Raw genomic sequence first — 167,587 nt, 5'->3', positions numbered from 1 at the left:
ATGATCAAACTCTTCAATTAAATATATCGAAATATGAATCGTCGTTGTGACACTCTTAACGAGTGCCCACACAGATTGTCTTGTCTAAATTTTTAAAGAACATTGCGACTTCGTCGCAATTCACCAGAAGCCGTTGCTTCTTAGTGACTCACCCTGTTCGAGTGAGGTGCGCATTATACGCTGGAAGTTTTCGCTGTCAACACTTTTTGAAAATTTATTTTCTGAAGCATTTCTTCTAAACTCCCGTCTTTACTGGCCTATGTAGGTAGTAGAGACTTACTTCAGGAGGCTTGCTGTTTTGCTTTTCCCCCGAAGCGGATGCGCATTTTAGGGAAATGAGCGCTCACGTCAACACTTATTTTAAAAAAGATGAAAAAACTGAACTAACCGTCTATTTTTCATTCAAATGTGATAATTAGTAGACAATATGGACTAATTACTAATAGGATGGGGATTCAGATCCTATAAAGTAGTATTTGATCCTGCCGTTATTATATAACTGCTTAATATTAGCGATAGATATTAAGGCTTGCGTAAAGGAATACGTATAAGAACGTATATAAGCGTAAATGACCTATGCTTTGCGTTCTTTATAAATGTATTAATACTGGTAGTGTCAGAAATTGACTACGCAATAATTATAAAGGTGGGTTTATGTTACGAACTCTTACATTGCTATCAGCAGTACTACTAGCTTCTCAAGTTAGTCACGTGGCAATGGCGCAAGACATTTCTTCTGATGAAGTTATCCAGTCATCCACTTCAGCGAGCGTAGAAAAATCCGTTGAAGAGTCGAATCGCTTTCAAACAGCCTTTCTAAAACGTCAAGTTGATCAAACCATGTCTGTAGGACGTGCTATTAGGTCTATTGCGGGTCACTACCCGCAGGAAATAGTATCTATCGTAGATATTGCACTAGATACTTATCCTGACAAATACCGAGAAATAATCTTTGCAGCCATTTCGGCGCAGCCCTCATCAACTGAAGAAATTGTTCAGCTGGCTATAGAGAAGGAAGTAAGTAGCTGCCCTAACATCGTACAGTTAGCTATTAAAGCAGAACCTACCTATGTAGATTTTGTTGTTCACGCTGCGGCGGTATCAACGCCTGAAGAATTAGATGAGATTGTACGCGTTGCTGTATTAACTCAGCCTGATGCGGCTGATAGTATTGTTCAGACATTATCGCAAGAACATCCAAACAAAATTGTTGATATTATGACTAGTGCGCTAAATGCAGTACCTTTTGTTGGCGAATATGTAGTAGATGCACTTTTAGCCGTATTTCCTAATGAAGCGGAAACGGTAGTTGAAACAGCTGTAAGAGAGTCGGCCCAACAGCGTGAACAAGTATTGCGTATATTAAATACTGCACAACATGCAGGGGTCTCTCAAGATAAGTTAAAAGAGTACGCTATGTCTGCCGGACTAAGCGAGGAAGACGTTAATAGTGCATTGAGCAATTAGGCACTAAAGATTTATAAGCCCTAAAGATTTAGTTTATGAGAAACGGCGTATTGAGCAGCTCAGTACGCCGTTTTTTTATATCACTCTATTAGTCACTTTTTTACTGGTAACTATCGTGGCAATGATCTTTGCAGCGGCCACTATCTATGAAGCGACTGCCACCTCTTTTGTGACTGTTAGCTTTGTAGCCGCTGACGGTAAGCGGAGTTCCTCCCTCCACTTCTCATTAGAAATCTATGTTTGTAACAACAACCGTTAACTGTCGAATGAATACAGCATAGCGGCTTCTCTATAAAGCATAAGCTCTGCTTTTAACAAGTCGACCTTAGCTTTAATCTCTTTGATCTTCGCTTTAATTTCATTCTGAGCTCGCGCATTCAATACAAACATATCGCTATCACCTGCATCAAAGCGTGTTCTTTCTACTTTAGACAACGTTTTTGCTAATGCCGCATTGTCGCTTTGCAATGCAACAATATCTTTTGCTTGCGACCAATAAATCAAAGCTTGCTCGAATCGTTGCACAATAGCTTGCTGTGTAGATGTTAGCTTATGTGCAAGCTCTCTTTGCTTTGACTGAAGTTGAGCGCGCTCTGCTTTTGCCTTTCTGTTGCCTAGCGGATAAGAGAACGACAAACCTACTTTCGTTTCTGTGCCCTCTAGTGTTTCCGACCCTGCTCCCACATCTCTGGCAATAGATGCGGTAAGATCAAGCTTTGGAAGTAGCGCGTTGTCAGCAAGCGCGACCTTATTTTGCACCACCTGCTGCTCTAATTTCATTACATCTAATTCGGGGTGGTTACGCAGTGCATTGCGAAGCGTAACCAGCTGACCGTTGCCAACCCAGTAAGGCCAGCTTATTTCACTAGGCGGCTGCTCACTATTAATTTCTAACATATCGCCACTGGGTGAACGCCAGTAAAAAGATAGCATTTGCGCGTGCATATCTCGTTTTTGTTTAAGTTCCGCCAACGTTAAACGCTGCTGGAGTAAATTGGCTTTAAACTCGGTAAGCACAATGCTGGCTAAGTCGCCCTTCTCCACCCGAGTAACCAACGCTTTTTCACGTTCAGACGCGGTAGCTAATAGCTCAGAAACCGCCTGTATCTGTAATGCGCTCTCATACCATGCTATGTACTCACTTACGCCTTTATATACAAAGTCATTGATAAGGCTAGTGGCCAGTGCTTGCCATTGTGATGAAGCTAAACCAGCATTTCTAAGCTCAGTTCTGCGCTTATCTATCTCACGGTTTTGTAACAAAGACATTGCAATACCTACACTCGCCTCGCCAGCAGACAGCGTATCGTAATACCCTTCATAGCTGGGAAAATCACCTGCTGCAATTCGATACTCACCAAATACAGATGCGTTAAAATCTTCAATTGGGTTGGTGAAACGCTGAGTGAGGTTGGTTCCATCGTAATAACCTGACACTCGGCTTTTGGTTTTCTGTTCAATAAAGGGGTCGAAACTGCTTCTTGCTATTTCAAGTTCTGCGGCGGCTTGATAATTACCTTCATTAATCGCTAACACATAAGGATGGTAATTCACCATGCTATCGATAAACACTTCAATGGATGGCGCTTGCTTTCCTTCCACCGACTGCGCATTTGCAGTAAAGCAAAATAATGAAGACAGCAACGCAAAAGCCGCAGCGATAACTGAAGTCCTTCGCACTACCATATAGACGCTCCTGCGTTTTTCGAACCGCCTGATGCAGAATCTTGCGTAGGCAACGGAGGGAAATTATTGAGTTGACGCCACATCTCATAGCCCAAGCGCACTTCTTCTAACAGTACCCATGCCTTAACCCGACTACCCAAACGGGCCGAGCTTTCCGTTGGCCATGGAATATCTGATTCGTCTGGCTTTATCCACACATTAAAATCTCCGGTAGGGTTCGCGACTGGCTCTACATACACCACTTCGCCACCGAAAGTACCAATTGCACTGCCCGGCCACCCGCTAAATTGAAAAACGGGCCAGCCTTCAAATTGCAAGCGCGCCTTCGCACCAGGTTTAACGAGTGGTGCGTCTAACCCTCTTACCGTTACTCGAACACTACGCTTTGCATCTTCTGGTATAAATTGCCCAAGAATATCGCCAGACTTAACAAAAGTAGAAACGCCACCCGACAATAAACGCACCACAGTACCGTCCACCGGCGCAAACTTAGTTTGCGTAGATTGACGTGACAAGGTCATACTCACTTCATTGATTTCAGAAACAGACGCTGCCACCTTAGCCCGCAGTTCTTGTACTTTTATCTCAGCTTTCTCTACTTCTTTTCGCGATACCAGCCCCTGCTCTTCCAAAGACTTCTGACGCGCCAAGTTATTCTCAGCGTTTCTAACTGCGGTTTCGTTAGCTACATTCTTCGAGTTAGCAGCGGCAAGCTGTGATTGCAGTTTTTCAAGACGCTGCGCATCAATATCAATAAGCGTGACGATAGGCTCGCCGGCTTTGACTTGCTGGCCTTCCCTAACATGCCATTGCTTTACCTGCCCATCCACAAGCGCGTTAATTGGCTGGGTTCTGTCTTTCGGATCAAGAGAGTCCACCATCCCTGTACCATAGGCAGTCTGGATCCAAGGCGTAAAGTACAAAATCATTCCAGCAGCAATAACTAAGAAGATAATAATGCCGGTTATTATTCTGTGTAGCTTTGGCACTTTCAAAGAAGGCAATGAGGTTATGTTGTCTAAAAAGCGACGTTCTGCGTTATTCACTTACTCACCCTCCTTATCGTTATTCGAGTTATTGCTCGTGTCGCTTTGTACATTTGCGCGCGTTGGTGCTGTCTCTTCAATATACTCGTTAAGCATTTCGGTCGCATTGTCGTGTAAATGAAGCACACCATCTAAACAATCAGGTATCGGTATGTTAGTAAAATACATCACGGTAAAGTCGTATTTATCTAAGCGTCTTAGTAGTCGTTCTCGCATCTCGATGGGAATAGCATCAAAATGCTGATTGAGTATAAGCAGTTTTGGTTTAGCAATAATAGCCGCTGCAAGTTTAAGTAGTAAAAACTCTAGAGGCTGCAACGGAGCACCCAATACAGACACTTTGGTTTTAAGCCCGTCTGGCAGACTATCGATAACCTTCGTCATCTCTACTTCTGTAAGCGCGGCTCGAATATCAGCAATACTTGCTTGCGGGTTAGCGAGTTTCAGATAACGCTCTATAGAAACCTCAATAATTAACGAACGGTCTAATATCGTCACCGCTTGTCTAAGCTCATGGGTGTCGTAGTCGTTTAGGCTTAATTCACCGAGTAATATATCGCCAGTCTTAACGCGGTCGTACTGTTTGAGTAGCCCAAGAAGCTGTTTTTGCACCCAGCTCTTATCGGTTGTGACGAAATATTTTGTGCTTGGCTCAAAAACAACGTTAATAAGACAATGATCGTTGCCGTGTTTTAAATCAACATCGTTAAACACAAGCCTTGAAGAGGCAGGGATATGCTCTGAAGTATTCAGCTCTTCTTGTGGCATAGCCAAAGCCCCGCCTAACTTTTCAGCAGCGCCGTATAGCTCGTAATAAAGCTTCAAGTATTGAGTGAAGCGAGATAGCCCAAAAAATACAGCAGACATTACCAGCTCTGCAGCAACAAGCTGACCGATTGAAAGCTCTCCTTGCACAACGAGGACACCACCTATACCCAACAAAGCGGCGCTCGCTACGGCGTACATTAGCAAGAACATCACTACCTGAGAGAAGGTATAGTGGAAATGATTTTTATGCTTTTGCACATAGTTACTGATATAGCTTTCTGTGCTTCGGCCTGCATATTCAACGTGATCGGCCGATTTGAAAAACTCGTGGGCAATGGCAATATCGTGTAGCCATTTTGCAGAGTCATATTTAGCGTGAGAAAGTTCGATGGCAGTGCGTTTAGCGCCGCGGCCCCACAGTTTCCATACGGCATACATGGTAAGTAACAGCACCACGTTAAATGCAAACAATGCGGGATGATAAAACGACACCAGAGTAAAACCCACCAGCATCTGAAGCACCAGCGCAAAACCATCTATCATCAAAGACGGCATGTTCTTTTGAAACGTCATAATATCAAAGTAACGCTGTGTGATACTCACGTTTTGACGCCCTTCAAAAAAGCTGTGCGGTGCTAGTATGGTTTTAAGGCCGAGGTCGGCCGTTAGCCGTGCGTAAACCTTTCGCTCGTAAAACTCCATAACCCGCATGCGAAGCGCACTAAACACACCGGATATAAATAAAGTAAGGAATAGTACAACGGCTAAAATAATCACCGCGCGGGTAGAGCCTATATTCGCGATACTGTTAATTAAGGTTTGAACCGCGATGGGCACCGCGAGTGTCATTAAACTGATTGCAACGCCATAGGCAATAGCAACCCAAAAAAAGCCAGCCTCGGGCCTGAGTAGAGAAAATAGAGTCTTTCGCGTTTTACGTAAATCTATTGGTTTAGCCATAGTTATGTCTTCAAAATACCGCTAGCTTAAAAACTTGAGAAACGCGCTGCTTGTACAAATCAAAAGCAACGATATGTAGTGTATTGTATTAGTAACTTAGAATAAATCTGTTATATTCTTCATACTTCATCGAAAATAGTTGCGTTTGAACATAATGGGGTCAGAGTACATTTCTGCTGTCTAATACTTCTAAAATCGAGTGCCTGATAAAAGTATGCATCATCTAAACTATCATCATCTATATTATTTTTATCTTGTCGCCCGCGAAGGCAGTATCGCAAAAGCAGCAAAATTACTTCACGTTACTCCTCAGACAGTGAGTGGGCAACTGAGTACTTTTGAAAGTCAGCTTGGTTACTCCTTATTCGATAGAATAAACAAACGACTATACCTAAACGCGAAAGGCAAAGTGACATACCAGTATGCCAGTGAAATATTTCACAAGGGTAATCAACTGGCTGAAATACTTAACAATAGCGATGAAGTGAATACGAAAGAATTTGTAATAGGTATTACAAATGGTATTCCAAAAGTGCTTTTTTACGATTTTGTTCACGGCACCATGCGTAAATTTGCCAATGTGAGGTTTGTGATAAGAGAAGATAGCTTTGATGGACTGCTAAAAGAACTGGCCATTAACGCTGTCGATTTCATTGTGGCTGACAGAGGAATTGCTCCGGGCACGCAAGTAAACGCAAACAGCTACTTCCTAGGTGAAAGTTCGCTAAGTTTTTTTGCCAAGCAACCACTTTCTGCCAACCAACGCTTTCCTGACTGCCTAAACCACATGCCACTTTTAATGCAGGGTAACACCTCGGGTATTAGGCACGCCCTATCCAGCTGGCTAGCAACAGAGCAACTGTACCCCAAAATTGTGGCAGAGTTCGACGATAGTGCCCTTTTAAAACTATTTGGTAGCGAGAACTTTGGTGTATTTTGCGCCCCTTCGGCGATAGCCGAACATGTAGAAAAACAATACGATGTGCATTGTATTGGCAAATCAGAGGCTTTGAGTGAACGATATTACGCAATTACAGGTAAAAGCCGCGCAGAGTACACGCTGAGTGAGCACATCATTGGCTCAGCAAAAGAGATTTTCAGTAACTAATTCAGCCTTTACATTTTTCCACGCAAAGCTCTACTTGTGATTCACCGAAGCGCTCGTCAAGCAAGCGATGCGCTTCCTGCTGAACTTTTGACCAGTCGAAACGTCCGCGTCCAATGTATGCATTTTCAGCGAGCGTCTCGACCACCTCGAAACACTCACGATCAACGACTTTTTTATCCATTTCGAAGACATCCTTCTCCTCAACATTTTATGGATAATATGACATTCGCTGTTTATCTACCTTTAAACATGAGTATCTCTCTATCGCATTTTGTATCGTAGGGGATAACATTGGGGTATACGAAACACGCTTTAACAACAAAAGCGGAATAATCACTCTTCCCTGCGTTTATTAAGCCGCAACGCCATCATCTATATCTTGTGAATAGAAGCTAAGCGTCAGAATCTTTTCTAACATGAAGCGTAGCGCATCGTTTATCGGCATAAGCTTATCGCCTAGCTCGTAGTCAAGTTGTGCGAGCTTCTGTCTACCTTCTGCGATCATAGGCGGCTTAATGGCTGTAGATTGACCTGCATTATTTGCAGCGATATCGCCTATTAACGGTTGTTCGATTACGTCTGAATGCTGTGGTTGTATAGCTATTAGGGCAGCCGCGTACTTTTCAGGTACAGCCTGCTTAATAGTTTTACATACCGAAAGCGTGGCCTCGCCGGACTTTGTTTTATAGCCAGCCGCGCCGAACATACGACAAATACCGGGGCGATACTCGTAAATACCGCAATAACCTTCTGAACCATCTAAACTTAAGCGCTGATATTGCTTACAAGCAAAGCCGCTGTAGCTTTCAAGTTCATCGAATACTTGCTCTGCCTGCCCCGTATCAAACAGGTGCAACGCAAAAGGCAACATTTCTAGTGGCGACACTTCAATGTCGGGCTTATTACAACACGCACCACATTTTACTACACAGTTGAGAGACTGATTAGATTGAAACGCACTAAATTCTTGAGAAAGAGATTGGTAAACATCCATCACTTGGCTGGACAGCTCACGCAGCCTATTCATAATGACTCCGCTAAAAAGCAAACTAAAACAAAAACATGTTCATGCAGATTTATATGGTAGGTAGCATGAACGCATTACTCTGTTACTGGTTTTGGCAACCAATTACACAGATTGCATTGGAGAGAGAAATGTACTCTGACCCCAATATTTTAAAGCATGCTTCTTCCCCGCCTGATATGAGTAAGCGTGAGGCTTAATGGCAGGGGTTGAATTGACGCGGATTTTATTTTTATTTTTAGGTTTTGGGAAGTTTTTTGTGAGTGATGCTTGTGTGGGTGTTTTGGTAATCGAACTATGTTAGCGCTAGCTCTGGTGAGCTAGCGCCATTAATTTACTGAACTATCGCGTTATCACTTCTGAAGAAAACGATAGCGAGATCTCAGGCGTACTTAAGCTACCTACGTCTGTATTTTCCCAAAATTCAGGGTATTGCTCTTCTAGATTTAATTTAAAGGTAAAACTTAAACGAGGAAGAATGTTAAACACGAGATCTTCGTTAAAATCATCTGTGTAATCAACTTTGTTAGATTGCATTTCGAGTGTTACAACAACACCTTCTTGCTTTGAGCCCAATAATTTCCAGGTATATTCTCTGTTGAAAACAAACGCGTCATTCTCGCGTAACCCGACGATGTTGACCTCGTTATTATCCTCAGTCCACTGGAAGTTATAAAGCTCACTATCTCCTACAAAGTATGACTCTTCAAAAGCAGAATATACTCTGCCTGCGGTGCCGTCAGGTTCAAAGTAATAGCCAAATACGTCGTCGAACAGTGGAGTTCCGTCTACGAAAAGCGCTTCATTATAAGAAAACATCCAGATGTTGGGCAATGAACTCTCTATGCTGAAGTCTTCGGTCAATTCATAATTTATGGCGTGCATATCACCAGTATACTTAATAGTTACACCATCGTTATCAAACTCATAAAGCGCCAGCACAAAATCATTCTGCGCTTTAAACGGTGTAACTGAAAATGACATTCCTTCCAATTCAATTTCGATAACACCATCATTTAGCTGCCATGTTCCCTGTGCATCATAAACAAGAGACGTAAAGGTATTATCATCTTTGAATGTAAACTGGTCGTTTAAAATACCAACTTCAGTACGCTCATCGTCATTTAAGTACTCTTTATCAAATGTATAACTTCCCTGAAAAGCAAACACCCAAGGGGAGGCTAGCAAATCCTCTTCGGTTACGGTAAACGTTGATGCAGTAGTGTTGGTGTACTTAACATTACTGATAGTTTCGTACGTGGTAGTAAACGTGGGTTTATCTTGAATGTCATCCATCGGTGTGAGGGAAAGCTGAGTAGTAGTTGTTAACACTGCAAGCGCGTGGCCGCCAGACTGTGTTAGCAAGTCCATACGCTCGTTTGTTACGGTTCGCTCCGTTTCCCAATATCGAATGTCATAATCATTGGCATAGCTATATATCTCAAAGACTGTATCTTCATCAAATCGGCTGAGGATTTCTTCATCGAGAAACACAAAGTTTGCATTGGAAGATTCATCCAGCTCTTCTATAAGCAAGTTTCCGTCTACACTACTCCACTTAAATGCATCTGAATAAATATTGAATGCATTTTCCGCAGATGTTTTTGCGCCGCTACCGTCTGCATTGAACGTATACGCTGTCATGCCCTTGCCAGCTTGCTGTTCTGAGTGGTAGTAAGTCGCAAAAACTGCTCCCGCAATGTCGGCATCTACGTAATCTTGCTGCAACGTTTCATCTTCAAGCGTTTCTGCTCGAGCAGCATTAATTGCTTCTATATAAGCCTCGTCATATGTACCGTCTTCATTTAACAGACCTAAGCTATTAACATACTCTCGAATGGTACTTAGTACATCGACAAGGCTTCCAGTAAAGAAAGTTAATGTGCTCATACCTTCAGGAACAGGGAACTCGCTATTATCAGCTAGCACTTTAATAAAGCTGGCCAAGCCTAAGACCTTTTCGAAGTCTACTTCGTTTGCGAAGGTATCAAAGCTTCCCTCTCCGCCGTTCTCTTTATACTCTGAATAAAGTATATCCATTGCCGTGCTTACATGAGTTATCTTGCTTGCAGGAAATAGGTCGCTGGTAAGTTCATCAGTGTTATTTTCGATGCTAAGGTTACGCATTGTAGTGAAGTCACCTACTCGCGATGACAGCGTTACTTGGGCTTGTTCTTCTGTACCCACAGCACTGAGCGTTAAGTCACCGGGTGCAGCGCTTACCGTAATAGGAAGCGTGAAACGACCATCCGCCGCCGCTTGCGTAGTAGCAATAACATTTCCGCCCATATCAAGCGCAGTTACTTCTGCGTTGGCTAAAGGCGCATCGGTTGCAATACTTGAAATAGAAACAGATTGTTGATTAGTGATAGTAACCGTTGAACTTACTGTGTTTTCACCATCAGTTACGTCATAAGAAAAACTGACTTCGCCCATCGCTAGTGCTGTAGGCGTATAAACAATTTCATTATTGATAATAGCGACTTCACCCACATCTGGCATGCCAACCGCAGACACAGTCAGTGCATCACCTTCTGGGTCGGTATCATTAGCAAGTACATCAATGGAAACAGCGTCACCATTAAGTGTTACCGCGGAATCGGCGGTAAGTACTGGCGCTTCATTGGTGTCGTCGGAACCGCCACAGGCGGCAAGAAGAGTTGCACTAACGGCAATAGCAATTATGCTTTTGTTCATTTCGAACGTCCCTATTCTGGTTTTTTATTGGAGTTTTAAGTTCGCTTTGGCGCGAGAATAAATTGTTATATTAACGTAAAAACGTGCAAATATGGAAGATAGAGTGAGAGAAAGTAGCAAACAAGAGTACAGTGATTTCGTTTGTTGTATGATGAATGGTGGGGTCAGAGTAATGACTCTGACCCCGCACAATTCGTAACTAGTCAGCGTTGAACAGGTCGCGGCTGTATACTTTATCTAGTACGTCTTCGATGTCACCCGTTACACGGTTGGCGACGATAACGTCAGAGATTTTCTTAAACTCTTCTAGATCGTTTACAACACGTGAACGGAAAAACTCTTCTTCTTTGAGTACTGGCTCGTAAACTACAACCTCAATACCTTTAGCCTTAATACGCTTCATGATGCCTTGAATCGCACTTGCACGGAAGTTGTCTGAACCGGACTTCATGATAAGCCGATAAATGCCTACAATCTTTGGACCACGGCTTACGATGGAATCGGCGATAAAATCTTTCCGCGTACGGTTAGCATCTACAATAGCCTGAATCATATTGTTAGGCACTTCACTGTAGTTTGCTAAAAGCTGCTTGGTATCTTTAGGTAAGCAGTAACCGCCGTAGCCAAAGCTTGGGTTGTTATAGTGATTGCCGATACGCGGGTCCAAACCAACACCTTCAATGATTTGCTTAGTGTCTAGGCCATTACGTTCTGCGTAGCTGTCTAGTTCGTTAAAGTAAGCAACGCGCATTGCCAAGTAAGTGTTCGCGAAGAGCTTGATAGCTTCTGCTTCGGTGCTGTCGGTGAATAACACATCAATTTCTTCTTTAATTGCACCTTGCTGAAGTAATTTTGCGAAAATTTCAGCGCGTTCACTTTGCTCACCCACAATGATACGGCTTGGGTAAAGGTTATCGTAAAGCGCTTTGCCTTCACGCAAGAACTCTGGAGAGAAAATAATATTTTCAGAACCAAAACGTGCTTTTGCGTCTTTAGTAAACCCTACTGGTACGGTCGATTTTACAATCATTACAGCATTAGGGTTAATTTCCATCACTGTTTTGATAACTGCCTCTACACTACCTGTATTAAAGTAGTTTGTTTGTGGGTCGTAATCTGTTGGTGTTGCAATGACAACGTAGTCGGCATCTTTATACGCAACTTGTGCATCTAACGTAGCTTCAAGGTTAAGCTCTTTAGTTGTTAGATATTCTGAAATTTCTTTGTCTTCAATTGGAGACGTTTTGTTGTTAAGCATCTCAACTTTTTCCGGAACTAAGTCGACCGCTTTCACTTCATTGTGTTGTGCAAGTAGTACTGCATTTGAAAGCCCTACGTAGCCTGTGCCTGCTACTGCTATTTTGTACTTAGCTAACGTACTTTCCATTTACTGTTTCTCCAATCCTATTAACTATCAGCGATAGAAATAATTACTAAAATATTCTCGTTATATATTGCCAGAGTTTTTTGAAAATCTCATGAACAATGCATCATAAAGGTGCTTAATTTATAGAAACCATGGTGAGCCAGTGCGTTTTAGTCTAAAACCATCATTTCAATACAAAGCCTAAGTGCAATATTGCTAACAAAGCAACAATCACACCACTACGAGAATATTGCATCCGAAAACAAAAAAGCCCCAGCTTACATAAAAGACTGAGGCTTAAAAATTATTGTTATCTAACTAGCTTCCTGTACCTAAACGCTCGCCTTGGTAACTGCCGTCAAGAACCGCTTTCCACCAGCCTTCATTCGCTAAATACCACTCTACGGTTTTACGAATACCGCTTTCAAACGTTTCTTGCGGCTTCCATCCTAGCTCAAGCTCAATTTTGCTAGCATCAATGGCATAGCGCATGTCGTGGCCTGGACGGTCTTGAACGTAGGTAATTTGCTCAGCGTATTTGCTATCTTTTGGCTTAACTTCATCCAGAATTGAACAGATAGTTTGCACTACTTCAATGTTCTGCTTTTCGTTATGACCACCAACGTTATAGGTTTCACCGATTTCGCCGTTAAGCGCAACTACTACCAATGCCCGTGCATGGTCTTCAACATACAACCAATCACGAATTTGGTTACCTTTACCATATACAGGTAGCGGCTTTCCAGCTAGTGCATTTAGAATAACCAACGGAATAAGCTTTTCCGGGAAGTGATACGGCCCGTAGTTGTTTGAGCAGTTAGTTACAAGGGTTGGCAACTTATAGGTGCGAAGCCACGAACGCACTAGCTGATCTGAGCTTGCTTTACTTGCTGAGTATGGCGAGCTTGGCGCATACGGTGTAGTTTCTGTAAAGAGTGGAAGCTCTGTTCCTGGTTCAACTTCATCCGGGTGAGGAAGGTCACCATATACTTCATCGGTAGAAATATGATGGAACTTGAACCCAGCTTTTTTATCGCCCTCAAGTTCAGACCAATATGCTCTTGCTTGCTCAAGCAAAGTGTACGTACCTACAACATTGGTTTGTATAAACTCACCTGGGCCATCGATTGAACGGTCTACGTGTGACTCTGCAGCCAAGTGCATGATGATATCTGGCTGGTGCGTGTTGAAAACACGCTTTACTTCTTCAGCATCACAAATATCTACTTGTTCAAAGCTGTAGCGATCGCTGTCAGAAACAGGGGTTAATGACTCTAAATTACCCGCGTAAGTTAGCTTATCTAAGTTAACCACAGTGTGGTCAGTGTCGTTTATAAGATGGCGAACTACTGCTGAGCCAATAAAGCCCGCGCCACCTGTTACTAAAATCGTTTTACTCATGTTTTATTTACCAAACTTGAATTGTGTTGCGGTTTATTGTGCCGCTTTAAGCTCGTCCATCATGGACGACAACTGCTTACGCCAGTGGGTAGGCTTACACGACGCAAACGCTTCTCGAGCAGATTGTTTATCTAGCACACTGTAATGTGGGCGTTTTGCAGGTGTTGGATATTGACTTGAAGGAATAGGCAATACAGGAATTGCACTTTCTAAAAACCCTTTTTCAAGCCCTAACTCTTGAATAGCTAGTGCAAAGTCGTACCAACTGGCCACGCCTTCGTCAGTCCAGTGATACACACCTACTGTTTTGTTTTTAGCTGCACTAACACAAGCATCTGCCAACCCTTTCGCCCAGGTAGGCGTACCTATTTGGTCGTCTATCACCGTAAGCTGAGGCTTATCTGCCATTAACTTAAGCATGGTTTTTACAAAATTATTGCCATGGGCAGAATACACCCATGCAGTGCGGATCAAGCAACTTGCTTCAGGTAATATATCGAGTAACGCCTTTTCCCCATCTGCTTTTGTTTTGCCATAAGCACCCTGCGGTTCTATAGGATCGTTAGGCAGGTATGGCGAGCCCTTGTGCCCATTAAATACGTAGTCGGTAGACACATGCACAAAAAATGCACCAGCTTGTTTGCAGTACTTAGCTAAGTTTTCTACTGCTGTAGCATTAATTGTATGGCACAACTCTTGTTCTTCTTCTGCTTTATCTACGGCAGTGTAGGCGGCTGCATTGATAACGACGTCAGGCGCTAATTTAGACAGCGTTTCTGATAACACATCAAATTTAGTGATGTCTGTATCTTCCGGCCCAAGACAAATAGTATCTTCACCCAATATACGCACCAACTCGTAAGACAACTGCCCAGCATTTCCAATTACTATAATTTTCACTGTTTTCCCTCTAAGCCTCAGTAGTTAAAACGTAGGTGCGTCTTCAAATGCCAAACCCGCCTCGTCTTTACCTGATAAAGAAGGCTTCTCACCATTTACTAATGGCCAGTCGATATTTAAGGTTGGGTCGTCGTACTTAACTGATATTTCTGATTCTGGGTGATAGTAGTCTGTGCACTTATACACAAACTCAGCAGAATCACTGGTTACATAAAAGCCGTGAGCAAAGCCCGCAGGTACCCATAATTGGCGCTTGTTCTCAGCTGATAAAATCACCCCAACCCACTTACCGTAAGTAGGTGAGTCTTTACGCATGTCTACGGCTACATCGTATACTTCACCGCTAACTACACGTACTAATTTGCCTTGGGTTTGCTCCATTTGATAATGAAGGCCGCGAAGAATACCTTGGCTAGATTTAGAATGGTTATCCTGAACAAAATCTACATCTGCACATTCTTTCTTAAACCAGTCGGTGCGAAAGGTTTCTAAGAAGAAGCCGCGCTCATCGCCAAATACTTTAGGCTCGATGATTTTTACATCAGGGATATCTGTTTTAATTACTTGCATTTACTTTCCGTACAAACTGGCAATTTAAAATAAGAGGAAAGGTGGCAATGCCACCTTTTAGAATTTGATATGAAGCTAGATCTTAACTCTATCGTTAATCACTTTAAGCAGGTAATCGCCATAACCACTCTTTTTTAGTGGAGCTGCTAGCTTTTCAAGTTGTTCAGCGTTGATATACCCCATTCTGTAAGCCACCTCTTCAGGACAGCAAACTTTCAACCCTTGACGTTTTTCAATAGCCGCCACAAAGTTCGCAGCATCGAGCAAAGAATCAAGCGTACCCGTGTCCAGCCAAGCAGAACCTCGGCCCATTAGCTCTACTTTAAGCGAGCCATCTTTTAGATACAGGTTGTTAAGGTCGGTAATCTCCAGTTCACCACGGGGTGACGGCTTCACTTCTTTAGCGAAATCCACTACGCGGTTGTCGTAGTAGTAAAGACCTGTAACAGCATAGTTTGATTTAGGAACAGCCGGCTTTTCTTCAATAGAAAGTGCGTTCCAGTCGTCGTCAAACTCTACCACGCCATAGCGTTCAGGGTCGTTAACGTGGTAGCCAAACACCGTTGCACCGTGCTCTTGTTTAAACGCATTCTGCAAAGACAGCTTTAAATCGTGACCGTAATAAATATTATCGCCAAGAACCAGTGAACAGCTATCATTTCCAATGAACTCTTCACCTATAAGGAATGCCTGTGCCAAACCATCTGGCGAAGGCTGCACCGCGTATTGAATATTCATTCCTAACGCTGAACCATCTCCAATAAGGTCGATAAATCGCTGCTGCTCTTCAGGCGTGGTGATAATGAGTACATCACGGATGCCCGACATCATTAACGTTGTTAACGGATAAAAAATCATCGGCTTGTCGTAAACAGGCATAAGCTGCTTACTTACCACCTTAGTTAACGGGTGCAAACGTGTGCCAGATCCGCCAGCTAATATTATTCCTTTTCTTGTACTCATGTTTTACACCTATTCGCTAAATTTTTGCTTTGCCAACTCATAAAGCTCAAAATCATCTTGGTTATTTTGAACTAAAAACTCAAAAGCTTCCTCGCCAATTTCATCACGTATTTCCGCCACTTTGTCATCGATTGACTTGGAAGTATCACGCGATACGTTTTGCACCTTGGGCGCAATGTTTATACCCTCAAATCCTTCGTCAATCAGCCATGACTCAAGCTTTTGAAGTGACTCATTAAAATTCTCGACTAAGCCGACAAATGGAAGTTTTTCAACCGCCATTTTGGCTCTATCTAGCTCTGAGCCATATTGGGCGCCAAACATGTAAGCGAATCGGTCTGTATGAAAGTTCTTGCACTGCCTGTCGTAGCCAAGAGATATTCTAGTTTCAATATAACCTTTAAGCGTTGTATTTCTCGCTAAAACAGAACCAAACCCCTGTCCACCTTGCTTCTTTTCAAACGCATAGGCAGATGCGATTCTATCAATGGGGTGGCGAATAAAAATAACAGGAAGTAACTCTACACCTTGTACTTTTGGCACGGGCAAAAGTGCTGTATGCGAAGAAAAGCACTTTGCTTCTTTATTATTTTCTACCCACTGCTTTACAAGTTCTCTATTTTTAGCTGGATTAGCTGGGAACTCTTCTGTTAGCCACTCGGCTCCCGCTTCAAAGTTTTCTTTGAGCGATGCATCAAGTGAAGTGCCTGCGTTTTTAAACAGATGGTAGTGAAAAATAGCTTTTGTCATAAATTTAAATTTTACCAAATTTTCTGTAACGAATTACTTCGTACTGAAGATATTAATACTAGCGAAAATATCTCTGAATACTTTCTTGCCGTGCTCAAATGAATATCGCTCTTTAACCAATGCCATTGCGTTCGTAGAATAAGTAACCCACTTATCTTCGTCATCATAAAGAGACTGAATCGCCTCGCACCATTCATCTGGTTTCTCGGCGATTTGAGTGCTTATACCACTCGCCAGCCCAGTGCCTTCTGCTGCTACTTCCGTTAAAACCGAAGGAAGCCCATATGCCATTGACTCCAGAACTTTACCTTTAATACCAGCACCAGAAAGTAAAGGCGCGACAAAAACGCGGTGGTTATGAAATACATCATCTAAAGATTCAGCAAAACCCACCATTTTTACGTTTTCGCACTCCATCTCTTTGAACGATTCTGGCATTCTGCTTCCATATACATAGAGGATAATATCTGGGCGTTTTACTAATAGTTGAGGCATTATCTCGTGAACTAAGTATTCGACCGACTCAACGTTAGGAACGTGGTTGAACCCACCTAGAAACGCGATACCGGTGCGCGTGGAGAAGTCAGGCCCAGGCTCTTTGCTTTCTAGCACCCATGGAGTGATATGCATATTATGCTGCTGTAATGTGTGAGACTGAATTACAGCATGTTCTGTAGCGTTGTAGGTAAGGATAGCATCTGCTTTTTTGCAAACATCTAATTCCCTTTCTTGCGTAACCAAAGCGGCTTCGGTCGCGTCAGCATCATTCGTTCGAAGCGCAGCTCTCAATTCTCTTAAAAAGTGTAAATCAGCATTATTAAATACAACCGGCTTACCGTAGTCTTTAATTCTATCAATATATTTCTCAGCCACCGTGTAGCGAGTGATGTAAACGGCGTCCATTTCTTCAATGCGTCTTTCTATCACGTCGAACAATGACGTATAGAACGGCGCTGCTAGAACCTCTACGCCCATTCTCTGTAGATTCTTTGTAAACTTGCCCATGTATGCCAAATTGTCGGGCACAAATGTTACCTTGAAGCCAAGAGATTGCATTAATTCAATCTCTTTTACAGCAGCATAACTCCCAGCATCGTTATTCGGCATAGGAACGGTATAATCGATAACGAGAATACGCTGATCGATGCCATTGTCTTTTTCTAATGGAAGGCTTTCTAGGCTGGGCTTACGTTTGTGCTTAAAGGCACTAAACCATTTCTGTCTGAAAGTAGATTCGTTAACTTTTTGATATTTCTTCAACCCTGTTGAAACATCTGTGCCATGACTTTTTCCTTCAAAATGAATAACGACCGAATGGGGAACATACACGGTTCTAAAGCCTTCTTTTCGCACTTTAAAAGCTAGGTCTGCATCTTCATAATAGCAAGGGGCAAATTCTTCACTAAAACCTTCGACCTGCTCCCATACACTGCGCACGACACACATGGCTGCGCCTGTTAGATAGTCCACATCCCTTACATAATTCCACTCTGGTGCATCAGGGTTATCATTGCGACCGGCGTTCCAAGGCTCGCCATTCCCCCAAACAATACCACCAGCTTCTTGTAGGGTACCGTCTTCATTAACAAGCTTAGATCCCGTCAGCGCTATTGAATTATCTTTTTCATGTTGATAAATCAATTCATCTAACCAGCCTGACGTTACTTCGGTATCATTGTTTAAGAATACAATGTACTGACCCCTAGCAAGCTTAGACGCCTTATTACAGCTTTTTAAGAACCTAAGGTTCTCCTCATTTCTAGAAATGACTAGGTTTTCTATAATGTTTTCGGCATTTGCAGTATCGTCTGTCGAGCAGTCATCTGCCAAAATTACTTCGAAGCTTGTTTTGTTGTAGGCCAACGCAATAGAGGCTATACAACGATATGTCAGCGCAAATTTGTTGTAAGCAGGAACAATGATACTCACTTTTGGTTCACTGACCTCTGGTAAAGCAAAAGGCGTAAACTTCTTCATTTCCTCATGCGCTTTGACTACAGCGTCGTGAGCAATTTTGATATTCGCCAAACGCTCAAAATCACTCTCATGCGAACAAGCGTCTATCTGGAGTTTTAGCGAATGATAGCGATGCCCCGCATGTGCTGGCTTACCAAGCAATTCAGACTCTGATGCACTGTGGCTAAGGAACTCTATAGGCGTTAATACAGACGATGAGATAATGTAATCGGTTGCGGCAGCCGTAGAGGCGCCAATAACAGTTATAGTGATCTTCTGCTTGGAATTATTCAATAGTTCTGCAGGCAACCATATATGGTCATATAATTCCCTACTGTCTGAATGAACGGGCTTTTCAGAGAATACGCCTTTATCCGATGCAAACCTAACTACCTGACTACCTATTGTTTCAGACGAAGATAAGCGAAAGCTAAGTTTATTGCCTTCTACATTCAATATGTCTGCATGAAAATGTTGATTTAGTTTCGGAACTTCAAAGCGATTGGTGGGGATCTTTTCATTGCTTTCAGCTACCCTCAACTGAACTACTGAGCCCGGAATAAGTTTATCTTCGTTTATATTGATAGCAAAAGCGTGAACGCCATCGTTGATACCGTGTTCAGCTAAATCGGCACGTTGAATATCTGCTTTACCCGAACCAAGCAATTCACCTTCTTCTGTATAAACGTTTACACTCAAAGGTGATTTATCACCTAACAGTGCAGCCCACCCCATAAGGCAACCACCCTCGACACTATCAATAGAGCCAGCTAACTTGGCTCCTTTGTTGGTGATTCGATTCATTCCAGCTTTAAACATTTATTATTCCACTTTTTAAAATTGCGAGAAAACCCATTCAGAGAACGGTTTGCATATCATCTTCTTGTATGAACTATCGTTATTTACACCAGACTGAGCATGACTTTCCCATTCCTTAATAGCACGTATCATACTGGCTATATCTTCGTAGTCAAAAAAGTATGCCGATTTCCCTAACGCGAGCGACTCTCGGGCTAGCCATGTACCATTCGAGCACAAAAGAGAGCAACTATCTCGGCGCAAAACATCCCAAAAAACACCTGAAGTTTTATGTTTGTAACTGGAAGGGGCATAGGACGCTACCACTCCTTGAACAGAATTAAATAACCGCTCGTATTCTTCTTTATCTAATGTTCCAGAAACCAAGTCTAAATTGTTAAACCTGTTACTTAATTCCGTTAGTTCTGCTTCAACATCAGTAAAGTCTCTGATACCGGGAGAATTTGTATTCCAATGAAAAACAAAATCGATGCCATTAAACTCTGATAATAGGAAAGCGATATTCTGTAAAATAAAATCTAAACCTTTATCTTTTTTTACGCTCCCAACGAATAGTAGAAGACGTTTTCTTTCGTTTTTAGAAACGTCTTGGTCGGTTGAAGGCTGATAGTTTATCGCTGGGTGTACATCAACCGGACTATCGATTAACGCCTGATAACCCACTTTGTATTCATTGCAGCTTGTAGCAAAAACTATCTTTTCTGGATAGGCTGACTGCTTTAGGTACGACAGGGATAACTTATTTTTCACAAACCACGAGAAGCGCGGAATATCTTCGTTAAATTCTATCTTTCGACTTCCGGGGTCAAACATTCCACAAACAATGAGTTTTGGTGATACCTGTTTTCCTATACTCGCGATAAACCGCGCCAACCCTAAATATAAATGGCTAAACCCTGTATGTATAAGCAATATATCTTGATTATTAATATCATAGGTCTGAAAGAGCTTTTTTAACTCTTCCATGAAGTTTTTCGCGAGAGCGTTCTCTCTATCTGCAGACAGAGGCTTTAAGTTATTGGTATAACAAGGCGTTGAAAAGAAAGGAACGATCTTATCTTCATAACGTTTTAAGCTCAGTTCTAATTTATTTGATGCTAAAACTAATATTTCTTTTTTTAACCGTTCAGCGTCCTTTATAAGAGCGTCGCCTACTACACTGTGGTGAGAATCAAAATCCTCAAACCCAGGATCTATGACGAAATAGCGGCGACTTCTCATAAGCTCATCAACTGCGGATAGATTCAATAATTTCTGTTTTGGCCAGTTCAATTTGCCTGTGAATCTGACTTGTCATGGCAACCATCAATTGTTTATTAGTCACGGTCAAATTAAATGCATGAACTGGCATATCGTTAACGTACATAACGACTACGTTTTCACCTTCTTCGAAGACTTGCCAATTGGGCTCTACGTTGAAGCCACATGCACCGTCACCAATGCCTGAGTTTTTGAGATCTTCTCTGAATACGGAAGCTTGCGTTTCACAAATTACCGCATTGTTGAGTTTAAATGAGACAAGACAGCTTTCTGTGCTTTTTTTTGAGTTTTCAAATACCCATCCAGAAAACTTGAAAATTGATAGCTCATCAATATGAAATGTCGCATAACCTTTTTCACATTTAACTTTGCGCTGTCTGTTTTTATATTTTTTATATAATTTTGAAAGCAACTACAATTCCTCGCATACTTAAATATTTAGCACTGCATCCATATAATCTGATGAATGCTTATGAATACTGGCATCACTCTTAACTATTGCTTTTGCGCACCATTTATATTCATTGTGCTGATCGCCTATAGGCAATGCTAAGCTATTTTGCTGAACTTTTAAGTGGTAGCCTGCAACGACATAATGTGTCGAAGGCTTCTCGCCCATCACACTATCATCATAAAAATGCTCGTAGATATCCAGAAGTCGAGCGTCGCTTCGGTTAATCTCAACACCTAACTCATTCTGTGTTAGCCGTAAAAATGCATCGTCGAGTGATTCATCTTTCAAGATTCGACCACCAGGCACAAACCAGTAGCCTTTCGCTGGACGGTTTGTTCTAAGGCCAAAGAGTATTTCACCCTTTTCATTTTCGACTACTAAATCGATGGACACCAAAGGTGTCCTATCAATAACCTCAGAAAACTCTTGTTTGTTCAAAAAGGCCAAAATTTACCCTCTAAAGTTATCCTGATTCGCCAAGAACCAATCGAAGGCGTGCTTCAAGCCACTCTCTAAATCATAAGTGTGCTTCCATCCTAAATCATGGAGTCTAGAAACATTCATTAGCTTTCTAGGGGCACCGTCTGGCTTGGTTGTATCCCATACGATCTCACCTTTAAAACCCGTAACTTTAGCAACGGTTTCAACAAGCTCACGGATTGTGCAATCCTCTCCGGTACCAACATTAATGTGGCTCAACATAGGTTGCGTATTGGCCTGATAGGTTTCGTTGTCGAGCTCCATAACATGAATACTCGCTGCGGCCATATCATCAACATGCAAAAATTCGCGCATTGGTTTACCGCTACCCCATGCCACTACTTCACTATCGCCGCGTTGTGCTGCCTCGTGAAAACGACGAAGTAGAGCCGGTATTACGTGAGAGTTTTCAGGGTGGAAGTTATCGTGAGGCCCGTATAAATTTGTAGGCATGACAGAACGATAATCTCTGCCGTATTGACGGTTATAGCTTTCACAAAGTTTTATACCTGCGATTTTAGCTACCGCATAAGGTTCATTCGTTTCTTCTAGTGTTCCAGTTAACAGCGCACTTTCGGTCATTGGCTGCTCGGCCAATTTAGGATAAATACAACTAGAGCCTAAGAATAAAAGCTTCTGAACATCATTTTTATGTGCGGCATGGATGATATTCGCTTCTATCATCAAGTTTTCATAAATGAACTCTGCTGGGTAGGTATTGTTCGCGTGGATACCTCCGACTTTTGCAGCCGCTAGATATACTTCATCAATATTATTTTCGTCAAAGAAGCTACTCACTTCTTTTTGATCAGTAAGGTTCAACTCAGAACGCGTTCTGGTAATAATCTCGACATCATCTCGTTGCTCTAAATTTCGAACAATAGCAGCACCGACCATTCCCCTATGACCGGCAACAAATACTTTTTTCATGGTTTTCTCTCAGATAAATTTAAAACTTTATTATGTAAGCTCAATTCTGGTCCATTGTTGAAGACGAAGGTAGCTCCTCTTCCAACATTACACCGTCTAATTCTGGATAGTTCGAAGGGACTGGCTCCCTTTTTGACAATGCAATCGAACGCACTGTTTCAGTGTTCTGTGCATTGCGCTTTGCTGTATTCAATTCACTTTCTAATAGCATTTGATCATATTCTGTGGGCTCAACTAGCCCCATTTCTTCATCAAGTTCTGTCAAAGCTTCTTCATCATTAACCCAAGTGATGAGCTTTTCTTCTGATAATGAATCCATCCCCTCTTCTTCAGCCTCACTCTTTGCTTTGTTGACCGAAGGTTTTGTCCTGTCCGATTCTAATTCGCTAGATTGGGTAGGAATACCCTCAGCATATGTTTGATTAGAGAAGCCAGCTTCGTCTCGTTGTATCAATGATGCTTCAGCCTTATCTACAGCTGTATTGTCGTTAACTGATTTTACAGAAAAGTCTTTGTTCAATATAAAAACGGAGAAGGCAATTGAGATAAAGAGTATTGCTGTCAAAAACGTTTTCATAAATTTTTCCTAATCTTGGATTGGATGCTTAACAAAAAAACGGCTGTCAATAGACAGCCGTTCTACTATATCAAAAGAATCGTGGTTAGTCGGCCATAAACCATGTACCACCGACAGTTTTTACAACGCCAGCAGCAATTCGGTTAGTACCATCCATAAGATGGACAATATTGCGACCGCCAAGCGTTTCATTGCGCCATAGGAAGTCAACTTTTCCATCACCATTGAAGTCTTCTACCTTAGCCAGTGACCATGCGGTTCCAACTTGAGGTAACAACTTCTGCTCCCTTACCACACCATCTTCCATGTAATAAACACTGTTGCGGCCATCTTGAATGTTGCGCCAAATCAGATCTTCAGTCCCGTCACCGTCTAAGTCGCCAGTTCCAGCAAGTATCCAATCACTAGGGGCAACTGCAGATAGCGAAGTTTCTTCAAAGTTGCTTCCGCCCTCTTCAAGGCTCCACACTTTAAGGCTCTGGCCATTGCGAAGAATTAGCTCTTTCACTCTATCACCATTGAAATCGCCAATACCTTCAATTACCAAGTTACCTAAAGCATTCGACCAACGGCTAACTTTACCCGCTCCATCCATAAACCAAACTGCTAACTGGTTAGTGTCTGTTTTACGCCAGACTATATCGTCTTTTTCGTCACCATTTAAATCGCCAATGACTTGTAATTCGAACTCGTTATTGAGTCTTGCATGTACTGGACGACTAGTGATGTTAAACCCATCCATCAGGAACACACGGTTGTAGCCACCTAAAAGATCTGGATTTCTCCAGAACAAGTCTGTTTTACCATCGCCGTCGAAGTCACCAAGGTTTAGCTGCCAGTCTTCGCCTTGCACCACATTGATTGGGCGAGACAGAAGCACTTCTTCACCATTCATTGTCCATAGGAAATTCCAACCACGAACGTTACTTGCATTTCGCCATACAATATCTGCACGTCCATCGCCATTCACGTCGGCTCTTACAGGCAACTCAGAATTATCACCAATACCATCGCCATCTGTATCTGCCCATTCAGAGCTATCAGTTGGGAATGCATCGTTGAAGTCATCAACACCATCGCCATCTGTATCTTGTGAAATAGGCGAAGTACCTAGGTAGTATTCCTCTATATCAGTCAAGCCATCGCCGTCAGTATCTGTAGAAGGATCTTGCGCATAATAGGGGTTTAAGCCATAAGCAAGTTCCCACTCGTTAGGCAGACCATCGCCGTCAGCGTCAGTTGTTGCAACGTACGGCTGTGTAAAGTCACCCGCAGTATCGCCCAAATCTCGTGTTTTTGAGCTATATACAATGATACTTCCATCGTTATTTATAGCAGGGTTGAATAAAGAGGTACGTTGATAATATGTAGATACATTATCATTGATGATACTCGAAGACATTGAATCCGTTTCAATTACGACCACTCCCATTGAGTCGCCATTCACGTAGTTGAACGCTACAATTTCGCCATTACCAGAAATAGACGCTCCACCAAAAGCGCTAAATAAAGTACCATCTTTGTCTGAAGATACAGCTGAAACTTCACCTTCATTTACATTGTACATAGCTATAAATGGTGAGCTGTAACCTCCAAATCCAGCAACTAAATTGTCTGCTTGGGTCTCGAAAATAATGGTCATTCCATCTGCAGAAATATTAGGGTTATAGGAATCTCTGTTCCCTAGCGCATTATCTAAGTTTTGCGAAACCACTCTATTTGTTTTGGTAGCAACATCGTAGACAACTATTTGCTCATAATAGCTTGAAAAGCCCCATACTGCGTCGTTTTCCGATTCGTATACAACGTATTTCCCGTTACCAGAAATAGTTGGATTCAAAGAGCTACCCGCATCAGAGCCATCCCAAGAGGCATCAGTTTTACTAACCAACTCAATAGTCTCTTCCGTGTTGTCGTAAAGAAAAACGTGATAGTAATACGAGTTGATTTCATCTGTGGTCAAATTCGTCGCTTCAGAAACGAACGCAATATAACGTCCGTCGTCTGAGATACTTGGGTTATACGAATCATCGTTAGCAGCAACACCTGTACTCCCAACACTAACTAAAACCAGCTCTTCTGTGTCGCGTTGATACCTAAAAACGTCCCACTGCGAATTGACATCATCGGTGTGAATATTCGACGCGCGCGATGCAAAAGTGATTACATTACCATCTGCACTTATATCAAATATCTCACCAAAGGCACCGTTTGCATCTGCGCCACGGCTGCCTAAGCGAATTTGTTCAGTAGTGCCTTCCTGCCTGTCGTATAAAAACAGCTCGTCATAGGCGGAATTACCTGTATCTGACAGCAGCCTATCATCAGTTTTATATAAGATGAAACGGCCAGATTTAGAAACTGCCACGCTGTCTACATCATCGAATGAGCCTAAAGATTTGGGTTTGCTTAATGTCGTTAGACTATCATCTTCCATTGAGTAGAAATAAACATCGTCAGCATTATCTCTATCTAGCAAATCAAATGTTTGACTTTGCGAATGGAATGCTACGAACTTTCCGTCGCCACTTAAGTCAACGGCTTGGCTAACATAATATCTCTCAGCATCTTCATCTTTATGTTTAGAAGCTAAAGTCGTTATACCCGTTGTAAGATCGTGAGTGTAAGCGTTGTCGTCGTTATAAACGTTGTACGAATCAAACGTTCCGTAATCATCGTCATAGATGAAGCTAGCGATTGTGCCGTCAGAAGAAAGTCCAATTCTGTAAGTGTACTCAACCCTTCCATTATCGTTTAAACCGGTGCTCGTGACACTCGCCATCTCAGTTAAACCCTCGTTCATGTTACGAACATAAACATCGGCGCGACTGTCTTGGTCTCTGCCATCTAATTCTGCATCAGAAATGAACGCAACAATGTTACCTTCGTCACTGATATTTGGCGAATAACTTGCATCATTGCTATCTTGGAAACCCATTGAGCTGACACTTGCCAATTCTAATGTTTCATTTTCTACGGAGTATCTATAAACATCAGCATATGTCCCGTTGACATCTGTGGAACTTAACAAATTCGTTGCTCTTGATGTAAACGCAACATACTTACCATTGCCACTAATTACGGGGTTATTAGAGTCGTGATTAGATTCACCGTTTTCTGTATAAGTGATTCGCCTCGTTTCACTTTTAATTCTGTCGCGAACGAAAATGTCTATCCTACCGTTGGCGTCGATGTTATCAACATCGAGCGTGGTGCCTCTCGATTCGAAAGCGATGTAATTACCATCATTAGACACAGTGGGTGCATACGAATGCCCATCACTTTTTAAGCCGTCAGACGCTATTGAAATTAATTCAATTGAGTCTGATGCTGCGTCCCAAAGATAAATATCGTTAGTTACTGTTCCGCCTATTGGTATAAGGTCCGCGGCGTACGATTCAAAAACGATAAACCGACCATTTGCTGAAATATGGGGCTTATCACTCGTTCTATTTGAAAATGCTTCTACATCTGGGTGATGTTTAGAAACAAGGTCGATTTCCCCCGTTTCTGTATTTTTTCTATAAATATCACAGCGCCCTTGGCTTTCAGCGCTCATATTAGATGCACAACTTACAAATGCAGCGTATTTTCCGTCTTCAGAAAGAGAGACATTGTAACTATCTCCAAGGCTAAAGTGTGTGTCTGACTTAACGACACTTTCTGTAGGAAGCCAAGATTCTGAGAAGGAACTACTAGAAAATGCTGCCGCTGCTAACGCAATGGCTACTTTCGAGAATTGTTTTTTGCTCATAGTTCTAACTCGTGAGTGGTTTGTTTTAGTTAGCTATGAAATGGAAGAGGCAGCAAAGATAAGAGCGAGAGTAATACTCATCGCCAATAGCAATCACGTCCATGTCAAAGCGGCTGTTCGAAAGTTTAATGCTTACTGAAGTAATGTCAAAAAAAACGGAGTACTATTAAGAAAAACTTCAAAAAACTCGTCATGAATAGCGCCAGAGCCAAATTGACGACTCTGGCCTAAACGCTTAGGTTCTTAGTCAGCCATAAACCACTCTCCACCAACGGTTTTCACTACCGCTGCCGATTTGCGTGATATGTCATCCATTAGATGAATTATGTTACGGCCGCCTTGGCTGGTATTGCGCCATAGGAAGTCAACTTTGCCATCCCCATCAAAGTCTTCCACTTTGGCTAGTTCCCAAGAGACATCTACCGTGGTAATGAGCGCACTGTCACGTAGCCTCCCTTCTTCGATGTAATAGACCGATGTACGTCCATCACGTGTGTTGCGCCAAATTAAGTCGTCGGTGCCGTCTCCGTCCAAATCACCAGTACCCGCTAGTTTCCAATTATCTGATGCCACAGCATCCATACTTTGCTCATCAAACTGCGTACTGTCATCATTCAATGTCATTAGACTTAGCTTCCATCCTGTGCGAGTCACTACTGATGTTTTATTGTTTGAGTGGAACTGACCTGAGCCCTCAATAACTGACGCACCAAGCGATTCGCCTTTCTGGGCCTCAACTTGAACTCCATCCATATACCAAATCATTAAACTATCATCAGTCTCAACGTGCCATAGCACATCGTCTTTGCCATCGCCGTCTAAATCATCAGCGAGTAATAACTTTGTATCACTGCTCACATTTTGGATGCGCGTTTTCTGTTTTATCGATGTCCCATCCATTAAGTATACAAAGTTCATACCTAATGAGTTAACTTCGTCGCGCCAGAATAGGTCTGATTTACCATCACCATCAAAATCGCCCAAACGAAGCCCCCACTGTTCGCCTTGAACTACGTTGATTGGCTTACTTTGTTTGATATCGCTGCCCGACATACTCCACAGGAAGTTCCAACCTACCACGTTGCTACGTCTTCTCCAGACTAGGTCGGCTCTGAAATCACCGTCTACATCTGCTCTCTGTGGTAACTCACTATTGTCACCTATTCCATCGCCGTCTGAATCTCGCCATTCAGTGCTGTCTAGTGGGAAGTCGTCTTCAGAGTCAGAATAACCATCGTTATCGCTATCTGCATTAAATGGCTCTGTACCTAACTCATACTCTTCAAAGTTTGTTAGTCCATCGTTGTCTGCATCATCTTCTGCGTCAAAGCTCAACGGATCGAGGCCTACCTCTTGCTCATACGTATCAGGCATTCCATCATTGTCGTCGTCTAGGTCACAGGAATTACCCTGTCCATCTCCATCAGTGTCGACTTGTGACGCATTTGGTATGCTTGGGCAATTATCATTACCGTTGATAATTCCATCATCATCTGCATCGTTTATCCCTAAGCCGTCCACAAACTCCGAAGTAATTCGGACGAAATTGTCTTTCATTGTTGTTTCAATGCCCTGTGACCCACTTTTTAGTTCTGCGAGCACAAAGAAGTCATCCTTAATAGGAAGCTCCGTTGAGAAAGAAAGTTCTAGCGAGCCATCTCGGTCAGCATAACTAAACTCGCAGTTAGAGATATAGAACCTATTACTGTTTGTATAGGAGTAGCAACTCGATGCCACAGAGTTAGCATTAAGAGCCACGTTGTTTATTGTCGTCCCCGCCTCTATTGACAAATCATGAGACACGGACTGCTCAGCATCTATATGCAATCTAAACTGTGCTCGTTCAGTGGAAACGGCGACACTTTCTAACAAGATACTGCTGTTACTATGTAAGCTATCATCTTCAGGAAGCACTGACAGGTATGTATAAAACCCATTCCGAAACATCGACTGCCCCGAGTCATATTTGTCAGTATAGTTTCCTATTTTATCGGAAAGATATAACTGGCTAGTAAATGCATAAACACCACTTGGGGTTTCGTCGTTAAACTCAAACTGTAAGTTCTGCTCAAACGTGTTTTCTTCTAACGAGAGCAGCCACTCTGGGTCGTTGGATGCGCTAACGTACTCTCCGTATTTCCTAATCCAAAAGTCTGCACCATATGAATTGAAGCCAGATTCGTCGAAGGCAATAACTTTGGCAGATATTATTTGAGGGTTCCTCCCTTCAAGAATCTGGTCGGTCTCAATCTCAATATTAAGTACCTCTGGCGGTGTAGTATCTACTTCGTTTGCATTGATTATTTGTAGATAAGGGTTGAACCCCATTGCTTCTATTTTTTCTTCATGATCAAAATCAGATGTACGATTTCCTAGAGTATCACCTAAACTTAGAGCGTTAGAAATACCATACCTTCCAGGAGCATTTTGAGGAGTGAACGTGTAGGAAAAAGTAGTTTTTAGAAGACCGTCGGATGGGTCTCTCGTTATGTCTCGCTCATAAGCTCTATCGGATTTTCCGTATTGCTGTAACTCACGATTTCTAAACCAAAAGTGTGCATAATCGATACCGGTTTCTTCCTCGAAGTGAACGGTAACCTCAACTGTTTGCGCCTGTTCAGTAACATCTATCACTTTGGGGTTAATATCTAGATGCTTAAGAATTGGGGCGTTAGTGTCCGAATCTGAATTGATAACAAAAGTCTTTATCTGCTGACCAACCTGGGGATAAGACAACATCGGGCAAATGTTTCTAAAGTACTCAACAATCTCCTTCTGCTGACTACTTGCTGACGTGTTCCATGCGCGTTCAAACTGTGTCGCACATGCCGATACCCGCATATTTGCGTCTATCTCACTTTGGTTTTCTGGAACAGAGGCTTTACTCACATGACTGCCAAATGATAGCGCGCTGAAAAGTGCTAAGAAATAGATTTTCCGCTTCAAGATGAGCTCCTTTCTATAAAACGTAAAAACATCAAATCCCTAAGAAAAGGGCATTAATTTTGTAAACATTGTTTTGAGAAACGGCGCCGCGAATGCAGCGCCCAAGAAATATTAGTCAGCCATAAACCATGTGCCGCCGACTGTTTTTACAACACCTGCAGCAATGCGATTATTACCATCCATGAGGTGTACGATATTTCGGCCTCCTAGCGTTTCATTGCGCCATAAGAAGTCTACTTTGCCGTCTCCGTTAAAGTCTTCTACTTTCGCCAATGACCATGCTGTACCGACTTGTGGCAACAGCTTTTGCTCTCTCACAATGCCGTTTTCCATGTAGTAAACACTGTTTCGACCATCACGAACGTTGCGCCATATCAGGTCTTCTGTTCCATCTCCGTCTAAGTCGCCGGTGCCAGCTAGCTTCCAGTCAGCAGGGGCTACTGAAGATAACGCTGACTCTTCAAAGTTACTGCCACCCTCAATAAGGCTCCACACTTTTAATTGATTACCTTCTCGAAGTATAAGCTCTTTTGTTCTGTCTCCATTGAAGTCGCCAGTGCCTTCTAATGTCAAATTACCCAAAGCATCGGACCAGCGGCTAACTTTCCCTGCGCCATCCATAAACCAAATTGCGAGTTGATTTGTGGTGTTATTACGCCAAACAATGTCATCTTTCCCGTCACCGTTTAGGTCACCAATAACCTTAATCTCGAATTCATTATCAAGACGTGCATGCACAGGGCGACTAACGATGTCGAACCCGTCCATAAGGAATACCCGGTTATAACCACCTAATAGGTCAGGGTTTCTCCAAAACAAATCTGACTTACCATCACCATCGAAGTCGCCAAGGTTTAGCTGCCAATCTTCACCTTGAACAACGTTTATGGGACGTGATTGCAGAACTTCTTCACCATTCATTGTCCATAAGAAGTTCCAACCTCGAATATTGCTCGCGTTACGCCATACAATATCTGCTCGCCCGTCACCATCAACGTCTGCCCTAACTGGAAGCTCAGAGTTGTCACCTATACCATCACCGTCTGTATCTGCCCATTCAGTGCTATCAGTTGGAAATACATCCTCTCCATCAGTGAAACCATCGCCATCTGTGTCGGCATTTACAGGAGATGAGCCGATTCGACGCTCTTCCTCATCTGATAAACCATCATTATCGTTATCTAAATCAAACGCGTTAACGATACCATCACCATCGAAATCTTCGGTATTAGAAGACAAATCCACGCCAACATTGAACATATTAAACAGGGTTTGATCGACAGTAGAACTGTAAGTGGAGTATTCAATTTTCACATCTATTGAAGTAAGTGGTACCAAAAATTCAGGGAATGTAACTTTAGAAGAAAAGTTACTATCGTTTTCATCTTCAAGAGCGAGGCTTTGCCATGTGCTTTCGCCGGCAAACTTCCATTGGATTGATGCGATATCCGTAACACTTTTTAGCACAGACCCGCCTGCCTTAAGTATAAACGATTGGAAGCCGACACTGTTTGTAGGAAAAATATCGTCCTTTTCATCTACGGCGCTTACTACTAGGCCTGCAACTTCAGCCAGCATACCTGAAGGGTAATAGTTAATCTCTCCACTAGGTAAATCATCATTACCAGATGCATAAGTAATATTAAGTCTTGCATTGTCACACATACTTACATCACCTAACGCATCGTGGTCGAATACACCACTGTGCGTTTCTGTTCCATCGCAATAGAAAGCAAAGTTTTGCTCTTTAAATACAATCTCTGCGCCTGAAGGACTCGTAAAATGACTACCAAATATTGTAATTATACCGTTAGGTTCAAAAGAGTATGGTTGCGAAAATACCGCCGATGTAGGTCCAAACGAATATTCACCAGTTTCTAAAACATCAATTCCGCTTGCAGAACCAAAATTTAGAGGCGGAGATTCCTGAAATAAATTACCCGTATTCTTATCATCATCACCTTCAACTAAAGCGACATAAAACGACTGACTTAAGTCACTGCCATTGATAATAGATAATTCAAAGTTTTGATCGCGTACACCGGTAAGATCACGCTCTACCCCAAACAGCTTTTCACCACTATAAACGGCAATATCTGATACAGGTGGGGAAACATCATTGGATATATTAATGTCTATGCTTGTAGCTACGTCGTCCAAGGAATATAAAACGTTTTGCGAAATACCACTTGCCTCAGGGTGGCTGAAATAAAATAGCGTATCAGGCCCTGCTGTGTTGTTTAGTCGTTCAAGCAGTTCAAGTTGCACAGGTATATCCGGTGATAAATTACCCAATGCAAACCAACTGTTTGAACGTAGTGATTCATAGCGGCTATTCGAAACAACTGCTGAACCGTAGGTAATTCCCGTATCAGCAATTGTTATATGTGTTTTGGTTTTAACACTATAGAGCTGGTCTAATGAAACGGCGTTATTAGAAGGTACACCATCGTTACCTATAATATGTTGTAAGTTCGTAGGTTTTAGTCGTAACGTTTGGTCGCCATTTAAATTAAGCGTGAATGTCTCTAGCCCTTCAATACGCTGAGAAGCACTTGTACTAGGTAACGCTGGAAGGTGCGCGAGGTCACTTTTCGACAACCCCCAATAAGAAGCCTTTGAATAATATTTTCCTGTTGGGAGAAAAAGAGTTTTGGAATCACCTGGCTCCATTTCTTTCCAAAAATAGGTTTCACCAAATTCACCATCTAACGTTGCAGTAACTCTACTAGCGCTTTCATTTACAAACTTAAACTCGTTAGCATTGACAAAAGATAGAGGTAATGCAACTTGCTCACCTGTATTTGACGTTAACATCACGTCACCAAAATAGCCCCCAATCGCGTGTGCTGAATTGCCCAGTGCCGAGGCATCGTTAACGCTTAGGGTTACATTTATGGAAGCCCCTTGGTTAGCCGGTAACGTTACTTCACTTTTATCTAACGACAACGCTATACCCGTTGGGAATGTACTCGGTAAATCGATACGTACCGTTTGTTGAGTATTTGACGTGTTTATTAACGTAAATGCTACCGTTTCCGATTGGTAGTCACTTGCATTCACACGACCAAAATAGAGCGGACCTTGCTCTACAGCGATGCTTTTAGAAAGTGCAGACGCAACATCTAATAATCCGAATCCGCGCTGAAAACTATCATTTGCATCTGACTGCGCTGAAGACATCAATACAGATTTTATTTGCTGAGGATTAAGTGTAGGCCTTGCTTGTTTTAATAGTGCCGCTGCACCTGCTACGTGAGGTGCCGCCATACTCGTCCCCGACTCGGTAGTGTAGCCTTCGCCAATAGCGAGCGAGTATATATTGCCTCCTGGCGCGGCAATTTCGGGTTTTCCATAATTACTGTTTAACAATGGGCCTTTAGAGCTGAAGTCAGAAAGCGTACCATCAGGCTCCACTGAGCCAACTGTTATTGCACTTTTTGCTGACGATGGAGATAACCCTCCAATTTCAAGATACTCCCCCCCATTGCCTGCTGCAGCAACTACAACTACACCCGCAGCGGTAGCAGCATCAACTGCTGACGAAACGATATCATCGGCGTCACCTGGCCCGCCTAAGCTTAAATTAATAATATCAGCACCATCATCTGTGCTTGGGTCGCCATCAGGGTCAACGGCATACTCGATACCTTCTACAGTTTGAGTATTAAAACCATTTCCTTCGTTATCTAGTACCCTAACCGCAAGAATTGATGCATCTGGTGCAACACCAACAACCCCACCATTAGCAGCAACAATACCCGCTACATGGGTACCGTGGCCATCAACATCCATAGGATCATCGTCATTATCAACGAAGTCGTAACCACCTACTACCTTACAACCATCGCCTATACAACCGCCTAAATCGGGATGGGTGTAGTCTACGCCGCTATCAATAACTGCAACAACTACCCCCTTTCCCGTTATGTTATTTCCCGAGTAGTCAAGTTTCTGCCAAACCTTATCAGCTTTGATCATCGGTACACTTTCAGATAAAAACTTTTTTACTGGCTTAACTTTTACTACACGTTTAACTGATGGCAACTTTGACAAAGTTATTATTTTAGATTCATCACCTTCAACAACTATTGCATTCGCTACACGCGTTAACTTGCTAGCAACGGAAACACCTGTGGGTAGGTTATTTTGAATAAACACCTGCTGGAATGTGTTTAACGCAGTTATTTCTTTGCTAACTAGTTTATAGGCGCTTTGAGTCAAGTTTTCAGAGCTAACATTAGTTTCTTGGTTAACTAGATTCCGGGTAGCTTGGAGCTTTTGGTAGGCCTGAAACTCGCTAGTTTTTAAAAGTGGCGCTCTATAAAACTCAACAATATATTGTGGTTCGCCACTAGGCCGAGAAACGCCTTTTTGGATGCGCATAGCGTTGCTACCATCGCTGTTGGACTGACTTGAAATTCTCAACTCCGTTTGAGATTGGGCATTTAGATTAGCTGACGGAAGGATAAGTAATATTGCAAGGCAAATATAATTTTTCAACGTTGACACTCTGCAGTCCTTTATTGAGTACTTTTTAGAAAAAATTAGCTAATTTAAAACAATAAACCATTACTAAAAACTTCAAAAGCCCGCATAGGTATGGAAAACAATACCTATGTATCAATCAATGAGAGCACCAATTTTGCTAAAAAAGAAAAAATGGCATTAAGTCTAATTTTTGTTCAAATTAAATAAGTTGCTTGTCTAGTAAAATGAAGATTGATTTGTCAGCTTTTGATATCTTACAACTGAATAACAAAAAGATTTTTAATAAAGGGATTTATACAAATGAAGCTTTTAACGCTTGGAAAAACTTTTTTCTTATTCTGCGCCGTGGGTTTGATTTCTAATGTCTATGCGATAGAGGCTGGCACACGTAAGTGGACTGTAGACTTAGATGAATACCTCGAACCATCTATCACCATTTCCAAAGACGACATTATATTCACAACGTCCTTCTCGAAGGCTTTCGCCCTTAATAACGAGGGGGCAGTATTGTGGACTATCGAGTTACCATTTAAACGAGAATCCCAAATCGCTCTTGGTAACGACGGCAGTCTCTTCTACACGGGTGAAGGACGCTTAATCTCTCTTACTTCTGATGGTTCAATAAATTGGTCTTTTGATATTGCCGTAAATAAAGAATACGGAAAGTTGAGTGGACCAGCTGTAGGTCCTGACAATACTTTATACGTTCTGGATAATACTGGAACTATGTATGCCATTTCTAATAGGGGGGCACTTAAATGGTCCAAGATACTCTATCAGGGAGAAAAGCATTTAGATCATGGTATTAAAAATACGCCAACAGTGACCAATAAAGGCACCATTTATGTTACAGGAGCCGACAATCGCTTATATGCTCTAACTACAGAAGGGAAATTAAAATGGGTTTATTACGATGAAAACTTCCCTTTTGCAGAAATGTCTTCGAAGCCAAGTGTCGGTCGGGACGGAACTATATTCTTAGGCTTCTATGGGGGCTCGTTACATGCCATAGATCCAAGTGGGAAAAACAGGTGGACTTATTTATCGTCGCAACCTCATATTTGGGACTCAACAGAGCACTCAATAGTTGTTAGCAAAGACAACACTGCTTTTTATTGTACCCGAGAAGGTGCGATATTCGCGATTGGCTTTGACGGAAAACCAAAATGGACAAGAAATGGCAACTGTACCAGCTATTTGTTAGGAGATGACGGAACTCTATATATTAACAACTCACACATCACAGCAGCTCTAAATTCTGAGGGAGAAACCGAATGGCTTGAGGACACCTCCACATTTCATGCCTCGTACGGGGCTTTAAATATGGGGAAAGACGGCACTATTTACGTACTCAGCTATAGTAGCATTATTGCTATTCACACAGATAGTAAACGCCCAATGTCTGAAGCCTGGACTAGCACATTTGGAAGCCCACAAAACAATAATGCAAACGTTCAAGTAACCTACCCAATAGACTCAGATGGGGACGGTTTGACCGATGAAAACGAGGTATCTCATTATAAAACCGACCCGCAAAACCCTGATTCAGACTTCGACGGCATAGACGATGGCCAAGAAATCAAGCTAGCATCTGACCCCATAAATGCCCAACATTATCCTGGAATTGAAGGCACACTTGAGTGGTCATACTTTACCGGTAACCATATTTTTAAAGAGTCGCCAGTTATATCTGATAACGGCTTAGTTTTTCTATCCGCAGACAATTTTCATTTCAATAGTGGGAAAAACGTGTTTGCTTTTAAAGATACACACCCTCTTTGGTGGAGTTATCTTACTCGGCCGTATGATAAAAATACTTCAGTCGCACTATCTGATAAAGATGACGTAGTCGTTTTTGATGGGAAAAATATAAGCATTTTAAATATCTTCGGTGAAAAACTCTGGTCAGCCACTGTATCTCCATATAGCAGAAGAAGCTCTGTTAGCTACGATGGTTACGGTAACCTTTACCTACCAACCAGCAAAGGTTTTAGCGCATTTGATTCAAACGTAAATGAACTTTGGCGTGTAGATTGTCAACCAGTTTCTGACAATATTGCCATTCACGCGAATGGGTCAATTTATATTGGTTGCACCAATGGGAACTTTTACTCACTTACGAGTAATGGCGCTATTAATTGGTCTTTACCTATTGAAGGCGGTCATTCAGCTATAGGTGGCGAAGAAATAGTTTACGTTAGTTCCAAAGACGGTTACCTATATGCTGTAAACACTCACGGCAATGTTCTTTGGAAATTCGAAACTGGCAACGCTATATACTCATCACCTATCATTGGGCTCGATGAAGTTATCTATGTTGGTTCAACTGACAACAAAATGTACGCTTTGAATCCCGACGGCACCTTAAAATGGTCGTTTAGCACAGATGGACCGATAATGGGTTCTCCGGCGCTAGGCGATGATAACGTTTTATACTTTGGCTCAAAAGATCACTACGTTTATTCAATAAATGCCGATGGCAGTTTGCGATGGCGCTTACTAACTGGAAATCCTGTCGAATCCTCTCCAGCAATAGATAACGGAAAAATTTATATCGGTTCTAACGATGGTAAACTTTACGCAATAAACAGTAGTAGCAAAAGTTTATCAAGAAGCATTTGGCCCAAAGTTGGGCATGATAATAAAAAAAGCAATTATCTATCGTGGAACGACTTGCCAGAAGGGGACGAAGACAACGATGGCATTGTTAACAGTTTAGACAACTGCGTATTTGTTTCTAACTCCCTTCAAAAAAATAATGATAATGACAAATACGGCGATGCTTGTGACAATGATGATGATAATGACGGCATTGACGATACCATTGATACCTATCCATTTACCCCTATAAGAAATCACCTCGACTCGGATGGTGACGGTGCCCCAGATGAGTGCGATGAAGCCTGTATTGCTGCGGGTATGATGGCCGATATAGATGATGATAATGATGGCATTCTGGATGCCGAGGATTTTTACCCTCTTGATGCCAAGCGATTTAGAGCTTACAGAGCAAAAACTGATTTTAACGGAGATGGTCGCTCCGACATCTTATGGCGTAATTATTCAGTAGGTTGGAATTTCTTGTGGACTATGGATAGCATGACGGCACAAGCAATTCCAATTGACGTTGTTCCGGAACCTAGCTGGAAAATAAGGACAATTGGAGACTTTGACGGCGACGGCAAATCAGACGTTTTCTGGAGAAACAATGTATCAGGTAAAAATATTATTTACCTGATGAATGAGTCGGCTATTAAATCGAAAAAAGTCTTAAACTATGCTCCTGTTTCAAGCTGGAAGTTGGTGTCGAGTGGCGACTTTAACGGAGACGGTAAAGATGATGTTTTATGGCGCGATATTGAAAGAAAAAACACATGGGTGTTTAGCATGGACGGCGATCGTATTGCAGGCTATACGCCGTTGCTGAGAGTCACTGACCCAAATTACCAAATCGTTGCTACTGGAAACATTGATGGCGATGAAGATGACGACATTTTATGGATGAGCACAAACGGGTCAGTATTTATCTGGCAAATGGAAGAAAACGAATTAGTACATAAAGAGCGTTTAACGGTACTTCAAGAAAACTGGAAAATTTCTGGCTTGGGAGATCTCGATGGCGATGGCACGGAAGACTTGATTGTTCGAAACGAAGAAAGTGGGTTAGTGTGGGTCTATTTTTTGGAAGACGGGCAAATACGTGAATCTCACCAACTCTATCAAGTAGAAAACATTAACTGGAGGCTAGCGCACATTGGAGATTACAATGGCGACGGAAAAGATGACCTCTTCTGGAGAAATTTGGTTACCGGTGCAAACATCGTACACATGATGAATGGTATCACTATCACTTCGAAAGGTACGTTTAGAACAATTGATGAAGATTGGTTCATCGCCAAGTAAAAAAGCTTTCTATAGTGAGGCGAACAAGCAAATCATTAACAACATTTGATCACAAGTAAACGTCGAAAAATCCCATGGCAAGGCGTTGCACAACGCCTTGCCTTCATAAAAGTAGTAATTTTTGCTTTTGTCCTAGCCCCATCGCTAAGTTAATTAATCTATTTTTTCGCAAATCCTCAGCCCTAAAAAACTGTTTGATTTTTGATCAATTTGCTTTTATCTTTTCAATTAGGTGATACATAACTCTTCTAAAAAAGGGTCTGTAGTCTAGCTTGCTAAGTGATTCAAAGGGATTCGAATTCGGAGCTAAACCATGACTTACCGCGTAGCATTTGCTATTTCAGGTGCCGTCAGCTTAGGTTCTTATGAAGCAGGCACAATCTATGAAATCATAAGTGCGCTTTCAGAGCACAATAAAAACCTTCCAGAAAATTCAGACAAACGCATTGAGATAGACGTACTTAGCGGCGCTTCGGCTGGCGGAATGACCGCTGCGCTCATTGCTCACAAGTTGCTGCACGACCCTGCAATGTTAAACGGCGAAACCGACAATGCAGCATACAAGGCATGGGTCGAGAAAGTAGATATCCAGGGCTTACTAACCCATCACGACGGTGACTTCACTAAAACCTCACTTCTTTCCTCTAACTTTGTAGGCAAAATAGCGGAAGACTTGATCACAAACAGACACAAGAACAACCAAATACCAGAACCTGGCCCACATAATACGGCAGCAAAGAAAATCCATCTTGGTTTAGCCATGTCGAATTTAAATGGCGTTGATTACAAGCTTGACGTATTTTCCACATCTGAAGAGGGGTTGGACCAAGGTGAGTTTATACAAACACGCTTTCAAGACCGAGTAACCGAAGAGCTAACCAACGAGTACAAAGCAAAACAATGGGAAGATATCATTACAGCATGCAGAGGCTGCGGCGCGTTTCCCTTTGCTTTTTCACCTATGAAGTTAGCAAGAAACTGGATTCGCCATCAGCATGATTACGCAAGCAGAGGCGCCTCTCCTTTCAATGACGGCAGTAAAGATGAAAACTTTTACTACATGGACGGAGGCGCTTTCAACAACTACCCCTTAGGGCTGGCTAGAACACTGACTAGGAGAATTGATAGCACTCCAGAAGACTTTGAAAATAGATACTACTTTTACATTTCACCAAACCCGAAAAACTCTGTGCGCGACGCAAATTTTAAAGTGGATGCCACCTCTGGTATGAAAGATACCGCTTTGCAAATGGCAAAAAGCATTTTTTGGCAGGGGCGCTTTCAAGAATGGATGCAAGTTGAAACGGTAAATGAAAAAATAAAAGAGCTGGATAAGTGGGCTGAAGAATTACTACAAGTATTAAGCAATAACATCAATCAGCTACAAATACGCAACGCGGCTTATGACTCGCTTTTAGATGCACTGTACGGTAATTCATCGTCGTATAACGACGATTATCAGCGTTTAGAAAAAGCATACTGCACAACACAACAACATCAACAGCTGTCACCCTTACTAAAAGAAACTTGGATTAAAGGTATTGTGATAATGGAAAAATCTGGCGGGCTGGAAAACCGCGAGAGCATGAAGGTTTATACCATTACAACAACCGACGATGATTTAGCAAGTGAACCCCTAGCCGGCTTTTTGGGCTTTTTAGACAAGCGTCTGCGCGAACACGACTACTTGTTAGGCCGAATAAGAGGCATGCAGGTTGTAGAGCACATATTAAATCATAAAGATAATGTCAGTGCTTTGGGAAACCACTTACCGCTTAATGTAACTAGCCGCGCTGACCGTATAAATGAAGCTAAAACACAGTTCGATGCAATGAAACTTTCCAAAATCACAATGAAAAACGTAAATTATGAAAACCGACTAGCGCTTTACAAAAGAGTTAGAGAACGCATGAAGCAATGGCTTAAAGATGAAAAGGTGAGTTGGATTAAAACGCAAGCATTAATGCTTGCGAGTAAATCATATTTAAAAAACACATTCGAAATAGAAAACAGAAAGCTGTTAGGCATAACAATGCCTGCTTGGTACCGCTAAAAAGTAAATTTAATACAAGAAGCAATAGAGAAGTAGAAGTAGAAGTAGATGATGAAAACATAACTTACCAATTGCCACTGGCTTAAAGGGAATTAACCATGAAACTACTACCTTCATTAGAACGCGCTGTACCCAAAGAGTATCTTGCCCCAGCTGTTTTGCACGAACTATTTACTAGTTTGCAAAACATAAAAAATGAAATCGAAAGCAGTATTTCAAATGAGCAGAAAGCTAAATTAGAAAACCTTGATAATATTATCCACGAGCTAAAACAGCTAGATAATGCCCCCAATATTGACGATATACCCACTGCCGCTAAAACAATTATTGAAAATGCCGTGGCACTATTCCCCGACGAAAAACAACAAGAAATATCAGAATCACAAATCTACAAAAAGACGCTTAAGCTATTTGAACAGTGGGAGCAAATTAGCGCGCCTATAAGCTCACAAACCGACGGTTTTAATAGAAACATAGAGTTTGATAAAGACTACGACACAGAACTTAAAGACTTTCAGATAGGCGTTCGGGTTGGCGCTACTGGCATCTATAACATTAACGTACTTACCAAAAAACAAGCGAAAACACTTCTTAAACTTGAGATAGCTGACAATGAATGCCTTGTAAACCAAACACTTTCCGCGGCCTATGAAGTGAATGCTTCGGCAGCTGGCGCGGTAAACTTCATCAATATCAGTGCAAGCTTAGCGAAAGCTGGCGAGCTAAAGCTAGACACTTATTTCAAAGCAGAAAACAACACGCCCACATATCGCGCACTATGGGCAATGTTTAAAGCCCCTGTCGTGCCATGGAGCCTAAAATCTGTAAACGCACTTCTTACAGTGCCAAATGACGGTACTGGCCTTGGTTATCGAGCATGTGCATTAAAAACCGGCTCGTCTTTTACCATTCAAGGTGAAATGGGTGTCGGTAAGTCATTGGTTACTCAAACCGATTTAAAAGGCAATGTAATAAACATCGACTTTTCTGCCGAAATAGGTGCGTCTCGCCAACACACTATAACAGGTGATGTAAGCGTGTTTGTTACCAAACACGCTAGCAGCGGCAAGCCATTGCTAAAGATAATGATTAAAGAAGCAGACGAGCGAACTAACGCATTCAACCTGGCCTTGCAGGCACAAATTAAAGGGCTGGATAAACTGGCTGGGCAATACGTTGAAATGCTGCTTTCAAAAGGTAACAAAATAGTACAGTGGTTAGAAGAAAACAGCTCTCCCGGCGCTACGTTACTAGAAAGTTTAGATAACAATGCAGATAAGGATAAGTGGTACAAGCCTATCGCCAGCTTAGCTCTTGGCCAAGAAAGTGTTGATGACGCGGTAGAAAGCCTTATCGGCAACGAACTTCAGAATATTATTGACCGCATACCACTTTCAAGTGAAGACGATGCAGAACAACTGGCCGACAAAGTAGTAACAAAATTATTAGATATATTTGGTGCCAGTGACAGCACTGCTATAGAAAGTTATAAAGAGGCGGCTGAGCAGGCACTCCAAGCTGAGCTGAAAAAGCTTCAACAACACATACTTCAACAAGCCGATAAATTTAAGGAGTTGATAGAAGGCGAAGCTAAAGAGGTGCTTAAGCCAGTAGAGGCATTAGGCAAAGAAGTAAAACAAGCTGTTACGCAATTCGATGACGATATTGAGAAAAACTTTAATAAGATCATTTCTAAATATCGTGAATTCAAAGAAAAAATCACTTCTGCACTAGAAAAATCAGCCAACATTAAGCTGGGGCTTGCCTATGACGATTTAAGAAAACGTTCTACGTCGCTATCTCATAGCATGGAGTTACTGCTTGAGACGCCAGAGTCTCCTGATGTTCTAACCTTTTATAGAAGCTTAGCAATTGGCGATGACAAAAAAGTGGCTAGCATGCTGCCCTCGCTAGTAGACAAAGGCAAAGTTAAAATTTTAGCCGAGTCTACCGCTATCGAAACAATGCGAAACAATACAACAACTTTAGGTTTGAGTATTATTGGTAAGAGTATCACCTCTGTGAAAGATGTGATATCACAACTAAACGTTAAAGTTGATACTAGCGGTAATTTATACGTTAGACAAGAATACAAAGTTACCGCAACCGCCAGTGGACTTGGCGAAACGCGAGAAGCCGTACTTAATCTTACCTATGGTATTGCGGAGGCATCGCAAAACCCCGACTTTGTAGGCAGTTTAGGTTTTAATTATACAAACAGAGATTCTAAGCTTCACTCTGTAAACGAAATATCTGAATTTTTACATTCTTTAGATTTTAACGACAACCCACACTTTAACAACCTGCCACATGATGTGTCAGTACCCACTTTAATACCTGAATACCGAAAAAACATAGCAATTGCACAATACAACAAGATAGTTACGCAAGCCCCTACCCAATTCACCACTAGCGAAATATGTATTAGCTTGCGAGCTAGCAAACAAACCTATCGAAAGCTGCTGGGCTTGAATGGTCACAACCTATTTAACAATGCCATGACCTACTTAATTTACTTAACAAAAAGAGACGATTTCTACCAAGAAGCCATGGAAGACATTGTGGAAATTTATGAAGAGCTTGACCCCAAATATGCCGACTACAACGAACTATTTTCGCTTCTACTTGGTTCACCAAACAGTACCAATATAAGTTTGTACACAATAAAGAATGATTTAAGAGATTTAGACAGCTTCAAAAAGCTTATGAAGCGGAAATCGAAGCTAATGTATAGAAAAGAAAAAATGTTCTGGCTTAGAGTTAATTCAAAACTTGAAAAATACGCAGAAATGGCGGGCGCGCTTAGAAACTTACCAACCACTTTAAATGCAATAGAAGCTGCCGTAGATAGCTTCATCATGACGACACAGCAGAAAGCTGATTTAGAAAAGCTCAACGCTACATTGAAGGGGTTGAACAAGAAATTTCAACGCGAGCTAGATGACTGGGTAGAAGTAGATGGCATAGTGAAAAATGCTATTGATGACCTGTACTCAAAATTCGGCTGGGCAAAGTCGAGCGTGAACTTACGACTATTGAGCTTCCTTTTATTGCTTCAGGAAAGCGTGGGAGAAGACGAAGAGCTGTTTCTAACTACGATTACACTCAGTAATGCCAGTGATGAGCGAAGGGTTATTGTGGTTTAGGTATGTAAAAAAGAAATGGGCACAATATGAACAAATATATTCAATACTTTGCTGTAGCTATATTCGGTATTGCAATACCGGTGTATTTAATGGGTTCAGTTATTACTAACGTATCAGCAGTTAACCAGGAAATAAGCTACGCGGGCAGCCTAGATTCAACTATAAAGAGCTTTTCGGAAGCGAAAGACCACCTAAAAACTCCAAATGATTATGCGCTTTTGGCAATGTTAAGTGCAGAAAGCGCTAATCAAAAGACCATGATAAACAAACAAGTTATGAAAGTAATCGTTATCCAAATAGGCTTTGCTGTAATTTCCATTGGAATGCTATTTGTTGTTCTAGGCTTTAATGAAGGTGGTGCAGAGGGGAGTGCGAGCAATGGTGTCCTTTCTTTCAATTTTAAAACGGGATCGTCGGGCCTCGCAGCAATAATAGTGGGCGCGGCGATGGCAACGTTGGGTGGAGTTTTAAACAACGCTTTTAGTACCGTGCAAGTGCCGACGTTTTCCGGCCGAGCTAGCGCACCAAAGGTATTGGAAACAAATGGAAGTGTATCTGTTGTTGTCGAGGCCTTTAAAGCTTGTGATTCAGCATTTAAAGACTACCAGGGTGAAAATAAAGTAGAGCAAATCAAACGATGTATGACCCCAAAATTGGAAGAGGTCTATGCAAATGAAAATTAATTATTTTTCGCTTTTTTTCATTACTGCATTTATCGGCATACCCAACACAGTGCTAGCCGAAGTTGATTGCTGGCGGGTATATCTAATCGAACCTGAAAATTCCCAGAAAGGTTTTCGAACTAATAATGTGTATAGAGATACTGAAGGTGAATTTATCATTGTATGTGCTAAAACATCATCGTTCGACAAGCCTGTAGTAATTTTCGCTGGAGGCGGTGCATCAGGAACGCACAAACGAAAGGGCCATAGCTTTATTGTTGTTGACCAACTCATGCTTCAAGTTGAAAGCGTGCTAAAAACAAGACTAGAAGATGAGGAAAATAGAGAACCTTGGCTAACACTATCAGGCGAATCTAAACAGAGCAGTTATTATATAGCTAAAACTAAAGAGTCTGCTAAACAACACATTAAGAGTAAAGAGCTTAGCGTAATAACGCTTCTGAGTTCCAAACCACTAGAAATTTCTAAATACCTTCTTGAGAAAAAAATGACTGAGAAGAGAACTCTGCCACGTACAACTTTGTTTCAAAAGCTTAGCATGCCACAAGGTAACAAAGACATAAGCGTTAGTATCGAGCAATTTGAAGATATTAATACCACAATTGTAAATATTGACTCGATAGAATGACGGAAATATTGCAAATGACCAAGACTGAAAAAATAAGTGTTTCTATATCTTTCGTAGCCATTGTTCTAACTCAGTTTAAGCCTCTTCACGAATACCTCAGCTCCTCAAACCTTCAATACGATTTAGGCAGTTATATTAGCTTTAATGAGCAACTGGGTTACCAAAGCCTTATAGCCAAGTTGAATATAAGTAACTCAGGCGACCAGCATGGAAAATTAAACGACATAATTGTTTTTATCACACACAGTCAAAACAAGTTTCAATATCTAGCCAATGTAATTGGTACATATGAACAACAAAACTGGCAACTAACACCCTTCAATGGCGTATTTTTACCAGCACAAGAGTATTGGAATAATACGGTTTTAATTAATGACTCTAGAAATTCTGCACATGAAAATTTTGTGGAAGAAACCATGTATTGGCAAGAACGGTATTACGCAGAGTTAGGCCGATTTGATGAATACGAACAAGAGAGCTCTATAAGCGACGAGCTCTTTGAAGAATTTCGAATTTGGTACAAAGACAAAATGAGAGCCTTTCCCGTTGGTCATTATTATATGTTATTAATTTTTAAGGAAGATTCCAAAACACAAACTCTCTTATATGAATTTTATATAAGTGCCCAAAAGAAAAGGATGTTTCTTAAAAATATTGAGCGTTATAGATATGGGGAGGGTATTGTAGCCCCCTTAAAAACAGGTGCCAATCTTGCCACTACCCTCGCGCTTGTAAGTGACGAAGATACCACAGAACGTATCAAAATTGAGTATAAAAAATACCGTAAGAAAAAAGGAAGTTAGATTTGCACTGCGTGATTTAAGTCATTAACCTGAGATAAATAATAATCTCAACACGCACTTAAATGTCTAATTCACCAATACTCATTCTTACGGGCTTCCACCGAAGTGGTACCTCAGCCTGCGGTAACTTGCTATCTAACGCAGGCCTCAATTTAGGTAATGACCTTATTCAGCCTCATATCGCGAATCGTAAAGGTTACTTTGAGGACATGCCTGCTGTACAAATGCATGAAAGTTGGCTTAATGAACACGATACAACCTGGCAATATTGCGGTGATACCAATCTTAAATTAAATGAAGAACATACTGCCTCGCTCAAAAGTTATATTGCTAAGAGAGACGTTATTGGCACTGCTTGGGGAATTAAAGATCCACGTTTGAGTTTGTTTCTGCCAGCTTACCAAGAGCATCTGGGTGAGCGGGCTCGTTTTCTTTTAATTGTCCGCCCGTGGCAGAGTTGTATAGAGTCTCTGCATCACCGACATAGCAGAGAAATTGCTCTATTAACTAACCGCTCTAAGGGGGCGCTGAATGATAGGTTTTGGCACGAGCCCGACTTAGCAGCAAAGATGTGGTTAGCTTATAACTATCGCCTATTATCTTTTATAAAGAGTAACCGAGAGCAGTGTCTACTGGTAACCCAAAAGGCGCTTTTCAACGGTGCGCCCATTCTTAGTAGCTTAAATAAACTTGGTAACTTCGACTTAGATGAAAACGCACCATTACCCTTTGCGCGCTCGCTAATCAGCGACAAAGCTAACCTAAACGTGAGTTTTGTCAATGAATCTAATCTAAGAAAAGAATTAGATGATATATGGAAAGCGCTACTCAATTTTGCAGATTATAAAGCAGATGATGAAAGCGTATCTTGGAAAAAATCAACTAATCCTTCGGTGTCTTTAAACCTTTTAATAGGTAGAAAAGAGTTAACGAACGTAACTCATAAAGGTGAGAACGAAAAAATAAATAATCTCACTAATTTGTATAAAGATAACGCGGGAGAAGATCTTTATTACAGTACATATGGAAAATTACTGAATGAACAGAATTTAGATAAGCTTCTTTGTCATTACCGAGCCCTTTTAAGCAAATGCGCAAACACGCGTCTAAAATTAGATTTAGCATCTCGGATAGTAAAACACCTCGAAAGATCGAACATCTTATTAATAGGTAGTGAAAGTAAAACTAAACTTTTGCATGTACCCCCGATTGAGAGCCAACAGACAAGGCTGTTTCCCAAAAATTTAGGGGCAGATCAATATATTATTTCTGGTATTGCAAAAAAGTGCGATTGGGTTGTATTGTCAGATGTTCAAGCACCTAAAGCTAGTTTAGTGAAAAACTTTCTTGGTAATTATCCAAAAACGATCTTCCTAAGCTTGCGTGCGCCATTTGATGCAATAAAGTTTTTTCACGATACCGTTCTACCTCAGCTAAACACGCCTTTCGTTTTAATATCAGGCTCGGAAGATGTAACAATACCGGAGCAGCGGGACAAACGTTGGCGAGAATATAACGAAGATGAAGCGCGTTGCATTCAAAATATAATCGAACACCCTCAATTACTTCATTGGTACGCAGAGAACTTAAGTTCTAGTGAATACCCAAACTTATCGCCCATACCTTTAGGCTTGGTTTATCCTAATTCTGAAGCCTTACCTTCTTTACCTCTACATTCCGTACCTACGCTTTCGCAGCGTTTTAAATCAGTATTATGTGCTCATAGAATTCGAGAAGGGCAGCAGTGGGAAACCAGAAAAAAGGTCAGTGCCTTAGCCAATGGACCATGGAAAAATCACTGCACGCTATTAGCCGACGAAGTTTCCGAATCTCATTTTTTCGAACTGTGCCACACGCATAAGTTCGTAATTTGTGTGGAAGGAGGTGGTTTCGACCCTTCCCCTAAAGCTTGGCATGCCTTACTAAATGGCGCAATTCCTATCGTAAAAAGTTCTGCATTAAATGCTTGTTACGCTCAGTTTCCTGTTGTCTTCGTAAATGATTGGACGGAAAAAGTAATAAACGAAGAAAATTTAGCAAAATGGGAGTCTAAATTCGCTCCTTTCTTTAATGAGCCAGACAAGCGGTATGAGGTTCTACAAAAGCTAGGGCTGCCGTTTTGGTGGAATCAAATTTTAGGTAAGTTAACTAAATTAGCCTCAAATAAGTAGTTGGAGACACCCAGGTCATTAGGTTGAAGCAACTTTACTTAAAGCGAACAATGAAAAGAGCACGCTAACAATTCTAGCGTGCTCTTTTAGAATACGTCACATAATAGTGTCTTATTCTTTAGCTACAGCAACTGAATAACCATGCTGCTTCAATAGTGCATGTTGCTTAGCCTTACCTAGGTCATGTGCAACCATTTCTGCGCACATTTCCTCGACGGTAATCTCTGGTACCCAACCTAGCTTTTCTTTCGCTTTTGTTGGGTCGCCTAGTAGTGTTTCTACTTCTGCTGGGCGGAAATAACGCGGGTCAACTTCTACAATAACGTCACCCACTTTCACACCTGGCGCAGTTTCGTTATCTACTGCTGTCACTGTTGCCACTTCTTTCACGCCTTCGCCGCTAAATTCAACGGTAATACCCGCTTCTTTTGCTGACATGCGCACGAATTCACGAACTGAAATTTGCTTGCCTGTAGCAATAACAAAATCTTCAGGTTTGTCTTGTTGCAACATCATCCACTGCATACGTACATAGTCTTTTGCGTGGCCCCAGTCACGAAGTGCATCCATGTTGCCTAGGTAAAGCTTAGACTCTAAACCTTGTGCAATATTAGCGATACCACGAGTAATTTTGCGGGTAACAAACGTTTCACCACGGCGTGGAGATTCATGGTTAAACAGAATACCGTTACATGCATAAATACCATAAGACTCGCGGTAGTTAACCGCAATCCAGTACGCATACATTTTTGCTACTGCATAAGGAGAGCGCGGGTGAAACGGCGTAGTCTCTTTTTGTGGAATTTCTTGCACTTCACCGTAAAGCTCAGACGTTGATGCTTGGTAGAACTTAGTTTTCTTTTCAAGCCCTAAGAAGCGAATAGCTTCTAACAAACGAAGCGTACCCATAGCATCTACATCTGCCGTATATTCAGGGGCTTCAAAAGAAACCGCAACGTGTGACTGAGCGCCTAGGTTATAGACCTCGTCTGGCTGCACTTCTTGCATAATACGGATAAGATTTGAAGAATCCGTCAAATCACCATAATGCAAAATGAAGTTAGCGTTTTCTACGTGAGGATCTTCGTAAATATGATCCACACGTTCAGTATTAAACAGCGAAGCACGACGCTTAATACCATGAACCTCATATCCCTTTTCTAATAAAAACTCGGCTAAATAAGAGCCGTCCTGGCCGGTTACACCGGTAATAAGTGCTTTTTTCACAGCAAATTCCCATTAATATATCAATTAGTATATTGTTCTTTATATATAAGTAGATTATTCAACTTCTACTTTTTCGAAGCTTTTCACAAGGTCGTCAACAGCTTTCACTTGAGCCAGAAATTGTTCTAGTTTTGCTAATGGAAATGCTGACGGTCCGTCACAGCGAGCTTTATCAGGATCTGGGTGGGCTTCCATAAACAACCCGGCAAGCCTAACTCCCATGCTAGCCAATGCAAGCTCGACAGTTTGAGCTCTTCTGCCACCTGAAGCCGAGCCATTTGGATCTCTGCATTGTAATGAATGGGTAACATCAAAAATAACAGGCGCCCCTTTAGATGCCTTTTTCATTACACTGAAGCCCAGCATGTCCACAACTAAATTATCGTAACCGTGCGTTACCCCTCTTTCACATAGTATAATCTTTTCGTTTCCACACTCGGCAAATTTTTCTACTATATTCCCGACTTGCCCGGGGCTCAAAAATTGAGGCTTTTTAACGTTGATAACGGCTTGAGTCTTCGCCATTGCTTCGACTAAATCCGTTTGTCTCGCCAAAAATGCAGGTAACTGAATAACATCTACCACTTCAGCTACAGGCTGGGCCTGATAGATTTCGTGCACGTCAGTAATTATTTTAACGCCAAAAGTACTTTTTATTTCCTCGAAAATCTTTAATCCAGCGTCCATACCTGGCCCTCTATAGGAATGAACAGACGAGCGATTGGCTTTATCAAAAGATGCTTTAAAAACAAAAGGTATATTTAGCTTTTGCGTAACTTCCACGTACTTTTCGCATATCGAAAGAGCCAAATCCCTAGACTCAAGAACATTCATCCCCCCGAATAAAACAAAAGGGAGGTCATTTGAAATTTCGATGTTGTCTAAATTAATTGTTTTTTGTTGGTTCATTTTATTCGCTTTCAACTTTTAGTTTATTTCTTAAACGGAAGAGATCTTCCTCAGTATCGATACCATGATGAGGTACTTCCAGTGCATTTTCGGCTACAATCCTAACACCATTAGCTATCGGTCTAAGTTGCTCCAACTTCTCAGTAGCTTCTAGATGATGCTCTTTCATTTCGCTAATATTAAGTAGAGTCCCTACCCTGTATACATACAGTCCTATGTGTCGATAATATTCGCCACTTGGCATATCAGTCAGTGAGCCTCTCATTTCATCACGATTAAATGGGATAGGTGCTCTACTAAAATAAACTACCGAAGAATCTTCACCCATTGCTATTTTAACAATATTAGGGTTCATGAGTTCATCAACACTCAGAATCGGCTGTTTCAGCGTTGCAATTCCTGCGTTGGGATATCTTTCTAATAAATCTGCCGCTTGTGTAAGCAACTTTGGCGAAATTAATGGCTCATCACCCTGCAAATTAATGACTATATCTTGCTCAGGAAGCGCCAGTTTACCAACCGCTTCAGCCAATCTATCGGTGCCAGACTGGTGTTTATCTGAGGTCATGATTGCATTAGCACCGTGCTCTACCGCGCAATTAAATATTTCTTCGTTATCAGTCGCTACATGTACCGAACTAGCTAGTTTTTTCGCAACTTCTATAGTGTGCGCTATGACCGGCTTTCCACCTAAGTCAAGCATCAACTTTCCAGGAAGACGACTAGAATTATACCTAGCCGGAATAACGATATGCCTAATTGTCATTATATTCCTTATCAATCTTTGCAATGATCGCGGGCAATTCTAGTACACTTTTTATAACAAAATCGGCACTGCCTTTTGCGAGATGTTCTTTGGAACACTCGTTATTTACCCAAACGTTTTTTATCCCAACACTGCTCGCACCTTCAATATCTGCTTCATATGAATCGCCGACATGAATTACTTCTTTACTATTCAAACCAGCCAAACATAATGCCTTTTGAAAGATGCTAGGGTGAGGTTTTTCGTGAGGCTCTTCTCCTCCGATAATTATGTGGTCAACAAAATTTCCCATTTTCACTGCAGATAACTTTGGCGCTTGAGACAATACTGGGCCATTAGTAATTACTATTAGTGAATAGTTTTTTCTCAACTTAATCAATAATTCACCGACACCGGTAAAAAATTTGAAAAACTCCATTCGTTTTTCACTTATTATGTTCAGAAGTTCTGCGCCCTTTTCATATGAACAGCTCATATCAAATCTATCGAATAAATACACAATCAATGAGATGCGAAAATCTCTCTCGTCACTACTTTTTGCGTGTGCTAGGATTGTTTGGTATTCATACTTTTTATAGATGCCGAGAATAAAGCTCTTCGCCCATTCTGTTCTTTTGTTTATACAGCCAAAGTAATCAACTAGTAGCGTTTTTTCTATCCAAATCTGTAACTTTCGATCTGCGCCTTTTGTGTCGCACAAAGTTTCGTCCATATCAAGGAAAATAGCTTTAATTGGATGTGTTTTTAGAAAACTACTTTTTGAGGACACCAACTAGTTCCTTACCTTCCAAAGCTAACAAAAAATTTACCCTGCTCGCTTCCATTAGATCATATGCATATTTCGTGCTAGCTTGAGTCGTAATCGTTAGCGGCACTTGCGAGGCAATATCTTGAGCTTTTAAATTAAACACATCCTGCTTAAACTCTTCCATAGCGCGTCGGATATCACCATCTGTTATTACGGAAAAGTCGTAGCACTCAGAACCTTGCACGATTACAAATCCCAGCTCACCAGAAGAGATGGCAGACACAACCTCTATAAACGGTGACTCTAATTCTAAAGCTGTGGGTGGGAGTGCCACCATCTCGTCCGCTACTTTCGATAATAGCTTTCTACCTAATGCGCCACCAGGGTGGAACCTAGCAAAATTTTCAGGTGAAAAGCTCCTCTCTTCCATCAGAACAACAGTGAGGATGTCACCCATAACAAGTGTTGCTGTAGTAGATGCCGTTGGAGCAAGTTGATGAGGGCACGCCTCACGGTCAACTGATATATTTAGAACACTGCTGGCAGCCTTAGCCAAGGTAGAAGAACTATTTCCCGTCATTGCAACAAGGAAATTTCCATTATCATTCAGAAAAGGAAGTATTTTTAAAATTTCGTCTGTTTCGCCTGAATTTGAAATTGCTATGAATACATCATCCGGTGTGACCATACCAAGATCACCATGAAAAGCTTCTCCTGGGTGCATAAAAAAACTTGGAGTTCCAGTACTAGCGAGCGAAGCTGAAATCTTTTTTCCAATAAGCCCAGATTTGCCCATACCACAAATAATAACTCGTCCTTTAGATTGCAGTATCGTATTCACAGTGAGCTCAAAGGACTGGTCGAGATTAGAAAGAAGACCTCTAATCCCTTCAAGTTCGATGTCCACTACTCTTTTAGCGGTATTTATGAAGTTCGAAAACATACTAATTCCATTTTGTAATTATTGAAGTGTTATAAATTTAGATAACTGTTCGTAATTTTTAGTTAGGTTAAAAAGGTACTCTGAAAAATATTTATACAAAAATTGTTTGTGCAAATCTGGCTCTTGAGTTTTTAAAGCTGCCGGCAAACCCGCAAAAGCATCCTCAGTAAATAGTTGAGTTGCCACACTGTTATACTCAGCCGTACCTGTCACAAACACTTTTTTTCCGTAAAGAAATGCTTCTAGACCTACTCCTGAGTTAACTGTGATTACTCCGCTAGCATTAGGAAAGATTTTGTGAATAGAGGCATCAGTAACAATTACATGTTTTTCATTCTCTAGCCTTTTTAGCACCTTTCCAACCTCCTCATTTTTGCAGAAAGGATGGCGCTTTATAACAACGTTGTAATCGCTGTCTTTCAAAGCATCGACTGTCAACTTAACCATGTCTAGTGAATTGAACTTCGCCAGTTTTGCAACAGAATCATCGAGAAGTTGCATCGCACAGAATACAAAGGGTTTTGAAACGTTGAAAGCTGAATCTTTCTGAGTATATTTCGATTGTCTGAAGTTAACAAATTGGTTAACCAATTGCTCAAAGAAAGTTTCTGCACTATGGGTGTCAACATTTTGTAACTCAGCACGTGAAATTTCGGAAGCTTTCGACCAACCAGAGTAACCTTGTTTGTCTAACATCATATAACCAGGAAAAGGTGACTGTTTATAGTGATAATGAGAAGCATTGCTAACCTGACCGATTGATTTTGTGTGATGGCTAAATACTCTTCTAAACCTACTTGTATGGTTTCTCGCATCTATTTTTGAGTTATGGAACTGATGCTTAAATATTATCGCAGAATCTGTTGATCTGACTAAGTATTCAATCAACATGAGAACACCGCGCTTTGTATCATTTGAAAAGCGCTCTTGTCCACTTGCTTTCTGTGCAGTAGACACTAGGCTATAGAAAACGTGGGGTAAATAGACCACACAAATATCGCCTTTATATTCTTCCATTGGAATTAATTTATCATCTTTGAACACAACAAGGTTTTTAGTATCAAGCTCGTTCAAAGTAGCGCTCTCATGAGCTACAAAAAAGTCACCGAAGCCCTTTTTTATAGCGCTGTAAGTAGACTGGTCATTTTGTTTCACCCACTCTAGGTTGCGAAACTCGAGGGCTTCTTTGGTACTACTGCAACTACTATATGCATTGTTATGATAATTGCTGATTAGTGATTGCTCTATTCCAATTGATTCTGCCAGGGCACGGACAAACTTGTTGTAGTGGTGTGTGTTATTTGCATTTAAAATTTGAGTTTCAACAAACTTTTGCCTATCTATTCCAAAGCTTTCTAAATCAATTCTAATGCTCTTTTCATCTATGTGATACAAAAGGGAGATCATATTATCGATGTCAGCTTTTTTATTCGATGCTAGAGCTTTTGCCCCAAACTCAATGGCGCTTTTTAAATCACCCAGATGTCGACTACATATACTTAGCCTTCTAAGCAAAGCACAATCATTACTGCTATCCGTGAAACTAGCAAAAATTGACTCGATCAATTCAGAGCACAATGCCCATAACTTCAACTTAAAGATCAAATCAATCAGCTTAACTCTTAATTTTCTATCATCTCGATAAACAAATTCAAAAACCTTTATTACCACCTCTAGCTGTCTTAAGTTGTCAGTCTGAGCTAGACTTTCAAAAAGTGAGAAGAACTCGTCCGCGGAAACGTTAAATAAACCATGGCTAATTACTTTTTTATATGTTGGGTGTGACGTCAGTGAAGAATCATCACTGTGAGACATAGCTTTAGTATAAGTAGAAAATTTTTCTGCGTACCTTTCATTCAGTAGAGCCGAAGAATTTTTTCCAGTATTACTACTCATTGATTTTAGAAGATTAGCAAGTCTAGATGCTATATTTTTAGAACAGAACTTATCTATGAGTAACTTACGTGCATTGTAGGTTATTTCGTCGCTTTCCTTGTTAAGGAAAGCACACATTAGCAAGAATACCCATTCATTCTTCGAATTAGAAGAAGTAAAATAACCATGCTCTAATGACTTCAATTTACTCGCGAACCCGGTCTTATAAGTAAATATCGGCTTGTTAAGGGCTATAGCTTTAACTAAGCGAGAGGACATTCTGTACTTATTAAAATCGTCATTATAGCCAGGGGCGCATATTATGTCTGATGCTTTAATCAAGTTGTTGTAATCTTCGTCACTAGGAGATTTTAGATTACGGAAGTAAACGCTACCTTTTAAATTTGCTTGAGCATAGGCTTTTAGGTTCGCAGGAGCCCTTCCTGAAATCATTAAAGTTACGCCTACTCCAGCACCAATTTTAAATTCTTTTACGGCTTGAACGAAAACTTCAAACTCGTCTGAATATGGATAAATACTTCCGTTGATAAAAATTAAAAAGGTATCCGCCCTTACATTATATTTTTCTAATAACTTTTGCTTGTCAAAATTATTTCTGTTGATAGTCTCATACTCATCAACTGAAATTACGGGGGGGATAATGAACGAAGGTTTTCGATATCTATCGTACAATCTATCAGCCATGTCGTCCCATATAGAACAGTGCAATGAAGATAACTTGTAGCATAGTATACGAAGAGTGGGTTCTACCCAGCGGTCAAACTCTGGGTCGCTAAACACTTTAAGTGAGTGCTCCATATCAACTAAAGATAGGAAACTACGGAAATCATTTTTGTTCAGTTCTGGCTTATCTAATACACGTAAAATCTCTAAGTTCGCTTTGGGGTAGTATTTTTCAAATACAGCGTCTTCATCATCTTCCGCTTGGACAATCAACTCTGCATTAGTCAAAACTTTTAGCTCTAGAGCTGCTCTCATTGTCCTTGTCCGCACACCTACTTGCATTATATATGAAGGTGAAAATTCCGTTACAACTCGTTTAATTTCACGCGATAACAACTTACCTCTAAACTTGAGCCTTAGCCATTGAACACCATTCCAATTTAGAGGGCATGCGCCTTCAGATATAATTAAAACTTCTATACCTTGCTGTTTAAGCTTCTCTGAGAGTTCCTGCAAATAAAAAGCTGAGCCATGGTCGCACGCTGATGGATGAACTATAACGAGGGATTCAGCTCTACGCCTTTGGCCGTAATAGCCTATTTTCTTCGCAATCCCTGAAGCAACATTCACATCTCTGTCAATAAGATAATTATAAAGATAATTGTGTGTATAAGATAATATTTCACTGTAGTCCGCATCACTTATGTCGGAAGAGACCAGTGCCGCTATAGCGCACTCTAAATTGTTAAAGCTTGCTAAATTAAGCCCTAAGTTGTTATTGGAATAAAAGCTATCTCCCAGTGTGAGAACGTTTTTTTTATGCATTAACATTTCTAGGCCAGCTTGTGAGTTAATGGTAATTGCTTTATCGAAAACGCTCATTAAAGAATATGTATTAGTATCGTCATCAATCACTTCATAACCGTAACCTTCAGATAGTAAAGATTTTATCCGCTCTTTATACTCTACTTTATCCCCTGGATGTAGCTTTGCCACCAAATTTACGTTTGGTAACTTTTTAACTTCTTTTGCCACGGCTTCATATGCTGAAAAAGTATCTTCGAAATCAGGCAAATCATACGTAATAACTGTATCTATATTACATTGACCTATTAGTAGAACGTTTACCTTACTATCAGAACAAAACTTTTGAGCACGAATCAGATCTTCTACTTTTGACCTTGGAAAACTAGCTTTGGTATGCTCACAAACCTTTACCCACTCCAACATTCGTCCTTTATCTTTTTCCGAAAAAGGAAGCGAAACTTGCTTTTTCGAAAACTCGTGTTGGTTACCGATAATTCCGCATTTATCGAAATAAATCCTTCCTTTATCAAAAGAATACTCAGTTGCATAGCATTCTATTTTCAATACATCACACACTCGCTTAATAGCGCGTGATGATTGAAGTAGTCCACCCCAAATAACTACGAATTTAAATTCTTGAGAAGTTAAAAGTTCAAAAACCGAATCCAAAACTTTTCTGTAGCTCTCTATTAATTCTTCTTGGCTTTTTTCGGGATAACGCCTTTGAGAACCTCTAATGTCATATAGGATTTGCTCATGCGTCACTTTAACGTTATTTTGTTCAACGCTTTTAACCTTTTCCCAGTAGTCACAGTAATCAACTTTACGACCAAAAGAAACTGTCTGAAAATTTAGAGCTTCTAGCCCCCGACAGACATCTCTTTTAACTGGATCACCATATTTTTCAACATTTTCAACTAAAACACGATTCATTTTTTAAACCACTTAGAAATTTAAAAATAATGTTAATACACTACATTTTGTAGCTTAATTTTATTCAAGTAAGATTTGATCATTAATGTAATAAATTTTTGATAAATTATATTTAATTACAAGTATAGAAAGTTTGTTCAATTTGAGTTTTTACCTAAAGAGTTAGCTAATAACCAAACTTGTCCTTTAAAATTTTGAAACTATCTTCATCTTGCATTTTTCTCAAAAGATCCTCTGAGATTGCTCTCCTTGAGCGAGGGGAGATGTTGTTACTTGACCGGCCGCTATCTCCAGTTACTTTGAAAATATCGAAGGTATCTAGGAAGCTATCAGAAAATGGAAGGTCTAGCACTTTTGCCATGTTCTGAACGCTTTCTTTGGGGCTTTCTACAAAGTCTTCGTACTTAAATATCTGTTCTGGAGTATATTCGCTAATAAACGTGTCTACTCTTTTACAGTATTCCCCAAACCCTTTGGGTTCAAAGTGTTCCCATTTATTATTTAGAAGAGACAAGTACGAATCGATAGGATTTCTTAATGTTGCAACTCGTAGCACATTGAACTCTTCTGATAAATGCTCCACAACAGAAGAATACCTTGTGAAATTTTCTCCTACACAGAAGTCTGAGTGTGTATGTTCACGAATGACGAGATGCCCCCCAAAGCTGGATACATGCTGCTCTGTAGTTTTTATACTATCAGTAAAGATTTTCCATGCTAACGAATCGACATCTGGAACGCTGGCATACCTTGACTGTGTTATAACATCTGCTGGTAAAAACTTCGGCTTGCCCCCTCCCATATGCAACTTGGATGTAGGATGTAACTCGCTTAAGAGAAATACATTTGGTAATGCAGCTATACATTTGGAGACCAAAGTACCACCGCTACACGCTAAATGGTGGATTACCTTTATAGTCGGCTTAGTATTAAGCGTACTTTCTTCAAGGGCTTTTTCACAGCGCTCGATTAAGCTTTTTGCTTCATTCAACGGAAGATGATTTACAAAATTAGTACTTTCGTTATCAGGTCTGGCCGAGACATCGTGTTTATCTAACAAATTCAATGCATCATCTAATTGACGCTGCATGTTTTTTAAATCATCCATAGCCCTAACCAAGATCCTTGGTCGCACTCGCAATTTCAGGAAACCGCGACTCTAGGTTATGGTAAAAAACTGACGCCTGTTTTAATTTTATGTGCAGCTCTGCTATCAACTCTTGTAACGCTTTTTCCGTTTCAACTTTTTCTTTATATTGAAAGCGTAATTCGTCCAAGTCGCTTTGTAGCTTGCTCATCAATTTAGTATTTAGCGCTAGTGTTTTTAAAGCGTCTTTCTCTTTTATCGAGCTCGCGTTACAGCTTTCTTTTAAAACAGCCATGTTGCTTTCTAAAGCTGACAACTGATTTTCACAATCACTTAGTTTTGTTTCTAATAAACTGTTTTTTTCTACTAGGCCTTCAGCCAATTTCTTATTTTCGAGGTGCCAATGTTTATGCTGATCTCGTGACTCGCCAAGCTCTCGACTCCGTTCTTTTAAGTCTTCTAGTTCCGAATGCAGTTGTGATTTTTCCTCAGCCAATTCCTTTTGCTTTTCTTCAGCTTCTTGCTTGGCGGTCTGCAGTTGTTGCTTAGCCTGCTGTAGCTCTTCGGCAACTTTGTTGGCATTGCTTTGAGAAGCACTCAACTGCTTTTCTAGCTCTAACTTGATTTCTCGATGCTGTTGCCTTTGACTGAAGTAGTTCAATGCCTGCTCAGCATTTACTTTTTTGGTTGCCACAAAGTTAGAATATGGCGGCATAGACTCAGCTAACTCAAGATAATCTCGCCCACATTCTGTAAGCTTTTTTTTAAGCTTTTCTGCGGGTTTACTTTCACCAAAAATTGGCCTTAGTGAGCTTTGAATTATCACATGGGTGAATGGATTTAATATTTGGTTATTCAAGCATTGCTGCTCGCCACCATTAAGCTGCGAAATAAGTAAGCCAGAACGGCTCTCTGAAATATCAAATTGCTGAAGTAAATGCTTTAGCTTAATTACCGGAACTTCCTGTTCAGTGAATTCCAGTGCAGGTCGTATACTTTTAATAACATTTGGAGGAAGTGTTGACGAAAACCCTGGTACATTTGATACGAAATAAGAAACTGTTTTCTGCTCGGACTCAAATACCGGCACACCATGCGCTATGGTTACATTGTTAGGCTTGCCTTTAGCGCTATACAGTGCATTGGCTTTTTCAAACATTGCCGGCTCTGGCTCTACTAAAACAACTTTTGATGCTGTTAAAGAAAACAGCCAATTAAGCGTGGCATCAGTACGCGCTCCAAGCACTAAAACGCACTTTGGTTGCACCGACAGCCCATTTACAATGTGTAATAAATCGCTCATAGCCCCTCCTAATGTTCTTTTAGAACTTTTCAGCCATCACTGCTATTAGCTTCTGCCAGTTTTCAAGCGGCTGGTTCACTTTAAGCTTTTTACGGTCTAGTGTATGAAGCCTATCTGCTAGCTTTGTAAGCAGCTCTTTAACAAACTTTTGATCTTCTTCTTTTAAACTATTTATCGCGTTTTGCTGCTCTTCATTTAGCTGTGCTGGCAAATCGAGTACTAGTTTTAGCCCCCACTTGTCTTTAGTTTCTGGCGGCCAGGTAGCAAGCGGCGCTTGGTTATTGGCTAGCTCTCTAAACTCAAGGCTTCCATATTCGGTAAATGCTTTATCTTTTATTTGTTTAGCGCCAACTTTAATGTCGAACGCAGGGAAGCTAATGCCGTTTGCCTGTAAGTTTTCAACACAAATAAGTAGGTGTTCGTTTGTAGTTCCTACCATATTCTGTTTAAGGCTAAGCTTTTTGAAATTAAACGGTTTAGATGTTTGTTTTGGCGCTAGTTGTTTTAATGCCGTTGCTAGTTTTTGTAACTTTTCTGGCCATGATGCAACGTCTAAATTTGCTGTTGCATCGGTGCGCTGAACGTTGCCTTGCTGAAGTTTGGTTTGCAGCTCTTCAATAATGCCTATTAGCAATAAATGATCTACTGTAGGCAATTCTGCCAATGCTTTTTTACCTGCATCGGTAAAAGGGCTAAGTAGCGAAAAGTCACATACTTTGTTGCTACCTGTTTTCACGAATTTTGATAAAGGATAAACGCGCTTTTTATCTGGTGCATGTAATTCTATATCTAGCACACCTTTTCTATCGTTCACGATGATAGAAAACGCATTCCAGTGCTTATCACCATGTTCAACTTGCGTAAAGCGGGCGGTTATGCGCTGCAGGTCTTTTTGGTTTGCGCCACCGGTTAAGGTTACACCTTCGCTTAGCACCAAGTGTGGGAATCGCTCTTCTACTTTGCTCTTGAATTCAGCCAGTGCTTTGTTATCAGGCGACTCACCTTTTAATTTTTGATATTCAGTAAAATAAAACTCTAGTTCTTCTTGAAGTTGTTTTATTTGTAGCTGTAATAATTCTTGTTCATTCATCGCGTTTTCTAACTCTCGTTGTAGTTTAGGCGAGTGTTTCTCTGCCTGCGCTAGCTTTGTCTCTAAATTCTGAATTACGCTGTCTTTTGCCTTTTTAGCATCTTTAGATTGTGCAAACGTACTTTCTAGCTCTTCTTGTAGTTGATTTATTTGAAGCAGTAATAGCGCTTTCTCTTCTTCAAGGCCAGTGACTTTCTCAGCCACAACCTTATCGTGCGTTGATGCAATCTCTTCTGCTTTGGCATTTTCTTGTAATTGCTTATAGTTTTGCTCTACGCGTTCAAAATCCGCTTCAACGTTAGATAGCTTCGAGAAGGCTGCTTCTAACTCTTCTTGCAGCTGTTGAATTTGGAGCATCAGTAATTCATTTTCCTTAGCTTGCTCTGTATTTTGTTTTGCTATGCGCTCTTTTTCTGCATTTACTTCAGCTAGTTGGCTGTTTGCTTTTTCGTATTTAGTGTTTGAGTCTGCCACAGCAGCTTTGGCGTTATTAACTTCAGCAAAAACGCTTTCTAACTCTTCTTGTAGCTGCTGAGTTTGCAGTAGTAATAGCTCGCTCTCGCTTTTAAGCTCGCTCTCGCTTTTAAGCTCGCTATTTTCTTTTGATATGCGTTGCTTTTCAACGTCCGCTTCAGTTAGCTTGTTCGCTGTTTCTTTATACTTATTTTCTAAATCTGCAACCGCAGCTTTGGTTTTACTAGCTTCAACAAAAGCGCTTTCTAACTCTTCTTGTAGCTGCTGAGTTTGCAGTAGCAATAGCTCGTTCTCGCTTTTAAGCTCGCTATTTTCTGCGGCTAACGTTGAAGCTTGCTCTTGTGCACTGGCAAGCTCGCTTAATGCGCTTTTATTTTTCGCGTCTAATTCTGCGGCAGTGCTTTTGGTGTTTGTAACCTCTTTTACTGCTGCCTCTTTTTCTTTTTGCTCTTTTTCGAGCTGCTGAGTTAGCTGGGCGAGGCTTTCTGATTTTTGAGCCAATTCTTTTTTAACGGCTTCTTGTTCGCTTTTAGCTGTGTTTAAAGCTTCATTGGCTTTAGCACACTCATTTTTTGTGCTTTCAATGTTGTTGTACTGCATTAAACCGAAGCACACAACGTCAACCCAGCTTTGGGTTTTGTCGGGAGCGCTAAAAGCTTCAAACTGTTGTAACAACTCGTTGGTTTCAGTCTCACTTTGAAGGGCGCAGCGAACAGTGTTGCTTAATGTTTGTAACTCTTTCGGCAAACTTGAGGTGGGTAGCAGTTCAATCGCGAAGTGCTCATCCAATAGATACTGATGCTGTTGCAAAGCTTTAAAATAGTTGTCCCAGTTTTTTATCGCTTCTGTCACTTCTGCCTGTTTAGGTAACGCGTTTGCAAATGAAGCCACTATGTAATCTTGCGGCGACATAAGAAGCGCTTTTATTCCGTGGGCAGCTTCATCACTTTGCTGGCTTACTGCAATGCTAATATGGGGTGCCTCAGCCTGTACAACACTGTTAATTAAAGTGTCGTTTATTTCAGAATCACCTAGTTCTTCAGACCAATCTACATTTAAAGCTAGCGCGCCTTTTTCCACTTTTTCAGTTGCTAAACCCATGTACGAAAATAAAAATTCGTTAGGCGCAATAATTAGTTTTTGACCCACTTAACATTCCCCACTGAATTTTTGTAACGCGTAATACCAACGTTCAAGTGAATATGACAATACTTTACCATTGAGGTTTGTTTTGTGAAGTGAACTGCCCACAGCGTGCAAAAGCTGTGTTTTATTAGGTAGTAGCGCTGCATTATCAAGCTCTGCTGATGTAACTGCATTTACATTGCTATCGGCACGTAGCGAGAGGGTAAAACGCTGAGGTTCTGATTTTTCATCGACCAAAGCGTTACCACGCAATACAAGTACATTGTCTTCTTGCTTCGTATCACTCAACAATGCCAGATTTTTAACAACTACACTGGCTTCGTTTTGTGAAAAACGACTAACAGACTCTTCTGTCTTTGCCTCTGTAAAGCCAGAAATCAGTTGCTCAACTGCTTTACACCAATTGCTCGTTTTCCCTACATTTACGTTATCTTTTAAGGCAAACTGCTCTTTCAAAAGCGCTATGTTTAACTGCGTTAGTATAGTTATTAAGTCTGCTTGGTCGTTAGAGGAAAGCTTGTAGAAAGCGTTGCTTGCCATTTGCTCTGGCATAACAAGCATATAATCGGTAACGCCGTTATTGCCACTGGCAATAAACTGAGATAGCGGGAAACGGCGGTTTGGCTTAGGCTCATAAAACTCAACTTCGGCCCTGTTCCCTCGCCTGTTAATGATAAGCGGGAAACTCGCCACGACTCCAGTTGAAAGAACAACGTTATTGATATTAACAATTAAACGGCTTACGTCTTCTCGCTCGAAGCCACCCGCAATTTCTACCTTGCACTCTACCTTGCCTTCTACTACGCCTTCTATCCCGCCCTTTTCCGAGTTTAAGCCAGTATCTATCTGAGCTGAAGGCGCGTTATGCTCGATGGCCAATTCAGGGCTATCTGTATTAGCTGTAGTCGTTTGCTCGTGCCCATTAAAATCGTTACTCGCTGCAACGCTGTCTTTAAACACGCTTTGCTTTTCTTGTACTTTCGACCAGTGCTTTTTTTTGTGCTCAAGCTCATTAACAATGTCAAAGTACGGCTTAGTTGCTGGCTGCTCTACAACGTTTACGGTGTTTTCGAACGCTTTGCTTTCTACCATTTGATTAAATGATAGTGGCCCTGTTAACTTCCATACATCGTTACTGTTTCGCGCTTTCAAATTTTGAATAATGCGATTCCATATCCATTCCAGAGCAGGGTGCCCTGCACGGCAGCCTATTGCTCCATTCCAAATTCCGCCGTGCCACTTTCTTACTAAAAACAGAGCATCATCTGAAAGCAACGGCGTTATAGACGCATTGCACTTTGTACCGCAATCTATATAAAAACCGCCCATTTTTAAGCAGTAAGCTACGCGGAAAATATCTGATTGCATTGCTGGTAGTGCAGCACTTTCAAACAGGTTTTGAATTTCAGCACCGTAGTGCTCTGCTATAAATTGACGTGCAGTTTCGTAACTAAAGAGCTTGTGCTCCATGGAAGGGTTTTGCGCTTTCCATGTGGCAACTAACTTTGAGATATCTTCTGGTAAATCTGATGTATTCCAGAACTGAACAACTGTATTAGGCTTCATACTTCGCTCTTAAAAACTCGGCATTTTTTTCATAAATGTCGTAGAACTGAGATACCAATTCTTCATTAGTAAAAGTGGCTGATTCGCCTAACTCAATATCTGCCCCATTGATACTAAGTACACGTGTACCTTTCGACTCAACCCTACCCGTCTCAACACATTTTATACCTGGTGGTACTAGTGGTATTAGCTGATTAAGCGGCTCGATGCTGGCATCAATACAATCTTCTTTCCCGGTTGTACCCGCAATATGCAGGCAAATTCGCTTAGCATATTCAATTAGTAACACTGATGAGGGGTGGTTGAACGTGAAGAACGTTCTTGATTTACCGCGGGTAGCTTCAATGAAGTCTGCAATTTTTATATCAACCGATGCTTCTCGCGTCTTTAACTCACTAAGCGACTTTGCATCTTCTTTACCGTACTCTTGCTTGTTGTAGAATGGATCTGATAACCACCCCACTACTTGCTGTTTACTTATACCAAGTAGCCACCCGTCAAGAATGGTTTTATTGTGATATTCGCCTAAAGGGCCACGTAAAGTCGTAACTTCAGGATGTCTTATATATATCAAATCTGGCGTAAACCCGCTGAAATAAAGGTTAACTATTGTATGGGTTTTATCACCGTACAAACGCTTTATTTCACTGGTTCGAATAAACTTGCAAGGGTAGTTGTCTGAAATAGACTGCGTAACAATAACGTCAGCTTCATTTAATGCGTCGCGATAGTCAGCTTCATCGCTATCTTTTAATAAGTGTACTATTGGGGTAGCAGTTACCTGTATCGTAGGAACTAGCTTTTCAATGTAATCAGCAAGAGGCCTAGCTTGGCAATTACCAATAACTACTAACTTCATACTGCCTTCACCTTACCGAACACTTGCTGCTTAACACGTTTAGAATATCTGTTTACTAACACTGTACAAACCGTCTTTACTTCGTAACCCTGTACCATATCAATTAGTGACGTGGTAAATCATCCATTTTCGTATTTTTTTCTAACGGTTCGCCAATATCACTCTGCGTATCCATGTCTTCAGAGGGAATATTACCAGGCATTGTCAAGTGAGGGTCAGGCGCAACACCTGGAAAAGCTTCATCTAAAAGTTGCGGTGTTTCAGCTTCAGGCGACATGTAAGAAACATCACCCTCTGGCGCTTCAGAAAACTGCATATCTTTTTCTATTTCGGCTAAAAGTTCTGGATCGGTCTCTAGGCCTAGTTCGGCCGCTGCTAGGTTGTCATCTTTTATTTGCTGCTTGATAATATTTGATTGATTTGGTTGGGCTGAATCTATTGGCTTATCAACACTTGTTATCGCAGCATTAGGCTCAATAGTTGTGCTTGGCGAGGATACATTGGTATCGTTACTAGTGAAGGGATAAAAGAACAAGACTAAAAAAGCGACAATTACAACGAAGCTTGATATAACACCTATTGTTTTCATTGCTAATTCCTTTTGCCAAGCACTAATCATTCATTTGATACTTGTTATATTACCATTAAACCAATAGCAAGGCACCCCATCTACATCCAAATCGAGGCAATATGAAAAAAAATTTCAGTGTTTTATATAAAATTTCCGGTATTCGTTTTTTTATTGCGCTAATTGTGTGCTTTTCTTATTCAAATGGCGTTCAATCACAACATATTGATAATCAACCTTCTTCTTCTCGGCCCGCAAAAGGCATAAATTTCTTCTATCTTAATGGCAGAGATCAGGAGGACTTAGTCCAAATTGCCGAAAAGCTCTATTTTGGTGATGAGGCCTGCAAAGGAACTCGAGATAACATTGAAAAGCGCTTCGATACCACTATTCGTGAGATCAAAACTGCCGGCTTTGAGTGGGTCAGACTGCTTGTTAGCAAAGACTTTTATCAAATTTATGCGCCGCGCTGCGGTTTCAATATGGATGAGGTGTATCCGGTTTTAGCTAAAAAGCATTTGTCAGTGCTCTCTCACCTTATCGACAAAATTGCCGATAACGGCCTGAAAATAGAGATCGTGCTTTCTGGAGTAAAATGGTTTGCCGAACCAGAAAGCGACATTATCTTTTTCGAATCTGTGCTATCGGGGCTTCCTCTAGAGCACATTCACATGGTAATGCTTGGCGGTGACGTTCAACCTGCTAATGCTAAATACCAAGCTGACTGGTTAAAGAAAGTGCTTCCTCACTTTCTAAATCATAAAAACCCAGAACTAGCTGCTCAGGATTATCTTTTTGATACGGTTACTTATCGCAGTAAAAAGCAAGCGTTAAGCTACATCAAATGGGTGAAAGAGCACTTCCTGAACCTTAAATATCTTCCTGTTAACCTGTATAACCGTTCTTTGCCAGTGGGAAGCAGTTGGCAAGAGTATTCAAAAGCGATCAGTGTATACGTTGATGTATACCAAAGTGCTGGCCTTCCATTGTGGATAGATGAATATGGATTTAGGTTGAGCAATAGCACTGAAGAAGAAAATTACACTGAAAGCGACAGGGTTGAGTACTTAAAGGGGTTTTACCACGCATTGTCGTGCTCGGATAAAGCACCCGCAGCTTATTTTATATGGACCGCGGGAAATGACAGATACCATGCAAATCCAGAAAAAGACCACGATCGTACACCTTTCGGGTTATTCGCTGGTTACAATGAAAATAAGCCAGTCACAACACCAGCTTGGAATGAGGTAGCATTATTTAACACTACCTCATCGTATTGTAAGCAATTCGTTGAAAAGAACTAGCACGAATACAATTAAAAATAAGGCTTTAATACCGACTCATCGACCACTTGCGGCTGATAAGGTTGCGCTTCGCCGCTTTTTATCGCGCTACGAGCCATTTCTACAAATGCCTCTATTGGAATGTCAGCAGAAGCAGAAAGCAAACTTTGGACTTGGTAGTCCCACCAATTCATTTCCATTAACTGGTCGATGATATTTTGGGGGAAGCGATATCGGATAACTTTTGCTGGAAGCCCTCCTACTATAGCATAAGGCGGCACATCTTTAGTGATAAGCGCTTTTGCGGCAAGTATTGCACCATCGCCTATAGTAACTCCACGTGCAATAGTAACATCTTCACCAATCCACACGTCGTTTCCTATTGTTATACCCAGTCCATTTTTCGGTTCTGTATTATTTACTTGAAAGTTTTCGACCTCAGGGTGGTCGGCAAAAAACTGCGCGTTCGTAATATTTTGGCGGTCATAAGTTATGTTCGCCGTGGTAAAACGGCTAATTGGATGGTCAATGCCCATGACTGTCGTTCTAGCACCTATTGAACAATATCGGCCTACTTTCGTGTTGATGGGAAATACGCTGCGTGTAAACGAAAAAGACCCCATAGAGAATAAGAAGCTGCCATTTAAAAAATTACAGTAAGGTTCAATACGCCCATTAGAAGGAAACACTAACTGTTCATTTGGTCTAAACCTTCCTTGCACTTTACAATTTCCAAATGGCGTAAAATAAACACGGTGTTCGTTAAAGTGAGCTAATAACTCGTCACTTACTGTTATTCTGTGGATCACTCGTTCGTCCCTTTCTTATAATTTAATATCGGCTGGTTTTGCATGAAAGCAATGGGTGAATAGTAAATAATAACGAATCACTTATACAGCGCTAAAACATATGAGGTTAAAAGAAAAGCCATTCCTTAAACAAGGAATGGCTTTGTTCTACTTGCAAAACTGCCTGGGAAAATCAAGTACAGCTACTTAGTGGTATTTTATATTGAACTAGGGCTGCAGGTAGTATCCTAACCATTCTCGTTCCGAGGAGTTAAGGTTATTTTGCTCTGGCTGCCTTAACATTTTTTTGTTCCATTGCTCGTAAAGTTTTTTCAGCTCTTCTGCTTTCTCTGGCATTTTTGATATCAAGTTGTTTTCGTCAGATTCTTCATTCGTCAGATCGAACAGAAACTCGTGTTCAGAGCCCATTTTTAGATATTTATAATTACCGAGGCGGACTGCTGACTGATTCCAAAATCGCCAAAAAAGTGGGCGGTTCGCAAGCCCGCTGATATCAGAATCTTGAGTAGGAAAAATATCAACTCCGTCTAGTTCCGACAACATGCTTTCGTCTGCTCCTGCTGCTTTTATCGCTGAATAAAGAACGTCTAGACTTATTACAGGTTGTTCTATGACCGTGTTTCTTTGAATTTCATTTGGCCACTGGACAATAAACGGCACTTTGATACCACCGTCTGTAAGCATCCCCTTTTCACCGAGTAAGGGCGTATTGAGTGACCCATTCCACGCCTCCTTTTCAGAAATCGGAGCATCGGTAAAGTCAAGGCCAACAGGTGCGCCGTTATCGCTGATAAAGGCGATAATGGTATTTTCTAATATACCGTGCTTTTCAAGCTGCGAAACTATTTGACCTACACCTGAATCCACAGCATACATCATCGCCAGCGCGTACCTACGACGATTAGAATCATATTCTGGGAACAATGATAAATAGTCATCTGTAGCCGCTAAAGGAACGTGAGGTGCGTAATGAGCAACGTGAAGGTAAAACGGCTCGTTGTAGTTCATCTCGATGAACTGTGTGGCTGCATCTGATACCACATCAAGTCTGTAGTCAGAGTTATTTACCCACCCTAACGCTGTTTCACTACCTTTTAGATCAAAGTTAGCCCAATATCGGTTTGCATAACCGAAATAGTTGTATTTATAGCCCATGGAAGACGGATAAAACTGCTCTTTAATTGACGAGGGTAATTTTCCTGGGTCGAACTGTTCAATGGGTGTATTTGGGTAATTTTCTCTGAACCATGGCTTTGAATTTTGATCGATTTCTAAATGCCACTTTCCTACCAACCCCGTCGTATATCCCAGTTCCGAAAATCGCTGCCCCATAGTAACCACGTTGGTAGGGATAGGAGTATAGCGATTGTCGTCAACCCCAAAGCGCTGTTGGTATATACCAGAAATCATTGCCGCTCGCGATGGCGTACATTGAGGAGCTGTGATGTACCCGTTCGTAAACAACGCACCTCGAGCAGCTAGTTTATCTATATTTGGAGTTTCAATATCATTAACAATATTGTGAGCACCTACATCGGCGTACCCCTGGTCATCGGTAAAAACAACGACTAAGTTAGGTTTGGAAGGAACTATAAGAGTTTTAGCATCTATACTAAATTCAATGCCAGACTCTGTTAGTAATTTAGCTGTAATGGTAAGAGGTGTGCGCTTTCTTACTTGGGGAGCGACAAAACTAAAAGCACCTTCACCCGCTGCTTGTATATTGGGAGTACTACTTAAGGAAGAGCTCCACGACTGCACTGTAATATTTGATGCGCCATTACTCTTCGTTGAAGCCAAAGTCAGATTGACGCTCTGGTCAGATTTAATTTCTACAGGTAAGGTAAAAGAATACGAGTCCTTTAAGTCTTGTTGACTAGACGAATCATTAGAGAGATTACTTTCTGAATCACCGCCCCCACATGAAATAACTGCTACCAAAGCAACGACTAATATCCCACAACTTTTGATGACTGCCATAAATATCCCTAATGACTACTACTTTGCTACTTGCCAATTATTATCTGTTGGCCTCAACACACCGCGACTTTTAACTGCTGTGCCATCCATCAAATGAACGAGGTTTCTACCAGCAGTTTTGTTTCTCCAAAGAAAATCTACCTTCCCATCTCCGTCATAATCACCCATATTACTGATTTGCCAACTAAGGTCTGAAACTTGATTTATGAGTGAGCTCGTTAACACTTGCCCGCTGTTCATAATATATACCCAGTTTCTTCCATCGACTTGGTTTCTCATTATGATGTCGTCTGTTTCATCGCCATTTAAATCCCCCGCGCCGACAATCTCCCAATTTGGGCTCACTGCTCTTAAACTATATTTTGAAGCAATACTTCCATTTTCCATTATCCAGATATAAATAAGACCCGTATCAAGCTTACGCCAAATGATGTCATCGTCTCCGTCACCATCTATGTCCCCGGTCGCAACTACCTTGAAATTTAAGTCTGTAACCCAGAGTGAAGGCTTACTTATTTCAATTCTACCATTATGCATCAAGTAAAACCATGTATCTCCCCGTTCAACGTTTCGCCACATGACGTCCCCTACGCCATCTCCATTGAAATCGCCGTTGCCTACTATTTGCCATGTTTCCGCTGTAACGAAATTGAGAACATAGCGATTCTTAATGCTCGCGCCATTCATCAGATAAACGAAATTCATTCCAGTTTCGCTGTCTCGCCAAAAAATATCTGACTTTCCATCACCGTCGTAATCACCTAATCCATCCATTGCCCACGTGTATTCTTGTACTACGTTAATCGGAGAAGCTTTAGCAACTGAAGTGCCATCCATTGTCCATAAGAAGTTCCAACCTTTAGCGAAGCTGCGCCAAAGAAGATCTGACTTGCCATCAGCGTTTACATCTTGATTAGATGCACTCCTAATAACGGTAAAGCGGTCATCGTAACCTTCACCAGGACCGAATGTATCCCAGCTATTTTGGGAAAGGTCTGATAAAGGGAATAGGTTTATTCTCCACGGGCCGCCAGTAATCTTTTTAGGGAGGGTTATAATGGCTTGCCAGGTTCCGTCATAAATATCACCATCAATCAGAGAAACACTGGCAAAACCAGAAGTTGCATCATTAATCAAACTAGAAGCACTCAGTAATGGCGTCTCCAAGCCCGAATCGACGTCTCTTAAGTGCATAGTAACTGAGATTGTATCGGCTCCCTGTGTAACGTTTGCTACGCGTTTATCAACCGAAAAACTTAGAAGTTCTGGCGGAGTTTTATCATCATTTTGAGAAATGACCTCAAAGGTAGAGCTAAATTCCTCACCAGGGCCAAAACCAGTAGAATTTCCTGCTTCGTCACTTAGAGGAAATAATACTACTTCCCACAAACCCTCTTGCGAATTTTTAGGGATTGTTAGTGCAGCTTGCCAAATACCGTCATTTTTGTTTCCCGACAAAAGTGAAACATTCGCAAACCCTGCTGAAGCGTCGCCATCGATACTTCTAGCGGTAACTTTCGGTGTTTCAACCCCAGTTCCAGTATCAGTAACTCTCATTCTTACCGTTAGATTAGCCGCACTATCAAATACATTTACAGAACTACTTGATAATGAAAACTCCTGTAGCTTTGGTGGCGTATCGTCTGTAGTGTTAGATATTACGGTAAATGATGCGTCATACTCATCACCCGGCCCGAATCGTCCCCATGAATTAAATGCTAAGTCAGATACCGGAAAAATAGTTACTTTCCACTGGCCTGAAGGAGAGCCAGCACTTACACTGATAACTGCTCTCCAAACTCCATCTTCAATACTCCCAGAATGAAGTGACACTGCCGCAAAGCCTGTAGAGCCTTCATTATCAACGCCACTTGCTGATACAAGAGGTGTTTCAACTCCACTTGGATCTTTTAAGCCAATAAACACTTCCACTGTTTGAGAAGTATCAGTGACATCAACTATTCGAGAAGTTAATGAAAAAGACGTAAGCTCTGGAGGTTCTAAATCTTCAGCCCACGAGTAAGTTGCGAAAAAAACGAAAAATAAACATACAGACAGAACTTTAGATATATCCTTTACTCTAGCGTGTTCCACTACTATCACTTCCTTGTACACTGAAATTTAAGAGATTAAAAAAGAGAGCATATGCTCTCTCTTTTACCGTTTATTTAGCGACTTGCCAAGAATTATCGGTAGGCCTCAATACTCCGCGACTTTTCACCGCAGTACCATCCATTAAATGGATTATATTCCTGCTTGCAGCTTTATTTCTCCATAGAAAGTCTGCCTTACCATCACCGTCATAATCGCCGATATTTCCGATTTGCCAATTTAGGTCAGCAACCTCATTGATTAAGGTACTTGTTGATATTTGACCTTCTTTCATGATGTAAGCCCAGTTTCGTCCATCAACTTGGTTTCTCAGTATAATATCGTCAATGCCATCGCCGTCTAAGTCACCAGCCCCAGCAATTTCCCAATCTGTATTAACAATGATTAGGCTGTATTGAGAACTTATTTCTCCATTCTCCATTAACCAGACGTAAATGCGGCCTGTATTCGCTCTACGCCATATGACATCGTCGTCGCCATCACCATCGATATCACCGGTTGCAGCTACCTTGTAATTAAGATCGGTAACCCATTGTGAAGGCTCACTAGAACCTATACGCCCTTCGTCCATTAAATAGAACCAAGTGTCACCGCGCTCTACGTTACGCCACATTACGTCACCAATACCATCACCATTAAAGTCGCCATTCCCCGTAACTTGCCAAGTGCCGGCGGTTACGAAGTTTAGTACATAACGGCTTTTGATATTCGCTCCATCCATCAAATAGACGAAGTTCATGCCTGTTTCGCTGTTTCTCCAAAAAATGTCAGATTTACCGTCACCGTCGTAATCACCAAGACCATCCATTGTCCAAGTATATTCTTGAACGACATTAATCGGAGTCGCGGCAGCAGTTTGTACTCCATTCATTGTCCACAAGAAGTTCCAGCCTTTATCAAAGCTACGCCATAATAAATCTGATTTACCATCTGCGTTCAGATCATTTACAGGAGCGTAGGTATTTAACTGCTGTGCAGACCAATTCGCCGAATTAAATGGAATATCGCCGTCTCGATAATCATCTCCCAATTCGGGAATTCCAGCCCAAGCCCATACGATACAATCACCGTTTTCATCGGGTTCGATGCAAGCCAAAGTTTCGAAATCTAGTTGGGGAGAAATTAAGAAACCACCGTCTACCCCGAATGAGCAGTCACCACCGTTTTCACTAAATGTGAACCCTTGTACACACACCCAGAAGTCTAATACGTCACCAGATAAGCTCATTCTTGCAGCATAAGCTGGATTAGCAGCTCGTATAGCTAAGTCGCTTGTTATTGCATAGTCAACGCCGGCTAAAGAGGCACTCACAACATTTGCGATAACCACCGTATCGTTATCGTCTAGCAGTGTGCCTTCTACAACAGCAGTTAGTTCATGCCCAGCAGTTCCTCTAGTATTCCCGTCAAACGTATAGGTAAACGTGAATAGTTGAGTTGTAGAGTCTGTTCTTAAAGCATCCTGAGGGAAGTCGTCAGAAACGTCTGGAACACCATCTCCATCTGTATCTGATTTTGTAGGATCTGTTCCTAATGTGAACTCTTCAAAGTTAGTTAATCCATCATTGTCGGCATCTTGATTGGCGTCATTGCTATCTAGGTGATTTAGGCCATAACTTTCTTCGAAAAAGTCCCCCATACCGTCGTTATCATCGTCATCGTCATCAGAGTCTGAGATTCCGTCACCGTCGTTATCACCGTTAAAACCGCCGGCAGTGTACTCTTCTTTGTATTGACTAAGGTCGATTAACTCCAGATAGTTGATACGTGGAGCAATAAACACACCGCTGGTTCCATTGAACACGTCTTCATAGGTACTATATTCTAAGACGAAAGTGAGCCCATTTTCATTAGTAGTTAGTGGAATCCAATTTCTTTCCCTTATTGCATAACTTGCTTCAAAATTTAATGAAATTTTTCCTTCGTGGTTGGTCCACGTCCAACCTGGACTCCCCATTTGGATCACACCATTATTACAGGAAATACCTCTATTAAATGAGCCATCATCGCTGAAGGAATATGCAAATAACATGTCGCAAATGGCCCATCCCTTTTCATTTACTTGGGCTTCTACACGACCGTTGATATTCGCGTTGTAAACAAAGGGAAAGTTTGAGACCAAATTTTGACCAAAGTCTTCCGCTGAGCCATCCATAGCTACTAATTCGCGAGCAAAGCGATACGTTTCTCCATCTGCGCTGACCTCAACAAGAACAGTCCATACCGATTCATTCACTTGTTGGATAGGCGTAATGATAAACAAAACATCGTTCATATTTATCAGAATCTCTTCACTTTTCAGTTCGGCGGTATATGAGTCCTCTAAAACTTGACTTAATAACGTTGTAGGTACACTTGATAACATGAAGATATCGTGAACAATAGAATTTTTTTCATCGTCGAAATGGAAGTCGATTTCATCGACCACGGGAACGCCTGCATATTTGCCCTCTAAGGTGTCGAACGTAATCCCTCGCTCTTCTATGCCAAACTCAAAACGAACATCATCAAATGTATTAGTTGAAAACGCGGAAATTTCCGATTCACCTTGCCAACCACCTTCTATTCCGTTGACAACATGTTCCGGTATGTAGAGTACTTCCTCTACCGTAACGCTAGCGGTAACATCGAAATAACCTTCTGCAGAGTTAGAAAGAGTGTACACGACATTGTCAGTTACGATTGTCCACTGTAAAGATGGCGTTTGCGCTATCAAGCCCTGTTCAAAAGCTGCAACAAGCTGGTCGGCAACTAGATCGCCCCACCGGTCACGATATGTATCGCTGTAAACGTCGTACATTTGGAAAGAAGTACTTCCATGGGACTTATCTGGATAAGTCTGGGTAAGCTGATTTCCGCCAGCTGAAAACACTACATTGTAAGAGGGAACAATTTGCGTTTGTGTGTAATCTGAAAAACTCCATGTACCAGAATCTGATTTAACTAGTATTCCTTCTATTAGAATACCATATTCATCAAGAGTGGTTTTATCAACCGATAAAATCAACGATTCGTTATTTAGTAACTCTTCAAACGTCTGGTAATTTGCGCTATTTACATAAGTGGAAGTTAAAATTAGCGAGAATAGGCAACACTGGGCAAGCAACATGCGTATGCAATTCATAAGGCGTCCTTGTCATTTAATGAATACTAATAGCTATCTTGGAATTATATTAATAATTACCCTAGTATGAGCTGTTTAAATTTTCAACATTATTTTAGACATAATCGCTTCAACTGCCCGACAGTTTTTGCGTCGCTGCCGCTTAATGACTAATGGAATTTATTTCTTCTAAAAATTCTAGCCTCTCTTGTTTACCAAGCCAAGCTTCACGCTTGTGAGACTCTTTACTTATTTTCTTTTTAAGCGCTCTGTTTTTTTCAAGCTGATCAGGGTTTTTGAAAGTAGGCGCATCATCAGAATTTAACCCAGTATTAATTGCTGGATAAACCCACTGCTTTTCTATAGTGCCGTTATATCCCTGACGAATAAATCTTTCTGTCCATTCCACATGCCCGGCACCATAGCCACTAAACCTTGGGTCTAGGTATCCTATATTATCCATCGCATCCTTGCTGCAAGCTGTACATTGCCCTGTAACTAATTTGCACAAGTACGGTGAAGTACTTGAGCCTGTACCTGAAACCACGGCCTCGCCTTTATTTATAATTCGCTTATGCGCATAATTAATGTGACCCCATAAAAGCGCTGCAATCACCCACTCTTTTTGCCAGTCTTCTTTATTTGGTCTACAGTCGTCCTCTAGCAGAATTAACACATCAACTTTTTTGACTTCATTAAGGTAATACAGGGCTCTGTTTTTATTTCGAACAACACCTTTATTCGCGCAATTCGTATGAGGCACGTTATTTTGTTCACACCACTTTACCGTATCGTCTTTACTACCGTCGTCGGCGACAACAAGTTGATAATTACCCGTTGTGAACGCTTTAACGGCTTCAACCGTTTTTGCTAAATGATCTTTCCTGTTAAAGGTAATAACTCCGATCCCCACATTGATCGTTGCTATATATTCGTCTGTAATTGATTCAAACAATTCGGATATAACAGGCCCTTCTGGACGGAGCATTTTGGCTCTTGCTATTAACCAAAAGCTTGTATAGGTGTTAACCTTTCTAAATAGTATTGCTAAATCTCTGAAGACCTCGGGGGCTAGATTTACACTCATTATGAAATGATTAACTGGAAACTCTGCATGATTCAATATTAGGGTAACTAGTGTAGTAATGTCCGTTGACGCTGAGTAGTGAGTAACCAGTTCTTTTGCATTGTCCAGCGAAACTGTGATCTCCGCTTGAGACACACCGTCTAATGTACCACTTTTAAAACCAAGGCGTTTCACGAGGGATTTGTCACTTTTTTCCAGCAGGTTCCGAATAAAAGTCATCTCACTGTCTGATAAACTAGAATTATGGCTTTGAAGGTGCAATTCACTTTTAATAACACCCGAGCGCTCAATCCTATGTTTTTTTGGCATTACGGCATTTAAAAAGAGTCTCGCCTTTTGTTTCGCAGCACCTGTTGCCCTACGGATAGCTGTTTTCTGTGAACGTTTTTTCATTATAAGACTGCTTATTTAATTCGGACGATAGCAAAGTCACATGTATTTTTAGTTGCTGTTGTTCAGCTAACTGTATCTTCAAAAATAATGGTATTTGTCTGCTTTTCTCTGACTTTTACCGTTTGGCCTTTTTTGAAAGAAGTTGGATATCTATAGGCTTTTCCGACGAAGCCGTCGCGGTGAATGTGCCTTTCAGCCGCTAGCGGTCTGTAGTCAGCCAACTTCACTTCATCAACTACAATATCATCTAACAAAATATCAGCAGCAAGTGCACCTTCTTGCTCATAACAACAGCCCCAAATATTAAACTGCATTCCTTTGTCCTTTGGCGCAACGTGTAATTGACCAAATCTGATTAAAGGAAGTTCTTGCTCTACAAAGGACTGATGCAGTTCAAAGCGCTTCAACGCATATTCGTACAAAGCAAAGTCTTGATGATTCATTTTGCGGATAAGAGACAGCTCATCTTCGCTTAGTACATAAGCGCCTGAAGACTTTGCTGAGTTTTTGTTTATATCTAATACTTTGATGTCGGTCTCATAATACTTATTAAACAGCGCAATTGATTCGTCATAACGCTCAGTGATACCAATAAAACCTATTGCGTCTGGCCACACTCCATTTAAAGCTTTCGACTGCATATTGGCAAAGCGATTTTCCTTGATAAAGTCGGCAAAGGTTCCTTCATAACCATGAAGCCTAGAAAAATGCTCGTAATGAGAGCGCACTTGCTGTGCAGGGTTTCGAACAAAAGTCACAACACTTTTTGGCTGAAAAAACGGGGCATATTTGGGATATATCACATGCCCAGACAAAAACTTAGCGTTCTGTTTTATAGTCTTGGCCGCTAAATATCTATCCTTTAGTTCATATTCATATTTTATTATATCGGGATGGGTTTCTTGATTACCCTGGCCATAATCATAGTAGGTAGCATCAGAACCAAAGTACCTTTCTGCAGCAACGCGGAAACTAGAACCAGCGGTTTTGGGAATATGGATAAAAAATAATGGAAAATTGTTATTCATAATACTTCTAAAATTCAGTTACTATTTAAGCGAAAAGTTTTCATGGGTATTGGACAAATTAGGGTTATAAGCTGTGTCATTGCACAATAGCTTGTTCCATTTATCCTTCATATACTCACTTTCTTTATTAAATCGCGCCACTTTCTCTGGCGTATCTTCTTCACCGCGGCTTATCGACTCGTGATGGTAAAGTTCAGCCCACGGGGTAAATAGGTTTCGGTAGCCTGCGGTGTGAACTTTTAAGCAAAAATCTACGTCATTAAAGGCAACTGTTAAGTCTTGTTCGTTTAACCCACCAACCTCTTCAAACACATTTTTGCGGACTAGTAAGCATGCTGCTGTAACTGCTGACATATTCTGTACAAGATGCAAACGGGTAAAATACCCGGGTTCGCTCTTGTGGAAATATTTGTGAGAGTGACCGGCAACGCCGCCTATTCCGAGTACTACTCCCGCATGCTGGATAGTATCGTTAGGGTAATAAAGCTTCGCACCTACACAGCCAATTTCAGGCCTAAGGGCATGCGACACCATTTCTGATAACCAGTCTTCGTTTATAACTTCGATATCGTTGTTAACTAGCCCAACTACTTCACCTTCGGCCTGGGAGACTGCAAAGTTGTTAATAGCAGAATAGTTGAAAGGCTTATCCCATTTTAAAACTCTGAAATTAGCTTTGGTATTAGTGTACTCACTGAAGAGGCCCAGTGTTTTATCACAGGTCGTTTGGTTATCTACAACAATAATTTCGAAGTTCTTGTATGACGTTTTGTCGTAAATAGACTCTAAACACTGTTTTAGAATGTCATACCCATCTCTTGTCGGAATGACCAAGCTAACCAGCGGTTGCTCATTTGGCAACGCCCAATTAACTTTGTATGTATTTGGGTACTTACCTTTAACAACAGAGGCATTTTGACCTAAATGTTCTAGGAAATTCCTTATGGCTTCAATGCCAGCATCTGTCGTGTACGACTTAGCAGAAGCATTAGAGGCTGTCGAGTTCTCAATAACACGCCAGTGGTAAAGAATGAAAGGTAAATGCACAACTTCATCACGCTTAAGGCCGGCCGTCGCCCGCAAAAGTAAATCGTGATCTTGCGAACCTTCTACACCTACTCTAAATCCACCTATCTTTTTAAGCACGCTTGTTTTGTACACTACGGGGTGACATATGTAGTTTTGGCTTAGAAGTAAATCTGGGTTCCAATCAGGTTTGAAGTGCGGCTGATGTCGATTACCTTGCTCGTCTATTTTATCTTCGTCGCCATAAAGCACTTTCGCGTTTGCGTTATCTGTTATAGCTTTCGCAAAGAAGGATAACGTGTGAGCAGGTAACGTATCGTCATGGTCAAGCAGTAGAACGTAGTCGCTAGTTACCATACTTAAAGCGGCGTTACTTGATTTGGAAATATGCCCGTTTTCGCTCAGCAGGTTCAATTTAATATTGGCGTGCTTTAGTGCGTATGACTCTAATGTGCTAATAGTCTCTGCGTTGGTCGACGCATCATCGGCAATACATAATTCCCAATTTTTGTGAGCTTGCCGAAGAACAGAATCGATACACTCTCTCAAATAAATAGGGTCAGTGTTGTAGGTAGGAAGAATAATAGAAAACTTCACTTCTGACTGTTCTGGGGTGAAGGTTTGCTGCATTTTCTGTAACGTGCGCGGCTCGTCGAACTCTACCCAGAACGGATAGCTTTTTTCCATGACGCCTGTGGTAAAAGTCTTATTATATTCTTCGTAAACTGTCTCTATTAGCTTTCCGCCATTTAGCTTACGGTTTGTATCAAGGTATTCTTCTACGTCATCGACATGGCTGAGCAGCCTATATAGTCGCTGTTTCATGTGTCGCATCGCAATGAAAGACGGCACTTTCGATATCATGAACGTGTTCAGAGTAAACTCAGTTTCTGCTTCACAAGGGTCGAAACGAAGCATGGTATTGTTATTTTCAAGATAGAAAAGACGGTTTACAAATTTGGTGCTGTGCCATGGTACGTCAACAGTGGTTAGTTCGCCTTTCTGTAAATTGGAATACAACTTTCCCACGTGCGACTGATGTTTTGCTTCCGTTATTTTGACACGAAGAAGATACCACCCTTTTTTAAAGCTGCGAGTAGGAAGGCGGCGAGCAGGATGAATAATAAACTGCGGATCATCGCCGTTTGATACCCAACTTGAGCCATTACTTTCCGACGTGGTTTCAGTCAACTGGTGGTGAGGGACAATGATTAACTTTTTGGCTAGCCGATACGCTAATCGTTTTAGATTAGATGGCTTTAATACTTTTGATAACAAAATGCGTGAACACCCTATTCCTATGCAATGCTAAACTGCTTTCCTTAATATCGCATGGTTCAGCTACTGAGCATGCAAACCAGCTATTGTCGCTAATAATAACCTATTTCAAATAGTGGCAACACAGGATATTCAGCATTTTAACTTTAAGAGAGCGCCCCTTAAACGAAAAAAGCACCTTACGGTGCTTTTTCAAAATGTCACTCTTAACTATTTAGCAACGCGCCCATATCTATCAGAGAAGCGAACAATATCATCTTCACCAAGATATGCACCTGACTGCACTTCGATAAGCTCTAGCGGAATCTTACCTGGGTTTTCTAGTGCATGAACTGCGCCGATTGGAATGTAAACCGACTCGTTTTCTGTAACTAGCTGTGTTTCTTCATCAATAGTTACGTTTGCACTGCCCGATACTACAATCCAATGCTCGGCACGATGGTGGTGCATTTGAACCGATAGTTTTTCACCTGGCTTAACCGTAATGCGTTTTACTTGGAAACGGGCGCCGCTGTCGATAGAATCGTAGCTTCCCCATGGACGGAATACTTCACGGTGGAATTCAAACTCTGGGCGATGTTCAGCTTTAAGTTTGTTCACAACCGTTTTAATGCTTTGTGCATCATCTTTGTGGGCAACCATTACGGCATCTTTAGTTTCTACTACGATAACGTCTTCTAAACCAATTACAGAAACCAAACGCTGCTCAGCATTTACGTAACTGTTTTTGGTGTTTTCGAGGATTGTATCGCCTACAGTAGCGTTACCGTTTTCGTCTTTCTCAGCAGTTTCCCACAGTGAAGACCAGCTGCCTACATCGCTCCAGCCTGCATCTAGTGGGACCATAGCAGCGCTATCTGTTTTTTCCATCACTGCATAGTCGATTGAATCATCTGGGCAGGTTGCAAAAATATCGTGGTCTACACGGATGAAATCTAGATCTGGTGTTTCAGTGTCGATAGCACGTTTACACACGTCTAGCATTTCAGGGTTATATTTTTCTAGCTCTTCCAAATAACGGCTTGCTTTAAACATGAACATGCCGCTATTCCAGTAGTAACTGCCAGAATCTACATACTCTTTTGCAGTTTCTAGTGCAGGCTTTTCTACAAATTGTGCTACTTCAAAACCTTCGCCCGCTTGCTCGCCCGCTTTAATATAACCATACCCTGTATGTGGCTGGTCTGGAACAATACCGAAAGTAACAAGTTTACCCTGCTCTGCCAGCTTTTCGGCCTTAGCAATAGCAGTGTGAAATGCTTGGTTGTCTTTAATAAGGTGATCTGCAGCTAGGACAAGAAGAACAGGGTCTTCGCCATTAATTGTGGCGTGTAGTGCAGCTAATGCAATTGCCGGTGCCGTATTACGACCAACAGGCTCTAGAAGAATCCCCCCGTGTTGGATATCTTTTTGACGAAGTTGCTCAGCTACTAGGAAGCGGTGTGCATCATTACAAATAAAGATTGGATTTTGAGCTGGCGTGCCTTTTAAGCGAGTAATTGTGTCTTGTAGCATAGTGCTGTCTGATGTGAGAGACAGAAACTGCTTTGGAAGTGCTGCACGAGACTTTGGCCATAAGCGACTACCTGAGCCGCCAGCTAATACTACTGGTTTCATTTGTAATATCCTTGATGTGTGGGTTCTGTGCCCACGTCCTGTTATTTATATATTCTCTGTTTAGTATACAAAGATTTGTATTACGATTAAATGGCAAAGTTGTATTGAGCTACAGTTGAAACAATAGTGTCTTAAAATATGATGATTTAGGTTTAAGGCACATAGATTATGATAGTCTCATTTAAAGTGTTGGAATCAGAGTCGAGACACAGAACTCATTATTCATGCACTTTGACTAACTGTGTCATTCAACAACCCCAATATCTGCTCATCGCTAGACTTAGCTTGGGCCCGAACAGATATACTCGCTTGTTCGACTATTTGCGCTTGAGTAAGCAGTGCGGTTTCTGACGCAAAGTCTGCGTCCGTTATTTGTGAATGGGCGCGGCTTATATTTTCGAAGCCTATCGCATTGTTTCTAATGGCTGATGCCATTTGATTAATTTTCGCGCCGTAAAATGCTCGGCTTTCGCTTACGGACTGCAAAGCGCTATCTATTCGCTCGAGTGCGCTTTCTGCATCGCTTTCGTTCTGTAGTGATGTGCCATCTAACCCAAGGTCAGCTAACGTAGCGGGTGTTTTACTTAGTTCAATGAAGTCAGTGCCAACACCGAGTTGGTTTGTAGCGGTTATGTCTACCGGGCCTAATGTGAAGGTTGGTCCGCCTTCGTTTCCAAGCGACGTCCACGAAGCAGTTACATTGAAAGCACCAGAACCAATTACAGAGATTATTAACGGCTGAGCATTACTTGCGATTGTAAGGGTTTCATTAAGGTTACCACTTGCGTTTTGATCTCCGGTAAATGAAATACTGTTTCCATCTATAGTTGCTGTACCTATAGTTAGCAAATTGCTGTCATCATAGCTCGCTGTTGGTTCATACCCATTAGTTGGTAAGAAGAACGTACTTTCTATGGATGCACTATTTGAAATGCCGTTACTATTCCATGTTCCCGCAGACAAAGGGGTGCCCGCTAAGTGTTTACCATCTACATTAAACAGTTGGATATCGTCATTAGCACCATTATCGTTTAAGTTAATCTGTATGTTGGTAGAGCCTGCGGGAATATAAGCGATAGAGCGCAACCCGCTTGTCATACTTTGAGTGACACCGTTAGTAAATGTGCTACTAAGAGAGGGAACGTTAGCAGAAAGCAAATCGCTGTCATCCACTAGCGGTAAACGATTAAACGCTTCGGTATTGTACGCAATGCCATTCAGTGCATTTTTTAGCTGCTGAAATTCTTTATCCAACGCTGCACGGTCGTTGACATTATTGACTCCGTTCTGCGACTGTATTGCCAGCTGCCGCATTCGTTGCAGTATAGCGGCAGATTCTTGCAGTCCACCCTCTGCAATTTGTGCATAGCTTATACCGTCATTTAAGTTGCGGTTCAGTTGCGTATAGGCTCTTTTCTCTGAAGCAAGTCTATTAGATATTTGAAGTCCGGCACTGTCGTCAGCAGCGCTGTTTATTCTTAACCCAGAACTTAAGCGCTCTAGGCGTGTTGATAAAGCTGTGTTTTGTAAAGTTGAAAGACCTAAAGACTGGTAATTTCCTGTAACCGATAGCACGTTTTTTCCTTAACGCCTTCGCCTTGTTTAATACAGATGTAAACTTAGCTTTGAATAAGTTCTTGCCCTAAATAAATGTTAACAATAAGCATGCCAAATAAATGATGTTTACGGTACGAATAGATAATATTGAGAACAAAACAACAAATACAAAAAAAGGGGCCTGAGTTTTCACTCAGGCCCCTTTTTCTAATCGAGTATTAATTACTCTTCAGTTGCTTCTACTGCTTCTTCTTCAGCTTCTACAACTGGACGGTCAACTAGCTCAACATATGCCATTGGGGCATTGTCGCCAGCACGGAAACCGCATTTAAGAATGCGAGTGTAACCGCCTGGGCGAGCTTCGTAACGAGGACCAAGCTCGTTGAATAGTTTACCTACAACCTCTTTGTCACCAGTGCGAGCAAAAGCTAGACGGCGGTTTGCAACGCTGTCTTCTTTAGCCATAGTGATTAGAGGCTCGATTACGCGACGTAATTCTTTCGCTTTTGGTAACGTAGTTTTGATCACTTCGTGCTTGACCAAAGAACCGGCCATGTTTTTGAACATAGCTTGACGATGGCTGCTGTTGCGATTCAACTGACGACCACTCTTACGATGGCGCATAGTTTTATCCTTCTCTACAAATCAGTTTGATAAAAACCTGATTAATCTTTTTCAGCGATGCTCTCTGGCGGCCAGTTTTCTAGGCGCATACCTAGAGAAAGACCACGAGATGCTAGAACATCTTTGATTTCAGTTAGCGATTTCTTACCAAGGTTTGGCGTTTTAAGTAGCTCAACCTCAGTGCGCTGTACCAGGTCACCAATGTACTGGATAGCTTCTGCTTTCAAACAGTTTGCAGAACGTACTGTTAACTCTAGGTCATCTACTGGGCGAAGCAGAATCGGATCGAATTCTGGCTTCTCTTCTTTCGCTTCTGGCTCAGATACATCACGTAGGTCTACGAATGCATCTAGCTGTTCAGCTAGGATAGTAGCAGAACGGCGGATCGCTTCTTCAGGATCCAAAGTACCGTTCGTCTCCATGTCGATGATTAGTTTGTCAAGGTCTGTGCGCTGTTCAACACGTGCAGACTCAACAGTGTAAGCAATACGTTCAACTGGGCTGTATGAAGCGTCTACTAACAAACGACCAATTGGACGATCATCTTCTTCAGAGGAGCGACGGGTAGAAGCAGGTACATAACCACGGCCCATTTCTACTTTAATGCGCATGCTGATTTCAGCTTCGCCAGTTAAAGTACAAATTACATGCTCAGGGTTTGCAATTTCTACGTCGCCATCATGCTGAATATCACCAGCAACAACAGGGCCAGCGCCAGATTTCACTAGAGTTAGGGTTGCCTCAGTTTTACCTTCAAGGCGAACCGCTAAACCTTTAAGGTTTAGCAAAATCTCAATTACGTCTTCCTGAACACCTTCTTTGGTGCTGTACTCGTGAAGAACGCCGTCAATTTCTACCTCGGTAACTGCACATCCTGGCATAGATGACAGTAAAATACGACGTAGGGCGTTACCTAGAGTGTGGCCAAAGCCGCGCTCTAGTGGTTCCAAAGTTACTTTGGCACGAGTAGGAGAAACGTTTTCGATCTCAACTAATCTCGGTTTTAGGAATTCAGTCACAGAACCCACAATGCTTCCTCTTTAGTTAGCTTTACTTAGAGTAAAGTTCGACGATCAACTGTTCGTTAATTTCCGCAGACAGGTCAGTTCTTTCAGGAACGCGCTTGAAAGTGCCTTCCATTTTGCTGCTGTCTACTTCAATCCAGGTTGGCTTCTCACGTTGGTCAGCCAGTTCCAAAGCAGCAACGATACGCGCTTGCTTTTTAGCCTTTTCACGAACAGAAACCACGTCTTCGGCAGAAACGTTAAACGATGGGATGTTCACAACTTGACCATTTACCATGATCGCCTTGTGGCTAACTAGCTGACGTGCTTCAGCACGAGTGCTAGCGAAACCCATACGGTAAACTACGTTATCAAGACGCTGTTCTAAAAGCTGTAGCAAGTTTTCACCTGTGTTGCCTTTTAGACGTGCAGCTTCTTTATAGTAGTTGCGGAATTGTTTTTCCAGAACGCCGTACATACGACGAACTTTTTGCTTTTCACGCAGCTGAACACCGTAGTCAGACAGACGGCCACGACGGGCACCGTGCTGACCAGGCGCTGTATCGATTTTACATTTAGAATCGATTGCGCGAACGCCGCTTTTTAGGAACAGGTCAGTTCCTTCGCGACGGCTAAGTTTGAGTTTAGGACCCAAATATCTTGCCATGATCTTTCTCCAACTGTCCGTCGATTAAACGCGACGTTTTTTCGGTGGACGACAACCGTTGTGAGGAATAGGGGTCACATCGGTAATGTTTGTGATCTTATAACCTGTAGCGTTAAGAGCACGGATCGCAGACTCACGGCCTGGACCTGGACCTTTAACGAATACTTCAAGGTTCTTAAGACCGTATTCTTGTGCAGCAACACCTGCACGCTCAGCAGCTACCTGTGCAGCAAATGGGGTAGATTTACGTGAACCACGGAAACCAGAACCACCAGATGTCGCCCATGCTAGTGCATTGCCTGAACGGTCTGTAATAGTCACAATTGTGTTGTTGAAAGACGCATGGATATGAGCCATTCCGTCTGCAACCTGACGTTTAGCGCGCTTACGCGTGCTACGAGCTGGTGCTTTAGCCATAACTTACTCCCCGTTTACTTCTTAATTGGCTTACGAGGACCTTTACGGGTACGCGCATTAGTTTTAGTGCGCTGACCACGTAGAGGCAAGCTACGACGGTGGCGAATACCACGGAAGCAACCCAGGTCCATCAAACGTTTGATGCTCATAGAGACTTCACGGCGTAGATCACCTTCAACGGTGAATTTAGCCACTTCGTCACGAAGCTTATCAATAGTAGCTTCGTCTAGCTCTTTGATTTTTGTATTTTCTGCAACACCAGCACCCGCACAAATGCTTTTCGCACGTGTGGGACCAACGCCATAGATCGCTTGGATAGCGATTACAGCATGCTTGTGCTCAGGAATGTTAATGCCAGCGATACGGGCCATTAACAGCACTCCTCTTGTTTATTTGTCGACGACCTAAAAAGCCCGATAGGATACTTACCCGTCGACTAAATTGCAAATTAAGGTTCAAAATACTTTAAAACAAAACTAGCAGAACCAGACAAGTACTATCTAGGTTCTGCTTACTTAGCTTTGCGAATATCTTGTTCCGCTTAGATTAGCCCTGACGCTGCTTATGCTTTGGGTCAGAACTGCAAATTACACGCACAACACCGTTGCGCTTGATAACTTTACAGTTACGGCAAATCTTTTTTACTGATGCACGAACTTTCATTACATCTTTCCCCTTTCTATCAATATTAAGGGGCTAACTTATCGGCCGTAGCCTTTAAGGTTAGCTTTCTTCAGCACAGACTCATATTGACTAGACATCAAATGTGTCTGTACTTGTGCCATAAAGTCCATGATAACCACTACAATAATTAGAAGCGACGTACCACCGAAGTAGAACGGAACATTCCAAGCGATCAGCATGAATTCAGGCACTAAACAAATAAAGGTTATGTACAGTGCGCCAGCCAGTGTAAGGCGAGTCATTACCTTGTCAATGTATCGTGACGTTTGCTCACCCGGGCGGATGCCTGGGATGAACGCGCCAGACTTCTTCAAGTTATCTGCTGTATCACGCGGGTTGAATACCAACGCCGTGTAGAAGAAGCAGAAGAAGATAATCGCAGCTGCGTATAACATCACGTACAGCGGTTGACCAGGAGATAGCATAAGCGCTACATCTTGCAACCACGCTGTTGATTCATTCTGTCCGAACCATCCTGCGATAGTACCCGGGAACAGAATAATGCTAGAAGCAAAGATTGGTGGAATTACACCAGCAATGTTGACTTTTAGCGGTAAATGGGTGCTTTGCGCAGCAAAAACCTGACGGCCTTGCTGACGTTTTGCATAGTTTACCACAATTCTGCGCTGTCCGCGCTCTACAAATACAACTAGGTATGTAAGAGCAATAACAATCACGCCAATCAACAGTAGGAACAACAAGTTAATGTCGCCCTGCCTTGCTTGTTCCGCAGTCTGACCTATCGCTGTTGGCAGACCGGCAACAATACCAGCAAAAATCAATATAGAGATACCGTTACCAATACCTCGTTCGGTAATTTGCTCACCCAACCACATAAGGAACATAGTTCCTGTGACTAGGCTCACTACTGCCGTAAAGTAGAATCCGAAGCCAGGGTTTATCACCAATCCATTAATCAGGTTAGGCAAACCAGTCGAAATACCAATTGATTGGAAGATAGCCAGTACAAGCGTTAGATAACGCGTGTACTGACTAATTTTACGACGGCCTGCTTCGCCTTCTTTTTTAAGCTCCACCATCGGTGGGTGAACCACCGAGAGCAACTGCATAATAATGGATGCAGTAATGTATGGCATAATGCCCAAAGCCAGAACGGATGCACGCTCAAGCGCACCACCAGAGAACATGTTAAACATTTCTACAATGGTGCCTTTTTGTTGCTCGAACAAGTCAGCAAGTACCGCTGGATCGATGCCAGGGATAGGAACATAAGAACCTAGTCTGAATACAACAATCGCACCAAGTACGAACAACAATCTTGCCTTAAGCTCACTCAAGCCGCTTTTAGCGCCTGAATCCAATCCTGGTTTAGCCATCTAGCTTATTCCTCTACTTTACCGCCAGCAGCTTCAATCGCTTCTTTAGCGCCTTTAGTAACCTTTAACCCGCTTACTGTAACAGCGCGTGAAACTTCACCGCTCTTTACAACTTTAACGAACTGGATTTCTTTCTTAACAAGTCCAGCTGCTTTTAAAGTCTCAAGAGACGCAGTATCACCATCAACCTTCGCGATTTCTGCAAGAGTTACTTGATCAGTAACAAAGCTCTTGCGTGAAGTGAAACCGAACTTAGGAAGACGACGCTGGATAGGCATCTGACCACCTTCGAATCCTGGCTTAACACGGCCACCTGAACGGCTTTTTTGACCTTTGTGACCTACGCCACCTGTTTTACCAAGACCTGAGCCGATACCACGACCAGAACGCTTACCAGTAGGCTTTGAACCTTCGGCTGGAGAAATTGTATTTAAACGCATGTCTTACTCCTCCACTATCTCAACCATGTAATGTACACGGTTGATCATGCCACGAACGGCTGGGGTATCTTCCAGTTCACGAACATGGTTGATTTTACGAAGGCCTAAACCTTTAAGCGTAGCTTTGTGCTTTGGCAGACGGCCAATTGCACTTTTAGTTTGCTTTACTTTAATCGTTGCCATGTCTGATTACCCCAAAATTTCTTCTACAGACAATCCACGCTTCGCAGCAACTTTCGCCGGGCTGTTCATTTCTGTCAGCGCGTTGATTGTTGCACGTACAACGTTGATTGGGTTTGTAGAGCCGTAACATTTTGAAAGTACGTTTTGTACACCAGCTACTTCAAGTACTGCACGCATCGCACCACCGGCAATAATACCGGTACCTTCAGATGCTGGCTGCATGTAAACTTTAGAGCCAGAGTGACGACCTTTAATCGGGTGCTGTAACGTGTGACCGTTAAGGTCTACGTCAACCATGTTGCGACGTGCCTTTTCCATTGCTTTTTGGATTGCAGCAGGTACTTCACGTGCCTTACCGTAACCAAAACCAACGCGACCGTTACCGTCACCCACTACTGTCAATGCAGTGAAACTAAAGATACGACCACCTTTAACCACTTTAGAAACGCGGTTTACAGCGATCAATTTCTCTAGAAATTCACCATTTTGAACGTCTTGTTTAGCCATTATAAACTCCTAGAACTGAAGACCAGCTTCGCGAGCTGCATCAGCTAATGCTTTAACGCGACCGTGGTATTGGAAACCACTACGATCGAAAGCCACTGTTTTAATGCCTTTCTCAAGCGCGCGCTCTGCGATTGCTTTACCGACTACCGTCGCTGCTTCAGCGTTACCTGTAGACTTAAGATCTTTTGCAAGATCTTTCTCAACAGTTGAAGCCGCTGCCAACACTTCAGAACCGCAAGGAGCGATTAACTGAGCGTAGATGTGGCGAGGTGTACGGTTAACTACCAAGCGATGCGCGGCCAGTTCACGAATTTTTGCTCGTGCGCGAGTAGCGCGACGAATGCGAGCTGTTTTCTTATCCATCGTATCACCCACCTACTTTTTCTTAGCTTCTTTACGACGTACGTGTTCGTCAGCGTAACGTACACCTTTACCTTTGTAAGGCTCTGGTGGACGGTAACCGCGAATGTTCGCCGCAACCTGACCAACCACCTGCTTATCGGCGCCTTTAACGACGATTTCAGTTTGGCTAGGAGTTTCAACCGTAATGCCTTCAGGCATTTCGTATACTACAGGGTGAGAGAAACCTAGTGTAAGGTTTAGCTTGGCACCTTGTGCTTGTGCACGGTAACCAACACCTAACAATGTAAGTTTTTTCTCGAAACCTTGTGAAACACCTTGAACCATTGCGTTCAGGATAGAGCGAGCAGTACCTGCTTGTGCCCAGCTGTCAGCGAAACCTTCACGTGGAAGTGCTTTAAGTTGGTTCTCTTCCTGTGCAACTTCTACAGCGTCGTTGAAAACGCGGGTCAAAGTGCCTTTACTACCTTTAACAGTAACTTCTTGACCAGAGATAGAAACTTCTACACCTGATACAACGTCTACTGGGGCTTTTGCTATACGTGACATTTCAACTCCTCCGTTATGCTACATAACCGATGATCTCACCGCCCATGCCAGCGTTACGCGCTGCACGGTCAGTCATCACACCTTTAGAAGTCGACACGATAGCTACGCCTAAACCACCCATAACCTTTGGAAGCTCATCTTTTTTCTTATAGATGCGCAGACCAGGACGGCTTACACGTTCGATAGTGTCAATTACTTGCTTGCCTTCGAAGTACTTAAGCGTAACTTCTAAAACAGGCTTAACGTCACCAGAAGCAGCGAAGTCAGTGATATAACCTTCTGCTTTCAATACTTCACAGATTGCAACGCGAAGTTTTGAAGAAGGCATAGTCACAGAAACTTTCTGTGCCATCTGGCCGTTACGGATGCGGGTAAACATATCCGCGATAGGATCTTGCATGCTCATTATCAGCTACTCCTTACCAGCTGGCTTTCTTAAGGCCAGGGACTTCACCGCGCATCGCTGCTTCGCGAAGCTTAATACGGCTAAGACCGAATTTGCGTAGGTAACCATGTGGACGACCAGTTACACGGCAACGGTTACGTTGACGTGAAGAACTAGAGTCACGTGGCAGTTGTTGTAGCTTCAGAACAGCGTCCCAACGCTCTTCTTCAGAAACGTTAACATCGCTGATAATCGCTTTAAGTGCGGCGCGCTTCTCAGCATACTTAGCTACTAGCTTAGTACGCTTAGCTTCGCGTGCCTTCATTGATTCTTTTGCCATAACCCTACACCCCTACTTTTTGAATGGGAAGTTAAACGCGTCCAGCAGAGCACGTGCTTCGTCATTAGTATTCGCACTGGTAGTGATAGTAATATCCATACCGCGAACCTTATCCACTTTATCGAAATCGATTTCAGGGAAAATGATTTGCTCACGCACGCCCATGCTGTAGTTACCACGTCCGTCGAATGATTTAGGATTCAAACCACGGAAATCGCGAACACGTGGAATAGCGATTGAAATCAAACGCTCTAGGAATTCCCACATACGCTCGCCGCGTAGGGTTACTTTACAGCCAATCGGATAACCTTCACGGATTTTAAAACCCGCTACTGATTTTCTAGCAACTGTAACAACAGGCTTCTGACCGGCGATAGCCGTCATGTCAGCTTGAGCATTCTCAAGCACCTTTTTGTCAGCAACTGCTTCACCTAAACCCATGTTTAGAGTGATTTTTTCAATCCGAGGGACTTGCATGACGCTTTTGTATCCGAACTGCTTAGCAAGTTCAGCTACTACTGTTTCTTTATAGAAATCATGCAGTTTCGCCATCGTACTCTCCAATATAATTAAACAAGTTCGCCGTTAGACTTGAAGAAACGTACTTTCTTCTCATCTTCGAAACGGAAACCAACGCGATCTGCTTTGCCCGTTGCCGGGTTAACAATCGCAACATTAGAAACGTGAATAGAAGCTTCTTTCTCAACGATGCCACCAGCTACGCCCAGTTGTGGGTTTGGCTTAGTGTGCTTCTTGACAAGATTAACGCCTTCTACAATTACACGGTTATCAGCAATAAGCACTTTAAGGACTTTGCCTTGTTTGCCTTTGTCTTTACCCGCTAATACGACTACTTCATCATCACGACGAATTTTATTAGCCATTATCGTGACTCCTTATAGTACCTCTGGGGCCAATGAGATGATTTTCATGAAGTTTTCACTTCTCAACTCACGGGTAACCGGGCCAAAGATACGCGTACCAATTGGTTGCTTGTTAGCATTAAGCATAACAGCCGCGTTACCGTCAAAACGAATGGTAGAACCATCTGCACGACGAACGCCTTTTCTAGTACGCACCACCACTGCATTCAGTACGTCACCTTTTTTAACTTTACCGCGAGGAATTGCTTCCTTAACAGTAACTTTGATGATGTCACCGATACCTGCATAACGGCGATGCGAGCCACCAAGAACCTTAATACACTGAACCCTGCGAGCGCCGCTGTTGTCTGCAACGTCCAGGTTAGTTTGCATTTGGATCATGTTAGTGCTCCGCTCTTAAATTAAGACTCTCCCGAGTCGTTAGTGCTGCTAAAAACAACTGGATATCGTTGCTTTTATGTACATACCCCCATAAAAAGGGCGCGAAATAATAACAGAAAAGAAAAGGAAGTGATAGCGGTAAATTGAATTATTTTTAAACTATGTGTGCAATAAAAAAGCCCCGACTAAAAGCCGGGGCTGATAACCACGTCATAGGTTATCAAGCAGGATCTTTTAGCGCTGAGACGTTGTTTACGAACTGCTTACTCAAATGTCTAAAAACACATTCTTTTAAACGACTTACACCAACAGGCTTAGATATGAAGTCGCTCATACCAGATTTCAAGCATTTTTCTTTATCTCCCGTTAATGCGTTAGCGGTTAACGCGATAATTGGAAGCGTTGAACTTTGATGGTCTAGTTTTCGGATCTGTTTCGTCGCCTCTAAACCATCCATAATTGGCATATGACAGTCCATAAGGATAATAGAGTAATGTGACTGTTCTGCAATTGAGCGCTTCACTTTCTCTAACGCGTCTTCTCCATTAACTGCTAAATCACTTGCCAATCCTATTTCTCTTAACTGCTCTTTGATGACCAGTTGGTTAATCTCATTATCTTCAACGACAAGCGCTTTTAGCGTGCTTAATTCCTCTTCACTTGGGGTATAAACTGCATTTAGCGCAGACCTTTTCTCTGCTATCGCTCCCGCATTAGCGTCGTCAAGTGTTAGTGTTGCAGTGAAGCGCGCACCTATACCTAGTTCGCTGCTTACTTCAATTTTACCGTTGTAGTGTTCAACGATTTGTTTAACAATGGATAGTCCTAAACCTGTACCGCCAAAACGACGCTCCGATGAACTCTCTGCTTGCATGAAAGGAGTGAAAATAATTTTTTGCTGCTGCGCGCTAATACCGATGCCAGTATCAGTCACTATAAGCTTCACACGATATCGGCCTCGCCCATATCGCGTATATTTTGCTTCAAGCGTGACTTCCCCCTTTTTTGTAAACTTGAATGCGTTATTGAGAAGATTAATCAGAACTTGCCCCACTCTCAGCTTGTCTGCAAGAAAGGTAATGCCCTTAACAGAAGCTATATTTGCGCTAAATTCCAACCCTTTTTCTTCAGCAAGCCTTAAAAACATGGGGATTTGCTCTTCGATGGTTTCGAAAAGGCTAGTAGGGTCTTCTTCGAAGGATATATCACCTGAACCAAACTTAGAAAAGTCTAAAATCCCGTTCACAATATTGAGCAAAGACTCTGCGCTTTGCGATGCAATTGAAGCCAACTCCATCTGTTTTGTATTAAGTGGCGTTGCCAACAATGCTTCTAACATTCCTTGAACTCCGTGAATAGGCGTTCGAATTTCATGACTCATATTGGCCAAAAAATCGCTTCGGGCTTTTAACGCACTTTCTGCTAGTTCACTTTTATGGCGGAGTACTGCTTTGTCTATTTGCATTTGCGTGATATCAACAGTAGCGCCGATCACTTTTACACAACGTCCATTTTCCATTATTGGATGGGCTCTACTTTCGAGCCATCTCGGCTCTCCGGCGTCGGTTTTCACTTCAACCTCGTAAGCAAAGTCTTGACCTGTTTTTATCATTTTCTGAAACTGATTAACGTAATTTTTTCTCTGTTCTTCACTAACAATAAAATTTACGATTTCCTCTGGCTTCAATACGCGTTCGCTGTGTACATGCAGCATTCGTTTTAACGCACCTGACCACACTACCGAGCCGCTATCTACATTCAGTTCCCAAGTACCCACACCAGCTAAATTTGTAATTTGATTAAGTAAAGAGTTTCGCTCTTCTAGAACAACTTTTTGCGCATTCAAATTATTGAGTGCTTGCTGACGCTCCAGTTCGTTACCAATCCATGAGGCTAGAAGTAGGAGGTAATCGGTTTCTAGTGAGCTAAATACCTCTTCTCTTGGAGAGAGCGAAGAAAAGTTAACCGTGCCATAAAACTCGCCAAACACATATATAGGAGCAGCGAGATAGCTTTTAAGCGTATATTTTTCAAAACACGGGTGGGAAGCGCCAGGTTGGATATCGATGTTATGGTACGAAACCACTGAGCCAGCACTTACCACATCGGCACAATAGGTATCACAGAGGGAAAACTTAGCGTCTTCAGATATGTTATTGCCCGGCGTAACCACACTTTGAACGCTGTACTGGTCACCTCGAATATTACTCACAATCCCTGTTTCTAAGCGAAGAATCTCTGTGCCGATACACAGTAAGTTCTCTAATTTTTCATCTAACAACATAGCCCTGTCGTTAGATATTGTTTGTAGGTCTTGAATAATACTCATGAGGATTGTCGCCCTCCCAGACTGCAAATTAAAAAGGCCAATATTGCTAACATTGACCTTTTTAATCTATGAGATATTTCAAGAGATGAAAGCTTTACCTCTCATCAATTAGTATAATAAAAAGACTAACCCGTTAATAAAGCACATTAATTTTATAACCAGTTGGCGTCTCTGCTGGCTCTACAGTCACGATGTAGTTTTCTTCTTCGGTAAAACCAAATAAAGCCGTTCTATCTAAAAGCACTTGTTCCTCGTTACTATCTTCGTAAACCGCAATCACCTCATAGTAATCTGAAGGCAATACTTCGCTAGTGCTTTCAGCAAACTCTAAATTTTGAACATCATACTCGGCAGTATCTATGGTTTCATCGTTTCTCACTAAGTAGAAATCTACGTCATCAAAATCGCTAACTAGGTTTATAAAATTAATGGTTTTATCGTAAGCCTGAGGCAAGCCACTTTCTACAAAGGTTGCTGCACCTAATTTGTTGTCAGTGTTGTAGATAAGGATAGCCTTACTTTCACCTTGGTTAAGGGTAATCAGCTTATTGCTAAGTGATGTTACTGTACCTGAAGGGTCAGTAACCGTAACGCGATAGTCACCATAGCGAATGGTACTAAACTCAGATAATTCACCTGCCGCAAGCGTGAAGCTCACGTCTTCTTCGTCAGTGTTGCCACCAAATGTTACCTGCAACTCTGCATCTAGGTTAGTCGAATTATAAATACGATATTGTGAGTCGGCTTCTACGTCGGTAAGCGCGGTCACTGTCGAAGAGTTCAGCACCGTATCGACCACAAGCCCTTCTTGAATAGCACCACTTACATCACGTAGGGTCATTAAATACTCAGTTTCGTACACAAAATCAAGGGTTTGTGACTCAAACACAACGTTATTACCACCTGGTTCAGTAAGGTAAATAGTGTATTCTCCTTCATCGAAGTACTCACTGTCATCGTCAGCATCCCAGTAGTCTAGCTCTACCATGTCACCCGTCGTAACAGTACCCAAGAAGTTAGCGGCTTCGAACGGGTCGCCTGATTCACTCATATAAAAATCATACGACGAATCGTCTGCTGCCACAGAAAGCGCAAACAAGCGAAAATGGTCTTCAAGGGTTTCCCGTTCATACGAGTATGTTGTAAACGTTGGGTTGCTGAAGTCGCCACTCATCACAACAATAGTTTTATAACCGTTTTTTAAATTTACTGTGATTTCGTCAATGTAAACCTCTTGGTCATCAGAGTCAGTACGGATGAATTCAAGTTCGTATTCGTCTTCATCCATAGAATACATGGACGTAGCATCACCAAATTGAGCTGAACCAAAACTGTCTCCATCCACCTCTCGCATTTCAACATTCGCGCCATTCGGTGAAGCGTTATAAAACTGTATGTAAGCATAAGAGTAATCTGAGCTACTGCTGTCTGAGCCACCACATGCGGTAAGCCCTAGCAGCGCCACAAGACCTATTGCCGCTGCACGGAACCATGTTCCACTGCGCAAAGAGTGAGAGGTCAATTGCATAAATTGGATGTCCTTTGAAGTTATTCTTTGTTGGTTTAAAACTGCGTGAACGCAAAGTGGCACATGTAACAAGTGCTTATATTTGCACGCACAATACAGCGATATGGCTGTCTTAAAAGAGCTTGGTTCAGGGCTTTACACTATCTTTGCAAACCTGACCTTTCTTTATGAAAATTGACGGTTTGTTGTAGTACCTTCTTTATTCAAAAGGGCTATTCGAGGTGTGTAATGGACATAAAAAAAGCCTGCTGAGCAGCAGGCTTGAATGTGTCTTGGGAGACGGGGTTATCTACTCATACGAGTAAGATAGCGTTACGCCGCTATATGACGAATACGCGCGAATACCGATGTGCCAAGTACCTGATGCTGGCGCATCAAATGTACATACTTCGCTGTTGCCATTTTGGTATGGACGGCAATCATAGTTGTTGGTTTCTGGCTGTGAGCCGAACTTCACATAAAGATCAGCGTCGCCTGAGCCACCAGAGGTGCGAATGGTCATTTGCGATACACCTTCTGGAATAGTCCATGTGTAACGATCCCAGTTTCTACGCGTGCCTGAAAGGCCTGTTAGTTGACCTGATACTGGCTCTACACCGGGCTCAGAACCACCACCGCCACCTGTGCCGCTTCCGTCACAGCCATTAGTGTTAAGGTAGTTATATGCATCAGCCAGCTGCATTAATCCATAACCATAGAAGTTATCGCGCCCCGCACTGCCTTTATCTTCAGCTGTTGCATTAAGTGCGCTACGAATTTGATTGTTTGAACACTGCGGGAAGTAGCTCCATACCAACGCTGCACCACCTGCCACGTGTGGCGTTGCCATAGACGTACCACTTAAAGATGCATAAGTATTGGTTGGATAGGTAGACTGCACAGCACTGCCTGGCGCAGCGATTTCAACCTGATCGTTATATTGGCTGTAGCTTGCACGGTTCTCATTTGAGTCTACCGCCGCAACCGACATTACAGCATCATATGAAGCTGGGTAAGACTTTGCGCTGTTACCATCGTTACCTGCCGCCGCTACTAGCAACATGCCTGCATCAGTAAAGCTTTGCATAGCATTACGCTCAGTAGTAGAAGAACTACCGCCACCTAAGCTCATGTTAACCACATTTGAACCTGCATCCTGACATTGAGTGATTGCACCGATTAAGTCAGACGCATACGTCCATTGGCCATTATCATTAAAGATTTTAACGATATGCATATCTACACCTGGATATACACCTACCACACCTTCATTGTTATCATACGCGGCAATTGTACCCGCTACGTGTGTGCCGTGACCGTTGCCGTCGTTATACCAGTTACCAACTGCACCATTATTTGCTTGTCCCGTAACACCATCGTTTGTTCCAGGAAGGTCTGGGTGACCTAGGTTATAACCCGTATCAATAATACATACTTTTCGAGCTGTAGTATCTGACTGACCAAACTGATTCGCTTGGACCATGGTGTAGCCGTATGGCGTAGTTTGCGCCATAGGTTTACGACGCACGTCCACTTCAATACTTTCTACATTAGGGTTTTTGCGAAGCTTATTTAGTGCAGACTTGCTCATGGTAGCCGCCACCATTTTATGCTTCTTAAGCTCTTTCTTGATAGAGCCACCCGCTTTTCTTACTTCAGACTTAGCAGATGCAATGTTGAAAGGCTTTTTGGTTTTCAGTTTAGTCTTTGACTTAGCTTTACTACTAAACTTACCGCTTGAGTTGGCTACCTCTAGGGTTTCACTTACCATCTCATCTTTGAACTTAATGATGTAACGCTCTTGATCCACCGTTACAAGGCGGTCAATAGTGAGTTTTTTGCCTAGTGCTTGTTTTAGCGTTTGCGGTTTTTCTTTAACTTTGATTAGACCTTCACCTGCTGCCACTGCAGAGTTAGTCATTAAACCAAAGGACACAGCTAGTGCAGCTGCTGTTAGACATGTGTGTTTCTTATTTAATTTTGAGTTCAAAATTTATTTCCTGTTTTATCTGTCTTATAAACTTCAGCACTGTTTTTATCCGTGCTTTTGAAGCTATTTGTTATTAAATGACATACAGGTATAACCATTACCTCATACGAAAAGCTCATCCATGACAACCGACGCAACTGCGTTGCAACGACCAACCCGTTTGTCAGGTTTGTAGGTAACCACCGATAAGCAGGTTAGCTACAGAGCTCATATTAGGCGGCAAATCAAACGGTTGAGTATGTTGCCTTAACCCTGGTAAGTATTTTTTATACCTTTTAAAATACTTAAAAAAACACCACACTTAATGAAATGCACGCCCAATGTGTTCTACGAGCAAATTCATGTTAGGAATAAAACTCCATAATTAACATTTATTTCACAAACTCAAATGTAACAAAATATTAAACACTTATAATTTTTACTTAAAAGCAAAAAGCGCGTGCTCCTTTTCGGCTCACGCGCTTTTTTCAATGATATTATTACAGTAGTTGCAGGAAGCCTGCTTATACAATCTGCCGGTGTTTACAAACTACGCTGTCTTACGATTTCGTATAAACAAACGCCAGTTGCTACCGATACGTTCAAACTTGTTACGCTACCAGCCATGGGTAACTTAACCAATTCGTCACAGGTTTCTTTTGTAAGTCGACGCATACCTTTGCCTTCTGCCCCCATTACCAGCGCAGTAGGACCTTTTAGATCAACATCATAAAGGGTTTTGTCAGTTTCACCGGCGGTACCCACAATCCAAAGCCCTTTGTCTTGAAGGTGCTTCAAGGTTCTAGCAAGATTCGTAATTTGAATTAACGGCATAACTTCAGCTGCGCCACAGGCCACTTTTCGTACCGTACCGTTTAAGCTTGCTGACTTATCTTTGGGCACAACTACTGCGTGTACACCCGCACCATCAGCCGTGCGTAAGCATGCACCTAAATTATGAGGGTCGGTGATACCGTCTAATACCAAAATTAGCGGCTGCGACTCTCGTTCAAGTATTTTATCAAGGTCAGCTTCATCCATTACGCGGGCAGGTTTCGCTTTAGCAACAACGCCTTGGTGTTGTTCGCCGTTCACTTTATCATCTAACGCCTTACGCTGACTGAACTGAACTGAAATGCCGAAACGGCGCGCCTGGTTAACAATGTTGGTCAAGCGTTCATCGTTACGCCCTTTTAGAACCCACACTTCCATTACACGCTCCGGCTCTTTCTCAAGTACCGACTGCATGGCATGTAAACCGTATAACCATTCTTGCTGCGCCATTTAACGCTTACCTCTTTTATTCAATGACAATGTTTTGCCGCTGCTACCGCCTTTTGCGCTGCCGCGACTTGGCGATTTTCCACCGCTTCGACTAGACGAGCTTGAGCCGCCTTTACCTTTGCTCCCTTTCTTATCAGAACGAGAGTCTTTACCAGAGCGGGGCTTGTTATCAAAGCGAGTAGGTTTGTCTGAAGACTTTTTAGCTGTCTTCACTTTTACCTTCTTGCCTTTAGTGCTGCGCAGCATAGACTTATCGAGTAATAAATCAATCTTTCTTTCGTCAAGATTTACGGCCGCCACGGTAACCTCTACTGTGTCGCCAAGCCTGAACTGACGATGACCCGATTCTCCAACCAATGCCTGTTTTACATCGTCGTAATGGTAATAGTCGTCATCTAACGATGTAATATGCACTAAGCCGTCAATATGGTATTCAGTAAGACGTACGAATAAGCCAAAGTTTGTGACTGAGCTTACTACCCCTTCGAAGGTGTCGCCTACGTGGTCAAGCATGAACTCGCATTTAAGCCAGTCGGCCACATCCCGGGTGGCATCGTCGGCGCGGCGCTCTGTCATTGAACACTGTTCACCTAACTGTTCAATTTCTTCAACGGTGTAGTTTTTAGCGCCGCTTACCGCTTTTTTACCTTGCTGTTTAGCAATAATGCCTTTCAGCGCGCGGTGTACCACCAAATCAGGGTAGCGACGGATAGGTGATGTGAAATGTGCGTAAGCTTCTAGCGCCAAACCAAAGTGCCCTACGTTTTCGCCATCGTAAACCGCTTGCTTCATCGAGCGTAGCAACATAGTTTGAATAAGCTCTTCGTCTACTCGACCGCGGGTTTTAAGCACCACGTCGGTAAATGCGGCTGGCTCGGCATCTTCCACAATGGCATGAGGAATACCGATTTCACTTAAGTAGCTGGTAAATGCGGTAAGCCTATCGGCATCTGGCTTATCGTGTACACGATATAGCGCTGGCGCCTCATGCTTTTCAAGCATAAGAGCCGCACTTACGTTCGCCATGATCATGCACTCTTCAATAAGCTTATGCGCATCGTTACGCACTAGCGGCACAATATTTTCAATTTTGCGCTGGGCGTTGAATACAAACTTCACTTCTTGGGTTTCAAACTCAATGGCCCCGCGTTTGGCTCGAGCTTTTTTGAGCGCACGGTACAAATCGTGAAGATTGCGTAAATGAGGTACATGAGGCTCGTAACGCTGATGTAGCTCTTTGTCACCCTGCAGAATATTCCACACTTTTGTGTAGGTTAACCGGGCATGTGAATTCATTACCGCTTCGTAAAACTGGAATTCTTCCAGTTTACCATTCGCGCTAATGGTCATTTCACACACCATACAAAGGCGGTCTACTTCAGGGTTTAGTGAACACAAACCGTTAGACAGTACCTCGGGTAGCATTGGAATAACTTGGTCAGGGAAATACACCGAGTTACCGCGCTGCTGGGCTTCATCGTCTAGCGCTGAGCCTGTTCTTACATAGTGACTTACGTCTGCTATGGCTACCCATAATTGCCATCCGCCATCATCTAATGGTTCACAATAGACCGCGTCATCAAAGTCGCGAGCGTCTTCACCGTCTATAGTAACAAGGGGAAGCTGGCGTAAATCAATACGACCCTCTTTGGCTTCATCGGGCACTTGATCGGTAAGCTTTTCGACCTGTTTAGTCACGCCTTTCGGCCACTGGTGTGGAATATCGAAAGTGCGAAGCGCCATTTCTATTTCCATACCTGGCGCCATATGCTCGCCAAGTACTTCAACAATTTTACCCACCGGGCTCATTTTACGGCGTGGACGCTGGGTAAGTTCCACCACTACTACCTGCCCCATGCGGGCGCCGTTGGTGCTTTCTGGAGGAATTACAATTTCATGCTGCAACCGACTGTCATCTGGCACTACCATGCCAAAGCCCTGCTCAACAAAGTAACGACCAACAATAGGCTCGCTGCGCGGCTCAATAACTTGCGTCACAAAGGCTTCTTTTCTGCCGCGACGGTCGGTACCACTTATACGCGCTTCTACCACGTCATCGTGAAGGAACAAGTTCATTTGCCCTGCACTGATAAATAAGTCACCGCTTTTGTCTTCAGGACGCAAGAAGCCGTAACCATCTCGGTGACCAATAATTCGGCCTTTTATGAGCTCATCACGGTTTTGAAGTATGTACTTTTTCTGCTTAGTGAATTGCACCTGCCCTTCGCGCTCCATGGCACGAAGTCGGCGCTGAATTCCAATTCGCGCTTCTTCGTCTAAAGCGTTCACCAAGTTACAGATATCAAGAAACGACAACGGCTTGTCGTGTTCTTTTAATAAACTCATTAAATATTCGCGGCTGGCTACCGGATTTTCGTACTTCTCTTTCTCGCGCTGATAATGCGGATCGTCACTCATGTATTTTTAAATTACCTTTAATTGCTTTGTTCAAAACGTCTTCGTTGGTGGCTTTTCTCTTAAAAGCGCTATGGAAAACATTGAATATGATTTTTTAGACACACAAACCAGTTTTGGTTCATGTGGTTATTTGCTGCACAGTATAACAGTATTTACGGCAAAAGATTGTGCCTTATTATGGATTCTCAGCCTGACATCTGTATGTCACAAACACTCAGTATAAAAATGAGTTTTCGTTTTTGTTGCATGAGCGTTCAACAAAACAATGGCATCACCAGTTACCTTACAAACCTATAAAGAGCAGGCATATGGATAGAAGAACGTTTATAAAGCTGTCGTCATTCGCAGGTGCGAGCGTGGCGGTGTCTACAGGGCTAGCAGGCTGCACAGTGAGCAATTCAGCAAATAGCCAACCGCAAACTAACGCAACCTTTACTCATGGTGTGGCTAGTGGCGACCCGTTAAAAGACGCCGTTATTATTTGGACGCGCGCCGTGCCAACAACAGATTCAGGCTCAGGTTTAGCCAAAGCCGATATTTTATGGGAAATGGCAAGCGATGCTGATTTTGCCAACGTGGTAAGTAGCGGCATTGTTGAAGCTAAAGCAACGCATGACTTTACCGTAAAGGTTGACGTGGCAGGTCTTAGTCCTGCTAACCGTTATTTTTACCGTTTTAAAAGCGCTAATGAGACCAGCCCTGTGGGTGAAACCCAAACGCTTCCTGAAACCGATGTATCAAAGGTCACGTTCGGCATATTTTCTTGTTCTAACTACCCCGCTGGCTTTTTCACGCCTTATATGGAAGCAGCGAAGGACGACAACATCGATTATGTCTTGCACTTGGGTGACTACATTTATGAGTACGATGGCAAAGGTTATGCAACAGAACATGCAAAAGAGATAGGCAGAACCTATGCGCCTGATAACGATACCGAGCTTTATACGCTAACCGACTATCGCAATCGCTATGCGCTATATCGTACGGATGAAGGTTTATTGACGCTACACCAAAACAAGCCGTTTATTGTGGTGTGGGATGACCATGAAATTACTAACGACACTTATAAAGAAGGCGCTGAAAATCATCAAGAAGATGAAGGCGATTTTTATGAGCGCCGTGCTGCGGCCGTTCAAGCTTATTACGAATGGCTACCCATCCGCCCACCGTTTGGCACTGAGCGTTTAGAAATTTATCGCCAGTTCACCTTTGGTAAGCTTCTTGACTTATACATGCTAGATACCCGCGTTCTAGCCCGCGACAAACAGCTTGAGTACGGCGACTATCGCGATGCTGAAACAAAAGTGTTCGACCAAGCCCGTTTTATGAAAGATATCGGTAACCCTAAGCGCGGACTGCTTGGTGAAACCCAGCGCAACTGGCTACATTCTTCAATGCAGCAAAGCCAGGCTAAATGGCAGGTGTTAGGGCAGCAGCTATTAATAGGCCGCATGCTTTTCCCTGTATCGATATTTAACGGTGTTGAGCGTAAAGCAATACCTGCTCATGTACATAGGCTCGCGAATATCAAACGCAAACAAAAGCAAGGTGGCGCACTTAGTGAGCAAGAGCTTGCGCTTATCAATACCGTAATGCCATATAACCTAGACGCATGGGATGGCTATCCTGTAGAACGGGAACAGGTGTTAATGCAGCTTAAGTCCATCGGCAAACCCGTTATTGCTCTAGCAGGCGATACTCATAATGCTTGGCACAACAAACTAACCCTTAAAGACGGAACGGAAGTGGGTGTTGAACTTGCCACCCCAGGCGTAACATCACCCGGTATGGAACATTATTTAAGTATGGACGGTGAAATGGCAGAAACCCTTGCTGATGATCTTCCCCTTCTTATTGAAGACTTACAGTACTGTAATCTTCACCAGCGCGGTTTTATGACACTGACCGTTAGCGAGGAAAATGCTAAAGCGACGTGGCACTATGTGGATGCGATTTTGACCAAAGCTGGAAAAGTGGTTAACACGCATAGCTATGAAATAAACGCATAGTAAATAGAATTTGTTTAGATTAAGGCGCTTAACCCAGTTAAGCGCCTTAATTTTTAGGTATTTCTAAAACTCGTAATAAACACGCACACCGGCAATACGAGGCATACCGCGAACGAAGGTAGGAATGCCCAAGCCGCCACCCGTGTTACCTGCATCAATTAAGAACTCTTTATCAAACAGGTTGTTTACGTAAAATTCGTAGGCAAACTTGCTGTTGTCTTGAAGCAGTTTCACCGAAACATCGGTAAGTGAGTAAGTGTCTTGAGAAAGACCAGGGTAATTACTGCTTTCAAAGAACACTTCAGATTGGAAGCTGGTAAGCCAGTTAACATCAATGTCAAAACTATTCATATTGAATACTTTATTGATGTTTATCGCGCCGCTAACCTCTGGCGCTAAGCGGAACTTATTACCGCCATACTGGAATTCAGAACCATCAGCAGTATTGTCAGCAAATTCAGCGTCTAAAAAACCAAGGCTTGCTGTTAGCGTCAGCGTTTCGCTGTAGTTATAGGTCGCCATACCCTCAATGCCCGACATGGTCGAGTCGCCTACCGTTACAGTAATAGACTGCAAGGTTTCTGCGTCGGTAAAGCTTTGCTGATAGTCGCTGTATTCATAGGTAAAAATAGCGCCTGAGAACAGGAAGTTGGCGCTTTGATATTTAACACCCAAATCGTAGCTATCCACAATTTCAGCTTTTGTGACGTTAACGCCACCCGCGTTAGCATCAACAACCGGTGAACGTCGGCCCTTGGCGTAGTTCGCGTATAAATTCCAGTTGTTGTCCACGTCATAGCTTACCGCAAAGCGTGGCAGAGTATCGTCAAAGTCGCGCTCTGCATCAAAAGTAAATGCACCGTCTGCAGTAGTAAAGGTATTTCGCGTATAACGGGTTTCATCAATGTAGCGTACACCAGCCGTTACGTTAATATTGTCGGTAACAAAATACGACACTTCAGCAACATAAGACGCTATGTCTAGCTCAGCTTCAAAAGTAAACGGCCCTTGTATAAAAATAGGCGGTAGCGCTGGATTAGAAATAGGTGAGCCATCGGCATTAAATAGCTGCGACACCAACATGGCACGTAGCGCTTCTATTTCCTCTAGCGATGCGTTGGTCGCTATATTCTGATTAAGCGGAATATTAGAACTAGCCTCAAGCTGTGCTTTTACTGCATCGAAAGTACCGCGTATAAATGGGTCTACCATCACATAGTAAGGCAAAATCGATTCATCTTGAGTAATAGATGCGCCAACAAACGCCGCCAGTTTATCCCCAGAATCATATACTAAGCGCATTGATGCGCCTTGAAGCGTAGCGTCGTTATCAAAATAAGCGTCTTGAATACGCAACGCTGAACCGTCAGCATCAAAACCTTCGCTCACCTCTACATCTTTATAGTAGGCGTCGGCGTGTAGGCTAAGCATTTGGTTGAAATCGTAGTTTACGGTTAAATCATAAGCTTGAAGCGTACGCTCGATACCTAGCTCACCACCCAAACTAAATTCAGCATCAGTAAAAGGGCTGGTATCTCCACCATTTGGTGCGATAGAGCCAGATTTAAAAGCGATACCCGGCTGGTCATTATATTCCATGGCCGCACGAGCAATAATTTCTAGCTTCTCATAGCTTGCAAGCCAAGTTGCGCGAAGTGCTTGCACCGACACACCCTGAAGGTCTTCGCTATTGCACGGTACTTCTTCGCCTAAATGGTTATACATGTTGGCATTACCGTAATAAGAGTCAGCGCTGCACGCATTGTTTTCTACAATGCCGTCCATTTCTCGGTAAAGTCCGGCAATACGGAAACTGTGGTTGTCGTTAACAGGCTGGTTATACATAAACTCAACTTCTTGGCCTTGCTCTGAGTTATAGCCAACCTGCACTTCGCCCTCTTGTTCGAAGGTGGGAAGATTAGAGTGAATGCTTACCGCGCCATTGGCTGCCGCCACACCAAATAAAGTTGGCTGCGGGCCTTTTAGCACTTCAACGCGAGCAATATCGTAAAGCGCAACGCTGGCTACGGTTTTCTTACTGATGTCAAAGCCATCTTGATATACAGATATACGAGGCGTTGCCGACACTGATGACACATCATCGGTGACACCGCGAATGTTAAAAGACGGTAAGCTTACGGCTTGTTCCTGAATTTGAACGTTCGGCAATATGCGAGAAAGCTCGTCAAGTTCCATGATATTGGTACGCTCTAGAAACTCGCTGCCTATGACATCCATGGTAACAGGCACATCCATTACGGACTGCTCTCGCATTTGGGCGGTTACCGTAATCTCTTCTATATAGTCAGTTTCTGAGTCGGGCGTTACTTCTTGCGCAAATGCTGCGCTTGATAAAGCGAACGCAATCGTTGTAGCCAGCATAGATCGTGGAAAAACGCTTCGAGGGTAGAGAGGGCGCATCAAATCATTCCTTTCGTGTGCTTATAGGGTGTTTATGTATTTTTATAAGCAGTTCACCGATAGATTGGCGACATTGCCTACTTTTTAGAATTATCGAAGCACAAGAATGTAGAACGCTTTTGCGAAGGTTCGATGAAGCATAGGTGACAAGTCAAAGGCACTTTTGTGACAGACGACTTTCCCTTTCTTTTTCCCTAATCAGCTCTGTACCAGAGCTCAGTTGTTATTAAGTAAAGCTCTATGTAACTTTTGTTGAATAAATACACAACAAAAGTTATCATTAATGATAACCCAATAGGAATAATGATGAATTGGGAGATCAAGTTTCACAGAGGCGTTAAAGAGCAAATATTGGCTATGCCACCTAAAGTGCAGGCACGTTTTATACGGTTATTAGAACTTATGGAAAAGCATGGCCCGAACTTAGGGGCTCCTCATACTAAACCCATGAGTACAGGTTTGTTCGAGGTCAGAGCTAAAGCAAAAGAAGGAATCGGTAGGGGGCTATTCTGCTACACAAAAGGAAGACAGATACATATTTTATATGCGTTCATAAAAAAGTCTCAGAAGACGCCGAAGGAAGTAATACAGATCGCCAGATTGAGAATGAAAGAGGTTAACTAGCTATGACTTTGCAAAACCTTAAGCGTGAAGCATTGAAGAACAAAGATGTAAAAAAAGAATATGATCGCCTCGAAAGCGAGTTCACACTTATCGAGCAGCTAATATCTATGAGGAAAGAGGCAGGGCTAACTCAAGAGCAGCTTGCGCAAAAAATGCAAACACACAAGAGTAATATTAGCCGATTGGAAAAAGAGAATAGCAACCCTAATTGGAAGACTTTAGTCAGATATGCAAGTGTCTGTGGGTTCGAACTTTCGCTTACCCTTCATAAAAAGAAAGCCACGTCTCGCGCTAACGATAGTTCTTTACCGCGCTAATTTTTAAAACTATATCGTGAATATCGACAATAACAAAAATGTACGCCGCGATATATGTCTATTGCAAAAACTCCCCTTTGCATCAAAGAGCAAACTAAGTACACTCATTTCACGTAGGACAGAAACAACATTTAACTAATAAGCGAAATGGAGACTGCAATGAAAAAATTAATGATGGCTACGGCTATTGGCGCTGCGACCCTATTAAGTGCTTGTAGTGCGGAGCACGGTACTACGCAGTGTACTACTGCACCTGAAGCTGAATGGCAAAACCAAGATGCGTTCCAGGCTCAACTGTTAGCGCAAGGTTACAAAATTAACGAGTTTAAAGTAACAGGCGGCAACTGCTACGAAATCTACGGCTTCGACAAAGAAGAAAACAAAGTAGAAATTTACTTTAACCCAGTTGATGGCAGCATTGTTAAGAAAGAAATGCACTAAGTGTGTTTTAGCAAACGGCTGATAGCTCGCTTGCTTTAATACTTGATGAAAACGCTGCAAACTATTGCAGCGTTTTTATTTTACCTTAAGAAAGTTATGTAATGTACAGACCTAAAGATACGCCTTCGGACATTTATATTTGGGATTGGGTGGTGCGCCTATGCCACTGGGGCCTTGTCGCTACCTTTGTGACCAACTATTTTATTGTAGAGCCAGGTCGCCTTTATCACGAAATAACTGGTTACATTGCGGTAGCACTTATATCCATACGAGTTAGCTGGGGCTTTTTATCAACCAAATTCGAAGCTAGTAAAAAGGTAGCCACTGAATACGCAAGCTTTTCTAACGTAGCATTACATCAACAGGCCTTCACTGAACATATTCAATACGTAAAACAAAAGAAAATTCCCACTCACCATGGCCACAACCCTTTCGGCTGGCTGATGATAATGGCCGTTATCATGCTACTGCTGGGTTTAGGTATTACCGGTTTTATGATGGAAGAAATAGATGCCATGTTTGGTAATAGTACGCTGGAATGGATACACAGCATTATGGCCGACATTCTCTACGCATGCGTGCTAGTACATGTAGCTGCCGTATTTGCTGTGCAACATAGGGGAAATATTCAATTAGTTCGTCCAATGCTCACAGGCTGGCGAAAGCGCTAAGCCCCTTCAGAGCGACAATACTCTAAGGCCATCAATGCGAAAAGGTTATCGCTTTTGCAGAAGGGCGCTTTGGGTATTTACTAGCCTTTCTTTCCTGTAGGTTTGTTTCCCTACCCCCTCTATTAATCATTTAGTCGTTTGCAATCTATTAAGTACTAGCAATATCTAACTATCTAAAGGCCGCTTTGCTTCACGTACAGCTCTCGGGTGCATTAATTTTTCTAAGCGAGCGAGGTATGAAGCTATTTGCTGGTGCTGTTTTTTATCATTGGTCACAGAGTTATAAAGCCAGTGGTAGGCATCTTCATAGTCGTAAGGGCTACCATGACCTTCTAAAAACAACTCGACCAAGCGAATCTGCGCTTTCAGGTTTTTAAGTGCGGCTGCTTCTCGCAAATACACCACTGCGCGTGCTTTATCCTGCTGCACAAGCGTACCCTTTGCATAGTAACGCCCAAGCTGCTCAAGTGCTGCTGGCAAACCTTGATTTGCGGCATCTTCCATGTAGCCAATACCGCGGGAAGGTTCAGCATCAACGCACACGCCCCACGCCAGCATGTCCCCCCATAAAAACTGGTAGGCCGGCACTTTTAATACATCCGCACGGGCCTCAATGTCTTGAACAAGCTGACATCTGTCTTCTACCACTTTATCTAAGTGAGTATTAGCGTTGATCATGTCGATTAACGCGTCTTGGCTGTAAAGCTGAACTGCGCGAAGCTCTTCAATGGTTTCGCCTTCTAAGGCATAAGCAGAAAAGCCCATCGCAGAGGCACAAATAAATAAGGCTGTGTGTAGAATACGTTTCATAGCAAAAGAGTATGTGTTGATTACCATGTCTTGGTTAAGGTATCGGCTAATTATAGATTATCTTAACCAAGGCATACTTATCTTTACACATGGACACTATAAGCGGAGGCTAGCGGCGAATTGTTTTCAGCTTTTACGCTGTCTTTTTGCATTCACTCTATCGCCAGCCTCTTAAGATCAGTGGCTACTTTTTCGAGGGCACATGGCCGATTGGATATGGCGGGCGTGATCGGCTAGGTCAATGCCTAAATCTGTTAGATAACCGCCGTCAGGCTGGGTGATTAGGCCTTTCGAGTAAAGCCTGGACGCTGCATTCACCATGCTTTGGCTTGCATCGTGATGAATTTTCAAACCTTGAAGCAGGCTGTCTGTGGGAAACTTCAATAACAAATTTAATTCGTCTAGCATGTCCTGATCGAATGAACTCATGTAACCACCTTAGGCAAAAGGGTTATAAGGAGTTTAGCACTGTGCCAGCTGAAACTTCTCAGCATAAAACTTTGGTCCAGAACCTTTTTTCAAGCACCTCTATAAAAGCACTAGAAGCCAAAGCCTAAACTAAAGCGCGTACACCAAAGCGCTATCCACCTTAGATTTGTTAATATTTTTAACGCTTTCTTATATCACACCCAAATGGCACCTCTGTAAAGCGTAATTTAACTAATATTGCCAAGAAAAACCTACGAGCAGGGCGAGGCAATGTTGCAGGCCAGTTCACCTGTAAAACGTTTAATCGTATAAACACCTCGCTTACTGATCGGACTTTGGCGCTAAATAGTATATTCTTGCCATAAATTGAGTTTGTGGATGCACCTGCACTGATGAAGTACAAAGATTTACGCGACTTTATTCGCCAGCTAGAAGCTAAAGGTGAATTGGTACGCATTAGCCAGCCGATTGATACCGACCTTGAGATGACAGAGATTGCCGACAGGACTTTGCGTGCCGGCGGCCCTGCACTTTTATTTGAAAACCCCAAGAACCACAACATGCCCGTATTGGCCAATTTATTTGGTACGCCAGAGCGCGTCGCTATGGGCATGGGTCAAGAGTCTGTCGAAGCACTTCGTGAAGTAGGCAAATTACTGGCTTATTTGAAAGAGCCAGAGCCACCTAAAGGACTAAAAGATCTTTGGGAGAAGCTGCCAGTATTTAAGCAGGTGCTTAACATGCCTGCCAAAGTACTCAAGAAAGCCCCTTGTCAGGAAGTGGTGCTTACCGGTGACGATGTAGACTTGTCAAAAATTCCGGTTCAGCGCTGTTGGCCAGGTGACGCTGCACCTTTGGTAACCTGGGGTTTGAGTGTTACTAAAGGACCACACAAAAAGCGCCAGAACTTGGGGATTTACCGTCAGCAGGTAATCGGCAAAAACAAACTTATTATGCGCTGGTTGTCACACCGTGGCGGTGCGCTAGATTTTCGTGAATGGTGTCAAACACACCCTGGCGAACCCTATCCTGTATCAGTGGCGCTGGGTGCAGATCCAGCTACCATTTTAGGTGCAGTTACCCCTGTTCCAGATACCCTTTCAGAATATGCCTTTGCTGGCTTACTGCGTGGAGATAAAACCGAAGTAGTTAAGTCTATTAGTAACGACTTACAAGTACCTGCCAGCGCGGAGATTGTGCTTGAAGGCTATATTGCACAAGATGAAACTGCACCTGAAGGCCCTTATGGCGATCACACCGGTTATTATAATGAAGTCGACGACTTCCCTGTGTTTACCGTTACCCATATTACGCACCGTAAAGATCCTATTTATCATTCAACCTATACCGGCCGTCCGCCAGATGAGCCTGCTATATTAGGTGTGGCGCTAAACGAAGTGTTTGTGCCTATTTTGCAAAAGCAGTTCCCTGAAATTGTCGATTTCTATTTGCCGCCAGAAGGCTGTTCTTACCGCATGGCGGTGGTTACCATGAAGAAACAATACCCAGGTCACGCTAAACGAGTGATGATGGGCGTGTGGTCTTTCTTACGACAGTTCATGTACACAAAATTTGTGATAGTGTGCGATGACGACGTTAATGCCCGCGACTGGAACGATGTTATATGGGCTATTACTACCCGTATGGACCCAGCCCGCGACACGGTGATGATAGAAAATACGCCTATCGATTACTTGGACTTTGCGTCCCCCGTTTCAGGGCTTGGCTCTAAGATGGGCATGGACGCGACAAACAAGATGCCGGGCGAGACCGACCGTGAATGGGGCGTGCCCATTGTGATGGACGAAGACGTTAAAAAACGCGTTGATGATATTTGGGACAGTCTTGGTATTATGTAGCGACTCGATGTAGCGCTATTAACGATTATTAAAGCATGCGCTTGTCTTAAAGCGCATGAAAAGGCGACACGCTAAGCAAGAAGGTTAGAAGAGAATACATGTCAGAAATTAAGTGTAAGGTTGCAAGCATCACGCCTTTGACCGAAGTGGTTCAAAAAGTTGAATTAACACCAGAAAGCCCTGTTGAGTTTAAAGCGGGTCAGTACGCTATGGTGGTAATGGGCGAAAAAGATATGCGTCCATTTTCTATTGCTAATGCCGCCTTTGATAATAACCGCATTGAATTACACATTGGCGCAGAGCCTGGCAACAGTTACGCCGGTGAAGTGCTAGAGCGCATGCGTGCAGATGGCGAAATTACCGTAAATATAGGTAATGGCAATGCATTTTTGCAAAGTAACGGTCTGCCTATGGTGCTTATTGCTGGTGGTACGGGTTTCTCGTATACCTACTCTATTCTGCAAGAGCACCTTAACAGCGGAGACAAAACACCACTTACCCTTTATTGGGGTGGAAAACACGCGGCAGATTTGTATTTAGCTGACAAACTAACTGAACTCGCTGAAGCGAATGAGCACTTCACTTTTGTGCCGGTTGTCGAGTTTGCATGCGACGAGTGGAAAGGCAGAACAGGCTGGGTACATCATGCGGTAATGGCAGACCATGCTGACTTTGCGAACGTTCAAGTATATGTTGCCGGTCGCTTCGAAATGGCAAAAGTAGTACGCGATGACTTTACACAACGCGGCTTAAAAGTTGAGAACCTATTCGGCGACGCATTTGCGTTTATATAAGCCAAGTTTAAGCGAGGCGTATTAATACCCATCGCTTTTTATATATCATATCCTCCTATCGCCATCGAACCGTCGTTGGCGTTTTATACATACTCTAGCCGTCACTATTCAATCTCTTCGCTCATTTACTGTTCACTAAACATACTCTCACCTCTACTTTTTATCAAAAAGTAAAGAATAGATCGTTTTCGAACTTGCGATAGTTGGCTAGTTTAAATCGTTTACTCCAATTGTAGCCAAGCCACGTATTGGTTATGGTGAAAAGATAAACACTGGAGAGAACAATGATAAAAAACCTATCCGCACTCGCTAACTTAAGCGCAAAAATAAGTAAAAACACCCTGCTGACATCTGCTGTATTATTGAGCGGCACCGTTTCTTTCGCTACTCACGCACAAAGTGAACAGCACCAAGCACTTTACGATATTGCCAAAAATGTTTCCGCCGAAAACATCGAAAAAGACATTACCAAGTTGGTGAATTTTGGTACTCGCCATACTCTTTCTGAAACCGAGTCTGATACTCGCGGTATAGGCGCGGCGCGCCGATGGATTAAATCTGAATTTGATAAAATTTCAGCTGAGTGTGGTGGCTGCTTAGAAGTGTACTACCAGGCGGAAGTTATCAGCGGAGAAAAGCGTATTCCCGAGCCGGTAGAAGTGGTTAGTGTTATTGCTATTCAACGCGGTATTACTGATCCAGGCCGTTACGTGATCATGTCTGGCGACATTGATTCACGGGTGTCTGATGTGATGGATTTCACCTCTGATTCACCAGGTGCAAACGACAACGCCTCTGGTGTTGCCGGTACCCTTGAAGCGGCGCGAGTATTATCCAAGTACAAGTTTAACGGTAGCATCGTCTACGCTGCACTATCTGGCGAAGAGCAAGGGCTTTTCGGCGGACGTATTATGGCAAACCAAGCTAAGAAAGACGGCTGGCGAATTAAAGCCGTGCTCAACAATGACATGATAGGCAATATCGAAGGGGTTAACGGTGTGATTAACAACACAACCGCTCGCTTGTTTGCTGAAGGTACACGCGTAACCGAAACGGATAAAGAAGCGCGCATGCGACGTTTCACCGGGGGTGAAGTTGACTCACCAAGCCGTAACCTTGCCCGCTATATCGATAAAATCGCTGATAAGTACATTGAAAATTTAGACACTATGGTGATTTATCGTTTAGATCGCTTTGGTCGTGGCGGCCACCACCGCCCGTTTAACGACTTGGGCTATCCGGGTATTCGTATTATGGAAACTAACGAAAACTACACCCGCCAGCATCAAGACCTTCGCGTAGAAGACGGTATTGCCTATGGTGACACCTTGGATGGCGTCGACTTTGATTACGCTGCCAAACTTACTGGCCTTAATGCTGTTTCACTTGCTGCAATGGCGTGGGCACCGAATCCACCTGCAAATGTAGAAATTGCCGGTGCAGTTCAACCTTCAACATTTTTAAAGTGGGATGCCCTAGACGCTGAAGAGAACCCGCAGCTTAAAGGGTACAAAGTATACTGGCGTCATACTGATGCTCCGCAATGGGAATACAGTAAATATGTGGGTAACGTCACCGAGGCTATGCTTGAGAACGTCGTTATCGACAACTACTTCTTTGGCGTAGCCAGCGTTAACAAGGACGGTGTTGAAAGCGTTGTCGTTTACCCAGGCCCTGCGGGTAGCTTCGGCGAATAAACGCTTATATTAGGCGTTTATATTAAGCGTACTTATACGCACCCGATTACGCATCCAATCAAGTTCGTGACGTTAAGCTGGTAATGAAACCGGCTTATCGTCACGAATGACTTTACTCAACAAAAGCTAGTCTGAACGTGGACACTACACTCAATATATTGATGTCGCTTACATTTTGTTAATTTAAGCCAGTACGTGTTTATTGGAATTAAGTGACTAACTGCATTACAGTGTAGGAAATGCATAACGGCAGTTCGGAGTTCACCTTTGGTAAGATTCAGCGCGTTCTCGCTCTCTATTTTCACTCAACGCCTTTCTTTATTGGCTATTAGCCTAACCCTTTGTTGCTTTAACGTTTCGCAAGTAAATGCCGCCACGACCAAACTGGGTGCAGCTTCATTCGAAACCTATATCAGCGACGATGGCGAGCCTGCTCGGATTAACGTGTTACTTGAAAAGGTGTTTAAAAAAGCGGAGTTGGATATTCAACTTCAGGTCATGCGACAAGCTTTTCTGGGAAGTTCTATCTTAACGGGTAAATTAGATGGTGAGTTTGCCCATATCAACTTAGGTGAGGACACTAGCGGCTTTGTACTTTCCGATATTTATCTACCCATTTATCTTTACGCGGTAAGTAAAGAGGCAGATGTTGAGGCCGTGAAGCTGTATCCTCATTTAAAAGACAACCGTGTCGCTATTGAAAATCGCTTTGCAAATACGCCTTCATTCAGATTACTTAAAAATATAAAATGGTCGCGCAACCCAACCACTTTTGATGCATTTCGCCAACTTGCCGATGATAGAGCACCTTACTTAATTACCTCCCAACTTCTTGCACGAGAGCTCAACAAACTGCTAGCTAACGATAATGAAGAAACCCTTCACTTTTCCGCAAAACCCTTAACAAAAACAGGGTTTCAAATCGCTATCAGCAAAAAGGTTGCTAACGCTGAAAACATTGTTGCACAGTTCAATAAAGCTGTGTCATCGATGCAGAATGCAGGCGAATTGAATAAGCCCCTTGAACTGGCTTGGCTTACCAAAGATGTGAATGGCGATGGCGTTGCCGACTTTATCGGGCACAGCAACATAACTACCACATCAGACTTGTTAAACACCGCCTATTCCCTTGACGGTAAACCTACATCTGAAGCCAGCGCGTTTTATATTGACGGGGATAGATATACATCGCTTGAGAAAGCGCGTGCTGCGCTTCCCACTATAGAAAATTCGTCGCCTCGCGAGTCACTGCTAGATAAAACCACCTACCAGCAATTGCTTCGCCGCTGGTAGGTACCTTGCAGTGCGAAGAGTACGTGTGAAGGCAAGCGTATTAGTGTGACGTCTCCGGCAAATACATTTCCAGAATTGTCAGCAATTCTTCACCATCTACTGGTTTTGACACATAGTTATTAAAGCCTGCTTTAAGTGCTTTAACGCGATCAGAGGTATAGGCGTAAGCAGTAAGCGCCACAGCGTTGAGTTTTGCAATCTCAGGTATTTCGCTTGCCCTCATTTTCAATACTAGCCCTAACCCGTCCATTTCCGGCATACCAATATCCGATAGCAGAAGATCGAAGGCTTCTGGCATATCGTTAATTTCTTTCCATGCTAACAGGCCGTTCTTCACAACATTCACTCGCGCGCCGTTAGATTCTAAAAACAGCTTGATGAAATCACGGGCATCTTGCTCGTCCTCTGCGACTAAAATCCGTAAGCCTTTCAAACGCAAAGACTCGGTCAGGTCGCTAATTTCAGAGTTCTTGGTTTCAATAATGTCGTCGTGCAAATTAAGCGGCGCTATCGGCAGCGTTACGTAAAACGTTGTTCCCGTATTAAGTCCGTCGCTTTCAGCATAAATTTCACCACCGTGCATCTCTACTAAACTTTTCACAATAGACAGGCCTAAGCCCAATCCATGTTTGTTGTGCTCGTTTTTGCCTTGATAAAAACGTTCGAAAACATGAGATAGCTGCTCGCGCGTCATACCTTTGCCATTGTCTTTAACGCGGAAAAGGTAGTTCGAATGCTCTCTTCGACCTCTTACATGCACAGTACCGCCTTTCGACGTGAACTTAAGCGCATTGCTCAACAGGTTATTGATGACCTGTTTTATACGGAGATTGTCACCCAGAATTTGCGTGTGATCGTCTTCGCAATTTATCGATAGCTGAATATTTTTGCTCGCAAATCCAGCCTCGAAAGATTTGGCAACTTCAGATATGGAACCTGCGATATTAAGCGAATGGGTACTGAGCTTCATCGTACCTGAAATAATACGGGATAAATCGAGAATATCGTTGATCAGTGCTGCCTGAGTTGATGCCGCGCGCTTTATCACGCCAAGGGCATCAGTCATTCTGTCCACATTACCGACATCCATAAGCGCTAAATCGGTCCACCCCACAATGGAGTTAAGTGGTGAACGTAGCTCGTGAGAAATGCTGGCAAGAAACTGATCTTTCGCTTTATCCAGCTCTTCTAATTTACTAATTTGCTTATCGAGCGACGCTTTTAAGCTTAGCGCGTAAGGTATAAACAGATGATCAAAACCTTCAATTATTAGTTGATCATCTTCGGTCCACTCTACCGATTCATCAGCGACACTTTGCAAATACATATCAAACGAATTACGAGGAGTAAGAGACTTTCCAACGTCTTTTCTGGCTGCATCGCGACCCGCCCAGCGAATGGTCTTGTCTTTCTGCTCTCTGAACCAAACCGTGTAGTAGCCCAGTTTTGAAGACACGCAGGAAATATACATGCCTCGAATGCCGTTTAGGTCGCCACTATCTAAAATTTCGTTTGTTAATCGGTTTATGGCAATGGACTGCTCAGAGCCGCTAATGGCAAATTTTTCGAGTAATTTTGCCAAGGTTTTCTCTGTGGGAGTCTTACCAACCAGATAGTTGCCCGTAGGGGTAACCACCGCCAAACCGCACGAATCAGCAACATCCAGTAACTCTCCTTCTTTCTGCGTGATGGCCTCAAGCGGGTTCGTGAATGAAGTAAGCTGGTGAACAATATAGTTCAGCTTGCGTTGGCGAATTTGAAATTGCTCTTTCTTTTTATGCAGTGCTTTCGTGTGAAGCTGCCAGGCATAAAGATGACCTAACGATTCGCAAACTAAACGTTTCTTTTGGTCGATGTAAGCAGGTTCACTGTTGTGGCATGCTAACAATCCCCACAGCTTACCCTCAAAAACAAGCGAAACTGAAAATGAAGAGCGGATCCCCATGTTCTTAAGGTAGGCAATGTGCATAGGCGAAACAGAGCGAACCATCGACATTGATAAGTCCAATGGCGGACGTTCGGCCTCTTTAACCGAAGGTTTAAGGCCTATAACTTGCTCTTCTACATCGTAGACACAGCGTACTCGATTTTTTAGATACAGTTCACGGGCCTGACTAGGGATATCCGAAGCGGGAAACTTCAGCCCTTTAAATGAGCGAGAATCTGCACTTGCGGCTTCACCAATCACTTCACCACAGTAGGTTTTGTCAAACTGATAAACCATGACCGAGTCGAAACCTATGTATTGCTTAAATACTTGAGCGATAGCATCGGCAACATCGCCTATGGAGTCGCGGTCATCGACATTGGGTAACAATGCGCGAATATCTACATCCATTGGCACCCATTGCTGCGCCGCCTCAAAGCTTAGTTGAGGGGTTGGCTCAAGTTCAATAACTAACAGGCCATTAGAATCGAAGGCAACGCCACTACCCTCTTTCTCCCAATCTTTGAGATGGAGCGCGTTTTCAGCAAACTTCCACTGGTAGGCATGGCGTACATTTCCACCTTTTACAGCATCGTGAATAGTCTGGAATGTGCACGCTTCAGGAGAGGGAATTTCAATCAGTTCAGTGATAAGTGTTTCACCGGGAACGACGTCTACGTTGAACATGTCATTAATGTTCTCGCTCACTACCTGAACTTTTTTAGTACTAGGATTGATGGCAATGACATACCCAAAACTCTGCACGCTTTCAATAAAGTGGATAGCTTCATCTTCACAGTTTTGAAGCGTTGTTGGGGTATTGTCAATTGTTTGCATTACTTCGAGCCAAATATAATAAAGCGAATTTTCGCAATGTGTTCCTAGACTTATCTTACAAGATACCGACTTTCTATTAAAGAAGCATGTCAAATCGCGGCAAGGCTTAATATGAAGAACATTAAATTTTCAAAAATTCGTACGTGATATCACGAATAAAACTTGTGTTTCTTGATCCTACGCAATAAACTTTCAGTAATTTCTGAAACTTCTGGAAGGTAAAAATGAAAATGACGCCTTTAATTACATCTGCGGTTATGCACTTTGGCGAAATGGGAAGTCGTTGGGGTTTCAACAGAACAGTTGGGCAAATTCTTGCGCTTATTGTTTTAAACGAAGAGCCCATTTCGGCGCAGGAAATTGCGGATGCGCTCAACATCTCCAGAGGCAATACCAGCATGGGTTTAAAAGAGCTTCAGTCGTGGCGCTTAGTTAAACAACATCTTGTTCCTGGTGAGAGAAAAGAGTTCTTTATTCCGGCTGGTGATATTTGGACACTGGCCAATAGAGTATTTGAAGAACGAAGAAAGCGCGAGATAGACCCAACCATGAGTCTACTGCGTGATTTGTTGCTTGACGCACCTGCCAATGAAAAAGAGGCCAATGCACAACATAAACTGAACGAAATTCACGATTTACTCGAATCAATTACGGCATGGTCTGAAGAGCTTCAAAATCTTGGGCCTGAAAAGTTAAACACGTTGATGAAGTTGGGTTCTGGCGTCGGCCGTATGCTTGAGCTTAAGGACAAGCTACTTCCGGGGAAAAACAGCGTTAACTAAGGGGGCCTTCTGTGGATGCATTCTTGCTGTCTCGTTTACAATTTGCGTTAAATATTAGTTTTCATATTTTGTTTCCAACCATCACCATGGCGATGGGCTGGTTTCTATTTTACTTTAAGCTGCGCTCTAATATTTCAGGTCACCCTGTGTGGATGCGTATGTATCGTTTTTGGGTACGTGTATTTGCTCTGAGTTTTGCCTTAGGTGTGGTCAGCGGTGTCACCATGTCATTTCAGTTTGGCACTAATTGGCCTGGATTCATGGAGAAAGTGGGCAATGTAGCTGGGCCACTACTAGGCTACGAGGTACTGACCGCCTTCTTCCTAGAGGCCACGTTTTTAGGCATCATGCTGTTTGGCATACGCCGTGTTCCGAACTGGTTGCATACGGCTTCTACCCTTATTGTTGCGCTTGGCACCACAACATCTGCGTTCTGGATACTGGCGCTTAATAGCTGGATGCAAACCCCACAAGGCTTTGAAGTGGTCGATGGTGTGGTGTATGCCACAAACTGGAAAGAAATTATCTTTAACCCTTCTTTCCCTTACCGCTTTGTACATATGATGTTAGCGTCTGGACTGACGGCCAGCTTCCTAATAGCTGGGCTTTCGGCCTATCGCATGCTGAAAGGCGACGACAAGCTTGCGCCTAAGCTCGCGCTTAAAACCGCCACCTATACGGCGGCAGTGTTAATCCCGCTGCAAATTTTTGCTGGCGACATGCATGGTTTAAATACCCTTGAACATCAGCCGCAGAAAGTAGCGGCGATGGAAGGGCTTTGGGAAACCACTGAAGGCGCACCTTTGTTGCTTTTTGCAATTCCTGACGAAGAAAGCAAAGAGAATCATTTTGAAATTCCTATTCCTTATGGTGCAAGCTTAATCCTTACCCATGAACTTAAAGGCGAGATAAAAGGGCTCAATGAGTTTGAAGGAGAGCACCCGCCCGTAGCCCCTGTGTTCTTCGGCTTCAGAGTTATGGTGGGTATGGGCATGTTGATGCTCGCTGTGTCATGGTTTGGCAGTCTTTACCTTATGCGTAACAAAGACTTCCCAATTTGGCTTAAACGCACGTTTGCAGGCATGGCGTTTAGCGGCTGGATTGCTACCTTAGCAGGCTGGTACGTAACGGAAATAGGCCGTCAGCCCTATTTGGTAAGTGGTGTATTAAGAACCGCTGATGCCGTTACCCAATTGCCACCGGCGAATATTGCTCTGTCGTTCACGCTCTACCTTGTTATTTATACGGTACTTCTAATCGCATACATGGGAACACTTATGTTGATGTGCAGAAGAGCCGTTGAAATTGAAGAGATAACGACGGAAGAGCGCGAAGTTGCCAAGGCAAAAATGCAACCTACTGACCCAGACCCAAGCACGGTTTAAGGAGAGCAAACATGTTTGAAAATGTATCAGCAGAAATGCTCGGAAATATTTATGTGGGTTTACTTGGTCTATCTGTATTGCTGTACGCCATTTTAGATGGCTACGACTTGGGTGTGGGTGTACTTATTCCGCCAAGAACAGAAGCGTTTCGCGATGACATGATAGCCTCCATAGGCCCTTACTGGGATGCTAATGAGACGTGGCTTGTGCTCGCCATAGGTCTACTGCTTATTGCTTTCCCTGAAGCCCATAGTGAGTTTTTACAAACCTTGTACTTGCCTGCCACCTTCATGTTGTTGGGGCTTATTTTGCGCGGTGTCGCATTTGATTTTCGCGCCAAAGTTGTTCAAGTGAAAAAGCGTAAGTGGGATTTAGTCTTCAAATACGGTTCGCTTTTAACTGCGCTCGCGCAAGGTTACATGTTGGGTATTTACGTGACAGGGCTTCGCACAGATATTTGGGCTCAAGGCTTTGCTCTACTCGCTGCGTTTGGTGTTACGGCAGCCTACGCATTCATTGGCTCGTGCTGGTTAATACTTAAAACCGAAGGTGAGCTTCAAGAAAAAGCATATTATTGGGCACGCCGAGGTTTAATTGTACTGGCTGTGGGAATTACTGCGGTAAGTATCGCTAACTTAACTTTACATGATGACGTGCGAGACTTATGGCTATCAGCGCCTTGGGGCTATGTGCTTTTCGCTATTCCGGTAGCGTGTTTTGCGCTTTTAGCATTGTGTGGGGTATTGCTTAAGAAACTGCCCGACGCTCAAGGTAAAGGCGAATGGCTTCCGTTCTTTATAGCCTTGCTTGTATTTTTGCTTTGCTTTACCGCTTTTGGCATTAGCTACTACCCGTTTATTATACCTGGTCAAATGACAGTGATGGATACGCTCAGTGACGCTAGCTCCCTACGCTTCTTGCTTGTAGGTGTAGTCATTGTTGTGCCCATTATTTTAGCCTATACGGCCATGGTGTATAAAATATTCTCCGGTAAATCAGAGAAGCTTTCTTACTACTAGCATTTATTAATGGGATCTCTGCAGATCCTGATTACTTTAAACAATAGTGAACATCATTGAAATTCAATGGTGTTCACTTTCTATTCAGCGCTATACTAAACGCAATACATTGCGAGTTTCTTGCGGGTCCGAAGCCTTTCCTGTGCTTGGGGCATTTGCGGCGACCAGTATCCCCAATCTACGAACTCGATCTGAAAACCTGCGATCAAAATATGATCCTTTCCCTCGAACAATGTATACCAATGACTAGAGGATGTTTAGCGTTAGCTAGTCTCCCCTTAAGGTGTGATCAAAAAATTAAACGTTACTTACCGTTAAATATTTTATTGACATCAAACTGCAATATTACTATATTTTATTTGGGGCAATTTTTACTAGAAGGAGCCAAAACTATGGAAAATGTATTCCATTCGTTCTCACGGTTCTTCAAACGCGCGCACCCCTACACAGTCGCTCACTATATCGGCCGTAAAAATGCGCAGCGTATCTTAGGATGTAAAATCAAAAAGAAATCCAAGATATTCGCCGACCAGCACGTTGAAGAACAAAATCATTAATTTATATGGGGCCCGTCAAACCGGCCCCATTTTTTTGGATTTTAAATGTGGTTTAACGGTACCGAGGTTGTGTACTTAATCTGCTCCATTGCAAAGCTTGAAGTGACGTCGGAAAATTCTATACCGTTAACCAAGCGCTTATAAAAATGATCAAAGCAATCCATATCGGTAACGAGAACTTTGAGCAGGTAATCGTATTCGCCAGACATACGATAACATTCAACAACTTCATCAAATGACGCGGCGTGTTTAGCGAAACTTGCCAGCCACTTTCCATCATGTCTGCCCGCTTTTACTTGCACGAAAACGGTCATAGCCAGCCCCAAGTGTTTTGCTTGCAACAGCGCTACTCGCCTAGAGATTATGCCCTTCTCTTCTAGCTTTTGAATACGCCGCCAGCAGGGCGTTACCGTAAGCCCAACTTGCTCAGCGATTTCTGCGACAGGCGTGTCAGCGTTATTCTGTAGCATGGCCAAAATGGCTTTATCTATTGTGTCTATACCGCTTATTTTTTCACTACGCATAGTGAGATGTTGCCCTTTATTTCCATGTTCTCAGTTGTTCAGCGAATTACGTCAGGCGCTTTACTTTTATGGAGGCTATTTAAAGCCACCAAGGCTGATTAAAGTCGACATTTTCTGGTGCAATTTCGTATTGAAAGGGAGGCGTGAATACATCCCAAAATGCATCCCGCAAGTCCTCGTCTATTATGCTAAGTTTACCTGCATCGCGATAGCGAGATAGCAGTGTATTGTAAGCGTCAATCGGCATTTGCGGGTTAGACTGGCGAAAGATAACACGCCCTCCAAACTCTTCATACATCGCTTTTTCTGTTTGAAACTGTATAACCTGCTTGGCCGCTATCTCTTTAATGGGTTTCGTGGCCGTTTCACTTGAAACCTGACCTTCAAACTTCTTGATAAACTTGCTTACCAGTGTTTGATTAACAGTTATGCCTTTTTGTTTTGCATAGTCCTCTAAAACAAGCTCATAAATTCTGTTAGACGCATTTACACGGACCACATAATCAAGCATACCTGCGTAATTGTCTTTCGCTTGCTGCTTCAAGTTTTTACGTTCTTCTTCACTAGGCACGACGTCTGCCATACGGATTTCAGTATTAAGCACCATTGCTAAAACACCCTGCTCATCGACTTGTCCATTTGCCTGAGCAGCATAAGCAAGGTTTGAACTTAGAATAACTAGCGCGGTGGCCAATGAAGATCGAATAGTTGATTTCATGCGCATTTAGCACTCCCTGTAGACGTATTTATCGCCGCGATTACGAACACTTTAAGTCTCGCTGAGTGGGTAATTAACTGTGCGGACTGGTATTACCCAAATGGGCGTTGCAATGAGTAAAGCATTAAACGCTATGACTACGCAATACCGTGGCGTACTGATATTAGGAATATGCTGCGAGCTTCAAATTTATTGGGGTGAACGATTGCTTATGTGGTGCAGCCGAGAGAGGATGGCGATAGCGACGCAGTAGACTAGCTATTGATGAAAGCGTTATTCGTTAAAAATGATATAGACCAAAAGCGGTACGGACTAAAAGCTTTGTCGCGCGTTTAGCGTGGGTGTGGAAATGCAGACAATAGAAAGAAAAACGGCGGTCAAATGACCGCCGTTTTTGAATTCTTAGATAGCTTGCACGTTAGCAGCTTGAAGACCTTTTTGACCTTCTTCAACTTCAAATTCTACTCGCTGACCTTCTGGAAGCGTTTTGTAACCGTCAGAGATGATCGCACGGAAATGAACGAATACGTCCTTACCGCCGTTATCTTGAGTTAGAAAACCGTAACCTTTATCAGCGTTGAACCACTTAACTGTGCCTGTAACTTTAGACATGTCGTATAGACCTCAAATATCGTATTAAATTGCGCATAAGCGCGTGTAACTAAGTTCTTTAGAGTCTTTAAATTGGCGGAGTATTGGGTCTTACTTACGAATGGACAAACAACTTACAACAAATTACCGGGTAACTCGAGTGGTTTTACATATAGCAAATAATACAAAATCGCGTCTATTTAAAGACTTTGGCTTAGAGCCGTATCCACTATAACACTCTTCGGGACGATTACTATACAAATTAATTAATTAACTACGGAATTCATAAATATTTCACCGCAGCGTAACAAAAATCACAGCCCTTTTCGCCACGCTAAATACCAGCAAATTGCGCCGATTACGCCTGTACTTGCAGGAAAATACCAAGATAAATCGTACATTGGCAGTATTGCTGTCATTAGCACAAAGGTGGCGCCCACTACGCTCAAATGAGTGGTCTGAGTTGTTTTCTTTTGCTCTTGAAGCAGAGCCAAATGGGCCCTTTGTTGTTGTAAAGGCAAGCGCTTCATTTGCTGTAAACTGTCGTACAGCAGGTCTGGCATTTCAGGTAGTTTTTCAGACCAGAAAGGTAAGTTGTCTTTCACCTTCCCCATCATGGCGGTAAAGCCAACCTGCTCTTTCATCCAGTTTTCAAGAAACGGCTTAGCGGTTTTCCAAAGGTCGAGCTGAGGATACAACTGACGGCCTAAGCCTTCGATATACAGCAATGTTTTTTGCAATAGCACAAGCTGTGGCTGCACAACCATATTGAAACGTCGTGCCGTATTAAATAGCTGCAGCAGCACGTTACCAAAGGATATTTCAGCTAGTGGCTTTTGGAATATAGGTTCACAAACCGTGCGAATGGCCATCTCGAATTCATCGATATTTGTGTCTTGCGGTACCCAACCTGAGTCGGCGTGAAGCTGCGCGACTTTGCGATAGTCGCGGTTGAAGAAGGCAATAAAGTTCTCAGCCAGATAGCGCTTATCTTCACGATTGAGCGTACCCACAATGCCAAAATCGATGGCGATATATTTGGGGTTTTCAGGGTGTTCGGTAGATACAAATATATTGCCCGGGTGCATGTCTGCATGGAAAAAACTGTCGCGAAATACCTGAGTGAAGAATACTTCCACACCGCGCTCGGCCAACTTTTTCATGTTGGTATTCTGGGTCAACAAAGCATCAACATTAGAAATAGGTAAGCCGTAAATGCGCTCCATAACCAGTACATTGCTGCGACAGTAGTCACTGTAAATTTTAGGTACATACAGCGCGTCAGAACCATCAAAGTTGCGACCAAGCTGGATGCCATTCGCAGACTCACGCAGTAAATCCAGCTCATCAACAATGGTCTTGCGGTATTCCACAACCACTTCGACAGGACGCAGCCGTTTGCCATCAGGAAGCCAGCGTTGAAGCACGTTAGCCAAGCTAAACAATAGCTCCATGTCTGCCACGATGGTATCGCGAATATCTGGGCGCAACACCTTTACCACAACGTCTTCATTGTTATGCTTTAGCTTTGCCGCGTGAACTTGGGCGATAGAGGCAGACGCCAGCGGCGCCTTTTCAAATTCACTAAATAATTCGCTTAAATCAGAAAGGCCCAACGCTTGCTTGATAATGTCTTGTGCAGCGTCAGATGAAAACGGCGGAACTTTGTCTTGTAAACGAGCAAGTTCGTTAGCGATGGCAGGGGGAAGCAAGTCTCGGCGGGTAGAGAGCATCTGGCCGAATTTAATAAAAACAGGCCCAAGGTTTTGTAGTGCAAGGGTAATACGCTCGCCGGCTGACTTGCCCTTGTGCTTGTTTCGCACCCAAAAAATGGTATGACGCATAGCCCGCGCGTACCAGGGTAACCACTTTGCTGGAATAAGTTCGTCTAAGCCGTGTTCCAACAATACCTTGTTAATTCGGTATAACCTAACAATACGCATTTATGAGCCTGTTTCTCTCAATCTTACTTAAATTTTTCTTCTAGGCGGCGCAGTCTCGCATCGGCATTTTCTGCTCGATCGCGAAGCGCATTTACTTCGTCACTAAAGTGCATAACCGCCAGCTTGTGTGCAGCAAGCTGCTTTTCTTCTACTACGGCGTTGCCGAATACCTTTGCCATGGACGCTAGCGCTGACATCGACTTCTCGTGCACGGTTTTCACCGTTTTCACGGTTTGATGGGCAATAACATCGTTAGTCTTTTGTGCCAGCAGTTCTTCAATGTCGATGTCGAGCTGCTGAAACAAAGCACTGACTTGCTGAGCAACATTTAGCTCTCCTTCCAAAAAGAGGGCTTTTTGCTGGATAAGACGCGTCAATTGGCTGGTTTCTTTTAACTCTGGCAAGGTTTGTAGCGACGTTTTAATACAACAGTCTTTCGGCCCCAGGGACGCGACGGCGTCTTCAAACGAGCCTAGTTCGCTGAGTACGTCAATACGGTCAGAAAACGACAGCGTAATACCATAAGGAAGCGGCGAAATGAACGCGGTAAGCCTGGCGCCAGCAAGCGCTTTTAGCCTTGCTTCGCTGTCTTGGTCTAAAGACAACAACTTGTTCAAAACCGATTCAGCCGTAGCGGTAACCAGCGCAGAAGTAGGCATTAAAACTTATAACCTCTATGTAGCGCTACAATACCGCCAGTCAGGTTTTGGTAATCACATTGCTCAAAGCCAGCCTGCTCGAACATCCCCTTCAAGGTTTCTTGATCTGGGTGCATACGTATGCTTTCCGCAAGGTATTGGTAGCTTTCTGCATCGTTCGCCACTAGCTGACCCATTTTTGGCAAAATGTGAAACGAGTACATATCGTAAAGTTTGCTGAGCTGCTCTGACGTAGGCTTAGAAAATTCTAATACCAGTAAACGGCCGCCTGGCTTTAACACGCGAAAAATAGAATTTAGCGCGTTTTGCTTTTCCGTTACGTTTCTAAGGCCGAATGCCATGGTCACCACATCAAAGTGGTTATCGGGGAAAGGCAGTGCTTCCGCGTCAGCTTGCACATAATCGATGTTGCTTACCAAGCCGCGATCGCGAAGCTTATCACGGCCTACTTTCAGCATAGACAAGTTGATATCGGCAAGGGTTACGCGCCCTGTCGGGCCTACTAAGCGAGAGAACTTAGCGGTTAAATCGCCAGTACCACCGGCAATATCCAATACTTTATTGCCAGCGCGAACACCGCTGCAGTCTATTGTGAAACGCTTCCATAAACGATGCACTCCCATCGACATAAAATCGTTCATTACGTCGTACTTTGCTGCAACAGAGTCAAAAACATTAGCAACTAAAGAGGCTTTTTGCCCTTTATCCACCTGTTTGAAACCAAAGTGCGTTGTATGCTCATTAGCATTGTCGATTGCAGAGTCTGCTTGCGTAGCGGGAGTTTGATTGTCGCTCATGACAGTCCTGTAATTTGAATATTTTTATTAATGCCGAAGTGTATAGGATTGTGTGCTCAAGCAAAAGCTTTATGCCTGACTGTCTCCTGATGTAAATCAAGCCTTTGACCTTTACAAAAGCGGAGCCTGCAAGGCACAAGCTCGCTTGTTTAGAAGACTAGAGCAGCTTGCTCTACGCTACCTGATTGTTTGTGCCCCAACTATAGGCAACAATGGCACTGATCTCTTGCAAAGAACGGCCGCTTTCCTCATGCCATTGCGCAAATGCCGCATTGGCCGCCGACAGCGACTTTTTCGAGGTTAATCCACCGTCGATAATGTCATTCTTTCGCAAATAATCTTCCACGTCACGAGAGAATAAAAACGTGTCTATACCTAGTGCACGAAGCATGTAGGGGCCGGTGTTGCCACCTAATCGTGCACCGCGTTTTTTCAAAAACGCCCAAAGCTCAGTGATATTGTCTTTTTCAAAGCCTGCTACGAACTTACCAAAGCTACCGTGCTCCAGGGCTACGTCTTTGATCATCATGGCATTGTCACGCACTGTCATCACTTTTTTATAGTTGCGAACAATGCGCTTATCTGACGCTTTTTGCTCTAGCATTTCATCGGGCATCAACAACACTTTATCAATGTCGAACCCGAAAAATACGGTTTCAAAGTCAGGCCACTTTTGCTCAATAACTCGCCACACGAAGCCCGACTGGAACACTTTTTTGGTCATCGCCGCTAAAAAGCGGTCGTCAGGAATTGCTTCAATTTGTGCTTTAGAAAGTGGTGCTTGGAGCATGGCTTCAAGCACTCTTTCACCGCCTTTGCGCTCGCACGCTCTCCGGTAAATAGATTGAAAAGACTCTAACTTCGACTCTTCCATGTGTGCCTAGCCTTTAATACCGCTGTGACGAAGCAAAGCGTCAACTTGCGGCTCGCGCCCTCTAAAAGCAACAAACAAGTCCATAGGAGGCTTACTGCCGCCCATTTCTAAAATGTTTTCTAAGAACGCTTTGCCCGTGTCGCGGTTAAAGATACCATCCTCTTCAAACTTGCTGTACGCGTCGGCAGAAAGTACCTCAGCCCACTTATAGCTGTAGTAGCCCGCTGCGTAGCCACCAGCAAATATGTGACCAAAGCCGTTTTGGAAACGGTTAAACGATGGAGGAATAACTACCGCCACTTCTTCACGCACTTTATCCAATGTGCCCTGTACGTCTACCTCACTACCCTTTTCGCTATGCAGCAAGAAGTCAAAAAGACTGAATTCTAGCTGGCGTATCATCTGCATCGCAGATTGGTAGTCCCGTGCTGCGAGCATGCGGTCAAGTAAGTCAGCAGGAAGCGGTTCGCCAGTTTCATAGTGACCAGAGATAAAGTTAAGCGCGTCTTCTTCCCAGCACCAGTTCTCTAAAAACTGACTTGGCAGTTCAACAGCATCCCATGGCACACCATTAATACCCGACACACCAGCTACGCGCATTTTAGTAAGCATGTGATGAATCCCATGACCAAACTCATGGAACATGGTCACTACTTCATCGTGGGTAAATAGCGCTGGTTTATCCCCTACAGGTGCGTTGAAATTACAGGTAAGGTACGCAACGGGTAGCTGCAATTCGCCATTCATTTTTTCGCGACGTACGCGACATTCATCCATCCACGCGCCGCCACGCTTTTTAGCTCGTGCGTACAAGTCTAGGTAAAAGCTGCCGCGCATCACATCGGCATCGTCAGTAATGGTGAAGTAACGTACATCCTTATGCCATGTATCAATGCCAGGCTGCTCAATGATTTTTAAGCCGTACAGGCGATGTACTACTTCGAATAAACCAGACAGCACTTTATCTTCAGGGAAATAAGGGCGCAGCATTTCATCAGAAATCGTGTACTTTTCCTGTTTCAGTTTCTCGCTGTAATACGGTAAATCCCATGCCGCTAGCTCAGTAACACCATGCTTTTCTTTCGCATAAGCTCGTACTTCTTCAAGCTCTTTCTCTGCCTGAGGCTTAGACTTAGCTGCCAAATCACGTAAGAAACCGATGACCTGATCGGTTGAGTCTGCCATTTTGGTTGCAAGTGAACGCTCTGCATAACTTGAAAAGCCAAGCAATTCAGCCAGTTCAGTACGCAGCGTTAAAGTCTCTTTAATAATGTCGGTGTTGTCCCACTTACCCGCATTCGGACCTTGATCAGACGCTTTTGTGGCATAGGCACGATACATTTCTTCGCGAAGTTCGCGATTATCGGCGTAAAGCATTACTGGCAGATAAGACGGTATGTCTAGTGTAAACAACCAGCCCTGTAAGTCTTTTTGGTGCGCAGCTTGCGCCGCTGCTTCAAGGGCTGACTCTGGCATACCGACAAGCTCGGCTTTATCGGTAATGTGTTTAGTCCAGCCCATAGTGGCGTCCATCACATTATTGGAAAAGGTTGATGATAGATCGCTAAGCTTTGCCTGAATCTCTGCAAAACGCTTCTTTTGCTGCGCTGGCAGTGCGACACCTGACAATGTGAAATCGCGAACGGCGTTTTCAATTACTTTTTGTTGCTCTTCACTTAAAGCCGCAAATTCGTCAGACGCTTTGAGGGAAGCGTAAGCATTGTAAAGGCCTTCGTGCTGGCCTACCCAAGTTCCATATTCAGACAGTAATGGCAAACACGCATCGTGAGCTTCACGTAATTCATCGCTGCTCACCACGCTGTTCATATGAGAGACGGGCGAGAACATTTTGCTTAAACGGTCGTCCACCTCTTCAAGGCGCAGCACTAAATTTTTGTAAGAGTAATCTTTCGACGCCACGACCTCATCTATTTCGCTTTTACACGCCGCAATGGCTTTTTCAATTGCAGGCTTGATAGAGGCAGGTTCAATAGCAGAAAAAATTGGTAGACCATCTACCATTTCAATTGCAGGGGTTGTCATAATCTTTTTCACTCTTAACACTTTGATAGAATAATGATGGGGCTTCGCTGACTAAAAGCAAGTTATTGTTTACGCATCTGTTGACCCATCTTGAAGTTACTTCTAGTTTAAGGCTATGGATCACGAAACTGCGCCATAGCTCACTAAGCTAAGCGCACTTTCCCATGCAAGGGTAGTCGTCAGATTCGCCTGGTCTCACACCACAACCGTCCCAAGCGTGTCGCAAATGTCACATTTCATCCTTTTGTCTACTTTGTCTCCTAGTCATATAACAGCTATAATTCTGGTTAATAAATCTACAGGGCATTGATATGAAAACCTTAACCTCAGGCGAAATAGCCTCGTACTGCGACGTAAACCTTCGCACTGTAATTCGATGGATTGAAAGCGGAAAGCTTAAGGGCTTCAAGCTTCCGGGACGTGGTAACAATCGTATTCTTGTGGAGGACTTTATTGAGTTCCTTGAACGCCATGATATGCCTATTCCTGATGCGCTCATAGGAATTGCCTCACCATCCATCCTGATCGTAGACGACGAAATGCCGGTGGCCAAGTCGATACAGCGTGTGGCAAGACGCGCAGGCTTCGATTCGTACATCGCGACTGGGGGGTTCCAAGCAGGGATCATGTTAAGCCAGTACGAGCCTAAAGTTATGACGCTGGACCTAAGTATGCCGGGCATGGATGGCTATAGTGTTATCGAATTCACTCGAGAACAAAGCAAATACAAAGATTTGAAAATTATCGTCATATCAGCCTTAGACGACAGAAGTCTTGAGCGTGCGCTGGAAATCGGTGCTGATGCGACACTTCAAAAGCCTTTTTCAAATCATGACCTTACCAATGTGCTAGAGCAATTCATGTCAATGTAATTTGAATGGGAAGGAAATGACTATGTCTTGGCCAGCAACGTGCATTTTAATCGCTCTATGGTTTACTTTGGTTCCGCTTTCAGCTGTGGGGAAAGTGCTGACGTTTGCCGTTGTTCCTCAGCAATCTGCCAAGAAAATGACCGAGAACTGGCAACCATTTATTGATTACGTAAGTAATTACACTGGTCTTAACATTGAATTTAGAACGGCCAAAGACATTCCAAGCTTTGAGGATAACCTGACTGCTGGGATGTATGATATAGCGTACATGAACCCTTATCATTTCGTGGTTTTTAACGAATCAGTGGGTTATCGCGCACTTGCTCATCAGGCAGACAAGAAAATACGTGGGCTTATTGTTGTCCACCAGGACAGTCCAATTCAAACGCTTTCAGATTTAAACGGGGCTGAAATTGCCTTTCCTGCGCCCGCTGCGTTTGCAGCGACTATTATTACCAGCGCTCACTTACGCAAAAATAATGTCGCATTCATTCCGCGTTATGTGAAATCTCACGACTCAGTGTACTTATCAGTGCAGCGTAACTTTTTTAAAGCAGGTGGCGGAATTTTTCGCACGTTTAACATTTCTCCAGAGGCAATAAAAAATGACCTTCGTGTGCTGTGGCAAAGCGAGGGCTATACGCCCCACCCCATCGCGACACACCCAAAAATGGCAGAAGACGATAGACAAGCTATTCTTAATGCATTGATTGCATTATCTAATGACAGCAGTAAGTCCTCAATATTAAGCGACATTGGGTTGGGCGGATTTATTGCCTCTAGAGACAGCGATTGGAACGACGTGAGAGACCTAGGGATTGCGTCACTTTCAAGACCGCACCTATGAGAAATGAACATATGAAGCTGTCGTTACGATTTAAAACGATTACCGGAATTGCAAGTATCGCTGCACTTTTGCTGCTGGTGCTCATTGTGACCGTGTTTCAATTGTTAAACGATCTTGTTGACAGCAACATCAAAAAGTCAGCAGACACCACGGTTGCACTTTTTGTATCTACAACAAAGAATGCTTTTTTAAGCTATGACTTAGCTTCACTTGATGCAGATGTATCCGAGATATTAACCAACCCTAATATTTCTTACGTGAGAGTAAAAGACAAAACCAACAATATATTTGTAGAGAAAGGAAGTGAAGCCGCGCTTAGCCGTCCCTTTGAAGCAGACTTGTCGGTGTCAGAAGCAGACGATGGTGTATATGACACCCGCGCTCCAATCATGGTAAACAATACTTTATACGGCTATGTGGAAATTGGCCTAAACATAGCCTCAGTTACTGAATCGGTCTCTAGGGTTAGAAACTGGACGGTAACCCTTGCTCTGATGGAGTTCGTTTTAGTTGGTTTGTGTTCGTATTTACTCGGCTCGTTTTTAATGTCTCAGCTTCAGCAGCTTTTGCAGGGTGCTAAACACTTAGGTGAGGCGGTAAGAAACAATGACTATAAAGAAGTTTTTGTTCCTGTTAGGGGTAAAGATGAATTAAGCGAGGTCGCTGAGGCATTCAATCAACTCGTTGAGCGGCTAAAGGAAGAGTACGAACAGCGCCAGCGTGCACAAGATGAGCTTAAAGAACTAAACACACTTCTTGAAGAAAAAGTGCAAGACAGGACAGCCTTACTCAACCAGAAAAACTATCAGCTAGAAGAAACGAACAAAGATTTAAAAGAGGCCCAAGTACAACTTCTTCAGGCTGAAAAAATGGCATCAGTAGGGCAACTCGCCGCTGGTGTTGCCCACGAAATCAATAACCCTGTAGGTTTTGTTAGCAGCAACATTTCAACACTCAGTGAATACGTTGCGACTTATCAAATGATTTTTTCACAGATTCAGGTTGTTTTAGACGAGAAGGATGAGCAAAAGCGCGCGCTGGCCCTTAATAAACTAGAAAAAATGCTGGGCAATCAGGATATGGCTTTCATCAACGAAGATATTTCCGACTTGCTCGGTGACTCTCGCGAGGGCTTGCAGCGCGTCGCTGAGATAGTGAAAGGGCTTAAATTGTTTTCACGCGTTGATAGCGATCAAATGCAAAAACACAACATTAATGATTGTGTGCGAACCACATTGGCCATGGTCAATAACCAACTGAAATACATATGTACAGTTGAAACGCATTTGGGAAGGATCCCTGATGTAGATATGAATGTTGGTAAAATATCTCAAGTGATAACTAACCTTCTCATTAATGCTGGTCAAGCTATTGAAGCTACTGGCAAAAACGGCAAAATCATTATTACAACGTGCACTGTTGGCGAGTTTGTTGAGTTACGAGTAGAAGATTCCGGCTGCGGAATACCGCCAAGCCATCTTGATAAACTGTTTAACCCTTTTTTCACTACGAAACCGGAAGGGCAAGGAACGGGTTTAGGACTTTCAATCTCATTTGGTATTGCGCAAGAACACGGTGGGACGCTATCTGCCACTAGCACCGAGGGAGATGGCAGTACATTTACGCTAGCGCTTCCAGTTAACCCAGTTTCCAAAGACTCACAAAATAACGGTGAGACTAATAATGCATGAAGTTACAGTGTCAAATAATGCAATAGCATGTGATATTAGTTACGTCGCGTATAAGGATTATTTTTTATGACAGAGCCTACTGAACAAGCTTCAACCTATACCGTGTTATTTGTCGACGACGAACCTAATATTCTTCGTGCAATTAAACGCGCGCTCTTCACTATGGATATTACGCTCCTCCTTGCTGACAGCGGTGCTAAAGCACTGGAACTGATGAGTAATCACGAGGTCCACGTTGTAATCTCAGACATGAAAATGCCTCAAATGTCGGGCGCCGAGCTTCTTGAACAAGTTGCTATTAATTATCCCGACACATTTAGAGTTGTCCTTACTGGATATGCAGATATCGAATCAACCATTAAAGCCGTTAACCAAGGTAAAATTCATCGATATCTTCAAAAGCCGTGGGATAACCAAGAATTAATATCTGTGGTTGAGGAAGGGTTAGAGCGGGTGAAATTGAAGGCCGAAAATACGCGACTTCAAAAACTTACTCGCCTTCAAAACAGAAAGCTTAGAGACGTAAACGCTTCGCTGGAACAAGTGGTACAAAAGCGTACTCGCCAAATAAAGGCCGCGCTAAATAAAATAGAAAAGCACAATATTGCCATGGAGCAAGTGCTGTTCAACGTTATAAGCATTAATCCAAACATCAACGGTAAGTTTGCTATTGAGGTGAGTGAGTTAGCGTCGAAACTTGCGCGTATTGCTCGTTTGGAGAAAGACGAAATAAAACAAGTGCGCTATGCCGGCCTTATTTGTGAGCTTGGCCTGCTAGGGCTTGAAACCGAAGATTTCAAAGCGCCATTTTCAAAGCTTAAATATCAACAGCAGCAAAATTACTTGTCGCAAACCAAACAGGCGGCACTGATCCTTGCACCGGCACACGAGCTGCATCAAGTTTCAGACATCATCGAGTTTCAATTCGAGCACTACAATGGCTCTGGTTTGTATAACAAAGTTGCCAAAGAAATTCCCGCAGGCGCACGTATTTTAGCGATTGCCCGAGATTATTGGCGCTTAGTAACCGGCAGAATGAGTGGTGTGGAAATGAGCCCTCGCGATGCCAAATTAGAAATGAAAAAGCACCGAAATACCCGCTATGACGGCGAGTTTTTGGACCTTCTACTTGAAGCAGAAGATGTGACAACGTCTAAACTGCTCTCTACATCACTGAAAGCCACGCAGCTTAAGGCAGGCATGGTCCTTGCCCAAAATTTATATAACGATAGTCATATTCTAATTCTTCCTGAAGGTCACGTGTTTAGTGACGCTACCATTCAAAAACTCGTACACTTTGAAGAAGAACGTGGAAAAGCGTTTAGTATTCAAATAGAACCAGAAGAGCTTTCTGCTACTATAAGTGAATAAGCTTTAAAGGTTACGTGCTGAAAATAGGAAGCGCGATGCATGAATATGCCTCGCTTTATCTTAGCCTTTTAATTAGGCTGCACTGTCCCCATTGTTAAACTAAATGAAATTCCCTAAAGCAAATCTCGGTCTTTTGATTGGTCTTTATGACAAGACCAATAGAGAATGATTTGCTGTGCGAACCTGCCGAAGGCAGTTATGCTTATCGCTTACGTTCGCCTAACCGACAAAGAAGGCTTTTTGAATGACACATTTTGATTATATTTGTATTGGCGGTGGCAGCGGTGGTATCGCATCTGCAAACCGTGCAGCTAAACACGGAAAGAAGGCCGCCATCATTGAAGCAAAAGATATTGGCGGTACTTGCGTGAACGTTGGCTGCGTGCCTAAAAAAGCCATGTGGTACGGTGCACAAATTGCTGAAGCCGTGCACCGTTACGCACCTGAATACGGGTTCGATTTGTCGGTAAATCACTTTAGCTGGGACAGCCTGATTGCCAGCCGCCAAGCTTATATTGAGCGTATTCATGCCTCTTACGACCGCGCTCTTACTGCAAACGATGTAACGCTTATCCGTGGTTTCGCAAAGTTCATTGATAACAACACGGTAGAAGTTAATGGCGAAAAGTACACGGCTGATCATATTACGATTGCTGTAGGCGGCCGCCCAATCATCCCAGATATAGAAGGTGCCGAATACGGCATTGATTCTGATGGTTTCTTTGCGCTTAAAGAGCAACCTAAGCGTGCTGTTGTGGTAGGTGCCGGATACATTGGTGTTGAGCTAGCTGGTGTACTTCATGCCCTTGGCACAGAATCGCACCTAGTGGTTCGCAAACACGCGCCGCTTAGAAATTTCGACCCGCTTATTCACGAGACCTTGGTGGATATGATCCACGCTGAAGGCTGTAAACTGCACGACCATGCCAGCGTTGAGAAAGTGGAAAAGGCTGACGATGGCGAGCTATCTGTACACTTAACCAATGGCGAAGTGTTAAAAGCTGACTGCTTAATTTGGGCTATTGGCCGTAAACCCTCTACCGACAAAATCGATATTGAAAACACTGACGTTGAGCTTAGTGATGACGGCACAGTAAAAGTGGATAAATATCAAAATACCACAGTGAAAAACGTGTACGCAGTAGGTGATATTACCGGTAAAGCCGAGCTTACTCCAGTAGCAGTGAAAGCGGGCCGCTTGCTAAGCGAACGTCTGTTTAACGGCCAAAAAGACGCACACATGGATTACTCGCTTATTCCTACGGTTGTCTTTAGCCACCCGCCTATCGGTACAATAGGTTTAACAGAACCTGAAGCCATTGAGCAGTATGGCGAGGACGATATAAAAGTATATACCTCGAGCTTTGCGTCTATGTACACAGCAGTGACCCGACACCGTCAAATGACAAAGATGAAGCTTGTATGCGCGGGTAAAGATGAAAAAGTAGTTGGCCTACACGGTATTGGTCATGGCATGGACGAAATTCTGCAAGGTTTTGCTGTTGCAATTAAGATGGGCGCAACTAAAGCTGACTTTGATGCATGCGTGGCTATTCACCCAACTAGTGGCGAAGAGTTTGTTACTATGTAGATCGCGTTCTGGAACGTTAGACTGTAGCTGAGCACTTTCTGGAAAATGTACTACCCTTTAGAAATTCTTAGATTCATTCGGGGTAGTACATGACTTACGTGATTCAATCCAAGCCTTTCTCTGTGCTTCCCCTTTCGGTACCCAATAGTGGGCATATTAAGCTCGAAGGTATCCCAACTTTTTATTATTCAAACCACGAATATATTACACCTGTAAACCTTTGGATTAATCATCTAGTCAACTACAGGAAGGCAAAAGATTTAAATTCCACTGCTCGTGCTTTAAAACGCTACTTTAATTTTATTGAAAACAACTCATTACCTTGGGATAAATTTCCGTCTGCTTGGTTATACTTTTGCCTAATAGTTATAAATTTCAAAATACTGCTAGTTTTATTTAAGGGTGCATTCGAAGCGTTAAGTTGCATTTGCAACTAGTAGAGCCACGATTAATAGTGAAAATGGAAAGTTTGTAGGGATTTAGCGCATGTCGTCAACGTGTAATAATAAGGGAGTAATTCTTGCTGTCGATGACGAAGTCATTCAGCTTGAGGTTATTGCAAGCGCGCTAAATGCTCATTATCAAGTCATAAAGACCACTTCACCTCAACATGCATTGTCACTGGCAGAGCAATATACGCCCGATATTGTTTTGCTCGATATCGAAATGCCCGAAATCAATGGATTTAATTTATGTAAGTTACTTCAAAAAATACCAACATTACTTTCAACAAGTTTCGTTTTTATAACCTCCCACCATGATGCTGAAATAGAAGTACAAGCACTCGAACTCGGTGCAGTAGATTTTATTACCAAACCTATCCACACCAACGTATGCTTGATGCGCATTAAGAACCAAATGGTCATAAGACAACAAGCTGAGTCGGTCAAAAAAGCACTAAATCAAACCCATGCCGAGAAAACACACTTAAAAACAATATTGCGCTCAATTGGTGATGGCGTCGTTGCCACTGATATTAATAAAAAAGTAACGTTCATTAACCCAGTTGCCCAACGACTTACTGGCTTTCTAGCCTCTGAGGCAACAGGTAATGCAATCACAGATATTATTAAATTAAACTACTCGAGTAACACGTCTGCGACGCTCGACCCACTTGATATCGCTATGTCTCAAAAGCGCGAGATTACGATGTCACTTGATGTCGAGCTTTGCAGTCGCTCGGGTGAACGATATCAAATAGAGCTGACTGCGAGTCCGTTATTTGATATCGATAATATTGACCTCATTGGTGGAGTACTAGCGTTTCAAAATATTAGCGATGTCGTTGCCCTGGCAAATCAGATGACTCACCTTGCAAACCACGACTACCTGACAGGACTTCCAAACCGAGTTTCCCTAAACAATCAATTGAAGCAAGAAATTGCGCGCGCAAGGCATACAAACTATCTTGTCGCTGTGCTTATGTTCGACATTGACAACTTCAAATACCTCAACGACACAATTGGACACGACAGAGGTGATGAAGTTATAAAGACGGTCGCCAACCGTTTACAAATGGTATGTGATGACACCGCGATAATCTCGCGTGTGGGAGGAGATGAATTTGTAGTGCTCCTAGTTGACTGTGCAAGTCACGAACACATCAACAAAATTGCCTTTCAATTATTTGAAGAGATAAGTAAACCGTTCAACATATTAGATGAGCGCTATCGCTTAACATTGAGTATGGGAATTAGCATTTATCCAAACGATGCTAATACCGCTGACGACCTAATACGACATGCCGATACCGCAATGTTTAAGGTCAAAAGTAAGGGGCGTAATGCGCATGCCTTTTATAACGAAACCCTCACTGATGAGCTTAAAGAGCGCGTCAATATTGAGAAACTGCTTCACCAGCGCTTGGATGAAAACGCATTAATCATTCACTTTCAGCCTAAGTACTCATTAACAACCGGCATTATAACCAGTGTTGAGGCACTCGTGCGTTTGGTTGGGCATGAAGGACTGCTGATACCGCCAGATAAATTTATTTCAGTTGCTGAACAATCTAACTTGATACAATTATTAGGAGAGCAAGTGCTTGCGAAGAGTTGTTTGCAAGTGAAAAAGTGGCTGGATAGAGGCGTGAGGATAGGCGTCGCCGTTAATATCGGCGCTTCTCAATTCAATGCGCCAGGCTTCGTAGAGCTCATCGCGAGCACCCTTCAAGAATATGACGTGCCACCACCTTTGCTCGAACTTGAGATTACAGAGTCTGCGCTTTTACAAAACGTAGTCAATGCTAACAAAACGATTTCTGCGCTTCAGTCTCTGGGCGTCACCGTGGCATTAGATGACTTTGGCACGGGTTACTCAAGCTTGTCTTACTTGAAAAGTTTCAATTTTGATTTATTGAAAATCGACAAAGCGTTTATAAGAGATATTTGCGAAAACAAGCAAGCATTTAGTATTTTGACTGCAATTAAAACTTTGGCCAAGTCACTCAATTTGAGATTAGTGTGCGAAGGGATTGAAACAATGCAACAACAGGAAATGCTTGAATCGTTGGACTGTGAACAGGGACAAGGTTACTTGTTTAGTAGGCCGCTGCCGTCAGACAAGCTCGAAGCTAAATTTCCTGAAGTGTTTGACGCATAGTTTGTTAAACGCCAATTGCTATTTCAATCACTCCCACCGGTAGACATATGATAAAAAACACTGGTTTCGCAACAAGCTGGTAGAAGTACGTTAAGAGGCTTTGGTGACTATAGTTTGCATTTAGATGAATAAATCCAACATGTATCCAAACCCGCTTGGCCATGGTTTGCTACATACGTTTAATGTACGCATTGGATGCACTCTATTATTTATATAGGGTCTAAAACTAAATAAACGCAGACAATGTTAACCTGCTGCTTTATTGGCTGCTGTTTCAACCCATGATGTTATCTTTTCGTTGAGTTGTTCAAAATCTACGGGTTTGAGGTAATAGTCAGAAAAACCTTTTGATAAAAACGCTTGCGCCTCAAATTCTGTAGCGGCTGTAACAGCAATGATGGGCGTTAGCACTCCTTCTTGTCGTATGTGTTGCGTGGCCTCGACACCATCACAAATTGGCATTTGAATATCCATCAGAATAACGTCGTAAGCGCCCTCATGAGTTCGTTGAATTGCCTCATGACCATTAGTCGCGGTGCGCACATGGGCACCTTCGCTCTCGATGATAAAAGACAACATCTCCAGTGTTTGTGCAGAATCATCTGCAATCAATATATTAAGCCCAGTAAGCATACGACAATTCCATTCTTCGTGACTTATTAAAAGATAGTTTTTGATTAATCAACGTTCAATCCCATCCATTATTTTTATACTAAAGTATAAGACTCTTCGGTTTCTAAAAAGGCAGGATTGTTCTATTTTTGAACAGTGAAAATCAAAAGGAAAAGGCAATGGCAACACATACTAATGGAATCTTAGAAAACACAGAAATACAGCATCAAAATGCAACAATTGCCAGTCAAAACAGCAAAATAGATGAACAGAAAACTGAAATTGAAGACTTAAATGAGCAAATTCTTGCTAGCCGATTCGACCTACCACTTTTAAAAATTGCAGAAAATGTTCTGATGGTGCCCCTTGTTGGGTCCATGGATTCAGTGAAGTCACAAAAAGTGATGGAAGATATATTGGTTAACATTAAAGAGCAATCAACTCGCGTTGCACTTATCGATATTGCTGGTATCAATATTGTGGACAGCTCAGTTGCTGCACACCTTGTCAAAATTGCGAAAGCAACGCGACTAATGGGTTGTCGTGCGATTGTTTCCGGCATTTCACCATTAATAGCACAAAATATCGTTAATCTTGGTATGGATGTGTCTGATCTCATCACCACCACGACGCTTCAAGATGCAATGAAAGAAGCGTACAGATTGATTGGTTATGAGCTGGTGAAATTATAATGTCAGCGCTTCACAGTAAGGTTTCTCAAATGCAGGGAGTGTCGGTAGTAGATCTTTGTATAGAGGATTTAAATAAGGATAAGCTTTGTTATGCATTTTGTAAGGAAGTTGATGTATTGGGAAGCCAGCAAGTGGTTATTGACTTAACTTTATTAGACGTGATTGTAAGAGCCGACATAGAAAAGCTCACTGCACTGCATACAGGTCTAAAAATGATGGGAAGAAGGGTTATTTTTTGTGGTTTAAATCCTTATACAGCGGCTGTCTTACTTACCTTTGACGCAGATATTTCCTTCGACACTGAATTGGATGTTAGCCATGCAATCAAAGCGTTATCGAATTCAAGCAAACACTGACGTACATGTATTGCTTAATAACGTGTCGTTCTTAACTAGGCAACATGTCGCAGACGAAGTAGCTGTAACTGAGATTGCTACAGTCACTTCTGAGCTGGCCTACAATATTATTAAGTATGGCTGTAGTGGAAATATTACGCTCTCTTACTCTGGCTCGCAGTGCATTATTGAAGCAGTGGATAACGGCAAAGGAATGCAAATGAATATCGAACAAGCATTTATTGAGGGAAACAGCTCATCGGGAAGCCTTGGATTAGGCATGTCATCAATTGTAAGGATGTCAGACGAATTTAGTTTAGAAACGTCTGACAGAGGTACCTGCATTACCTGTATAAAAGACTATTAGCATGGTGTCCTACAGCTTTAAGCTAAAACCGTTTACCTCAAAGAAAGGGTGCGGCGACTTCGTCAGCGTTTGTGAGCGTGAAAATGACATCCTGGTTGTTATTGGCGATGTCGGCGGACACGGTAATGTTGAAGTGGGAGCATTGGCAGAGGACTTGCGCTGTTATGTAGATGCCAACCAAAACCTATCTATAAAAGCGCTGTTTCAAGGCCTGTGCAAAGTAAAGGGCATTGAAAAGTTTGGTGCAACAGTTTTCGTGGGTCGAATAGACACAGCTCAGTCGCTGTTACATTATATTTGCGTTGGTGACATTAAGGCACTGCAGTTTAACTCATCTTCAGTCAAACAACTCAAAACGCAAAAAGGCGTACTTGGGTTTACCTCCCCTGAATCGATTAAAGAATACGTTATTAGCCTTCATCAAGGCGATGGTGTTGCAGTTTCATCTGACGGTGTCACTTCATTTGAAAAGGCATTATCTGACTGCAGTAAATCGTCAGCAGAGCAGGTGTGCGAAGAAATCATGTCACAGCATGCTAGAAAAGACGACGATGCAAGTTGTCTTGTGCTTAAGGTGGAAGGTGTAAAGCAAAGTCATGCGATAATTGAAAACTCTTTATTGGCAACAGAGCAACTGGCAGCGCAGCCAATATCCTCAAAGAACAAACAGGTTCATAGCATTTCAACTGCCTCTGAAAAACAAAACATTCAAACACATTCGGATCTAATGGCGCACAACCACGGACCGGTTCCTGATGTGGTTGCTTTACCAGACAAAGAAACTTTCTTTTGTGTCCTCGAGTCCCTGTTAGTCGCGCGTGAGAAAATAAGGGAATTGAAAAACTATTTACACCTAAGTGACAAACAGTTTATCGCGATGAAAGGCATTGCGCTCGAGGCCATATCTGAGCTAGGGGTAGAGGTAACGGCCAGTGTTAGCAGCAACAAAATGTATATCGCGTTTCCGTTTAACAATGCCTTTTATCAGCGTGTAAACCTTGTAGTTGGAAGAGAACAAGTGGGTATTTCCCCCTGTGGTACAACAATCATTGTTTGGGTTTTTCTAGCTCAAAGTGTTGATATTTCATCAATGGTATTTCTTGAGTTTAAAGAACGAGTACAACTTGGCATAAGTGAAGAAAACTATGCGCAATATCAGCAAGACCAAAAAAGAGATGCGGTGCTAACACAGCAGGCCAAATTGGCATCAATGGGTGAAATGATAGGTGCTATAGCGCATCAATGGCGCCAGCCATTAAACGAGCTTGCTCTGCGCATTCAAACACTGAAATACAAAATGAAAAAAGGTATTACCGATGACGATATTAATCGCTTCATAAAAGAAAATTTAGTCACTATCGACTTTATGAGCCAAACGGTCGACGACTTTAGAAATTTCTTTCGTGTAGAAAAAAATACAGAAGTTTTCGATACGGCAAAAACAGTAGAGTCGGTAGTTGCACTGCAGCAAGCACAATTGCAAAGTAATGGTATTGAGATAAGTATGTCTGGAGCAACAGGCGATGTAGAAGGATTCAGGTCTGAGTTTCAGCAGGTTATTTTGAATTTAGTAAGCAACGCTAGAGATGCGCTTAACGGGAAAACGAATAAGAAAAAATCAATAGACATTGTTTTTGATATTAACAAAATAACCATTACCGACAACGCCGGCGGTATTGCACCGGAAGTGATTCAGCGAATATTTGAGCCGTACTTCACAACAAAGGCACATGGAGAGGGTACAGGAATGGGCTTGTATATGTCGAAGATGATTATTCAGGACCACATGAAAGGTGAGATTACTGTGAAAAATGTAACTACACCAAAAGGTAAGGGTGCAGAGTTTACTGTTGTGCTTCCGTTTTATGATTCACCCCGAAACAAGCAGCCCAATATGAGAGATAAGCGCATAGGTTAAATCTAAAAGCCACATGCTCACAAGCGACTACCGCCTCATCACGGCTGTGGTCGTGGTCGTATTGAGGCTGTGAGAACATAGTGAATTTGGGTATTTTTAATTAGTACAGCAATACCAGTCCTCCTACTTCCTCAATATCTCCGACATGAAACTCTACTAGCGACTGACTGGTTTAATGGCGTTTGGCTTTTCATGCAAGTCAGCCACAAGCAAATACGTGTAGGGGTAAAGAGCTTCGAATACATATTCAGGCCCTTCACTTGCGTCAAGGAGGTCATTGACTCAATGATCAGAATATATTGCTTTACAGTAGATATGTCATTGCATATGGCGAAAAATCTCGATTTGCTTGCTCTTAGGCATGTAATCCGAATTGCACGAAAACTATTCAGCAACTCGCTCCCCTGTCGAACAACCCAAGGTTCAATAAAAACAGCATAAATATCAAATCACACGAAACTTCCCTCATCTTAATTTTTCAAGTTCCACCGGTACGCCATTTAATACCGCATTTCCGGAAAGCTCATCTACCAGCAGATCATCGGTAAGAATATTCGTATTAACGCCGGGGTGCTGGCTTGCGACCGATAGTTTAATACCTTTCTTATCATGCCCCCACCCATGCGGAATAGAAATTACGCCCGGCATAATCGCATCTGTGATTTCAGTCTTTATTTTTAGCTGCCCCACACGAGACCGTACGTTCACTTCATCTCCATCTTTAACATCGTGTTTATCCGCGTCCGCTGGATTTATCTGCAAAGTGCAGCGATTGTTACCTTTGACCATTCTAGGACTATTGTGAAGCCATGAGTTATTGGTTTTTATATGGCGGCGACCAATGAGTACAAGCGAGTTAGGCTGGCTCTGCTCGTTAAAAAAGTGAGCATCAACCCTTTTCAAATCCGCCATAAAATATTCAAAGTCTAAATGTATTTTTTGGTTTTCGTGAAAAATTGCGTGCGGTAACGCGCTTTGCAGCGGCCCTAAATCGATACCGTGAGGATGCGCTTTTAACGTCTCTAAAGAAAGCTTATACCCAGCATTTTCACCCTGTCCATTTTTACCGTACATCCCTCTTTGCAAAAGGTCGTCAACCACGCCTTTAGGCTGCTTTTGCCAAAGCGATCGATAGTGGGCCGTGCTTTTTCCGTTAAGTGCATCTAGCCTCTTAGCCAGCGACAGATAAATTTGCCAGTCGGTTAACTGATCTTCATCAATGTCCACCACAGCTTCGGAATATTTAGCGAAATTACGCACTGCAAAGTTGTGAAAAACAATGTCGTAATGATCGCGTTCTAGCGCGGTTACCGGAGGAAGAATTACATCAGCATGGCGAGAGGTTTCGGTAACGAAGAAATCTACCGCAACCATAAAGTCGAGTTGAGAAAACGCCTTATCAAGCTGCTCTGCATTTGGCGTAGTGACTACGGGATTACCTGCCCCAATTACCATGGCCTTAATTTGCCCGTCTCCTGGGGTAAGGATTTCCTCAGCCAAACAGGCTACAGGATACTCTCCAGCAAAGGCAGGAAGCCCGCGCACCCGTGATGTAAAATCCCCCATACTCCCTTTGCCTGACACCGGCAAGGTATCAGCGGCTGGCTGAGTAAACATCATGCCACCTCGCCTATCCAAGTTTCCGGTTAGCATGTTAAACAGCATAATCAGATACTGAGTTAGCGTGCCAAACGCTTGCACGCTAGCCCCCATCCTGCCATAGCAAACTGCAGAATCGGCATTGCAGAAATCCACAACAAGCTGAGTTATTTGTGAAGCCGAAATACCGGTAAGCTCGCTCACCTTTTGTGGTGAATAATCGCGAACGTATTTTTCAACCGCTTTTATATCTTCAGCATAAGGTAAAACTTCATCCATTTTGTGCAGTTGCTTTTCAAACAATACATGCAGCATAGCCAGTAGTAACAGCGCATCACTGCCAGGACGTATAAAGTAATGTTCACAGCTTATATCAGCGGTTTCACTGCGTTTAGGGTCGATAACAACCACTTTCCCTCCGCGTTTTTGAATACCCTTCAAACGTTTTTTCACGTTTGGCACTGTCATAATGCTGCCATTGGATGCCAGCGGGTTCCCGCCAATGATCATAAAGTGCTGCGTGTGGTCGATGTCAGGAATGGGAATCTGCGACATATGGCCAAAAAGTCTGCGGCTGATAATATGATGCGGCAGTTGATCAACTGATGTGGCAGAGTAACGATTATGGGTCTTCAGCGCGCGATAAAAATAGGGGCCAAAAAGAATAGAACCCATGTTGTGCGCATTGGGATTTCCTAGATATACACCTACCGCATTGTTACCGTGGGTCTGTTGAATGCGGTGCAAGTTATTAGCAACTAGGTCGAAGGCTTCATCCCACGAAATCTCTTCCCAGGTGCAGTCTTCCCAGGCGCTGTCTCCTCCTTCAAGTCTTACCCTTTTTACGGGGCGCTTTAAACGGTCAGGGTCGTCGTACAAGTCTTTGAGCGCACTGGCTTTCGGGCAAATATGACCTTGGCTAAAGGGGTTATTTTTATCCCCTTTTATTGACAATATTTGACGGCCTTTCGTCGCTACTTCAATGCCACACATTGCTTCACAAAGCGTACAAGTAGAATAATGCAATTGTTGTTCAGCGTCGCTCACGATTATATCCACACATTTTGTTGTTAATAGCTTGTTACGAAATTAGCGGCTATTGCTGTAATAGACAAGCATCATTGACAGTGATGAAAGAATAGATGAAAAGATGACTGAACGTTAAAATCATACTTACAATCGCATCAACTAAATGAATCTCGCCTACTTTGCAGTAAGCTTAACCTTAAATTTACAAATGAAGGGTACAAAACAGTAAGTGAGTTCATGTACTCTGATGGCGACAGAAATAAAAAATAAGCACTTGGAAACATTATTATGATAACAACAAAGAAAAACTTGCTAGCCATAGCGCTGGTAAGCGCGTTGGGCTTAAGTGCAGCACCTATTGCATATGCCCAAAACGACGGTGAAGAAAAAACAGAAAATGAATCTGAAAAGTGGGACGTTAACAACCCGCCTTATGCATTAAACGAAGTTACCATCAAAACCAATGAAACCACGTGGTCTAGCTTAGACGTGGCGCCAAATGGCGAGTTTATGGTTTTCGACATGCTGGGTGACTTGTACAAAGTTAGTATAAGTGGCGGTGATGCAACGCCGCTTACGCAAGACTTCGCCTGGAATATTCACCCTTCCATTTCTCCTGACGGCAAGCAAATCGCATTTATCTCGGATAAAGATGGGTTAAGTAACGTATGGGTTATGGACATTGACGGCAGTAACCTTCGTCAGGTAACCAAAGAGAAAAGTAACCTTATCCACTCCCCTAAATGGAGCCCCGACGGCGAATACCTTGTGGTTACCAAAGGCATTATGTCTAGCCGTAGTATTCCGGCGGGCGAGATTTGGATGTACCACAAATCAGGTGGCGACGGCCTACAAATTAAAGCCCGTAACAGCGGAAAGCGCGACCAACAAAACATTGCCGACCCTGTATTCTCTCACGACGGCAAATACATATATTTCACTGAAAACACCGTTCCGGGCGCCCGCTTTGAATATAACCGTGACCCGCTAGAAGGCATTTTTGCAATCACCCGCTACGATCGCGAAACTGGCGAAGAGAGCCGCTATATTAGCGGCACGGGCGGCGCTGTAGTCCCTACGCCTTCACCCGACGGTAAATACATTGCTTTTGTTCGTCGTGTTAAAGACAGAACGGCGCTTTTTATTAAAGACATTAAGACGGGTGTAGAAACACCGCTGACGTTGGAACTAGAGCGAGATATGCAAGAAGGCTTTGGCTCGGAAGGTTACTTCGCCTACTTCGACTGGATGCCGGACAGCAGCAAAATCGTATATTGGACAGGCGGTAAGTTCCACACCATCGACGTAAAAGGTAAAACCACCAGCACCATGGACGTAACCGTTGAAGGCACGGTGAAATTCGCGGATGCGTTACGTTTTGACGTTGATGTAGCACCAGATGAATTTGACGTTCGCATGATCCGCTGGTCTCAAATGTCGCCTAATGGTAAGACCGTACTCTTCCAAGCATTAGGTAAACTTTATGTGCGCGACGTTAAATCTGGCAAAATTAAGCGTTTAACAAAACAAAATGATCACGACGAGTACTACCCGCGCTTTTCAAACGACGGAAAGTCGATTGTTTATACGACTTGGAATGACCAAGACCTAGGCACCGTTCGCGTAGTTTCTGCCCGAGGCGGTAAAGGAAAGGTGATTACTCAGCAGCCAGGTCACTACATTGAGCCTTCGTTCTCGGCCGATGGCGAAAAAGTGGTTTTCCGCAAGTTTACGGGCGGCTATTTACTCGACCCTAAATACTCGGTTGAGCCAGGAATTTATGTAGCGGACCTTGAAGAAGACACAGTAGAAAAAGTCTCTGAAGGCGGTTACAACGCGCATTTCGCAGGTAACAACGACCGAGTGTATTTCACCGAATCAGCAGGTGGCGAAGCTTACTACGAAACCCAACTTTCAAGCGTTAACCTTAAAGGCAACGACAAACGAACTCACCTTTACGGTGCAGATAAGGTAAGTGAGTACAAACTTTCACACGATAAGAAATGGGTTGCGTTTGTTTACCAATTTAAAACTTATGTGGCGCCGTTTGTCGAAAATGGCAAGCGCATTACCATAGGCCCGAACATGACCTCGCTGCCGGTAACGCAGCTTTCAAGCCGTGCAGGTGAATACCTGACGTGGTCGCCTGACAACAAAACCCTTAGCTGGTTTAACGGCCCTACCCTATTTAGCCGTTCACTTGATGAAGCTTTTGCCTTTGTTGATGGCGCAGCAGAAACGTTGCCTGAGCCTGTAGCTGAAGGTATGGATTTGTCGTTCACCACTAAAGCTGACAAGCCTTCTGGCTACAAAGCCTTGGTTGGCGGTAAAGTGGTCACCATGCGCGACGCCGACAATACCCAAGAGGTCATTGAAGATGGCGTTGTGTTAATTAAAGACAATCGCATTGAAGCAGTAGGTAAACGTGGCGACATCGCTATTCCTGAAGATGCTATGCAAATAGACACCTCAGGTAAAACCATCATTCCTGGACTGGTTGATGCACATGCCCACGGATCACAGGGCCGTAATGAGATTATTCCTCAGCAAAACTGGAGCCAGTACTCGAATGTGTCATTCGGTGTAACTACTATTCACGACCCATCAAACGACACGACAGAAATCTTCGCTGCGGCAGAACTTCAGCGTAAAGGTGATATCGTTGCGCCGCGTATCTACTCTACCGGCACGATTTTATACGGTGCAGAGGGATTAGGTTACAAAGCGATTATCAATAACTATGAAGATGCCTATTTCCACGTAGAGCGCTTGAAAGAAGCCGGTGCAATTTCAGTGAAAAGCTACAACCAGCCGCGTCGTGACCAGCGTCAGCAAGTGCTGTGGGCGGCAAAAAATCAAGAGATGATGGTGGTGCCAGAGGGTGGCGGTAAGTTACAACAAAACCTGACTATGCTGGTAGACGGTCACACGGGCTTAGAGCACAGCATTCCTGTGGAAAAAGGCTACAGCGACGTCACTCAGCTATGGAAAGCCACAGAGTTTGGCTATACGCCGACCTTTGTTGTGTCGTACGGCGGCATGATGGGTGAAGAGTACTGGTACGACAAAACCGAAGTGTGGAAGAACCCGCGTCTTCTTCGTTATACGCCATCGACTATTCTGGATAGCCGCGCAATTCGTAGACCTACTGCGCCAGAAAACCAGTACAACCACCAAAACGTAGCAAGCTACGCCAAAGAGCTTCGAGATAATGGGGTCAGTGTACATATTGGTGCTCATGGGCAACGCGAAGGCTTAGCTGCGCACTGGGAACTGTGGATTATGGAACAAGGTGGCTTCACGCCTTGGGAAGCACTACGCGGCGGTACAATTGATGGCGCGAAACACCTAGGAATGGGCAAAGACCTTGGCAGCATCGAAAAAGGTAAACTTGCTGACCTAGTCGTGATTGATGGTGATGTACTAAGCGACATTAAAAAGAGTGAATTCGTAGAATACACCGTACTCAATGGCCGCGTTTATGAGTCAGCGACGATGAACGAAGTGGGGAGTAAAGAAAAACGCAAGCCGTTCTTCTTCGAACAAGACAATGCCACCTTTATGCCGCAACAAACGGCAGATGAAGTGGAAGCAAAAGCACACCACTATCATTGGGAACATTAGTAAATGAACCGCTAGACAAAAGGGCTTCACATTATGTGAAGCCCTTTTTACTTTCCACCAATAATTCTAGTCGTTCTAACGGTTTCGCCCGTACTGTTCGTGCGACGAAACCCAGTCTGACGAACTGATCGCTGAGGCTAGCGATATCTCACCAGCCAGCACTACTGACGCCACGATTTCTGCAAATTTATACACGCGATCTCGACCATAACAGTCTAATAACTCTAGGCACTCTCGCTGTGTACCAATACCGGTACCGCCGCCATAAGTAGCAACAATAAGCGATGGTATGGTGATAGACACATACAGGTCGCCATCATCAGTAAGTTCTGAGTACATCATGGCCGCCGATGATTCAGATACGTTTGCAACATCCTGCCCTGTGGCGATAAACATAGCGGTAATGCCGTTTGGCGAATGCAGGCCCGTGTTATTTACACCAGATAAGAATGACCCTACGCCAGCTACACGGCCGTGGTAATCAATTTGCTTCGGGTCAACACGCATTACTTCTAACAAATGCTCTCGCTTAATGGTGGCTTCAGCTGTCACCCGTTTACCACGGGTACGCATAATGTTGATTTGAGAAGCTTTTTTGTCGGTAGCGAAGTTAGATTCAAGATAGAAGTTCTCTATCCCCTCATAATGGTCGAGTATCCACCCGCATGCCGCGAAAGTTGCGCGGCCCACCATGTTCTGACCTGCAGCATCACCGGTCCTAAAGTTAAACCGTAAGAACGCAAATTTATTCGATAGAAAGTGGTCGATATAAGTCAACTTGGCAACGCTTGAGGTCGCTTCTGCTTCTTCCTTAATCTTTTCAAAATTCTCTTTTATCCACTTAACGAAGTCTCTGGCACCTCGTGCATTTTCAAAAATAAATACCGGCGCGCGCTGCATGGCGTCATCAACTACTGTTGCCGTTACGCCACCACTCATGTTAAGTAACTTCATACCGCGATTGTATGATGCTACCAATGTCCCTTCTGTGGTCGCTAGCGGTACTACGAAATCTCCTTGTGCATGTTCTCCATTTATCTTCAGAGGCCCAGCAATACCGATAGGAACCTGTGCCACGCCAATAAAATGCTCGATATTTCCTTTAAGGGCTTGCGGGTCGATAGAGTATTTACCTACATGATCAATTTTCTTACCCGTAGCGCTTTCAAAATATTCTTGGCGTGTTTTTATAATGCTTTCGCCATAATCATCCATATCGTCACGAGGAATAAACGCACTGCGTTGGCCAGGCGCCGTTATATTATCTTCTACTTCAAATTTGAGTTTTCCAAAGGGAGAAGCAGAAAAGCAGATACCCAACTTTCGTTTTTCAGGACAAGGGGCTTCATCGATATCCAAGTGTACGGTTATAGTTTGACGCAGTGCAAACGGCTCGCCGTCCGACTTATTTAATGCATTTACAGCAATGCAGGAATCAGGCGTGAGTTGAAGTGAAATTTTGTCTTCGGAAATCTTTTCTCCATCAAGTGATATCCATTTCACTTCTTTGATGGTTGCATCTTTCAATCTATTTTTCAGAGAAAAGGATAAGCCTTTATCTGTCTTGGTTAGACTTGCGCGTGTGTAAAGTTGTTTTAAAAGTATACTGGGTACAAACATGAGGCTTCCTTCTGTGTGCTCTTACCGTTTTATTTTCATATTCCTTTGTTTTTTATAGCACATTCTTTATACAGGTCTATGACTTCTTTTTATTTTTTAGCTAATTTTTGAGCAAAATCAATTTTCAATTTTAGGCCAAGCACTTTCAAAAATGCGCCAAACCCAATCAGAGTAGTTGCAGCTTAAACATAGACCCTAGGCATAATTCTCAAAAATTTTACCTCACCTAAAGTTATCACCGTCATCGCAGTTATGTTGACCACAAGGTATCTGGCAGTAACAAAACGGAGGCATCAAGGATTGCGACGCCAAGGATTAATAGCCAACAAGGAAGCGGCAGCCAGATACTTTTTATGTGATGTAGCGCATCGAGAACTAAAGTGGTTTTAACCCCATGTTCTGAGTGCTGAGAGCAAGATAGAAAGGAATACTGATGAGAACAGGGCTGTTTAGAAAAGAAGTCATTAATGAACAATTAAATACTACGGAAGGAAGCTTTTTAATGACACCTAAACCGGTCTACTCGGTGATTTCAGGCCTGCTTATTGTTTGGGTTGTGGCCGTTGCAGTGTATTTGAACACAGAAAGTTATGCGCGCAAGGCATCAGTCAGTGGATGGTTAGAGCCTAACCACGGTGTATTTAAACTATACGCCGACGCAAGACGTGGAAAAGTACTTAATGTTTTAGTAAGCGAGGGGCAGTTAGTAAAACAAGGAGCCCCCCTTATAACGATAAGTTACAGCAATAGGGACGCTCTAGGGAATGAGGTTAGCACGCAGTTACTTGCAGAGCTTGAGGCGAAGCAGCATCGGACATTACAAAGTATTCAGCGGCTTCGAATATTGCATGTAGCTCAGCAACATGGTTTAGAGGAGCAACACCTTCAAGCCCAGCAAGCCCTAGCGGCGCAAGATGCCATTGTTGAAATATCACAATCCCAATGGCTTTTAGCTACCAAGCAATGGGAGAAAGCTCAAACCTTGCTTGAACAAGGTCATATAAGCCAAGCCGATTTTGAAAACCATACGCTGCAACGTTTAACAACAGAGCAACAGCTCACATTAGCCAAAAAGGATCTGAGAATCGAACAAGCTAATATTGCAGCAATTAATCACGAAATTTCTACTTTGCCGCAACAGCAAGCCAATGAACTGGCGAATATAGAGAACGCATACAGTGACCTTAATCACCAAATTGTGAGTTACAAAAGCGACGCTGAAGAGACCGTGTATGCACCTCACACCGGTGTAGTGTCCGGCCTTCAGGTTAAAACAGGATATACCGTTGATAGTTCTCGCCCGCTTCTAACACTGCTTCCCGAGAATGGCGACATACAAGCGCGTATCGCAGTTCCCGTTAGCTCGGCAGGGTTTATTCGGGAAGGACAGGCTTTGCATATTCGATACGACGCATTTCCCTATCAAAAATTTGGTGTCCAGTCTGGCGAAATAGTAAATATTTCTCCGTCGCTCATTTTGCCCGGCGAGCTTAAAGATGTACCTATTTCAATTAGCGAGCCAACCTACCTTGTTACTGCAAGCCTCAGCGCAAACGAAATATTGGCTTACGGAAATCGTATTTCGTTAAAGGCTGGAATGACATTTTCTGCAGATGTGGATTTAAGTCAACGTAGTCTTTTGGAGTGGCTAATGGAACCGCTATACAGCATTACAGGGAAGCTTTGAACATGTTGAGCATAACACACCCTCTTTCTACCCATATTTTCCATACAACAAAGCGCGCCCCCGTTATCTTGCAAAGTGAAGCGGCTGAATGTGGACTGGCATGTGTAGCTATGATTACACAGTATTATGGTGACAAGCGCGACCTCAACACCTTACGCCAAACCATGTCCGTTTCGCTGCGCGGCACAACGTTGAAAGATGTAATGGGAATTGCCAGCGACTTGGGGTTTCAAACCCGCGCAATAAAAATAGAAATGGAACACCTTAAACAGCTCTCCTGCCCTGCCATATTACACTGGAATATGAATCACTTTGTGGTGCTGACCAAAGTAAAAGGGAAAACCCTTACCATTCATGATCCCGCTCTTGGGCGGCGAGAGCTTCAGTTTGAAGAAGCATCAAAATACATAACCGGTATTGCACTAGAAGTTTCACCAAGCGACACCTTCAGTCCTAAGAGGTCAGCACCGCGCCTTGGTCTTGCTCAATTTTTCTCTCGTACGGTTGGGTTTAAACGAAATTTACTTACGCTTTTCGCACTGTCGATTGTGTTGCAGCTTTTCGCACTTGCAACGCCTTTTTATATGCAAACAGTGGTAGACGACGTACTAATTTACAACAACGATGCCTTGCTAAAAGCGCTTGCTATTGGTTTTGCCTTACTACTTGTTATAGAAACTTTTACTAGCGGAGTAAGAAAGTTAGTTATTTTATCGGTGTCCTCTCGTCTTCAGCTTCAGATGTCAGCGTCAGTATTTAAGCACCTTCTTTCTCTTTCCTTGGATTACTTCGATAAGCGTCATATTGGTGATGTGGTATCCCGTTTCGGGTCGTTGGCAAGTATTCGCGAGTTTTTAACCACGGGCGTAGTGTCTGCAGTACTGGACGGAATTATGGCCGTGATCACCTTGGCGGTAATGATTTTGTATTCCTTCAAACTTACCCTTATTGTGGTTGTGATTATGCTTGTCTACCTTGCCTTTCGACTTGGGCTTTTACCGTTTATCAAAAGGCTAACTACTGAACGCATTGCCCTTGCCGCGTCTGAGCAAAGCCACTTTATGGAAAGCGTGCGTGCCATTTTGCCTATTCGCGTATACGGACAAGAAGTACAGCGTCACGGTCAATGGCAAAACAAGCTTGTCGCCACTCTGAATAAAGACATCACACTGGGCAAAATTAATATAGGTAGTACGCTGACTAACCAATTCTTATTTGGCGCAGAAAACCTAGTGGTAGTCTACGTTGGTGCAAACTTAGTGATGGAAGGCGCACTCTCCATAGGTATGTTGCTCGCATTTATGGCATACAAGACACGCTTTGTAAGTGCACTAGATGGGGTAATTAACAGGCTGATTGAGCTGAATATGCTAGGTGTCCACTTCAATCGTTTAAGCGATATTTTGCTTACGCCTGCACAGCAAAAGCCACGCTTGCAAAATAACAATGATAGCACATTCAACGGGCAAGGTGCTCTCTGCGCTAATGCAGACCTGCCTACCGCTTTTACGTCCAATCCGCTTTCGCCTGACTTTTTAGCGCCTAATGATAAAAGCACGGCGTCGTGCCAGCCTTCTGAACCACGCTTAATAGCACTAAAAGCTACCGCGCTCAGCTATCGCTATAGTGAAACCAATGCTTGGGTGTTTAAAAACCTAACGCTGTGTGTAAATGCTGGCGAGATAGTAGCAATCATAGGTGGCAGTGGTTGTGGGAAAAGCACACTAATTAAATGCCTGATGGGACTTTATCCAATCTCAGAGGGCCTCATTGAGCACACAAGTGGTGTTAAACCCGTCATCGCATCAGTGCTTCAGGAAGACGCCTGTTTAAGCGGCACCATCGCCCAAAATATCTGTTGTTTTGAAGAAGTACCTGACCTTAAGAAAATGGTTTACGTCGCACAGCTTGCCTGTATTCATCAAGACATCATGCACATGCCTATGCAATATCACTCTCTTGTAGGTGATATGGGCAGCAGCTTAAGCGGCGGTCAAAAACAACGTGTACTTCTGGCAAGAGCCCTCTACCAAGAGCCAGATATTTTATTTTTAGACGAGGCAAGCAGCCACCTTGATATGGAGAACGAGGCCAAAATTAATCATCACCTCAAAGCGTTGAACATGACACGAATTATTGTGGCGCATCGCCCCCAATCTATTGCTATGGCAGACAAAATTTATCGTTTGGAAGACGGCATACTACAACCAAGCTCTCCCACTGAAGTAACAGGAAGCGCAACATCAGGTAAACACGGAGAAACACAATGAAAAACCATGAAGTAAGAGAACCCGCAGTATTAATAACAGCAACCGAACGCATGAAAATAGATGCGAGTGGCCTTACCGCTAACAACAGTATTATTCCCATGGACTGTTTGTCAAAACGTGAACTGCAGGTCGTCCACAAAATAATGGAAGGCTGCTCTAACAAGGTCATCGCCTCTGAGTTATTTATCAGCGAGCGGACCGTTAAGTTCCATTGCGCCAACATTTATAAAAAACTCAATATCAGTAGTCGTTCCGCACTTATTGCCTGCTGCTTTCGAACTCTTTACCAAGAAGTAGTTTCGCTTTAAGCGCATCTACTTCATTACTCAACACGCCATTACAAGGAGCGTACTTTATGAAACACCTTCAACCAAGTCACAACCAACCAACAACCAACCAACAACCAATGAACCCGTTGCTTTAGCCGAAGCCCATCTTTTTGAGGTATCCGGCGGCCTTCGCGCTCGCTTAAGCGATACCGTGCCGGTTGTCGGCCCAACACCGAAAGAGCCGGTTTATATAACCATGGCCATTGGTGAAGGCGGCGGCAAGCTACCGGATATTTTGTCTTAGCGTTTTAACTACTTAGTGCCAACATATGGATAGCCAGTGTTTATGACCTTTCCATATGTTGCGCTTTCTACAAACAGATACTCATATACCAGTCCGCTAGCAAGGAGCGCGAATGCACGTTGCACTTTTAGGAAGTGAGCAAGACCCACAAATTCAACACGTAGCGAAGGCACTCAGTCAAGCAGCTACCCCTTTTTATATCGCCAATACACAACAGTTCGGTTCAGCATGGAGTATTAGCTATGACCCTGACTTTGATGACGGGTTGGTTCATTTCAATTCGCCGACACTCTGCGACCAACCCAGAGTGACTTTTTCGAACACCCTAGCGGCTTACTGGCATGAATATTTGCCGGGAACTTCGTTGACAGCATCAGATGAGAATAGTCGTCCCGAGCACACGGTGAATAACAAAATTAAGGCCGAAAAGCCTAACGATAAGCCACCTAACCTGCTAGCTGATGCTACTTGGGTCGAGCAAGAACGGGCGAGCACCTTACTGTGTTGGTTTAGCTATAGCGACATCAAATGGGTGAATTCTATTGACGCCGTGAGAAGCCACCAATGTAAGCCTTATCAATCACGAGTTGCAGGGAAGTTAGGTGCGAATATACCCTACACCTTCGTAGGCAATGCCCCCGAAGTCGCCTCTCAGTTTTGCAGCAACATGCGAGAAGTTGTTTATAAGCCAGTACGCGGCGGTCGCACGGCGCAGTTTGTAAATAAACAGCCTAATATGCGGCCTTTACTTAATACTTTGCTTAGTGAACGTCCGGTGACCTTTCAGAAATATATTGAAGGCACAAACGTCAGAAGTTACGTGTTAGGCAATGATGTGCTCAGCGTTCAGATTGATTCAGAAGAATTGGACTACCGGAACGACGATAGGGCGAGCATATCAGTGGCAATAGTGCCAAAAGAGGTAAAGCGTCTGGCTATTAAAATTTGCCAAGCGTTAGGCATGCATTGGTGCGCAATCGACTGGCGAAGAAGTGCCAAGGAAAAGTACTTTTTTCTCGAAGCTAACCCAAGTCCCTGCTTTTTGAAAGTAGAAAACGATACCGGTCTAGATATTACAGACAAATTGGTGGCACTGCTTGTGGAGGTTTAGTTTTTATAACATTTTAACAAAGCCCATTTGCCTCTAAGCGTTTTTGTAAATTCTCTCAGCTGTTATTTACATAACTGTTAACAATGCTTATTGACAACACACCCCAAACCTATCAATATGATAGGTAACGAACAAGTAATTATGGCCCCAAAGTCCCCCAAAGGCGTTAAGGAATTCCCTCTTACAGCGGAAACTGCAAGGAAGATAATGAGCGACCTTGCAGAAAACCATACTCATAGAATTCGGTGGAGTAAGCATGTAAAGCAGCGTATGCATGAGCGAGGGGTAACTACAGGTCAGGTGATGACTTTACTCAAGAGTAAATACTCGGTTTTTAGGGAAGGGCCATATCTTGATATAACCGGTGACTGGAAATTTAATCTAAAAGGTTTAGCAGCGGGGAAAGTCATTGAACTAACCGTAGCACTAAAGAATCATCATGATAATCCAACTTCAGTTCTAGTTACTGTTTGGATAGTTTGAGAGGTTTATATGTACCATTACACTGAAAGTGGGTTATCAAATGTGTTTTTGAAAAATGGTGTTACTGTTGAGACTGTCGACGGCGAAGAATACACAAGTATTGACGACATGAACGGCCTCCATAGCGCGATCGCTCAAGCGATTGTAGACACCAGCAGACCCCTTGCGCACGATGAATTTAAATTCTTACGTATTGAATTGAATCTTTCTCAAAAAATACTCGCGACTCGTTTTGGTGTAGATGAACAGACCATTGCACGTTACGAGAAAGGTCAAACGAAAATTCCAAGGACAACAGATGCTGCTTTAAGGGCGCTGTACATGGAAAGCCAAGAAAAGAATAACCCTGTGAGTTACTTTCTTGATCTTCTTGCCGATACTCAGGCTCAAGAAGCTGCAAGTATAATTCGTCTTGAAGAAATTGAGGATCACTGGGAAAAAGTGGCAGACTAACCCTTACTTTTTTCCAATAAAAAAGCCGACGTCATTTATAAAGTCGGCTTTTTACTAACTGTTTGTGTAGAAGCAAATGCTCATGACCCAATTACATGAAGAGACCTCTACTTACCAGTTATTTAAAGGATAAAACGCGAAAGATCTTCGTTATCCACCAAGGTTTCTAAGTGGCTGTTAACGTAGTCTGCATCAATCACGAATGACTCACCGCTCTTTTCAGAGGCGTCAAACGAGATGTCTTCCATCAAGCGTTCAAGCACGGTATGCAAACGGCGAGCGCCAATGTTTTCAGTACGCTCATTTACCTGCCATGCCGCTTCGGCAATACGCTGAATACCAGAGTCATCGAAACTGATATCAACACCTTCCGTTTTCATTAACGCAACATACTGCTGAGTTAATGATGCATTTGGCTCGGTAAGAATACGTTTAAAGTCGCCCACTTTCAGCGCAGCAAGCTCAACGCGAATTGGGAGTCGACCCTGAAGCTCTGGGATAAGATCCGACGGCTTGCTCATTTGGAATGCACCTGAAGCAATAAACAAGATATGGTCGGTTTTAACCATGCCGTGTTTTGTCGACACCGTTGAACCTTCTACAAGTGGAAGCAAGTCACGCTGGACTCCTTCACGAGAGACATCGCCTGATGTATTGCCTTCACGCTTACAGATTTTGTCAATTTCGTCGACAAACACAATACCGTGCTGCTCTACTGACTCTATAGCTTTTTCTTTCAAATCTTCTTGATTTACAAGACGTGCTGCTTCTTCTTCAATAAGCAGTTTGAACGCTTCTTTAATTTTCAGCTTCTTCTTTTTCTTTTGCGAACCCGACAAATTCTGAAACATGCCTTGAAGCTGATTAGTCATTTCTTCCATACCAGGAGGCGCCATAATTTCTACGCCCATCTGTGGAAGTGCCACATCAATTTCAATTTCTTTGTCGTCTAAGTCGCCTTGACGAAGCTTTTTGCGAAATGCTTGGCGGGTGCCGCGATCTTCAACGTCTTCTTTGTTGCCCCACGCGTCTTCTGGAGGAGGAAGCAAAACATCTAGAATTCGCTCTTCCGCTGCTTCTTCTGCGCGGAATTTCACTTTCTTCATTTCGTTTTCTTTCGTCATCTTTACCGCGATGTCGGCAAGATCACGAATGATGGTTTCAACTTCTTTACCCACATAGCCCACTTCGGTGAACTTAGTCGCTTCAACTTTAATGAAGGGCGCGTTAGCAAGTTTAGCTAAACGGCGAGCGATTTCGGTTTTACCCACACCCGTTGGACCAATCATCAAAATATTTTTTGGTGTAACTTCTTGGCGCAGCTCAGGCTCAAGCTGCATACGACGCCAGCGGTTTCTAAGTGCAATAGATACAGCGCGCTTGGCATCTTGTTGACCGATAATGTGTCGGTCTAACTCGTGAACAATTTCTCTTGGTGTCATCTCAGACATGAATAAACCCTTTTCTAACAATACTTGTTGTACTTGCTACGCAAACGAACGACAACAAGCCAATAACAGCTTTCGCTATTACTTAGTAATCTAGTACATCAACCGTTTGGCTATGGTTAGTGAATACGCAAATATCTCCGGCTATGGTCAGCGATTTTTCAGCAATTTCCTTAGCGCTTAACTCGGTATTATCTAAAAGTGCGGTAGCTGCCGCTTGCGCATAGTTACCGCCAGAACCAATAGCGATAAGATCTTGCTCTGGCTGCACTACGTCCCCGTTACCTGTAATGATAAATGACGCGGTTTCGTCGGCTACGGCAAGTAGGGCTTCGAGTTTGCGTAGCGCTCTGTCAGTTCGCCAGTCTTTGGCAAGTTCAACCGCCGCCTTGGTTAAATGGCCTTGGTGCGCTTCAAGCTTTGCTTCAAAGCGCTCAAATAGCGTAAAAGCGTCGGCCGTGCCACCAGCAAAGCCCGCTAGAATCTTGTCGTGGTACAAACGGCGCACTTTGCGCGCATTACCTTTCATTACGGTATTGCCTAGTGATACCTGTCCGTCACCGGCCATTACCACTTGATTCCCACGTCGTACAGATACAATCGTTGTCACGTTAATTCCCCGTTTAGCTGGGCGCAGCTGCGTTTTTTCATGTTACAAAGGCAGCAGCGTTTAAATTCAATAACAAATAAGTGGGGGAAGGCTTTTTAATTTCAAGGGTAAGACAAAAGAATGTGCACTCAGAACTGCCTACTAGATGGGCTTAGCGTATACGGACCTTATTAAAAACGCCATTTTTTTGTAGCCATATTCTCGCCGATTCAGAATTAGGGTGATGCTAAGTTTTTTTGCTTTGTAGAACCTACTGGCGGAGGAAGCCGCGCGTCTTGATTCCCCGCGCGCGAGTGACAACTGTTGTTACAAATCAAATTTGCTGCCAGCTGAAATTTGTCGCGTAATAATTTCAGTTTAAACTTATTTTAAGGCTTTCATATGCATCTTCAGCGTGCTGGAGGCATCGCAGCCATTGCTTGTGCCCTTACCTACCTGTTTGGTTTTGTGCTTTTTTTCGGCCTTATTGAACCACCCTTCGACACCTCTGACATTGGTCATTTACAGTTTATTGTGTCTCAGCGCGATACCTTTTTTATGGGGTACATGGTAATTGGTATTGTGTTTAGTTTCAGTCTGCTTCTATTGAATCAATCGCTTCAGGCTGTATTTAAAAACCATTCTCCCATTATGGCTCGCTATAACAGCGCCATTGGGAACATGTGGGCAACGTTCGTACTCGCCAGCACGTTTATTTTTTTAGTAAGTCTTCCGTTTTTGGCCAATTACTCTAATACCAATGAAGACAACGCAATTGTTGTATTAAAGAGTGTGGATATAGTGGTTGATGCACTTGGTGGAGGTATAGAGCTCATCGGCGCAATATGGGTGTTGTTAATTAGCTACATGGGTATTAAACATGGGGTTTACGACAAGGCAACTCATGTACTTGGTGTTGCCATAGGAACGGCGGGTATTCTCACCTTATTTTCAGGGCTTTCCGTCTTTTCGGATAATGTACTGTTGGAAGCATCGACCGCTATATTCGGTTTAGGCCAAATAGTGTGGTTTATACTTAATGGCGTGCACATGACTAGGGCATCTCGCTAGGAAACACCATATAGCAAGTGGAACGCACTCCTCGTTCCACTCCGCGCTTCTTCAAAATAAGTTGTACCAACAAAAGTTACAAATTCCAGTACCAAATTTGGCATGTGGCAATGTTAACTTTACGCAGGCTGTGCTTGGCTTTTTCCGCATCTCTTTTCGACTCGTAAGGGCCTAGAATAACGCGGAACCAATCGCCGTTGCTGCCAGTGCTGTGCCTGATAAGAGCCTCTAAACCCTGGAACGCAATTTTGGCTTTCATCTCTTCAGCCTGCGCGCGGGTTCTAAACGAGGCGCACTGCATTAGATAACGTTTATCCGACTTTTCCTGCTCTTTGACTTCAACTTCTACTTCATATCCAGGCAGGGTCTTAATATACTCCCATTCTTCTTCTGGTAGTTCAGGTAAAGACTCTTCTGTGGGAGCCACAGGCCTTGAAGCTTGTGTATCTACATCATCTTCTACGTTGTCTTTTATCGACCACAAAAATACACCAAACCCAATAACCAGTGCGAAAATACCAATAAGGCGTACGATAGGAAGCTTACCTGAAACTGGGGCGTTAGATTTCGCGTTTGCTGTTGGCTTTTTACCTTTACCAGCAGGCTTCTTTTTTTGAGGAGAGCGTCCACGAGAGACATAATCGCGTTGAGCCATAGTCGGCAATATTCCTACTTGTTATCGTTGTTTGTATGCGTAAGAAAACGTCATATACCAAATCTTTATGAAGCAGCAGCTTTTCTGCACTTCAATCCTGCGGAAATTTTAACGTATTGCTACCCAACAAGCTAACTGAAATCGGTAGGATCAATATCTATCGACCACCTTACCTTCATTGCCTGTGGCAACGCCTGTAAAAATGGCAGCGCCAAACGCAGCGCATTGTGAAGCGGCGCACGCTTTTCATGACTGCATACCAGCATAAAGCGGAACCTGCCTTGCCGCTTTTCGACCAGACAAGGAAACGGGCCATTTAACTCAATGGCATGCTGCTGGAGAAATACTTGCTTACTGTCTTGTAAAAAGCGATAGGCCAAACTGCTGTCGGTCGCTTCTGCGCGAATGACAAACTGGCTAATAAATGGGGGAAGCCCTGCCGCTTTTCGCTCCATTAAAGCGTGTCTGGCGAAATGCCCATAGCCATTGTGCACTAAATCTTGTTGCAAAGGGTGATGGGGGTTGTGAGTTTGAAGCCACATCTCACCAGGTTTACTGGCGCGCCCTGCTCTTCCAGCAAGCTGAGTTACAAGCTGAGCGAGCTTTTCTGGTGCTCTAAAATCGGCACTAAAAAGTGCGCCATCACAATCTAGCACTGCCACTAAGGTGACATGCGGGAAATGATGACCTTTTGATAGTATTTGGGTACCTACCAGCAGCTGGTACTCTTGGCGGTTTATTGCATCTAGCGTTTGGTGCAGTTTATCTTTGCCCCGCACGGTATCGCTGTCTATTCGTACCTGTTTAACACCGGGAAATAAACTTGCAAGCCCTTGCTCGACTTGCTCGGTGCCCGTACCCGCCGTAACTAATTCATTGTGATGGCACGCTTCGCAGTTTGATGGCATTGAACGCATACCGCCGCAGTGATGACACTGAAGTCGGTTCTGCGCTTTATGCACAGTATAAGGCCGGTCACAACGCTTACACATGACGGTTTCGCCGCAGTGATGGCAAAGCAGCGCTGGCGCATAGCCTCTGCGATTCACAAACACCAATACCTGATTTCCCGCGTTGATATGCTGGCGCATTATCGTTAGCAAGCCTTGCGAAATACCGTAGTGAATGGGTTGGTCACGCGCGTCCAACACATGCTGATGCGTGCTTTTCGCACCTCCCGCTCGCTTAGTTAGCTGCAAATGGGCATAGCGACCGCTTAGCGCATTATTAAGTGTTTCGAGTGCGGGCGTGGCGCTACCTAATAAAAGAGGTATATTGTGCTGCTTAGCCCGCATGGCTGCTAGGTCACGGGCATGATAGCGAAGTCCATCTTGTTGTTTAAATGACTCGTCGTGCTCTTCATCCACAATCAGCATACCGGGGTTGTAAAGAGGAGTGAAAATAGCCGAACGAGTACCAATGATAATACCGAGTTCACCGGCTTTTGCTCGCTGCCACACCTGTAGCCGTTCTTTATCAGAAAGCTGAGAGTGTAAAACGCCCACTGCAATACCAAAGCGCTTTTCAAAGCGTGACACGGTTTGCGGCGTAAGCCCAATTTCTGGCACAAGGATAAGCACTTGCTTCCCTTCGCGCAGTAAAGGTTCAATAGCTTGAAGATACACTTCCGTTTTACCGCTACCGGTAACCCCTTCAAGCAAGCTTACCGCGAAGTTGCTCTGCTGACGGTTTAGCGCGGCAATGGCAACTGACTGCTCTGTGTCTGGAATTGGCTTTTCAGACACCGATAACGAGGCAAGCCAACTGCCTGACTTAAACTCAGGCGCGACTTCCTCAATGCTTGCCAATGACTTTTCGACAAGCGCTTTTACCGCAGGTGCGCCATACTGCTTGCGCGCTTGGGACGCTAATAAGACACCACCGGCCAAAGCAGAAAAACAGGCTTGTTGTTTAGGCGCTCGCGATAACGTGTCTGCAGTCGTTTGCTTGCCTTCTTCGGTAAGCATTAGCATGTCTTGGGGTGTTGGCGCTGCTGGCTCGCCTTTGCGCAATAAAACAGGCAGCATAGCGTGCAGCACTTCACCCGGCGCATGATGATAGTACTGCCACAGCCATTGGGCCATTTTCAGCAGCACCTCATCTATAATGGGGCTATCGTCCAGTACCGACTCAATAGCTTTTAGCTTGTTGGAGTTTTCAATGTCGCTTTCTGTTTTGTGTAGGGTTTCAACAACTACGCCCACAAGTTTGCGCGGACCGAAAGGCACAACCACTCTTACCCCCGCACTTAATGCGTTATCGTGGGTATATGTGAAAAGTTGGCGCAGTGGCACTGGCACGGCAACTTGGATAAAGGCCATTGCGAAAGTTTTACCTTATTTAACAACTGTTACAGCGCGTAATGCGCTTACTAAGCTTCTTATGTTGAAACTAATTATACTGAAGCTACTTGCAGGCCTATACATTACAGCAATTTGCGCTGCTAACAGCTAGCTACACATTTTGCTACTAGAGCATGTTTTTGCCACTAGAGCGTGATTTTGCTACTAGAGCATTTGGCCCAGCCTTGAAAGACAAATATTTAAACATACTTTACAGGTAAGCATAAAAGGAATGTTTTTTGTTTGGCCTTTTTATACGGCTACCTTGTCTAGCTCTCTTGTTTAGCATTTGGCCAAAAACCGCTTGATCAAGGCCCTGCCATCCTTTATTATGCGCCGCTCTTTTGCGATAGGCTGTTCTTTGAACGACTTATCATTTGAATTAAGTAACGTATGGTGTGCGACTTCGGGTTGTATAGCGATACGGCCTTATTATGTGAGGTAACCCAATGAAACAAGATATCCACCCAAAATACGAAGAAATCACAGCAACTTGCTCATGTGGTAACGTAATGAAGATTCGCTCTACGCTTGGTAAAGACATCAACCTAGACGTATGTTCTTCATGTCACCCATTCTACACTGGTAAGCAACGTAACGTTGACACTGGTGGTCGTGTTGATCGCTTCAAGAAGCGTTTCGGTGCATTGGGCAAAAAGTAAGCCTGATATCGAGTTCGAAAAAAGCGCCTTTATGGCGCTTTTTTATTGTTTAAAATTCACGCTTCACACAATCAAGGTGTGCCAAACAGCGCTTTACCGCCGTTATCCTACGTCAGGCCAGTACCTAGCCAGTTTAACAAGCCCTGCAACTCGCCTTTCTGAAAACGTTTTTAGCTTAATTAACAACATTCAGCGTAACCTGAACTCAGTGAAGGTTTTTAATATTAGATAAATGCCTATCCCAATTGCCGCCACTCACTTTCTTACACTCTTCTTCGCTATCAAAATAAATACCAACGGGTGCTGACTTAATTGACGCCAAAGCTATATTCACTTGGTTTATGAAGTCTATATCCCAACCATTAGTTAACGCCCGCTGCTTCTCCTGCTCAGTATTAAACACGGCAATCACTTGCGGCGCTCTCCAATGCCCTAAGTGAGTTAGCCAAACAAATCCATTATTGGCAGATTTTACGCTTTCGCACACATCGGTTAACACGGTTATTAGTTTTCTTTCTGTCATATCCTCGCCTTCAGTGCGAATTTAGAGTGGGCTTTCACAGGATTTTATCAGAAATATTGGAAGGAGAATTAACGAGGTATCTCCCTGCGTTCTATTTTCCTGATTTGGGTTTCTGTCCTATGTATTTATGAGAACGTAGATCCCTTTGATAGCTTTGTTTTCATCCTCCACACAATAGACCTACAGAATGTTATAACAAGTCAAAATAAATAGTATGAATGGCAATTATAGCCCCATTTTACTGGTCTAATTAGTATGCCTAACCTACATTGGTATATAAGAATTCTGATCAGATATGTACACAGTGATTGGCTGTGTTAGAGTTGCGATCGGCACTTTGATAGTAAGCATTAATTCTGTGAATAATGCATTACTTTCAAGACTTGTGGCGCTTTTGGGTACATAAACCTGAGGCTTGTATCCATTAAGGTATGTGAACAAAATCAGTAAAGGTTAACGCCTAGTCTGCTTTTTCCACATGCCACCTTAGGGCCTATTGATGATTGCTATAAAACAAAGATCAACAAGCCCTATTGCTAACAACTATTTATAATCACTTTTGTCATTACTTGGTTGTAACGCGCTTACGTTTATCTACCTATAACTATAACGACAATAAAATAGCGACAGAGCGTGAACGAAAACACCGATGAACCCTACATCTAAGGATACCTTTTTACATGTCAGATTTTAGACAACGCGCACTCGACTATCACGCCAAACCCACACCTGGAAAAATCCGCGTAGAGTTATCTAAGCCAGCCGATAGCGTCGATGACCTTGCTCTTGCCTATAGCCCAGGCGTTGCCGAGCCGGTCAGAGAAATAGCCGAAGATGCAGATAACGCCTATAAGTACACGGGTAAAGGAAACCTGGTTGCAGTTATCAGTAATGGAACCGCGATTTTAGGGTTGGGTAACCTAGGCCCACTGGCATCGAAACCTGTTATGGAAGGTAAAGCCCTTCTGTTTAAACGTTTTGCAGGACTGGATGCCATTGACATTGAAGTGAAGCATCGAACGACCGAAGAGTTTATTAATACGGTAGCGAATATCGCTGACACATTTGGCGGCATTAACTTAGAAGACATTAAAGCACCTGAATGCTTTGAGATTGAACAAGAGCTAATTAAACGCTGTAAAATTCCGGTATTTCATGATGATCAGCACGGTACCGCTATTGTAACTGCAGCAGGCATGCTTAATGCTCTGGAAATTCAGGGTAAAAGCATAGAGAGCGCTAAAATTGTATGTATGGGTGCCGGTGCAGCAGCGGTCGCTTGTATGGAACTGCTTATAAAGTGTGGTGCTCAGCGTGAGCGTATTTATATGCTAGACAGAAAAGGCGTTATCCATACTCGTCGCGAAGACTTAACTGAGCACAAAAAGCTATTTGCTAACAATACTGACAAACGTACGCTTGAAGATGTAATGGAAGGCGCGGATATTTTTGTTGGTGTGTCAGGACCGGATGTTTTACCACCAGAAACACTGGCCTTGATGGCTGAAAACCCAATTGTATTTGCATGTTCTAACCCTGACCCTGAGATAAAGCCTGAACTTGCTCACGAAGTACGTAAAGATCTTATTATGGCTACCGGACGTTCGGACTACCCTAACCAAGTTAACAACGTACTGTGTTTCCCGTTTATTTTCCGTGGAGCACTCGATGTTCGTGCAACGGCCATTAACGATGAAATGAAAGTAGCGGCAGTAGAAGCCCTTCGTGCTATCACGAAGGAGCCTGTACCAGAAGAAGTACTAGCTGCCAGTAAGAGTACTAGTCTGACATTTGGTAAGGAGTACATTATTCCTAAACCTATGGACCCGCGTTTGTGCGAGCGTATTGCTACCGCCGTATCTAAGGCGGCTATTGAGTCGGGCGTTGCACGAGTGCCTGAAAGCCCAGAAGAATAAAGCTCTAGCGCACAAGGCTAAAAATGGATGTATTAGCGCTCAACCATTATTTACTGAAAAGTGCGCTTGAAGAATAAGAGCACATAACACATAAAAAACGGCGCTGTATCGTAAGCTTAGCTTTCAATACAGCGCCGTTTTTTATTTAAATGCTAAATTTTAGTCATCTTCTGACACATCGTTTTCGAAGCTTGGGTCAATGCCCATTTCTTCCATAATGCGCCTAGCTTCAGCCGGTACGCGGTTAGGGTTGTCTTTGCGCAGGTCATCATCGTTGGGCAAAGGTTGCCCGGTAAACGCGTGTAAAAACGCTTCACACAGCAATTCCGAATTAGTGGCGTGACGCAAATTATTGATTTGGCGGCGGGTACGCTCATCAGTAAGTGCTTTAAGCACATTAATAGGTATAGAGACAGTGACTTTCTTTACCTGCTCGCTCTTTTTCCCGTGCTCTGCGTAGGGGTGAATATATTTACCGTTCCATTCTGCCATTGTACTAACTCGGTCTACTCTTTTTTATATTATGAAGAGAAATTCTAAACAAGTTCACGAAAAGGTCAATTGAGCAGTGTAAACCTCTTGACGTCTAGACATATATTATTTAATTTAGACGTCTAAACGTCTATAAGATTACATTTTTGAGAGAAAAAGCCATGGTTTCTTACGCACAAGGTATCGATGCATTAAACCAGTCCCTGTCGGAACTGCGTGATATTGATGTATCTTTTGAATTCTTTCCGCCTAAAACGGAAACCATGGAGCAGACCCTGTGGAAGTCAGTTGAACGTCTAGCGCCGCTAAAGCCAAGCTACATGTCGGTAACCTACGGCGCGAATAGCGGTGAGCGTGACAGAACCCACGACGTAGTAAAACGCATTCAGCAGCAAACCGGTGTCGCGGCGGTTCCTCACTTGACCTGTGTTGATGCTAGCCGTGATGAGCTTAAGCAAATTGCAAAAGACTACTGGGACTCAGGTATCCGCCGTATTGTTGCGCTTCGTGGCGATTTACCGCCAGGAGTAGAAAAAACAGAGATGTATGCCTCTGATCTTGTTGCCTTGCTAAAAGACGTTGCCGATTTTGATATTTCTGTTGCTGCCTATCCAGAGAAGCACCCTGAAGCGCCAAATGCGCAGTTTGATTTACTAAACCTTAAGCGCAAAGCAGAAGCTGGCGCTACAGAAGCGATAACCCAGTTCTTTTTCGATACGAGTGTTTACCTTCGATTTAGAGACCGTGCAGCCGCAGCGGGTGTCGACTTAGACATTGTTCCCGGTATATTGCCGGTAACCAACTACCAAACGCTGGTCAAATTTGCCGGGTTTACAAATGTTCATGTTCCTGGGTGGTTGCACAAAATGTTCGACGGCCTTGATGCCGATGACCAAGCCACCCGTAATTTAATAGGCGCTAACATTGCTATGGACCAAGTTAAAGTACTAGCTAAAGAAGGGGTAAAACACTTCCATTTCTATACTTTGAACCGTAGTGAATTAAGCTACGCCATCTGCCACATGTTGGGCGTGCGTTCAGGCGCTTAATACATAGCGACAATCAGGGCCGTGCTGACGTTTTTAATGAAGCACGCTACAAAAGGCGCAGTTAATGCGCCTTTGTTGTTTAAAGCTTGCATTAAACTTTGCCACCAAGGCCGCTCGCAGTTACCATCTGATATACATGTAATGAACTATCGATGCCTTATACCAGTCCGCATAGATAAGACCACGCTATTCAACGTTGCCACGGTATCGTCAGGAGAAATTGAGTGGATTTAGACAAGGTTAAAGCCTTATATAACAATGTTACTCCTCAGGTTAGAGATCTCTTTAGCATCTTCATAAAGCGCTGTAGGGAAGACAATATTACTATCTCTGCTGGGCACTTAGCCTATGTAACTTTGTTATCTTTAGTACCATTTATCATGGTGACTTTCACCATAATGTCAGCCTTTCCTGCCTTCGCTTCGGTAAGAAGCAAACTTGAGCATTTTATATTTAGCAATTTTGTTCCTACCGCCAGTGATGTAGTGCATAAATACATGACCGATTTTGTGGGTAATGCCTCACAAATGAGTGCCATTGGTATTTTGTCGCTGCTGGTCGTTGCGTTAATGCTTATTTCAAATGTAGATAAAACCCTTAATAGAATTTGGCGTACGCAAAGTGATAGGCCCATTGTGTATACCTTTGCTATCTACTGGATGGTTATCACCTTGGGTCCGATGCTCATTGGCTCTAGTGTGGTAGTTAGCTCTTATTTGACAGGTCTTGCGGCTTTCACTGAAGAATACACACCTGGACTGGGCACTTTCTTACTCAGCCTTGTACCTAGCGGCGCAGCCATGCTTGCTTTTACCATTTTATACATGGTGGTTCCTAATAGAAGAGTCTTTGCTCGTCACGCACTGGTTGGCGCTATCGTGGCAACTATCGCTTTTGAAATTACCAAGTCAGGCTTTGCGCTTTATGTTACGAACTTTCCTTCGTACGAACTTATTTACGGCGCGCTTGCGGTGGTACCTATTCTGTTTTTATGGGTGTATTTATCGTGGATCATTGTGCTGTTTGGTGCTGAATTTACCTGCAGCCTAGGTGAAGCTTTTGAAAACCGAAAAGCAGAAAATGAACCGCGCAAAGTCCCTCAGGAATAATTAGCCCTACAGATTTATAATAAAAAAGGGAGCCGCTGGCTCCCTTCGTGTCTATCTGTGCCCAAAAGCTAGTTTTT

131 protein-coding genes and 1 pseudogene (1 of these 132 cut by a window edge) are annotated in these 167,587 nt (G+C 43.0%); 46 read left to right on the top strand and 86 right to left on the bottom strand.

Going from position 1 to position 167,587, the window contains the following annotated elements; all coding sequences use genetic code 11:
* Positions 1-654 precede the first annotated feature (654 nt).
* Positions 655-1,467 (top strand): hypothetical protein, encoded by an 813-nt coding sequence (locus ACXAGV_RS06355; protein WP_474872516.1) that lies wholly within the window; start codon positions 655-657, stop codon positions 1,465-1,467.
* Positions 1,468-1,722: 255 nt separating this feature from the next.
* On the opposite strand, the gene ACXAGV_RS06350 is transcribed toward ACXAGV_RS06355, so the two are convergent.
* From ACXAGV_RS06350 to ACXAGV_RS06340, 3 genes are read right to left on the bottom strand one after another with little or no spacing between them, the layout of a single operon-like run.
* Complete coding sequence (locus tag ACXAGV_RS06350; RefSeq protein WP_474872515.1) at positions 1,723-3,153, bottom strand: TolC family protein; 1,431 nt, start codon at positions 3,151-3,153, stop codon at positions 1,723-1,725.
* A complete protein-coding gene (locus tag ACXAGV_RS06345; RefSeq protein ID WP_474872514.1) occupies positions 3,147-4,199 on the bottom strand; it encodes an HlyD family secretion protein in 1,053 nt (350 codons plus the stop codon). Before ACXAGV_RS06345 ends, ACXAGV_RS06350 begins: the two co-directional genes overlap by 7 nt.
* Positions 4,200-5,927, bottom strand: coding sequence for an ABC transporter transmembrane domain-containing protein (locus tag ACXAGV_RS06340; protein ID WP_474872513.1), 1,728 nt, complete (start codon positions 5,925-5,927; stop codon positions 4,200-4,202).
* 214 nt (positions 5,928-6,141) lie between these two features.
* Between ACXAGV_RS06340 and ACXAGV_RS06335 the strand changes: the two genes are divergently transcribed.
* Positions 6,142-7,035: a LysR family transcriptional regulator gene (locus ACXAGV_RS06335; RefSeq protein ID WP_474872512.1), complete on the top strand. Its 894-nt coding sequence runs from the start codon at positions 6,142-6,144 to the stop codon at positions 7,033-7,035.
* A 1-nt stretch (position 7,036) separates the two neighbouring features.
* On the opposite strand, the gene ACXAGV_RS06330 is transcribed toward ACXAGV_RS06335, so the two are convergent.
* The 18 genes from ACXAGV_RS06330 to ACXAGV_RS06245 form a co-directional block, all read right to left on the bottom strand.
* Positions 7,037-7,216: a hypothetical protein gene (locus ACXAGV_RS06330; RefSeq protein WP_105930278.1), complete on the bottom strand. Its 180-nt coding sequence runs from the start codon at positions 7,214-7,216 to the stop codon at positions 7,037-7,039.
* Between the two features lie 171 nt (positions 7,217-7,387).
* The gene (locus ACXAGV_RS06325) at positions 7,388-8,062 is read right to left on the bottom strand and encodes a YkgJ family cysteine cluster protein (protein ID WP_474872511.1); all 675 of its coding nucleotides are present in this window, start codon (positions 8,060-8,062) and stop codon (positions 7,388-7,390) included.
* Positions 8,063-8,401: 339 nt separating this feature from the next.
* Positions 8,402-10,756, bottom strand: a complete 2,355-nt coding sequence (locus ACXAGV_RS06320; RefSeq protein ID WP_474872510.1) for an Ig-like domain-containing protein — start codon at positions 10,754-10,756, stop codon at positions 8,402-8,404.
* A 199-nt stretch (positions 10,757-10,955) separates the two neighbouring features.
* Positions 10,956-12,143 (bottom strand): nucleotide sugar dehydrogenase, encoded by a 1,188-nt coding sequence (locus ACXAGV_RS06315; protein WP_474872509.1) that lies wholly within the window; start codon positions 12,141-12,143, stop codon positions 10,956-10,958.
* A gap of 297 nt (positions 12,144-12,440) precedes the next feature.
* Positions 12,441-13,523 carry a dTDP-glucose 4,6-dehydratase gene (gene rfbB, locus ACXAGV_RS06310; RefSeq protein ID WP_474872508.1) on the bottom strand — a complete coding sequence of 361 codons (1,083 nt, stop codon included), beginning with the start codon at positions 13,521-13,523 and terminating at the stop codon, positions 12,441-12,443.
* Between the two features lie 33 nt (positions 13,524-13,556).
* Positions 13,557-14,423: a dTDP-4-dehydrorhamnose reductase gene (gene rfbD, locus ACXAGV_RS06305; protein ID WP_474872507.1), complete on the bottom strand. Its 867-nt coding sequence runs from the start codon at positions 14,421-14,423 to the stop codon at positions 13,557-13,559.
* A 24-nt stretch (positions 14,424-14,447) separates the two neighbouring features.
* Positions 14,448-14,993 (bottom strand): dTDP-4-dehydrorhamnose 3,5-epimerase, encoded by a 546-nt coding sequence (gene rfbC / locus ACXAGV_RS06300; protein ID WP_474872506.1) that lies wholly within the window; start codon positions 14,991-14,993, stop codon positions 14,448-14,450.
* Between the two features lie 75 nt (positions 14,994-15,068).
* Positions 15,069-15,956, bottom strand: coding sequence for a glucose-1-phosphate thymidylyltransferase RfbA (gene rfbA, locus ACXAGV_RS06295; protein WP_474872505.1), 888 nt, complete (start codon positions 15,954-15,956; stop codon positions 15,069-15,071).
* 9 nt (positions 15,957-15,965) lie between these two features.
* On the bottom strand, positions 15,966-16,706 hold the full coding sequence (locus ACXAGV_RS06290) for a sulfotransferase family 2 domain-containing protein (protein ID WP_474872504.1): 741 nt from the start codon (positions 16,704-16,706) through the stop codon (positions 15,966-15,968).
* Positions 16,707-16,739: 33 nt separating this feature from the next.
* Positions 16,740-19,481 carry a glycosyltransferase gene (locus ACXAGV_RS06285; protein WP_474872503.1) on the bottom strand — a complete coding sequence of 914 codons (2,742 nt, stop codon included), beginning with the start codon at positions 19,479-19,481 and terminating at the stop codon, positions 16,740-16,742.
* Positions 19,482-19,496: 15 nt separating this feature from the next.
* A complete protein-coding gene (locus ACXAGV_RS06280; protein ID WP_474872502.1) occupies positions 19,497-20,753 on the bottom strand; it encodes a hypothetical protein in 1,257 nt (418 codons plus the stop codon).
* The gene (locus ACXAGV_RS06275) at positions 20,710-21,153 is read right to left on the bottom strand and encodes a hypothetical protein (RefSeq protein ID WP_474872501.1); all 444 of its coding nucleotides are present in this window, start codon (positions 21,151-21,153) and stop codon (positions 20,710-20,712) included. Before ACXAGV_RS06275 ends, ACXAGV_RS06280 begins: the two co-directional genes overlap by 44 nt.
* 18 nt (positions 21,154-21,171) lie before the next feature.
* Entirely contained in the window at positions 21,172-21,642 is a 471-nt protein-coding gene (locus ACXAGV_RS06270; RefSeq protein ID WP_474872500.1) for a GDP-mannose mannosyl hydrolase, read from the bottom strand.
* A 3-nt stretch (positions 21,643-21,645) separates the two neighbouring features.
* Complete coding sequence (gene fcl, locus ACXAGV_RS06265; protein WP_474872499.1) at positions 21,646-22,605, bottom strand: GDP-L-fucose synthase; 960 nt, start codon at positions 22,603-22,605, stop codon at positions 21,646-21,648.
* A 40-nt stretch (positions 22,606-22,645) separates the two neighbouring features.
* Complete coding sequence (locus tag ACXAGV_RS06260; protein ID WP_474872498.1) at positions 22,646-23,182, bottom strand: hypothetical protein; 537 nt, start codon at positions 23,180-23,182, stop codon at positions 22,646-22,648.
* A gap of 85 nt (positions 23,183-23,267) precedes the next feature.
* Complete coding sequence (locus ACXAGV_RS06255; RefSeq protein WP_474872497.1) at positions 23,268-26,936, bottom strand: FG-GAP-like repeat-containing protein; 3,669 nt, start codon at positions 26,934-26,936, stop codon at positions 23,268-23,270.
* Positions 26,937-27,179: 243 nt separating this feature from the next.
* A complete protein-coding gene (locus ACXAGV_RS06250; RefSeq protein WP_474872496.1) occupies positions 27,180-29,882 on the bottom strand; it encodes an FG-GAP repeat domain-containing protein in 2,703 nt (900 codons plus the stop codon).
* A gap of 111 nt (positions 29,883-29,993) precedes the next feature.
* Positions 29,994-34,394, bottom strand: coding sequence for a S8 family serine peptidase (locus ACXAGV_RS06245; protein ID WP_474872495.1), 4,401 nt, complete (start codon positions 34,392-34,394; stop codon positions 29,994-29,996).
* Between the two features lie 279 nt (positions 34,395-34,673).
* On the opposite strand from ACXAGV_RS06245, the gene ACXAGV_RS06240 reads away from it, so the two are divergent.
* The 7 genes from ACXAGV_RS06240 to ACXAGV_RS06210 all read left to right on the top strand — a co-directional run bounded on the left by ACXAGV_RS06240 (position 34,674) and on the right by ACXAGV_RS06210 (position 47,760).
* Positions 34,674-38,276, top strand: a complete 3,603-nt coding sequence (locus tag ACXAGV_RS06240) for an outer membrane protein assembly factor BamB family protein (RefSeq protein WP_474872494.1) — start codon at positions 34,674-34,676, stop codon at positions 38,274-38,276.
* A gap of 313 nt (positions 38,277-38,589) precedes the next feature.
* Positions 38,590-40,329 carry a patatin-like phospholipase family protein gene (locus ACXAGV_RS06235; protein ID WP_474872493.1) on the top strand — a complete coding sequence of 580 codons (1,740 nt, stop codon included), beginning with the start codon at positions 38,590-38,592 and terminating at the stop codon, positions 40,327-40,329.
* A 98-nt stretch (positions 40,330-40,427) separates the two neighbouring features.
* The gene (locus ACXAGV_RS06230; protein WP_474872492.1) at positions 40,428-43,475 is read left to right on the top strand and encodes a hypothetical protein; all 3,048 of its coding nucleotides are present in this window, start codon (positions 40,428-40,430) and stop codon (positions 43,473-43,475) included.
* A gap of 26 nt (positions 43,476-43,501) precedes the next feature.
* Positions 43,502-44,158 carry a hypothetical protein gene (locus ACXAGV_RS06225; protein ID WP_474872491.1) on the top strand — a complete coding sequence of 219 codons (657 nt, stop codon included), beginning with the start codon at positions 43,502-43,504 and terminating at the stop codon, positions 44,156-44,158.
* The gene (locus ACXAGV_RS06220; protein WP_474872490.1) at positions 44,142-44,786 is read left to right on the top strand and encodes a hypothetical protein; all 645 of its coding nucleotides are present in this window, start codon (positions 44,142-44,144) and stop codon (positions 44,784-44,786) included. The genes ACXAGV_RS06225 and ACXAGV_RS06220 overlap by 17 nt, the downstream gene beginning before the upstream one ends.
* A 14-nt stretch (positions 44,787-44,800) precedes the next feature.
* Entirely contained in the window at positions 44,801-45,589 is a 789-nt protein-coding gene (locus tag ACXAGV_RS06215) for a hypothetical protein (RefSeq protein ID WP_474872489.1), read from the top strand.
* Positions 45,590-45,798: 209 nt separating this feature from the next.
* The gene (locus ACXAGV_RS06210; protein ID WP_474872488.1) at positions 45,799-47,760 is read left to right on the top strand and encodes a hypothetical protein; all 1,962 of its coding nucleotides are present in this window, start codon (positions 45,799-45,801) and stop codon (positions 47,758-47,760) included.
* Positions 47,761-47,871: 111 nt separating this feature from the next.
* Here ACXAGV_RS06210 and gmd read toward each other — a convergent pair whose 3' ends face one another.
* The 12 genes from gmd to ACXAGV_RS06150 all read right to left on the bottom strand — a co-directional run bounded on the left by gmd (position 47,872) and on the right by ACXAGV_RS06150 (position 64,766).
* A complete protein-coding gene (gene gmd / locus ACXAGV_RS06205; protein ID WP_287150935.1) occupies positions 47,872-48,987 on the bottom strand; it encodes a GDP-mannose 4,6-dehydratase in 1,116 nt (371 codons plus the stop codon).
* A 54-nt stretch (positions 48,988-49,041) separates the two neighbouring features.
* A complete protein-coding gene (gene kdsA / locus ACXAGV_RS06200; RefSeq protein WP_474872487.1) occupies positions 49,042-49,896 on the bottom strand; it encodes a 3-deoxy-8-phosphooctulonate synthase in 855 nt (284 codons plus the stop codon).
* A gap of 1 nt (position 49,897) precedes the next feature.
* Positions 49,898-50,662, bottom strand: coding sequence for a 3-deoxy-manno-octulosonate cytidylyltransferase (gene kdsB, locus ACXAGV_RS06195; protein ID WP_474872486.1), 765 nt, complete (start codon positions 50,660-50,662; stop codon positions 49,898-49,900).
* Positions 50,652-51,431, bottom strand: a complete 780-nt coding sequence (locus ACXAGV_RS06190) for an HAD family hydrolase (RefSeq protein WP_474872485.1) — start codon at positions 51,429-51,431, stop codon at positions 50,652-50,654. The genes kdsB and ACXAGV_RS06190 overlap by 11 nt, the downstream gene beginning before the upstream one ends.
* Positions 51,415-52,353, bottom strand: coding sequence for a KpsF/GutQ family sugar-phosphate isomerase (locus tag ACXAGV_RS06185; RefSeq protein ID WP_474872484.1), 939 nt, complete (start codon positions 52,351-52,353; stop codon positions 51,415-51,417). The genes ACXAGV_RS06190 and ACXAGV_RS06185 overlap by 17 nt, the downstream gene beginning before the upstream one ends.
* Positions 52,354-52,371: 18 nt before the next feature.
* Positions 52,372-56,652, bottom strand: a complete 4,281-nt coding sequence (locus ACXAGV_RS06180) for a capsular polysaccharide export protein, LipB/KpsS family (protein ID WP_474872483.1) — start codon at positions 56,650-56,652, stop codon at positions 52,372-52,374.
* A gap of 166 nt (positions 56,653-56,818) precedes the next feature.
* Positions 56,819-57,760: a sulfotransferase family protein gene (locus ACXAGV_RS06175; protein WP_474872482.1), complete on the bottom strand. Its 942-nt coding sequence runs from the start codon at positions 57,758-57,760 to the stop codon at positions 56,819-56,821.
* Between the two features lie 4 nt (positions 57,761-57,764).
* A complete protein-coding gene (locus tag ACXAGV_RS06170) occupies positions 57,765-59,042 on the bottom strand; it encodes a class I SAM-dependent methyltransferase (RefSeq protein ID WP_474872481.1) in 1,278 nt (425 codons plus the stop codon).
* Between the two features lie 19 nt (positions 59,043-59,061).
* Positions 59,062-61,755: a hypothetical protein gene (locus ACXAGV_RS06165; protein WP_474872480.1), complete on the bottom strand. Its 2,694-nt coding sequence runs from the start codon at positions 61,753-61,755 to the stop codon at positions 59,062-59,064.
* Complete coding sequence (locus ACXAGV_RS06160) at positions 61,756-63,318, bottom strand: glycosyltransferase family 32 protein (protein ID WP_474872479.1); 1,563 nt, start codon at positions 63,316-63,318, stop codon at positions 61,756-61,758. It lies immediately after the preceding gene.
* On the bottom strand, positions 63,308-64,177 hold the full coding sequence (locus tag ACXAGV_RS06155; protein WP_474872478.1) for a WcbI family polysaccharide biosynthesis putative acetyltransferase: 870 nt from the start codon (positions 64,175-64,177) through the stop codon (positions 63,308-63,310). Before ACXAGV_RS06155 ends, ACXAGV_RS06160 begins: the two co-directional genes overlap by 11 nt.
* A gap of 103 nt (positions 64,178-64,280) precedes the next feature.
* Positions 64,281-64,766, bottom strand: coding sequence for a hypothetical protein (locus ACXAGV_RS06150; protein WP_474872477.1), 486 nt, complete (start codon positions 64,764-64,766; stop codon positions 64,281-64,283).
* 101 nt (positions 64,767-64,867) lie between these two features.
* Between ACXAGV_RS06150 and ACXAGV_RS06145 the strand changes: the two genes are divergently transcribed.
* On the top strand, positions 64,868-66,049 hold the full coding sequence (locus ACXAGV_RS06145; RefSeq protein ID WP_474872476.1) for a hypothetical protein: 1,182 nt from the start codon (positions 64,868-64,870) through the stop codon (positions 66,047-66,049).
* A gap of 11 nt (positions 66,050-66,060) precedes the next feature.
* Here ACXAGV_RS06145 and ACXAGV_RS06140 read toward each other — a convergent pair.
* The 31 genes and pseudogenes from ACXAGV_RS06140 to rnr form a co-directional block, all read right to left on the bottom strand.
* Positions 66,061-66,417 (bottom strand): annotated as a pseudogene (locus ACXAGV_RS06140) (CatB-related O-acetyltransferase); the annotation flags it as partial.
* Between the two features lie 627 nt (positions 66,418-67,044).
* On the bottom strand, positions 67,045-68,817 hold the full coding sequence (locus tag ACXAGV_RS06135; protein ID WP_474872475.1) for a sulfatase-like hydrolase/transferase: 1,773 nt from the start codon (positions 68,815-68,817) through the stop codon (positions 67,045-67,047).
* Positions 68,818-68,835: 18 nt separating this feature from the next.
* A complete protein-coding gene (locus ACXAGV_RS06130) occupies positions 68,836-70,911 on the bottom strand; it encodes an FG-GAP repeat domain-containing protein (protein WP_474872474.1) in 2,076 nt (691 codons plus the stop codon).
* Between the two features lie 70 nt (positions 70,912-70,981).
* Positions 70,982-74,053: an FG-GAP-like repeat-containing protein gene (locus ACXAGV_RS06125; RefSeq protein ID WP_474872473.1), complete on the bottom strand. Its 3,072-nt coding sequence runs from the start codon at positions 74,051-74,053 to the stop codon at positions 70,982-70,984.
* A 142-nt stretch (positions 74,054-74,195) separates the two neighbouring features.
* Positions 74,196-75,512: a glycosyltransferase family 2 protein gene (locus tag ACXAGV_RS06120; RefSeq protein ID WP_474872472.1), complete on the bottom strand. Its 1,317-nt coding sequence runs from the start codon at positions 75,510-75,512 to the stop codon at positions 74,196-74,198.
* Positions 75,513-75,574: 62 nt separating this feature from the next.
* Positions 75,575-76,540 (bottom strand): hypothetical protein, encoded by a 966-nt coding sequence (locus ACXAGV_RS06115; protein WP_474872471.1) that lies wholly within the window; start codon positions 76,538-76,540, stop codon positions 75,575-75,577.
* Positions 76,541-76,561: 21 nt separating this feature from the next.
* Positions 76,562-78,844, bottom strand: a complete 2,283-nt coding sequence (locus ACXAGV_RS06110; RefSeq protein ID WP_474872470.1) for a glycosyltransferase family 2 protein — start codon at positions 78,842-78,844, stop codon at positions 76,562-76,564.
* A 210-nt stretch (positions 78,845-79,054) separates the two neighbouring features.
* Complete coding sequence (locus tag ACXAGV_RS06105; protein ID WP_474872469.1) at positions 79,055-80,461, bottom strand: mannose-1-phosphate guanylyltransferase/mannose-6-phosphate isomerase; 1,407 nt, start codon at positions 80,459-80,461, stop codon at positions 79,055-79,057.
* A 222-nt stretch (positions 80,462-80,683) separates the two neighbouring features.
* On the bottom strand, positions 80,684-82,036 hold the full coding sequence (locus ACXAGV_RS06100; protein ID WP_474872468.1) for a flagellin N-terminal helical domain-containing protein: 1,353 nt from the start codon (positions 82,034-82,036) through the stop codon (positions 80,684-80,686).
* A gap of 204 nt (positions 82,037-82,240) precedes the next feature.
* Positions 82,241-82,642 carry a 50S ribosomal protein L17 gene (gene rplQ / locus ACXAGV_RS06095; RefSeq protein ID WP_012519212.1) on the bottom strand — a complete coding sequence of 134 codons (402 nt, stop codon included), beginning with the start codon at positions 82,640-82,642 and terminating at the stop codon, positions 82,241-82,243.
* 41 nt (positions 82,643-82,683) lie between these two features.
* Entirely contained in the window at positions 82,684-83,673 is a 990-nt protein-coding gene (locus tag ACXAGV_RS06090; RefSeq protein ID WP_334059942.1) for a DNA-directed RNA polymerase subunit alpha, read from the bottom strand.
* A gap of 19 nt (positions 83,674-83,692) precedes the next feature.
* Positions 83,693-84,313, bottom strand: coding sequence for a 30S ribosomal protein S4 (gene rpsD, locus ACXAGV_RS06085; protein ID WP_012519214.1), 621 nt, complete (start codon positions 84,311-84,313; stop codon positions 83,693-83,695).
* A 24-nt stretch (positions 84,314-84,337) separates the two neighbouring features.
* Positions 84,338-84,730, bottom strand: a complete 393-nt coding sequence (gene rpsK / locus ACXAGV_RS06080) for a 30S ribosomal protein S11 (RefSeq protein WP_012519215.1) — start codon at positions 84,728-84,730, stop codon at positions 84,338-84,340.
* Between the two features lie 14 nt (positions 84,731-84,744).
* A complete protein-coding gene (gene rpsM, locus ACXAGV_RS06075) occupies positions 84,745-85,101 on the bottom strand; it encodes a 30S ribosomal protein S13 (RefSeq protein ID WP_012519216.1) in 357 nt (118 codons plus the stop codon).
* A gap of 175 nt (positions 85,102-85,276) precedes the next feature.
* Positions 85,277-85,393 carry a 50S ribosomal protein L36 gene (gene rpmJ / locus ACXAGV_RS06070; protein ID WP_012519217.1) on the bottom strand — a complete coding sequence of 39 codons (117 nt, stop codon included), beginning with the start codon at positions 85,391-85,393 and terminating at the stop codon, positions 85,277-85,279.
* A 38-nt stretch (positions 85,394-85,431) separates the two neighbouring features.
* Positions 85,432-86,751, bottom strand: coding sequence for a preprotein translocase subunit SecY (gene secY / locus ACXAGV_RS06065; protein WP_014977524.1), 1,320 nt, complete (start codon positions 86,749-86,751; stop codon positions 85,432-85,434).
* A gap of 5 nt (positions 86,752-86,756) precedes the next feature.
* On the bottom strand, positions 86,757-87,191 hold the full coding sequence (gene rplO, locus ACXAGV_RS06060; RefSeq protein WP_012519219.1) for a 50S ribosomal protein L15: 435 nt from the start codon (positions 87,189-87,191) through the stop codon (positions 86,757-86,759).
* A 3-nt stretch (positions 87,192-87,194) separates the two neighbouring features.
* Positions 87,195-87,374: a 50S ribosomal protein L30 gene (rpmD, locus tag ACXAGV_RS06055; protein ID WP_012519220.1), complete on the bottom strand. Its 180-nt coding sequence runs from the start codon at positions 87,372-87,374 to the stop codon at positions 87,195-87,197.
* A gap of 6 nt (positions 87,375-87,380) precedes the next feature.
* Positions 87,381-87,881, bottom strand: coding sequence for a 30S ribosomal protein S5 (gene rpsE / locus ACXAGV_RS06050; protein WP_012519221.1), 501 nt, complete (start codon positions 87,879-87,881; stop codon positions 87,381-87,383).
* Positions 87,882-87,890: 9 nt separating this feature from the next.
* Positions 87,891-88,244 (bottom strand): 50S ribosomal protein L18, encoded by a 354-nt coding sequence (gene rplR / locus ACXAGV_RS06045; protein WP_014950908.1) that lies wholly within the window; start codon positions 88,242-88,244, stop codon positions 87,891-87,893.
* A 12-nt stretch (positions 88,245-88,256) separates the two neighbouring features.
* Entirely contained in the window at positions 88,257-88,790 is a 534-nt protein-coding gene (gene rplF / locus ACXAGV_RS06040) for a 50S ribosomal protein L6 (protein WP_118491876.1), read from the bottom strand.
* Positions 88,791-88,803: 13 nt separating this feature from the next.
* A complete protein-coding gene (gene rpsH / locus ACXAGV_RS06035; RefSeq protein WP_012519224.1) occupies positions 88,804-89,196 on the bottom strand; it encodes a 30S ribosomal protein S8 in 393 nt (130 codons plus the stop codon).
* Positions 89,197-89,209: 13 nt separating this feature from the next.
* Positions 89,210-89,515: a 30S ribosomal protein S14 gene (gene rpsN, locus ACXAGV_RS06030; RefSeq protein ID WP_012519225.1), complete on the bottom strand. Its 306-nt coding sequence runs from the start codon at positions 89,513-89,515 to the stop codon at positions 89,210-89,212.
* A 12-nt stretch (positions 89,516-89,527) separates the two neighbouring features.
* Positions 89,528-90,067: a 50S ribosomal protein L5 gene (gene rplE, locus ACXAGV_RS06025; RefSeq protein ID WP_012519226.1), complete on the bottom strand. Its 540-nt coding sequence runs from the start codon at positions 90,065-90,067 to the stop codon at positions 89,528-89,530.
* A 17-nt stretch (positions 90,068-90,084) separates the two neighbouring features.
* Positions 90,085-90,399, bottom strand: a complete 315-nt coding sequence (gene rplX / locus ACXAGV_RS06020; RefSeq protein WP_014950912.1) for a 50S ribosomal protein L24 — start codon at positions 90,397-90,399, stop codon at positions 90,085-90,087.
* Positions 90,400-90,411: 12 nt separating this feature from the next.
* A complete protein-coding gene (gene rplN / locus ACXAGV_RS06015; RefSeq protein WP_012519228.1) occupies positions 90,412-90,780 on the bottom strand; it encodes a 50S ribosomal protein L14 in 369 nt (122 codons plus the stop codon).
* Positions 90,781-91,000: 220 nt separating this feature from the next.
* Positions 91,001-93,109, bottom strand: a complete 2,109-nt coding sequence (locus ACXAGV_RS06010) for a GAF domain-containing hybrid sensor histidine kinase/response regulator (RefSeq protein WP_474872467.1) — start codon at positions 93,107-93,109, stop codon at positions 91,001-91,003.
* A gap of 133 nt (positions 93,110-93,242) precedes the next feature.
* Positions 93,243-94,637 (bottom strand): DUF4397 domain-containing protein, encoded by a 1,395-nt coding sequence (locus ACXAGV_RS06005; RefSeq protein WP_474872466.1) that lies wholly within the window; start codon positions 94,635-94,637, stop codon positions 93,243-93,245.
* A gap of 289 nt (positions 94,638-94,926) precedes the next feature.
* Positions 94,927-96,606 (bottom strand): S8 family serine peptidase, encoded by a 1,680-nt coding sequence (locus ACXAGV_RS06000; RefSeq protein WP_474872465.1) that lies wholly within the window; start codon positions 96,604-96,606, stop codon positions 94,927-94,929.
* A 522-nt stretch (positions 96,607-97,128) separates the two neighbouring features.
* Positions 97,129-97,869 (bottom strand): 23S rRNA (guanosine(2251)-2'-O)-methyltransferase RlmB, encoded by a 741-nt coding sequence (gene rlmB / locus ACXAGV_RS05995; protein WP_334059904.1) that lies wholly within the window; start codon positions 97,867-97,869, stop codon positions 97,129-97,131.
* Positions 97,870-100,287 carry a ribonuclease R gene (gene rnr, locus ACXAGV_RS05990; RefSeq protein WP_474872464.1) on the bottom strand — a complete coding sequence of 806 codons (2,418 nt, stop codon included), beginning with the start codon at positions 100,285-100,287 and terminating at the stop codon, positions 97,870-97,872. It lies immediately after the preceding gene.
* Between the two features lie 308 nt (positions 100,288-100,595).
* Here rnr and ACXAGV_RS05985 point away from each other — a divergent pair, with 308 nt between their 5' ends.
* Positions 100,596-102,296 (top strand): alkaline phosphatase D family protein, encoded by a 1,701-nt coding sequence (locus ACXAGV_RS05985; protein WP_474872463.1) that lies wholly within the window; start codon positions 100,596-100,598, stop codon positions 102,294-102,296.
* 63 nt (positions 102,297-102,359) lie between these two features.
* Here ACXAGV_RS05985 and ACXAGV_RS05980 read toward each other — a convergent pair whose 3' ends face one another.
* Positions 102,360-104,717, bottom strand: a complete 2,358-nt coding sequence (locus ACXAGV_RS05980; RefSeq protein ID WP_474872462.1) for a TonB-dependent receptor — start codon at positions 104,715-104,717, stop codon at positions 102,360-102,362.
* Positions 104,718-105,020: 303 nt separating this feature from the next.
* Between ACXAGV_RS05980 and ACXAGV_RS05975 the strand changes: the two genes are divergently transcribed.
* The 4 genes from ACXAGV_RS05975 to ACXAGV_RS05960 all read left to right on the top strand — a co-directional run bounded on the left by ACXAGV_RS05975 (position 105,021) and on the right by ACXAGV_RS05960 (position 106,770).
* Positions 105,021-105,341, top strand: coding sequence for a type II toxin-antitoxin system RelE/ParE family toxin (locus ACXAGV_RS05975; protein WP_474872531.1), 321 nt, complete (start codon positions 105,021-105,023; stop codon positions 105,339-105,341).
* A 2-nt stretch (positions 105,342-105,343) separates the two neighbouring features.
* Positions 105,344-105,658 carry a helix-turn-helix domain-containing protein gene (locus tag ACXAGV_RS05970; protein ID WP_474872461.1) on the top strand — a complete coding sequence of 105 codons (315 nt, stop codon included), beginning with the start codon at positions 105,344-105,346 and terminating at the stop codon, positions 105,656-105,658.
* Between the two features lie 159 nt (positions 105,659-105,817).
* On the top strand, positions 105,818-106,099 hold the full coding sequence (locus tag ACXAGV_RS05965; RefSeq protein ID WP_014950922.1) for a PepSY domain-containing protein: 282 nt from the start codon (positions 105,818-105,820) through the stop codon (positions 106,097-106,099).
* 101 nt (positions 106,100-106,200) lie between these two features.
* Entirely contained in the window at positions 106,201-106,770 is a 570-nt protein-coding gene (locus ACXAGV_RS05960) for a cytochrome b/b6 domain-containing protein (protein ID WP_474872460.1), read from the top strand.
* Positions 106,771-106,935: 165 nt separating this feature from the next.
* On the opposite strand, the gene ACXAGV_RS05955 is transcribed toward ACXAGV_RS05960, so the two are convergent.
* Both ACXAGV_RS05955 and ACXAGV_RS05950 read right to left on the bottom strand, forming a co-directional pair.
* The gene (locus tag ACXAGV_RS05955) at positions 106,936-107,580 is read right to left on the bottom strand and encodes a tetratricopeptide repeat protein (protein WP_474872459.1); all 645 of its coding nucleotides are present in this window, start codon (positions 107,578-107,580) and stop codon (positions 106,936-106,938) included.
* A 177-nt stretch (positions 107,581-107,757) separates the two neighbouring features.
* Positions 107,758-108,009 carry a TIGR02647 family protein gene (locus tag ACXAGV_RS05950; protein ID WP_014950925.1) on the bottom strand — a complete coding sequence of 84 codons (252 nt, stop codon included), beginning with the start codon at positions 108,007-108,009 and terminating at the stop codon, positions 107,758-107,760.
* Between the two features lie 392 nt (positions 108,010-108,401).
* Here ACXAGV_RS05950 and ubiD point away from each other — a divergent pair, with 392 nt between their 5' ends.
* The 4 genes from ubiD (at position 108,402) to ACXAGV_RS05930 (ending at position 113,652) form a co-directional block, all read left to right on the top strand.
* Positions 108,402-109,868: a 4-hydroxy-3-polyprenylbenzoate decarboxylase gene (gene ubiD / locus ACXAGV_RS05945; protein WP_474872530.1), complete on the top strand. Its 1,467-nt coding sequence runs from the start codon at positions 108,402-108,404 to the stop codon at positions 109,866-109,868.
* A gap of 98 nt (positions 109,869-109,966) precedes the next feature.
* Entirely contained in the window at positions 109,967-110,662 is a 696-nt protein-coding gene (fre, locus tag ACXAGV_RS05940) for an NAD(P)H-flavin reductase (protein ID WP_474872458.1), read from the top strand.
* Between the two features lie 284 nt (positions 110,663-110,946).
* Positions 110,947-112,359 (top strand): M28 family metallopeptidase, encoded by a 1,413-nt coding sequence (locus ACXAGV_RS05935; protein WP_474872457.1) that lies wholly within the window; start codon positions 110,947-110,949, stop codon positions 112,357-112,359.
* A 267-nt stretch (positions 112,360-112,626) separates the two neighbouring features.
* On the top strand, positions 112,627-113,652 hold the full coding sequence (locus ACXAGV_RS05930) for a substrate-binding periplasmic protein (RefSeq protein WP_474872456.1): 1,026 nt from the start codon (positions 112,627-112,629) through the stop codon (positions 113,650-113,652).
* Between the two features lie 40 nt (positions 113,653-113,692).
* On the opposite strand, the gene ACXAGV_RS05925 is transcribed toward ACXAGV_RS05930, so the two are convergent.
* Positions 113,693-116,416: an ATP-binding protein gene (locus tag ACXAGV_RS05925; RefSeq protein ID WP_474872455.1), complete on the bottom strand. Its 2,724-nt coding sequence runs from the start codon at positions 116,414-116,416 to the stop codon at positions 113,693-113,695.
* 224 nt (positions 116,417-116,640) lie between these two features.
* Between ACXAGV_RS05925 and ACXAGV_RS05920 the strand changes: the two genes are divergently transcribed.
* The 4 genes from ACXAGV_RS05920 to ACXAGV_RS05905 all read left to right on the top strand — a co-directional run bounded on the left by ACXAGV_RS05920 (position 116,641) and on the right by ACXAGV_RS05905 (position 120,159).
* Positions 116,641-117,198 (top strand): GbsR/MarR family transcriptional regulator, encoded by a 558-nt coding sequence (locus tag ACXAGV_RS05920; protein ID WP_014999724.1) that lies wholly within the window; start codon positions 116,641-116,643, stop codon positions 117,196-117,198.
* A gap of 11 nt (positions 117,199-117,209) precedes the next feature.
* On the top strand, positions 117,210-118,583 hold the full coding sequence (locus tag ACXAGV_RS05915) for a cytochrome ubiquinol oxidase subunit I (RefSeq protein WP_474872454.1): 1,374 nt from the start codon (positions 117,210-117,212) through the stop codon (positions 118,581-118,583).
* A gap of 11 nt (positions 118,584-118,594) precedes the next feature.
* The gene (locus ACXAGV_RS05910) at positions 118,595-119,602 is read left to right on the top strand and encodes a cytochrome d ubiquinol oxidase subunit II (RefSeq protein WP_474872453.1); all 1,008 of its coding nucleotides are present in this window, start codon (positions 118,595-118,597) and stop codon (positions 119,600-119,602) included.
* A 392-nt stretch (positions 119,603-119,994) separates the two neighbouring features.
* Positions 119,995-120,159: a hypothetical protein gene (locus ACXAGV_RS05905; protein ID WP_162889828.1), complete on the top strand. Its 165-nt coding sequence runs from the start codon at positions 119,995-119,997 to the stop codon at positions 120,157-120,159.
* A 41-nt stretch (positions 120,160-120,200) separates the two neighbouring features.
* Here the strand turns inward: ACXAGV_RS05905 and ACXAGV_RS05900 are convergent, their stop codons facing one another.
* Both ACXAGV_RS05900 and ACXAGV_RS05895 read right to left on the bottom strand, forming a co-directional pair.
* Positions 120,201-120,683: an Lrp/AsnC family transcriptional regulator gene (locus ACXAGV_RS05900; RefSeq protein WP_080752387.1), complete on the bottom strand. Its 483-nt coding sequence runs from the start codon at positions 120,681-120,683 to the stop codon at positions 120,201-120,203.
* A 79-nt stretch (positions 120,684-120,762) separates the two neighbouring features.
* On the bottom strand, positions 120,763-121,401 hold the full coding sequence (locus ACXAGV_RS05895; protein WP_474872452.1) for a hypothetical protein: 639 nt from the start codon (positions 121,399-121,401) through the stop codon (positions 120,763-120,765).
* A 112-nt stretch (positions 121,402-121,513) separates the two neighbouring features.
* Here ACXAGV_RS05895 and ACXAGV_RS05890 point away from each other — a divergent pair, with 112 nt between their 5' ends.
* On the top strand, positions 121,514-121,654 hold the full coding sequence (locus ACXAGV_RS05890; protein ID WP_474872451.1) for a hypothetical protein: 141 nt from the start codon (positions 121,514-121,516) through the stop codon (positions 121,652-121,654).
* Positions 121,655-121,803: 149 nt separating this feature from the next.
* Here ACXAGV_RS05890 and cspE read toward each other — a convergent pair whose 3' ends face one another.
* The 6 genes from cspE to prlC form a co-directional block, all read right to left on the bottom strand.
* On the bottom strand, positions 121,804-122,013 hold the full coding sequence (gene cspE / locus ACXAGV_RS05885) for a transcription antiterminator/RNA stability regulator CspE (RefSeq protein WP_012519905.1): 210 nt from the start codon (positions 122,011-122,013) through the stop codon (positions 121,804-121,806).
* A 293-nt stretch (positions 122,014-122,306) separates the two neighbouring features.
* Positions 122,307-123,935: a ubiquinone biosynthesis regulatory protein kinase UbiB gene (gene ubiB, locus ACXAGV_RS05880; RefSeq protein ID WP_474872450.1), complete on the bottom strand. Its 1,629-nt coding sequence runs from the start codon at positions 123,933-123,935 to the stop codon at positions 122,307-122,309.
* A gap of 23 nt (positions 123,936-123,958) precedes the next feature.
* The gene (locus ACXAGV_RS05875; protein ID WP_474872449.1) at positions 123,959-124,594 is read right to left on the bottom strand and encodes a ubiquinone biosynthesis accessory factor UbiJ; all 636 of its coding nucleotides are present in this window, start codon (positions 124,592-124,594) and stop codon (positions 123,959-123,961) included.
* Complete coding sequence (gene ubiE / locus ACXAGV_RS05870; RefSeq protein WP_118491819.1) at positions 124,594-125,391, bottom strand: bifunctional demethylmenaquinone methyltransferase/2-methoxy-6-polyprenyl-1,4-benzoquinol methylase UbiE; 798 nt, start codon at positions 125,389-125,391, stop codon at positions 124,594-124,596. The genes ACXAGV_RS05875 and ubiE overlap by 1 nt, the downstream gene beginning before the upstream one ends.
* A gap of 172 nt (positions 125,392-125,563) precedes the next feature.
* Entirely contained in the window at positions 125,564-126,265 is a 702-nt protein-coding gene (locus tag ACXAGV_RS05865; protein WP_474872448.1) for a DNA-3-methyladenine glycosylase I, read from the bottom strand.
* Positions 126,266-126,271: 6 nt separating this feature from the next.
* Positions 126,272-128,308, bottom strand: a complete 2,037-nt coding sequence (gene prlC / locus ACXAGV_RS05860; protein ID WP_474872447.1) for an oligopeptidase A — start codon at positions 128,306-128,308, stop codon at positions 126,272-126,274.
* 311 nt (positions 128,309-128,619) lie between these two features.
* On the opposite strand from prlC, the gene ACXAGV_RS05855 reads away from it, so the two are divergent.
* The 6 genes from ACXAGV_RS05855 to ACXAGV_RS05830 all read left to right on the top strand — a co-directional run bounded on the left by ACXAGV_RS05855 (position 128,620) and on the right by ACXAGV_RS05830 (position 137,281).
* Positions 128,620-129,180: a response regulator gene (locus ACXAGV_RS05855; RefSeq protein ID WP_474872446.1), complete on the top strand. Its 561-nt coding sequence runs from the start codon at positions 128,620-128,622 to the stop codon at positions 129,178-129,180.
* 22 nt (positions 129,181-129,202) lie between these two features.
* On the top strand, positions 129,203-130,027 hold the full coding sequence (locus ACXAGV_RS05850; RefSeq protein WP_474872445.1) for a phosphate/phosphite/phosphonate ABC transporter substrate-binding protein: 825 nt from the start codon (positions 129,203-129,205) through the stop codon (positions 130,025-130,027).
* Between the two features lie 11 nt (positions 130,028-130,038).
* Positions 130,039-131,718 (top strand): sensor histidine kinase, encoded by a 1,680-nt coding sequence (locus tag ACXAGV_RS05845; RefSeq protein WP_474872529.1) that lies wholly within the window; start codon positions 130,039-130,041, stop codon positions 131,716-131,718.
* A 66-nt stretch (positions 131,719-131,784) separates the two neighbouring features.
* Positions 131,785-133,089, top strand: a complete 1,305-nt coding sequence (nosR, locus tag ACXAGV_RS05840; RefSeq protein WP_474872444.1) for a response regulator c-di-GMP phosphodiesterase, NosR family — start codon at positions 131,785-131,787, stop codon at positions 133,087-133,089.
* A 244-nt stretch (positions 133,090-133,333) separates the two neighbouring features.
* Positions 133,334-134,680, top strand: coding sequence for a glutathione-disulfide reductase (gene gorA / locus ACXAGV_RS05835; RefSeq protein ID WP_474872443.1), 1,347 nt, complete (start codon positions 133,334-133,336; stop codon positions 134,678-134,680).
* Positions 134,681-135,166: 486 nt separating this feature from the next.
* Positions 135,167-137,281 (top strand): EAL domain-containing protein, encoded by a 2,115-nt coding sequence (locus ACXAGV_RS05830; protein WP_474872442.1) that lies wholly within the window; start codon positions 135,167-135,169, stop codon positions 137,279-137,281.
* 246 nt (positions 137,282-137,527) lie between these two features.
* On the opposite strand, the gene ACXAGV_RS05825 is transcribed toward ACXAGV_RS05830, so the two are convergent.
* Positions 137,528-137,914 (bottom strand): response regulator, encoded by a 387-nt coding sequence (locus tag ACXAGV_RS05825; protein WP_474872441.1) that lies wholly within the window; start codon positions 137,912-137,914, stop codon positions 137,528-137,530.
* 158 nt (positions 137,915-138,072) lie between these two features.
* Between ACXAGV_RS05825 and ACXAGV_RS05820 the strand changes: the two genes are divergently transcribed.
* Genes ACXAGV_RS05820 through ACXAGV_RS05805 form a run of 4 tightly spaced genes read left to right on the top strand, consistent with a single transcriptional unit; the run spans position 138,073 to position 141,205 of the window.
* Entirely contained in the window at positions 138,073-138,585 is a 513-nt protein-coding gene (locus ACXAGV_RS05820; RefSeq protein WP_474872440.1) for an STAS domain-containing protein, read from the top strand.
* A complete protein-coding gene (locus ACXAGV_RS05815) occupies positions 138,585-138,941 on the top strand; it encodes an STAS domain-containing protein (protein ID WP_474872439.1) in 357 nt (118 codons plus the stop codon). The genes ACXAGV_RS05820 and ACXAGV_RS05815 overlap by 1 nt, the downstream gene beginning before the upstream one ends.
* The gene (locus ACXAGV_RS05810; RefSeq protein ID WP_474872438.1) at positions 138,904-139,287 is read left to right on the top strand and encodes an ATP-binding protein; all 384 of its coding nucleotides are present in this window, start codon (positions 138,904-138,906) and stop codon (positions 139,285-139,287) included. The genes ACXAGV_RS05815 and ACXAGV_RS05810 overlap by 38 nt, the downstream gene beginning before the upstream one ends.
* A 1-nt stretch (position 139,288) precedes the next feature.
* Complete coding sequence (locus tag ACXAGV_RS05805) at positions 139,289-141,205, top strand: ATP-binding protein (RefSeq protein WP_474872437.1); 1,917 nt, start codon at positions 139,289-139,291, stop codon at positions 141,203-141,205.
* Between the two features lie 465 nt (positions 141,206-141,670).
* Here ACXAGV_RS05805 and ACXAGV_RS05800 read toward each other — a convergent pair whose 3' ends face one another.
* On the bottom strand, positions 141,671-143,851 hold the full coding sequence (locus ACXAGV_RS05800; RefSeq protein WP_474872436.1) for a molybdopterin oxidoreductase family protein: 2,181 nt from the start codon (positions 143,849-143,851) through the stop codon (positions 141,671-141,673).
* A gap of 270 nt (positions 143,852-144,121) precedes the next feature.
* On the opposite strand from ACXAGV_RS05800, the gene ACXAGV_RS05795 reads away from it, so the two are divergent.
* Positions 144,122-147,457, top strand: a complete 3,336-nt coding sequence (locus tag ACXAGV_RS05795) for an amidohydrolase family protein (protein ID WP_474872435.1) — start codon at positions 144,122-144,124, stop codon at positions 147,455-147,457.
* 75 nt (positions 147,458-147,532) lie between these two features.
* Here the strand turns inward: ACXAGV_RS05795 and ACXAGV_RS05790 are convergent, their stop codons facing one another.
* Positions 147,533-149,077: a hydroxymethylglutaryl-CoA reductase gene (locus ACXAGV_RS05790; RefSeq protein WP_474872434.1), complete on the bottom strand. Its 1,545-nt coding sequence runs from the start codon at positions 149,075-149,077 to the stop codon at positions 147,533-147,535.
* A gap of 433 nt (positions 149,078-149,510) precedes the next feature.
* Between ACXAGV_RS05790 and ACXAGV_RS05785 the strand changes: the two genes are divergently transcribed.
* From ACXAGV_RS05785 to ACXAGV_RS05760, 6 genes are all read left to right on the top strand, one after another.
* Entirely contained in the window at positions 149,511-150,764 is a 1,254-nt protein-coding gene (locus ACXAGV_RS05785; protein WP_474872433.1) for an HlyD family secretion protein, read from the top strand.
* A 2-nt stretch (positions 150,765-150,766) separates the two neighbouring features.
* Positions 150,767-153,034: a peptidase domain-containing ABC transporter gene (locus ACXAGV_RS05780; RefSeq protein ID WP_474872432.1), complete on the top strand. Its 2,268-nt coding sequence runs from the start codon at positions 150,767-150,769 to the stop codon at positions 153,032-153,034.
* A complete protein-coding gene (locus tag ACXAGV_RS05775; protein WP_474872431.1) occupies positions 153,031-153,342 on the top strand; it encodes a helix-turn-helix domain-containing protein in 312 nt (103 codons plus the stop codon). The genes ACXAGV_RS05780 and ACXAGV_RS05775 overlap by 4 nt, the downstream gene beginning before the upstream one ends.
* Before the next feature lie 377 nt (positions 153,343-153,719).
* Positions 153,720-154,718 (top strand): ATP-grasp domain-containing protein, encoded by a 999-nt coding sequence (locus tag ACXAGV_RS05770; RefSeq protein ID WP_474872430.1) that lies wholly within the window; start codon positions 153,720-153,722, stop codon positions 154,716-154,718.
* Between the two features lie 141 nt (positions 154,719-154,859).
* On the top strand, positions 154,860-155,201 hold the full coding sequence (locus tag ACXAGV_RS05765) for a DUF4258 domain-containing protein (protein ID WP_474872429.1): 342 nt from the start codon (positions 154,860-154,862) through the stop codon (positions 155,199-155,201).
* Positions 155,202-155,210: 9 nt separating this feature from the next.
* The gene (locus ACXAGV_RS05760) at positions 155,211-155,654 is read left to right on the top strand and encodes a helix-turn-helix domain-containing protein (protein ID WP_474872428.1); all 444 of its coding nucleotides are present in this window, start codon (positions 155,211-155,213) and stop codon (positions 155,652-155,654) included.
* 122 nt (positions 155,655-155,776) lie between these two features.
* On the opposite strand, the gene hslU is transcribed toward ACXAGV_RS05760, so the two are convergent.
* Together hslU and hslV are read right to left on the bottom strand one after the other, a co-directional pair.
* The gene (gene hslU, locus ACXAGV_RS05755; protein WP_118491788.1) at positions 155,777-157,105 is read right to left on the bottom strand and encodes an HslU--HslV peptidase ATPase subunit; all 1,329 of its coding nucleotides are present in this window, start codon (positions 157,103-157,105) and stop codon (positions 155,777-155,779) included.
* 82 nt (positions 157,106-157,187) lie between these two features.
* Positions 157,188-157,712, bottom strand: coding sequence for an ATP-dependent protease subunit HslV (gene hslV, locus ACXAGV_RS05750; protein ID WP_025257580.1), 525 nt, complete (start codon positions 157,710-157,712; stop codon positions 157,188-157,190).
* A gap of 381 nt (positions 157,713-158,093) precedes the next feature.
* On the opposite strand from hslV, the gene ACXAGV_RS05745 reads away from it, so the two are divergent.
* A complete protein-coding gene (locus ACXAGV_RS05745; RefSeq protein ID WP_474872427.1) occupies positions 158,094-158,762 on the top strand; it encodes a hypothetical protein in 669 nt (222 codons plus the stop codon).
* A 76-nt stretch (positions 158,763-158,838) separates the two neighbouring features.
* Here the strand turns inward: ACXAGV_RS05745 and ACXAGV_RS05740 are convergent, their stop codons facing one another.
* Positions 158,839-159,417: an SPOR domain-containing protein gene (locus ACXAGV_RS05740; RefSeq protein WP_474872426.1), complete on the bottom strand. Its 579-nt coding sequence runs from the start codon at positions 159,415-159,417 to the stop codon at positions 158,839-158,841.
* 131 nt (positions 159,418-159,548) lie between these two features.
* On the bottom strand, positions 159,549-161,738 hold the full coding sequence (gene priA, locus ACXAGV_RS05735) for a primosomal protein N' (RefSeq protein ID WP_474872425.1): 2,190 nt from the start codon (positions 161,736-161,738) through the stop codon (positions 159,549-159,551).
* A gap of 470 nt (positions 161,739-162,208) precedes the next feature.
* On the opposite strand from priA, the gene rpmE reads away from it, so the two are divergent.
* A complete protein-coding gene (gene rpmE, locus ACXAGV_RS05730) occupies positions 162,209-162,421 on the top strand; it encodes a 50S ribosomal protein L31 (protein WP_012519872.1) in 213 nt (70 codons plus the stop codon).
* Positions 162,422-162,626: 205 nt separating this feature from the next.
* Here rpmE and ACXAGV_RS05725 read toward each other — a convergent pair whose 3' ends face one another.
* Complete coding sequence (locus tag ACXAGV_RS05725; RefSeq protein ID WP_474872424.1) at positions 162,627-162,944, bottom strand: hypothetical protein; 318 nt, start codon at positions 162,942-162,944, stop codon at positions 162,627-162,629.
* A gap of 680 nt (positions 162,945-163,624) precedes the next feature.
* Between ACXAGV_RS05725 and ACXAGV_RS05720 the strand changes: the two genes are divergently transcribed.
* A complete protein-coding gene (locus ACXAGV_RS05720; protein ID WP_014950978.1) occupies positions 163,625-164,860 on the top strand; it encodes a malic enzyme-like NAD(P)-binding protein in 1,236 nt (411 codons plus the stop codon).
* 159 nt (positions 164,861-165,019) lie between these two features.
* Here ACXAGV_RS05720 and metJ read toward each other — a convergent pair whose 3' ends face one another.
* The gene (gene metJ, locus ACXAGV_RS05715; protein ID WP_014950979.1) at positions 165,020-165,352 is read right to left on the bottom strand and encodes a met regulon transcriptional regulator MetJ; all 333 of its coding nucleotides are present in this window, start codon (positions 165,350-165,352) and stop codon (positions 165,020-165,022) included.
* A 161-nt stretch (positions 165,353-165,513) separates the two neighbouring features.
* Here metJ and metF point away from each other — a divergent pair, with 161 nt between their 5' ends.
* Together metF and ACXAGV_RS05705 are read left to right on the top strand one after the other, a co-directional pair.
* Positions 165,514-166,401: a methylenetetrahydrofolate reductase gene (metF, locus tag ACXAGV_RS05710; RefSeq protein ID WP_474872423.1), complete on the top strand. Its 888-nt coding sequence runs from the start codon at positions 165,514-165,516 to the stop codon at positions 166,399-166,401.
* Between the two features lie 224 nt (positions 166,402-166,625).
* On the top strand, positions 166,626-167,510 hold the full coding sequence (locus tag ACXAGV_RS05705; RefSeq protein ID WP_474872422.1) for a virulence factor BrkB family protein: 885 nt from the start codon (positions 166,626-166,628) through the stop codon (positions 167,508-167,510).
* A gap of 68 nt (positions 167,511-167,578) precedes the next feature.
* Here ACXAGV_RS05705 and ACXAGV_RS05700 read toward each other — a convergent pair whose 3' ends face one another.
* Positions 167,579-167,587, bottom strand: partial view of a DUF2959 domain-containing protein gene (locus ACXAGV_RS05700; protein ID WP_474872421.1) — the 3' end only. 630 nt of this gene lie beyond the right edge of the window; 9 of the gene's 639 nt are visible here — the last part of the coding sequence; its start codon lies beyond the right edge, outside the window; it ends in the stop codon at positions 167,579-167,581.

Source organism: Alteromonas sp. ABH4_453 (assembly GCF_056160665.1).
Note: the sequence above shows the minus strand (reverse complement) of the source record. Positions and strands in the feature narration are given on the sequence as shown.

Excerpts from the sequence above, each read along its gene's own strand:
- ACXAGV_RS06355 (WP_474872516.1), top strand. The coding sequence starts at position 655 with ATGTTACGAACTCTTACATTGCTATCAGCAGTACTACTAGCTTCTCAA.
- ACXAGV_RS06350 (WP_474872515.1), bottom strand. The coding sequence starts at position 3,153 with ATGGTAGTGCGAAGGACTTCAGTTATCGCTGCGGCTTTTGCGTTGCTG.
- ACXAGV_RS06340 (WP_474872513.1), bottom strand. The coding sequence starts at position 5,927 with ATGGCTAAACCAATAGATTTACGTAAAACGCGAAAGACTCTATTTTCT.
- ACXAGV_RS06335 (WP_474872512.1), top strand. The coding sequence starts at position 6,142 with ATGCATCATCTAAACTATCATCATCTATATTATTTTTATCTTGTCGCC.
- ACXAGV_RS06330 (WP_105930278.1), bottom strand. The coding sequence starts at position 7,216 with ATGGATAAAAAAGTCGTTGATCGTGAGTGTTTCGAGGTGGTCGAGACG.
- ACXAGV_RS06325 (WP_474872511.1), bottom strand. The coding sequence starts at position 8,062 with ATGAATAGGCTGCGTGAGCTGTCCAGCCAAGTGATGGATGTTTACCAA.
- ACXAGV_RS06320 (WP_474872510.1), bottom strand. The coding sequence starts at position 10,756 with ATGAACAAAAGCATAATTGCTATTGCCGTTAGTGCAACTCTTCTTGCC.
- ACXAGV_RS06315 (WP_474872509.1), bottom strand. The coding sequence starts at position 12,143 with ATGGAAAGTACGTTAGCTAAGTACAAAATAGCAGTAGCAGGCACAGGC.
- rfbB (WP_474872508.1), bottom strand. The coding sequence starts at position 13,523 with ATGAGTAAAACGATTTTAGTAACAGGTGGCGCGGGCTTTATTGGCTCA.
- rfbC (WP_474872506.1), bottom strand. The coding sequence starts at position 14,993 with ATGCAAGTAATTAAAACAGATATCCCTGATGTAAAAATCATCGAGCCT.
- rfbA (WP_474872505.1), bottom strand. The coding sequence starts at position 15,956 with ATGAGTACAAGAAAAGGAATAATATTAGCTGGCGGATCTGGCACACGT.
- ACXAGV_RS06290 (WP_474872504.1), bottom strand. The coding sequence starts at position 16,706 with ATGACAAAAGCTATTTTTCACTACCATCTGTTTAAAAACGCAGGCACT.
- ACXAGV_RS06285 (WP_474872503.1), bottom strand. The coding sequence starts at position 19,481 with ATGTTTAAAGCTGGAATGAATCGAATCACCAACAAAGGAGCCAAGTTA.
- fcl (WP_474872499.1), bottom strand. The coding sequence starts at position 22,605 with ATGAAAAAAGTATTTGTTGCCGGTCATAGGGGAATGGTCGGTGCTGCT.
- ACXAGV_RS06260 (WP_474872498.1), bottom strand. The coding sequence starts at position 23,182 with ATGAAAACGTTTTTGACAGCAATACTCTTTATCTCAATTGCCTTCTCC.
- ACXAGV_RS06255 (WP_474872497.1), bottom strand. The coding sequence starts at position 26,936 with ATGAGCAAAAAACAATTCTCGAAAGTAGCCATTGCGTTAGCAGCGGCA.
- ACXAGV_RS06240 (WP_474872494.1), top strand. The coding sequence starts at position 34,674 with ATGAAGCTTTTAACGCTTGGAAAAACTTTTTTCTTATTCTGCGCCGTG.
- ACXAGV_RS06235 (WP_474872493.1), top strand. The coding sequence starts at position 38,590 with ATGACTTACCGCGTAGCATTTGCTATTTCAGGTGCCGTCAGCTTAGGT.
- ACXAGV_RS06230 (WP_474872492.1), top strand. The coding sequence starts at position 40,428 with ATGAAACTACTACCTTCATTAGAACGCGCTGTACCCAAAGAGTATCTT.
- ACXAGV_RS06225 (WP_474872491.1), top strand. The coding sequence starts at position 43,502 with ATGAACAAATATATTCAATACTTTGCTGTAGCTATATTCGGTATTGCA.
- ACXAGV_RS06220 (WP_474872490.1), top strand. The coding sequence starts at position 44,142 with ATGCAAATGAAAATTAATTATTTTTCGCTTTTTTTCATTACTGCATTT.
- ACXAGV_RS06215 (WP_474872489.1), top strand. The coding sequence starts at position 44,801 with ATGACCAAGACTGAAAAAATAAGTGTTTCTATATCTTTCGTAGCCATT.
- ACXAGV_RS06210 (WP_474872488.1), top strand. The coding sequence starts at position 45,799 with ATGCCTGCTGTACAAATGCATGAAAGTTGGCTTAATGAACACGATACA.
- kdsA (WP_474872487.1), bottom strand. The coding sequence starts at position 49,896 with ATGAACCAACAAAAAACAATTAATTTAGACAACATCGAAATTTCAAAT.
- kdsB (WP_474872486.1), bottom strand. The coding sequence starts at position 50,662 with ATGACAATTAGGCATATCGTTATTCCGGCTAGGTATAATTCTAGTCGT.
- ACXAGV_RS06185 (WP_474872484.1), bottom strand. The coding sequence starts at position 52,353 with ATGTTTTCGAACTTCATAAATACCGCTAAAAGAGTAGTGGACATCGAA.
- ACXAGV_RS06180 (WP_474872483.1), bottom strand. The coding sequence starts at position 56,652 with ATGAATCGTGTTTTAGTTGAAAATGTTGAAAAATATGGTGATCCAGTT.
- ACXAGV_RS06175 (WP_474872482.1), bottom strand. The coding sequence starts at position 57,760 with ATGGATGATTTAAAAAACATGCAGCGTCAATTAGATGATGCATTGAAT.
- ACXAGV_RS06170 (WP_474872481.1), bottom strand. The coding sequence starts at position 59,042 with ATGAGCGATTTATTACACATTGTAAATGGGCTGTCGGTGCAACCAAAG.
- ACXAGV_RS06160 (WP_474872479.1), bottom strand. The coding sequence starts at position 63,318 with ATGAAGCCTAATACAGTTGTTCAGTTCTGGAATACATCAGATTTACCA.
- ACXAGV_RS06155 (WP_474872478.1), bottom strand. The coding sequence starts at position 64,177 with ATGAAGTTAGTAGTTATTGGTAATTGCCAAGCTAGGCCTCTTGCTGAT.
- ACXAGV_RS06150 (WP_474872477.1), bottom strand. The coding sequence starts at position 64,766 with ATGAAAACAATAGGTGTTATATCAAGCTTCGTTGTAATTGTCGCTTTT.
- ACXAGV_RS06145 (WP_474872476.1), top strand. The coding sequence starts at position 64,868 with ATGAAAAAAAATTTCAGTGTTTTATATAAAATTTCCGGTATTCGTTTT.
- ACXAGV_RS06135 (WP_474872475.1), bottom strand. The coding sequence starts at position 68,817 with ATGGCAGTCATCAAAAGTTGTGGGATATTAGTCGTTGCTTTGGTAGCA.
- ACXAGV_RS06125 (WP_474872473.1), bottom strand. The coding sequence starts at position 74,053 with ATGAATTGCATACGCATGTTGCTTGCCCAGTGTTGCCTATTCTCGCTA.
- ACXAGV_RS06120 (WP_474872472.1), bottom strand. The coding sequence starts at position 75,512 with ATGAAAAAACGTTCACAGAAAACAGCTATCCGTAGGGCAACAGGTGCT.
- ACXAGV_RS06115 (WP_474872471.1), bottom strand. The coding sequence starts at position 76,540 with ATGAATAACAATTTTCCATTATTTTTTATCCATATTCCCAAAACCGCT.
- ACXAGV_RS06105 (WP_474872469.1), bottom strand. The coding sequence starts at position 80,461 with ATGAAACCAGTAGTATTAGCTGGCGGCTCAGGTAGTCGCTTATGGCCA.
- rplQ (WP_012519212.1), bottom strand. The coding sequence starts at position 82,642 with ATGCGCCATCGTAAGAGTGGTCGTCAGTTGAATCGCAACAGCAGCCAT.
- rpsD (WP_012519214.1), bottom strand. The coding sequence starts at position 84,313 with ATGGCAAGATATTTGGGTCCTAAACTCAAACTTAGCCGTCGCGAAGGA.
- rpsK (WP_012519215.1), bottom strand. The coding sequence starts at position 84,730 with ATGGCTAAAGCACCAGCTCGTAGCACGCGTAAGCGCGCTAAACGTCAG.
- rpsM (WP_012519216.1), bottom strand. The coding sequence starts at position 85,101 with ATGGCCCGTATCGCTGGCATTAACATTCCTGAGCACAAGCATGCTGTA.
- rpmJ (WP_012519217.1), bottom strand. The coding sequence starts at position 85,393 with ATGAAAGTTCGTGCATCAGTAAAAAAGATTTGCCGTAACTGTAAAGTT.
- secY (WP_014977524.1), bottom strand. The coding sequence starts at position 86,751 with ATGGCTAAACCAGGATTGGATTCAGGCGCTAAAAGCGGCTTGAGTGAG.
- rplO (WP_012519219.1), bottom strand. The coding sequence starts at position 87,191 with ATGCGTTTAAATACAATTTCTCCAGCCGAAGGTTCAAAGCCTACTGGT.
- rpmD (WP_012519220.1), bottom strand. The coding sequence starts at position 87,374 with ATGGCAACGATTAAAGTAAAGCAAACTAAAAGTGCAATTGGCCGTCTG.
- rpsE (WP_012519221.1), bottom strand. The coding sequence starts at position 87,881 with ATGGCTAAACAAGACGTTCAAAATGGTGAATTTCTAGAGAAATTGATC.
- rplR (WP_014950908.1), bottom strand. The coding sequence starts at position 88,244 with ATGGATAAGAAAACAGCTCGCATTCGTCGCGCTACTCGCGCACGAGCA.
- rplF (WP_118491876.1), bottom strand. The coding sequence starts at position 88,790 with ATGTCACGTATAGCAAAAGCCCCAGTAGACGTTGTATCAGGTGTAGAA.
- rpsH (WP_012519224.1), bottom strand. The coding sequence starts at position 89,196 with ATGAGCATGCAAGATCCTATCGCGGATATGTTTACCCGCATCCGTAAC.
- rpsN (WP_012519225.1), bottom strand. The coding sequence starts at position 89,515 with ATGGCAAAAGAATCAATGAAGGCACGCGAAGCTAAGCGTACTAAGCTA.
- rplE (WP_012519226.1), bottom strand. The coding sequence starts at position 90,067 with ATGGCGAAACTGCATGATTTCTATAAAGAAACAGTAGTAGCTGAACTT.
- rplX (WP_014950912.1), bottom strand. The coding sequence starts at position 90,399 with ATGGCTAATAAAATTCGTCGTGATGATGAAGTAGTCGTATTAGCGGGT.
- rplN (WP_012519228.1), bottom strand. The coding sequence starts at position 90,780 with ATGATCCAAATGCAAACTAACCTGGACGTTGCAGACAACAGCGGCGCT.
- ACXAGV_RS06010 (WP_474872467.1), bottom strand. The coding sequence starts at position 93,109 with ATGAGTATTATTCAAGACCTACAAACAATATCTAACGACAGGGCTATG.
- ACXAGV_RS06005 (WP_474872466.1), bottom strand. The coding sequence starts at position 94,637 with ATGCAATTGACCTCTCACTCTTTGCGCAGTGGAACATGGTTCCGTGCA.
- rlmB (WP_334059904.1), bottom strand. The coding sequence starts at position 97,869 with ATGGCGCAGCAAGAATGGTTATACGGTTTACATGCCATGCAGTCGGTA.
- rnr (WP_474872464.1), bottom strand. The coding sequence starts at position 100,287 with ATGAGTGACGATCCGCATTATCAGCGCGAGAAAGAGAAGTACGAAAAT.
- ACXAGV_RS05985 (WP_474872463.1), top strand. The coding sequence starts at position 100,596 with ATGGATAGAAGAACGTTTATAAAGCTGTCGTCATTCGCAGGTGCGAGC.
- ACXAGV_RS05980 (WP_474872462.1), bottom strand. The coding sequence starts at position 104,717 with ATGCGCCCTCTCTACCCTCGAAGCGTTTTTCCACGATCTATGCTGGCT.
- ACXAGV_RS05975 (WP_474872531.1), top strand. The coding sequence starts at position 105,021 with ATGATGAATTGGGAGATCAAGTTTCACAGAGGCGTTAAAGAGCAAATA.
- ACXAGV_RS05970 (WP_474872461.1), top strand. The coding sequence starts at position 105,344 with ATGACTTTGCAAAACCTTAAGCGTGAAGCATTGAAGAACAAAGATGTA.
- ACXAGV_RS05965 (WP_014950922.1), top strand. The coding sequence starts at position 105,818 with ATGAAAAAATTAATGATGGCTACGGCTATTGGCGCTGCGACCCTATTA.
- ACXAGV_RS05960 (WP_474872460.1), top strand. The coding sequence starts at position 106,201 with ATGTACAGACCTAAAGATACGCCTTCGGACATTTATATTTGGGATTGG.
- ACXAGV_RS05955 (WP_474872459.1), bottom strand. The coding sequence starts at position 107,580 with ATGAAACGTATTCTACACACAGCCTTATTTATTTGTGCCTCTGCGATG.
- ACXAGV_RS05950 (WP_014950925.1), bottom strand. The coding sequence starts at position 108,009 with ATGAGTTCATTCGATCAGGACATGCTAGACGAATTAAATTTGTTATTG.
- ubiD (WP_474872530.1), top strand. The coding sequence starts at position 108,402 with ATGAAGTACAAAGATTTACGCGACTTTATTCGCCAGCTAGAAGCTAAA.
- fre (WP_474872458.1), top strand. The coding sequence starts at position 109,967 with ATGTCAGAAATTAAGTGTAAGGTTGCAAGCATCACGCCTTTGACCGAA.
- ACXAGV_RS05935 (WP_474872457.1), top strand. The coding sequence starts at position 110,947 with ATGATAAAAAACCTATCCGCACTCGCTAACTTAAGCGCAAAAATAAGT.
- ACXAGV_RS05925 (WP_474872455.1), bottom strand. The coding sequence starts at position 116,416 with ATGCAAACAATTGACAATACCCCAACAACGCTTCAAAACTGTGAAGAT.
- ACXAGV_RS05920 (WP_014999724.1), top strand. The coding sequence starts at position 116,641 with ATGAAAATGACGCCTTTAATTACATCTGCGGTTATGCACTTTGGCGAA.
- ACXAGV_RS05910 (WP_474872453.1), top strand. The coding sequence starts at position 118,595 with ATGTTTGAAAATGTATCAGCAGAAATGCTCGGAAATATTTATGTGGGT.
- ACXAGV_RS05905 (WP_162889828.1), top strand. The coding sequence starts at position 119,995 with ATGGAAAATGTATTCCATTCGTTCTCACGGTTCTTCAAACGCGCGCAC.
- ACXAGV_RS05900 (WP_080752387.1), bottom strand. The coding sequence starts at position 120,683 with ATGCGTAGTGAAAAAATAAGCGGTATAGACACAATAGATAAAGCCATT.
- ACXAGV_RS05895 (WP_474872452.1), bottom strand. The coding sequence starts at position 121,401 with ATGAAATCAACTATTCGATCTTCATTGGCCACCGCGCTAGTTATTCTA.
- ACXAGV_RS05890 (WP_474872451.1), top strand. The coding sequence starts at position 121,514 with ATGAGTAAAGCATTAAACGCTATGACTACGCAATACCGTGGCGTACTG.
- cspE (WP_012519905.1), bottom strand. The coding sequence starts at position 122,013 with ATGTCTAAAGTTACAGGCACAGTTAAGTGGTTCAACGCTGATAAAGGT.
- ubiB (WP_474872450.1), bottom strand. The coding sequence starts at position 123,935 with ATGCGTATTGTTAGGTTATACCGAATTAACAAGGTATTGTTGGAACAC.
- ACXAGV_RS05875 (WP_474872449.1), bottom strand. The coding sequence starts at position 124,594 with ATGCCTACTTCTGCGCTGGTTACCGCTACGGCTGAATCGGTTTTGAAC.
- ubiE (WP_118491819.1), bottom strand. The coding sequence starts at position 125,391 with ATGAGCGACAATCAAACTCCCGCTACGCAAGCAGACTCTGCAATCGAC.
- ACXAGV_RS05865 (WP_474872448.1), bottom strand. The coding sequence starts at position 126,265 with ATGGAAGAGTCGAAGTTAGAGTCTTTTCAATCTATTTACCGGAGAGCG.
- prlC (WP_474872447.1), bottom strand. The coding sequence starts at position 128,308 with ATGACAACCCCTGCAATTGAAATGGTAGATGGTCTACCAATTTTTTCT.
- ACXAGV_RS05855 (WP_474872446.1), top strand. The coding sequence starts at position 128,620 with ATGAAAACCTTAACCTCAGGCGAAATAGCCTCGTACTGCGACGTAAAC.
- ACXAGV_RS05850 (WP_474872445.1), top strand. The coding sequence starts at position 129,203 with ATGTCTTGGCCAGCAACGTGCATTTTAATCGCTCTATGGTTTACTTTG.
- ACXAGV_RS05845 (WP_474872529.1), top strand. The coding sequence starts at position 130,039 with ATGAAGCTGTCGTTACGATTTAAAACGATTACCGGAATTGCAAGTATC.
- nosR (WP_474872444.1), top strand. The coding sequence starts at position 131,785 with ATGACAGAGCCTACTGAACAAGCTTCAACCTATACCGTGTTATTTGTC.
- gorA (WP_474872443.1), top strand. The coding sequence starts at position 133,334 with ATGACACATTTTGATTATATTTGTATTGGCGGTGGCAGCGGTGGTATC.
- ACXAGV_RS05830 (WP_474872442.1), top strand. The coding sequence starts at position 135,167 with ATGTCGTCAACGTGTAATAATAAGGGAGTAATTCTTGCTGTCGATGAC.
- ACXAGV_RS05825 (WP_474872441.1), bottom strand. The coding sequence starts at position 137,914 with ATGCTTACTGGGCTTAATATATTGATTGCAGATGATTCTGCACAAACA.
- ACXAGV_RS05820 (WP_474872440.1), top strand. The coding sequence starts at position 138,073 with ATGGCAACACATACTAATGGAATCTTAGAAAACACAGAAATACAGCAT.
- ACXAGV_RS05815 (WP_474872439.1), top strand. The coding sequence starts at position 138,585 with ATGTCAGCGCTTCACAGTAAGGTTTCTCAAATGCAGGGAGTGTCGGTA.
- ACXAGV_RS05810 (WP_474872438.1), top strand. The coding sequence starts at position 138,904 with ATGCAATCAAAGCGTTATCGAATTCAAGCAAACACTGACGTACATGTA.
- ACXAGV_RS05805 (WP_474872437.1), top strand. The coding sequence starts at position 139,289 with ATGGTGTCCTACAGCTTTAAGCTAAAACCGTTTACCTCAAAGAAAGGG.
- ACXAGV_RS05795 (WP_474872435.1), top strand. The coding sequence starts at position 144,122 with ATGATAACAACAAAGAAAAACTTGCTAGCCATAGCGCTGGTAAGCGCG.
- ACXAGV_RS05790 (WP_474872434.1), bottom strand. The coding sequence starts at position 149,077 with ATGTTTGTACCCAGTATACTTTTAAAACAACTTTACACACGCGCAAGT.
- ACXAGV_RS05785 (WP_474872433.1), top strand. The coding sequence starts at position 149,511 with ATGAGAACAGGGCTGTTTAGAAAAGAAGTCATTAATGAACAATTAAAT.
- ACXAGV_RS05780 (WP_474872432.1), top strand. The coding sequence starts at position 150,767 with ATGTTGAGCATAACACACCCTCTTTCTACCCATATTTTCCATACAACA.
- ACXAGV_RS05775 (WP_474872431.1), top strand. The coding sequence starts at position 153,031 with ATGAAAAACCATGAAGTAAGAGAACCCGCAGTATTAATAACAGCAACC.
- ACXAGV_RS05770 (WP_474872430.1), top strand. The coding sequence starts at position 153,720 with ATGCACGTTGCACTTTTAGGAAGTGAGCAAGACCCACAAATTCAACAC.
- ACXAGV_RS05765 (WP_474872429.1), top strand. The coding sequence starts at position 154,860 with ATGGCCCCAAAGTCCCCCAAAGGCGTTAAGGAATTCCCTCTTACAGCG.
- ACXAGV_RS05760 (WP_474872428.1), top strand. The coding sequence starts at position 155,211 with ATGTACCATTACACTGAAAGTGGGTTATCAAATGTGTTTTTGAAAAAT.
- hslU (WP_118491788.1), bottom strand. The coding sequence starts at position 157,105 with ATGTCTGAGATGACACCAAGAGAAATTGTTCACGAGTTAGACCGACAC.
- ACXAGV_RS05745 (WP_474872427.1), top strand. The coding sequence starts at position 158,094 with ATGCATCTTCAGCGTGCTGGAGGCATCGCAGCCATTGCTTGTGCCCTT.
- ACXAGV_RS05740 (WP_474872426.1), bottom strand. The coding sequence starts at position 159,417 with ATGGCTCAACGCGATTATGTCTCTCGTGGACGCTCTCCTCAAAAAAAG.
- priA (WP_474872425.1), bottom strand. The coding sequence starts at position 161,738 with ATGGCCTTTATCCAAGTTGCCGTGCCAGTGCCACTGCGCCAACTTTTC.
- rpmE (WP_012519872.1), top strand. The coding sequence starts at position 162,209 with ATGAAACAAGATATCCACCCAAAATACGAAGAAATCACAGCAACTTGC.
- ACXAGV_RS05725 (WP_474872424.1), bottom strand. The coding sequence starts at position 162,944 with ATGACAGAAAGAAAACTAATAACCGTGTTAACCGATGTGTGCGAAAGC.
- ACXAGV_RS05720 (WP_014950978.1), top strand. The coding sequence starts at position 163,625 with ATGTCAGATTTTAGACAACGCGCACTCGACTATCACGCCAAACCCACA.
- metJ (WP_014950979.1), bottom strand. The coding sequence starts at position 165,352 with ATGGCAGAATGGAACGGTAAATATATTCACCCCTACGCAGAGCACGGG.
- metF (WP_474872423.1), top strand. The coding sequence starts at position 165,514 with ATGGTTTCTTACGCACAAGGTATCGATGCATTAAACCAGTCCCTGTCG.